The organism is Allosphingosinicella deserti, from assembly GCF_003012735.1.
Classification (GTDB): domain Bacteria; phylum Pseudomonadota; class Alphaproteobacteria; order Sphingomonadales; family Sphingomonadaceae; genus Allosphingosinicella; species Allosphingosinicella deserti.
In genome coordinates this window covers 56,219-238,512 of sequence record NZ_PXYI01000009.1, presented here as the reverse complement: position 1 = coordinate 238,512, position 182,294 = coordinate 56,219, and the positions used below count along the sequence as shown (strand labels likewise).

Here is a 182,294-nt window from a genome sequence, read left to right as displayed (position 1 = left end):
TCGCGAAGATCATTTGAATAAGGCCGCGTCATCCATGCTGGCCTCCTTCCAGCCAGCACCTTGAATCACGATCCAGGCCCTTTGGGAATCCCCTGCCAGATTCACAGAAAAATGATCATGCTCTAGCAAAGATCCAGGAGAGAAAGAGTGCGTAAGGCGTCCGTCGTTTTTGCCGCCGGTTTGGCGTCGCTTACCGGTATTCCAAGCGCCGCCGACGCGGCTGCACCGATCCAGGCCGCAGGCGTGTGGCGCAACCCCAAGAACACGGTGCACGTTCGCATGCAGCCCTGCGGCACGACGGTTTGCGGTACCGTGGTATGGGCAGCGCCCAAGGCGGAGGCGAAGGCCCGCAAGGCGGGAACCCCGAAGCTTGTCGGCACGCAATTGTTCCGCGAGTTCAAGCAGGTTCGTCCGGGTGTGTGGAACGGCCGCGTCTTCGTCCCGGATATGGGCCGCACCTTTTCGGGCAGCATCGTCGCGAACAGCGCGACGTCGATGACCGGCAAGGGCTGCCTGATCGGCAACCTTCTTTGCAAGACTCAGACCTGGACCCGGATCGGTTGACATGAGGAGGCGGGTGGGCCTGCCGCTGGTTGGCGCGCCCCGCGGCCCCGCGACCCCGCGACCCCGCGGCCCCGCGGCCCCGCGGCCCCGCGGCCCCGCAGCCCCGCAGCCCGCAGTCCCGCAGCGAGGTCGATACGAGCGTGCCGCGGCAGTGCGAAAGGTAGCTGCCGACCCGATACCGCTTCGGCGAAGGATCAGCCGATCGCTTTGCGTGAAGCGTTCAGAAAGGGACTTTGATGCCGACCATGATCCGTTTGCTGATCTGACCGTCCGGCATTCCCACCTGATCGACAAAGGCGCGCGCCTTCGCACCGCCGCCGATGCCGATCTCTGCGGCCAACGGCTGCTGCTCCGCGAATTCCGGCCGATACTTCACTCCGGCGTCTTCATCCTGCCGCCGTCCGCAGACGACGATCTCGCCCGACGGCTGTGATCCGCACCGGCCGGTGATCGAAGGGGTGAGGTCGATCGCGCGCAGTTTCGCCAGATCGAAGTCCGAGGGCGGAAGGGAGGGCGCGCTTGCCGAGGCTTGGAAGATCAACAACCACACCATGTCCATTGCCTGCCTCAGTCGTCCACCGGCAGCTTCGCAACAGACTGCGGCATCAAGAAGGCAGGCGAGAGCGCCTATGTCTGGAGCGAGTTGGCGGGCAATCCGGTGCGCTGTCAGTAAGTCGGGCAGTTGTACGACGTCGTCCCGCTTTGAATACCCAATTCGGCGCGGTCGCGAACGATGAACGCGCTTTCATATTGGATACGCGTCGATTTCACCAACGCGCTGCTGACAATCGGCTGATAGTCGTACGAAACTTCGACGAACATGACCGCGGTGTGCGGGAGAGCCGATATCGTCCTTCCGGTCTTTCCCATCGACTGAAGGGCGGCGCTCGACTCTCCGGTCCCTTCCACGCCGTAAGCGGGATTGACCTTCAGCGCGCCGAGACAACGCTGCCAGCGTATCCACTGACCCCTGTTGTCGGTTTCCCCGGTCTTGGGTGCAGGCTGTCCGTTTTGCTGCAAGGACGAAAGCACGACCTTGCCGTTCGCTTCGAAGTCGAGCGATCCGCCGGTTTCACGTGCTCCCGCGAAGATTTCGTCGATATCGGTTTCCGTGACAAGATCGGGGACCCTCCCCGCATTGTCGGCAACCGTGTCGGCAATCTGGCTGATGCGGACGTGCGCCATCGCCAGGTTCGCATATTCGATTCCGGTCATTGCGATCGCTGCCAGGAGCGGAAGAACGAGTGCGAACTCGACCATCGAAACACCCGACGCGTCAGCGTACAATGCTTTCGTCGCGCGGGAAGCTGGGAGGTGTACGCGCATCATGTGCAAACCTGCTTGGGAGCAGCCCGATCTGAATATGGCTGATTTCGAACGGCAGTCTGGACGGTAAGATCGTAATTTCCGGATGCGCCAAAGAGCTTTGCCACTGGAAGCACACGAGCTGTCTTCATGTTGACTTCATAAAAGACGACGTCGTCCGCGCCGCCGCGGGTGGCGGAGGAAGTGTCCGTATCGTAAACGTTGTTTACCTTCGAGTCCGTGAAGCACTCGCCCTTGTCGTATTTGCCGTTCTTGTTCGTGTCGACGTATCGTTCCGGCTTTTTGGCACCCGTGAAATCATAGTAGCTGGTGAGTTTGATGTCCCAAGTCGGGTTCGGGACCAGGGTGCCGACGCGCTCCTTGATGGCCGCCTTGATCTTGTCCTCCAGCTGCATCGATGCGTCGCCGGTGAAGTTGGGCGACTCCACGATCGCCGACCGGGCGATATCGTTGACGGCGCCCTGCAGCACCGATTTGTAGTAGATTTCCATCCCCATGTCGAGACTGCCGACCAGAAACAGACACATCGGCAGCAGCAAGAGGCCGAATTCGGACATTGCCGCTCCGCGCGCGTCGGCTGCGAGCCTTGGCTTCGCTGCGCTCTTTATCGGCCGTCCGGAGATCACGAGACCACCCTGAGTTTGCCGATCCCCTTGCCGATGGCGCGGAAGACGGCCTCGAGATCGGTGCCCGTGCTCTGGAAGAAATGGTCATCTCCGGAAGCGCAGTTCTTGATCTGGTCGGCACCGGAGCCGACATCGAGGGCAATCACCCAGATGGTCGCTTTGGCTTTCGCCTGGTTGCAGGCGTTTAGGAAACGCTCTTTGTGCTTCGCCAGCGTGTCTCCGCTGGCAGCGCTCAGCCGGTCTCTGGCTTTCGGAATGCCGAAGGAGCTGTACGCATTGGCATCAACCGTCATAACGCCATCTGTGAGGAACACGATGTGACGCTCGACGCGGATCTGCCGCCCCGACTGGTCGAGCAGGAAATCCGGGTTGTCTGCCTTGAACATTCCGGACCCGGAGAGGAACCGCATGCCCCAGACGATGCCGAGGTCGTGATGGGTATAGCCGCCCACCTTCGCCAGGCTGGCGGTCACCTGGTTCTGGAACGCTGTTTCGGTATTATAAACTGCTAGCCTCGCCGCCGGCGCAGGGCAGAAGGAGCTTAGCAGTGCAACACCGGAATAACCATTTGTCGTTGATGGATCATACGGCTGCCACTTGAGCGTCGCAGTCGTTCCGGTCTTGTCGATATCGTCATCGGTGACTGCAGTCTTGATCGTGATGGGCCATCCACTGGTCTGATCAGAACTTGGCCTCTCCTCGACACAATCCCAGCTGCTGTGGGTCTTGCTTACGTCTGTCCACGTGTAGGTCTTGCAGGTTGTGTTCTTTCCATTGGCGTCCTTGTTCCAGACGGTGCACGGATAGGTGTGATACTTGCCCGGGTCTTGCATCATAGTGGTGGGGATGCTGCCGCCCACATTGACAGTCATCGAATATGGCATGAAGCCGTACCGCGTACGTACGCCCTTGGCGCCCTCGAGTGCCTTGTATAGGGCCTTTGCGGCTGCATCGAGTGCAGCAAGGCGTGAATCCGGCTGCTTGGTATCTTTGTACGCGCAGGAGTCGCCCGTTTTGATGGCGCAGTTCATCGACGCGGTGACATCGAGAACCAGCATGATGTCGTTATTGACATAATCCTGATCGGCGCTGCAGCTAGCCTTCACCTCCATTTCGGTTTTTCCGAAAACGCGCATCAGGGTGGTCGGCACCTGGGCCGTCGCCGTCACCTCGACGATCGTCGGGTCCGTTCCGTTCTGGGCGAAAACCGGTGTGACCTTGGGGGTGTTCAGCAGGCCGACCGGAAAGTTGAAATCGAAAAACTTCAATCCCTCTGCCTTGGCAGCATCATCGAGCTCGGTCGCTTTCGCCATCGCGCGCCGCGCGCCGAGCGCTGCGGCGTCACAGGCAGTCTGAAGGCGGGCCTTGGCGAGATAGGCGCGGCTCATGTCGAGGCCCGAGCCGATGATACCGATCAGCGGGATCATCGCGGCGGCCATCATCGGCAGCACGGACGCCTTCTTGTTGTTGAGCAGCCTGGTCAGAAAGCCTTGCACGTCCGCATCCTTGCCTGAAAGGCGGCCGGTTCGATGGACCGGCCGCTCCAAGTCGCATCCTCTCGCGAGCCGAGCGAAAACATCGGTCAGCCCTACATGGGAATCGTTGCCGCTTTTCCTCCAGAAGGGGCTAACGGAGCGTTAAGGACCGGGTGAGGGGAAAGGCCTTGTTCTCAGATCCCTGGGCATGGCCGCACGGAGGTGGCAGTCAGGTCGAATGTGGGGATGAGAGGGGTGAAGCTGCCGCGTTCCGAGTGCCAAGGTTTCCGGTAAGCCGCCAGACGCTGCGCCGTTGGGCCGGGTTCGCTGAGCGCCGTCCCCTCAGCCTGGAGATGAAGGCTCGTCGTTCCGGCGACTCCTTCTCCAGAACAGGTTCGGGATTCGTGTGCCTGGGGCGGTCATCTCCATCGTGATGGTCATCCATACCGATCTTTCGAGTGTCGGGCTGCTCGTAAAGCCAAGTCGGCGACAAGGTTCAGAGTAGCTCGCCCGCTTTTGCGCTTTGCGGGCCCGAAGAACACGCTAACATCGTTCATGGCGGGGGGGCGCAGTTCGGGTGATCAAGAGGTTCGCAATATTCCGCTGGATCCGGAATCGTCCGATCTGGTCCGCGCTGATCATCCTGGTCGCGGCGCTGATCCTCTACAAGGTGCTGGCGCCGAGCGAACCGACTTACGAATATGTGGCAATGCCGGTGGACCGTGGCGCGGTCACGAGGATCGTGTCAGCCAGCGGCAAGATCCGCGCGTTGAACACGATCAAGGTTGGATCCGAGATATCGGGCCAAGTCTCCCGAGTTTTCGTGGATTACAATTCCCAGGTGCTCGCGGGGCAACCGCTCGCCGAGATCGATCCGACCCGCGTTGCCGCACGGGTGACCCAGGCGGAGGCGCAGGTGGATCTCGCCCGTGCCGCGCTCGCCCAGGCGGAGGCCGGGCTGGCCCGCGCCCGCACCGACATCGAAATCCAGAACCGTGATTACCACCGCCGCAAGGAATTGGCGGCGCGCGGCTTCACCTCCAAGACAGGGCTCGATCAGGCGGCGAACACGGTTGCGGCGGCGCAGAGCGGGCTCAAGACCGCGCAGGCCGGCGTGATCTCCGCGCGGGCGCAGATCCGCCAGCGCGAAGCCGAGCTGCAGTCGGCGAAGCTCGATCTGACGCGCACGCGCATCATCGCGCCGGCAAGCGGAACCGTCATCAACAAGTTGGTTGAACCGGGCGCCACCGTCGCCGCCAGCTTCCAGACGCCGAACCTGTTCGAGATCGCTTCCGACATGCGGGTGATGCAGGTCGAAGCCTCCGTCGACGAAGCCGATATCGGGGAGGTTCGCGTCGGCCAGCCGGTGCGGTTCACCGTCGATGCCTATCCCGACCAGCCGTTCGCGGCGACTGTCCGCCAGATCCGGACCTCGGCCAGCGAAGCGCAGAACGTGGTCAGCTATTTCGTGATCCTACAGGTGCAGAATCCCGAAGGCAAATTGCTGCCCGGCATGACCGCCAATGTCGAGATCGTGACCGGTGCCCGTGCCGGTGTGCTCCGCGTTCCCTCCGCCGCCTTGCGCTTCCGGCCACGTCCCGGCGATCGGCCCAACGACGAGACCACGCCGGCTGCCGGCGCGAGCCGCTCGACCACCGTCTGGCTCGCCTCCGCCGATCCCTACAAGCCGGAGCGTCGGACGGTGCGGGTCGGTATGAGGAGCGAGGAATTCGTCGAAATCGTCGGCGGCGTGAAGCCGGGAGAACGTGTCCTGCTTCGCTCCCGCTCGCTCGAGAAAAAGGCGGAAGAGGAGCCCGACGACGAGGAAGCGCAGGAGGAGGGGCGGTGATACGGCCCTTGGTCGAGGCACGCGATCTCGCCAAATCCTATCGGGTTGGAGAAGAGACGGTTCACGCTCTGCGCGGCGTCAGCGTCACCCTAGAAACCGGTGAGTTCGTCGCGATCATGGGCGCGAGCGGATCGGGCAAATCCACCTTCATGAACATGGTCGGCTGCCTCGACGTGCCGAGCGCCGGCGCGCTCCTGGTCGACGGCGTCGAGACTGGCGCCATGAGCAGCGATTCGCTTGCCGAGCTCCGCAACCGCACCATCGGCTTCGTCTTTCAGCAATTCAATCTGCTCGCCCGGACCAGCGCGCTCGACAATGTCGCAGTCCCGCTCATCTACGCCGGGGTCGCCCCGGCCGAGCGGCGGGAACGGGCACGGGCCAAGCTCGAGGCGATGGGCCTGGGAGACCGGCTCGACCATTCGCCGGCGAAGCTGTCGGGAGGACAGCAACAGCGGGTCGCGATCGCGCGGGCGCTGGTTACCGAGCCCAAGATCCTGCTCGCCGACGAGCCCACCGGGGCGCTCGATTCTGCAACCTCCGACGAGATCATGCGCATCTTCCAGCAGCGCAACGACGAGGGCATCACCATTGTGCTGGTCACGCACGAGGCCGACATCGCGCGCTACGCCCGCCGTCGCATCCTGTTCCGGGATGGCCGGATCATCACCGACGAGCCGGTTACCGATCGCATGGTGGCGGCATGAAGCGCACCTTGCTCGGGCGGCTGGACGCCTGGGCGATCAACGTCGGCATCGCCCTGACGGCGCTCCGTACCAATTTGATGCGCTCGATTCTCACCACATTGGGCGTCATGATCGGCGTGTTCGCGGTGACGCTTGCGGTAGCGGTGGGCTCCGGAGCAAAGGTTTCGGTCATGGAATCGATCGATGCCCTCGGGTCCAACATGGCAATCGTGTTTCCGCAGCCGGACGGTGAGGGTGGTCGATCCTCGTTCGACCGCGGGCGGCTGACATTGCGTGACGCACGCGCGATCGAACGCTCGATCGCCGGCGTGAGCGCGACCGGCCCTCAGCTCAGGTCGAGCGTCCAGCTCGTCGCGGCGAGCAGGCGGGCCTCGACGACCGCGATCGGCGCGACGTCGGGCTATGCCTCGGTCGCCGGGATCGGCGCGGAGGTCGGCCGGTTCATCGGCGAGGCCGACGTCCGATCGGGCGCCCGGGTGGCGGTGCTCGGGCCGACCGTGGCACGCAAATTGTTCGGCTCCTTCGATCCGGTCGGCGAGGCATTCCGGATCGATCGGGTTCCATTCACCGTCGTCGGCGTTCTCGAGCCGAAGGGCTCCAGTTTCGGTAACGACAACGACAACGTCATCATCGTACCGATCACCACCGCACGCGCGCGGTTCTCGAACGCCTTGCCAGGCCCGGATGACCTTCATCTTCTGTATGTCGGCTTCGAGGACGGTACCGACCTCGAGCGCGCCAAGCGCGAGATGACCCGCCTCCTGCGGAGCCGCTACAGCGTCGCCCCGCGCGAGGTGCAGCCCTTCACCATCCGTACCACCGCCGAGTTCATCGAGGAATCGAGCCAGGTCACCGCCATCTTTCAGAGCGTACTGGTTGCGATCGCGTCCATTTCGCTGCTGGTCGGCGGCATAGGCATCATGAACATCATGCTGGTGTCGGTTACCGAGCGCACCCGAGAGATCGGCCTCCGTATGGCGCTCGGCGCCAAGCGCCGCGACATCCGCAACCAGTTCCTCGTCGAAGCCGCCATCCTGTGCGTGATCGGCGGGGCGATCGGGCTGCTCCTCGCGATCGCCGCCGCCACCGCGTTCTCGGTCTATGCCGATTTTCCGGCCGAGGTCGGCGCTGGAGTCGGCGCTGGTGCGATCCTCTTCTCCGCGGTCACCGGCATCCTGTTCGGCGGCTATCCCGCGCTCCGTGCATCTCGGCTGTCGCCAATTGACGCGCTTCGCAGCGAGTAGCCAGATGAGGGCTGGCGACAGGGCACAATAGGGTTTGCCGCTGATGCAGACCAGCCTACCTCAGGGCAATATAGAGGGTTCTTCACCGTCAGATCCGACTTGGCAGCTGACGTCTGGGAGAGGCCGTCTTGTGCTCCGCCCGCGTTCAAAGTGCGCCTTCATGCCCTGTCGGCTGTATCGTGCCGTCGAGCATGCCCGCTTCTCCCACTGCGAGGGACGCTATATTGCCGACGACAGCGCGGCGATGGCGGGTGGGCAGGCGCTCCGGGGCGAGTATGTCGCCGAATTCGTTCATGCTGATCGCGGACGTGCAGACTGGTCAATAAAGTCCCGACCGGCCTACGGCGCGAGGACAGGCTTCACCGCATCATGATGAATGTTGCCGCCTTCATCGACGTAACGGCCGACCAGCCGCAACCCGGACGCCGCGAGGATCCTTCCATATTCCTGAGCGCCGAGAGACACGGACATGCGGCCGGTCAACACGTCGCGCCATGCGCAGGCCTCGCGCGGCGCGGTGTACAGAAAGCGGCCGTTTGGCCTGAGTGCATCCGCCACGCGTGGAATGAGCCGTCGCTGATCGTCCGCGCAGAGCAGGAACAGCAATCCAATTGCCACCGCAGCATCGAAGGTCCGGTGGAAGAAAGGGCTGTCCTGTGCGGCCTCACAGGCGCTCTCAGAGGCAGGGAGGTGGCGCCGAAAGGCATCGATCATCCGGGGCGAAGCGTCGACTCCGAAGACGGTGAAGCCGTTCTCCACCAGCGCGCGCGCCACCGGCAGGCCGGAGCCGCAGCCGATGTCCAACACGGCGGCATTAGTCGGTAGTCGATCACGCGCCCACGATCGGATGATGGTAACGCCAACCTCAGACCGCGCGGTCATGAAGTGCTCGGCAATGCCGTCCCAACCTTCGGAGCAATCGCTGTCCATAAGGCACGCTTCCATGTTGCGCACCGTCGATCAAGCGCTCCCTGGCCGATACTCTCGACAGGTCGATGTCGCATCGGCCGAGACGACCTTCGCTTCGCGCGAGGGACGCTCATGCAAAGGATCTCGATTGAGCCCCAATCCGGGCGATACGAGAGGAGGCGACAAGCCTCGGCCTGGCGCCAATGCGGCTCGATCATCGCATCGAGGAAGAGAGTGGTGGTGGACGCACTAGGGCTCGAACCTAGGACCCGCTGATTAAGAGTCAGCTGCTCTACCAACTGAGCTATGCGTCCGGTACCTGCCGGCTCCGAGGCCTGGCCTCTTCGCCTCGTCGCAAGTCTGCGAAGAAGGTGGTGGACGCACTAGGGCTCGAACCTAGGACCCGCTGATTAAGAGTCAGCTGCTCTACCAACTGAGCTATGCGTCCAGTGCCTTGCGGCTGGACGGGCCTCTACGGTCGCACCGGCGCGATTGCAACCACGCAAATGCCCTTATCCACAATTTCGGCTGGGAACAGCCACTGGCCGAAGCTTTGCACCGCATGTGGTGCTGCCGAAACGCGCTGAGCGGCTGGTCACCACTCGGGGAGCCGCCGGCGCAGCCTAGTTGCGGCGGTCCTTCTTGTTGCCGCGGTCGATCGCCATCAGCATGCCGAGGCAGATCATCACCGTCAGCATTGCCGAACCACCATAAGAAACCAGAGGCAGCGGAATGCCGACGACGGGGGCGAGGCCCATCACCATCATCAGGTTGATCGCGAGATAGAAGAAGATGGTGAGGGTCAGGCCGGCAGCGGTGAGGCGCTCGAAGCGGCCTTTGGATTCGATTGCGACGTTCATGCCCCAGCGCACCAGCAGAAAGAACAGGGCGATCAGAACGCAGCCGCCGACCAAACCCCATTCTTCCGCGATCGCCGAGAAAATGAAATCGGTATGTTGCTCCGGGAGATATTCGAGATGGCTCTGGGTGCCGTTGAGAAAGCCCTTGCCGAACAGCCCGCCCGAACCGATCGCGATCTTCGACTGGGTGAGGTGGTAGCCGGCGCCGAGCGGATCGGCTTCGGGATCGAGGAAGATCAGCACGCGCTTCTGCTGGTGGGGCAGGAGCAGGAAGGAATAAACGAGGGGCAAGGCGGCACCGACGATAATGCCGCTGCCGATGAACAGGCGGAGCGGCAGGCCGGCAAGAAACATCAGGGCGATCGTGTTGAGCACGATCAGCATGGTCGTGCCGAGATCCGGCTGCAGCAGGATGAGCAGGATCGGCGGACCGAGGAACACCCCGACAGGCCAGATTGCCGCCCAGCGCCGTATCTCTTTCGGCGGCATGCGCGCATAGAAGCGGGCGATCACCAGCACGATGATCGGCTTCATCAGCTCCGAGGGTTGCAGGCGGACAAAGCCGAGTTCCAACCAGCTGCGCGCGCCGCCGCCGATCACCCCGAGCATGAGCGTGAGGATCAACAGGCAAATTCCGCCCGCATAGGCAACGAAGGTGAGATCGTGGAACGTCTCCGTCCTGAACCGCGAGATAACCAGCGCCATGCAGAAGAAGGCCGTGAACCGAACGGCGTGGAACGCGGCCCAGGGTGAGAAGGAGCCCCCGGCTGCCGAGTAAAGCGCGAGCACCCCGGCCGCACCGAGCGCGAGTACGATCCACAACATGCCCCACGGCAGGGTTGCGACGGGTGCCGGGACGAAGGATGCCCCTCTCATCGCGTCGCGCCTCCACCGCCATTCTGAAGCGCAGCCTTCTCGGCCGCCTTTTCAGCGAGCCAGCGCTGGGCCCGCACCTCCATGCGCTGAGCCATCGTCCCGCCCCATTGCTCTTCGAACTTGATCAGCGAGGCCATCGCCTTTTCCTTGTCGAACAAATAGGTCAGCACATCTTTGGCGACCGGTGCGGCGGCGCGCGCGCCGCCCATGCCGTGCTCGATCACGACGGAAGCCGCGTAGCGCGGCGACGCTGTCGGCGCGAAACAGACGAACAGGCCGTGGTCGCGATATTTCCACTCGCCGCTCTGGCCGCGCTGGGAGCCCACGATGCGGCGCACCTGGGCAGTACCAGTCTTGCCGCCCATCTCCACGCCGGGGATTTCCAGCCGGCTCCGGCCGGCGGTCCCGGCACCGTTGACGACTTCCCACATTCCGGACCGCACCGTTTCGAAATGCTCCTTGGCAAAGGGCAGCGGCTGCGGGGCAGGGCGGTTGGCCCGGATCAGATGCGGCTGCAGATCGAGGCCGGACGCGATGCGCGACGACATGACGGCAAGCTGCAGCGGATTGACGATCACATAGCCCTGCCCGATCGAGGTGTTGAGCGTGTCGGACTGCGACCAATCGTCCTTGTATTTGCGCTCCTTCCACTCGGCGCTCGGCATCGTGCCGTAATTTTGGGAAACCACCGGCAGATCGAATTTCTGGCCGAAGCCCAGCCGCCGGCCCATTGCCGAGATGACGTCGATCCCGGCGCGGCGCCCCATCGCATAAAAATAGGTGTTGCAGCTCCGCGCCAGCGCGGTGTGCATGGTCATCGGTCCGTGCCGACCAAGGCATCGGAAGAAACGGCTGCCGAGCTGGAAGCCGCCGGGACAATTGACCCGCGCGGTCGGATCGATGCCGGCCTGGAGCAGGGCCATCGCCACCATAGGCTTGAAGGTCGATCCCGGTGGGTAGAGGCCGTTCAGCGCCTTGTTGATCAGCGGATGGCGCTCGTCTTCGGCGAGCATCTTCCACTCATTCTGGCTGATGCCGTCGGTGAAGCTGTTGGGATCGTAGGCCGGCATCGAGGCAAGGCAGAGGATGTCGCCGGTGAGGCAATCGATGACCACCACCGAACCGGATTCCTCGCCAAGCCGACGGGCGGCGAAGGTCTGCAGGCCGCCGTCGATGGTGAGCGGCAGCGGCTGCCCCGAAACATCCGACAGGGTCGACAGTTCGCGCACCAGCTGGCCGCGGGCAGTGACCTCGATCCGCTGCGCGCCGGGCTTCCCGCGCAGGCGCTGCTCCATCGTCTTCTCGAGCCCTTCCTTGCCGATCTTGAAACCGGGCGTGATCAGCAGCGGGATCTTGTTCTCGGCCTCGTATTCCTTGCGGTTGGGCGTGCCCACATACCCAACGAGATGGGCGACCGCGGCGGCGTCGGGATAGAAGCGGGAAAAGGAGCGCAAGGGTGCCACGCCGGGAAGCTCGGGCAGGCGCACGGTTACTGCGGCATATTTCTCGAACGGCACGTTTTCGGCGACCGGAACCGGCTGATAACCGGCCGCATGCTTGAGCTCGGCACGGATGCGCTCGATCTCGTCGGCCGGCAGCTCGAGCAAACGGGCCAGCTCAGCGAGGATCCGATCGGGATCATGCAGCCGGTCGGGGATGAGGTCGACGCGGAAGTCGGACCGATTGATGGCGATCGGCTGGCCGTGACGATCGACGATCCAGCCGCGCCGCGGCGGCATCAGCCGCATCTGAATGCGGTTCTCGTCCGAAGCCAGATTGTAGCGCTCGTTCTCCGCAATGGAGATGTAGGCCATCCGCCCGGCCAGGGCGGCGGCCAGCAGTCCCTGGCCGGCGCCGAGCACCAGCGCCCGCCGGGTGAAGGTGTAGACTTGGCTGTTTTCGGTGATGATCGGGGCGTTGCGCCGCCTCATCGTGCCAGCCGCCAGCGGTCGAGGCCGAGCACGATGCGCGCGACCAGGGGGAAGGAGAAGAGCGACAGGACGAGCTGGGGCATCAGGATCATGAAGTCGGTCCGGCTGCCCCCGATCCAGCCGATATACCAGGCAGCGGCGCTGTGGAAGGCGATGGCGAGCGAGGCGAACAGCCAGTCGGTCCAATAATCGCGCCAGCCGACCCGCAAATCGATCAGGTCGAAAGCCAGGAAGGTGATCGTCCAGATCGCCATAGACTGGCCGAGCGGGTGGCCCGCGACGAGATCGGCGAAGAAGCCGAGCGGAAGGGCAGCATAGGCCTGCCAGAGCTCGGGTCGAAGCAGGCGCCACGCAATCAGCACCAGGAAGGCGAAATCGGGGACGAGCGGCGTTTGGGTGACGATCGGCAGGGAATCGAGCAGAGCGGCGGCGAGGGTGGTCAGCACCGGCACCAGCTGCCGCCGGGCACTCCACCAGGCGACATCCCGCTCGGAGCCGGCGATCCGGCTCATTGCGCCGCCCCCTGAAGCGCTTCGCTGGTCGCTTGCGACAATGGCTGGTCGGCGACCGGCTGGAACGGGCGAAGCACCATCGCGAAATCGACCGTGGCAGGATCGGCGAGCGGGCGTGCGGTCGTGCGCTCGCGCTCGACGCGGACGACGACCGCGACCGGCACGTTCGGCGGATAGACGCCGCCGACGCCCGACGTGACGAGGATGTCGCCGCGCCGGAACGGGTTCTTGCCGACTTCCAGCGTCTTCAAGTCGATGCTGCCATCGCCGAGGCCCTGCGCGATCGCAGGGGTGCCGTCGCGCACCAGGCGCACCGGAACGCTGCTCGCGCCGTCGCTGACCAGCAGCACCCGCGACGCCCAGCGGCCGGTCTCGATGACCCGGCCGATCAGGCCCTCGGGCGAGCGGACCGGCTGCCCCGGTGCGACCCCTGCGCCCGAGCCCACCGAGAGCGTCGCGAGCCGGCGGCTCGAATCGAAAGAGGAGCCGACCACCCTGGTGACCGTCACCTCATCGCCGACCGTCTCGCTCAGCTTCAGCATCGCCTTAAGCCGCTGATTCTCTAGCTCGGTGGCACGCGCCTCGACGATCTTGCGGCGGGTGGCCGCGAGCTGGCGCTTGAGATCGTCGTTCTGAGCGCCGGCGTTGAAGTAATTCCCAACCGTGCTGCCGATGCCGCCGAAAAAATTTACGATCCCGCGGCCTGCCGACGACACCGGGCTGGTGGCATCAAGCGCAGCACCCTTCAAGGCCCCGAACCCCCGCGGATCGATGACGGACAGGGTCAGCAGCATCAGCGCGAACAGCACGCCGGCAACCGCCACGACATAGCCGAGGAAAAGTCCGTATTGCGCCCTGCGGGAAAATCCGGGGCGCCGTGTCGATGGCGGCGCCATGCTCCGATCGATCAGGCGGTCTGGAGGACGCCGCGGAAGATCTCTTCCTCGAGCGCGCGCCCGGTGCCGATCGCGACGCAGGTGAGCGGATCCTCCGCGACGGTGACGGGCAGACCGGTCTCGTCGCGCAGCACCTCGTCGAGCCCCTGAAGCAGCGCGCCGCCGCCGGTGAGCACGATGCCCTGGTCGACGATGTCGGCAGCAAGCTCTGGCGCCGTGTTCTCGAGCGCGATCCGGACGCCCTCGACGATCGTCCCGACCGGCTCCGACAGAGCTTCGGCGATCTGGCGCTGGTTGATCGTGATTTCCTTGGGCACGCCGTTGACGAGATCGCGACCCTTGATGTGAACCGTGAGGCCGTCGCCGTCGACCGGCGGCTTGGCGATGCCGACCTGCTTCTTGATCCGCTCGGCCGTTGCCTCTCCGATCAGAAGGTTGTGGTTGCGACGGACATAGGAGGAAATCGCCTCGTCCATCTTGTCGCCGCCGACCCGTACCGAGGTGGTGTAGGCGAGCCCGCGCAGCGAAAGCACCGCGACCTCGGTGGTGCCGCCGCCGATGTCGACGACCATGGATCCGATCGGTTCGGTGACCGGCATGTCAGCGCCGATCGCGGCGGCCATCGGCTCTTCAATCAGCCACACCTGGCTTGCACCGGCATTAGAGGCGGCGTCCCTGATCGCGCGCCGCTCGACCGAGGTCGAGCCCGACGGGACGCAGATCACGATCTCCGGCCAGCGCGGGAAGCGCCGGCGGCCATGCACCTTCTGAATGAAATGCTTGATCATCTGCTCGGCGACGTCAATGTCGGCGATCACGCCGTCGCGCAACGGACGAATAGCCTCGATCTGATCCGGCGTCTTGCCCATCATCATCTTCGCGTCATCGCCCACCGCCTTGACGCGCTTGACGCCGTTCAGCGTCTCGATCGCCACGACGGACGGCTCGTTGAGCACGACCCCGCGGCCGCGGACGTAGACCACCGTGTTGGCGGTGCCGAGATCGATCGCCATGTCATGCGAAGGGAATTTGAAAGGCTTGAGAAAACGCGGGAGGGGCATGGTGGCTGATCTCGCTTCCTGACGACACGGGCCCGAAAAACTGCGGGTCCCGCGTGAATATTGCCTCTATAGGGTGCGCCCGCCGCTTGCGCCACAGGATCGTTAACGCTCGCGGGAAGCTGCCGCTTGGGCTAGAGAAGAAACCATGTCAATACGCAGACTTCCTGAGCATCTGGTCAATCGCATCGCCGCCGGTGAAGTGGTGGAAAGGCCGGCCAGCGCGCTGAAGGAACTGGTCGAGAATGCCATCGACGCCGGGGCAAGCCGAATAGTCGTGTCCCTGGGGCAAGGCGGCATCGGCCGGATCGAAGTGATCGACGATGGCTGCGGCATGGATCCGGACGAGATGGCGCTGGCGCTGGAGCGCCACGCCACCTCCAAACTGCCTGACGACGAGATCGATGCGGTGACCACGTTGGGCTTCCGCGGCGAGGCCCTGCCCTCGATCGCAAGCGTCGCCCGCCTGTCGATCGAAAGCCGCGTGCGGGGTGCCGACGGTTGGTCGCGCACGATCGACAATGGCCGGGTGGTGGCGGAAGGGCCGGCTGCGCTGCCCCCGGGCACCCGCATCCTCGTCGAGGATCTATTTGCTCGGGTGCCGGCGCGCCGTAAGTTCCTGCGGTCCGATCGCTCCGAATATGCCGCCTGCGTGGACGTGGTGAAACGGTTGGCGATGGCGCGCCCCGATGTCGGCTTCACCCTCGACCATGACGGCCGGCGCAACTTCTCCGTGCCTCCGGGTGAGGATCGGCCGTCACGGGTCGCGGCGTTGACCGACCGTGCGCTTGCGGAGAACAGCGTCGGCATCGATTACGAGCGCGGCCGCGCCCGCCTTGGCGGTGTCGCCGGCCTGCCGACCTTCAATCGCGGCATCGCCGACCACCAATATCTGTTCGTCAACGGGCGTCCGGTGAAGGACCGCCTGCTCATCGGCGCCCTGCGCGGGGCCTATCAGGACATGCTCGCGCGCGATCGCCATCCGGTTGTCGCCTTGTTCGTCGAACTTCCCGGCGAGGAGGTGGATGTCAACGTCCACCCCGCCAAAACCGAGGTGCGGTTCCGGGACCCGTCGCTAATCCGCGGCTTGATCATCGGCGGCCTCCGCCACGCGCTCGACGAAGCCGGGCATCGCAGCGTCCAGCGACCGCAGGATGTCGCCTGGCAGCAGGAGCCGATGACCCCGCCGGCACCGTCGATGCCGCTTTGGGATCAATTTCGGCCCGATGCGGCTTCGGCAGCATCGTGGAACAATGGCTCCGGCGCGCAGACGCTGACCAGGCCGGCGTTTCAGTCCCAAGGCCAGGCGATGTGGGAGGCGCGTGGATCCTATGCGCCTGCACCGATGGCGCGAGCCGAAACTGCCACCGCGCAGCCGCCCGAGGCTGTCCGCTTTCCGCTTGGCGTCGCCCGCGGCCAGGTGGCGGCGACCTATATCGTCGCGGAGGCGGAAGACGGTCTGGTGCTCGTGGATCAGCATGCGGCGCATGAGCGACTGGTGCTCGAACGGATGCGACGCGCGGTCGCCGACGGCGGCGTCGCCCGCCAGGCCCTGTTGCTGCCCGAAGTCGTGGAACTGGACGAAAATGGCTGCGACCGGCTGGAAGCCCGGATCGGCGAGCTTGCCGAAATGGGGCTCGAACTCGAGCGTTTCGGACCGCGGGCGATGCTGGTGCGCGCGACTCCGGCGATGCTGGGCAACGGCGACGTCGTCGGCCTGGTCACCGACCTCGCCGACGAGCTCGCCGCCTTCGACGAGGCCTTGTCGCTCAAGGAGCGAATCGACCATGTCGCTGCGACCATGGCCTGCCACGGCTCGGTCCGCGCCGGCCGCGTTCTTTCGGTTGCAGAAATGAACGCACTTCTTCGCGAAATGGAAGTCACGCCGCATTCCGGCCAGTGCAATCATGGCCGCCCGACATGGGTGAAGCTCGCCCATGGTGACATCGAGAAATTGTTCGGGCGAAAATGAAGGCTGTGGGCAAGCGACGGAGATATACGTGATGGCGGATCGCGCGACACCCAATCTTCCGGCGCGTGATTTCAATGCAACGGAGGCTTTCTACGCGAGGCTCGGCTTTGAACGGACGTGGCGCGATGCCGCCTGGATGATTCTGACTCGCGGCGACCTCGCGCTCGAATTCTTCCCCTATCCCGATCTCGATCCAGCTTCGAGTTCGTTCGGCGCCTGTCTGCGGGTCGATGATCTCGAGGCGCTGGTCGCGGCGGTGCGGGACGCGGGAATTCCCGAGGCGCAGACCGGCTGGCCGCGTTTCCATCCGCCGCGGCGGGAGGCCTGGGGCGGGCTGGTCGGTGCGGTGATCGATCCGGATGGGTCGCTGCTCCGCCTGATTCAGAATTAGAGCCCGTGCGAGCGCCGGAGCCTGCGAAGCAGCATGAACGCCCAGATCGTGAGGGCTACGGCGACAAATGTGGTGCCGACGAAGATCGGATCACCCAGAAGGGAGATGCCTCGGCGAACATACGCGCGGCGTGAGCTGCGATGACCAGCGCAAAGAGTGATCCGGAAATGCGCGCATGGCCGGTCTCCTTTGATGTTGCAGCGTCGCACATCGGCCGAGCTCTGGCGAGCTATCCGTTGTAGCGGCGCCCTGCGAGTGCGTGACGAGGCAAGTTCGGCCTTCTCCGTCGAAAGCCGCTTCTCCCCCGCCGCCGCCATGCTATCGACGGGACGGGGTGTTGGGGGCACTTGCACATGGCGATCGGACTTCTGGCCAAATTGCCCGAGCGAATTCCGGATTTCACCCGTAGAGCCTTGTGGGTCTTTCGCCCGATCTGGTTCGCGGCCTTGTTCCTGGCGATCGTCGGTCCGGTGGGCGGCGTCTGGCTGCGGCTGAGCGATCCGCCTCCGAACAGCAGCCTGGTGCCGGGAAGCCGGGCGGGCCTGGCGCTCGATCCCGCTGATCTGACCCGGATACGGTTCCCCGTCGGCGACGCGGCCGCAGCGGCCGGCGTGCGCGCGGAGGACGATATCCTCGCCGTCGACACCATCGCTCTGTCGGCACGCATTCCGGAGCGGCCCGGCGATCGTCTGCGCTGCCGCGCCCCGGACACCGAGGCACCTTTGCCGGCCGGTACGACGATGCTCGACTACGGGCTGCTCGGTCCCTTGCTCTGCGCCGATGAGGACAGGCCCGTGTTGTTGACCGTCAAGGGTGCGGACGGGCGCCAGCGGGACATCGAATTGCTGACCGGTGAGACCCACATCGAGGGTGCGGCGGCGGCAAGCGGAGTGCCGGGGTGGATCCTTGACGTCACCGATCTCGTCCATCTGCCCATCTATCCGTTCCTCCTCGCCTGCGCCTGGTTCCTCTGCCGGCGACGTGAGGCGGACGTGGTGAGTTCGATCGTCAGCCTCGCCATTCTGCTGACCATGGCCGCGGAACAGCCGTCCGCGAATTTCCTCGCGCAGAGCATGGCCTGGGCGACGGCGCAGCCCGGCCTCGGTTTTCTGGCGGCGCTCGGCCCGCCGGAATGGGCGCCGAAGACCTTGCTCGATCTCGCCAATGTCTCGCTGCTGGCTGGCATCCTGCTGTTCCCGTTCGGCCGACTTCGGCCGCGCTGGATGATTGGCGCGATCGCGCTGCTGCCCGTCTTGTTCTTCGTTGGCGGCAATCTTTACCGGGTGCTGTTCATCGCCTTGATGGCGCTGGCGGTGGACACACTGTTCCGCCGGTTGCGCAAGACGCCGCCAAGCGACGAGCGACAGCAGCTGCAATGGGCTTTGTTCGGCTTTGCAGGCTACGCCGTCCTGCTCTGCCTCTCTCTGACGCTGGACATGTTCAAGCACGATGCTGGTCGGCTGGGAACGCAACTCGCACTCGAGATGGGCGCTGGGTTCGCCTTCGGTTTCGCTTTCCTGATCCTGCAGCTCGGCCTGCTCGTGGCCCTGATGAAGTATCGGCTTTACGACGCCGAGGCGGTGATCAGCCGGTCGATCTCGGTGGCGCTGATCACGGTGATCTTGGGCGCAGCCTTCGCCGGGGTGATGGAAGGGGTCAAGGAGATCATCCTGCGCGCTTTCGGCCAGAATGCCGGATCGATCGCGCCGATCGTCGGCACAGCCGTTTCGACCATCCTGGTGGTGCCGGTCTACGAGCGGGTGCAGCGCTGGACGGAAGGGCGGTTCCACCGCAAGCTGGTCGATCTTCGCCAGGGCCTGCCCCAATCCCTTCGCGACCTCCGTCATTTCGCGCCGCTGAAGGACGTCACCGGCGAGATACTCGACCGCATCGAAGGCGGAGTTCGCCCGCGCCGGCTCGCCTTCGTGGTCGACGGCGAGGTCGCCGATGCGCGCGGGATTCCGGATTCGGACGTCGCCGACTGGCTCGCCGCGGAACCGTCCCCGGGCGATTTCACGTTGCAGTTCGAGGCAACCGATCGGATCTTTTCAATCCGCATGCCGCTGCGGGCGGAGGAGGGGCCTCTGCTCGGCTGGATCCTGGTCGGTGCGCGTCCCGACCGGTCCTGCCTCAGCACCGCCGAGCGCGATGCGCTGATCGAGATCATGGATCCGGTGGCCCGCGCTGTCCGGCTGGTGCTCAAGCGTGAGGAGCGCGAGCGCGGCCTCGACACGATGTTGCACAGCCTGCAAGACCAGATTGACAGGTTGCAGGAACGGCTTCGCATTGACCCTGCCGGCACGACGGCGTAGGTTGTGAGATGAGAGGGTTCGTGGGGGAACTCTGAATGTTACGCGCACTGATTGTTGCGTATGTTCTGCTTGCGCCATTGCCGGGGCCGGCCCCGGTCGCATGGGCGGCCGATTATCAGGCAGCCGAAAAGCAAAGATGCGAGGGCGGCACCAAGAAGAAGAACGGTCTCGCCGGCTTCATGGGCAACATTGCCGCCGGTGTGCTCGGCCGCGGCGCTGCGGGAACCGTGGGCAGCTTTCTTCCCGCCCGCGAGCTGCTTTCGGAAGCGCTGGTCGCGATCCTCGACTGCAAGGAGCAACAGCAGGCGGCGCAAGCCACCAACCAAGCGGTTCGCGGCGGCGTCGGCACCACCGCGAGCTGGACGTCGGAATCTCGCGCCAACGTCTCCGGTTCGTCGAGTGTCACGGGCGCCGAGCAACTCGCCGACGGCAGCCACTGCATGACAGTCAACGATGTCGTGATCGTCGACGGTGAGGAAACGAAGGCACCCAAGCGCCTGTGCCGGAGACCCGGTACGAGCAGATATGTGAGGGTCTGATGATCCGCCGGTTCTTCCTGGCCGTGCTGGCCCTTGCATCAGCGGAAAGCGCCGGTGCCCAACAGGCGATGGACCCCGTCAACCCCACCTGCCCCAAGAGCCTCAACTGGTCCAATTATCGACAGATGCGTTTCTCGACCGAGCAGGTGAACGGACGCAACATCCTGCGCGCCGAAGGGCTGATCGACGATGGCGTCGTTGAGCGGCTGCAGGCGGCGCTGGCCGCCGCCGAGGGCGGCGTTATCGACGAGATCTGGATCCGCTCGCCGGGCGGCAATGCGCGTGTCGGCAACGCGGCCGGTCGGGTGATACGAGAATCGGGGATTCCAACCAGGATTCCAAAGGGATGGTCCTGCTTCTCCGCGTGCAATTTCATGTTCATGGGCGGACTTGCCCGGTTCGTGGATGCGGATGGCCACTTCATCGTGCACATGTTCACCCATATTGCGGACCGGCAGTCGATCCGCAGTGAACTCGCCACCGGAGGGGACAAGACGATTGGTCTGATTGCGTCGGTGGAGCAGGATTCGGCGATCCTCGCCAGCGAGGACAACGACTTTCTGATCCGGATGGGCGTGTCGCGCAAGTTGCTGACGGAGGTCATGTACCGTCAGAAGGCGGTCGAAGAGCAGGGCGCCGACCGATCGACCCGTCGCTGCCTAACCGCCGACGAAACGCTTCGTTACAACGTCGCCAACATGCGCTGACGTGCGTCATTCGAACGAGATAGTCACAGGAGTGACAAGGTCATGAGAAGCCGGAACATAGCATTCTCCATTACGATCGCCGCCGCTCTGGCAGCGACTTCAGCAGCCGAAGCGGGGCTGGTCGTGCGTTCGGCGGGCCCATCCTCCTCCGCCTATCCGCCGGGCCGTTCGGTTGGCGATGCGGCGCCGATTGCGCTGAAGCCGGGCGACGTCATCACCGTTCTTGTGTCGAACGCAACCCGCGTGCTGCGCGGCCCCGGTACCTTCACCCTCGGCGGAGGCACGCGCACCGCCGCGGCCGCGTTCAACGCGCGCGGGCGTTTCGGTGCAATGCGCGCCGGCGCAGTCCCGTCGAGCCCGAGCCTGTGGCATGTCGATATTTCTCAAAGCGGAACGATCTGCATCGGACCGGATACGATCGTGAAGCTGTGGCGCCCCGAAAACGATCTGGATGTCACCTTGGCCATAGCCGGGCAGGGCGGCGCCACTCAGAAGGTCGAATGGGCAAGTGGCAAGGACGAACTCGCCTGGCCGACAGCGCTGCCGCTCAGTGACGGCGGCGAGTATCAACTGACCTGGACCGGCAACGACGATCCGACACGATTGAAGATTGCGCGTCTGACGAGCGTTCCCATCGACCCGAACGGCCTTGCCAAAGCATTCATCGACAAGGGTTGTCAGTCCCAACTGGATCTGTTCATCGACAACACGCCCCCGGCCGCCTGAGCATCGCGGTCAGGGGCGGGCGGTGAGCCTGCGCAGCCGCTGCCCGACCGCTTCTATCGGATGCGCGGCTGCCTCGCCTCGGCTCGCCTTGAGGCGAGGATAGCCGGTACCTGCATCGGCGATCAGCTTCTCGACAAATGCGCCGCTGCGAACCTCGGCGAGAATCTTGCGCATCTCGGCCCGGGTTTCGGGCGTGACGATGCGGGTGCCGCCCTCGACCGCCCCGAACTCGGCGGTGCTGGAGATCGCCTCCCGCATCCCGGCAATGCCGCGTGCGTAGATGAGATCAGCTATCAGCTTAACCTCAGTAAGGCACTCGAAATAAGCGATTTCCGGTGAGAACCCTGCCTCCACCAACGTCTCGAAGCCGGCGTGGATCAGCTCCGGGATCGCACCCCATAAAACCGCCTGCTCGTTGAACAGATCGGCCTCGCTCTCCTCGGCGAAGGTGGTCGGCAGGATCCCGACCCGGCCGCTGCCGAGCGCCGCGGCATAGGAGAGTGCGAGATCGCGGGCATTGCCGCTGGCGTCCTGCGCAACTGCGAACAAGGCGACGAGGCCGGAGCCTGCTTCATATTCGGATCGAAGCGCGGTGCCGGGACCTTTCGGCGCAACCAGGAGGATGTCGAGATCCGGTCGTGGCCGGATCAGATCGAAGCGGACAGATAGGCCGTGCGCAAAAACTATTGCGCTGCCGTTGCAGAGCCTTGACTCGATTTCTTCCGAATAGATCCGAGCATGATCTTCGTCGGCCGCGAGCAGCACCAGCAGGTCTGCCCGCTGTGCCGCCTCCGCGGTCGTGGCTGTGGCGAAACCGTCGTTGCCGGCTTGACCACGTCGGGCGGACGTCTCGGGAAGCGCAACGATCACATCGACGCCGCTGTCGCGAAGATTGAGCGCCTGGGCGCGACCTTGATTGCCATAGCCGATCACAGCGACGCGCCGGCGGCGCACAAGATCGAGATCAGCATCCTTGTCGAATAAGATGTCCATGCCTCGCGCTAGGCCTTCCGCCTCAAGCCCGCAACGCCGGTGCGCCGCCTTCGGGGAGCCCAAGCAGCGCTAGTGCCGTGTCAGCGTTGGCATTGGTGAGGGGTTCGGTCCAACGCGGCCAGTCGATCGGGCTCTGGTGCGCGAACCAAGTATACTGGCGCTTGGCATAGTGGCGGGTCGCACGCCGGCCGGCCTCCAGCGCCTGATCTCGCGTCATGTCACCGCGCAGATAGGCCGCGATCTCGCGTACGCCGATTGCACGCATAACCGGCAGCATCGGATCGAAATCTCGAGCGAGAAGTAAGGAAATCTCGTTAAGCCCTTCGTTCGACATCATGTTCTCGAACCGCTGATCACATCGTTCGTAAAGCCAAGCGCGTGGTGGAAGCAGGATCAGCGGGCGCAGCGCCACGGCTGCGGCGATACCGCCCGCGCGCGCTTGCTGCCATTCGCCAAGCGGCTTGCCCGTTGAACGCACCACTTCGAGGGCCCGGGCGACCCGGGTCGTGTCGCTTGGTCCGAGGCGTGCGGCTGCTTCGAAGTCTTCGCTCACCAGCGCCTGGTATGCCGATTCGACCGGGAGCGCCCGCACCGCCTCACGTATCGCCGGGTCAATCGGCGGGATCGGGGCGATGCCTTCGAGGAGGGTGCGAACGTAGAAACCTGTGCCGCCGACCAGCACAGGAATACGAGCCTGCGCGTGCACAGCTTCGATCTCGCGCTTCGCGTCCTCTGCCCAATCGGCCGCGGAGCATGCAATCGCGCCGTCGCGCGTGCCGTAGAGACGATGCGGTGCCAGTGCCTCCTCCTCCGGCAACGGGCGTGCGCTGACGATCCGGAGATCGCGATAGACCTGGGCGCTGTCCGCGTTGACGATCGTGCCCGCCACCCGGTTCGCAAAGCGCAGCGCCAATGCCGACTTGCCGCTGGCGGTCGGCCCCGCAATAAGCGCCACCCTTGGCAGAGCCGAACTGGGCAGAGAGAGAGAAGAGATGTTCATCGCGACGCTGATAGCAGCAGACCGGCTTTCGGGCGGCGATATTTCGAAGAGCGAGGACATGCTGCGCGCAATCGGCGTCGAGCCGATGGGGCGTAGCTGGATCGAACGCGACAAGGCCTGCGACCTCCTCTTCTCCGCCGATCTTCTCCCGGTGCGAAGCGCGCTTGAGGCACATTTTCCCGGTGTCGACATCGTCGTCCAGGGCGAGGCCGGACGACGTAAGAAATTGCTGATCGCCGACATGGATTCCACGATGATCACGGTCGAGTGCATCGACGAACTCGCCGATTATGCGGGCTTAAAGGCCGAAGTTGCGGAGATCACAGAGCGCGCGATGCGCGGCGAGCTCGCCTTCGAGGGCGCGCTCCGTGCCCGCGTCGCGTTGCTGAAGGGCCTCGATACGGCAATGATCGAGCGCTGTCGCAGGGAGCGCGTGCGGCTGACGCCCGGCGCTCGAGCGCTGGTGCGAACGATGCGCCGCGATGGAGCACTTACCATCCTGGTTTCCGGAGGCTTCACGGCCTTCGCCGAACCGGTGGGTGAGGAGATCGGCTTCGAACGGGTCATCGCCAACCGCCTGCTCGGCAGCGACGGACGTCTGGATGGTACGGTCGGAGAGCCGATCGTCGGTGCCGACACGAAGCGCGCCACCTTGCTTGGAGCGTTGGCGGAGCACGGTCTCGACGCTGCCGACGCGCTGGCGGTCGGCGACGGCGCCAACGATATCCCGATGATCGAGGCGGCGGGCCTGGGTGTCGCCTTCCGCGCCAAGCCGGCGGCTGCAGCGGCCGCCGACGCCCGGATCGACCATGGCGATCTCACCGCCTTGCTCTACGCGCAAGGCTATGGCCGTGCCGAATGGGCGGAGTGACGCTGCCACGCCGGCCGTCGATCAAAGCGCGAAGCGAGTTTTAGCCCGCGCCGGCCTTGCCGAGGTAGAAGGACAGCCGGTTGCCGCTCCCGCTGCCGGTGCGCTGGGCACGTATGGCGTCATAGACGACTGCATTTTCGAGCACCCGCTGCACGTAATTGCGCGTCTCCGAATAGGGAATGTCCTCGATCCACCGGACGATGTCGGCACCGGCGCGCGGATCGCCGTTCTGACGGACCCATTTTGCGACGTTACCCGCTCCGGCATTGTAGCTTGCGACCGCCATCGGAACGTTGCCGCCCCATTGGTTGAGCAGGCGCTGAAAATAGCTGGTGCCGAGCATGACATTGTACGCGGGGTCGCTGGTCAGGCGCCCTAGGTCATAGGGCAGGCCGACCTTGCCGGCCTGTTCGCGGGCGGTGCCCGGCATCAATTGCATCATCCCGCGGGCCCCAACATGGCTCATCGCCGCGCGATCGAATGAGCTTTCCTGGCGGGTGATGCCGTGGGCGAGGCTCCACTGGTGTGAATATGCGGCGGGCAGGGTGACTTCCGGGAACGCCGTTGGTGCATAGAAATTGGCGCCGCTGTTGCGCGCCTGGCGCGCGACCCAAACCCCGAGATCGAGGCGGCCGATGGAGCGGCCGAACTCGCCGGCGAGCAAACGATCCTGATCGCTCTCGAGGCTGTCGGCGAGGGCGCGCACGAACAGGGACTGGTCGTTCCAGCGGCCGAGATCGCCAAGCGCCTTGGTCGCCTGGACAAGCGGGCGCGACGCGAATGCGGAGCGATCGGCCGGGGTCGGAAAAATCGTCGGGGCAGCCGGAGGATTTACCCGCCGTCCGAGACGTTCGAGCGCAAGCTGGCCGTAATATTGATCGGGGCTCGCGGCCGCCTGCTGCAGAAGCGAATCGGAGAGTGCCTGCTGCCCGGCGGCGAACGCAGCGCGCGCTCCCCAGTAGAAGCCTTTGGACCGGGTCTGCGGAGACTTGGCCGCCCGCGCATAGAGACCAAATAGTCGCGCCGCATCCGCCGGTCGCGCGAGTTTGTTCAGCGCTGCATTGCCGCCAAGCCAGGCCAGGCTCGTATAGGCGTCGCGTTCGCCATAAGGCCGTGAGCTGACGTCGGTGCCGGAGGGATAGGTGTCGTCGATTCGCGCGGCGATATCGTAGGCCGTCGACCACTGACCGTCGTTGGACGCGGCTTTGGCATTGGTCAGCAACGTCTCGAGCCAGGTCTCTGGGTTTGCCGGGCGGGTGGTGATCCGCGCCGTCGCGAGAAGCTGGCGTGCGGCAACGCTCTGGCCGCTGCTGCGCAGATAATTGGCGCGATCCTGGATCAGGCCGGCATGGCCTTCGTAGCCGCTGAGCATCGACACCCGGCTGAACGCGTCGGGCGCGCGGCTTTGCAGCGCGAGCCGCGCTTCGAACATTGGCCGCTGCATCGCAGAGGCATAGCCAAGTGCGCGGCGCGCGCTCTGGAGCGAGCCGTCCGCGAGCAGTCGATCGACCCGAGCATCATGGTCCTGCGGGGTCAGCGCCGCTCCGAACAGGCTGAGAATGCGGAATTCGTCGGCGTCGGAGAGCGCACCGCCGGTCCAGGCCGTCCGTGCCGCCTGGCGCGCCGCGTCGGGCTGCCCCGAGTTGAGCAGGCCGAAGGCAAGCTTGGCCTGGCCGGTATTGCTGACAGGCGGCAGCAGACGGAAATAATTCAGCACCTCGCTCGCCGGCGTGGCGTCGGTGATCGCCTTCTCGGCCGAACGGCGCATCGCCGCTTCGCCCGGCCATCCGCGATAGGAAGCAAGGAAGGACGCGTAGGAGGAGAAAGGAAGATTGTCGCTCTGGCGCAGGGCGTTCCAGCGCGAAAGCCCGCTGTCGATCCCGGCCGGCACATAGGGTCGCGGCGGCGAGGCCGGCGGCAGGGCAGGCTGCATCGCCGGTGGAGTCGAAACCGTCTGAAGCGAGACGGGCAGGACCCGCATCGGCTTCATCTGCGGAACGCCGGTCGCGACCGCTGCGATCGAGGCTGCGGAAACCCCAAGAAGACCGCTCAACACCAACTTTTTCTGCATGCTGGACAGAATGCCACCCCGCTCCTTATCAGGCCCTGAACGGCCACCCGCATTTCTCATCCTATACGCAACGCCGTCTCGTTGAAGGAGACTTTCCATGTTTCGCGGGTCGATCCCGGCTCTGGTGACGCCTTTCCGCGACGAAGCGTTTGCCGAAGATTGCTATCGCGACTTCGTCGAGTGGCAAATTGCCGAAGGGAGTCATGGGCTTGTGCCCGTCGGCACCACCGGCGAATCGGCCACCCTGATTGCCGAAGATCATTATCGCGTGATCGAGGTCTGCGTCGATCAGGTAAAAGGCCGAGTTCCGGTGATCGCCGGGTGCGGATCGAACAGCACGCAAAGCGCGATCCAGAACATGCAGGCGGCGCAAGAGCGCGGCGCAGACGCCGCCTTGATCGTGCTGCCTTATTATAACCGCCCGAACCAGGACGGCCTGATCCGCCACTTCGAGATGCTGGTCGAGGCCTGCGATCTGCCGATCGTCGTCTATAACGTGCCGGGCCGGACGGTGACCGACATCAATGTCGAGACGCTTGCGCGGATCGCGCGGCTGCCGAACGTCGTCGGCATCAAGGATGCGAGTGGGCAGCTCGCCCGGGTTTCGGCGCAGCGGCTTGCCTGCGGCGTGGATTTCGTCCAGCTTTCCGGCAATGACGACATGACGCTGGGCTTCATGGCAATGGGCGGCGTCGGCTCGATTTCGGTGACCGCCAACGTCGCGCCGCGGCTTTGTGCGGACTTTCACGAAGCATGCCTGAACGGCGACTGGGACGGAGCACTCAGGCTTCAGGATCGGCTTTATCCGTTGCATGCCGCCCTGTTTTCCGACGCATCGCCTGGACCTGCCAAATATGCGTTGTCGCGGGTTTTCCCCGATTTCCCACTCGATGTCCGCCTGCCGATGACGCCGCCATCCGACGCGAGCCGCCGTGCGGTCGACGCCGCGCTCGATCATGCGGGCATCGCCGTTGCGGGGAACCGGGCATGATCTTCGATGCTTGCCGCTTGGGCGCGCCCACTTTCGATCCTATCTGGTAGCCATGGTCCGTCCCCGTCCCGCAACGTTCGACAAGAAGAAGGTCGTCGCCGAGAATCGGCGCGCACGCTTCGATTATGCCATCGACACCACCTATGAAGCCGGCATCGCGCTCACCGGCACAGAAGTGAAATCGCTGCGGTTCGGCGAAGGATCGATCGCGGAGAGCTATGCAGAGGTGAAGGACGGCCAGGTCTGGCTGGTCAACGCCAACGTGCCCGAGTTCAGCCACGGCAACCGTTTCAACCACGAGCCCAAACGGCCTCGGAAACTTCTGCTGCACGAGCGCGAAATCTCGAAGCTTCACGGTGCGGTCGCGCGCGACGGCATGACGCTGGTGCCGTTGTCGATCTACTTCAACAGCCGCGGGCGCGCGAAGGTAGAACTTGCGCTGGCCAAGGGGCGCAAGGCGCCGGACAAACGCGAATATCAGAAGGAGAAGGACTGGAAGCGGGAGCAGGGGAGGCTGATGCGACAGCATGGCTGAGCCGTCGCGCTTCGCCCGCTGGGTCTCGGAGAACATGCCACGGCGCGAGGATCTCGCCGAGAGCCGCTGGATCAAGCCGTTTGGGCAGCGAGTGCTGCACAGCGAATTCTGGCGCTTCACCCGGCGCTCGGTCCCGCGTGGTGTCGCGGTCGGTCTGCTCGTTGGCATCTTCCTCATGATTCCCGGTCTGCAGATCGTCGGCGCCGCCCTGATGTGCGTGCCGGTGCGCGGAAATATCCCGCTCGCGGCGCTGATGACCTTCTTGTCCAACCCGTTGACGACTCCTTTTTTCCTGATCGCGGCGATCTTCGTCGGCAACGCGCTCGGCTTCCATGCCGACACCGGCACCTTCTGGGCCTTGTACGAGAGCCGTGCCGGCGTCGGCGCCTGGGTGCGCTGGCTACTTTCCGACGCGGCGCCGTCGTTGATCACCGGCCTGTTCATCATCGCGACGGCGAGCGCTCTGATCGGCTACCTTCTTTCGATCGGCATCTGGCGCTGGTGGCAGGTGCGCAAATGGCAGCGCCGCGCCCGCCGCTTCATGCCGGAGATTTGATCGCAGCCTCGCCGCTGCTATCCCGACATCATGGCTTCATCCCGTCCAGCCCGCTCCGGCGCCCTTCTTTCGACGCTCCTGATCCTGCTTGGCGCAGCCGCGTCCGCCGCCGTTCTGCTATGGGCGATCGGCGATCCGGTGTTCGCCGCGATCTTCTTTGCCGGTGTGCTCGCGCTCGCCGCGCCGTTGTTGCTGCTTGGCGGTGGCCGCCGCCGAAATGCGTCGGCGGCGAGCGATGTCGCGCCGACCACTGATCTATCGTTGCTGCGCGCCGCCCTTGATTGTTCGGAAGCCGCCGCGGCCGTTACCGATGCCCATGGGCAGATCCTTGCAGCCAATGAGGTCTGGCAGGAATGGTTCGGAGCGCGGGGCCCGCTCGATCTGCCGCTCGGCACCGACATGGGCGCCCTTCTGGTCGCCGCACGCCGAGATGGCCGCGCCGGCGAGACTGGCCTGCAGGCCGGCGAGATCCAGCTGTCGGCGTCGCTTCGGGTTGCCGGTCTCGACGACGGACATGTCGTGTGGACGCTCGACCGGCCGGTGGCGAACGACCTCGCGGCCGAGGCGGAAAGGCTCGTCAGTGGCGAGACGGGCGACCGGCTCGGCCTCGCCGGCGTGATGAGCCTGGTCGCCGATCCGGACGGTAATCTGCTCGCTGCGAGCCGTGCATTCCTGCTGCGCGCCACGGCCGACGGTCATGCCGGGCTCGGCACCCCGCTTGTCGATCTGCTCACCGTCAGTCCCGAAGGCGCGTTGCTGTTCGCTCGCGACGGCAAGAACGGCACGCCGCTGCGCATCGTCCAGGTGCCCCTGACCGATTCCGCCGAGACGGGCCCCAGCCTTTTCCTGCTGCTCGAAGACGCCGGCGAGTTCGGCCGCGAGGGCGGCGCCAACATCAATGCCTTGCTCGAGATCCTGCCGCTCGGCCTTGCGCTTGCCGATCGCGACGGCCGCTTCATCTATCTGAACTCCGCCTTTCGGCGCGGCGCAGGGCTCGACCGCGACGTCGAGCCGACCTGGCCTGGCGACCTCGTCGTCGACGAGGACAAGGCCGCAGTGTCGGACTCGGTGCGGCGTTTCGCGCGCGGACCTTCGATGTCGGGCGACATTGCGGTGCGGCTGCGCTCGAAGCCCGAAGAGCCGGTGGCGATGACGGTTGCAGGCGCGCGCGGCCTCGGCGACGCCGCCGTTCTGCTGTCGCTCAAGGACAATACCGAGGAAGACCGGCTGAAGCGCCAGGTTGCGCAGGCTACCAAGATGCAGGCGGTGGGCCAGCTCGCAGGCGGAGTCGCGCACGACTTCAACAACATTCTGACCGCGATCATCGGGCATTGCGACCTGATGCTGATGCGCCACACACCGGGCGACAGCGATTATGACGACATCCAGCAGATCCGATCCAATTCCAACCGCGCGGCCGGCCTGACCCGGCAACTGCTCGCATTCTCGCGCCAGCAGACGCTCCGGCCGCAGGTGCTGCAGCTTCCCGATGTCATCGCCGAGGTGTCGAACCTGCTGAAGCGGCTGCTCGGCGAGAAGGTGAGCCTGCAGGTCAAGCACGGCCGTGCGCTGGGCGCGGTTCGCGCTGATCCCGGCCAACTTGAACAGGTGATCGTCAATCTTGCGGTCAACGCCCGCGATGCCATGCCGGAGGGCGGCGCGCTCACCATCCAGACCTATTCGGTTTCCGCCGACGACGTCCGACGGATGGGCAGCGAGATTTTGCCGATCGCCGAATATACCGCCTTGCGGGTCACCGATACCGGCAGCGGTATTCCGGCGAACGTGCTGCCCAAGATATTCGAGCCATTCTTCACCACCAAGGAAGTCGGCAAGGGCACGGGTCTCGGTCTCTCCACCGTCTACGGCATCGTCAAGCAATCCGGCGGCTTCATCTTCGCCGAGTCGCAGCCGGGGCAGGGCACCAGCTTCGTCATCTACCTGCCGGTCAATCGCAGCGAAACGCCGGCCTCGACGCGCAAGGTCAAGGAGACGACCGGCGAATTGTGGGGCAGCGGCACCATTCTGCTGGTCGAGGACGAGGCGACCGTCCGTGCCGTCGCTGAGCGCGCGCTGACCCGCCACGGCTACACCGTCCTGCTGGCCGAGAACGGCGAGGCTGCGATCGAGATTCTGGAACGCGAGCCGAAGATCGATCTGATGATTTCCGACGTCGTCATGCCGACCATGGACGGTCCGACCACCGCCCGGATCGCGCGACAGATGAATCCGGATCTCCCGATCCTGTTCATCTCCGGTTACGCGGAGGAGCAACTGCGCCAGTCGATCGACCTCGAGCGGGTCTCGTTCCTCGCCAAGCCCTTTTCGGTGCAGAAGCTCGCCGAGTCCGCGCGCGATGCGCTTGCCGCGAAATAATTGTTTCGCAACGGTTCCGGAGCCTTTAAGCGAGCTTCCGTGACTATCGCCCGTTCCGTACTCATCGTCGAAGATGAATCGCTTATCGCCATGATGCTCGAGGATTTCCTCGATTCCATGGGCCACCAGATCGCCGGCACCTGCGAAAGCGTGCCGGAGGCCATGGCCCGCGTGGGAGAAGGCGGCTTCGATGTCGCCATTCTCGACGTGAACCTGAAGGGCGAGCGCATCTGGCCGGTTGCCGACCGACTGCGCGAGATGGGCATTCCCTACATCCTCGCGACCGGCGGCCATATCGAGCCGCCCCCGGCTGCCCATGCGCAGGCACCGGTATTGTCGAAGCCGTTTACGATCGACGCGATCGAGCCCGCCCTCGACGAGGCGTTCGCGGGGTGACCCGCCACTCCCTGCGAGTGTAGGGGAGATCTTCAGAGCAGGGGACGCGCGCGTTGATGTGGAAACTGCTCCTCATCCCTGTCTTCTTATACGCCATCATCCTCGCTTTTCTTTTTGCCTTTCAGGATCGCCTGCTGTTTCCGACGAAGATGATCGGCGCCGCCACGGCGCCGACGGGCGCCGCCGCGCTATCGCTGCAGACGCCGGGCGGCGAGACTCTGCACGGCTACCATATCCCGCCCACGGGCGGATCGGTCGCGCCGGACGCGCCGGTGCTGATCGGCTTCGGAGGCAATGGCTGGAACGCCGCAACGGCGGCGGAGTATCTCCACGATCTTTACCCGGATCACCACGTGGTCGTCTTTCACTATCGCGGCTACGCCCCGAGCACCGGCCGCGCGGGGGCGGCCGCGCTCACCGAAGATTCGTTGCTCGTTCATGATTCCGTCGCGCGGCGTTTCCCGGGCCGCCGGATCGTCGCAGTCGGTTTCAGCATCGGCACCGGAGTCGCGGCCTATCTTGGCAGCCGACGCGAGCTTGCCGGGCTGATCCTGGTGACACCGTTCGACTCGCTGGAGGCGGTGGCTGCGGGTCACTATCCGTGGGTCCCTGTCCGCCTGCTGTTCCGCCATCCGACGCCCTCGGCCCAATGGCTGCGCGGGCGGGGCTTGCCGGTGGCGATCCTTGCCGGCGAGGACGACACGCTCGTGCGGCGGGAGCGCACCGATGTTCTGCGCACGGCGGTGCCCAACCTCGTTTTCGACCGGACGATCGCCGGGGCGGGACATAACGACATCTATCACCGCTCCGACTTCCAGGCTGCGATGGCTGCAGCACTGACGGCGCTCGAAAGAGGATAGAGCGTTCCCCTCTTGTTCCTGTGGAACATCGATGGTACAGAGCACTCACGCGTTGAATGGGCGGCGCGGCTCGCATAGGAGTGGTCGGGCCATGGTGGCATCTCTCAAGGTCGTTGGAACATCTGACAATATGGACAAGCAAAAAGCCCTCGACGCCGCCCTGGCGCAGATCGACCGCGCCTTCGGCAAGGGCAGCGCGATGCGGCTCGGCTCGCGCGAGGCGATTGCGATCGAGGCGATCTCGACCGGGTCGCTCGGCCTCGACATTGCGTTAGGCATTGGCGGTCTGCCGCGCGGCCGCGTCATCGAGGTTTATGGGCCGGAAAGCTCGGGCAAGACCACGCTTGCTCTCCACGTCATCGCCGAGGCGCAGCGCAACGGCGGCACCGCCGCCTTCGTCGACGCCGAGCATGCGCTCGATCCCGTCTATGCCAAGAAACTGGGCGTGGACGTCGACAATCTGATCGTCTCGCAGCCGGATACGGGCGAACAGGCGCTCGAGATCACCGACACTCTGGTTCGCTCCAATGCGATCGATGTGCTGGTGGTCGACTCGGTCGCCGCTCTGGTGCCGCGTGCCGAAATTGAAGGCGAGATGGGCGACAGCCACGTCGGCCTTCAGGCGCGTCTGATGAGTCAGTCGCTCCGCAAGCTCACCGGCTCGATCTCCAAGTCGAAGTGCATCGTCATCTTCATCAACCAGCTGCGCATGAAGATCGGCGTGATGTACGGCAATCCGGAGACGACGACAGGCGGCAACGCGCTCAAATTCTATGCGTCCGTCCGCCTCGACATCCGTCGCACGGGCCAGATCAAGGATCGCGACGACATCGTCGGCAACACCACCCGCGTGAAGGTCGTCAAGAACAAGGTCGCGCCGCCGTTCAAGCAGGTCGAATTCGACATCATGTACGGCGAGGGCATCTCAAAGATCGGCGAAATTCTCGATCTCGGGGTCAAGGCCGGCATCGTCGAGAAATCCGGCGCCTGGTTCAGCTACGACTCGGTCCGCATCGGCCAGGGCCGCGAGAACGCCAAGAATTATCTTCGTGAAAATCCGGAGATGGCCGAGCGCCTCGAGCGCGCGATCCGCGGCAAGACCGAGGAAGTCGCCGATGCGCTGATGGTGGGACCAAGCGAAGAGGATGACGTCTGATCCGCGATCTGCTGGGACAGTGTCATTCTGACGCCTTGTCTCGGTCGACGCGTTTATCGGAGCGTCTCTAGCGTGCTGGAGACGAAGAGGGCGGCAGGGCGGATGCCTTGCCGCCCTTCTTCACGTCTGCGCTTCTGGCGATCGAGGGGGGAGGGACGGCGGCTTCTCTCCTCGAAACGGAAATGTCTCAGATCACAATCAGGAAAATGGCTCCTGTGATCACAAGCAGAACGAGCATGCATCCGGCGCCGACGCCCTTTGCGATGCGATGGTCGACAGGAGAGTAAAAGTCGGTCCAGTCAATCAAAACTACACTGCCTCAACACATTGCCCTCCACTCTGCAAGGTGCGTCTAAGCCGCAGAGGGGAACGTCGTGGCTACAGACGATAATGGTTGTTGGCACAAGCGGGTCGCCTGAGCGCGGGCGGGCTGTGCCATATTCGAACGGTGTCGCGGCGCGAGCCCCATGGCGTGAGCAATGTCGGGAGTCGACGGGCCGCTACCGAGGCGGTGGAATGGGCAGCTCCGACGGAAGCTCGGCGCCGCTTCGTCGCTATGATTATTACGGAAGCCGTCTGCAATCCCCCGTTAACCAACTGCGCGCACTATTGCCTCTCGAGAGCCGGAGCGCCGTTGCCGAGGCTGATGCGGAGTGAAGACATGGCCGTCGATCCGACCGGACGATTTCGCCTGACCGTCGTGGCGATCATGGGTCTCGGCTGCACGATCAGCCTGTTGAGCGGCAGCTTCCTGGCATTCGGTGGCTGATCCAAGCCCTGGGCGGCACGGCTTCGGCAACGTTGCAAACAAGGCGCCCGCGTCCTCGACCGACATCTGCCGCCCGCGGGTGATAGGTTCCTCGCGATCCTCGGGCGGGGAGCCGCACGTGCGTTGCCGTCAGCGCCTACTTGAAGTCGCGGCCGCATCCGGGGATTAGCCGGGTACGAATCGGCCAGCCCGGCCGCTCGGCACAGGATGATTCGTTCATGCCCTCCGGTCTGGTCGCGTTGCTTGACGACGTCGCAGGAATCACCAAGCTTGCCGCGGCTTCGCTCGACGATGTCGGTGCGGCCGCCGGAAAGGCGGGCAGCAAGGCGATCGGCGTGGTCGTCGATGATACCGCGGTAACGCCGCGCTACGTCGTTGGGCTGTCGCCCGATCGCGAGCTGCCGATCATCGCGAAGATCGCATTCGGCTCGCTCCGCAACAAGTTGCTGATCCTACTGCCGGCCGCACTTCTGCTCAGCGCCTTCGCGCCATGGGCGATCACGCCGCTGCTGATGCTTGGCGGCGCCTATCTCTGCTTCGAAGGTGCGGAGAAGGTAATCGAGGTTTTCAGTGGTGCGGCGCATGACGAGGTGAAAGAGGCGCCGACAGATGCCGCCGCGCTCGAACAGGAGAAGGTCGGCGGCGCGATCCGGACCGACCTCATTCTCTCCGCCGAGATCATGGCGATCGCATTGGCCGACGTCTCCGCGTCACCGATCGTCAATCAGGCAATCGTGCTGGCGGTCGTCGGAATCGGCATCACCATCGGCGTTTATGGAGTCGTCGGTCTCATCGTGAAGATGGACGATATCGGGCTTCATCTCGCCGAGCGTCGCGCGGCGTCCGTGCGAGCGATCGGCCGCGGGCTTGTCAAAGGCATGCCGGTGCTGATGCAGGCGCTTTCGGTGATCGGCACCGCAGCGATGATTTGGGTCGGCGGCGGTATCCTGATCCATGGCCTGGAGGTGCTTGGCCTGCATGCGCCGGCCGAGATTGTCCACCATGCCGCCGAAGCGGTCCAGCATGCCACCGGCGGGCTCGGCCCGATTGCAGGGTGGCTGGTCACCGCCGCCGCCTCCGGCCTGTTCGGCCTGGTGCTCGGCGCCCTGATTGCCTGGGTCGTCCACAAGATCCGGCATTGACCGGCACCCGGGCGGCAGCGACCGCTCTCGTTCATCCTCTGTGCAGTGCATGCTAGGCAGATTTGTCCGATCGCGCCGGTGGCGCGCGCGCACATCCGACGCGGACTAGGGAAGGGTGCCGATTGCTGATCCCTGGCTGACGCAATAGGCGTGACCTGAATGCCTTACGCGTCCCTCGATCCCAGTGCCCATCGCAGGCGAGCGGCATCCATGCTGCTGGTCGTCATCCTGCACGTTCTGCTTTTGCTGCTGCTATGGAAGCTGGCGCCGTCGCCGATGCGGATCCTGGACCCAAAGCGCGGCGCGATCGAAGTGCGGCTGCTGCCCAACGAACCGACTCCGTCCCCCAATCCTCAGCCACGGGAAAAGCCCACACCGGAACCTGCGGCCGGAGCGCAGCAGCCGCCCGCGCCGGTGCCGCCGCGAGCGCCGGCACCCGCACCGTCCAGCCCGCCGCCGGTGCCCAAGGGCTATTCGTTCAAGCTGATGGAGGGAATGGAGAAGTTCGATCTTTCCCAGCTTCCGCGTGGAACACCCTCGGCGGGCACCGACCTTGCCGCCGGAGCGAGCGGCGCGCCGTCCGAGCTGGAAGGCGGCAAGATACCCGGGCGCGAGCGGCTGTTTCCGGCCCAGTGGCAGAGGAAGCCCACCCGTGCGGAGCTTTCTGCCTACCTTCCCAGGGGGCTGCGGGCGGCGACGGGCTGGGGGATGATCGCTTGCCGCACGATCGAGAATTACCGTGTGGACGATTGCGAGGAGCTCGAACAATCGCCCGCCGGATCTGGCCTGGCCGGTGCCGTCCGTCAGGCGGCGTGGCAGTTTCGCGTGATGCCGCCCCGCGTCGGCGGCCGACCGCTGGTTGGTGCTTGGGTTCGAATCCGCATCGATTACACGCAAGGCGTCCCCGAATGATGGCCACGTGCTCGGCGTTGGGCCTGACGATCGCCGCCGCGGCGCTCAGGGCGCCGGAGGGGCGGGCAGCCCGGTCACCTGGATGTGGACAGCCTGCCAGCGGCCCCTGATCCTCTTGAACGTGTCGGCAAAGCGGAAACGGCTCGTGAAGCGGACTCCGTCGGAGATGCCGCCGAGCGTGGTCTCGGCGGTGACGATCCCCGAATCCGCACCGAGCGGCACGACGATCCTGTCGATGAGAACGACCGGATCATAATGGACGCGCGGCCGCGTCCAGCCCTCAATGAAAGCCTCCTTGCCGCTCCGCGCGCCGCTGCGATCGATGAAGATCAGATCGTCGGCGATCATGTCTTCCAAGGCGGCGCGGTCCTTGGCAAGTTGTGCGCGGTCGAAGCGATCAGCAAAAGCGACGAGGTCGGCGCGCCATTTTGCCGCATCATCTTGTGCCGGGGCGGATGTGGCAGGACCCGGAATGGAGCTCCAGATTGCCACGATGATCGCGATGCCGGCCAGGCCTTTCATCCGCGTTTCCTTCCGCCAAAAGTAGAATGCAGCTTACGCAGCAGGAGCGTTCTGGCGACCGCCCGACACAGGACTTCCCCTTAGGAGCATTGCGTTTTCAACGCTGTTTGCCTACATAGGCGGTGCTAACGTCGCCTGCGACGGAATTTGTCGGCTCGAGTGAGGAGCCCCGCTTTCCTTTCACGCTTCTGGCTCCGCTGCGCGGATGGCGCGCGGACATTCTCTGCGAAAAGGGGACGGATATGGCCATCGGCACCGTCAAATTCTTCAATTACGATCGTGGCTTCGGCTTCATTTCCAATGATGCCGGCGGACCCGATGCATTCGTTCACGTCAAAGCCGTGGAAGCCGCAGGGCTGCCCGGCCTGAACAAGAGTCAGCGAATCAGTTACGCTCTGGACGCCGATGCGCGCGGTCGAACGATCGCGACCGGCCTCCAGCACGTCTGATCCCGCGGTGGATGACCACCGCCATGCGATCGTGATGGTGATCGACGTTGGCAAATCCTGAACCCTGAAACGGGCGATCGGATCGCCCAAGGACTTTATGACTAATCTCTCCAATCGGCCGGAACGGCCAAAGCTCGGCCTGCTATTCGGCGGAGCGGCAGCACGTACCACGGAACGGCGTTCGCCTGTTCTGTCGAGCGACGAACTGCGCCGGATCATCTCCGAGACCATCGGTTAATCACGAGGGCGGCCTTTGCGGGCCGCCCTTTTCAATAAGGAGCCACCATGTCGAGAACGCCACTCCGCCCCTTCTGCATCGCCAAAGACGAGAGCGGCGACTACCGCCTGACGGTGCGCGAGACACGTTACAATTCGCAGAATTATCCGCTCGTCACCGCGACGCTTCAGGACGAGCGCTTCAAGAGCGCTGCCGCAGCGCGTGCCCATGCAAAGGCTCATTTCGGCGCAGAACCGGGGCAGTTCGCGACCAGCTGAACGGGGGGCGGCCTTCCAGGAGGGGCGCCGCCATTCTCTGGCGAGACCATCGATGATGGTCTTCAGCCTGTATATCAAGGACGATGCCTTGGTGCTCGCCTGCAGGCAGGATGGCCTCGTCCGAGCAGCCGACCGCCGCTCCCCGCTTACGAATTTCCAGCGAGCTCTTGCTGATGGCGTGCTCACCACGCTCCTAGGCGCCCAGGATGATCGTCATCGCCGCTTCGTGGTTTCGCGCTGAGCATTCGTACCGTCGTTCACGTTGCCGCCGAGACTTTCGAGGCCTGCGGCTCGTCTGCCTTGGCATAAGCACACGCTTATATAAGCGTAAGCTAATGTCTTTGCTCTTCGCTCCCGACAAGCTCGACTCCGTATTTGCGGCGCTCGCCGATCCGACGCGACGCGCAATCCTGGCTCGCCTCGCGCGCGGAGAGGCCACGATCACGGAACTGGCCAAGCCGCTGCGGGTGTCGCAGCCTGCTGTTTCCCAGCACATCAAATTGCTCGTCGGGGCCGGCATGGTGCGCCAGCGGGTCGACGGCGTGCGTCGGCCGTGCCGTCTTTCAAGCGAAGGGTTGGGCGCCGCAGACCAGTGGCTTGCGATGCTGCGTAAGGGCCTTGAGGCCAATTACGAGCGGCTCGATGCGCTTCTCTCCGCGATGGATGCAACCGAGGAAGGAACGAGGTGATGCACAGGCTCGAACTCAAGACCGAAGGTGACCGCACGGTGATCGTGACCCGGCGGTTTGCCGCTCCTCCCGAGCGCGTCTACCGCGCCCATGTCGAACCCGATCTGGTAGCAAGGTGGATGACCGGCCCAGATGGTTGGACGATGGCTAGCTGTCTCAGCGATCCCGTCGCTGGCGGGGCGATCCGCTACGAGTGGGTCAATGACGAAGGCGCCGGCTTTTTTCTCACCGGCGAATATGTCGAGCTCCAGCCGTTTCACCGCATCGTCCATATCGAGCGCATGCATCTCCCGGACCCCACGCCCGACAACCATGTCGAGACGACCTTCACGCCGGACGGATCGGGAACGCTGATGGTCGTGCGGATGACCTTACCGGACGCAGAGGTCCGCGCGGCGATGCTTGGGACCGGCATGGCAGACGGCATGGAAGCGAGCTACGCCAGGCTGGAAAGTCATATCGCAAGGGCGGCAACCGAACCCGAGGGCATTTGAGGATCGCGGCGGCGGCCAAGCCCGGCGTGCGTCGTCCGCCTTTGCCTGCTATCTTCGACGCCTGTGGCCTGGCGAGCGGTGCTTGTATGACGTGGCAAACCACGCTGCAGGTAAGGCACCTCCGCCGTTTGCCGAAGGAGCATCACCATGGCCGACGACCCTCTCGTCCCTGCAGCTGAACTCGCAGCGCAGCGTCGCCCGCCATTTCCAGGGGAGAGCGAGGCCTATCGAGATGCGCGGCAGGCCTTGCTCGAGGCGGAGATCGAATTCCGCAGAAGCCTGACCCGGCTCACCGACCAGAGGCGGGCGCTTCCGCCGGGGCCAATGATCGCGAAGAGCTACCGGTTCAAGGACGAGAATGGCTTCGAAGTCGGTCTCTCGGACTTGTTCGGCAGCAAGGATACGCTCGTCACCTATTTCTGGATGTTCGGGCCGGAGCGGGCGCGGCCATGCCCCATGTGCACCAACTGGCTGGGTGCGGTGAACGGCAACGCCGCCGACATCAAGCAGCGTGTGGCCCTCAAGATCCTCGGCCGAAGTCCAGTCGAGCGGCAGTTCCTGTTCGCGCAGGAGCGTGGCTGGCGCGACCTCGACTTCATCCAGACGGTCGGCGACGAGTACGCCCGGGATCTTGGTCTGCTCAACCCCGACGGAAGCGAGAACCCTGCACTGGTCGTGTTCCAGCGCGCGGGCTCGGAGGTCCGCCTGTTCTGGTCTAGCGGAATGACCGGCGACATGGCCGATCCCGGCCAGGACCCGCGCGACGCGCCCGACGTCGCCTCCCTGTGGTCGGTGCTCGATTTGACTCCGGAGGGCCGCGGCGGCGACTGGTATCCGAAGCTGCGTTATTAAGGCCGCGCAAGCGCCGACAAGGCGGCTGCGAGCGGAAGCACCTGGTCACGGGTTAAGGGCGCGAGCACAAGTCTTGCTGCCGTGTTCAGATCGAACCAGCCGGCTTCGGCAATTTCGCCGCCTGCGGCTGGGATCCCGGATGTCCGGATGTGGAAGAGCTCCGCCGTCACGGTCCATCCTGGTTCGTTGGCGGCGGGCGCCGAAAAACAGCCGAGATGCCGTGCTTGCCCAGTGCCGAGCGTCAGCCCGATCTCCTCGCGCAGCTCTCGGGCAAGGGCCCGCAGAGGCTTCTCGCCGGGCTCGATCTTGCCGCCTGGCTGCATGAAGCTTGCCGTTCCCGTCTTTCTGACCAGAAGCAGCCGTCCGCGGTGATCGTCGATCAGTGCCGCGGCGATCCGGATCGTCGCAGCGGGTTCACGCATCTTCGGGCGCCGTATCGACGACGCGCCTCACGCCCTCGCGTGCAGTCTCGTTGACGGTGAGGTGGAAGATGTCCGGCCGGGAATAATGTCCGACTACGTCCAGGTCGTAGCGCGCCTTGACGATGTCGCTGGGGTCAATCTCGGCGGTGATGAGGACAGGGCCGCCCTCCGCCGGGCCGGCGAGGACGTCGCCGAGCGGGCCGACGATCATGCTGCCGCCGGCAATGAGCGGCCGGTCCGGATCCCAACCCGGGATTTCGCGGCCCAGCGCGCGGGGCGATGGCTGCAACTGGCAGGCGCTGACGACGAAGCAGCGACCCTCATGGGCGATGTGGCGCATCGTCGCCCGCCAGACATCGCGCTCGTCGACTGTCGGAGCGCACCAGATGTCGACGCCTTTCGCATACATTGCGGTGCGAAACAGCGGCATGTGGTTTTCCCAGCAGATTGCCGCACCCAGCCTTCCGGCAGAGCTTGCGACCACCGGCATGGTGGATCCGTCGCCTTGCGACCAGATCAGTCGCTCGGTGCCCGTCGGCATCAACTTGCGGTGCTTAGCGACGAGCCCGCCTTCGGGATCGATGAACAAAGCGGTGCAGAACAGCGACGCGCCGGCGCGTTCGATCACGCCGACGACGATCGAGGCTGCCGTCCTGGCGCTCAGCGCTGCCAGCGCGGTCACCTCCGGCCCGTCGAGATCGATCGCATTGGCGTGGTAGCGCGCGTACGCCTCGCGACCCTCGGGCAACCGATAGCCGAGCCTCGTTCCGAAGATCTCGCCTTTGGGATAGCCGCCGAGCAGCGCCTCCGGCATCACCACGAGCGACGCACCGGAGTTCCGGATCTCGGATTCGAAGCCGAGCACGTTGGCGAGCGTCGCGACTTTTCCGGAAGGGTCGGAGCCGATCTGAAGGGCGGAAATTGGCGTCATGATCGAGAGCTGCCCGAGTTTCGGCGAGGCCGCAACGCCGGTACCAGGATCAGGGGTTCGAGCAGCGAACAGGATTGCAGCGCTTCAGCGCCGACGGCTGGCTCCCGCATGCTCAGGCTGATGGCAGCCGTGGCGAACTGCTGCGCGATCTCCGTCTCGTGGCTGACGACATCGTTTGAAGCGCTGGGCTATCACAACAACTAGCGGTGCTCGTGCGTTGTCGGTGGGCAACCAGGAGATGAGAATGACCGACGAACGCAGTTCAGCCGAGATTGAAGACAAGGTCACCGACGAGATCGGCGGGGTTCAGGGGACCGACGAGACGGAGGAGCAGGGGGCGCAGCCGGCGCAGTCCGCACGGGTTGGAAGCGTGCCTGATGAACCCGCGCCTGACGGCGCCGAGATCGAATGGGCCGGTGGCGTAGTCAAGAAGCCGCCCACGCCGAACGCCTGAACGGAAACGGGGCGGAAGTGCCGCTGGCGCTTCCACCCCGCCAGGGATCATCGCGACGATAGCGTCAGAGCTTTCTACGACCGGAAATCAGGTTGATGATGAACACAATGACCGCGATCACCAGCAACGCGTGGATCAGGCTACCGCCGATCTGGAGAGCGAAGCCGAGGATCCACAGCAGGAACAAAATGCCGATCACAGTCCAGATCATGTCAGCGCCTTTCGTGGGGGTCTAAGCCGTTCGGCTTGGATGCTCAGAGAACCGAAAGAGAAGCCTTTCGTTCCGGCGGATCAACGAACCTGTTATCAGCCGCCCGTTCCGGCTGACCGGACTCATGCTTCCAGTCACGCCTCGTCGGCACGCAGGCGGCTTGAGCGCGAACTCACTGGATCCGCGCCGTTCACCGCTTGCCAAGCTTTGCGCGCGCCATATTGCACCGCCCAACCCAGAGCATAGGTTGCGGCGACCGGTACCAGAATGCGAATGGCGCTCTCGGCGACGGTCCCGACGATGGCGCCCTTGATACCGCTATCGCCGTCCTGGCGGTCGATCGCGGCGCCGATCAAGGCGCCCAGTAGATTGGCCATGTCATTCTCCTTCGACAGTCTGAACAGCAGCCCAGCGCCGCAGTTCCAGAGCCCGGATTTCGTTAATCTCCTTCTCTTATACTGACCGAAACAAAGGGCTTTGGAGAGGGCCTGTACATGATCGAGAGGATGATGGCGGACCACGCCAAGCTGCGTACGTGCGCGGACCGGCTCGAAGCTTTGCTTGCGTCGGGGACCATGCCGGATCCCGACGCTCTCGCGGATGCGCGCTGGACGCTTGGCAGCACGATGATGCAACACCTCGCTTTCGAGGAACGCCATCTCTACGCTGTTCTGCGTGAGGACCCGCGTGGCCATGTCCGCGTGGTCGCGGCGGAATTCCACGACCAGCTCGCCTCCAGCTTCGGCCCCTATGCGGACCATGCGAAGCAGTGGACCCCGGAGCGGGTGGCGGAGAGCTGGGACATCTATCGGGAGCAGACGCGAACGCTCATCGAGACGATGCGCCTCCGCATGGCACGGGAGGAGAAGGAGCTGTATCCGCTGGTGCAGCAGAACGGCATCGACACAAGGCAGAGCGGTGTTCCGAGCCGCAACTGGGCTCGCGAGGCGTTCGCGATAAAGGAGCGGATCGGCCGACGCTAGGTACGCGAGTGAACGGGAGCATGGATTTGCGCCCACGCTCCCGCACATGCAGGCTGATCAATCAGGCGGCGCGGCGCCATTGGGGCGCTTCAGCCGCACGCTTGTGATCCGCGGCACCCGCTCCGACGTTGAATTGCGCCGTCCGGGACGACAAAGCGGAAACTTCACCGGCAAGGTTGCGCGCCGCCGCCGATGTCTCCTCGACCATGGCCGCGTTCTGCTGCGTCACGCGATCCATCTCCGTGATCGCCGTGTTGACCTGCCCCAAGGCTGAGCTCTGCTGGTCGGCCGCCATCGCGATCTGGCCGACAAGGCCGGAGACTTCGTCCACTGAACCGATGATCCGCGCGAGGGCCTTGCCGGCCTCGCCCACCAGGGTGACACCGCCTTCGACCTGGCGTGAGCTGTTGGAGATCAAGGTGCCGATCTCCTGCGCGGCGTCGGCGGAGCGCTGGGCGAGTGCCCGGACTTCGTTGGCGACCACCGCGAAGGCGCGTCCGGCTTCCCCGGCATGCGCCGCCTCGACGCTAGCATTGAGCGCGAGCAGGTTGGTCTGGAAGGCGATCTTGTCGATCACCGCGATGATCTTGGTGATCTCCTGCGAGCTCTTCTCGATCTCCGCCATCGCGGCAACGGCATCGGCGACGACCTTGCTGCTCTCCTGTGCGTCGGCCTGGGTCGCGCGGACGAGCTTGTCGGCTTCCTTGGCGCCAGCGGTGCTGTTGTGCACCGTGGCGGTAATCTCAGTCATTGCAGCCGCGGTCTCCTCGAGCGACGCGGCCTGCTGCTCGGTCCGGCGCGACAGATCCTCGGATGCGTTGGCGATTTCATCCGAACCGGCGTTGATCGTCGCTGCGCTTTCCCGAACCGCACCGACGAGTTCGCTCAACGCGCCCACTGCCTGATTGTAGCTGGCCTTGAGAGCGGCAAAGGTCGACGGGAATTCTTCGGTGATCTCGCGGCTGAGATCACCCTCCGCCAGCGTCTTGAGATAGTTGCTCAGGGTCTCGACCAGGTGCGCCTGCTCGGCCGCGGAGCGTTGCTGGGCAAGCGCCGTCTCCTGGAAGGTGAACATCGCCTTGGTCATTCGGCCGACGCAATCCTTGTAGTGGGTGAATTCGATCGGTGACGTCAGATCGCCGGCAGCGAGGCCCTCCATGCGGACCACGGTCGCAACATAGGGATCGCAGATCGCCGACCGGAAGCGCGCGGCGAACGCGGCTGCGACGATCACGCCGATCAGGGTCACCGTTAATCCGATCAGAGGACCGGCCAAGGCCGCCGTGACGCCGACCAGCGCGGTGATCGCCGTCAGCGCCCCGAAGGCGACCAACGTCTTCTTGCGTATCGGAGCCTCTACCTGAAACCATTCCATCTGCGTATCTCCTGTGCATCTTCGCCGCGTTCGGATCGGTGTCCGCGTCATGGGTCCGGCGTTTACTGACTCCTTTGTAAACGAATTCCAAAAATCCAGGACACGGGGCTCATCAAAAAACCGATCAGTGTGATCGTTTAAGCGCCTCCTTTCCATAATTCGCCTCGCATCTAGGTACAAAGACCAGGTTGCAGGAAGGTCTATACTACTCGGTGCGATTGCGCGTTTGGTCTACGGATTTGCAGTTGATGCGATTGTCTCTTCATTCACATGCATTTTCTGTTGGTCACTGCAATATCGTGGTCCGACCCTATTGCAATGCGTGGGGCTATGGGCGGTCCATGAGGGCTGGTGGGGTGCGCATGCACACCTTCTGCATGGAAACTCCATTTGGCATCTCAACCAGCAGAGTAGACAATGAATGGCACTCCACTTGAAGGATGCCGTAATGCCGAACGCCCAAGCCGTCCGTCGCCTCAGGCTGGTCCCGCTCATCGCTCTTCCGTTGTTGCTCGTTGCCTGTGGCTCCAGTGAGACCGGGCTCTCGGAGGATGCCATGGCCGAGGAGGCGGCCTCGGCTAGTGCGGAGCTTGACCTCGCCGACGAGGGTCGAACGGTGCATCGAAAAAGTGAATGGAGCGTCGGCGGGATCGTTCGCGGCAAGACCGAGACATCGACCGTCGAGCCTGACGCGCCGCCTCCGCCCAAGCGGCAGCCAGCTGCCCAGGCGGGTCTGCTCACGGCCGGCGATCATGACGATCTTCTCAACCCCGAGCTCTACGCCGAGTATGCCGGCCGTTTTCTCCAGAGATCCGGCCGCGACCTGCCGTTCGTCGATACGCGTACGCGTGTGGCCATCAAGGTCGTCGGTGCCGACGGCCGCGCAGTCCCCTTTGCCCGGGTGGAGGTGAAGCGCAGCGGCGCGCCGCTGCGCTTGGTTGCGAGCGCCGACGGGGTTGCGTCCTTCTATCCGCGCTTTGATCGGGTGCCGTCGAAGACCGTGGTCGCGGTGAGTTCGAAAGCGGGCGTGGCCAGCCGGGCCGTCGATCTCGGCGGTCGAGGATTCCGGCGCATCGCCATCGATCTGCCCGGCACCACGGGTGCTGTCACTGCAATGGATCTCGCCCTCGTCGTCGACACCACGGGGAGCATGGGCGACGAAATGGCCTATCTGCAGGCCGAACTCGATACCATCGTGGCGCGTCTGAAGCGTGAGGCGGGCAATCTCGATCTGCGCATCGGACTGATCGTGTACCGGGACGAGGGCGATGACTATGTCGTCCGCTCTGCCCCGCTCACCGACGATATAAAGGCGGTCCGGGCAAATCTTGCTCAGCAGGAAGTCGGCGGCGGCGGCGATACGCCGGAAGCCGTGGATCGTGCCATCGCCGCTGCGGCACGCTTCCAATGGCGCCCTGATGCCGCCAAGGCCATGCTTCTGGTGGCCGATGCACCTCCGCATGAGGAAGCCCTGGCGCAAACCCTCGCGGCAACGCAGGGCCTGCGAAGCCGCGGCGTCCAGATTGTCCCGGTCGCCGCCAGTGGAGTCGAAGACAGCGCCCAATATATGATGCGGACGATGGCTGCGCTCACGCAGGGGCGATACATCTTCCTCACCGACGACAGCGGCCTCGGCGACTCTCATGCCGAGCCGGATCTCGCCTGCTACGTCGTGTCGCGGCTCGATCAGGTCATCGCCCGCGTGCTCGCCGGCATCGTCGAGGGACGCCGGATCGAGCCCGGCCGCGAAGAGATCATCCGCACGGTCGGCACTTACGACCGTGGGCGGTGCCAGGGCGCGGGTGTGACAGCTCGGCAGAGTTGACGCTGGCGCAGCATCCGACGCGGCCTTTCGAGACGCGCCGGATGCTCCGGTCAGCGGAAGCGTGCGCCGAGCGAGAGGCCGATCACCCGCGGCTCGTTGAAGACGGCTGCCATGTAATTCTCGATCACGCCCTTAAGGTTGCGCTCGTTGGTGATGTTGCGGGCAAACAGCGCGACGTCGTAGCCGCGGTCGCTTTCGTAGCCGATCCGCAGCCCCCCTTCGAAATTGCCCTTCGAAGTGAATTCCTTCGTTCGATACAGCACCATGTTGGTGTAACCCTGAACGTTCCAGTCGGTGGCGACATAGGCTTTGCCGCCGGAGACGGGCAGATCGTAGCGTGCGGTGAAATCCAGATTGTATTTGGGCGCTTGTGGTAACGGATTGCCGTCGATCTGGGCGAAATAGGTGGCGCCGGTGCCGCTGCCACGGGTGAAGAAGGGATCGAGGATCGTGCAGACCTGAACGCCGTTCAGCCCGCAGGTCTGAGCAAACACCCGCTCGTCCTTGATCTCGGTGTGCAGCAGCGAAAGCCCGGCGGTGACGCGGAAATTTGGGACCGGCCGCCAGTCCGCGTCGAACTCGGCGCCGTATCCAATCGCCTTGTCGGCGTTGAACAGCACGCCATTGCCGTTCGAATCGTTGCCGTTCAGCTGGATGTCCTTGACGGTGTAATAGAAAGCCGATCCGTTCAGCCGCAGCTTGTTGTCGAACAGTGCTGATTTGAAGCCGGCCTCCCACGACAGATTGGTCTCGGATGAGGCTGTCGTGAAATCCGCGTTGAACACCGCCGATCGGCCCTGGATGGTGGGCCCGCGGAAACCGCGCGCGACACGGGCGTAGAGATTGAGATCGTCGGTCACCCGGTAAAGCGCGCTCACGTCGAAGCTCGGTTCGGTGTCCGTCAACCGGACGAAGCGCCGGCCGGCATAGGTGTCGGCGCCGCTTGCCGTCAGTGATGCCCTGAGCAGGCTGGTCTTCTTGGTGTCGCCGCTCAGACGACCGCCGGCGGTTAGCGTAAGGGCAGGCGTGATGTCGTAACTCACCTGGCCGAAAGCGCCCCAGGAGGTGTTCACGTTGCGAAGCCGGACGAAATTGTTGGGATTGGTGCCGGTGAAGACACCGCGCTGGTAGAATTCGGTGAGATCGCGGCTGTCGAAATAGATGCCGCCGACCTGCCACTTGAATGCACCGCTGTCCTTGGCGAGCCGCACTTCCTGCGACCATTGGTCGAGGTCGCGCAAATTGCCCTGGCTCTGGCCAAAGCCGTTGGGCGCGCCGTTGAAACGAAAATCGGTCGCGGCGCCGCCGTCCGTGTCGCCTCGGCTGTAGCCGGACGCATTCTCGAACGCCGTGATCGAGGTGAGGCTTATGTCGCCGCCGAAATCATAGTTGGCCCTCAGCGAGGCGCCCCAGGTGTCGTAAGCCTGCGGGTTGTTGTCCGCCTCGTCGAAGGCGACCTCGTCGCGCTTCGCACTGGGGATGATCTCGTTCGAGCCCTTCACCAGAGCGCCACGCCGGAAGAGGGTCGAGGTGCCATGATAGGCACGGACGTGGCCAGAGGCGAGGAGGCTCAGCCGTTCGGTGGGCGTGAACAGCAATTGCAGACGTGCGTCGCGCTCGTCGAACCCGCCCATCGCATTCTTGCGCGGGCTGACGGTGCCGTCCGCGCTCGGGCCGGAATAACTGTTGTCGACCCAGTCGTCGCGGTGCTGGTAGAGGCCGGAGATGCGCACCGCGAGCTTGTCGCCGATGAGCGGGCCGCCTGCGCCGCCATCATAGGTGATCGTATTGTAGCTGCCGTAGCTTGCCGAGAAGCGGCCCTCCCATTCCCGGCCGGGCTTCACCGTGTCGAACTTGATGATGCCCGCCGTGGTGTTGCGGCCGAACAGCGATCCCTGCGGACCACGCAGCACTTCCACCTGGGCGACATCGAACGCCGGGTTCGATTTAAGGACGACGTGCTCCATCACGACGTCGTCCTGGATGATCGAGACGGGCTGGGACGCGCCGAGATAGAAATCGATGTTGCCGAGCCCGCGAATGTAGAAGCGCGGGAAAATGCGGCCGGTGGTCGTCTCGGCATAGAGGCCCGGGACGCGTCCGGAGAGCGCAAGAATGTCGTCCCCGCCGCTCTGGAAGCCGCGCAGCGCGTCGCCCTGCAGAACGGAGACGGAGATCGGAACCTCCTGCACATTTTCCGTGCGGCGCTGTGCGGTGACGACGATCTCGCCGATGCCCTCTTCGGCGGACATTGCCTCGGCGGCGGCGATGTTCTGGGCGAGAGCGGGAGATCCGGTGATCGCCAGCAGCCCGGCACCCGCCAGCGAAAGCACCGGCACGAAGTTCATCTGCGACACACGAGACTCCCTGATTATCCTGCAGGCGCGCGCCGGAAACGCCGGTCCGCAAAGCGGAGCCGAACATCTATGCCTACGCTGGAGGAGCGCCCGCTGTTGCCCTTGCGACCGGCTAGCCACACACCGTTGCAGGATTGTGACGGCGCGCGCGCGCGGTCAGGCCGGCCGGTTTTCGACTTCCTGGATGTCGATCTCTGCCTCGTCCTGCGTGTCGCCCGACGGCGGGTGATTGGCCCAGAGTGCGACCAGGAGGGAGGCGAAGCCGCAGCCGGTGAAGCCGATCAGGAAGGGCAGGGTGGTGCCGTCGAAATGCTGGCCGATAAAGAAGCCGATCAGCGCGCCGCCGACGGTGGTGATTACCCCCTGCACCGACGAGGCGGTGCCGGCGATGTGGCCGAGCGGCTCCATCGCCAGCGCTCCGGCATTGGCGCCGATCAGACCGAAAAAGATCATGGTTCCGGCCTGAAGCGCAACGAACAGCCACAGGCTTTCGCCGAACAGGGCGACGATGCCGAGGTGGGCCGCGGCGACGCCGGTGAAGAAGGTCAGCGCAATGAGCAGGATCAGTCGCGATCCGAGCCGCATCACCAGCCGCGAATTGGCGTAGGCGCTGATCGCCATCGGCCCCGCGATGATCGCGAATACCAGCGCCATGATGTCGCCGGCCCCGAACACGTCGAAGACGATCTGCTGGACCGAGTTGATGAACGAGAACAGTGCGCCGAGCACAAGCGTTTGCGCGATCGTGTTGCCGATCGACTGGCGGTTGCGCAGCACCGTCCAGGTCGCCTGGCCGATAAGCGCCCAGGAAAGCGGGCGGCGCTGATCGGCGGTCAAAGTCTCGGGAAGCCGAATGGCGCTCCACACGGCGAGGATCGCGCCATAGACGCCGAGGCCGATGAAGATGTGGCGCCAGGTGCCAAAGGCCAGCACGGTCTGGCCGAAGGTCGGCGCCAGCACCGGGACGATCATGAACACGATCATCGACAGCGACATCACCCGGGCCATCGCCGGGCCGTGATAGCGGTCGCGCACGATTGCGACCACCAGAACCCGGCTCGCGGCGGCGGCCATCCCCTGGAGCACGCGCGCGGCGAGCAGCAGGGGAAAACTCGAGGCGACGCCCGCGACGAAGCCAAGCAGGCAGTAGAGAATGAGCCCGCCGACGAGCAAGTGCTTGCGGCCATAGCGATCGGCAAGCGGCCCCCAGAAGAGCTGGGCGACTCCGAAACCGAGGATGAAGGCCGTGATGACCAGCTGGCGCTGGTTGGGCTCGGCGACGTTCAGCGTGTCCCCGATCGCCGGCAAGGCGGGCAGCATCGCGTCGATGGCGAGCGCATTCGACGCCATCAGCGCGGCCATCAGCGCGATGAACTCGCGCATGCCAGGTCCGCTGCCAGCGTCGCTGGCGCTCTGCGGCGTCGACGGACTCATCACGAAAACACTTCTCCCTTCGGGCGGCCCCTGCGGGACGCGGGCCGCGGAGGCAAGTTCCGTGCGAGACGGAATGCCCGGATGGAAAAATGCGATGCGGAACGCTATCCGTGCCCGCGGGCAAAGGGAGACGCGGGAACATGCGAGAGGTCGGTGTCTATCAGGGTGCTTGCCATTGCGGGGCAGTACGGTTCGAGATCGAGACGGACTTTCCCGAGCTCACCACCTGCGATTGCTCGATCTGCCTGCGCAAGAACGCCTTGATGGTGAAAGTTCACGAGGACCAGTTTCGCCTGCTCGCGGGCGAAGAGAGCCTCACCGAATATCGCTTCCACACGATGACCGCGCGGCACTTCTTCTGCAAGACGTGCGGCATCTATCCCTTTCACCGCAAGCGGGTGACTCCCGATTTCGTCGGCGTGAACGTCTTCTGCCTCGAAGGCTTCGATCCCGCCGGTATCCCGGTGCGCGCCACGATCGGCAAGGGCATGGCCTGAGCCTGCCCGATCAGGCGACGCGCATCCGCGGCGGCTGCTCCGAGACGAGACATTCCAAGCCGGCGACGTCGCGAACGTCGTTGCCCTGGGCATTGACTGCGCGGGAAATGACGCCCTGCCGCAGCATGGAATGGGCGACGATGGTTTCGACGAGCTCGCGGTGCGAGACCCCGAGCGCGCGGGCAGCGCGGGAGATCGTCTTGCGGGACCAGAGGTTGCAGGAAAGATTGACCTCCATGAAGCGGATTGCGCCGGTCGCGGGATCGTAGCGATACTCGAACCGGCCATAGTCGAACGGCCAGAGCTCGCTCATCAACGCGATGCTGTGACGTTCCAGCTGTTCGACGAGCCGCCGGTCGCCAATCTGTTCGAGCGGATCCTCGTCCTCGGCAGCCACAAGGCCGCGTTTCTCCTCGTAGGAGCGAAGCTTTGCCGGATCGTTCGGGAAATAACCGGTGGCAGGAAGCAGCCAGGGCTCCGAACCGCCGACGACGGGGACGGCAATGTCGATCAGCGGTGCATAAGGCTCGAAAATGACGTCATGACCCTGCGCGACGAGCGCTTCGGCGTGCGATTTCGCATCGGCCCACTGGTCGAAGATGCCGACGCCCCACGATGCGGAACTCGCATTGGGCTTGACCACCAGCCTGTCCCAGGCGAAATCGGGTTCGGAGACGTGCGGACGGCGCCCGCGCACCGTCTGCCAGGGTGTGACGGGAACGCCGAGCCGGCTCGCAACGACCTTCATCAAATGCTTGTCGTCAGACAAGCCGCGCAGGATCGGCGCAGCCCCGAGAAACGGAACATCGTGCCGGGTGAGCAGCAAAGGTGCGAGCATCTCGCTGTTTTGAAAGCCGCCGCGGTTGAGCAGCGGGATGGCGAAATCTTGGTTTGGCCGCTCGTGCAGCGCTTCGAAGCACGTCGCCGGGACGACGTCGAGCCCGATCGCCCGCAAGGTTTCCAGCATCTCGTGATGATAGAGCGCATGCGTGCCGTCCTGGGTATCGGCGCGACCGCCGGACAGTGCGTGCTTGGCAAGGAACAGGATGCGGAGCCTGATCTTGTCCTCGTCGGCGATGCGAAGCAGCGGGAGGCGCGTCATGCCTCATACCCATGGCAGCGGCTCGTGATCGGGTGGCGCAACGGCAATTGGCGAAGGTTCATGCTGCCCTCCTTCAGGCAGGTCGCCTTTTCGCCGATCGGGGTGACATGCGTGTGTCGATATGCGGTCATTCCCATGACGTGCCCAGTTCGTCCGTCCTAAAGGCATGGCGCTGGGAAGTGTTGACGCGCTTGAACTCCGCGGCCGCTCACGCGTAGTCGTTCCATGCCGACAACGGATGGCCTCTTCCCGACCTTCTTCCTCTCGGGCTTCGAATGCTCCACGTTCGACTGGAAGGATGTCGGGCGCCGTGATCTCACCGCCGAGATCCAGCATAATGGTCACGCCGACGAGGACTACGCGTTCCTCAGGTCGCTCGGTATTGCCGTGGCGCGGGAAGGCATTCCGTGGCCCCTGATCGATCGCGGCGGCGGCGACTATGATTTCTCGTGCATCGACACCTTTCTGGCGGCGCAGCGGCGACATGCGATCCTGCCGATCTGGGATTTGTGCCATTACGGCTATCCGGCCGGGCTCGACCCCCTGAGCGATGCCTTCGTCGAGCGGTTCGCCGCCTTCGCAAGGGCTGCAGCACGCTATGTTGCCGAGCGGGCGCATCACGGCCCGTTATTTTTCACGCCGATGAACGAGCCGACCTTCTGGGGCTATATGGGCGGGGAGTGGGCTTGGTCGGCGCCGTTCGGCACCAGCGCCGACTATCGCCGTCGGTTCACCACGGCGCTGGCGCGGGCCGACATTGCTGCGGTGAAGACGATCCGCGCCGACTTTCCGGACGCCCGCATGGTCCATATCGATCCGCTGATCTGGGTGGTGCCGCCGCGCAATCGCCCCGACCTCGCCGAGGCGGCGCACCGGGAAAGCTATGACGATGCCTATCTCGCCTGGGATGTGATCTCCGGCCTCAGATGTCCTGAACTCGGCGGATCGCCCGAGATCCTCGATATCATCGGGCTTAATAATTACAGCTTCGGCCAAATGGAATATCGTGAGCAGGGGCCGCATGCGGCGCTCGAGCCCGGCGACGACCGCATCCGTCCCCTGTGCGATTTGATTGAGGAGGCGTGGCGCAAATATCGGCGGCCCTGCATCGTTGCCGAGACCTCCGGCCTCAAAGGCGGCCGGCCCGACTGGCTGAACGATATCGTCGTCGAAGGTCTGGCAGCCATTCGCCGCGGTGTCGATCTCCATGGACTTTGCCTGTTCCCGGCGATCGACATGCCGGACTGGCATAATGGCCAGTGGCTCAACAACGGCATTGCCGATGTCCGGCCCTTGCCTGACGGAACGTTGATGCGCGTGCCCTACCTTCCTTATGTCGAATGCCTGCACCGCTGGCAGCGCAAGCTCAACCGTGTGACGAGCCTGGACAACGATCCGTTCGATGCTGCCGTCGATCTCGCCGACATCCGCCGCGCCGCCGACGAGATGAATCCGAGTCCGGACGCCGACTGGCATTAGCATGCGGGGCTTAATGGTTTCGAAGGTCGGCAAGCGGTCCGACATCGTTTTTCGGGAGAGAAGATGAAGTCGCTTTCCGATCCCGCACGTGCCTTGGCGAACGGCCTTGCGGCGATCCGGCGCGAATTCCAGGTTCCCGCCAGCTTTCCGCCGGAGGTTCTTAACGCGGCCGAGCGTGCGGCCACGAAACCGCTTACCGAACATGTCGATCGTACGGATCGGCCGTTCGTGACGCTCGATCCGGCCTCCTCCACCGATCTCGATCAGGCCTTCGCCATCGATCGCAGCGGTGCCGACCTCCTGCTTCACTACGCAATCGCCGATGTCGCCTGGTTCGTCGACGATGGCGGACCGATCGACGCCGAAGCCTGGCGGCGGGGCGAAACTTTGTATCTGCCCGACGGAAAGGCGGGACTATACCCGCCGATTCTGAGCGAGAATGTCGCCAGCCTGCTCCCCGCCGGACCGCGCCCCGCCGTCATTTTCACCGTGCGGGTCGATCCTGACGGAGATGTGCGACTTGACGGCGCGGAACGGGCGATCATCCGCAGCCGCGCCAAGCTCGCTTACGACAATGTCAGAAACGAGGACCTGCCGCACGGCTTCGTCGAGCTCGCGGCACGGATCGCGATCGCCGAGCAGAAGCGTGGTGCCTCCCGCATCGATCCGCCGGAACAGGAAGTCGCCCGCCGCGGTGACGGTTTCGCTCTCGTTTTCAGGCCGCGGCTCGACTCGGAGATCCGCAACGCCGCTTTGTCGCTGGCCGCGAACCTCGCCGTCGCCGATACCCTGTTCGCTCACCAGACCGGGCTTTATCGGGTCATGCCGGAACCCGACGAGCGGGCCGTCCGGCGACTGCGCTTCACCGCGAGGGCCTTCGCGGTGGTCTGGCCGGAGACCATGCCGCTCGACATCTTCGAGCAGGGGCTCAATTCCGCCGATCCGAAACACGCCGCACTGATGCTGGCGATCCGCCGCGCCGGCGGCGGCGCCGCTTATGCTCCGTTGACGCCGGGGATTGTCCCATGGCATTCGGCCATGGCGGCCCGGTACGCCCATGCAACCGCGCCGCTGCGACGGCTTGCCGACCGCTATGTGGTCCGCGCCACCCTTGCCGTCGCCAACGGCCGGCCAGTGGCCGACGCCGACACCGCTGCGTTCGAGACCCTGCCGCCGGTCATGGCGCGCGCGGATGCGCTCGCGGCACAGATCGACCGCGCAGTGATCGACCTTGCCGAAGCGGTGATGCTGGACGGCAAGGCGGGCCGGAGTTTTTCAGCCGTCGTCACGGATGCCGACGAACGCGGCGCGCGGATCCAGCTGTGCGACTTTCCGGTGGTCGCGCGGATCGCCGGCGACGACTTGGCGCCCGGAGACACGCTCGACGTCACCTTGACGGAGGCGGATCCTGAACGTCGCACGATCCGCTTCGATCGCAACGGCTGACACGCAGAGGATCAGGGGCGCCGACGCGAGGTCGGTCGGGCGCCCAGCGCATCCAGGGCATCCTCGTTGTCGCGGCCCCACGCATAAAGCAGTTCGACCGGCTCGACGAATCGTCGGCCGAGCGGCGTCAGCCTATACTCGACCGCAGGCGGGACGCTTCCCTGGACGTGCCGGGTGAGCAGCCCGCTTCCTTCCATCACACGCAAGGTCTGGGTCAGCATCTTCTTGGAAATGCCCGGCAGGCTGCGTTGAAGCACGCCGGTGCGGGCGATGCCATCGTGACGCGCATGGAGGGTGTGGAGGACCATGCTCGTCCATTTGGTCGCGAACAGATCGAGCACGCGTCGTGGTGCGCAATCTTCCCGCCATTCGTCGTCGCTGCCGGCCTGCAAGACTGGTTACCCCTTGGTGCCTATGTCTCCAAAGGGTGCCGTCTAGAAGACCGTGCACCGGCTGCCTAGCTGGTGCGTGACACCGAAAACAAAGGATTTCGATCATGGCTGGAACGGCATTGGTGGTGGGCGCGAGCGGGATCGTCGGCAGCGCGACGGCGGAGCTTCTGGTGAAGGAGGGCTGGACCGTCCATGGCCTTGCGCGCCGCGCCGTCGCCCAGCCGGGCGTGCGTCCGGTCGCCGCCGATCTGCAGGACGCCGCCGCTACCGAGGCGGCCCTCCGCGGTATCACGCCGGAGGCGGTGTTCATCACCACCTGGCTGCGCCAGGACAGCGAGGCGGAAAATATCCGGGTCAATTCGGCCATGGTCCGCAATCTGCTGGACGGGCTGCGCCCGGGCGGCGGCACGAGGCACGTCGCTCTGGTGACCGGGCTCAAACATTATCTCGGGCCGTTCGAAGCCTATGGCAAAGGCGCGCTCCCGCAGACGCCTTTCCGGGAAGAGCAGGGGCGGCTCGAGATCGAGAATTTCTATTACGCCCAGGAAGACGAGGTCTTCGCCGCCGCCGAGCGCGATGGTTTTTCGTGGAGCGTCCACCGCCCGCATACCGTGATCGGAAAGGCGGTCGGCAACGCGATGAATATGGGCACCACCGTGGCCGTCTACGCCACGATCTGCCGCGAAGCCGGGCGTCCGTTCCGCTTCCCGGGCTCCCAGGCGCAATGGGAGGGCCTGACCGACATGACCGACGCGGGGCAGCTCGCAGAGCATCTGCTCTGGGCGGCAACGACGCCGGCCGCGCGCAACGAGGCGTTCAATGTCGTCAACGGTGACGTCTTCCGGTGGAGCTGGATGTGGAGCCGCATCGCGGACTGGTTCGGTGTCGAACCCGCTTCGTTCGACGGGACCGTCGTTCCGCTCGAGCAGCAGATGGCCGACGACGCGCCGATCTGGCGGCGCATCGCCGAGCGGGAGGGCCTGGTAGAGCCGGATCTTGGTCGCCTTGTCTCGGCGTGGCACACCGATGCGGATCTCGGCCGCCCGATCGAGGTGGTGACCGATATGTCGAAGAGCCGCCGGCTTGGCTTCACCGGATACCGGGCGACGGATGATGCCTTCTACGATCTCTTCGCGCGGCTTAGAGCCGATCGCCTGATCCCCTGAGCAGACGAGGTCCCTTGCCCAGTCCCTATGTGCTGGCGCCGCCGAGCGATCATTTCGACGGCGAGCGTTTCTTCAATCCTGGTGAGCCGGCGACCGACCGGACCTTGCGGGACGGCTGGCGGTGGAAGACGGCCGGCGAGACCAGCCGCTGGCCGAGCCATGTTCCGATCGAGCAGGCGGTTCCCGCGCAGCGGGTCGGCGGGTTGCGCGTGACGATGGTCGGCCACGCGACCTTGCTGATCCAGACGGCGGGGCTCAACATCCTCACCGACCCCGTCTGGTCGGAGCGCGTCAGCCCGGTGAGCTTTGCCGGGCCGAAACGTGTCACCGCGCCCGGCATCCGGTTCGACGATCTGCCGCAGATCGACGTGATCCTGCTGTCGCACAACCATTATGATCATCTCGACGTCGCAACCTTGAAGCGGCTGCAGCGGCGCGACGCCCCTCTGATCGTGACTCCGCTCGGCAATGACACGATCATCAGGCGTCACATCCCGGCGGCCTGGATCCAGGCCGGCGATTGGGGCGACCGCTTCGCGTTGCGGGACGGGATCGAAGCGACCATCGTCCGTGCAAACCACTGGTCGTCACGCGGCATTCGCGATCGAAGAATGGCGTTGTGGGGCGGCTTCATGCTCCGCACCCCGGAGAAGCTCGTCTACTTCGCCGGGGATACCGGCTACGGGACTGGACGAATCTTCCACGAGATGCGCGCCCGGCATGGCGCCCCCGATCTCGCGCTGATTCCGATCGGCGCTTATGCGCCGCGCTGGTTCATGGCCGCCCAGCATTGCGATCCGGAGGAAGCGGTTCGGATCCTGCTCGATCTCGAGGCCAAGCGCGCGATCGGCATCCACTGGGGCACGTTCCAGCTTACCGACGAGCCGCGCGAAGAGCCGGCGGAGGGCCTTGCCGCGGCACTTGCCGGGCAGGGTGTCGACCCCGCCCGGTTTGTTGCCGGCCGTCCGGGGGAGGCCTGGGACGCGTGAGCGCTCCCGGGCCCTACGCATCAGGCGAGTTCGCCGAGGCTCACCGGATCGAAATTCCTGAAGCCTGCCTGATCACCGGCGCGCACCTTTGCGGCCCAGTTCGGATCGGTGATCAGCGCGCGGCCGACCGCGATTAGGTCGAACTCCTCGTTCTCCATGCGGTGGACGAGGTGATCCAGGTTCACCGGGCTCGAGCTTTCGCCGCCGAATGCCGCCATGAAGTCGCCCGACAGCCCGACCGAGCCGACGCTGATCGTCGCCGCGCCGGTCAGCTTCTTGGCCCAGCCGGCGAAGTTGAGACCGGTCTGGCCGTCGATCTCGGGGAATTCCGGCTCCCAGAAACGGCGCTGCGAGCAGTGGAGGATATCGACTCCGGCTTCGACGAGCGGCCCAAGCCAGTCGGTCATGGCATCGGGCGTTTCGCCGAGCCTCACCGTATAATCCTGCTGCTTCCACTGACTGACGCGCAGAATGATCGGGAAGTCGGGGCCGACCGCGGCACGGATCGCGGTGACGATCTCGCCGGCGAGGCGCGAACGCTCCTTGATCGTCGCGCCGCCATAGCGGTCTTGCCGTTCGTTGGTGCCAGACCAGAAGAACTGATCGATCAGGTAGCCGTGGGCGCCGTGTATCTCTACCGTGTCAAAGCCGAGGCGCTTGGCATCCGCCGCGGCCTTCGCAAAGGCGGCGACGGTGTCGGCGATGGCTTCCTCGCTCATCGCCTCACCCCGCGGTGTTCCGGGCGCGACCAGACCGGACGGGCTCTCGAGCGGTGCTTCGGGTGCCCAATCGGTTTGGAAGCTCTTGACCGCACCGGTGTGCCAGATTTGCGGACCCATGCGGCCGCCGGCGTCGTGCACTGCGTCGATCACCTGTTTCCAACCCTGGAGCGCAGCGTCGCCATGGAAGAAGGGGATTCCGGGGTCGTTGCGCGACGCAGGACGATCGATCACCGTGCCTTCGGAGAGGATCAGGCCGACACCGCCAGCGGCACGGCGGCGATAATATTCGGCCTGGATCGCGCCCGGTATGCCCTCGGCCGCGAACGAGCGGGTCATCGGCGCCATGACGATGCGGTTGTCGAGAGCAAGCGACTTGAGGCGGAAGGGGCGGAAGAGAATATCGTTAGCGGCGAGCGCCATGGACTGGCTCCTTGTTGTCGGAGGGTTTCAAGTATAAACTATATACCAGGCGTCAATGAGGCACCTTGTGCCCACCAGGTATATTCGAGGATACCGAATGATCGGATGTGAAGAGCAGCGTTTTGCGGCGAGTTGCCCGAGCCGGATCCTGTTCGATCAGATTGCCGACAAATGGTCGATGATGGTGCTGACGGTGCTCGACGGGGGGCCGCAGCGTTTCAACGCGATCAAGCGGCAGCTCGAAGGGGTGACCCAGAAGGCACTCACTCAATGCCTTCGACGCCTGGAGCGGAACGGCTTGGTCGAACGCAGGGTGATCCCGCTGTCGCCGGTGGCGGTTGAATATTCGATCACGCCGCTCGGCCGCACCCTGCAACCGCCGTTCCGAGCAATGTATGCCTGGACGATCGCATCGTTGCCGGAGGTCGAGGAGGCGCGGCGCGCATTCGATGCACGGAGTTCGATTGCGGCCTGAGCTTGCTTTCCGCGCCCGACCCGGTAGCGCGATGCCGATCCACTGGTGCCTGGAGAGTCGTTTGAGGATCCTGCTGTTCGGAAGTCTCGGCGAGCAGATCGGCCGTGAAATCGATGCCGACCTTCCTGCGGAGGGGTGCTCGGTCGCATCGCTCCGCATGTTGCTCGCAGAGCGCGATCCCGCCTTCGCGCCGCTGGCCCGAGCCTCCGCACGGGCTTGCGTCGACCAGGCGATCGTGCGTGAGGACTATGTCATTCGTCCCGGGCAGGAGGTGGCGTTCGTGCCGCCGCTCTCGGGTGGCTGAAGTTCGGCTCGAACCCGGGCCGCTGGAGCCGGACCGCGCGCTTCGCGAGTTCCTCGACGGTGCGAATGGGGAAGGGGCTGTGGTCAGTTTCGTCGGCATCGCGCGCCCGGCAAGCCGTGATGGTGTGGCGGTTACCGGCCTTTACCTCGATCATTATCCTGGCATGACCGAAGCCTCGTTGGCGACCATTGCAGCCGACTCGGAAGCGCGGTTCGGCGGCACGCGCGCGATGGTCGTGCATCGCTATGGGCAGGTGAATGCCGGCGAGGCGATCGTCTTCGTTGCCGCCGCCTCGAAACACCGGCGGAGCGCGTTCGAAGCCGCCGACTACATGATGGATCGCCTCAAGACCGAGGCCGCTTTCTGGAAGCGCGAGCACCGCATCGACGGCGCCGCCTGGATCGAACCGACGGAGCAGGACCGCGCCGACACCCAACGCTGGAGCGAAGCATGCCCGGAATAGACGAGACCCTGGATTTCCATCCGCTGCGCATCGCGGTGCTGACCGTATCGGACACGCGGAATGAGGAAACCGACACGTCGGGGCGGCTGCTCGCCGATCGGCTCACCGCGGCCGGTCACACGCTCGCTGCGAAGCGCATCACCAAGGACGATGTCGAGGCGATCCGCGCCTGCGTGCGCGAATGGGTGGCGGACGATGCTGTCGACATCATCCTCAGCACCGGCGGCACCGGCTTCATGCCCCGCGACGTCACGCCCGAGGCCGTGCGGCCACTGCTCAAACGGGAGATGGACGGTTTCTCGATCGTCTTTCATCAGGCGAGCCTCGGGACGGTTGGCGTATCAACCCTGCAATCGCGTGCCTTTGCCGGGCAGATCGAGGACACGTTCATCTTCTGCCTGCCCGGATCCACGGGCGCGTGCCGCGACGGCTGGGACCTCGTTCTCTCGCTGGAGCTCGATAGCCGCTATCGGCCCTGCTCGATCGCAGGGCTGATCCCGCGCCTGCGGGACGTTTGCCCATGAGCGATCTTACCCATCTCGGCGCCGACGGCCGGGCGCGGATGGTGGACGTCTCAGACAAGCCGGACACCGTCCGCACCGCGCGCGCCTCCGGTGTCCTGCGCTGCGCCCCCGAAACGCTCGAGCGGGTACGTTCGAACACCGCGCCCAAGGGCGCCGTGGTGTCGACCGCCGAACTGGCCGGCATCATGGCGGCGAAGCGAACCGCCGATCTGATCCCGCTCTGTCATCCGCTTGCGCTGACCAAGGCTGCCGTCGTCATCACCGACGACGGAGCGCTGCCGGGTTTTCGCGTGGAAGCCGAAGTGCGGACCACCGGGCCGACGGGCGTGGAGATGGAGGCGCTGACCGCAGTGTCGGTGGCCTGCCTCACCCTGTTCGACATGCTGAAGGCGATCGACAAGGGCATGGAGATCGGCGCGATCAAGGTGACGGCAAAGAGCGGCGGCCGTTCCGGCGACTGGTCGAGCGCGGCATGATCTCGTTCGACGAAGCGGTTGCCATCGTCGCGGGCGCTGCACGCCCGCTCGGCCGCGAGCGGATCGCGCTGGACGATGCGGCAGGACGGGTGCTGGCTGCGCCTGTCGTCGCGCGGATCGACGGCCCGCGTTTCGACGTGTCGACAATGGACGGCTATGCCGTGCGCGATGGAGAACTCGGCCAATTGCCCCGTTGCCTGCGGGTCATCGGCGAGGCGTTTCCGGGTGCGCCGTTCGGAAGCCCGCTGGAGCCCGGAACATGCGTCCGCATCTTCACCGGCGCTGCACTTCCGGCCGGTGCCGATCGGGTCGTCATGCAGGAGATCGTCGAGCGGGACGGAGACGAGGCGCTTTTCGCGACTCCGCCAGGCTCGCTGTTCGTGCGGCGCAGGGCGTCGGACTTCGCCATAGACGATGTCCTCGTCGGTGCCGGCCGGAGGCTCGATGCGCGGAGCCTAATCGCGGCCGCGGCGGCCGATGTAGATGGGGTGGAGGTCTTCCGGCGTCCGCGCCTGCTGATCGTCGGAACCGGCGACGAGCTGGTCGCCCCGGGACAGGCTGCGGAGACTGCCGCAGCGATCCCCGAAAGCATCTCCGTCGGGCTCGCCGCGATGGCGGTCGAGGCGGGGGCCGATGTAATCGGTCGGCAGATGCTCGCCGACGATCTGCCGGCGATGCAGGCTGCGATGGCCGAATGGAGCCCGCGGGTGGACGTGATCGTCGTCACCGGCGGCGCTTCGGTGGGCGCGCGCGATTTCGCCAAGCAGATGTTCGGGGAGATCGAGCTTCTCTTTTCCAAGGTGGCGATCAAGCCGGGCAAGCCGGTCTGGCTCGGACGAGTTGGGGAGCGTCTGATCGTCGGCCTTCCGGGCAACCCCACCTCGGCGCTGGTGACCGCGCGCCTGCTGCTGCGCCCCTTGCTCGATGGCCTTGGCGGCAGGGATTCGCTGGCGAGCCTCGCCTGGCGGCGCGCGATTCTCGGCACACCGATGGAGCAGGGCGGCGACCGCGAGACCTTCTGGCGCGCGCGGCACGTCGACGGGACGGTGATGCTGGAGGCGAACCAGGATTCGGGCGCGCAGAAGACGCTGGCGGAGGCCGATCTGCTGGTCCGTCAGCGCGTCGGGCAGGCGGCGCTGGAGCCCGGCAGCGAAGTGGACGTCCTCGACTTCTGACACTCGCAACCAAACCCGTTCGGGCTGAGCCTGTCGAAGCCCTCTATCTCACTTGTCTCCGCCCAGAAGGGAAGGGCTTCGACAAGCTCAGACCGACCGGCAAAGGGACGATGTCAACGAGAGCCCCTCAGGTCAGCAGTAGCTTCCCGCCGGCGATCACGAGCACGAAGCCGAGGCATTGCAGCAGGCGCGCGCGCGGGAGGCGGTCGACGCCGAGCCACGTCCCAAGCAGCGCGCCGACCGCAACCGCGGCGACGAACCAGGGCAGGGCCGAAGGCAGGCTGCGGACCGAGGCGAGATTGCCGGCGAGCCCCGCAATCGAGTTGATCAGGATGAACGTCGCCGCCACGCCGGACGTCTTGCGCGGTTCTTCCCAGCCAAACAGGATGATCAGCGGGCTGAGAAAGATGCCGCCGCCGGTTCCGGTCAGCCCCGCAAGGAGCCCGAGCCCGGCACCGGCCGGCGCGGCGATCAGCAGCGGCGGCGGCTTCACCGCCCGCTCGGCGAGCGCCCGGGGCTGCCAGAACAGACGGATTGCCGCCAGGCACAGGAAGATACCGACGAGCGGACGATAATATTCGGGAGGGATCGTGATCATTCCCCCTACGAAGGCGGCAGGCGCCGCCGTCACCGCGAACAGGGCCGCAAGCCGGACATTGATCTGCCGGGCGATCGCGAAGCGAAGCACCGCAAAGCCGGCGACCACAAGGTTCAAGGCCAGAGCGGTCGGCCGCATCACCGTGGGCTCGATGGCGAACAACGCCATGATCGCGAGATAGGCCGAAGCACCGCCATGGCCGACCGTAGAATAGAGCGCGGCTGCGATCGCCATCAGCGAGGCGACCCAGAATATGGTGGCGGGCTCCATCAGCCGCCGGTGACGCTCATGTGCCTGGCGACCGCAGGATCAGCCCTGCCGATCTTGAAATCATGGCCGAGGGGCTTGCCGGCGATCAGTTCGTCCAGCAGCGCGTCGAGCGCCATGCGCCCGCCGCTGCGCAGGGCGTCGCGCAGCTCGACCTTCTGCTCGCGGCCGAGGCAGCCGTACACCGTTCCTGTCGCCGTCACCCGGATGCGGTTGCAGCCGGCGCAGAAATTGCCGGTCAGAGGCGTGATCAGGCCGAGCCGGGTCCGGGTGCCCTCGACCTGATAATAACGCGCCGGGCCGCCGGTGCGGTGGGTGGAGGGAAGCAAGGTCCAGCACTCTTCAAGGCGCCGCTTGACGGCATCGAGCGGAAGATAGCGGTCGGTCCGGTCTTCCTCGATCGCGCCGAGCGGCATCGTCTCGATCAGTGAAAGATCGAACCCCTCGTCGCTACACCAGCGCAACATGGCGCCGATTTCGTCCTCGTTGAGGCCGGCGAGCGCAACCATGTTGATCTTGATCGCCATTCCCGCCGCTTTCGCGGCCGCGATCCCGGCGAGCACCCGAGAAAGATCGCCGCGGCGGGTAATGAAGCGGAAACGCTCGGGATCGAGGCTGTCGAGGCTGACATTGATCCGCCGAATGCCGGCCTCGAACAAGGCCGGGGCGAGCTGCGGCAACTGGGTGCCGTTGGTGGTCATGGTCAGCTCTTCAAGCCCACTGCCGATCCGCGCACCGAGAGTTCGGACCAGATCGATGATCCCGCGCCGCACCAGTGGTTCGCCGCCGGTCAGCCGGATCCGGCGCACGCCGCGATCGATCAGGGCATCGGCAAGCTGCTCGATCTCGGCGAAGGTCATCAGCGCGTTCGATGGCAGGAACTGCATCTGTTCCGACATGCAATAACGGCAGCGAAGATCGCACCGATCGGTGACCGACAGCCGGACATATTCGATTCTGCGGCCAAAGCTGTCGATCAGAGGGCGCGTCATGGGCGTGGGCAAGGTCCGTGATCCAAAAGGCCAGTTGATCGGTCCGCTGTATTCCGCTGTATACAACGCATAGGGTTCCACGTGGGGGCCCGTCAACCGCATGGGAAATCTTCATGGCCAACCCTGCACGGCAACCATCGATCGATCCGGGCGCCACGCTCTGGTTCCGGATCCTGATCGGCGAGGGTGCGCTCGGTCCGGGGAAGGTGGATTTGATGCGCCGCATCGCCGAGACGGGTTCCGTCTCCGCCGCCGCGAGGAGCATGGGGATGTCGCACGCGCGGAGCGTCAAGCTGGTCGCCGAACTGAATGAGCTCAGCGCCGGGCCGCTGATCGAAACCCGCAGTGGCGGCGACAGTGGCGGCGGAGCGCGGCTGACCGGGCGCGGGAAGACGCTCCTTGCGCGGTACGAGGCGCTCGAAGCCGAGATCGACGCGTTCGCGGCCCCGCACCTCGCCGCGCTCACCGAGGCGCTTCACCATGGCTGAATGGCCGACGACCGGTCTCGAAGACGACATGCGGCCACGCATGTTCGCGGCCGCCGAAGCCGGGCAGGCGTTCGCGCTGGCGACGATCGTCGAAGCGGACGGCGGGCCGCGGCCAGTCGGATCGCAGATGGTCATCACCCGCGATCAGGAGTGGGGGTTTCTGTCCGGCGGGTGCATCGAGGCGGATGTCGCGCTGCACGGCCGCGAGGTGCTTGCCGACGGCATTCCGCAGCGCCTTGTCTATGGGCGCGGCAGCCCATTCATCGATATGCGCCTGCCCTGCGGTGGACGGCTGGAGCTATTGATCGAGCGGATCGCTCCCGACGATCCCGCTATTCGCCGGCTGCGGGCGCTGACCGAGACACGGACGTCCGCACGCTGGCAGAGCGACGGTACGACACGGCGCTGCGACGGCGAGCCGGGTGCCGCATTCGTAACGCTACCTGTCACTCGTATTTATGTTCCATATCAGCGGCTTGCTGTCATCGGTTCTGATCCGTTCGCGCTCGCGATCGCCGATCTTGGCGGGCAGATTCGGTGGGAGAGCCTGCTGTTGACGCCGTTCGGCCCGGCCGCGGTACCGCCGGTGGCCGCGCGCTGCGACCGGCGGCCACTGGCTGAAGCGCTCGGCGCGCTAGAGCCGGATCCGTGGACGGCGATTGCCGTCGCTACCCATGATCTCGAATTGGACGAAGAAGCGCTGATCCTGGCGCTCCGGTCGGCCGCCGGTTACGTTGGGGTTCTCGGCTCTCGCCGGCGCCTGCCGGAGCGTTGCGCCCGGTTGCGGGACGCGGGCTTGACCGAGGCCGAGATCGCACGGCTGAGGGCGCCGATCGGACTGCCGATCCGCGCGCGTTCGCCCCGGGAGGTTGCGCTTTCGGTGACGGCCGAAATCGTCGCGAGCGCAAATGCCGGGCAGACCTCGGCCGGGAAGATTCCGGACCGTGCTGCAGCCCACGCTTGATCCGGGAACCTACGCCGTCGTTCTCGCCGCAGGGGCAGCGAGGCGGTTCGGTGGCGGCAAGCTTACCGCCATGCTGAACGGGCGGCCGCTCGTCTCTTGGTCCGTCGAAAAGGCATTGCAGACGCGCGTGGAGCTCGTGACAGTGGTGCTCGGCGCGGATGCGGAGGCGGTCGCAGGCGCGCTTCCGAGTGACGTGCGCCTGCGCGTCATCGTGTGTCCGGATTGGGAGGAGGGGCTGTCGCGGTCGCTTCGGTGCGGTGTGCAGACGCTGCCGGATCACGCGCGTGCACTGCTGCTGTTCCTCGGCGACATGCCGGATGTATCCAGTGCCCTGGCCGATCGCATGCTGCGCCTGGTCCTCGATGGCGCGCCCGCAGCGATGCCCGTCTGCGACGGCCAGCCCGCCCATCCCGTTGCGATTTCGGCCAAGCTCTTCCCCGCGCTTCGAAGTCTTCGCGGCGATCAGGGTGCTCGAAACGTGCTGCGGGCCGCATCCGGAGCCGTCGAGATCGCCACGGACGAGCGCGGAAGCATCACCGATGTCGATACGGAAGCCGACCTTAGATCCCTGGCATAGGCTAGGCACTGATGAGCTGAAATCATCGTTGCATGGTATTTGGAACATCTATTCGGCAACCGATCAATCGGCTAATTCTGTGCAGGATCCGGCGACTGCGCGGATCGTTCGAGTGATGTTCAGAAAATCTTGTCGTCCCGCTGAGCGGAGCTGCGGCAAGCCCCCAATTCGGAGTGAGACGCGATGGAGCCTCCCAGCGAACTTGAACTGTCGCGGCGCGCGGTGCTGGTGGGCGGCGCCGCGTCGGTTGCCGTCACCGCGGTCCCCGCGGCGCATGCACAGGTCACTCCGCGGGTTGCCCAGCCGGCAGTGGCGAAAGTTTCGTTCGAGGTGAACGGTGCAACCCGGAGCCTCGAGCTCGATACCCGCACCACCTTGCTCGACGCCTTGCGCGAACATCTCAAGCTCAATGGCACCAAGAAGGGGTGTGATCAGGGGCAATGCGGCGCCTGCACGGTGATCGTCGACGGCCGTCGCATCAATTCCTGCCTGAGCTTGGCCGTGATGCACGAAGGCGACAAGATCACCACGGTCGAAGGGCTCGGCACGCCCGACAAGCTCCACCCGATGCAGGCCGCCTTCATCAAGCATGATGGCTATCAATGCGGCTATTGCACGCCGGGTCAGATCTGCTCGGCCGTTGCCGTGCTCGATGAGATCAAGGCAGGCATACCGAGCCACGTCGCCGACGACATCACGGCCAGGCCGCGCGTGACCGACATGGAGGTCCGCGAACGGATGAGCGGGAATCTCTGCCGCTGCGGCGCTTATTCCAACATCGCCGAGGCGATCAGCGAAGTCGCGGGGAGCAAGGCATGAGACCCTTTACCTATCAGCGTGTCTCCTCGCCGGCCGAAGCCGCCGCCGCGGCGGCTCAGATGCCCGGCGCGAAGTTCATTGCCGGCGGTACCAATCTGCTCGATTTGATGAAGCTGCAGATCGAGGCTCCGGCGCACCTGATCGACGTCAATGCGATCGGCCTCGATCGGATCGAGAAGACCGACGAGGGCGGCCTGCGCATCGGTGCGCTGGTCCGCAACACCGATCTTGCCGCCCACAAGAAGGTGCGGGAGGATTACGCGATGCTCTCGCGGGCTCTGCTCGCCGGTGCTTCGGGTCAGCTCCGCAACAAGGCGACGACCGCCGGCAATTTGCTTCAGCGCACCCGCTGTCCTTATTTCTACGACACCAACCAGCCCTGCAACAAACGCCAGCCGGGATCCGGTTGCGCGGCGATCGGCGGTTATACCCGCCAGCTCGCGGTGGTGGGGGTCAGCGATGCCTGCATCGCCACTCATCCGAGCGATATGGCGGTGGCGATGCGTGCCCTGGACGCCACGGTCGAGACGGTGAAGCCGAACGGCAGCAGTCGCCGCATCCCGATCGCCGACTTTCACCGCCTGCCCGGGAACACGCCGCATATCGACACCAACCTACAAGCTGGCGAACTGATCACCGCCGTGACCTTGCCCAAGCCGATCGGCGGCAAGCAATATTACCGGAAGGTTCGCGACCGCGCCTCTTATGCCTTCGCCCTGGTGTCGATCGCGGCGGTCATCCAGCGCGACGGCAGCGGCCGGGTGGCGGTCGGCGGCATTGCCCACAAGCCGTGGCGGGTGGAAACCGCCGAGGCCGAGCTGCCGCGCGGCGCCAAGGCGGTGGCGGCGCGGCTGCTCGCCGGAGCCCGGCCGACCGAAGACAATGGATTCAAGATCCCGCTGGTCGAGCGCACGCTCGGCGCAGTGCTCAGCGAAGCGAGGGCGTGAGCCATGAAGTTCGACACGCCAGCCGGGGCCAACCCGATCGACCGGATGAAGGTGGTCGGCAAGCCGACCGACCGCATCGACGGCAAGCTCAAGACGACCGGCACCGCCCCATACGCCTATGAGCGGCACGACGTCGTGCCGAACCAGGCTTATGGCTATGTGCTCGGCTCCGCGATCGCCAAGGGCCGGATCAATCGCTTCGACCTGGCGGAGGCCAAGGCGGCGCCGGGCGTGCTCGCCATCGTCACCACGCTCGACATGCCGCGGCTGAAGCGCGGTCAGCAGAACATCGCCTATCTTTTCGGCGGAGCGGCCATCCAGCATTATCACCAGGCGATCGCGATCGTCGTCGCCGAGACTTTCGAGCAGGCGCGGGCGGCGACTGCCCTGATCCGGGTCGATTATGCCCGTGAACGCGGCCGCTTCGACCTTGCGACCGAAGCGAAGACGGCGCCTCTTTTCGGCGGCAGCAGCGGCGAGGGCAGCAGCGCCCCGCCGATCGAGCGCGTCGGTAATTTCGAGGGCGCCTTCGAGGCTGCGCCGGTGAAGGTCGATTCGGTCTATACCACGCCGGACGAGACCCATGCGATGATGGAGCCACATGCGACCATCGCGGCGTGGGAGGGCGAAAAGCTCACCTTGTGGACGTCCAACCAGATGATTGCGTGGAGCAAGGGCGACGTTGCGATCAATCTCGGCATCTCTCCGAAGAATGTGAGGCTGGATTCCCCCTTCATCGGCGGGGGCTTCGGCGGAAAACTGTTCGTTCGCTCCGATGCCGTACTGGCGGCGATCGGTGCCAAGGCGGCCAAGCGCCCGGTGAAACTGGCGCTCAGCCGGCCGATCATTGCCAACAACACCACGCATCGCCCGGCGACGATCCAGCGCATCCGGATCGGTGCGAACCGCGACGGCAAGATCACCGCAATCGCCCACGAAAGCACGTCCGGCAATCTTCCGGACGGCAAGCCGGAGACTGCGGTCTCGCAGACCAAATTGCTCTATGCCGGCGAGAACCGGCTGATTGCGATGCGGTTGGCGGAGATGGACCTGCCCGAGGGCAATGCGATGCGGGCGCCGGGCGAGGCGCCCGGCATGATGGCACTCGAAGTGGCGATGGACGAGGCGGCCGAGCAACTCGGCATCGATCCCGTCGAATTCCGTATCCGGAACGACACGCAGTTTGACCCCGAGGATCCGAAGCGCCGCTTTTCCCAGCGTCAGTTGGTCGAATGCCTGCGCCAGGGAGCGACGCGCTTCGGTTGGAGCCGGCGCAATCCCAAGCCCGCGCAGATCCGAGACGGGCGCTGGCTGGTCGGCATGGGAGTCGCCGCAGGCTTCCGCAACAATCTGTTGATGAAATCCGCGGCCCGGGTGCGGCTCGACGGCCGCGGCATCGTGACCGTCGAGACCGACATGACCGATATCGGCACCGGCACCTACACCATCCTTGCCCAAACCGCGGCCGAGATGATGGGGCTCCCGATCGAGCGCGTGGTCGTCAAACTCGGCGACTCCGATTTCCCGGTCTCAGCAGGCTCGGGCGGCCAGTGGGGCGCGAACAACTCGACGGCGGGCGTTTACGCGGCCTGCGTCAAGCTCCGCGAGCAGGTGGCGCAGCGTCTCGGCCTCACCGGCGATGTCGATTTCACCGACGGCCAGGTACGCGCCGGCGGCCGTAGCGTTGCGCTGGCCGATGCGGCACGCGGTGGTGAACTCGTCGCCGAGGACACGATCGAATATGGCGATCTCGACAAGACCCAACAGCAGTCCACCTTCGCCGCCCATTTCGTCGAAGCCGCGGTGGATGCGTTTACCGGAGAAATCCGGGTCCGGCGCATGCTTGCGGTCTGTGCAGCGGGCCGAATCCTCAACCCCAAGGCTGCACGCAGCCAGGTTATCGGGGCGATGACGATGGGAGTAGGCGCGGCCCTGATGGAGGAACTCGCGGTCGACAAGCGGTTCGGCTTCTTCGTCAATCACGATCTCGCTACTTATGAAGTGCCGGTCCACGCCGACATTCCGTACCAGGAGGTGATCTTCCTGGACGAGGTCGATCCGATGTCGTCTCCGATGAAGGCCAAGGGCGTGGGCGAGCTCGGCCTTTGCGGCGTCGGCGGCGCGATCGCGAACGCCGTCCACAATGCCACCGGCATAAGAGTGCGCAACTATCCGATCACGCTCGACAAGCTGCTCGATCGTCTGCCGGAGATCGCCTGATCTCGCTCGGAACCTGATCGAGCAGCGTTCGAATCGACGAGGATGGTGACGGAGATGGCATGGCCAATCCGGGCCGCTCACTGGCGAGGGCGTGAATGACCGCCCGGCACGAATGCGCCCTTGCCACGGGTCGGCACTCGTGTCCGTTTCGGTGCCGTAAGATCGTCAGCGGCAAGGCGACCGGTACAACATGACCCCACGTCGCGCGCTCGGGGCTTTTCGGTAGCCTCGCGCGCATCACCTCGATCGCCGTTCGAAGGCCCAGTCGAATCCCTGTCCGAAGTCAACTGCATCAGCGCGAACGGCGCTCCAGATACAGGTAGCTGGGGCTGAATTCTGCGATACGCTGCAGCCCCTCCCAATTTCGAATGTCGACATGCCCACTTGCGAACTCGACGAGCCCCTGTTCACGCAACTCCTTCAGCATCCGATTGACGTGGACCGGTGTCAGGCCGAGGCATTCGGCCAGGTCGGTCTGGGTAAGCGGGAGATCGTAACCCTTATTGGTCGCGAGGCCGACCAGGCCCAAGCGGACGAAAAGTTCGCATAACAGGTGGGCGATGCGCGCGGCGGCCGTTCGCCGCCCGAGCGATAGCTCCCACTCGCGGTGGATCGCAGCATCCAGATTGGTGCCGAACCAGTAGACGCGTGCGAGGTGCGGAAATCGCTCAGTGAGCTCGAGGATACGCTCATGCGGCACGATGGCCACGACACAGGGGGTCAGCGCCATGATGTCATGGTCCAGCCGCTTCAGCGTGAAGCTGTGCAAGTCGACGAAATCTCCGGCGACGTGAAGTTCGGTGATCTGCCGTTCCCCGTTACGGAGATCCTTGTAGCGGCACATGATGCCATCGAGCAGCAACGTGCAGGTGTCCAGCAGGACGTCGTGGCGGATGTAGACCTTGTCGGCGGGAACCTCTTCAGCTCGCGCCACGACTGCCCGGATCGCACGCTCCTCCTCGTCGCTGATCTCATCGCGCGCCCGAAGTTTCAGCAGGTGGCGTTCGATCAAGAGGTGCGGCTCCCGGGCAACCGCAGCTGGAATGCCTCATCGAACCGGAGAGTCTCGATGACCTCATCCTGAGCATCGGCGATGTCGAGTTCACCGGTCAGATCGAGAAGCCCTCCGGAGGCTTCGCTGCTGATGATCGAGCGGATGCCTTTCAGCGCCTCGTCGCGTGCGACAGCTTCGTCTGGCAACTCGCGCCCTTCCTCGTCACGGATGAAGCCGCTGCCGTTGCGTATGTGAAAATAGTAACGTGGCACGTGCGCGCAACGCCGCCGCTTTCAACTTGATCCGTACGAACGGCGTTTTCTCCCCCCTGTTGCCATCCTCTATGCAGCTCGATCGCCAGCCGGCAACGGGAAAAGCCGTGGCCGATAACCCAGGTCAATGCGGCGGCGGCTCCATCGGCACTATTCTCTGCGTAAAGGAGAGAGAGAAGATGCTGCAGGAACATGATCGCTACTACCACATGCAGCGCGCCTGCTCGGAACTGGATCGCGCCGAACAGGCCCATCACCAGCAGGTCGCCCAGGCCCACCGCCGACTTGCCGCGCTGCACATGGACGAATTGCGCAGGCTCGACGAAAGCTGCGGAGGCTCCGCCCCGATCGGCCGCGGCCACTGAACGGAGCGGCCGTCCTTCACACGAACTACAATCGGCCGTGATTATCCGCGCTTGGGTCCGGAAGAGCAGAGAGCATCAGGGAAAGGTGTAATCCGTGGCGCGCGCGGGGCGACAGGCAATGCCCCGGTCGTGCGTCGCTAGTCCTTGCGATAGACCCGCACCCAATCAACTTCCATGGCAATGTCGTCTGCCTTGATCCTGTCCACCGTTTCGGCGGGCAGACCCTCATAGGGCGCCTTGATCCCGTTGGTCTTGAATGGATAGGCGCCGCCCAATGCGAAGTTGAGGATCAGATATTTTGGATTGTCGAAAGCCCATGCGCCATAATGCTCCACCATCGGCCGCGTGACCCTATAGACAAGTCGATCATCGACCTTGAACAGGATCTCCCGATCCGACCAATCGACGGAATAGACGTGCCATGTGGTGACGTCGACACCGGGGTCGAAGACATATTTGTTCACCAGCAGGGTCTCGCCGGAATAGCCGGGACCGTGCAGCGCGACACCGATCCAATCCTTTTCGCCGACATATTCCATGATGTCGATTTCGCCCGTATCCGGCCATTTGCCGTTGCCGAGCAGCCAGAATGCCGGCCACACGCCCGCCGCGTCGGGCATCCGGATACGTGCAGCGGCACGGCCATGGGCGAACTCGAACTTACCACGGGTGTCGATGCGCCCGGACACGAAATCGGCACTGCGCTTTGCCGAAGCTTTGAAGCCGACGCGGAAGCGCGGCTGCAACACCAGCACGCCGTCCTCCGCGCCGGGCACCGCACCTGCAGGGAGGAAGCGGATCGTGTCCGGGGAATCGACGTACGCCTGCTGTTCGTTGTTCACCCAGAATGCGGGGCCCTCGACGTTCCACTTGCTTCGATCGAGCGCGCCCGCGTTGAATTCGTCTGCGAAGACCAGGGTGCCCGCCGCTGCGGGGGGCGCCCGATCTCGAGCGGAGACCTGTGCAGCCGCCCCGCTGCTCGCGAATAGAGCCAGTACGGCAGCGCCGATCCTCCAGTTCATCCTCATCGCATCCTCTTGTTGGGAACGTTCACAAGCACTGCTCTCGCACGTCCTGCCAGTGCCGTGCAAGCTTCGAGGATCGGCCTTTGTCAGCCGTGCCGCTAATTGCGTCCGAGGATCGACTTCAACGTATGCGTGGCGTCCTGGAGCAGGCGATGATGCGTGGCAGGGACGAGGTCGCCCGCACGATCCGACACGCCCGGGTCGCGTCGCTCGGTCCGGGTGAGATGGAGATAGCGTGCCTCATATTGCCCGGCGGCCTTGAGCCTGTGCGTATCGAGCACCGTCACGACCCTGTTCTTGAGGACGATCAGGCCCTCTGCCCGGAGTTGCTGCAGCACACGGTTGACATGGACCGATGTGAGGCCGGTCGCCTGGACGAGCTCTTTCTGGGTAAGCGGGAAGGGGAAAGAGGCGTCGCTGGTGACGCCGACAATCCGGTAGCGGATCAGCAGCTCGCACAGAATGTGCGCGATCCGCTCGCGCGCGTTGCGGCTTCCATGATCGATGATCCGCTCGCGCAGAACGGCGGAGTCCGTCATCGTGCTCCACCACAGCGCCTTGGTGAGCTTCGAGCTCTCAGTCAGCATATCCTCGATCATCGCGGCGGGAATGAGGGCGCAGGTCGTGTCGGCAATTGCGACGATATCGTGGTCCATTGCCTCCAGCACGAACACTTCGACATCGCACAGGTCGCCGGGAACAAGGAACGCCATGATCTGCCGGCCGCCATCGGGCAGCGTCTTCGCGCGGGCGGCGAGGCCTTCGAGAACGAGGTGGATGCTGGCGACCTTCTCACCCTCTGCGATGATCGTCGCGCCACGCGCGTAAGTCTTGCTCGGCTGCGCTGCCAGGAAATCGAGCCGCGCCCGCTCGGCACCGTCGAACCGCGTGAACTGCTCGAGCTTCAGGGCGAGCGGATTGGTCATCATGGCCTCCATCCTGCAAGCTTACACCATTTGAGGCCTGAAGATGAGGAGAATTGATCCAGATCAAGGTGACGGCGCAAAGCGCCGGGTCCTCCTCCTGATCGCAAGTGGCGATGATGCTCCGGATCGAGATCGTGGATGTGCGCCGCTTAGCCGGTGCCGCTTTCGACGCTTTGGTCGTCGTCGGCGATCGCCTGCAGTTCCTCGACGCTGAGGCCCGCCGGAATCGATCCGGTCAAGGTCCCGTCTCCTGCTTCGAGATGCGCCTTGTCGGTCGGCGCGCCGCTTTCGGTGTGGGTCTCCGTCGAGGCGAGTGGCCCGCCGCGGGCGCTCTCGCTGCCGGCCTCGTCGATCTTGCTGTCGTCCATGATTGCTCCTGCCTGCCTGATGATTGGACCCGGTTCTTCCCAAACGAACCGGCCGCGCGCGAAGTTCATCGAACACCGTCTTGGCGCTCTTCGTGAAGCTCTTACTCGCGCCCCGGAGCAAACAATGAGGGCTCCGGAATGCAACTGCCGAGCCGCAGTCGACATGGATTCTCATTGACCCAGATTAGCCCAGCACGTCTTCCCGCAACCGCCTCTGCGCCGACGTGTTTCGCTGTCCATCGAAGGCTTTGGGGAAGCGCCACGTGGACGTACAGCATCGCCGCTCGCTTATGGTCGCTACTGCCGTGATCGGAGTGGGGCTCGGCGGCTTTTTCGACGGCATTCTGCTGCACCAGGTGCTGCAATGGCATCATCTGCTCAGTCTGGTGCCGGGAGAGGCGTTTCGCGATCTCGGCACGCAGATCCTCGCCGACGGCCTGTTCCACGTGCTGATGTATATCGTCACCGCCGTGGGGTTGTGGATGCTGTGGCGTCGGCGGCATGCCTTCGCGAGCGCCGTCGACTGGCGGCTGGTGGCGGGCGGCGGCCTTCTCGGGTTCGGGATCTGGAACCTCGTCGATGTCGGCTTCTTCCACTGGATCCTCGGTATCCACCGTATTCGCGTCGATGTGCCCGATCCGATGCTTTACGACGTCGGCTGGCTGGCAGCGTTCGGATTGGTCCCGCTCGTGGTGGCGTGGCTGTTGCGTCGCAGGGCCGAGCCAGACGGCGGGAATGGCCGCGGGACTGGCGGGGCAGGGGCGGCGGCAACGCTCGCGCTCCTGGCTATCGTCGCCGCACCGATCGCCGCGCTGCCGCAGCCCAACTCCAAAAGCGCCCTGGTGCTGTTCGCGCCCGGCACCACAGCCGCCACGGCCCTAAATGCCGCCCAGCAGTCCGGTACGCGAATATTGTGGGCCCAGCCGGACGGCCGCATGATGGCGGTCGCGGTGGAAAGACCTGGCGTAGAGGCCCGGCTATACCGTGCCGGTGCATTGTTCGTGACCCGCTCGCCTGCGCTTGCCGGGTGCGCAGCATCGCTCACCAGCTGACGCCGACGGAACTGTTCGCGCCAGTCACTGTTGCCACTGCTCCAACGAACGGCGGAGCATCCCGAACATGGAAGACATAGCCGGCTGGGCCGCGCCGATCGCGACGATGCTCGCGGCCTGCGTCACCGCGGCCAATCTCGGCGCCCGGGTGACCGGTTGGGGATTCGTCATCTTCACCGTCGGCTCGGTGTGTTGGACCGCTTATGCGATGGCCACCAACCAGCCCAATCTCCTCTGGCAGAACGTGTTCCTCACCGTGGTCAACCTGGTCGGCGTGTGGCGCTGGCTCGGCCGCCGCGCCCGCTTCGACGACGGCGCGCAGGCGGCGGCAGAGAAGAGCGAGCGGCGCGACGGTCCGACCTTGTTCCCGATCTCGATGTTGACCGCAGCATCCGTGTCGGGCGCCTCCGGAGAGACGATCGGCACCAGCGTCGATGCGATGGCAAGCTGCGAGGACGGGCGGATAAGCTATCTGGTCGTCAGCAGCGGGGGCGTGGGAGGAGTGGGAGAGAGTCTCCGCGCCGTTCCCTGGACGAAGGTCTCCGCAAGGCCGTCCGGCATCAGTGCGGATCTGAGCCAGGCCGATCTGCAGAATCTGGATCCGATTCAACCAACCGACTGGCCGGCACGACCGCCCGTCGCCACATTGTCCTGAGCCGGTCACCGCATCGAACTGACTACCTCCTGCAGCGGCGCCTCCAGCACCTGGATCTTCCCCGTGCTCGGCTGATCGAGGTCGACAATCAGGGCGAGGTCCATGCTTGAGCCGGGAACGGACCTGAAATGCCGAACTGTCCGGAACCCTCCACGTCCAGTTACGCTGTGCCATGATGCCACGGCAAAAGGAGACATGAAATGGCCGAAGAACAAAACGCGACGCTCTACCGGATGGTGCTTCCGGACCATACGTGCCCGTTCGGTGTCCGCGCCAAGCAGATGCTCGAGCAGAACGGCTTCGAGGTGGATGATCGCGTGCTGAGCTCGCGCGACGAGGTCGACGCCTTCAAGGAGGAGCAGGGCGTTGCGACCACGCCGGTGGTGTTCATCGGCGGCGAACGCGTCGGCGGCGCCGACGATCTGGAAGCCTATCTGGCCGATCGCTGAGATGGAACCTCGAAAGTACGGCGGCGGAGCTTTCGCCGCCGCACGCGCATAGGGGTGGCTTCTGGTGTGCTCGAGCCACTTGACCCTGCCGAGATCCTGCCGGATCGGGTATCGACTTCTTCGGCGCGGCGTCGGTCGACGGTCTTGAAGCTGTGGATGTCACCGAGATCTGATCGCCGGTCAGTTCAAACTAGCGGCTGGCAGGGCCCCGAGGCACGTTAGAAGCGGACACTCCCCGACAGGCCCCACTCGCGCGGCCTGCCGTAACTTACCTCGGCAAGGCCGAAGCCATTGCTGAAATTGCCGGACTGGATGAACAGGGCGTCGGTGAGGTTGGTGGCGAACAGGGCAACGGAATATCTGTCGCCGGCGTCAGCCCAGGTCAGACGCAGATTGACCAGGGTGTAGCCGTTCTCCGTGAGATAGGGATGGTTGCTGAGGTCGTTGTAGATCCGACTATAATCGGTGACGTCGCCGCGCAGCCGGAGACTGCCGCTGCGGCCGAGGGGAACGCTGATCTGCGCCCCGGCCGCGAGCGTCCAGCGTGGCGCCTTGACGAATGAGTCGTCGAGCGTGAGCGGGAGTGCCTGATTGGGCGCGCGCGGATTGCTGATCTCCGTATAATGTGAGTCGACATGTCCGACGGACGCGTTGAGATCGAGCCAGGACGTGGGCCGCGCGACGGCTTCGAGCTCAAACCCCCAGAGTTTCCCGGTCGCGTTGGCGACGAAGTTGAGCGGTGTCTGGTTCACCGACAGCTGGATGTCCTTGTAGCGGCTCTTCCAGAGCGCTGCGTTGAGGGTCAGCCGGCGATCCAGCCAGCGCGTCTTGGCGCCCAATTCCCAGGTCGTGAGCGTCTCCGGATCGTAGGCGCTGACCTCCTCCGGGCCGGTGAGCGGACGCAGGTTGAAGCCGCCGGATTTGAACCCGCGGGAATAGGAGGCGTAGACGTTGATGTCGTCGGTAACGTCCGCTTTGACGATGACGCGGGGCGTGAAGCTGCTCCAGCTCTCGCTGTCAGGAATATCCTGGGCGTCTGAATCGATGAAGCGGACCAGGCCGGGCGTGTTGAGCGGTGCGAGCAGGTCGCCGCCGATCAGGCTGATCGCGTCGCGCTGCCGGACGTTGACGATGCGGATCTTCTTGCTGTCGTGATTGTAGCGGCCGCCAAGGGTCAGTGTCAGCCGACGCGCGAGATCGATGTCGATTTCGCCATAGGCGGCATAGCTCTCATTATCGATCCAGTTGTAGAGAAACACGGCAGGAGACAGGGGCGGCGTGACGGCGAGAGGCGGCCATATCCCGAGGGCAAGATCGGCACGGCCGAAATCCCTGCCTTTCTCCTTCAGATAGTAAAGGCCGGTGACGAAGCGCAGGCCTGCACCGATGTTGCCGTTGGCCTGCAGTTCCTGGCTGAATTGCCACACCTTGTCGTCGTTGAACGTCTCGCGAAACGTATAGGGCGTGTTGTCGCCGTCGCGCGCGAAGGTCGCGTGCATGTCGCGATAGGCGGTGATGCTCTTGAGCTGCAGCTGCTTGGCTGCATCGTACGCGACCGTCGCCTGCACACCCCACAGATCGAGATCGTTGACGTTGGGACCGCCGGCGAAGGTTTCGTACGGATCGGCAGTGATCCAGGAGCCGTCGAGTGCCTTGCGACCCGCCGGATTGACGATCGGCAGGGTCGGCGCGACCAGTTGGTTGAACCGCGCCAGCCACGGCGCGCCGGCCAGATTGTAGCGCGCGGGAAGATCGGGCTGCAGGCCAATGGCGACGATATCGTTGGGCGCCGAATGTTCGCGCGATCGCGTATAGTCGCCGGCAAGATCGATCGTCAGGGTCGCTACCGGCTGCCAGCGAAGCTGCGCACGCACCATGTCGCTGTTGCGGTTGCCCATGTCCTCGCCGTCGGACAATCTCTTCACATAACCTTCGCGGTTGAGCGTCGCGGCCGTGAGGCGAAGCGCGAGCCGGTCCTGGATCAAAGGCAGGTTGATAGCGCCGCGCAGATCGATCCGATCGTAGCTGCCGGTGATCGCCTCGATCTTGCCGGAGATCGAATCGAGCAGGGGCTTGGCGGTCTCGATGATCACGGCGCCGCCGATCGTGTTTCGGCCGAACAGGGTGCCCTGGGGGCCGCGCAGAACCTGGACGCTCTCCAGGTCGACGGCATCCGTCACGGCGCCGATCGAGCGAGCGTAATAGACTCCGTCGATGTAGAAGCCGACGCCGGGATCCGTGAAGATCGCGAAGTCGTTCGATCCGACGCCGCGGATGAACACTGTTGGATTGAAGCTCGCTCCCGACAATTGCGCTGCGGTGTCGAAGCGGATGTTGGGGGTGAAGCGGGCGATCTGATCGATCGAATCCACGTTGCGCTCGGTCAGGGCTTCGCCGCTGAAGGCGGTTACCGAAATGGGGACGTCCTGAAGATTCTCGGCCCGTCGGCGGGCGGTGACGATGATCTCGGAATCATCGCCGACCGGGGTAGCAACGGTCTGCGTTGCAGCGTCTGCAGGCGGACCTGCCGGTGCCTCCTGTGCCCACGCTCCGGCCGGGCAGGCGATCGACGCCAGCAGCGCAAGCTTCAAGCTCCCCTTCATGCTATTCTCCCTGGATGGGCCGTCCTTGGCGGACGTGCCGGATGCGCCGACGCCGGGTCGACACGAGTCAGTGGGTAATCTTCGGCATCTTTGGAGCGGGGCGAAGCGTGATGCTCGGTAAGAGGTCTGTCGCGAGCGTACGGCCGGATGGACGCCGCCGGTCGAACGGCGGCGGAGTTCACGCGGGGCCTGTCGGTATCCGACCGCATCGCCACTCCCTGGAAGTCGCGATCGGCGTCGCGACATTGTTATGTCATAAGACACTACATTGCCGCAGCGAGGTCGGCAATGGCTGCCGACAGGCGTGATTCGGTCAAAGAACGGGTTCGGGGTGTCAGGCCGCGTGAGGGGGTGGGGCAATCTCCGGCCGCTCGCCTATCGGGACTTCGGCAAGCGCATCCAACGCTCGCGCGGAATAGAGCAAGGCAAGTTCGTAATGCGCTGGGGCGGCCGGGCTCTGGTCGGTGCGGATGGCGAGGATCGCTTCCTCCTCGGCCCGCCTCAGCAGGAAGGCGGTGTCGGGTTCAGGGCTCGTCACCTGATCGTCCTTTCGTCACATGCGCGACCCCTCACGCGGAGCGGCCGTTCTTCACCGGATGTGGTGGCGCGCGGCGGAACGACGAGGATCGATGCGACGAGATGTGCGTTAGCCTCGCCATTCGGCGGGGCTGGGCATCGTCGCCGGATCCTCTATCCTCCACGCGGCAGGAGGATGAGAAGACGGAATGAACGACCCAGTAACCTTGCGCCTGATCGGCGCCCCGACCGATCGACACTCTTCCTTCCTGCGCGGGCCGGCGGAAGGTCCCCCGACGATCAGAACCGCTTTGGCGTCCGATCATGCCAACCAGGCCGCGGAGGACGGCACCGAGATCGGCCTCGATGTGCTGCTGGAGGATGCGGGTGACCTGCCGCTGCGGGAGGCCGATGGCGATCACGACATGATCCGGGACGCGGTTGCCCTGGCAGTTCGCGAAGGGCGTGTGCCGATCGTTCTGGGCGGAGATCATTCGGTGAGCTTCCCCGCCGTCGAAGGAATCGCATCGGAGAAGGGGGCTATCGACATCCTTCATTTCGATGCTCATCCCGATCTCTACGACGATTTCGCCGGTAATCCGTTCTCGCACGCATCACCCTTCGCCCGGATCATGGAGCGAGGCTTCGCAAGGCAGCTGGTGCAGGTCGGAATCCGGACCCTTAATCGCCATTGCCGGGACCAAGCCGCGCGCTTCGGCGTCGAGGTCGTGGAGATGCGGCACTTCCATGCGGCGACGGTGCCGATCCCCGCCGGCCCGCTCTGGATCAGCATCGATCTGGACGGCTTCGATCCCGCCTTCGCGCCCGGAGTGTCCCATCACGAACCCGGCGGTCTCAGCGTTCGTGACGTCTTGTCGGTTCTGAACCGGGTCGATCGGCCGATCGCCGGGGCCGACATCGTCGAGCTCAATCCGCGACGAGACGTGAACGGCGTCACCGCTACGCTCGCAGCGAAGCTCGTCAAGGAGCTTGCTGCGCTTGCCAGACGAAGCCCCATGCCGCTTGCGGGCGGGGATTGGAGGCCCTAGCGCCACCGAATTGGAGGGCCGCCGATGATCACAGTGCACCATCTTCAGAACTCGCGTTCGCAGCGCATCCTGTGGCTGATCGAGGAACTCGGGCTGGATTATCGGGTGCGCCGCTACGAGCGCGATCCGAAGACGATGCTCGCCCCGGCCGAGCTCAAGGATGTTCACCCGCTCGGCAAGGCTCCGGTGATCGATGACGATGGATTGGTGGTGGCGGAAACCGGCGCCATCGTCGAATATCTGGTCCAGAAGGCAGGCGGACGGCTCGGGCCGCCGACGCGTCGAGAGGACGTGCTGCGCTATCGGCACTTTCTGCATTATGCCGAAGGTTCGATGATGCCGCCGTTATTTGCGATGCTGGTGGTGAACAGGCTGGGTCTTCTCGGCCGGCCGGCGCGACCCTTCATCCAGAAACTTCTCCAGGGCCATCTCGATTGGCTGGAGGCCGAGCTGTCGAAACGTGATTGGTTCGCCGGCGAGCGATTTACCGCCGCCGATGTGATGATGAGCTTCCCGCTCGAGGCCGCGCGAACGCGTGCCGGGCTCAACAGCAGCCGACCCAATCTGATCGACTGGCTGGAGCGCATCCATGCCCGCCCGGCCTACGGCGCTGCGCTCAACAAGGGTGGTCCTTATGCATATGCCTGATGTCAGCCGCCGCGCCTTTGCCGGGTCTGCGCTAGCTGCGGCCGGGCTCGCAGCGCTTCCGGTGCGCGCTGCTCCCAGCGGCGCACCGCTTGCGAAGATGACCGGTGACGCGGTTCCAATCACGTCCGCCGAGCGCCTGCAGCGGGTTGCGAAAGCGCAGGCCCTTATGCGCGAGCGCGGGCTCGGTGCAATCCTGATCGAGCCGGGCGCATCGCTCGACTATTTCACAGGCGTCCAATGGCGTCGCAGCGAGCGGCTGACCGCTGCGCTTCTTCCTGCCTCCGGCGAGCCGGTGATCGTCACCCCCTATTTCGAGGAACCGTCGGTCCGCGAGAGCCTGTCGATTCCCGCCGAAGTTCGGACCTGGAACGAGCATGATAATCCGTTCGAGGTCGTCGCCGGTGCGCTGCGCGACCGCAAGGTCGCCGACCGCGCCGTCGGGGTCGAGGAGACGGTGCGCTATTTCGCCGTCGACGGGCTCGGCAAGGCACTCGGCGGAGTTCGGATCGAGAATGCCGCGCCGGTCGTACGCGCCTGCCGGATGGTGAAATCCGCTGCCGAGATCGCGCTGATGCAGAAAGCGTCGGACGTGACGCTTGCCGCCTACCGCCACACCTGGCCGGGGATCGAAAAGGGGATGACCCCTGCCGACATCTCAAAGATGATGAACGCAGCGACTGTTCAGCTCGGCGGCAGTCCCGAATTCGCGCTGGTGCTGCTCGGCGAGGCGAGTGCCTACCCGCACGGCAGCGGCAAGCCGCAGCAGGTCCGCGAGGGCGAAGTGGTGCTGATGGACTGCGGCTGCACCGTTCACGGTTACCAATCCGACATTTCGCGGACCTTCGTCTTCGGCACCCCGTCCGACGAGCAGCGGAAGATGTGGACGCAGGTGCGCCAGGGCCAGGAGATCGCCTTCCGCGCCGCCCGGATCGGTGCGGCTGCGGGGAGCGTGGATGATGCGGTGCGCGCGCAATATCAGAGCTGGGGCTACGGCCCGGGTTACCGGCTCCCGGGCCTGTCTCATCGCACCGGTCACGGCATCGGCCTTGAAGGTCACGAGCCGGTCAATTTCGTCCATGGCGAGACGACGGCGTTGAAGCCCGGCATGTGCTTTTCGAACGAGCCCGGCCTGTATGCGCCCGGCAAGTTCGGAATTCGTCTCGAAGACTGCATCTACATGACGACCGAGGGGCCGCGCTGGTTCAGCACGCCGCCACCATCAATCGACCGCCCGCTCGGCTGAGCCCGGCCTGCTTTGCCCGTCTGCGTGGCAGGAGAAGCGGTTCAACGGATCTTGCGCGATTTCGCCTCAGGCCAAGGGCTTGGACCCGGGTCATCGGGAAAGGCCTTGCTTGACCGGCCATTTGGGTTGACCCTCAGTCTTTCCCGGCGGTGGAGAGTTCGTCATGCGCGTCAATCCTACGCTTCTCCTCATTGGTACTGTCTCCGGACTGGCAAGTGCCACTTCGATTGCGGAGCCGGGGCAGCCTGCGGCTAAGGCGAAGAAGGACATGAACGAGGTGGTCTGCGAGAAACAGGAAGTGCTCGGCAGCCGCCTGGCGGTACGCCGGGTCTGCCAGACCCGAGCCCAATGGGCCGAGCAGCGGCGGACCGAGCGCGATCTCGTCCAGGCTTCGCAGTTGAATGGCCGGCAGAAACAATGCAGCGTCAAGGGATGCTAGAGGGAAGGGGCGTAAGATGGCAATGAGAACTGGGTTGCAACTGGTGCTTGTCGCGGGATTCACGGTTCACGCAGCCATGCCCGCCTTTGCCGAGTCCGGGTCGGTCAAGCCGACCAAGGATCCCAATCAGGTCGTCTGCGAAAAGCAGGAAGTGCTGGGAAGCAGACTTGCCGTGCGCCGGGTCTGCATGACTCGCGCGCAATGGGCGGAGCAGCGGCGTGCCGAGCGCGATCTGGTGCAGAATTCGCAGTTGAACGCGCGGCAGAAAAACCCGTGCAACAGAACCGGGTGTTGATGCCGAGAAGAGGCTAGCCTGGAGGCTGAGATTTCGGCCCCGGCGCGTCTCAGGTCACGACAGCAGCCAGTCGCCGAGCAAGCGACTCGGCATGAAGGTGAAGAAGCCTGCGATCAGCAAAGCGCCGATGACGACCAGCAAGATGCCGCGGCGGTGCGCCGCAACGTCGTGCCGCCGGGCGGCGAGCACGATGCGGGGTACCTGGATGATCGTGAAGGCCGAGAGGACGTGGATCGGGCCGAGGTGACCCGGATTGCTCATTCGAATCCAGAAGGTAGCGATTGCGGTGGTCACCAGTGCGATCACCCACACATAGCCCAGCCGCCGGTGCCAGCGATCGCCACGGCGGCGCAGCAAGACCACGGGAGTCAGTCCAAGCGCAAGCAGCATCGTGCCGATGTGAAACCACACGATCCCGGGTAGCGTCTGCCACTCGCCGGATCCACGCACGAGCGCAACCGTCACGGTCAGAAGCATCACGATCGCCAGAGCAGCGAGGACGCGTTCCAAACTGGTCGGCGCTAGGCTTGCTGGCCGCGGTCTCCCATCGACCGCCTGGACAATAGTACCCAATTCAACCCCCAATCATTGCGCCGCCCCGCGCTCGTCGTGGCGTGCCACAAGCCTCGACCTATCCGCAATCCCGCCGCGTCAGCGGCGGGTCGCGAGCGCAAGCTGTATGGCGAGCCCGCCGAGCATCGTCGCCGCGGCCCATCGGGCAATACGCGTCAGCAGCGGAACCGTCTTGAGGCGCATCGCCGCCCGGGCCGCAGCGACGGCGACGACAATGTTCACCAGCGTCCCGACAAGATCGAACCAAAGCCCCAGGAACAGGATCTGAAGCGCCGGTGAGGTGGCCTCGGGCGATACGAATTGCGGCAGGAAGGCGAGGAAGAAGAGCGCAACCTTGGGGTTGAGCACGTTGACCAGCGCGGCCGAGCGGAACAGCAGCCAGCCGCGCGTTGCAGGCGCCGCTCGTCCGGCCTCGGTGCGGGGCGCCCGCAACAAATCGATTGCGATATAGAGGAGATAGGCGGCGCCGACCCATTTGAGCAGGGTGAAGATGGTCTCCGAAGAGGCGAGAATTGCCGACAAGCCGATGACGGCAGCGAGGATGTGGACGAACGTTCCCGCACCAATGCCGAGTGCAGCGATCGTCCCTTGACGTGCGCCGCCGTGCGCCGCCGCTGTGGCGACGAAGGTCATGTCAGCGCCCGGGATGATGTTGAGGGCGAGCCCTGCCATCGCGAACGACAGGAAAACCGGCCAGGCCGGCAACAGGGTGACGCCTCCGATTTCCAGCATCAAAAGGGCTCTTCACCGACCGCCGGAGTCGGGCGGTGCGACGGCGCGTGCGGCGGCTCGATGTCGACAGGCTCGGGTGGATCGAGTTGACCTTCCCAGCGCGCCACCACCGTGCTCGCCACGGCATTGCCGACCACGTTGGTCGCCGAGCGACCCATGTCGAGGAAGTGATCGATGGCGATGATCAGCAGCAGCCCTGCTTCCGGGATGTTGAACTGGGACAGCGTGGCGGTGATCACCACCAGGCTGGCCCGGGGCACGCCCGCGACGCCCTTGGACGTGATCATCAGGGTGAGGAGCATCAATATCTCCTGACCCAAGGTCAGATCGATATTGTAGGCCTGCGCGATGAAGATCGTCGCGAAGGTCATGTACATCATCGAGCCGTCGAGATTGAACGAGTAACCGAGCGGCAGCACGAAGCTGGCGATGCGCGGTGGAACGCCGAACCGATCGAGCGCTTCCAGCGTGCGCGGGAAGGCCGCCTCGGACGATGCGGTGGAGAAAGCGAGCACGATCGGATCGCGGATGTAGCGGACGAGCAGGCGGGTGCGGCTGCCGACGATCAGGAAGCAGATGCCGATCAGCAGCGCCCACAGGATCATGAGGCCGAGGTAGAAGGTGCTCATGAAATAGCCGTAGGTACCGAGAATCGCCGGCCCCCGCTGTGCGATCGTCGCAGTCACCGCGGCGAACACCGCGACCGGGGCGAAACGCATCACATAGTCGGTAACCTGGAGCATCACCTTGACCAGTGCCTCGACGCCGCGGACCAGCGGCCGCGCCGGTTCGCCAACGGCGGTAATCGCCACACCGACGAACAAGGAGAAGACGACGATCTGCAGGATGTCGTTACTGGCCATCGCCCCGATCATCGATTCCGGAAAGATGTGGGCGACGAACTTCGCGAAATCGAAGGCGGAGCGATCGATGCCGGCGGACGCATCGGCGGGCGGCAGCGGCAGGCTGAGCCCGGTGCCGGGCTCGAAGAATGTGACCAGCAGCAGGCCGAGGGTCAGCGAGACGAGGCTGGCGCAGAGGAACCAGGCGATTGCCTTTGCGCCGACCCGCCCAAGCGCGGCCGTGTCGCCCATGTGCGCAATGCCGACGACGAGGGTCGAGAAGACCAGCGGCGCGATGATCATCTTGATGAGGTGGAGAAAGATTGTCGTCGGAATTGAGATATAGCCGGCCAGCATCTTGAGCTGTGCGTCGCCCTCTGCAGTGCCGCCGCCGAGCCCCGCATTGAGCGACCAGCCGACGACGATGCCGAGCACCAGGCCGGCGAGGATGAAATAGGTAAGGCGTTTCGCCACGCGCGGCTCCCCCGGCAAGATTATCTGGCCCGGCAATCGTGCACCGGGGCTCTTCGACCGATCCGTAGAGCATCGGAACGGGCGCGGGCAACTTGGTTCGTCGTGCGATGTGTCAGGTACCGGGCGGGGCTACGACGCACCGAAACGCGTCCGCCCCCCGCCCGGTACCAATTCACGCTGGGACGAGCACGTGCTGCACCACGTCGTCGGCAAGCTTGCCGTTCAGGTCCGCAAGATGATCGAACTCCGCCTCGTAGGTCGCAAGGCCCTGGCTCAGCGACCTGAGCTCGGCGTCGAGGCCCTGCAATTCGGCCTCAGGGAGCAGCGCTTCGACCTTGTCCCAATGCGCCCAGCCCTCGCGCGTCGACATCCCCAGCATCTGGCCGCGGCGGCTCGCAATCGCGGAGGTGATCCGCGAGGTAGAGTGGGACGGGGAGAGGACGGTCACGCGGTGGACAGGTTCGAGCAGGTGTGGTGCCGCCGCGGCGAGCGCCTCCGCCATTGCGATCCTTCCGGCAGTGCGGAAGGCGATCTCGGAGCTGTCGACACTGTGATAGGATCCCTCCACCAGAGTGACAGCGACATCGACAACCGGGAATCCAAGCGGCCCCTTCATCATGGCGTCGCGCACGCCCTGTTCGATAGCCGGGAAATATTGCCGGGGAACGACACCGCCGCTGATCCGCTCAGAGAATTCGAACCCCGCTCCGCGCGCAAGAGGGCGAAGTTCGATGACGACGTCGCCGAACTGGCCGTGGCCGCCCGATTGCTTCTTGTGGCGTCCCCGCTGCGTGACTTCGCTGCGGATCGATTCCTTGTAGCCGACCCTGGGCGACCGCGAATCGACGGCTACGCCATATCGGCGCTTCAATCGTGCGAGAGTGACCTTCAGATGCTCGTCACTGACGCCGCGCAGCCGAGTCTCGTGCAGCATCTCGTCCTGCTCCCATGCGAGCGAGCAATCCTCTTCGCAGAGCCTGTGCAGAGCGGTCGACAGACGCACGTCATCCTTGCGGTCGGTTGTGGTAATGGCGAGCGCATAGTTGGATCTTGGTCTGTCCGCCTTCGGGCGCGCTCCGCCACTCCCGAGCCACTCGCCGGCATGCACCGTTTCCGCCTTGGCGATGGCGACCACATCTCCCGGTGCGGCCCTCGCCACCTTGACCGTCTTGTCTCCCTGCACCGAGAACAACGTGCCGACCCGGATCGGCTCGCCGTTGGGATCCTTTAGCTCGGCGCCTTCGGCCAAGCTGCCGCCGAACAGGCGGGCGAAGGCGAGCCGGCCCATCGAGCCGCCGTGCGAGATTTTGAACACGAACGCACTCGTGCCGGTCGCACAGAGCCGCTCCGCCGCCGCGTCGGGCGCAGGCGCGTCGTGGCGAAGCGCTTTCAGCAGCCGGCGAACGCCGAAGCCGTTGATCGCCGAACCGAAAAGGACCGGCACCACCAGATTCTCGCGCGTTTCACGGGTAAGATCCGCAAAGATCGTCTCCCGGTCAGGCATTTCGTCCATCAGCAATTGCTCGAGCAGCAAATCGTCATGGTCCGCCAGCTGCTCGAGAAGATGGTAGCGCTCCTGCGCTTCGCGGTCGGCAAGTTCGGCCGGAATCTCGATTGGCTCGGAGGCCTTGCCGAGTCGATAATGAAAGGCGCGCTCGAGCGCGAGATCGACGAAGCCGGTGATCTTCTCGTCTTCACGAATCGGGATCTGGCGGGCAACCAGCGCCGAACTGCTCATCGGCTGCAGCGCCTCGAGCAGATCACGGATCTGACCACGCGCCTGATCGATCTTGTTGACGAACACGATGTGCGGCACGCTGAGGCTCTCGAGCCGGCGGAGCATAGGCTCGGCGAGATGCGCGCGTGCTGCATCGGCATCGATGACCACGACCGCCAGATCGGCGCCGGCAATGGCGAGGCTGCCGTCGGCCGCGAAGCCGACCGATCCCGGCGTGTCGACGATCGCGAAACGATCGCCGAGAAAATCGAAGCTCATCAGGTTCAGTTCGGTGGAGGCACCCCGGGCGCGGGCTTCGGGGCTGGAATCGCCGACGCTGGTCTTCGCGTCGACGGATCCTTGCCGATCGATCGCGCCGCCTGCGAACAGGAGGGCTTCGGCAAGGCTGGTCTTTCCCGCGCCGCCGGGTCCAACCAGCGCGATCATCCTGGTTCCAAAGGATCTTTCGGGCATGAGTTTCTCCTCCGTTCGCTGTGCGCGATCCGCGAGGAAGCGCGTTCGCGCCTGGGGCGGAGAGACTCCTCCTATTCGCAGGTCAGCGCAAGGGCAGCGCGATCCCTCTGGATCGCATCGGCTCGGAACGAGGCCGCCCTGTCGCGGGTTGTGCGCGTGAGACTGTCATCCAGGTTCTTGTGTTGCCGCGTTGGAGGTTTGTGATGCCCGCAAAGACGGTTCTGCCGATGATCGTCGCCCTGTCCGCGATCGGTGCCGGGGCCGGCATCTGGCTCGGGCACGCCGCCGTCGGCGACATCGATCCGGTCTTCTTCAGTGACGCGCCGGCGAGTTTCGTCGCCGATCGGGTTGCCTTTCGCCCTCCGGACTGGGCCGGCGTGCAGATCGGCGAGTATCAGCAGCAGGGGCTGCTCGACGGTATCAGCGCGGCGCCGGCACCCAGTGCCGTCTATGCGGCGCCGGCAGTCGCGACCTACGGCGACAGCTGGGCCGCCGACACGACGCAGCAGGCGGAGCCGGTGCGGGCAATCGCTTATCCTTCGGCCGTCGAGCCGGAGAGAGAGGAAGTTCAAGAGGCACCGGTCGATCCCGACATCGTGCGAGTTCACCGCTACGCGAGCTATCCCGTATCGCGTGAGGAGGTGGACGCCGCCGAAGCCGCCGATGACGAACAGACGGGGCCGCACGTCTATACCGCGGGTTACGAGGCGGCTGCCGAATAACGACCTGCAGGGGCAGGCACGCAAGCGGCGCTTGCCCGCATGGCGAGCCTCCCTTACATCGCCGCCATGACCTCGACGAACGACATCCGCCGCTCCTTCCTCGATTATTTCGGACGCGAGGGGCACCAGATCGTGCCTTCGGCGCCTCTGGTGCCGCAGAACGATCCCACGCTCATGTTCGTCAATGCGGGCATGGTGCCGTTCAAGAACGTGTTCACCGGCCTGGAGAAGCGGCCTTATTCGACCGCGACCTCATCTCAGAAGTGCGTCCGCGCCGGCGGCAAGCACAACGATCTCGACAATGTCGGCTACACCGCCCGGCACCACACCTTCTTCGAAATGCTCGGCAATTTTTCGTTCGGTGATTATTTCAAGGAGCAGGCGATCAGCCACGCCTGGACCTTGATCACCAAGGAATGGGGCCTGCCTGCCGATCGTCTCACTGCCACCGTCTACCATACGGACGACGAGGCGTTCGACCTGTGGCGCAAGATCGCCGGCCTGCCCGAGAGCCGCATCATCCGCATCGCGACCAAGGACAATTTCTGGGCAATGGGCGATAGCGGCCCGTGCGGGCCCTGCTCAGAAATCTTTTTCGATCATGGCGATCACATTCCCGGCGGCCCTCCCGGCAGCCCCGACGAGGATGGCGACCGCTTCGTCGAGATCTGGAACCTCGTCTTCATGCAATATGAGCAGGAAGACAATCAGATCGTCCGCGATCTCCCGCGTCCGTCGATCGACACGGGCATGGGCCTCGAGCGTGTCGCCGCCGTGTTGCAGGGCGTCCACGACAATTATGACACCGACACGTTCAAGGCTCTGATCGCAGCGTCGAGCGAACTGACCAAGACGGAGGCAGTTGGCGAGCGCCAGGCGAGCCACCGCGTGATTGCCGACCATTTGCGGGCATCCGGATTCCTCATTGCCGACGGCGTGCTGCCCGCGAACGAGGGCAGGGGCTATGTGCTCCGCCGGATCATGCGCCGTGCGATGCGCCACGCCCATCTGCTCGGTGCCGCCGAGCCGCTGATGTGGCGCCTCGTGCCGTCGCTCACCGCCGAAATGGGCGCTGCCTATCCCGATCTGATCCGTGCCCAGCCCCTGATCGAGGAGACGCTGAAGCTGGAGGAAACGCGCTTTCGTCAGACTCTCGACAAGGGCCTGCGGCTGCTCGACGAAGCCACCGCGGGCATGAACGAGGGCGATACCCTTGCGGGAGACGTCGCGTTCAAGCTCTACGACACGTTCGGCTTCCCGTACGATCTCACCGAGGACGCGCTGCGGGCGCAGGGCCTCGGCGTTGATCGCGGCGGCTTCGACAGCGCGATGGCCGAGCAGAAGGCCGCTGCCCGTGCCGCCTGGAAGGGATCGGGCGACAAGGCCTCGGACGACATCTGGTTCGACATCGCCGAGGAACACGGCGCGACCGATTTCACCGGCTATGCCGGGCATGAGGGCGAAGGCCAGGTGATCGCGATCGTCAGGGAAGGCGTGCGCGTCGACAGCGCCGACGCGGGAGATTCGGTGACGATCCTTACCAATCAGACACCATTCTATGGCGAGAGCGGCGGCCAGATGGGCGATGCCGGGACGATCAGCGGCGACAACGGTCTGGAAGCCGAGGTTACCGACACGGCGAAGCCGCTTGGCCGCCTGCACGCGCACCACGCCAAGATCCGCAGCGGGAACGTCAAGGTGGGCGATGCCGTGAAGCTGCAGGTCGATGCCGAGCGCCGTGCGCGGGTCCGCGCCAATCATAGCGCCACCCACTTGCTGCATGCCGCCTTGCGTCACCGCCTCGGCACCCATGTGACTCAGAAGGGATCGCTGGTTGCCCCCGATCGCCTGCGCTTCGATTTTTCGCACCCGAAGGCGCTGACGGCCGAGGACATCTCGGTGATCGAGGCCGAGGTGAACGCGCATATTCGCGACAATGAGAGCGTCACCACCCGTCTGATGAGCCCCGACGAGGCGATTTCCGCCGGCGCGATGGCGTTGTTCGGCGAGAAATATGGCGACGAGGTCCGCGTTCTGTCGATGGGCCGGGCGGACGAGAACAGCTACTCGGTCGAATTGTGCGGGGGCACCCATGTCGACGCCCTCGGTGACATCGCCTTGTTCAAGATCATCGGCGAAAGCGCCGTCGCCTCCGGCGTGCGTCGGATCGAGGCACTGACCGGCGAAGCTGCGCGCCAGTGGCTGACGGACCGCGAGAACCGGCTCAAGGAAACAGCAGCCGCGCTCAAGGCCTCGCCGGAGGAAGTTCCGGCACGCGTGGTGAGCCTGATCGAGGACCGTCGCAGGCTTGAGCGAGAGCTTGCAGAGGCCAAGAAGGCGCTGGCGCTTGGCGGCGGCGGCGGCAAGGCAGAAGCGCAGGGCCCCGAGCAGATCGGCGGACACGGCTTCATCGGCCAGGTCATCGAAGGCATGGACCCTAAGGCGCTCCGCGGGCTGGTCGATGATGCCAAGAAGCGGGTGGGCTCGGGCGTTGTCGCTCTGGTCACCGTCAACGAAGGCCGTGCCAGCGTCGCCGTCGGAGTGACCGAGGATCTCGTCGGTCGGCGCAACGCCGTCGACCTCGTTCGCTTGGCGGTCTCGGCTCTAGGCGGACAGGGCGGCGGTGGCAGGCCGGACATGGCCCAGGGCGGCGGTCCCGACGGCGCCAAGGCCGGCGAAGCCGTTGCCGCTGTCCGCGAAGCGCTGAATGAAGAGGCGGTCGCGGCGTAAGAGCAGGAGTCCCTCAGATAGCAGAAGCATACGCGCGGCTGCATAAGTCCGCGCGTCAGATGCGCATTGCTCAAGCGGACAGAGGCGTCGCGGCCATGGCCCGTGCGACCGAGACGAATTCGTCCACCGACAGCGTTTCCGCACGTCGGGCTGGATCGATGCCGACACTTCCGAGCGCCTCAAGTGCGCCGGGGAGGCTCTTAAGGCTTTGGCGCAGCATCTTGCGGCGCTGCCCGAACGCTGCCCCGGTGAGCGCTTCGAGAGTAGCTGCGCGGACGCCGTCCGGCGCCGGCTTCGGCACGATGTGGACGACGGCGGACATCACCTTGGGTGGGGGCACGAAGGCGGAGCGGTGGACCTTCATCGCGACCCTGGCGTCGCTGCGCCATTGTGCGAGCACGGCAAGCCGTCCGTAAGCCGAAGAACCGGGTTTCGCGGCGATCCGCTCGGCGACCTCGAGCTGGAACATGAGGGTGAGCGACGCCCAGAACGGCGGCCAGCCCTCGCCCCCAAGCCATCGGACGAGCAGCGCAGTGCCGACATTGTAGGGCAGGTTGGCGACGATGTGCGCGCCGATGCCGGCTTCCGCAGCTTCGCCGACTGCGAGTGCATCGCCTTCGATCACGCGCAGGCGCCCGCCCGACGCCAGATTCACCTCTTCCAATGCCGGCAGGCAGCGGCGATCACGTTCCACCGCGACCACTTCGGCTCCGGCGCGGAGCAGGGCGCGGGTAAGGCCACCGGGGCCGGGCCCGACCTCGTAAGTCCGCTTGCCGGCGAGATCCCCGGGGATTCTGGCGATGCGATCGAGTAATTGCTCGTCGAGCAGAAAGTTCTGGCCGAGAGCCTTGGAGGCGCTGAGGCCGTGCCGCGCGATGACCTCGCGCAGCGGCGGAAGCGTCTCCATCGCCATTTCAGGCTTGGCCGAGGCGTCGGGCGCAGCTCGCCGCCATCGCCAGCGCGGCGATCATCGCGCCGGGCTCTGCCTTGTTCTGTCCGGCGATCGCGAAAGCGGTCCCGTGATCGGGCGAGGTCCTCACGATCGGAAGGCCGAGCGTGATGTTGACGCCTTCATCGAAATGCAGGGTCTTGAGAGGCACCAGAGCCTGATCGTGGTACAGGCACAAGGCGGCGTCGTAGGTCGCCCGCATGCGCGGGTGGAACATCGTGTCCGCAGCGAGCGGCCCGATGATGTCCGCATCTTCTTCGCGCAACCGTTCGATCGCGGGAATGACGGTGTCGATCTCCTCACGCCCAAGCGCACCGCTCTCGCCCGCATGGGGGTTGAGCCCGGCGACGGCGATGCGCGGACGGGCGATCCCGAACTGGCGGCGGAGCCCACGAATGGTCGTCCGACCGCGAGCGACGATCAAATCGGTGGTGACCAGATCGGGCACGTCGCGCAGCGGCACGTGGGTGGTGACCGGCACGGTTCGCAGAGTGGGGCCGGCGAGCATCATCGCCACCATTCCGCTCGAAATTCCGCACCGCTCGGCAACGAATTCGGTCTGCCCGGGGTGGACGAAACCGATCGCGTAAAGCTGTGCCTTGGACACAGGACCGGTCACGATCGCTGACGCTGCGCCGGAGCGGGTCAGCCCGACTGCAATTTCCAGCGCGTCCAGCGAGTTGCGCGCGCCTTCCAGGGTCGGCTTGCCCGGCGCGCTGTCGGCGCCGCCGTCAACGCGGATCACCGGAAGGGCATGCTGGAAACAGGCGGCCGCCTCATCCGGGCCGGCGACCACTTCCACGGGGCCGTTCCAAACCGTTGCGACGGCTTCGGGAGAGCCGACGCCGAAAAAAGGCTCCAGCCCTTCTGCCTGTCGCCGCTCCCAGGCTTTCGCCGTGATCTCGGGCCCGATGCCGGCCGGATCTCCGAGCGCAACGGCAAGCGGAGTGGTCAAAGCGCCCGCCGGCTCAGCGATAATCGACCACGGCATCCCGGCGAAGATCGCGCAGGTACCGCATGGCACGCATGTTGACGCGCTGCTCGGTCAGCTGTCCATAGACCTGATCGAACGAGACTTCGCGCGCTTGGGCGGGATCGTCGCGGCCGCACATGACGAGGACGCTGATCCGATCGTCGACCGCGCCGAAGGGCGGCGTCGCCTGGCCGATAGACAGGCCTAGCAGGCTCTGCTGCATTTGAGCTGGAAGGGTGCGCACGGGTACCTGATCGTTGGTGACGATCTCGGCACCGATCGACTGAGCTGCCGCTTCGGCTCCGCCGCAGCCGCCCATCGACTGGGTCGTGCTGACCAGCTGCTGCACCTTCGCTTCCACCTGGGGGCGCGGCGTGTTCGCCGCAAAACGGACCGTCATCTGCTTGAGGCTGAGGACGGCGTCACGCGGATCGGCGGTGAGGAACTGGCGCGTATCCTCGACGGCGATGATCGAGAAGCCGCCCGGGATCGCAATTGGATCGCTGACCGTTCCGACCGGGATCTGCTTCACGGCGGCAGCAAGCGCTTCCGGCAACTGCTCGGCCCGAACCCAGTCAAGATCGCCGCCGACGGCTGCGGTAGAAGCCTCGGAGAATTGCCGTGCATAGGCGCGGAACGAGGCGCCCTTGCGCAGCTGCTCGACGATCCGCTGCGCGTTGGCGCGTGCCTCTGCGGCGGTCTCGGGCGTCGCCGACAGGAAGATCTCGGAGACCTTGAATTCCTGCGTGCCGCGGGCGGCGTTGAGGCGTTCAATCAGCGCCTGCACCTCTTCCTGCGACACGTTGACGAACGGCTCGATCTGACGCGCTTGCAGCCGGCTCCAGGCGAGCTCGCCGTGGATCTGCCGCTTGATCGAGGTCTCCGAAGAGCCGTTCTGCCGCAGATAGGCGGAGAATTGCTGGGGCGTCTGTTTGAACTGCTGCGCGTAACGCGAGAAATAGGAGTCGACGTCCTTTTGCTCGACCTTCATGTCCTGGGCCTCGGCCGCCTGGATCTGTAGGGTCTCGTCGATCAGATTGCGCAGCACCTGGGCGCGCAGCCGCTGCTCTTCCTCGGCCGGAATGTTGCCGCCGTTGGCGATGCGGATCAGCGCCATACGGTGATCGATGTCGGTGCCGGTGATCACCGTGCCGTTTACGATCGCCGTCGCCTTGCGGATTGAAGGATCCTCCTTGGCGAGAAAGCGCGCATCCTGAGGGATGTCGAGGCCGGTCTGGGCGCCGCCGGGCTGAGCCGCCCCGGCCTGACCGGCGCCTGCCTGAGGCGCCTGGTTGGCAGCGCTCTGGGCAAGGGCGGTGGCCGCCGCCATCGTGCCGGCCAGCATCAGTGCCGCCCTCCGAAAAGTCCCGAGCTTCATCAATCCTCCAATAAAAGCAGGCGCTGTAAATGCCTTAGCCATGCTGAACCCGAGCTTAGCGGCCGAGGTTCTTCAGCGCCACCCGGAACAGAAAGGTGTTCCCGCGCCGGAAGTCTCCGGTGGTGTCATAATCGCGTCGCCACGTCACGCCAATTTCGATGCAATCGTCGTCGTAGCTGAGGCCGATGCGGTGCCGGACCGGCTCGTAGCCGTCGGCCCCGGAGGTCGGATCCTCGCGCGCGTCGGTCAGGTCGATCACGGTCGAGCCGAACAGAGACCAGTAGCGTGCGAACCGGATACGCCCGCCCAGTCGGATCTCCTCGCGGTCGCGCAGATCTTCGATGCCAGGATCGATGTCCCGATTCAGCCGCAGATAGCCGATCGTGGCATAGGTCTGATGTCCGCCGACGACGGCGTCGATTTCGTTGCGGCGAAGCTCAAAACTGTCCTTGTCGAGCCGGAACCGGTGCACGAAGCTCACCTTGTGCCCGACCTTTACCGTCGTACGCCCGACGAAATCAGAGAAACGATCGGAGAGTCCGGTGCCCGGAGGCAAGATGCTCTCCATCTCGCTAAGCCGATAGCTCTGGCCGATCGTCGTTCGCGTGCTGACGCCGGGAAGGTCGAAACCCCAGTCGACCCCATAGGTGACACGGGCGCCATCTTCCCAGCGATCGTAGCCTGGGAAGCGATTGAGCGCGAACAGGTTGGAATCTTCGAGATCAACCGCCCGTGCATCCTCGTTCGGAATGTCGAGGTTTTCAGTCGGAGGCGACGCCACGATCTGGAGTCGTGGTGTAAGCCGCTGCGTGCCCCCCATGAACGATCCGACGAGCGGCCAGCGGATTTCGGCGGCAACCGCGCCGATACCGCGCGCATGCCATCCGCGCTCGCCGCGATACAGGGCGGTGCCGGTCAGATCGACGTCGCCGGTATGGTAGATGTCGCCGCGCGCGTAGCCGGTCAGGATCAGCTCCTGGCCGCCGGCGACGATCCTGCGCCGCTCCCACTTCGCCGCAGCGAAGGCGCGCTGCGTATCCTGACCATCGGTGCGCAGAATGGCGAGGCTGTTCGCCTGGAGTTCGATCTTGCCGCCCCAAATCGGATCGGCGAGCCGGAAACGTGCGTCTATCGCGGGAAGGGCGATCGGTTGCTGTCCGGCATTGTCGATGGTCCGAATGCCCTGGAAGGCCCAGCCGGCAATCGAGATGTAACTGTCGTCGCGGATCCGCTCGACCTCCACGACGGAGCGCAGCCGGGTGTCGCGCGAAATGTCGTAGCGGCGCAGGAAGGTTCGGTCGGTGACGTAGCGCCCTGACGCGGTTACGCTCCAGTCGCGGTCCAGCTGGAAACGGCCATTGCCTTCGAGATAGGCCCGGATGCCCTTGTCCTTGTCGATCGCAAGGCCGGAATCGTCGATCGGGATCCGCGATCCGTAGGTCAGGTAGCCGCCGAGCTGAAAGGCGCCGAGGCTGGTAAGCTGTCGATAATGGCCTTCGATCATCGGCAGCACATCGGTGTAGACGTGTGGTGCGATGGTCGCATCCTTGTCAGGGGCGATCTTGAGATAATAAGGCGTCGAAACCTCGAGACCGTTCGATTGACTAAAGCGCACGTCCGGGACCAGCAGCCCGCTGCCGCCACCTCCGCTCCCGTCGGGATGGGAGAGGCCCGGAAGCGCGATGATGCGGGTGCCGAACAGGCTAAGGCCCGCACCTTCGTAGCGGATACGCTTCTTGAACGGGTCGTGGACGACCCGGACTGCCGTGATCTGCCAGGTCGGATCCTTCGGGCAACCGTCGGGATGTGTCACCGCGCAAGGCGTGTAGGCCGCACGATAGAGCGACGTATAGCCGTCCTTGCGTTCCCCGCGATCCGCGGCGAGGCGGCCACCGCCCTCCAGCACCACCAGGAGATTGTCGGCCACCGCATCACGCATGGCATTGTTGAGGATCACGCTGTCGCCATAGGCGACATCGCCCTCCGGAGTAACCAGGCGGACATTGCCTTCGGCGCGGACTTCGTCGCTGCTGCGTGTCCACACGACTTTGTCGGCGCGAAGCCTGTTACCCTGGCTGTTCATGCGAACGTCGCCGGTGACGGTCACCACATCGCTATTCTCGTCATAAGCGAGCACGTCGGCAGTAAACGCAACCTCTTGCGTATCGTCTCCCAGTGCCGCCGGTGCCGGCGGCCCGGCAATCTCCTCATTTTGCGCAAACGCGGCCGCGGGCGCGCACAGCAAAAGGGGCAGGGCCGTCAGGCAGATAAGGTTCGGTCTTTTCACATTCCCCGCCGCATCTGTCAGGCGACAAAGCCGAGCCTATTGCATCGGAATGCCCGCGCCGCAATGGCGCTTGGTCCATCGGGGCGCGGCAAAGATCGGGGCGGACCTTGGCAAGGGGCACGGCGTTTGCCTACAGGAGCATCAACCTTACGCATCCTGTCACAGGAGTGACCCCCTTGAAGATCAGCTTCACCGCCCAGCGCCCGACCGGTTCCTATGTCCTCGCCATTCCGGTGTGGAGCGACGATTTGCTGACCGAACGCCTCTCGGGCCTCAACGAAGGCGCTCGCAATCTCGCGGCGCGGGCCGCGGAAGCGCAGCGTTTCGAGCGGGAGGCCGCCGCCGTGGCCGAGATCTTCGTCGAGGACAATGCAAACGCCCGCCGCCTGCTGCTAGTCGGCCTCGGCGCGAACCGCAGCGATCAGGCCGTGTTCGAGCGGGTCGGCGGCGGGCTGACCGCGCGCGTGCTGACGTCCGGCGAGACCCGCCTGGTGGTCGACGTGACCGGGCTCGGTCTCGATGCCGATGCGGCGGTCCGCATCGCCTTCGGCGCGGCCGCTCGCGCTTGGCGCCATGACGTCTACCGGACCAAGCTTTCGCGCAAGCAGAAGCCGACCCTCGATGAGGTCGTGATCGTCGGCGCAGCCGAAGGCGCGGAGCACGCCTGGGAAAGCAAATCGGCTTTGCTCGAGGGGATTTCCTTCACCCGCGAGCTCGTCACCGAGCCCGCGAACATCATCTTTCCGGTGAGTTTCGTCGAGCGCTGCCGCAAGCGCATGGAGCCGCTCGGCATCGAGATCGAGGTGCTCGACGAAGATCGCATGCGCGAACTCGGCATGCTTGCGCTGCTCGGCGTCGGCCTCGGTTCCGAGCAGCCGTCTCGCCTGCTGGTCATGCGTTGGAACGGCGCCGGAAATTCCGCGTCCAAACCTGTGGTTTTCGTAGGCAAGGGCATCACCTTCGACACCGGCGGCATCTCGATCAAACCGGCGGCGGGCATGGAGGCGATGAAATGGGACATGGGCGGCGCCGGTGCGGTCGCGGGTGCGATGCTGGCGATTGCCGGACGCAAGGCGAAGGCGAACGTCGTCGGCGTCTGCGCGCTGGCCGAGAACATGCCCGACGGCAAGGCGCAGCGTCCGGGCGACGTAGTCACGTCGATGTCGGGGCAGACGATCGAGGTTATCAACACCGATGCCGAAGGCCGCCTCGTCCTTTGCGATGCGATCACTTGGGCGCAGCGTGAATTCCGTCCCGAAGTGCTGGTCGATCTCGCCACGCTGACCGGGGCGATGATCATCTCGCTCGGCCACGAATATGCCGGCGTCTTCTCGAACGACGACGACCTCGCCGCGCAGCTCCAGTCGGCGGGGCAGGCTACCGGCGACCGGCTGTGGCGCATGCCAGTTGGCGAGAATTACGACAAGCTGATCGACTCCCCGATCGCCGACATGAAGAATGTCGGGCCGCGGGAGGGCGGATCGATCACCGCGGCGACCTTCATCCAGCGCTTCGTCGAACCGGGCGTGAAATGGGCTCATCTCGACGTCGCCGGGACCGTCTGGGCCGACAAGCCGGGGCACCTCTACGACAAGGGTGCGACCGGTTACGGAGTTGCCCTGCTCGACCGGCTGATCGCGGACAATTACGAACGCTGAGGCAAATGGTCGTCAACTTCTACCACCTGACCCAGGCGCCGCTGGAGCGGATCCTGCCGTCGATCTGCGAGCGGCTGCTCGCCGACGGCGCGCGGATCTTGGTGGTGGCGGAGGAGGAGCACCTCGCCCGTATCGACGAGCAGCTGTGGACCTATTCCAAGGACAGTTTCCTGCCGCATGGCCGCACCCGCCCCGAGAGCCAGCCCATCCTGCTCTCGACGGAGCCCACTGCCGCCAACGGCGCGACAGCGGTCGCGCTGGCGGACGGGCTTTGGCGGGAGGAGGCTCTGGACTTCGAACGCGCTTACTACTTCTTCGACAGCGACGGCCTGGATGGTGCGCGGGTCGCCTGGCGTGGTCTGCGCGGCCGCGAGGGCGTGGAGCCGCGTTATTGGAAGCAGGATGAGAACGGAAAGTGGGTGCAAGGTCCCTAGAGCATGGATGATCGGCTCAAGACCAGGTTCGCCAGAACAGTCGTGGGGAATCGCAACGCATGGCAGTGGACACGGACAAGATCGATGAAGCCGTGCTCGCACTGCTGCTGCCGGGACTGCACGGCCCGGGACGCGCCTGAAAAGGTTTCAACTGGGACGCGCTCGACCGGCTTCACGAGCGGGACCTGATCCATGATCCCAGGGGCAAGCAGAAGTCTGTCCTGTTCACCGAGGAGGGGCTGGACGCCACATAGGCTGCATTCGACCGTCTGTTCGGCGCGCCCGGCCCCTGATCAGCGCGCACCCAAACGTATCAGGACAGCGCGCGGGATCGCATATTGCTCGATGACGGGGGCGTGGTTGCGGAGGCCACAAAGTTCTCGCTGAATGAAGTAGGCTTGCACCGCCTCTGCCGCCGCGCGGAGGGCCTCGGGCCTCTCACCCTCCGAGGCCTCGCGGAGTGCGACCAGGTGATGTTCAACACGCTGCCCAGACTGGCCGAGGACATCCGCTTTCTCGCCCAGGATCTCGCGTTCCAACCCGGCGAGACCGGCTTCGGGCCGAAAGGAGAGGCTGCGAGGCGGACGAAAGGACAAATCTGATCTCCGGCGAAAACAACTCCGGAGATGAGGATCCGGAGCCCCGCTCGCAATCCCGCGCGTTCAGTCGAACAACGCCGGCAGCTCACGCTGCACCTCGTGCCAGAATCCCGCCTTGCGGCCGTGCATCGTGCGGAGGATGCCGACATATTCCTCGTGAGGGGCAAGATCGCCGAAGCTCTCGATCCGCTGCGCGGCGCGTCCGCATTCGGCAAGATGGCGCGCGGCATGGCGATAGCGTTTCGACCGGGCGGTCCGAAGCGCGAAGTCGATCATAGCCCGCCTGAGGATCGTGGCGGCAAGCGGGTAGTTCGCGTCCAGCGCGTCGGCCGCAGGGGTCAGATGCTCGTAGGAGTCGCCGTTCCAGGTGCCGGCGCGCCCGCGGACGAGCCGGTCGGCCTTGTCCAGGGCAGGCCAGGCAATCAGGAAATCAAGGGCTCTGCCAGGATCGGCATGCTGCAAGGCGAGTGTGAGAGCCCGTTGCTCCGCGTCGAAGTCCTCGAAATCGGGTAATTTCGCAAGGTAGGCACGCAGCTCCGCAGGAGCGAGCGTCGTCTCGAAACGTTCCCAGCGCAACGCCAATGCTTCCTCCCCACGGCCAAGTGCCTCGAGCGTGGCGATCCGCACTTCGTGCCAGCCGTGAGAGGCGTGGGCCGCGCGCCCGAGCGGCGGTGCCCTGTCCAGCGTCGCGAGCGCATCCTCCGCTTTGCCCGATTCGAGCTGTCGCAGCGCAATTTCCGCAGCGATGGCGGGAACCGTTCGTGTCTCCTCGTCGAATTGCGCCGCATAGGCATCCACGTCCCCGAGCGCGTCGGCAATCTGCTGGAGCAGAAAGCGGGCGTCGCGCTCGCGGCGACGCCTTTCTGCGGCCTCGGGCGTGAATCGCGCGTGAGCGCTGTCCCGTACGACACCGTTGCCGGGGATGGACTCCGTGCGCCATGCAGCGACAAGGCTGCGCAGAAATTCGAGGCCTTCCGGTCCGAGCGCCGGCGAAAGGTTGGGGATCATCTCGCGAAGGACTTCGTAGCGATCCTGAGTTGCGGCCTCAAAGGCGCGCTCGGCCAGGTCGGCCGGCTTTGCGTTTGCGTCTTTGGCGAGGCGTCCAAGGTCGCCGGCCGCAGTTTTGAACGTACGAAGCAGCCTGCCGTTGAAGTCTTCGCTGCGCGGCAGCACCGCATTGCCGCAATCGATCAGGCGCCAGAGCAATGCCAGTGCCTCTGCTGGATCGGCAGGCGCTACTTGCTCGATGATCGCCCTGTGTTGCGCCTCGACGTCGGCGGCGACCGTCTTGACCCTGCCCCAGGTGACGATGCTGCGCGCTGTGGCGATTGTCGTCAGGCGTTTGGCGATCGCGCCACGCACCGCCTCCACTCCAGCCTCGCCGGCAAGTTCGAGACGCAGCCGCCGCTTGGCCGCAGCACTGCCCGTGGTGACCTCGATCAGCAAGGCGGCGAGCCGGGCGGCACCCAGTGCTTCGAGATTCTTGGCGTTCAGGGTCTTCGGAGATGCCACGACTGCCCTATTGTCCTGTTGCGGCCACCGATCAAGATCGGGGCAAAGGGCCGGGTCTCTCGGAGAGGCAACAAACAGGGACTCCGACCCTTCGGAGCCCTTCTCGATCACTTCTCGGGACGACCGTCGACGCTCGTTCATATCCCCTGGAACAGCCGTTTCAAACGGGGACAAACTCAAGGCCTGGGCAAATAACTGTTAGGGAATAACCGCTTGCGACCCCAAGATTCTGGTCGGTCGTCAAATTTGGGGGTGCAACCCCGGCTGCAAAGATATTAAACAAAGATTAACAAGAGAGACGCCGAGTCGCGTTGATCCAATCGAGGGGGTTGGGGGTACATGGGGTTTGTAAGCCGCGTCGGCGGTCGTTTGTTCCTTGTGTCTGCATGTGTGGTCACATTCGCGGGCAGCGCGGCCGCACAGGATCTGAGTTACGAGCCGGTAAGCCCGACTTTCGGTGGAAATCCTTTCAATTCCGCGCACTTGCTTGGCGTTGCCAACGCACAGAATGATTACAAGGACCCGTCGGCGGCGAGCTCGAACTCGCAGGCGGACGTGTTTGCCCGGCAGTTGCAGTCCCGTCTGCTCTCGGCTCTGTCTTCGCAGATCACTGAGGCGATCTTCGGTGAGAACCCGCAGCAGAGCGGGACGATCAGCTTCGGCGGACAGACGATCCGCTTCGATCGTGGGCTAGAGAACGTAACTCTGACCATCACCAACGACGAAACCGGTGAAGTCTCGACGATCATCGTTCCTACCTTCGTCGAGGTGAATTGAGCGATGCGCTTGTTGGGCTTGCTTGCCGGTTGCGCAGCACTTGGCGGCTGCATGAGCCTAGGGGAGGTAGGTCGCTCCGATATCCCGGAGATGTCGCGATTGCCTGTCATCCCGGCGAAGACGCCTAGCCAGAACATGCTTGCGGCGCTGCCGCCGCCGGCGCGCCCGGTTGCCGTCGCGGTCTATTCGTTCACCGATCAGACCGGCCAGTTCAAACCTTCCGATGTCGGCCAGACGCTGTCCCGTGCCGTGACCCAAGGCGGCGGATCGATCCTGGTGAAGGCGCTGCAGGATGCGGGCAAGCGTCAGTGGTTCACGATCGTCGAACGCGAATCGCTCAAGAACCTGCTCAACGAGCGCAATATCATTCGCGAGATGCGTGAACGCTACCTCGGGGAGCAAACGGTCAACCCGCAGGCCCTGCCGGCGATGCTCTTCGCCGGCGTGCTGATCGAAGGCGGCGTGATCGGCTACGATACCAATACCGTGACGGGCGGCGCCGGCGCCGGGTTCCTCGGCATCGGCGCGAGCACGAAGTACCGCCAGGATACGGTGACCGTTTATCTGAGAGCGGTTTCGGTCCGGACGGGCGAGGTTCTCACCACCGTCACGGCGTCGAAGACGATCGCCTCGCATCAGATTGGCGCCAACGCTTTCCGTTTCGTCGCCTTCAAGGAATTGCTTGAGGCGGATGCCGGCTTCACCACCAACGAGCCCGATCATCTCGCCCTTCAGCAGGCGATCGAAAAAGCAGTCTACGGCCTAGTGATGGAAGGTGTCGAACTCAAGCTGTGGGACTTCGCCGATCGCGAGGCCGGATGGCCTTTTCTCTGGCGTTACACCCAGGAGCGCGACGGCGTTTTCTCCGCCGAGCAGGTTCAGGCTGCAATGGCGCATTCGCGTCGGGCTCCGCCGATGAAGATCAAACCACGTGATGTTCCGCCGCTGAAGGAGGAGGCAATCAAAGGCAGCCGCTAGCGGCTGCCTTGTGATGGATTGATCCAGCCACGCAAGAATGGCGAGGGATCGAAAGGAGAGGTCGACGAGCCGCCTGGGGCTCCCCGATCGAGATCGTCCAGGTGGCCGGATCGGAGTTGCAGCTCCTGACGGCCGAAAGATCATGCGGGCACCGGGGTTGCAGCTCCGATGCCCGCGACAAGTAGGCGTCTGAACCTGACCATGTCACCCGAGTCCGGGTGGCATGGCTATCATCTCATGCTCAAGGAATCGCAACCATGAAGCTTTCCATTCTCTCGTCGGTGTCGATCGCCGCGCTGCTCATCGCTGCGCCGGCTGTCGCCCAGAATAACAGCTCGACGGTCGGCCAGAACGGCAAGTACCAAACGGCGGAAGTCAACCAGTCCGGCTCGGACGGCACGTCTCTCATCGACCAGGAGGGCGAGTATCAGATCGCCCGCGTCGCTCAGGACGGCGACAGCGCGAATTCGACGGTTGACCAGCTCGGCAACAGCAACCGCGCGATCGTCGATCAGGACGGCGACAGCGACTCGACGATCACCCAGAATGGCTGGAACAACGGCGCAAGCGTTCAGCAGGACGGCGACCAGAACGTGTCCACCGTCAATCAGCAGGGCAGCTCGAACGAAGTGAGCACCGCGGCCTCGCCGCATGTCGGTCTCGTCCAGGACGGCACCGGCAACAGTTCGTCGGTTGACCAGCTTTTCTCCGACGCCGAAGCCAATGTCTTCCAGACCGGTAATGCCAACACGTCCACCCTGCTCCAGCAGGACGATGCCGGCAGCGCCGCCTTCGTCACCCAGAATGGCGATGACAACGGCTCCACGGTGACCCAGAACAGCGCCGGCGCGATCGCGAACGTTATCCAGGAAAACAGCGGCAATGTTTCCGAGCTCACCCAGGGGCGTTCCGCGGGCAATGCCTTCCAGACCAATGGTCAGCAGGCCCTGATCAGCCAGACCGGCTCGGACAACTCGTCCGTTGCGACGCAGAGCGGCTCGTCCGGCGACCTCAACGTCTCGCAGGCGGGCAACAACAATCTGTCGAACGTCCTGCAGTCCGGCTTTGACAACGCCGCTGGCGACGATTTCGGCGCAGTGGGCGTGAATCAGGACGGCAACGACAACGCGGCGCAGGTCGTCCAGTCGGGTCAGCTGTCGGACGCTTTCATCGATCAAGTGGGCGATTCGAACTACGCGGAGGTCAACCAAGGCGTGAACAATGCGCCCAATCCGGCCGGCGGCAACGATCCCCGCGTGGCTTCGGCATCGATCCTTCAGGCCGGCAGCAGCAATACCAGCGAGATCAACCAATATGGTGGATCCGCCACCGTAAGTGCACGCTTGATGTCTGCCTCGACCGATCAGTCCGGCGACGGCAATACCAGCCTGATCAACCAGACCAACACTCTCATCACTGCTGCGGCTTCGTCGAACGACGCTGATGTCGATCAGTCCGGTGATGAGAACGCTTCCGACATCTTCCAGAACGGGGCAGGCAATGACGCGCTCGTCCAGCAGCTTGGAAATGACAACAACTCCGTTCTCTCGCAGATCGGCACGGGGAACAGCGCCACGGTCAGCCAGTATTCGGACGGCAACAGCTCGACCCTTACGCAGAACGGAACCAACAACTCGGCGATCGTCTCGCAGGGATCGCCGAACAATTAAGTCAGGGGAGGGCGGTCGGCTCAGATGGACCGGCCGTCCTGAATATCGTCACTCAGCCGGCATGGGGTCGGCAGTGGCCATAATGATAATGGGGAGTAAATCATGAAGAAGATTCTTTTCGCTAGCGTCTCGACGCTCGCCTTTCTCGCCTGCACGCCCGCCGTCGCACAGAACAACACCTCGACGGTCGGCCAGACCGGAAGCGATGGCCAGGTCAGCGTTGCGCAGACGGGCAGCGGCGCGCTGTCGACGGTCAATCAAGGCGGTGACGACAACGTCGTCGAAGTGAGCCAGAGCGGCGTCGGCGCGGAATCCGTCGTCACACAGGACGACGCCACCGGCAGCGACGACGACAATGAGGCGTTCGTCAGCCAGGATGGGGACAGCTATTCGAGCGTGCGCCAGACCGCCGATCGGGCGCTTGCCGACGTTGCGCAGGAGGGCGATGCCCATCGCTCGATCGTGGAGCAGAGCGGCAGCGACGACACCGCCTACGTGAGCCAGAGCGGCACCAACAACGATTCGACGGTGCTGCAGAGCGGCAGCAGCAATGCCGCCGATGTCGCGCAGAGCAACTCCGGCAACACGTCCAGCGTTTTTCAGACGAGCGGCCTCAATGATGCAATCGTCGAGCAGACCGGTGCCGACAATCAGTCGACCGTCACCCAGCAGGGCGGATTGTTCGGCGCAGCTGCAAACAGCGCCAACGTGCTGCAGTCGGGCGACTCGAACAGCTCGACCGTTACCCAGGGGGGCGTGCTCAACTCGGCCGGAGATGGCGATGACGCCACGGTCCGCGGCGTGGTCCAGAGCGGCGACAACAATATGTCAAACGTCGTTCAGAACGGTGGTTTGCAGGACGCCTATGTCGAGCAATCCGGCTCCGGAAACAGCTCCGACGTGAACCAGGGCGGTTCGCTTGGCGCGGCGCACAGCGCCGAAGTGGACCAGGGCGGCGACGGCAACGTCTCCACGATCCTGCAGCGCGGGGCTTTGTCCGACGCGTTCGTCGATCAGGGTGGCAACGGCAACAGCTCGGATATCGACCAGGGCGGCACCGCTGGCACCTCCCACTCGACCGACGTGGCCCAGAGCGGCAACAGCAACAGCTCCAGCGTTCTGCAGCGTGGGACCTCGTCCGAGGCCCTTGTGGATCAGAGCGGCGACAACAACAGCTCCGACGTCAACCAGGGCTTGCTCGGTTCGCATTACGCCGATGTTTCGCAGAGTGGTGACGACAACAGCGCCACGATCGATCAGCTGGGCTGGAACCAGGAAGCCTATGTCGAGCAGATCGGCGGCAGCAACACCGGGACGATCTCGCAGGGCACCGTCAACGGTTCCGGTCAGTATGCCAGCATCATCCAGGGCGGCGAAGGCAACAGCTCCGACATCGTCCAGGATGGCGCCGGCCACACCGGTGAGACCGACCAGGCAGGCGATGCAAACAGCTCGACCCTGACCCAGAACGGCAGCAACCAGTTTGCAGCGCTCACCCAGGACGGCAGTGACAACCTGTCGGACATCGATCAGTCCGGCAGCGACAACAGCGCAGTCGTGGATCAGTTTGGTGATCTGAACGAATCCAACGTGTTCCAGAACGGCGCGGACAACAGCGCTACCGTCGCGCAGTACAGCAATGGGAACGCTTCGACGATCAACCAGAATGGCACCGGCAACTCCGCCGTGGTCACGCAGGGTGGACCTTCGAGCAACTAACCAAGTACCAACTGGCCGGCGTCCCTCTGGGTGCCGGCCAGCACCTTTTTCCTGTAGGAGCGGACCATGAAGCGCGAAACGCTGTTCGGCCTGGGGCTTGCCCTTCTGGCGTTTGCGACGCCGTCGTCGGCGCAAAGCGGGAGCATGGCGGACCGCTCCGTCTACATCGAGCAGATCGGCGACTCCAACGAAGCACGCGTCGGACAGGCAGGGGTCGCGGCACGTACGGAGCTTCATCAGTCGGGAAGTCGGAACAGGATCGTCATCGCTCAGGAGGGCGCGGCCACGGTCAGGTCCCGCCAGAGCGGCGATTCCAACCTCGCGATCCTGGCGCAGGCCGGTTCGGGGCAGAATGCCATCACCCTTTCCCAAGATGGCGGCTTCAACGTTGCCATGGTGCGGCAGGATAATGAGGCCGTCGCCGCCAACGCCGCTCAACTGTTGCAGGACGGACAGCGCAATCGGCTGGATCTTACGCAAACCGGTGGCGGAAATGTCGCCAACCTTGCGCAGCAGGGGGATCAGAACCAGCTCACCGCAGTTCAATCGGGTGGGCAGCAGCTCACAGTTCTCCAGCAGGGCAACGGCCTCAGTTTCCAACTTGATCAGGGCCACCCTTCGCTCTCGATCACGCAGGTGAATTGAATTTCGATCGCTGTCGGTTCACGATGGTCCGATTGCGCACCTTCTGCACGGCGAGACCACCTTCTTCGGGGCACATCGATCGGACACATGGGCTGATGATCAAAGTTTATGGTCTCTGTGGGGTGATCGCGGCAGCAACGCTGGCGACGCCTGCTCTCGGGCAGGACGAAAAAGGGTCGATCGAGCAGATCGGCACCAGCAGCGCCGCCCCGGTCGAACAGATCTCGACCAGCGTGCGACAGGCCGGCGGCGCCAAGCCCGGCGCAGCGGCAGCGCAGAACCAACTCAGCTCCAGCGCCGAAGCGCGGTCGACGCCAGCCCAGGTTACCGCCGAGCGCGGGAATCCGCGCGGTTCCGGCCAGCTATATCACGGGGGGAGAACCGCCGAACCTGCTGATCCTCTTTCGAGGCCGAGCGAGGGGCGGACAGGGGCCGTCGCCGCAGTCGGCGGCGAAGACCGCTGCGATCCGGCGCGGCGCAATGGCCAAGCCGACGAAAAGGCCTGCGCGACCATCATCGAACGGCGGGCCGGGGAGTTCGTGCGTCGAAACAACGAGGAACTCACGCTGGAGCAGAAGCTGCTCGTGGAGCAGCGCACCAATCAGCCGCCCACCACACGTGAGGCCGCGCGGCAGCTCGGGGAAAACGGCGCCGACACCGGTACGCTGGAGTCGCAAGGCATCGCGGCCGTTGTGCTGCGAGGCGGAAACACGCCTCCCGAGACGGGCGACCCGTCCGAAAGCGCAGATCCGGGCGTCAACGCCGCGGCCCTGAATGCAATCGTCAGTGCGATTGCGGCCGGGGCGAACGGAGGGGCGCCGCGATGAGGGGACGAGTGCCGCGTGGCATTACCGGCGCGGCTCTCCTTTCGGCCATCGTCGCGGCCCAGGCGTCACACGCCGCTGGATCACCTGATGTCCGCCCGATCATTCTCGTTGAGCAACAGACGGACAACGGCCTCGAGTTGAAGGTCGTCGGAGTCTCGGAGGCGTTTTTCGCCGGCAGCTATCGTCTTGAGGTGACGAGCGGCGCCGGCGGCAATCGGTCGGTTCAGTCGGGCCGAGCGCGGCTCCAACCCCGTGTGCCGGTCACGCTCGTGCGGCTGAAGGTCGGCAACGCTCCACCGAAAGGCTGGTCCGCAGTGCTCAAGGTCATACCCGAGCAGGGCGCCGGCTATGAGATCGCACTCGGCGCCCAACGGCCCTGAAGCGCAGGCGAGGCAATCCATCAGTCGACTTTCGAGTAAGCTTTTTGGGGGCGAGAGAGCGGCGACACACCATGATCGGAACGGCAAGGCCGAGTGCCATCTGCCTGCAACGGGCCCCGGCTTCGCGCAATCAGGTTTGTGAAAGGGCGCTCGCGATCATCCATGATAGTGCCATCGCGGAGCACCGGAGAATGGCGCTCCGTCTCGATTAGAACGAGCAATACTCGTGTCTAGGAAGCAGCACGATCGTTGCCGAACTTGCCATCTGGACGAAGAACGATCGGCCGACGGAGCCGATCGATCCTCGTTTAGAGGCCGAACTCACCACGCGATAATGCGTGTCGCAACCTCAGCCCGCTGCCGCGGGCCTTCGCGGCGACAGGCGCTAAAGATCGAGGGCGTGACTCCGGAGCTATGAGGACCAAGCTCCGCAGAGCTGCCCTGATCCGAAACGAAGTGGCGCCCCGGCGTAAGCCGGAGCGCCATTCCTGACATTGATCTGAAGTCGATCGAACGGTTCAGGCCGTGAACAGAATGTCCGCCATCGTGACGTTCGCACCCTGGACGAAGATCGTCAGATCGTTTGCGCCAAGTTCGACGAAGATCTTGCCGGCGGTGATCGTGACAGCGGAGCTGTCGATCCCGAAGGCGCTGAGATCGATCGTCTCATTCGCTTGGTAGCCGGTGATCGTGTCGGTGCCGGCGTCCGCAAACACGAAGTCGTCGTCGCCATTGCCGCCCTTCAGCGTGTCGTCTCCGGCGCCTCCGTTCACCACGTCGTTGCCGTTGCCGCCGTCGACCGTGTCGTTGCCGGCGCCACCCCTCAGCGAATCGTTGTCGTTGCCGCCCGAAAGCGTGTCGGCACCGTCGCCACCATCCAGCGTATCATTGCCGTTTCCGCCGGTGAGGCTGTCGTTGCCGATCCCACCGAGGAGGACGTCGAGGCCGTTGCCGCCAGCCAGAGTGTCGTCGCCACCCAGGCCACTGAGCGTATCGTTATTGCTGCCGCCGGTCAGCGTGTCGCCGAAGTCGCTTCCGGAGAGCGCTTCGACGCTGCTGAAGCGATCACCTGCTGCGTCGCCGCCGAAGCCGTTGAGACCGGCCAGGGAGGCGGTCACAGCAGCCGCCGACCCGGCGAAGCTGACCGTGTCGAATCCGGCGCCGCCGTTCAGCGTGTCGGCGCCGGCACGGCCGACGAGGATGTCGTCGCCGCCATTGCCGTTCAGGACGTTGTTGGCGCTGTTGCCGAGCAGCTGATCGTTGCCGCCGCCGGCCGAGGCATTCTCGATCACCACGCCGTTGGCGATCGTGTAGCCGCCCCAGATGTCGTCGACGAACGAGACGACGCCGCCACCGGTCGGGGAATAATCAAGCGTCGCCGCGAGCAGATCGATCCGGGCGTTGCGGTTGCCCGAATACTGAATGCTGTCCGTGCCGGCCGTATCCCAGATCGTCTGGTAGAAGGTGCCGGTCGCATTGGCATCCTGCAATTGGTAGACATCGTTGCCGGTGTTGTTGGCATGAACGCCGTAGCGCTCCTGCAGCTTGGCGATGTCGAAGGCGCTTAGCGAGCCCGACCAGCCGCGGCCGATCCCGGCCAAAGTGAACGGCGACGGTCCGTCCGGATGCTTGTCCCAAGCATCGTTGTACGACATCACCGTGTAAACACCCTGATTGAGGTCAAACAGGCCGTAGGAACCGGTGGATGCGGTTACGCCGAGCATCACATCCGAGCCGCCACCATTATCATGGGGGTGGGCAAGACCGTGCGCGTGGCCGAACTCGTGCAGGATGACGGCAAAGGCATAGCCGCCGCGCTGCAGGCTCGCTTGGCCGGGGAGGCTCCACCCGCCGCTGTCCACATTGAACACGCCGATGCCCTGCTGGGTGCCATAGGCGGGATCCTGCGGGTAGAAATAGGCGCCATATTGGTCCGAGGACGTCGTCATCAGGCGGAAGGTCGCCTGGTTGACGTCGGTGGTGATCTCGTAATTGACGCCGAGGATCTTCTCATATTCCTCCAGCGCCTGCATCACTTGCTGCTTTTCGTAGTCGTTCCAGCCGAATGTCACCATCGGCGACACGCCGTCATCCGCCGTCTCGCCGAAATTCTGGCCGGCAGGCGCGAAGTAGACGTAGGCGGTCGGCGTGCCGTTGACGTTGGTGAACGGAACATTGTTCGCACTCACCCAATCGATCGAGTCGAGCGGATCATAGGAGCTGAGATCGACTTCGTTGGTCTCGAGGACGTAGCCGCCGGTCTGACCGGAATAAGCGGTGACATCGAGGTAGAAGGTCCCGCTCGACGTTGCCAGGAAGCTGAACCCGGAGCTGATATCGTTCGGGAAGTCGATGTCGTCGTTCGTGCCTATCAGCGTTCCGGCGGCATTGCGCAGACGCAGGATCGTGTCGAGCTCACCCGTCGGAACCGAAAGGAAATCGGTTTCGTAATCGGCGCCGCCCGCGACCTCGAACGTGTAGAGCTTGCCGGCCTCGAGCGTTACGGCATAGCGATCCACGTCCGTCCCGGTTTCGCGGAAGCCGAAGACGGTGCCGAGCCCAATTGCCACCGAGGTCGCATTGGTGGCGCCCACCGAGTCGACACCCTGCTGGCGAACATCGACAGTATAGCTGCCGGTACCAGGATCACCTGCATTTGCGAACGACTCCGCGAAGATGGAATAGGTGCCGGAAGTCGCCGCGGTGAAGGTGATGATAGAATAAAGGCCGTTGCCGCCGTCGTCGTCATAGTTGACGAGCGCATTCGAGGGACCGAAAATCGAGAGCAGGCTGTCGTTCAGGGCGTTGACGCCGGTTCCACGGAGGGAGACGCTGTATGTCTGACCGGCAACCAGGTTGACGGTGTAACGATCGGCGTCACCTGTGGAGTCGATGACCCCGCTGACAGAGCCACCGACGGTGATCACCGATCCGTCCGGCTCGTCGGCGATGGTCGACGGGATCGCGAGATTGAAGGCGTCCGCATAGCTGTGCGGAGTATAAATCTGCTGACCGGACTTCTCGATCAAGGAATTGCTGAGAAAGCGACCTTGTGCGTCGAAACGAATTATCGGTGATGCCATGTGGCTGAGCCCCCATGTGAAGTTCGCCGGGAATCGAGCGAATGCGGGGAGAAGATCATAATTGGTTAACCTTTTCAATAGACTCGACTCGTCCGTTTTGGCACGATTGACAAATGCTCCTGCATGCTCTCCTCTTCGCGTCGATGGTTGCCGACAGTCCTTTTCGCCCTCTGCCCGAACAGCAGTCCGGGAAAGAGTCTGGCTCCGCGCCGACGGGGGGTGCCACAGGCACCGAAGAGGGTGTCGCCAGCTTGCCGTTCGCGCAGGGGCGCAGGTTCGCCACGTTGGACTCGTATCTCGCCCACCTGAAGACGCAGAGCGCTATCGACCTGCCTTGGTGGCGGGAGATCAGTCCCGGCGTCTACGAACATGTCCGCCACATGCCTGGTGCACCCCGAGAGACCGCAACCCGGGAAGAGCTGATGAAGCGCTTCGGGTTCGCCAGATAAGACCCGCATCGTCCGAGCTGCTGGAAGCCTTGTTGCCCGCGTGCAACGCCCGGTGGAGCACGTGCTGCGCAAGGCTGAGGGAGGCGTGACAATGCGCCAGATATCGATACGTTGCGGTCGATGACGTCGCCAAGGCCCTTCAAGGTTCAACCGATCGACTGCAGCATCGCGGCGGCGCTGGACGTTGTTGGCGAGCGCTGGTCGCTGCTGATCGTTCGCGCAGCCTTCAACAAGCTTCGTCATTTCGAGGAGTTCCAGGCGGCGCTTGGGATCGCCCGCAACATCCTCGCGGATCGGCTCAGCCGGCTCGTCGATCATGGTATTCTCGAGCGGGTTCCCGATCCTGTGGATCGCAGGCGGGTTGTCTATACGCTCACTGACAAGGGCAAAGGCTTGTCGCCGCTGATCATCACACTGATGCAGTGGGGCGATCGCTGGGGCGCCGCGACCGGTGGCAGCAAAGTGCTGGTGGACAAGCGAAGCCGTTTGCCGATGGCGCCGATGACCGTACGCGGCGATGACGGGAGGGAACTCGCGCTCGAGGACCTAGAATGGGTCGAACGTGATAACCTCGAGACGGATCAGACCGAGAAACGCGCCCAGGTCGGGAGTTGATCAACGGTGTCGGGCCGATTTGCGCGCCACACCGATCCGATGATCAGGCAGGCCCGCGGTTGTCGCGGTTAAACACAGCCAAGTGGACGATTCGGTGCAGGCAGAAACGATTCATCCGGACCCGATGCAATTGGGCGCAAAGCCGCGGCACCTGATACGGGGCGCGGCGTTCAGCGGCATGAACCGAAAGCTGCTGGCGACGAGGAGATAGATTGATGTTCATCCGCAAACGGAAGCTCGAAGGGAGCAACGTTTTTGCCCACCCGACGCGGCTTCGTGGAGGCGGACCGGACGCCAATCCCGTTCAGATCGATTATTATGTCGCCGGCCTTCCCCGCATCAGCGGGCCGGGTGGCGACGGCTTCACCGCCGTTCCGGACGAGTCCTGGAAAGCGATTGCCTCGCTTGCGCTGTTCGTGGCGGCCGTGGCGCTGATGGTCGCGATCGTCGCCGTGATCGTTGCCGTCCGCGGCTGATCCTTCACTTCCGCAATATCAGTTCCGTCAGGAAGACCGCTGCCGCAATGGCGGATGCGGCGGTACGAACATGGTTCCAGCGGGTCCACCGTGCCATGTAGACGTTCCAGGCCGAGTTCGTGGAGTCGCCTTGATCCCTGGACCGGGCCAGCGCCTCGTTCAGCGGTACGTTGCAGATCAGGGTGACGACGAACATTCCGCCGAAGTAGATCGTTGCGCCCAACAGGGCGTTCGCCCGTCCAGATTCCGGCCAGGCGATCAATGAAGCTGCGCCGACGGCCAGGCTGACGAGCGTAGTCCCGACGAACAGCGGCATGAACGCCGAGCGCACGATCCCGATGTTGATCGCGTTCATCGCTGCTATGGCTTCCGACTTTCCGACCCTGTCCAAGGCCGCCATGATAAAGGCTGAAAAGGCGAAATAGACGCCCGCCATCAAGCCGCATCCGAGGGCGCCGGCCGCGAGTAGGATTTCGAATACGCTCATCGTGAAAGCGTCCGCAGCCGAAACCTGATCCGATAGAGGTCCATGGCTCCGTCCCTGCGTCGCGATCCCGAGAAGCTTATTCGATCCGGAGAAGACCAGTCGAGCATCGCACCGTAGCTGTTGCGATCGTTGTTGACGTTCGAGCCGAGTGGCTCACCGGCGTCGTAGACTCCGTGGATCGAACTTGCCTGAAACAGATGGACCGGATCGGTCGCGAAATCCATCGTGCGGGCGAAGATGATCGTGTGGTTGTCGGACAGGAACGTCGCATCGAATTCGTGCGCCAAGCCATTGATCTTTCCGGCAAGGCGTTCAGGACGCGCGTAGCCTCCGCCTTCGAGAGCAGCGGTGAACAGATCGTGGCCGCCCGAGCCGCCCGGACGATCGCTCGAGAACAGCAATTTCCTGCCGTTGGGCGAAAGCATCGGCGCAAACTCGTCCGCCGGGCTGTTGACCTTGGGACCGAGATTGATGGGCGCCCCGAAGCCTTCCCGAGTGACCGCGACCCGATAGAGATCGTCGCCGCCAGAACCGCCTTGCCGGTCCGAGCAGAAGAAGAGGGTGCGCCCGTCTGCCGAGAAAGCAGGATCGAAGTCGCGACCGGCGCTGTTGAACGAAGCCGGCCGCGCCGGGCTCCAGCCGGCTGCCGATCGACGGGAAACCCAGATGTCGTAGCCTCCGGGCCCGCCAGGGCGGTCGCGGCTGAACCACATGGCCGTACGTCCATCCGGGCTGACGGTGAGTCGCACCTCTGAGTGGTTCGTCGATGCGACGCCCGGAGCGAACAGTTCAGCGACGCCGAGCAACTCGACATTCTCTGACGGAGCCCCTCGGGACGCGCCGATCATCAGGGTACAGGCAAGGCAGCGGCCGAACCACGACAATCGCGCCCGTCTGGTCATGCGCGCCGCTCGAAGTCGCTGATCCAGTTCGTCTCCCAGGTCTCGCCGCCGTCCGCCGACATCGCCTGTTCCCAGCGCGCCGATAACGAGGTGATCCGTGACCAGCGCACCCGTGTGCGGACCGGTCTGCCATCCTGGACATCGTCGCCTTCGAATGTCGCCACTCCATCGGCGAACCGGCCGTGCAGGGGAGGCCCGATTACCGAGGGGTTGTGACCGTCTATCCACCAGCTCGACCATGATTGAGCCTTGGGATCAAACGCACGCAGTCCGATGCTGCGGGTGGGGCCGTTCGCTCGCGCCATCACATTGTCACCGATGTTGGCCCAGCCGCCCAGAACCGGCAGATTGTCGAGCGTGCCGGTGAAGGTCTCCCATGCTTCACTTCCCGAAAGCCGCTGTTTCAGGCGCCGGTGCCGAACCGCCCACCGACCCACCAGGAAGTCGAAATCACGGTTCCGATCGGAGAAGCGATCGAGCGGCGTGGCAATGGCCGATGTTCGCGTGAAGAAATTCTCCCAATTGACCTCCCAGCTCTTGCCCGCGTCGGCGGACATTGCCTGCTCCCAATGGGGGCGCGTGGAATGGACGTCGAGCCAGCGAAACCGCACGGTTACGGGCCGGCCCTTGAACGTGTCCGGTCCGACGAAGGCTGCGTTGTCGCCGTCGAAACGGCCCCGCACCGGCGGATCGATGACCGTCGGATTGCGCCCGTCCAGCCACCAGATCGACCACAGGCCGCTGGCGGGATCGAAGGTGCGTACCGTCAGCCCGCGATAGCTCCCACTCGGGATGTCGACGATATTGTCGTCGATCGTGGCAAGCCCGGCGAGACCCAACCAGAGGGCGCTCTTGCCTCCGAACTCCTGCCACTCGGTGCTGCCCACGAGGCGATCCTTGAGCCGTCGGTGCCACACGTTCCAATTGCCCTTCAGCCAATCCCAGTCGTGGGCATGCGCAGCGAGATCGTTCGCCGCCGCTTGCCCGGCGAAGGCCGCTCTCCCGAATGGAAAGGCGAGGGCAGCAGCCGAGGCACAGGTGATCAGCGCCCGGCGCGGAAGCAGGAGAACCGACCGCATGTTCTTGTCGTCGTGCATTCTCATCCTCCCTGCCATCTGTGGGGGAAGATTGGCATCGCTCGGGTGCGACGGGCTATGCGAAGAGTGATGAGTGAGGCTAAACCAGACTTATGCTCGGCAGCCGCTTTCCTTCGTTGGCCTCGATACGCGCCTTCGAGGCGGCGGCACGGCTCGGCAGCTTCACCAAGGCGGGGCAGGAATTGGGCACCTCGTCAGCGTCGGTCAGCTACCATGTTCGTCAGCTGGAGATGCAGATTGGCGTGAGCCTGTTCCGCCGCCTCGCGCATCGCGTCGAGTTGACCGAGCCCGGCGCGATCGTCGCGGAAGAGGCGAGCAGGGCCTTTGCTGCGCTTCGTGCGAGTTTCGCGCGCGCCGCCGAGACGGAGGAGGGACGGCTCTGCCTCACGACATTGCCGACGATCGGCACGAGCTGGCTGACCCCGCGGCTGGGGCTGTTTCGGGCGCGCCAGCCCGATATCCGGCTCGAGCTCGATCTGTCCGACACGGCGGAAGATCTTTCCGGCGGCCGCTTCGACGCGGCGATCCGTAACGGGGACGGGAAATGGCCAGGCCTGCGCGCGACCGCGCTGTTCCCCAGCATCTTCATGCCGCTGTGCACACCGCCGCTGCGCGACGCCGCCTGCGACATTGGCAATCCCTCTGCGCCCTTGCCTGTCCCGCGCCTGGGCCGGGCGGATTGGTGGCAGCTCTGGTATCGTTGCCAGGGATTCGATGCCGGACCGCCCGAATCCTCCTATGGCACCACGCTTGCTACGGAATATCTGGACGTGGCCGCCGCCTTGGCCGGACATGGGATCGTCATCGCCTCGCCGATCCTATTCCGCAGCGAGATCGAGGCCGGCAGGCTTGTGCCGGCCCATGCGTTCGTCGCTCCATCCGGTCGCGCCTTCTGGTTCGTTTATCCGGTCGCGCGCCAACGAAGCCGCAAGATTTGCCTGTTCCGCGACTGGGTTTGCGAGCAGGCCGCAGCGGCGCGGCACGAAGCCGCGGAGCAGATAGCGCGCGCCGAGGCGGTTGCCCGAGCCATGATGGCGCTTCCCTAAATCGCCGCGCAGAGCGGTGGTTACGGTCCACGCCCTCGTCCACCGGCACCGGGATCTCCAAGGCGCAACGGCAACTCGGGACTTCGGATTGCGGGGAAACGGCAGCAGCACCCCTTATCCTCGATCGCGAAAGGACGTTCGCGATGAAGCTTCTCTACCAAACCCACTCGCCGTTCGCGCGTAAGGTGCTGGTCTTCGCCCATGAGGCGGGGCTCTCCGGGACGCTCGAGGTCGTGCATCATGAGACCAGCCCGACCCAGCGAAACGCAGAAGTGTTCGCGTTCAACCCGCTTGGCAAGGTCCCGGTGCTGTTGCGGCCCGACGCGACGGCGTTGTTCGATTCCGACGTGATCTGCCAATATCTCGACGGTCTGGCGGCCTGCAGCCTGTACCCAGCCGATCCCGAAGAGCGGTTTGCGGCCTTGCGCCGTCAGGCGCTGGCGCAGGGGCTTGCCGAAACCGGGATCGCCTACCGATGGGAGACAGTGCGGCGACCGGAGGAGCTCCGCTACGCGCCGCTCGCCGTCGGACATGCTGCGAAACTGTCCGCCGCCTACGATTGGCTCGAAACGAACGGTGAATTCGACCGGCCGCTGGATATCGGCCACATCGCGCTTGCCACCACGCTCGACTGGCTTTGTTTTCGCGCGCTGCCGGATTTCCGGCCGGGACGGCGGAAACTCGCTTCGTGGTTCGCTTCGTTCCTGACCCGCCCATCGATGCTAGCAGCGCCGTTGGCCGGCGAGACCCAGGACTGATGAGGTCACGAACCCGGCACCGGGATCGCCATCCCACGCTTCACATGGCCGAGCATGACGTTGGTGTGGTAGCGTCTCACGTTCGAATTTTCAGCGAGCATGCGGGACATCAGCGCCTCGTAGCTCTCCATATCCGTGGCGGTGACGATCAACACGAAATCGGCGTTGCCGGTGACGTAATAAGCCTGCTGGATCTGGTCTTCGGCCGCCAGCCACCGGCGAAAATGAGCCATCAACTCGGGCCGCTCGCGCTCCACCTCGAGAGAGACCACCAGGAAGGTCGGTGATCCCAGAGCGCGTGGGCTTGCAATCGCCACCGTTCGCTCGATCGCGCCAGTCTCCTTCAAGCGCCGAATGCGGCGCTGGATTGCCGAAGGCGAGGCCGCCACCCGTGCGGTCAGCTGTTCCGCGGTCTGATCTGCATCCGCCTGCAACGCCGCGAGAAGTTGTCTGTCGTAACCATCCATTACCCTGCTCCTTTGTGGACAGTCTAAAGGAAAATACGGCTGATTGACGCCGAACAAGTGCAGTCACGTGCAGAATAACGGCGCGGCAGAACGGCTCGGGCAGTGCCTTCGTCGCTTGCAAAGCGTGCCGTGTCGCCAGGCTTTGCACGTGCGCGGCAGTCGCTTGCGTTAAGATGCGGCCATGGAATTCAGATCCCGCATCATCGAGGCGTTCCGGACGCCTGTCGTCACACCCTTGGTACCCGCACCGTCGCTCGCCCGCCGGTGCGGCATTGCTGCCGTTCACATCAAGGACGAGAGCAAGCGCCCCTTCGGCAATTTCAAGATGCTCGGCGGCTTGGGTGCCGGCCTGAAGGCGCTCGCGCGCCATGCCGGGCTGTCGGTCGACGAACTGCTCGCGCCCCACCATGTCGGGCTGCCGCCCCTCCTGTGCGCAAGCGACGGTAATCATGGCCTCGCCGTGGCTGCCGCCGCGCACGCCGCCGGTGGCAAGGCCCTGATCTTTCTGCCGGCGCAGGTAGACGAGGCGCGGGCCGGTCGTATCGCCGCAATGGGGGGAGACATCAGGAGGGTGGCGGGAACTTATGACGATGCCGTCGACGAGGCGCGTATGCTCGCCGGGACAGGCGGTGGCCTTCTGGTTGCCGACACGTCCGATCAGCTGAAGGATCCGGTCGTGGGCGACGTCATGGCGGGCTACGGGCGCGTGGCGGAGGAAATCCTAAACCAGAATGCCGGGCATCCTCGATTCACCCATGCGTTCATCCAGGCTGGCGTCGGCGGCCTCGCCGCAGCGATGGCGCAAGGCCTGGCGCCGATGATTGGGGAGGCGCCACAGATGATCGTGGTCGAACCGGAGCGCGCCGCCTGCGTCGCGCACGCGCTCCGGACCGGCTTCGCCGAGCGCATTGCCGGCACATTGGACACGAAAGCGGAAATGCTCTCGTGCGGCATCGCCTCGGCGTCGGCGGTGGAAATCCTGCGCCGCCATCGCGCGACTGCCGTGACTGTATCGGAAGCCGGACTTGCCGCCGCGGTGTCGATCCTTGTTTCGGAAGCGGCGCTCCCCACGACACCCTCCGGCGCTGCGGGGCTGACGGGATTGCTGCGGGTCGCGGGGACGCCTTGGCTCCGGACGGCCATTCGCCTTGGCCCGGGGTCGCGCGTATTGCTCGTCGTTACTGAGGGAGCGGTGCGATTCGAGGGCGTTGACTCTGATTAGGTATTGCGTCGACGAGCAGGTGGGGCTCGTCCCCGCGGCTTAGTAGACGGCATCGCGCAGGCGCTTGGCCAACAGGCCAGTCGCGGCTTCAGGGTCGATGTCGACGACAAGCAGCCCGGCCTGGCCCCGGGGCCGCTGCGCCACCAATCGCCCGTTCGGGTCGATCACGGCCGTGCCCGCGGTGCAGTTCGGGATCGCGAAGTTCACCGTCGCGAAAAAGATGTGGTTCTCGGCCGCCCGGCAGATCGCCGCTTTCTCATGCATCGTGCCGTCCGCAAACGCCCAGGTTTCGGGCAGGATGTCGTCCGCTGCGGGGGAATATTGGAGATGGAAGACGATGCTTGCGCCGCGGCGAGCGCCCCAGCGCACCGTTTCGGGATAGCGCCAGCCCTCGTGGCAAATGGTCACCGCGAAGGTCACGCCGTCGATCTCGAACAGACGTCGCGCGGTGCCGGGCACGAAGAGATCGTCTTCGGCGGGGTCCACCTGCACCTTGTCCTGGAAGCCGAGCACCGCCCCCTCCGGCGAAATCACCAGCGCGGAGGCATGGCAGCCCTCGCGCAGGGGGCGCTCGATGCCGACGATCGCCCCGACGCCTGTATCCCGAGCCATGTGGGACAGGGCAGCTTTCGCCCGTCCAAGGTCCGCCGCGCTCCAGTTTGCGACATCGAGGCCGACTCCGCGCATTCCTGGCAGGAAATTCTCAGGGGTGCACATCAGCCGGACCTGGTGCTCCGCCGCTGTCTCAAACATCTGGGCGAGAGCGGCAAGACCGTCATTCGGGTTTGGGAAGTGGGGCAGGGAAGCGAGGCCGATGCGCATGGCTCGTCGCTACAGGAAGGGCGGGCCAGACCGCAACGGAACCGTCGTTCGATCGCTCAATAATAATCCGCGAGGACCATCGTCCGGGCTGGCTTGTCGCGGACAGCGAGACGGTAGGGAATGCCGGCGGGACGCCGTCCCAGATTGCGATTCTCCGCAAGGAAGCGCGGCGTGACCGCGTCGCCGTTCACCGCGACGATCTCATCCCCCGCCTCCAATTTCGCCAAAGCCGCCGGGCTGCCTGGCGAGACGTGGATCACTAGCAGGCAATTGTCTCCTCCGATGACGTGCAGACCGGAGCGATCCGCAATCAGTGGTTCTTCGTAGTTCGTTCCCGGCGTCAGGAGGATCCTCCGGCGCCCGAGATCGAAGATCGTCCGGAACTTCCAGAGCAAAGGGGCGCCGATCACGATTGGCGCATCAAGGTTCCACGTGTCCGGAATGTTGAGCGGCACGCCGCGAAGCCGGTGGTCGCCGATCTGCAGGCAATCAAGCCGGGTGACGGTGCTGAGCGAAATGCCCTCGACGCCTACGCTGGCCGACGTCGATGTCGGTCTCCCTTCCAGGAGCCTGCCGGCCTCCGCGAGGTCGCGCTTGACATAAAGCGGGATGCTGCTGCCGAGATCGAGAATTGCACGCGCTCGCAGCCCCCGGTCGAGCCGCACGTCGACGCAAAAGAGCTTGTCCGGGGTGCGATGCAGGGAGAGCCACGCTTCATCTGTCCCAACCGCGCGGCGCGGCCCGAGCCGCACCCTCGCCATATCCGGATCGATCTCGACCTCGTTCTGCAGGAAACATTCCTGCCCAAGGACGAGGTCGATCCGCCGTCTTGCCGCCGCTGAGATCGAGGCGAGATCGAGTACGGCGGGTACGATCGGCGGGAGCACTACCGTGCCGGCGGTTACGGGCAGAGGACGGGAGATCTGCGCCGTCACGCTGGCGGTGAGACCGGCAAGCTCGTGTCGGCTCGACAGCGTGATGCCCGCTCCCGACGCCCAGTCCCGATCCAGCACCGAGCGGCTTGCGCCGCTGTCCAGCAATGCGGTGGCCGGACGTCCGGCGACCATCACCGACAGGCAGAGCAACTGGTCGCCCCCGCCGGTGATCGGCAGCCATGGCACGGCGGGAAAGGAGCTTGCCGGCGCCGGGGCGGAAGTGGCGCCTGCCAAGGCCGGCCGACGCCACGTGTTCGTGTTCATCCGGCGTGGACGAGCTGAGCGACCCGGCCGCGGGCACCGGTCACCTCGACCGCATGTCCGGCACGCTTTCGGCGACCGAGCCACTCCCTCAGCATCTCAGCGAAGGTGTGATCGACATGGTCGACGCGCGACAGGTCGATCTTGACCTTCTGGTCACTGGGAACGGTGTCGAGCATTGCCGAGACCTTCGGCAAGGCAACGAATGTCGCGGCACCGTCGAGCGCGATCTCGCGCGATGCACTCTCCTTGCGGTCCTCGACCTTGAGGCGGATCCGCTTCAGGTGCGGAACCAATTCAAGCATCGACAAAGCCAGACCGGTGAGCACGCCGGTCAGCAGATCCGCCGCCACGACCATGACGAAGGTCCCGGCCCAGATCAGTGCGGGGAAGCGGCCGTACTGTTGGAGCAAATGCTTCACATGCTGAAGGCTCACGAGGCGCCATCCGGTGACCACCAGGATACCGGCCAGCGCTGCCATCGGAATCTCGCGCAGCAGCCAGGGAAGCAACGCGACGAAGCCCAAAATCCAGATGCCGTGCAGCACCGCCGACATGCGGGTCATCGCGCCGGCCTGAACGTTGGCCGAGCTGCGGACGATAACGCCGGTCATCGGAATGGAGCCGACCGCACCGCAAAGGAGATTGCCGACGCCTTGGGCGCGCAGTTCCTTGTTGTAGTCCGTGCGCACGCCATCGTGCATGCGGTCGACCGCGGCGGCAGACAGCAGGGTTTCGGCACTGGCAATGAACGCGATCGCGATCGCGGTCGCGATGATCACCGGATTGGCGAAGCTGGCGAGTGTGTCCGCGCCTGGCAGGTCGATCGCGCTCGCAAGCGAATCGGGAACGTTGACCCGAACGACATCGAGGCCGAACAGCAACGCGGCAAAGGTGGCTGCGAGGATCCCGACCAGCGCTCCGGGCACAAGCTTCAGGGCTGCGGGACGAAACCGCTCCCAACCCAGCATGCAGGCGATGGTCAGCGTGCCGATCACGAACGCCGACAAGGCGCTTCCAGGCTCGCCGGGCGCGAGGCCGAGCAGGCGGGCGGGCATTGCGGCGAGGTTATCGAGGCCGCTCGGCAGCGGCTTAGCGTCGAACAGCACGTGATATTGGCCGGCCACGATCAGCAAGCCGATTCCGGCAAGCATGCCATGGACGACCGCGGGCGAGATCGCCCGGAACCAGCCGCCAAGGCGGAAGATCCCGGCTGCGATTTGGATAAGCCCGGCGAGCAACAGGATCGGGCCAAGCGCGCTCAGACCCTGATCGCGGACGATTTCGAAGACGATCACCGCAAGTCCGGCTGCCGGGCCGCTGACCTGCAGCGGCGATCCGGCGAGCAGGCCGACGACGATTCCGCCGATGATCCCGGTGATCAGCCCCTTCTCGGGCGGCACGCCCGAGGCGACTGCGATCCCCATGCACAGGGGCATGGCGACCAGAAAAACGACGATGGAGGCGGTGAAATCGCGCAATGCGAACGATGGCATGAGATCCTCCGGCCTTATTCGGCGGCTTCGGCGAATTCCGGAGTCGCGGCGAGCCGCTCCCGATGCGCCAAAGCGACCGGCAGCGGCCTGTCTTCGCGGAGGGTGACGAAGCGGTTGGTCTCGCCATCCAGCGCGAGGACCGTGCCGGCATGGATATCGACATACCAGCCGTGCAGCGCGATCTCGCCGCGCGCGATGCCCGCTGCGACGGAGGGGTGGGTACGAAGATGGGCAATCTGGGCGACGATGTTCTCGAGCGTTACCGCGCGGACCCGATCGTTGCCTTCCAGCTCGGGATAGCAATCGGAGACGACCTTGGCCGCGGCGTTGGAGTGACGCAGCCACGCTGCGACATTGGGCATCGAGGCGAGGACGTCGTCCTTGCCGATGGCCTTCATCGCGCCGCAGTCCGAATGGCCGCAGACGATGATGTCGCGGACGTTGAGAACCATGACGGCATATTCAACGGTAGAGGAGACTCCGCCGTTCATCTGTCCGAACGGAGGGACGATGTTGCCGGCGTTGCGGCACACGAATAGATCGCCCGGCTGGGCCTGCATGATGTGCTCGGGAACGACGCGCGAATCGGCGCAGGAGATCATCAGCGCCTTGGGGCTCTGCCCATCGCTGGCAAGGCGGGAGTAGAGCGCGCTCTGATCCGCATAGACCTGCTTTTCGAAGCTGAAGACACGTCCAATCAGCTCGTTCATATGATTAACTCCTACAGTGGGGATCCAGGCCCTCAGCTAAGGAGCGAGTTTTGCTGCGGCGCAGCGGGTCTGTAAGAAAGTGTTTCTGAGCCGGGCGACGTGGCGCTGCGCGGCTCAGCCGAGCGCAGGACCGCTTACGGGGAGGCGAATCTCGGCGCGGAGACCGCGGACCTTGCGGTTGGAAAGGCGGAAATGGCCGCCCTCGTTGCGAACGATACGGTCGACGATGCTCAGCCCGAGCCCAAGGCCCGAAGTGTTGCGCGCGCGCGCGCCATCAAGCCGCGAAAAGGGGCGCAGGACCTCTTCCATGCGGTCTTCGGGAATGCCCGGGCCGTCGTCCTCCACCGCAACAACGGCTTCGTCTCCGGCAATGCGAAGGGAGACCGCAGCGTTGCCGCCGTAGTGGAGAGCATTGTCGATGAGGTTGCGAAGCGCGCGCTTGAATTGGGGAGGACGGAGGCGAAGCTCGACGTGACGCGGCCCGGCATAGGTGATCGGACCGCCGAGATCGCGAACCTCGTCCACCAGGGTTCCGATCAGCACCGCCAGATCGGCCCGCACCGCCGGCTGCGGATCGCTTTCGCCCCCGAAATAGGCCAGCAAGGATCCGATCATCTCCTCCATCTCGCGGAGATCCGCAGTGATGGCGCCGCGAAGTTCGACATCGGCAACCGCTTCACTGCGCAGCCGCAAGCGCGCCAGCGGCGTCCGAAGATCGTGTCCCGCCGCCGCGAGGGCCTGGGTCCGGTCGGCGATCAGGCGGTGGATCCGCTTCTGCATCGCGTTGAAGGCGCGGATCACCCGGCGGACTTCGCCCGGCCCGCGTTCCTCGACCAAGCATTCGCGGCCCTGGCCAACGGCTTCGGCGGCGCGGGCAAGCTCGCCCATCGGCCGCAAAGTCCGCCGGATCATCAACCCTGCGATCACAATCAGTGCGATGGCCGGGATGATCGCGAGCAGGAAGCGATTCGCCGCGATGCTTGCCGTCTCGACGACGTGCGCAGCCTCGAAGCGTACAGCACTGCCGTCAGGCAGTCGCACGAGCCCGGCGACGACATGGCTCTTGTCGCCCGACAGAAACAGCCTGAGGTCGGACCGAACGAGCGAGGGTTCCCATTGGACGATCTGATCGCGCATCGTCCGGAGTTCGGGCGCGATGGCCGGAGGCGGCGGTGGTATTGCCCGCCACTCGAACCGAAACTTGTCGCTGGATATCCGTTCGGCCAGCGATGTCCGCTCGGCAGCGGGGCGGCTGCCGAGGAGCCGGTAGCCGATCGCGAGATGCTCGGCGAGCCGATGCGCCTCTTCTTCTCGGACCTGAAGGCGAGCAACTCGCTCGTAGAAGAGGGTGCTGGCGGCAAACTCGAAGATGACCGCAAGCAGAAGGATCCCGAAGATGCGGGTCAGCAGCGCAGACGGTCGCCGCAGCATCAAGGCCGCTCGACGGCGGCGTTGAACATGTAGCCGACGCCGCGCACGGTGACGAAGGGCGCGCCGCCCTTATCGGTCGAAAGCTTGCGACGGAGACGGCTTACCAGCACGTCGATGCTCCGGTCCGACGAATCCCCGAGCCGGTTCCGTGACAATTCGATCAGCCGCTCCCGCGAGATCACGCGTTGCGGCTGATCGAGAAAGACGGTCAGCAGATCGAATTCCGCTCCGGTGAGTTCAACCACCCCCCCGGTTGGTGAGACCACCTCGCGGCGCGTGAAGTCAGCGGTCCACCCGTCGAACAACGCCTTGCTTGCGCGTTCAGCCCCGTGCCGCCCATCGAGGCGGCCGCGGCGCAGAACGGCACGAATGCGAGCGACCAATTCTCGGGTGCTGAACGGCTTCGCCAGATAGTCGTCCGCACCGAGTTCCAGTCCGACGACGCGGTCGGTTTCCTCGCCGCGTGCGCTGACGAAGATAATCGGCACGTCGCTGCGCTGGCGGATCATGCGGCACAGGTCGATGCCGCTCGTGCCGGGCAGCATGATATCGAGAAGGATCAAGTCGACCGGCTCCGCCTCGAATGCCGTCCACATCTCGGCACCGGACACCGCAGTGCGCACGCGATAGCCATTTTGCTGGAGCGCACGCGCCGTCAGCGTCCGCAGCGCAGGGTCGTCCTCGACGAGCAGAACGACCTGTGCGCTCACGCCGTCGGAACCTTGGCACTGGAAAGCATGGCCGGCCATCTAGGTTTCGTCGCCGCGCCGCGCAACCGCTGCCGGACCCTGCCGGTGTTTCAGCAACACTTTGTTACGTTTCCGGACGTGCAATCCTGTAAAGTCCTGCACGACAAGGACTTAGGTGAAATTTGCCCATTGGCGGAAGCTTCGGCTTCCACCGGCTGAGGCGGAGACCTATTCGTGCCTTGCGAGGAGAGGGACGCTGGCCGGGATGGGAGAGAACAGGCTTATGCCGCCGCGCCTGTTTGGGCGCGTTGCGCTCGTCATCCTCGTGCTGGCATTGCTGCAGGTCTCTGCGAGCCTGCTTTTTTACCGCCTGATCGATCGTCACACGGCGCGCGCCGATCATGCCCGCCGTGCTGCCGAATTGCTCGTCGTCAGCCATCGCCTCGATCTCGCCGGTCGGGAGCACGTATCGCAGTTGATGACCACTCGGCATCTCACCGTCTCCGTCAATTCCGAGCCGCTCGTCCCGCACGGCGTTGCCGGAGTCGAGGAGATCCGGGAGGAGATCCTGTCCTGGGAGCCGGAACTCGGCCGCCGCGCGCTGAACCTCGATACGCAGCGTTCCGGCGGTCGTGAGCACCTCGTCGGATCGATGCAGCTTTCCGAGCGCAAATGGCTGAACTTTCGCTCCGCCAACCTCTCCGCGCGCTGGCCGATCGCGGCGAAGGCAGCGACGATTACCTTGCTATTGACCCTGGTTTGCCTGGTGGCCGTCCTCTATACCCTGCGGCTGATGGGTGCGCCGCTTCGTCGCCTTGCGGAGGCGACCGAGCGGATCGGAGAGGGCGCCCGGGTCTCCTTCGCCGAGCATGGTCCGCGCGACGTACGCAATCTCAGCCGCGCCTTCAACCAGATGCAGGAACGGCTGGCGCGCCTCGTCTCCGATCAGGCGAGCGCGTTCGAAGCGATCAGCCACGATCTTCGCACGCCGCTCAGCCGGATCAAGATCGCCGCCGATTTCATCGAGCCCGAAGACATTCGGGATCTTGTCGCCGACAGCAGCGACGAGATGGAGTCGATGCTGTCCTCGCTCCAGCGCTTCCTCAGGGCGCAGCAGGTCACCGCCGAGCCGGGACCGATCGCGCTGGGAGAGCTGGCCGAGGCGCTCCGCCAGCGATGGGGCGACGCACTCGAGGTCGACGCACCGCGGGCTACGATCATGAGCTATAGCGAGCCGCTGACCATGGCGCTCGATTCGCTGATCGAGAATGCGCTTCAATATGGTGGCCGGGCGACATTGTCCTTCCGTCACGATGCCGATGGCTGGATGGCGGAGTTGCGTGACTTCGGTCCTGGTATTCCGGCCTCTCACCTCGTCGACGTGCTGACGCCCTTCTTTCGCCTCGATGCCGCACGGGCACGCAACACTGGGGGGTTCGGGCTCGGCATCCCGACCGCACACCGGTTGTTGCTCCGCTTCGGTGGGAGCCTCGACTTCGACAATCATGGTGATGGCGGTCTGGTCGCCCGGGTCAGGCTTCCGATTACCCGCGGTTCGGCCAGTCTTCTCTAACCATGTATGAAGTTCTGGGGCAGGCCATTGTTCTCACCCGCAGAAGCCTGCATCATCGTTTCACGGCAGAACCCGTGAAGAAGCGAAGGACGGGGCCCGAACCCCTTGTCCGTGGACGGCTTCCGGTGCAGCCTGCCGTCATGCTGCCACTCGTTGCTTTCCTTGCATCGCTCTCGGCCCAGGCCGGATCCGCTCCACCCGTCGGGGCCCAGACTCCTCCGATCGCAAGCGCGACTTCGCCTGCTTTGCCGGAGAAGGCCTGGCCGACGGAGGAGGGCGACTATGTGATCCGCGACTTCCGCTTTCAGTCGGGGCAGACGCTGCGGTCCCTGCGCATCCACTACACGACGCTTGGAAAGCCGCATCGCAATGCCAAAGGCAAGATCGACAATGCCGTGATGGTGCTGCACGGTACCGGCGGCACGGGGAAGCAGTTCCTGTCGCCGCAATTTGCCGACCAGCTTTATGGACCGGGCCAGCCGCTCGACATCACCCGCTACTGGATCATCCTTCCCGACAATATCGGCCACGGCAAATCTTCCAAGCCATCCGACGGTCTGCGGATGCGTTTCCCCGATTACGATTACGACGACATGGTCGATGCGCAGCATCGCCTGCTGACCCAGCATCTCGGCATTAAGCGAATGCGGCTGATCATGGGGACGTCGATGGGCTGCATGCACAGCTTCGTCTGGGGCGAGACCCATCCGGATTACAGCCGGGCGCTGATGCCGCTCGCCTGCGAGCCGGTTCAGATTGCCGGGCTCAACCGGATGTGGCGGCAATTGCTGATCGACGGGATCAAGGCCGATCCGGCCTGGGCCGGGGGCAATTACCAGGCACAGCCGGTTCAGGGCCTCCGCACCGCGGCGACCCTGCTGTTCACTGCCGGCGCGGCCCCGCTCCAGCTTCAGAAAGCCTACCCGAGGCGCGACGCTGCCGCGGCCTATGCGCGCGGGAGGATCGAAGCTTCGATGGCCAGCATCGATGCCAACGATTTGCTCTACCAGGTGGAATCGTCTCGAAATTACGATCCCTGGCCAAAGCTGGAGGCGATTACCGCGCCGACGACCTGGATCAACTCGGCCGACGACTTCATCAATCCGCGCAACTTCGATTTCCCACAGCAGGCGGTGGCGCGGATGAAGGACACGCGTTTCCGGCTGATCGAAGAGAGTGACGAGACGCGCGGCCACGGCACCCACACCTGGGCGCGCTTCTGGAAAGACGATCTCGTCGCGCTTCTGGCACGGACGGAGACGCCGCCGGCGCACTGAGCCAAGGGGATGTCATGAGCACGCGCGCACCCACCCGTTATTGCGATCTGGTGATGAAGGGAGGGATCACCAGCGGCATCGTCTATCCCAATGCGGTGCTGGCCCTCAGTCGCGATTTCCGGTTCAAGAATATCGGCGGAACCTCGGCCGGCGCGATCGCTGCTGCCGCCTCAGCCGCAGCAGCGGTCGGTGACCGCAAGAAGGTGGCAGGGCAGGCGGTCGCCGACGAAGCCCGGGCCGGCTTCGAGGGGCTAGAGGGAGTTTCCCGGACGCTCGCCACGCAGGGCTTCATCGCATCCTTGTTCCAGCCCGCCTCGGGACTTCGCAATGCCTATCGCGCGCTTGTAACGATTACCGGCAACGGCGGCATCGTGAGAAAGGCGACGGCGTTCCTGTTCGCGATCTTCGCCACGGCACCGCTGGAAACCTTGCTGATGCTCGGCCTGTTCCTCGGTGTCGGCTACGCGATCGGGCAGGCAGACGGAGTCACGGCGGCTTTGCTGCCGGCTTTGCTCTGCGCCTATCTTGGCGGCGCGATCTTCGCCCTTCTGAGGCTCGCGCGGGTCGCGCGGCGCAATCTGCTGGGGCTGTGTTCTGGCCTTGGACCCGCGAACGCGTCGCGCCCGGCCCTCACTGTTTGGCTTCACACGGTGCTGCAGGAGCTTTCCGGCAAGCCGACCGACGATCCGCTGACCTTCGGCGATCTCTGGAATGCCCCGCGCTATCCGGATGAGCCGGTCACCGAGCGGGCGATCACCTTGCAGATGATCACCACGGGTGTTTCACACCACGAGCCGCGGACTTTGCCGTTCGAGAACGGCGGTTTCTGGTTCCGGCGCGACCAGTTCGATTTGCTCTTTCCGTCGGAAGTGGTCGCGTGGATGGTCGACAAGGCGGGGCCGCCGGACCGGATCGGCGGGATCGACTATCACCGGTTGCCGATCCGTGCCGATATGCCCGTGCTCGTCGCAATGCGGATGAGCCTCAGCTTCCCGCTGCTGCTGAGTGCGGTGCCGCTGCACGAGCCGGCTGCGCGCGAACGGTCACGCACCGCCGGAGCCGGGTCGGCGGGTACGCAGGCTGGAGGTGACGAGAAGAGCCTGCTCGCGAGCACCGATGGGCTCACCACCAGCGGCGGGGCGGCGGGGACACGCATCACGGCGATGCGGATCTGCTGGTTTTCGGATGGCGGCATTACTAGCAACTTCCCGATCCACCTTTTCGATGCGCCACTGCCTCTATGGCCGACCTTCGCCATCAACCTCGTCTATCCCGGGTCGGACGCCTCGGCAGGCGCCGGGCTGGGCGGGCAGCAATCAATCGAAGAGTCCGTGTTTCTCCCTTCGGAGAACAATCAGGGTTGGCAGCGCACTTATCACGCTGTCGGCCGAACGCTTGCCGCGGCCGAGATTTCGCGCTTTCTGTTCGGTATTGTCGCCACCATGCAGAATTGGCGGGATCTGCTGCAGTCACGTGCGCCGGGCCAGCGTGATCGCATCGTCCACATAGAGCTCGATCGCAGCGAGGGCGGAATGAACCTCGATATGCCGCAAGCGGTGCTGACTCGCATCTCCGAGAAGGGTACCGCAGCCGGAGAGCGGCTCTACGATTTCAGCTTCGACAACCATCATTGGATACGCTGGCGCAATCTCGCCTCCGCGCTGCAGCGCTACACGATCAAGATCGCCGAGAGCGATGCCAACGGGCCAAAGGTCCCCGCCTATCGACGCGCTTTCGACACTGCGCGCACCGGAGTTCCGGAGGCGCCCTCCTACAGATTCCGGACGCAGGATCGGCGCGCGGCGGCGGAAGCCTTGATGGAGGAACTGGTCTCGCGCGGCGAGGCGTGGAAGGATCTCGGACCCGATCTCAGCGTCGACGCGCCGCGACCGCTGCCGCAGATGCAGATCGCACCGACCTATTGAGCGCCCCGGTAGGCCGGTGATCGACAAGCCCGCTGCCGTGGTGCATCCGGCTACACGCGGCATGCCCGCAACCGAGGGGAGAGATGATGTTCAGCCATGTTATGGTCGGGTCCAACGACATCGAGCAGTCGAAGACATTCTACGATGCGTTGCTGGGCACGCTCGGCGCGCCGCCGGGTTTCGTCGATGACAAGGGCCGTGTCTTCTACCGCACGAAGACGGGTACGTTCGCCATCGGCAAGCCGATCGACGGCGATCCGGCGTGCCACGCAAACGGCGGGACGATCGGATTTGCGGCCTCCAGCTCGGAGGCCGTCGACGCATGGCATGCAGCGGGTGTCGCGCATGGCGGCACGCCGTGCGAAGATCCTCCAGGAGTTCGCGAGAGCGGCTTCGGCAACCTCTATCTTGCCTATCTGCGCGATCCCGCCGGCAACAAATTGTGCGCCCTGTACCGGCTTCCGCGCGAGCAGTAAGACCGAGGGGCGGCCCTAGCCGCCCGATCTGGCTTCAGCGCATCATGTCAGTGGCAGCGAAATGCCGCTCGGGCTTGCCAGCACGACCTCAGGGGTGCGCTTTGGCCCAGTCCAGCGCCTCCTGTAGGGTCGTCACCCAGATATCCTTACGGTTGGCGGCAAGCCAGGCGACCAGCTCTCGGTGTGCGGTGTCCGACACCTGGAGATAGTCTCCGGCCACGCCGTGGAAGAGGAATACGGCCAGTCCGCCGCCGTCGCGGCCCTGCTCGGCGAATGCGATCAGGTCTCGTCCGGTCGCACTTTCGGGAAAGCCGCGCGCGGGAACATGCATGGGATCGATCCTGGACGCATCCCGGCGCAGATCCTCAGGCGTGACGTTGACGCCGCGGACGTAGGTGACGAATCCGGCCGCCCGCAGTGCCTCGAGATAGTCGGCGCCGCCGGCCACGCTTTGCCCGCAGGGGGTCGCCATACCGTGGCGCGGCTTACCGTCGATCGCGGTCAGCAGCACATTCTGCTGCTCGATTTCCTTGAGCATGGACGGCACGGTATAGGCTTCAGATGTGTAGCGCGGGTCGGCGGGGAAACTCGCCGCCGAGCAGGGATGGAAGATGGTGTGGTTGCCGAGCTCGTGGCCCTCGGCTGCGGCGGCGCGCCAGCGCGGCAGATCCGCCTGCTTGACGTTTGCGAGGAAGAAGGTGGCTTTGAGGCCCGCCTGGTTGAGCAGCGGTACGGCGTGATCGAGCTGTGAGGTCAGCGCATCGTCATAGGTGAGCACGACTGCGGTCTTGGCGCCGTTCGGCCACTCCGTCGCCGAAGCTGCGGACGCCGCAACGGATCCGGCAACGAAAGCCGCAATTGCCGCGAAAAACCTGCTCTTCATAGTCTTTCCTCCCAATTGCGGCGAAGGGTAGGGCAGGTGCCCGTGCCGCACAATCATGCGAGGCACCGAAGGAGGGCCTGCATCCTGATCGGCTTCGGAACGTTCCTACCTTTTGCAGCGGCGCACCGGGGAACGACATGACATGGGCTGGTTCGGCTTCGATTCAGGTAGAGAAAGGCAGAGGCGCAGGATGAGATTCGTTCGTATCCCGTTGCTTCTCCTTGCGCTTGGCGCAAGCACCTCCTCCGTGGCGGCCCCTTCGCCAATCGGGCGCGACAGCCGTCCGATCGAGCCGGTCGAGATCCCGCCCAGCGTCCAGCAGGGCGTGGACATGATCTTCGTCGATCCCGAAATGGCGCCGGCGGTGCACAAACGTGAGGGTCTGCTCCACGAGATCGGGCTCAAGGACGAAGCAGGATCGGCGACCGATCTCTTCCTCCCGGTCAACCCGGTCTACACGCAGCTCCGCAGGGGACTGGTCCGATATCGCACCACTTGGGGCGCGCTTCCGCAGACACCGATCCCGGCAGGCCCGGTGCTGAAGCCCGGGGCGACGGGCGAGCGGGTGTCGCTTCTGCGCGAACGCCTGGGTCTCGGTACTGCCGGCGGATATGACAATGCGCTCGCCGCGGCGGTGAAGCGCTATCAGCAGGTGCATGCGATCAAGGCGGACGGCATCGCCGGCGAGGGGACGATCGCCTCATTGAACCGTGGCGCGGCGTATTACGAGCGGGTCCTGATGTTGAATCTCGATCGGGCCAAGGCGCTCCCGGGCACGGACGAGAAGGGCCGCTACGTGCTTGTCGACGTCGGCGCAGCCCGCTTGTTCATGATCGAGGGCAGCGACGTGCGTGACAGCATGAAGGTGATCGTCGGCAAGGCCGCCTCTGCGACGCCCATGATGGCAGCGCAGATTCGCTATGCCAGCGTCAATCCTTACTGGAACGTGCCGGCCGACCTCGCCCAGACCTTGGTCGCGCCTAAGGTGCTGAGCGAAGGTCTCGGCCATATTGCGGCCGAACGCTACGAGATCCTCTCCGATTGGACCGACGATGCCCGTCAAGTCGATCCGGCGAGCGTCGACTGGCAGGCGGTTGCCGAGCGCAAGACGGAGCTGCGCATTCGTCAGCTCCCCGGCCGAGGCAATTCGATGGGCATGATCAAGTTCATGCTGCCCAACGATTTCGGCATCTACCTTCACGACACCAACGACAAGTCGCTGTTCCAGCAGCAGGATCGCTGGCTCAGCAACGGCTGCGTGCGCGTCGAGGATGCCAAGCGGCTCGCGAATTGGCTGTTCGGCGCGATGCCCACGGGCAAGGATCCGGCCGTCGAGGAGGATGTCCCGCTTGAGCGGCCGGTGCCGGTCTACATCACCTATCTGACCGCGGAAGGCGGTCCCGACGGCGTCCAGTTCCGGGCCGACCCCTATGCGCGCGACGCGGCCTTGCTGAACCGCTACGCGGTCGCGGACGAAAGCACCCCTCGGTCGGGGGGCTGATCGAGATTGCCGAAGCGGGGGCGGACGTGACCAGATATCGACTGTATGGCAGTCTCCAGTCGGGCCATTCCTACAAGGTTCGGCTGGCTCTTCTCCTGCTCGGCATCGAGCATGAATATCGTTCGATCGACATTCGGCCGTCACGGGAGCAACGCGATCCCGAATGGCAGCGCGCGAGCCGGTTCGGCGAGGTGCCGGTGCTGATGGTCGACGATCGACCGATCGTGCAGTCCAATGCCATCCTCCTGCACCTCGCTCGCGAGCATCGGGGGCTTGGCTGGGATGTCGATACGGATCGTCTCACGGAATGGCTGTTCTGGGAGGCCAACCGGATCGGCCTCGCGCTGCCCATTTACCGCTTCCATTCTCTCTTGGCGGCACCGCTCACGCCGGACGCGATGGCGTGGCTCAAAGCCCGGATGATGGCCGATCTCGCCGTGCTGGAGGAGGCAGTCACCGTGAGGCCGTTCCTGATGGGCGAGAAGGTCTCGGCGGCGGATCTGGCCTGCTCCGCCTACCTCCTTTACGAAGATGTGGCGGAGTTGGACCTCGCCGCCTTTCCGAAGCTGCACGCCTGGCTCGCCCGGATCCGGCATCTGCCGGGATGGCTGCCGCCGCTGGAGGTGATGGGTTAAGCGTCGACAAGTGCGTTGCTGCGTTCTACGATCGCAGAGTCGAAAAGGACCTGCGCCGGCATAGGTAAGCCCGGCGCCTCCCGCGCTGCGGGAGCTCCGCGCTCTGCCAAGCAGAAGCCCCCGGCGAGCCCTGGCGGGCAAGCGTCGCACGGCTCGGCGGGATCTGTCGTTGCACCTGATGCAGCCGCGCTCCACCGAGCCTCTGGATGGAGCCACATATGCCGATCATCGCACCGAACACCGGAATCGTTACTCAGATCAACGTCTTCACCGTGCCGCAGGGAAGTCAGCTGCCGCTGATCGAATTGCTCGACGAGGCCGCCCGCGCGTGTCGCGAAGTCCCCGGCTGGATCTCGGCAAGCCTGCACCGGAGCCTCGATGGGACACGCGTGGTGAACTACGCCCAGGCCCGCGACGCGCCGGCGATGACGCGGGTCTTCGAGCGTTTGCAGGCGGGAGGTTTCATCGAGCGCAACCAGGCCCTCGGCCGTGCCGCGCCGGGCCTTTATGAAGTGGTGAGGACTCTCGAGCGCTGAAAGCGGCAGGCCGCCGGGCGCAAGGTCACGGCGGCGGCATCGAGCTGGCCGGTCTCTGAAGGCAGCGTTGTGCCTTCAGGACCGCCCACCGAGGGTAGCATCGCTTCTTTGAATAGGCTGCTGGCGGATTGGAAACGCGTCGATCACGATGACCATCGGCAGTCGAGAGCTTGACGTGCGCTCGTGCTCCGCTTTTCATGGCGCCACAGAGAAGAGCGGGGTGTGTATGGACAGGAACGACTTCGGCACGAGCCGTCGTGCACTTCTCCAGGCTGCGGCCGCCGGTGCTGCGGCCATGATGCCTGGTGTCGCGTTTGCGGCGCGAGCTGGCGATTTGGCGGCGATCCGCCGTGCCGCCGAGCAGGGTCGCGACGCCGCGATCGCGCGGATTCAGGCCTGGATCCGCAATCCCACGATCGCAGCCGAGAAATCCAGGATCGACGAAGGCGTGGCCGCTATGTCGGCGCTGGCGCGCGAGGCCGGTTTCCAAACCGTGCGAACGGTGCCGACCGGCGGCGTTCCGGCGGTGTTCGCGACGCTGGATGTCGGCGCCCCGAAGTGGATGGGCATCTACTTCATGTACGACGTGAAGCAGTTCGATCCCGCAGAATGGTCGGTGCCGCCGCTCGAAGCGCGGATTGTCGACCGGCCCGGTGTCGGTAAGGTGATCATGGGCCGCGGTGCCGTCAACCAGAAGGGGCCGCAGGGCGCCTTCCTGGCGGCCTTGCACGCGTTCAAAACATCCGGTCGCACGCCTCCGGTCAACATCGCACTCATCGCGGAAGGGGAGGAGGAGATTGCCTCGCCCAATTTCCTCAACGCCATCCGCGATCCCCAAGTCACGGCGACGATGAAGAAGTGCGTCGGGGTGATCATCCCCACCGCAGGCCAGTCAGCGAATGGCAATGCCACGATCAGCCTCGGTGCCAAGGGAGCGGTCGAGATGGAGATCGTGTCGAGCAGCAAAAGCTGGGGCAGGGGCCCTGCCCATGACATTCACTCGAGTCAGTTCGCCCGGGTCGACAGCCCGGCCTGGCGGCTGGTGCAGGCGCTGAATACGTTGATCGGCCCGGACGGGCACACGCCGGCAGTGGAAGGCTTCTTCGATCGGGTGACGCCGCTCACTGCACGTCAGAAGGCGCTGATCGCCGAGGCAGCCCGCAAGAGCAATGAGGCCGATGCCAAGAAGGCGCTGGGCGTTCAGCGCTGGATCAACGACGAAAGCTGGGAGCAGTCTCTGATCCGACTGGCGGAGCAACCGACGATCAACATCCAGGGGCTGGTCGGCGGCTATACGGGCCCAGGTGGCAAGACGATCCTGCCGCATCGGGCGACCGCGAAGGTCGAAATGCGGCTTGTACCCGACATGACCAAGGACGACAGCGTCGCCAAGCTCAAGGCGCACCTGGCCAAGCACGGATTTCCGGACGTCGAGGTCAACGTCACCGGCGGATATGGTCCCAACCAGACACCCGAAGACGCAGCTTTGACGAAAGCCCAGCAGGCGGTGCTCACGCGCGCGGGGATCACCTGGGCGCTCAACGTGCGCAATGCCGGTTCATGGCCGGGGGTCGTCTTCACCGGCGATCCGCTGCGCCTCCCCGCCGGTCAGTTCGGGCTTGGAACCGGTGCCGGCGCCCATGCTCCGGACGAATATTTCGTGATCGAGAGCATCAATCCGAAGATTGCCGGGCTTACCGAACAGACGATGGCTTATGCGGACCTGCTCTACGAAGTTGCGGCGCAAGGCTGAGCGCTAGCCAGTGATCGGTCGATTGGCAAAGGTCGAAGGCACGCGCGGGGGCGTGTCTCATTTTACAGCGTCGGTGCGCCGGTGATGTCGAGCTGGAGACGACCCGAAACGGCGCGATAAGCGAGAACAACGAGGCTGAACATTTTCGAAATCCCTGATTTGATTGCAAAGTCGCGGCGCCTCTGCCTTGGGCGCCGCAGCCGTGCAAATGCAATGATCCGGGCCGCGATTGCGTTTGTTGCACTGCAGCAAATGTACGTATGTTAGATCCCAACGAGGGATCCACGCGTAGAAGCGCCCCCGCCGGGACGCATCGCAAGGGCCCCTCTTTCCCCGGACGCAATCTCCCTCTAAAGCGCCGGCCAATCCTTCACCCAATCAATGGAGCTTCACGGCATGGCGACCGAACGCACTTTCTCGATCATCAAACCCGATGCGACCCGTCGCAATCTTACCGGCGCGATCACCGCCAAGCTTGAGGAAGCGGGTCTGCGCGTCGTCGCATCGAAGCGGATTCAGATGAGCCGCGAACAGGCGGAAGGCTTTTACGGCGTTCACCGCGAGCGTCCGTTCTTCAACGATCTCGTCACCTTCATGATCTCGGGCCCGGTGGTCGTTCAAGTGCTCGAGGGCGAGAATGCCGTTCTCCGCAACCGCGAAGTGATGGGCGCGACCAATCCGGCCAATGCCGACGCTGGCACGATCCGCAAGGACTTCGCGGAGTCGATCGAAGCCAATTCGGTGCATGGCTCGGACAGCCTCGAAAACGCGAAGATCGAGATCGACTTCTTCTTCAAGCCCGAAGAAATCGTCGGATAAGAAGCGTCACTGCGCAGGTTCAACCGGACCTTGCGAGGTTATCAGGGCTGGCCGCGGCGGGTGCCGCGGTCGGCCCTTTCTTTGTCCGATTCGGCGCCTCGCAAGAATATCTGCTCCTCAGAGCAGATACTCTTCCTTGTATGGCGCATAGAGGGGCTCCCTGCGAAGTGCCTCTGCTTTCCCACGGAATCGCTCCAGTACCTCGGCGCTCACCAGCGCTTCGGTGACGGGCTCCGCCGGGCTCAAGCGCTGGAGCAGCCGGATGAGGTGCCGAAGGCGATTGTCGGTTGCTGCCCGCGAATAATGTACGAAGATGCGCTGCTGGAGACGGGCACCAACCGGCAGCCTGCGCAGCAAGCGCGAAAGCCGCGGGTACCAGCGTATCTCCACGCCGGAGAGACCTTCGTTCACCCGCTGTGACGGCGGCGGGAAATGATCGAGCCCGAGTTCGGCTTCGAGGATGCGGATGAACCTTTCGGAATCGTCGCGCAGCAACTCGTAGGGCAGGACGATCAGGCGCTCCCCGAACGCCTTCCGGTACAGGCGGATCAACCCGTCATAATCCCAGGCATGGCGGCTCGGGTGGGTTTCGGACCCGAAGCCTTCACGGAGCGCGAAGAACTCGTCCGGACCCCCAGTTCTCACGTATTGCGAGTAACTGGACAGCATCATCGAGCGGAATCCGCGGGTGACGAGCAGCACCGATGCCTCGGGAAACAGCCGTGCGAGCCCGTGACAGACCGCGGCCTGGGCATCCGGCAATTGCAGGCCGTGCATCCGCCGATAGTCGATATCCCTCAGCCCGACGAAGGGGTGCGGTGTCGCCAGCCCCTCCGAGCTCGAGACTCGGCAACGAATGGCCGGATCAGGATCGGCGCTCTGCCGTGCGACGTCGTAGATATCGCGATACCCCGCAATTCCGCCCTCGGCATACTGGATCTGGGGGTTGGCCGCGAACCAGCGCTGCAGGTAGGTTGATCCCGCTTTCGCATAGCCGATGTGGATGAGGTGGCCGCTCACCCGCTGTCGCCCGTCATGATCCCCGTTCCCCCCGCTCATGTGCCGGCAAGGCTAAGCGAGGTCGCCCCCCGGCGCCAGCCCGGAGCGGAACCGGGCGGCGAAGGCGTCGAGTGCTTCCGGATAGAGCCTGTGCTCCTCATCCAGGACGCGGGCGGCCAGCGTCTCCGGCGTGTCTCGCTCCCGTATCTTGACCTTGGCCTGGGCGAGAACCGGCCCGTCGTCCAGCGCCTCGGTGACGAGATGAACCGAGCAGCCGGCCCACATGTCCCCGGCGGCGAGCGCACGGGCGTGAGTGTCGAGCCCCTTGTACAGCGGAAGCAGCGACGGGTGGATGTTGAGGATCCGTCCTGCCCATGCCCGGATGAAATCGGGGGACAGCAGGCGCATGTAGCCCGCGAGTGCGATCAGCTCGACGTCATGGTGCCGGAGCTCGGCATCGAGCAGCGCATCGAATTCTTCGCGCGCCATGCCCTTGTGGCTCTTGGCCCAGGTCTTGATGCCGAGCGTGCGCGCCACGACGAGGCCCCTGGCCTCGGGCACGTTCGACCCGGCGAACACGAGATCGTAGGATCGCTCCTGCCTGCGGCGGTATTCGGAAAGCGCGGCCATGTTGGTACCGCGCCCGGACAGCAGGACTCCGATCCGGACGCGGCCCGTTCTCGCCGCCCCGCTGTCGTTAGCCATTGTGGGTGGCGGTCCAGTCCCCCCGCGCCGACCAGGTGCCGCCCGATCCGGAGACGGTGCAGCCTTTCGGGCCGGCCTGGATGCGACCAACTCGGAACACGGTTTCGCCGGCCGCCTCGAGGGCTGCAGCGACGGGATCGGCGTCGTCGGGGCGGACGATGACGGCCATTCCGATGCCGCAGTTGAAGGTGCGGGCCATTTCCTCCGGCTCTATATTGCCTTGCGCCTGGAGGAACGCCATCAGCCTGGGCTGGGGCCAGGCATCGGCGTCGACATACGCATGAAGATGGTCAGGCAGCACGCGGGGGATATTCTCGAGCAGGCCGCCGCCGGTGATGTGCGCCATCGCCGCGACTTGGCCGGCCCTCACCAGCGGGAGAAGCGATTTCACATAGATGCGGGTCGGCGCGAGCAGGGCCTTGATCAGCAGCACGTCCTGATCGAACAGCGCCGGGCGATCGAGCTTCCACGCCTTGTCGGCCGCGAGCCTGCGCACCAGCGAGAAGCCGTTGGAATGGACGCCCGACGAGGCGAGGCCGAGGATCACGTCGCCGTCCTGGACGCGGTGGCCGGTCAGCGCGTCCTCGCGCTCGACGGCACCGACGCAAAAGCCGGCGAGATCGTAATCACCCTGCGCGTACATGCCCGGCATCTCGGCGGTTTCGCCGCCGATCAGCGCGCATCCGGCCTGGCGGCAACCTTCGGCGATCGAGGCGATCACGCGCTCGGCGACTCCGCTCTCCAGCTTGCCGGTCGCGAAATAATCGAGGAAGAACAGCGGTTCGGCGCCCTGCACGATCAGATCGTTGACGCACATCGCGACGAGATCGATACCGACCCCTTCGTGCCGATCGAAATCGATGGCGAGCTTCAGCTTGGTACCGACGCCGTCGTTCGCCGCGACCAGCAAGGGGTCACGATAGCCGGCGGCCTTCAGATCGAAAAATCCGCCGAAGCCGCCTAGCGAAGCGTCGGCCCCCGGCCGCGCAGTGCTTTTCGCGAGCGGCGCGATGGCCTTCACCAGGGCATTGCCCGCCGCGATCGAAACGCCAGCCTTGGCGTATGTGTAGCTTTCACCCTCGCTCATCGGCGCCGCTTAGACTCTGAACGGGGGAAGGGGAAGGGTGCGCCGCGAGCCGAAACCAACGCACCTCGCCACATCGCGCTTGGATTTCGGCGCCCGAGCGGCCAAAAGGCGGGCGTGAAGCGTCTCCCCAGTCTGCCCCTGATCCTTGGTCTCACCGCGGCCCTCCTCGCCGGAGGGGCCGTTTACGCTCAGCTCGAAGGTGCCGACCGAGGTGTCCCGCCGATCGACAGCGCCTCCACCTTCGAAGTGACCGGGGTCGAAGTCGACACCTCGGCCCCCAGCGCCGAGAAAGCGCGCCAGGAAGGCTGGCGCCAGGCCCAATTAAAGGCGTGGCGCGCTCTTTGGGCAAAGACCAATGGACGGCCGATCTCAGAAGCGCCGAACCTTCCCGATTCGACCTTGAACGGGATGGTCTCCGGGATCGTGGTCGAGAACGAACAGATCGGGCCGAAACGCTACATTGCGACCTTGGGCGTGTTGTTCGATCGGGCGCGCACCGGCCAGTTGCTCGGCGTCAGCGGTCCGGTTCAGCGCTCGGCGCCGATGCTGGTGATCCCGGTGATGCTGACCGGATCCGCCTATCAGACATTCGAATCGCGCAACGAATGGCAAAAAGCCTGGGCGCGATTCCGCACCGTTAACAGCCCCGTGGACTATGTCCGCCCGACCGGCTCCGGGATCGATCCGTTGCTGCTCAATGTCTCGCAGACACGGCGGCCTGGACGCGGCTGGTGGCGGATGCTGCTCGATCAATATGGCGCGGCTGATGTCATCGTGCCGGAAGTCCATCTCCACCGACTCTATCCCGGTGGGCCCGCGACGGCGCTGTTCGTGGCGCGCGCCGGGCCGGACAATCGTATTCTCGGGCGGGTGCTGCTCAAGGCCGAAAACGGCGCCTCGATCGGACGCTTGTTCGACGAGGGCGTGCGGCGACTGGACCAGATCTACAGCCAGGCGCTTACCGTCGGCCAGCTCGCCCCCGATCCCTCCCTGGTCGTTCCCGAGCCGCCGCCTGTGGAAGAGTTCGAACCCGAGGCGCCGGTCGCCAGCGTGGTGCCGTCGCTGCCTTCGACGCCCGGCGAGCCGACGACCCCGACGGCCGTGGTCACGACCTTCAGTCTGCAGGTCGACACGCCGAGCGCCGCAGCGGTCAATCGCGCCGAGCTGTCGGTGAGCCGCATCGGCGGTGTGACGTCGGCGCTGACCACGAGCCTCGCCTTGGGCGGAACCTCGGTGATGCGTGTCACCTACATGGGCGATGCCGCGGCATTCCAGCGGGCGCTCGAGGCGCAGGGCTGGCGCGTGTCCGGCTCGGGGGCCAGTCTGCGCATCAGCCGCGGCGGAGACGAGTGACGTGGCGCAGATCGCGCTGCCGCTCGACTGGCCGGTGGCGGACCGCGACGAGGATTTCCTGCTGTCGGACGCGAATCGGCTTGCCTTCGACCATCTGAAGCGCTGGACCTTGTGGCCGGTGATGGCGACCCTGCTCACCGGACCCCGCAAATCGGGCCGGAGCCTGCTCGCCCGCATCTTTGTCCGCAAGACCGGCGGCAGATTGTTCGACAACGCCGAACGGCATGAGGAGGAAGCGATCTTTCACGCCTGGAACCACGCGCAGGAGACAAGACGTCCGCTGCTGATCGTAGCCGACGCGGCGCCGCCGGGATGGACGGTCGCGTTGCCGGACCTTCGATCGCGACTGGCGGCCACGCCACAGATCGAGATCGGCGCGCCGGACGATTGCCTTATCGCAGGCCTGATCGTGAAGCTGCTCGGAGACCGCGGGATCGCCGTGCCGCCCGATGTTGCCGAGTATATCGTGCCGCGGATCGAACGATCTTACGTAGCCGTCCAACAGGTCGTGGATGCGCTCGATCGTGCTCTTCTCTCCCGCGGCGGTCGGATCACCGTTCCGACCGTGAAACGCGCGCTCTCGGAAGCCGGGCTGATTCGGCGGGCTAAGGCGGCATGATCGACGGCCCCATCTCCGCCGACGGCGACCGGATCGAGCGCAACGAGCCCGCGCTTGGGCCGGACCAGCCCTATTTCAACCGTGAACTGAGCTGGCTGGCCTTCAACCGCCGGGTGCTGGAGGAAGCGAGCAATTCGGCGCATCCTCTGCTGGAGCGCGTGCGATTCCTCTCCATCTCCGGCAACAATCTCGACGAGTTCTTCATGGTCAGGGTAGCCGGCCTGAAGGGGCAGCAGATCCTCGGCATCGAGGAGGCCTCGGCCGACGGGATGACCCCGTCCCAGCAATTGCTGGCGATCGCGGCCCATGCGGATCGCCTGACCCGGGCGCAGCAGCAGGTCTGGCGAGAATTGCGCCACGAACTCGCCGAAGCCGGGATCCACGTTCTCCGCGGCGCCGACATCCCCGCCGAGGACGGCGAGTGGCTGGATCGCCATTTCCGCGAGCAGATCTTTCCGATCCTGACGCCGCAGGCGATCGATCCGGCGCATCCCTTTCCGTTCATACCGAATGCCGGTTTCTCGCTGATCTTCGATCTCAAGCGCCTGTCGGATGGTCAGCCGATCCGCGAATTGCTGATGGTGCCGGCAACTCTGCCGCGGTTCATCCGCCTGCCGGGGAAGGCATCCCACTACGTCGCGGTCGAGACGCTGATCCGCCGGCACATCGGCACCATCTTTCCAGGCTATGAATTGCTCGGCGGCGGCGCGTTCCGGATCATTCGCGACAGCGATATCGAGGTCGAGGAGGAAGCAGAGGATCTCGTCCGGTACTTCCGTAGTGCCATCAAGCGCCGCCGCCGCGGCCGCGTGATCCGCCTGGCGTTCGAAGCGGACATGCCCGACGACCTGAAGGCGATGGTCAGCGAGGGTCTCAACGCCAAGCATGCGCTGGTCTCCTCCTCGACCGGCTTTCTCGGCATCACCGATCTTCAGGCCCTTGTGGACGAGGATCGCCCGGATCTGAAATTCACTCCCTTTGACCCACGGTTTCCGGAGCGCATTCGCGAGCATGGCGGCGATTGCTTCGCCGCGATCCGCGACAAGGACATCGTCATCCATCACCCTTACGAAACCTTCGAGGCGGTGGTCGAATTTCTAAAGCAAGCGGCGGCGGATCCGGACGTCGTAGCGATCAAGCAGACCCTCTACCGCGCCGGCAAGCAATCGGCGGTAATTCGCGCCCTGATCGATGCCGCGGAGGCGGGCAAATCCGTTACCGCCGTGGTCGAATTGAAGGCCCGGTTCGACGAGGAACAGAATCTGCTCTGGGCGACCGCGCTTGAGCGGGCCGGAGTCCAGGTCGTCTACGGGTTCATCGACTGGAAGACTCACGCCAAGGTGTCGATGGTCGTCCGCCGCGAGGAGAAGGGTTACCGCACCTACTGCCATTTCGGCACCGGGAACTACCATCCGGTGACGGCCCGGGTTTATACCGACTTGAGCTTCTTCACTGCCGATCCCCGCGCGGGCCGCGATGTCGGGCAGCTGTTCAACTACATCACCGGCTATGTCGAGCCGCAGGGCCAGGAACTGATCACCATGTCGCCGCATGGCCTCCGCGACGAGCTCACCCGTTTGATCGAGGCCGAGATCGCGCATGTCCGGGAAGGAAGGCCCGGCATGATCTGGGCGAAGATGAACTCGCTCGTCGATCCGGCGGTGATCGATAGCCTCTATGCCGCGAGCCAAGCCGGCGTCGCGGTGGAGCTGATCATCCGGGGTATTTGCTGCCTTCGTCCGGGGGTGCCGGGCCTTTCCGATCACATCCGTGTCAAATCGATCGTCGGCCGCTTCCTCGAGCACAGCCGGATCTGGTGCTTCGGCAACGGCGATGACCTCCCCAACCGCAAGGCCCTGGTCTACATCAGCTCCGCCGACTGGATGCCGCGCAACTTCGATCGCCGCGTCGAGTATATGCTGCGGATCGAGAACCCGACGGTCCATGCGCAGGTGCTGGACCAGGTGATGGTGGCCAATCTGATCGACAATGAACAGAGCTGGCGGTTGAACCCGGACGGTACGTACGAGCGGCTGCACCCCGGCGCGGAGCCGCCGTTCAACCTCCATCGCTACTTCATGACCAATCCGTCTCTGTCCGGACGTGGTGCGGCGCTCCGCAGCGGCGCCGTGCCGAAATTGCGCATCCATCGCGGACAGTGAGGATCCGTAAGACCGTGCCACACCGCGAGCCGATCGCGATCATCGACATCGGGTCCAACTCGGTGCGTCTCGTCGTCTATGCTGGCGCGCCGCGGACGCCCACGATCATCTTCAACGAGAAGATCCTGGCGGGCCTTGGTGCCAGCCTCGCCGAGACGGGGCGCCTGGCGCCCGATGCCCAGGAGCGCGCGCTCGCGGCGATGCGCCGGTTCAAGCTGCTGATCGGCCAGATGAAGGTGCGGCGTACCTGGGTCGTCGCAACCGCAGCGGCTCGCGACGCCAAGAATGGCGAAGCCTTCCTCGATCGCATCCGTGCTCTCGGCTTCGAACCCGAAGTGATAAGCGGCGAGATGGAGGGTGTTCTCGCCGGCGAGGGCGTTCTTTCCGGTATTCCGGAGGCCGAGGGGATCATCGGTGATCTTGGCGGCGGCAGCCTCGAGCTTGCCGAGGTCGGGGGAGGGAAGGTCAGGCGAAGCGTATCGCTTCCGCTGGGTGTGCTGCGCATCGGCGAGCCGGACAAGAAAGCCGAAACCAGAGTTGCAGCGACGTTGCGCAAGGCGCTCGACGAAACCGGGCTCGGCAGCCGCGGCAGGGGGCGCCCCTTCTACATGGTCGGCGGATCCTGGCGCGCGCTCGCTCGCCTCGATCTCATCGCGACCGATTATCCACTGCCGATCACCCACCAATATGCGATGGCGCCGTCGCGGCCCGAAGAGCTGCGCAAGACCATCCGTCTGCTCGACAAAGCGGATCCCAAGTCGATCCCCACGCTGACGGCATCGCGCATACCGACCTTGCCGGCGGCGAAGCTTGTGCTTTCGGCCATCGCGGACGAGCTCCAGCCAAGCGAACTGATCGTGTCGAGCTTCGGCATTCGCGAAGGCCTTCTCTACCATCGCCTCTCTGGCAAGGAGCGCTTGCTCGATCCTTTGCTCGAGGCGGCGCGCGAGGCGGGCAGGGGGCTTAGCCGCTTTGGGGAACATGGCGATCTGCTCGACGCCTGGATCGCGCCGATCTTCGACGATCCGCCGCATCACGCACGCCTTCGACTCGCCGCCTGCCTGCTCGCCGATGTCGCCTGGCAGGCGCACCCCGATTTCCGGGCGGAGCGCGGGCTCGAGATGGCGCTCCACGGCAATTGGGTTGGTGTCGACGCGCCAGGGCGGGTAATGATCGCGCAGGCGCTCTGGGCCAACTTCGGCGGCGGCCGAAGTCTCCCCGACAAGAGGGTCGCGGCCCTGTGCAGCGAAGCGGAGCTCGAGCGTGCCGCTTTGTGGGGGCTTGCCATGCGCCTCGGCCAGCGGCTCAGCGGCGGCCTTGCCGCCAGCCTTGCTCGCAGCCGGCTGAGCTGTGGCAAGGGCATTCTGCGCCTATGCCTGCCCAAGGGTGAGGAAGCGCTCTACGGAGAGACTGTCGATCGGCGCTTTCGCCGTCTCGCCGCCGCCCTCGGCAACAAGACCGAGGTCACGACCTTCTAAGTCTACGCCCAGATCCGATGGATTATGCGCTGAGGTCGGGACGCACCAGCCCGTTTCCGCCGATCGGAACCGTTTCGGCGATCGCCGTCATGCCGGCGATCAATGGTCGCGCCTTCGCAATCGCTGCGCGCACCGACGGCAGCGACAAGGAGGCGGTATGGGCATCCTTGCTGATCCATGCCTCGGTGATCCACAATATGTCCTGATCCGACGAATCCTCGGCGACGACGTAGCTGAGGCAGCCCGGCATCCCCGATACGCCGTCCAGAAGGATACGTGTGAGGTCCGCTCGCCGGCCCGCCTTTGCCGCCATCTTGCCGATCAATCCGTATCGAACGACAGGAGCGACGTCGGTGCTGGCAGTCGCCCCTGGCGCAATGGCCGCGGATAAGGCTGCCCCAGCCAGAAATGTGCGTCGATCGGTGCTCATCGGGTGAGTCTAACGCCGCTCGGGCGCCGCGCAATCGCTTGCTTGGGTCAGCCGCAGCGTATGCCAGTGACCTTGTTCGCCGGATCGAGCTCGATGTTGAGGCGATCCTCGCGAAGATCCATGGTGACGACGCCATCATGGGGGATCCAGCGCAAAGTTCCGGCACCAGTGAGACGCATGGCCTCTGCCGCCAGAGCTTCGCTTGCAACCCGTCCAACGAGCGTCTGTGCCGCTTCCGCCTTGCACGTGGGGGCGGTCTCGCCACCCACGGGCATCGAATCGCTGTCACCAGATGCGACGGTTGAGCAGCCGCCTGCAACCATCATCGCGAGGAGGCCCACGGTCTTGATCACGCGCGTCGTCATTGGGAATGCTCCGTACGGGTCATCATCAGCTTGCCGCCCTTGACCGCGAAAGCGAGGCGCCCCTCCACCAGATCGAGGGCATCGCGGCCGAATTCGTCGAAGCGCCAGCCCGTAAGAATCGAAAGGCCCTCGCGTCGACCGGCGGCGAGCATTTCCAATTCCTCAGATTTTGCAATCAGGCGGGCGGCGACATTGCCTTCGCGAGCGCGGATCTTGAGCAGAAGCTTCAGCAGGTCGGCGACCAATGCACCTTCTTTGCCAAGCCCAGGTCCGCGCTCCTCGCGTCCGGGCATCTCGTCGGCGGGCAGCGGCTTTGCCGCCGCGAGCGCCGCCATCAGCCGGCCACCGATGTCGTTCCCGCCCCAGGCAGGAGACAATCCGCGAACCCGCGCGAGCCCTTCCTGACCGGCAGGCGGATGCGAGGCGACATCGGCGAGGGTCTCATCCTTCATGATCCGGCCGCGGGGGAGGTTCTTCGCCTTCGCCTCGTTCTCGCGCCAGGCGGCGAGCGCCTTCAGCCGACCGAGCACGTCGGCCTTGCGGCTCGAGATGCGGACCCGCTTCCAGGCGAGATCGGCCTCATTCTCGTAATTGGACGGATCTGCAAGCCGCTCCATCTCTTCGTCCAGCCAGTCGCCGCGACCGGTGCGCCGCAGCCGCTCGAGCATCTTGGGAAACAGTGTGGCGAGATGGGTGACGTCGCCAATCGCGTAATCGATCTGGCGCTTGTCCAATGGCCGCCGCGCCCAATCGGTGAAGCGCGCGCCCTTGTCGAGCGTCTTGCCCACCAGGCTCTCGACCAGGTTGGAATAGCCGACCTGCTCGCCAAGCCCGAGTGCCATTGCCGCGATCTGGGTGTCGAACAAGGGATGAGGCGTCTTACCGGTAAGATTGTAGACGATCTCTATGTCCTGGCCGCCGGCATGGAAGACCTTCAGCACGTCCTCATTGTCGACCATCAGATCGAGAAGGGGCGTCAGATCGATCCCATCGGCCTTGGGATCGACCGCAGCCGCCTCTTCGCGGTTGCCGATCTGGATCAGGCATAGCTCGGGCCAATAGCTGTTCTCGCGCATGAACTCGGTGTCCACGGCGACGAAATCGGACTGCGCAAGGCGGTCGCACAGGCTCTTCAGCGACTCGCTGTCGGTAATCAACGGATGAATATGCATTGCGGCCCTCATAGCGAGCGCCTTTGCGGATGACAAAGTGGCTTGTATGACGAACCCGCAAATGTCTCTTAGCGCCGCCGGCTTGACAAAAGCGCCCCTGGCCGCGAACGCCGCTGCCGAAAACATCACTTAGCCTTGGATACGGAAAGCGGCCAACATGCACGCCTATCGCACTCATAATTGCGGCGAACTTCGCGCCTCCCATGTCGGGGAGACGGTCAGGCTCTCGGGCTGGATCCACCGCAAGCGCGACCATGGCGGCGTGCTCTTCGTTGATCTTCGCGATCACTATGGCATTACCCAGATCGTCGCCAAGGCGAACAGCGAGCCGCTCAAGATCCTCGACGGGCTGCGCGTGGAATCGGTGGTCACCATCACCGGCGTCGTCGTCGGCCGCGGCTCCGAAGCCGCCAACCCGAACCTCGCCACGGGGGAAATCGAGCTGTCGGCCGACGTGGTCGTCGTCCAGTCGTCCGCCGAGGAATTGCCCCTGCCGGTCGCGGGCGAGGCCGAATATCCCGAGGACACGCGCCTCCGCTATCGCTTCCTCGATCTCCGCCGCGAGCGTATCCACGCCAACATCGTGCTTCGTTCGCAGGTTATCAGCTCCATCCGCCGGCGTATGACGGATCAAGGCTTCACGGAATTCCAGACGCCGATCCTGACGGCATCGAGCCCCGAGGGCGCGCGCGACTACCTGGTGCCGAGCCGCGTCCATCCCGGCAAATTCTATGCGCTCCCGCAGGCGCCGCAGATGTTCAAGCAGTTGCTCATGGTTGCCGGCTTCGATCGCTACTTTCAGATCGCGCCCTGCTTCCGCGACGAGGATGCCCGTGCCGACCGATCCCCGGGCGAATTCTACCAGCTCGATTTCGAGATGAGCTATGTCACGCAGGAGGACGTGTTCCAGGCGATCGAGCCGGTGCTCGCCGGCGTGTTCGAGGAATTCGCCAGCGGCCGCTCGGTGACGCCGGCCGGCAGCTTCCCGCGCATTCCATACCGGGAATCGATGCTGAAATACGGCAATGACAAGCCGGACCTCCGCAATCCGATCCTGATCTCCGACGTGTCCAAGCATTTCGAAGGCTCGGGCTTCGGCTTGTTCGCCAACATCGTCGCCGGCGGGGGCGTGGTTCGTGCAATCCCGGCGCCCAACACGGCCGACAAGAGCCGCCGGTTTTTCGACGAGATGAACGAATGGGCACGCTCCGAAGGTCATGCGGGTCTCGGCTACATCACGCAGAAGGGCGGCGAACTCGGCGGCCCGATCGCCAAGAATCACGGCGAGGAGGCCACTCGCAAGCTGATCGCGGAACTCGGGCTCGGGCCGGATGACGGCATCTTCTTCGCCGCCGGCAAGGAACTGCAGGCGGCGAAGCTTGCCGGGTTCGCACGCACCCGCACGGCCGAACTGCTCGATCTGATCGACAAGGACCGCTTCGAATTCTGCTGGATCGTCGACTTCCCGATGTTCGAGTATGATGAAGACGCGAAGAAGGTCGATTTCTCACACAATCCGTTCTCGATGCCGCAGGGCGAGCTCGGGGCGCTCGAGACCAAAGATCCGCTCGATATCCTCGCCTATCAGTATGACATCGTCTGCAACGGCGTGGAGCTCTCGTCGGGTGCGATCCGGAACCACCGGCCCGACATCATGTACAAGGCCTTCGAGATTGCCGGCTATTCGAAGGAAGACGTCGACAAGAATTTCTCCGGCATGATCAACGCGTTCAAGTTCGGCGCGCCGCCTCACGGCGGCTCTGCTCCCGGTATAGACCGCATTGTCATGCTGCTGGCGGGCGAGCCGAACATCCGCGAGGTCGTGCTGTTTCCGATGAATCAGCGGGCCGAGGATCTGATGATGGGCGCCCCGTCCGAAGTAAGTGCCAAGCAGCTGCGGGAACTGCACATCCGGCTCGTCGAGCCGGCCGGCGCAGCGAAGAAGGATCCCGCAAAGGTCGTCGCGCCGGGATAAGGAACAGGCGGTCAACAAGAGTTGTTCGGACAGCTTCCCCCGCGATTCTTGCGCGGGGGAAGTGAATGAGGAGGCGTCGTGGCGATCGATCTGTCCGACTACGAAAAAGGCGCCAAATATGACGGCGACTATGATGCCGACCTCGCGGCGCTGCAGGAGCGACTGTCGCGGGTGCTGGTCAGCCACATCGTCTATAAGAAGAGCAGTATCATCGTCTGCGAGGGCTGGGATGCGGCCGGCAAAGGCGGGGCGATCCAGCGGATCACCACCGGCTGGGATCCGCGGGCTTTCAAGGTCTGGCCAATCTCGGCGCCGAATGCGGAGGAGCGCGCCCGCCACTTTCTCTGGCGGTTCTGGAACCGGCTCCCCGGAAAGGGCGACATCGGCATCTTTGACCGCAGCTGGTACGGCCGCGTGCTCGTCGAGCGGGTCGAGGAACTGACGCCCGGCCCCGAATGGCGGCGCGGCTATGACGAGATCAACGAGTTCGAGGCGCAGCAGCATTTCAACGGCGCGGCGATCGTGAAGCTGTTCTTCCACGTGACGCAGGAAACCCAGGACAAGCGGCTCGAGGCGCGGCTCGACCATCCCTGGAAACGCTGGAAGGTGACCGCGGAAGATTTCCGCAACCGCAGCCGGCGGGAAGCCTATCTCGATGCCTATCATGACATGTTCGCACGCACCGACACACGGTGGGCGCCGTGGACCGTGATCGACGGCAACAACAAGAAGGCGGCAAGGATCGTCGCACTCACCGCTGTCGCCGAGGCGCTCGAAGCGGCCGTCCCAATGAAGGCTCCGAGAGCAGATCCCGAGGTGGAGCAGATCGCGGCGGTCGTTTTCGGGAAAGATGGTTAACGCCGCGAAACAATGAACCAAATTGTCCGGATCATGTTAGGCTGCACGGATCCACTGGCGGGAGATCGGCAATGCGCTTCGCTGGCATAACGAGTCTGTTCGCGGCTGCTGTCGCTGGTGCAGCCTGCACCACCTATGACGATTACGGGAGCCGACCCGTCGGCTATGGCGACTATGCTTATGTTGGTCGCGACTATCAACGGCTCGGCAACGATTGCGGCTTCTTCGAAGGCGAGGGGGGATCCGCGCTCGATCCCTGGCTCGCTTGCACGGAGGAGGGCCGGCGGCTCGTCCGCGATCGCTATGACGACGATCAGGATCGTCGGGTCACGCTCGCCACGGCCGACGAAGCCAATATCTGGTTCCGCCGCCATGCGGACACGGATCGTGACATGCAGCTCACCGACGGTGAGGTCAAAGCAGCGCTGGTCAACCACGTGCGGTTCGCCGAGGGGTCCGGGAACTGAGGTAAGTCAACGTCCGGTTCGGCCCCCAAGAGATCAGCCTCAGCCTGGATACTCGATCTTCACGATCTCCAATTCGCGTTCTCCGGCGGGCAGGGTGACGCGTCGAACGTCTCCGATGGCGGCACCGCGGATGGCACGGGCGATCGGCGAGGTCCAAGCGATGCGACCAGCGGAGGGATCGGTCTCGTCCTCCCCGACCAAGGTGACAACGCGCTCTCGATCATCCTCGTCGACCAAGGTCACGATCGCTCCGAAGAACACCTTGCTGCGGTCGGGCTGCTTGGCCGGATCGACGACGCTCGCATTCTTCATGCGCTTCGAAAGCCAGCCGATCCGCCGGTCGATCTCACGCAACTTCTTGCGGCCGTAGATGTAGTCGCCATTCTCGGAGCGGTCACCATTGCCGGCTGCCCAGCTGATCGTTTCCACCAGCTGCGGGCGTTCAGTGCCGAACAGCGCCTCATATTCCTCGCGGAGCCGCCGGTACCCGTCCGGCGTGATGTAATTGGGTTTGTCAGCCATTCCGCCTCCGTCCTCCGGTTCATCGCGGAAGTCCAGCGTTCGAGTCCGGTCGGGGCGGCAAGCGACGCTCCCCCCGAAGGCCGATCCGCTACAGCGGGCGGCTCATGTCCGCAGCGATCGCCGCCAGCGCAAATCCGACCGAATGTTCGCCGCAGGCGAAATCGAGCCGGACGCCATCATGGGCGAGCGCCTGGACGATCCCCCGAATGGTACCCGCTTCCGGGTGGCGCAGTTCCACGGACGCCCCGAGTGGCGGCCTGGCGTTGGTTTCGAGAAAGGCACCGCGCGCGCTGACTTCCCGCAGCGCCGCAGGAGAGGGCGATTCGGCGACGAGAATGCACATCCGCCGGCGCCGCCAGCGCGTCGCCATAGTCTCGTCCTTACCGATTCGCGCTCTTGCACCCATGTGCCTTTTCCCCGGCTGCCCAGCGTTTCCTACGATAGATCGGGGCGCCGAAAAAAGGGTTAATAGCGCCGCCGACATGCAAGCCGGATTACCAACGAACGCTCCTTGCGGCCGGTCTCAGCATATTGTCAGGGCGCGACGGGGAAGCAGGCCGACCCGGCCGCCTTCGCGGCACCGCAGACCCGGTCTGCGGCCGCGCGGTTCGGGAGGCCTCCCGCCTGGAGCCGCGTCACCGGGCCGGCCGCGACATAGAAAGGCCGCAGGCTCGCGAGCGCTCCGACCCTGCCCCGCAGGCCAGCCCATTGACGCTGTGCATTTGCAGAGGTGCTGAACGCGCCAAGCTGCACACGCCATCCGGCAGCGCTGGTGGCGATGGGAGCACGGACGGCGGCGGGCGCCGACGGGCGCGCAGTCTCAGCCGTGCGAACCGGCGCCGGTTTGGGCACGGGCGCTGCCTTGGGAACGGGCGCAGCGAGGGTCGACTGAATCGCGGAATTGGACGGCGGCACATTGGCCTTGCCGATCGATCCTGGAGCCTGTTGCAGACGCGGCGGCGCCTGTTGCTCCATCTGGCGGGCGAGGGCGAGGCCCTGCTGGCGCTGAGCAAGCGGGATGATCTTGTCCATCTGCTCGAGGTTCGACGCTGCGTTCGGCATGCCCTGGCCGGCGGCCCGCTGCATCAGCGCATAAGCCCGCGGCCAATCCTTCGGCACCAGATCGCCGTTGAACATGGCCGTGCCAAGCACGTACTGGGCACGAGGATCACCGGCGTCGGCGGCCTTGCGGATCCAGGGCAGAGCTCGCTCGCGCTCGCCATTCTGGAAGAGCGCGAGGCCGAGATTGGCCTGCGCCTGCTCATGGCCCTGCTGTGCCGCTTTCTCGAACCAGCTTTGCGCCGTGCGCAGATCGGTCGGAACTCCCCGGCCGAGGCGATAGGCTTGGCCGAGGTTGAACTGGGCGTCGGCGTTGCCAGCGTCTGCAACCGGACGCCACATCCGCACCGCACCGGCGTGATCGCCTCTCTGCCATGCATCGATGCCCTGCTTGACCTCGATCTTGGCAGCCTCGGCATAGGCATCGCCCCCAGGAGCGAAGGCAAGCGTGCCGCCGGCACCGAGAAGGAGGGCGACCGCCGCACCTGCGGCGAGAAGCTTGCGGCCCTTGGTCTGCATCGATGAACTCCGTCGTATCTGCCGGGGTCGGTACCCCAAGTTTGTTAATTCGCTCTTAGCACTACGCGGACAGACAACCGATCGTCCTGACGCGTGACGTCATGACGCGGCGAATCGAGGCCATTGTGGCGGCAAGTCGTTGCCGCGTTAACCGAAATTTAGCCGAGCCGGGCGCAAGAGGCAGTCCACGAACCCGCGAGGTGAGGGGAAAACATGCGCGTATTGGCATTGTCGTCGCAAAAAGGTGGATCGGGGAAGACGACCCTGTCTGGCCACCTAGCCGTGCAGGCCGAACGCAGCGGGGCTGGTCCCGTCTGCCTGATCGACATCGACCCCCAGGGCTCGCTGGCCGATTGGTGGAACGAGCGCGAGGCCGAAATGCCGGCATTCGCGCAGACGACCGTCGCCCGCCTATCCGCCGATCTCGAGGTCCTTAGGAGCCAGGGCTTCAAGCTCGCGGTAATCGATACGCCGCCGGCGATCACCATGGCAATCCAGAGCGTCATCCAGGTGGCCGAGTTGATCGTCATTCCGACCCGCCCGTCGCCGCACGATCTGCGCGCCGTCGGCGCCACCGTCGATCTGTGCGAACGTGCCGGCAAGCCGCTCATCTTCGTCGTCAACGCCGCAACACCCAAGGCGCGAATCACCTACGAAGCGGCAGTCGCGCTGTCGCAGCACGGCACGGTTGCCCCGGTGACGCTGCATCATCGCACCGATTTCGCCGCGTCAATGATCGACGGCCGCACTGTGATGGAGGTCGACCCCAAGGGGAAATCTGCCCGCGAAGTCGAGGGATTGTGGGAGTATATCTCCGACCGGCTCGAGAAGAATTTCCGACGCACCGTGTTCACCGCTCCGGGCAGCTTCGTTCCCGGCGCGCCGCATGCGTCGGCGGTGCGTCCGGCCGGCGGCTTCGGCCGCCGCGTCGTGGGCCAGTGACGGAGGGCCGGACGATGCGCGACACCAAGCCATTCGCTTCGCTTTCCTCGGGCCTGCTTGCCCGCAAAGGTGCAGCCAAGCCGGCCATGCGACCCCAAGGTTTCGGCAGCTTCGGCGGTAGCCTCGAGGACCTTGGCTGGAACGATATGGGCCAGCAGGAAGCTGCGACGCCCGCGACAGAGCCTCTTGCAGGGAATGCCGGGTTGACCCCTTCGACGGTACGGAATGCGCCGGAGCCGGCCGTGATCGTCCATCAGCGCGCGCTGGAGCAAACATTTGCGCAGGAAGCGCCAGTCGAGGAGGTGCAGATCCCTCCGAAGGCCTCAGTCGCCAAAGCAGAGGTCGTGAATCTTCCGCAGCGCCCACGCGCGACGCGCAAATTGTCGCCGTCCCGTCCGACGAAAACCACCCTACCGGCAAAAGCCAAGGCTGCATTCACGCTCCGTCTCGATCCGGAACGCCATCTGCGCCTCCGCCTCGCTTGCGCGGTCTCGCATCGCTCCGCGCAGCAACTGGTGACGGGCGCACTCGATGAATTCCTGAAATCTCTTCCCGAAATCGAAGCGTTGGCCGAGCGGCTGCCGATCGAAGCTTCGGGCCGCTGAGCGGAGTGGTATGATGAACAACAACAAGGTGCTCAAGTTCGGCTTCGCCGGTCTTGCATTGGCCGGCACGATGGTCGCCTGCAATCCGGGCACGCAAGCCTTCCGGCCGAACAGCGTGTCCACGCAGGCGTCGAAGGCCGATCAGCAGGCGATGACCTTCTATGCCAAGGCGAACGCGGCCAGCCAGCAGTCGGATTTCGCGGGTGCACTCGGCCACGCAGAGCGCGCCGTCGAGCTTTCGCCACAGGATGTCGGCTTCCGCATGCTGCTCGGCGATCTGTACATCAAGAACGGCCGCTTCCGTTCGGCCGAGACCACGTTCGAGGACGTGCTGGCGCTCGATCCGGGCAACGTTCGCGCCGGTCTGTGGGTCGCGCTGACCCGCATTGCGCTCGACGAACGCGGCGGCGCAATCGCCCAGCTCGAGGACATGAAGACCGCACCGGCCGCCGACCTCGGCCTGGCTTATGCGCTGGCCGGTGAGACCAGCCGGGCCATTCAGTTGCTCGAACCCGCGGCGCGTGAAGCCGGTGCCGCGGCGCGAGTCCGTCAGAATCTGGCGCTCGCTTACGCGCTTTCCGGGGACTGGGAGAAGGCGCGGATCACAGCGGCTCAGGATATCTCGCCCGATCAGCTGAGCGGCCGTCTGCAACAATGGGCGGCGCTTGCGAAGCCCAATGCTCCTGCAGCTCAGGTTGCAGCGTTCGTCGGCGCTACGCCGTCGGCAGACGATGCCGGTCAGCCGGCCCACCTGGCCCTTGCCCCGGCCGTGAATGAGGGTGTTGCGCTGGCCGCTGCCGAGCAACCGGCCGCTGTCGCCACGCCCGCGATCTTCGAACCGCTGGCTGCCCCGTCGCCCCAGGATGCCCCGGTCCAGAATGCCGACATGTCCGATTGGGTCTCGGCCCGAGATCAGCAGGACGGCGAGGCGGCGGTCGAAACCAAGCCCGTTTACGCATCCGCAGTCGAGACCCTGGTCTCCGCCCAGCCGGAAGCGATCCGAGCAGTGGCGCCTGCCAAGCAGGCCGCCCGCAGCTTCCGTGCCGCCCCCGCGGTCTTGAACAGCGGCACCGTCACGCGCGGCCACGGCGGCTTCGCCGTGCAGCTCGGGGCGTTCAGCAGCCCGGCGGCCGTCGAGCGTGCCTGGGCTTCGGCCTACAAGCGTTACGGCTTCTCCAGCCAGACGCCGCTGTCGACCACGGTGAAGCTGCCCAAGGGCGTGTTCCATCGCCTGTCGGTTGCCGGCTTCGACAGCCGCAACGACGCAGCCCGCGTTTGCCAGGTGGTCAAGGCGAAGGGCGGCGTCTGCTTCGTCCGCGCCGTCGCCGGCGACGCTCCGGTGCAATGGGCGAGCCGCTACACCGGGGTTCGCCGCGGCTGATACGAGCCGGAACGAACAGGAACGGAGGGGTCAGCCCCTCCGTTCGCGTGTCAGTACGTCGAGCACCGCCATCCGCACCGCGACGCCCATCTCGACCTGCTCGAGAATGGCGGAGCGATCGGGATCGTCGGCGACGTCGCTGGCGATCTCGACGCCACGGTTCATCGGCCCCGGGTGCATCACCACGGCATCCGGTGCCGCGCGCTTCAGCCGCTCGCGAGTGAGACCGTAGCGAGCGTGGAAATCCTCGAGCGAGCCCGAGACGCTCGCTTCCATTCGCTCGCGCTGGATACGCAACATCATCACGATGTCGGCACCCTCGATGCCTTCTTCGAGGCTGGTGAAGGCCGCCAGTCCGCGCGTGTCGTCGGGCAGGAGGTTGGGCGGGCCGACCACCCGCAGCTGCGCACCGAGCTTCGGCAGCAGGCGCATGTTCGAGCCGGCGACCCGGCTATGCTTGATGTCCCCGCAGATCGCGATCTTGAGGCCCTCGATCCGGCCCTTGCGTCGCCGCATCGTCAGCGCATCGAGCAGCGCCTGGGTCGGGTGTTCGCCGGTGCCGTCGCCGGCGTTGATCACCGCGCACCCGACGACGTCGGCGACATCGCCCGGCGCACCGGTTTCCGAATGACGAATCACCATCACGTCCGGCTGCATCGCATCGAGCGTAAGCGCCGTGTCGATCAGGCTCTCACCTTTCTGCACCGACGATCCGATCGCATGGAAGTTTGCAACCGTCGCGCCCAGCCTCTTCCCGGCGACCTCGAACGAAAACAACGTCCTGGTAGAATTCTCGAAAAAGACGTTGAACTGGGTCAGCCCAGCAAGCCGATCGTCCTGCTTGCGCCTCTGCCGATTGAACGAAACCCAATGCTCGGCTTCATCAAGAAGAAGGAGGATGTCGTCGGCGGAGAGCTGCTCGATCCCGAGCAGGTGGCGGTGCGCGAAGCTGGACATGAGCGAGCCCGATAGGCTGGGGAGTGTGAGGGAGCAAGCACCCCGCGCGCCCCGGAGCCGATCACCCCATCATCAGCCCGTCGATTGCGCCCTGGAGGATGTAGGCGGCAGCCATCTTGTCGACGAGCTCGGCCCGGCGGGCTCGGCTGGTGTCGGCGTCGAGCAGGGCGCGCGTGACCGCCTGGGTCGACCAGCGCTCGTCCCACAGCAGGATCGGGAGCCCCAGCGGCTGCGTGTTGCGGGCAAAGGCGCGGGTCGATTGGGTACGCGGACTGTCTGTGCCATCGAGATTGAGCGGCAGCCCGATAACGAGGCCTCGAACGCTCTGTCGGACGGCGAACTGACGGAGCTTTTCAAGATCGACCTGGAATTTCGTCCGCCGGATCAATTCGGCCGCTGTCGCGATCGACCAACCGGCGTCGCACAGCGCAACTCCGATCGTCTTGGTGCCGACGTCGAGGCCCATCAGCCGGCCGCCCTCGGGCAGTTGGTCGCGGAACTCGGCGATCTTGCTGGTGATCATCGGCGCTTATACGCTGCAAGGCGGGCGGCAGCGTCGGCGCGGATGTTCATCCAGAACAGGGCGTAATCATAAACATGATAATTGTTGCCCGGGAGGACATAGGGGCCGAGATCCGGTGCGTCCTCGCCGATCAGCAGGAAGCCCCGCACGTCGCACCGCGCCGCAACCGCGGGTTTGGTGAGCTTGCCTTCGGTCAGTTCCTTGTTGGGCACGAGCATGCCGGAATTGGTCTCGGCCGCCGCTTCGCCGCTCCTCATTCCGGTAAGCGGGTTGACGCACAGCATCGGCGAGCCGGCGCGGGGGATACCACTTGGTCCTGCCGACGCATCGTAGACGTCCGTGACCAGCTTGGGATCGGCGGGTTCGGCGAAGCTCTGCCAGCTGAGGATGCAGCGCGCCTGTTCCCGGGTTTCGCAGGCGGGCAGGCCGAGCGCGGGGAGATCCGCGGTGGCCGAAATCGGCCAGCCGACTACATAGGCCGCGACGATCCGCCTGGCGAGCGGAGTCCCGGCAACCCGTTCACGCAGGAGCCGGGTGAGGTGGAGGCTGCCCTGGCTGTGGCCGGCAAGGATGATCGGCCGATTCTTGGGCGCTTTGTCGAGGAAGGTATCGAACGCCGCGAGAACGTCGCGGTAGGCGAAGTCGAGGGCCTTCTGCGCTTCGGCCTGAGTGGTGAGGAACGCGCCGAACGTCGCCTGGCGGTATTTGGGCGCCCAGATCGCGGCGATGTCGTTGAACGCGCTGGCCTGGCTGCGCACGAAGAGGTTCGCCCGCCATTGCGAGTCCGCATGGTCGAGCGGCGCGTTCCACGCGGATTTCTCCAGATACGAGGTCGGATGAATGAAGAAGACCAGCGCATCGGTCTTGGCGCTGTGGCCGACGCCCGGGGGCGTCCATAGTGATGGATTGTCCTTGAGATCGGGGCGCGCCAGCCACATTTCGGGCTTTTCGTAGGTGCTGGTCGCAGGCGGAGGGCCGCCTTCGAACGCGGCGTTCGGCACCAGCGTCATGCGCAGGAATTCGTTGCCGTAGAGCCGGAACGCGATCGCTCCGATCAGAACCAGCACGACAAGACCCGCAACCACCCACAGGAAACGCCGCGCCAGCATCAATTCCTCCGAAACTGCATCAAGGCTGCACAAGCGGATGGCAGGGATGGATGCAAGGAATAAGACAGGCCGGCAGGGACGGCCGCCACCGGGGTGGGCCCGGCGGTGGGCAGCAACCGAGGAGAGTGGAGTTGGGCGAGGAAGCCGGCATCGATCACGGACCATGGCCGGCGCGCGCAGCAGTGCTGGCAGTGCTCGGAGCGGCGACGGGGATACTCATCCACCAGCTTACCGAGGGCGGCGCGTTCGAAAGTGAAGGCAGGTTGGATGTGTCGGTCGCCGCGTTTCTCGGCGTGTCCGGCATCCTGCTGTCGCTCGGTCTCGAGCGCCTTCGCTGGCGGTGGGCGGCGATGTTCGCGATCGCCGGAGGCCTCGCCGCTGGATTCGTAACTTGGGCGAATGGCGCGCCGGGCGAATGGACCGCCGGCGAGGGCTGGCGCTTCGTTTCGTCGATCGCTGCCGTCGTCCTCGCCTTGCCGCTGTTCCAGGCTGCGCGCGATCGTGCGCGGCTCGATTTCTCCCCGTCCGGAATCCTCGCCCATATCTGGACCGATCTGATCCTCGGGGTGGCCGCTTGCGCGTTCGTGCTGGTCGCAATCCTGCTGACGGTCTTGCTCGCTGCCCTGTTTGCGCTGATCGGGCTCGATGCCCTGCAAACGCTGATCGAGAAAGGCTGGCTCCTAGCCGCGATCGCATGCGCTGCCTTCGGCGGAGCGATCGGACTGCTCCGGGATCGGGAGGGCGTCGTCGAGACGCTGCAGCGCGTAATACGGGCAATCCTGTCGGTGCTCGCACCGGTTCTTGCGGCCGGACTCGTTCTCTTCGTAATGTCCCTGCCGTTCACAGGCCTCGAACCACTTTGGGAGAGTACCAAGGCGACGACACCGATCCTGCTCGTCTCGATCCTCGGGGCAATCGTCCTGGTCAACGCGGTGGTGGGAAACAATAGAGAGGAAGTGTCGCACCAGCGTGCCGTCCGCGCTTCGGCGATCGCACTTGCTCTCGTCGGGGTGCCTCTCGGCGGCGTTGCCGCAGTGTCGACGGCGAAGCGGATCGGCCAATATGGGCTTACGCCGGATCGTCTCTGGGCGGCCGTCTTCGTCGGTGCCGTGCTTGCATTCGCAATCGGCTACCTCGTGGCGATCGCGTGGGGACGACGATCCTGGCCCGAGGCGCTGCGGCGAATCAACGTCCTGATCGCTGCGGGTCTATCGGTCACCACGCTCTTCCTCGCGCTGCCGATCGTGAGCTTCGGCGCCATCTCCGCCCGCGATCAGGTGGCGCGGCTGGAGCAGGGCCGTATTGCTCCGGAGAAATTCGATTGGGCAGCCTTGCGGTTCGATTTCGGCCCTGCCGGACGGCAGGCGCTGCAGACCCTCTCCCGAAGTCCCTCGGCGATCATCCGAAGTCGTGCTGCCGAGGCGCTCGCCGCGCAAAATAGATGGGCCTTGCTCCCCAACGTCGCCGAGGCGTCGATACCCGCACCACGCCCGATGGTGGTGACGCCCGCGGGCGCGAACGTGCCGCCCGCGCTTTCGGCGACGATCAACAAGGAGGGTTTATGCGCCGCGCGATCATGCCGGCTTCTTATCGACTCGCCTTCCCAGGCGGTGCTCCTCAGCGTGGCATGCCGGGAATGCGCGCCCGATGTGGCCCTGTTCGACCGCGGATCCGATGGTTCGTGGAGGCTCGTCTCCGCCGGCGCAGGCCCGGCTCAGCCCGCGGTTGTCGGTTTGCCGACGGGCAAGATCGAGGTGCGGACGGTCACCGCCCGCAGGATCTATGTCGACGGGAAGCCGATCGGGCACGCGATCGAGTGAATGGCGGCCGGGCCGGGTGCGCGCCGTCCTTGATGCACCGCAACGTGGATGCTAGCGCGCCTTCATGTCCGTCGATACCGCAACCGTCCGCCATATCGCGCGTCTTGCCCGCATTGCCGTCAGCGATGCCGAGGTCGAGGCGCTCGCGCCCGAACTGAACAATATTCTCGGCTGGGTCGAGCAATTGCAGGAGGTCGACGTTTCCGGCGTCGAGCCGATGACCGCGGTCATCCCCAACCACCTGCGGCTCCGCGAAGACCAGGTGACCGATGGCGGCATCCGCGATGCCGTCCTCGCCAACGCGCCGGTGGCCGAACACGGCTTCTTCGCCGTCCCCAAGGTGATCGAATAATGACCGACCTCACTCAGCTCGGCGTCGCCCAGATTCGCGACGGCGTCCGCGACGGCGACTTCAAAGCGCGCGACGTCGCCGAAGCCTTTATCGCCCAGGTCGAGAAGGGGCGGGCGCTCAACGCCTTCGTCATCGAGACCCCCGAGCATGCCCTCGCCGCAGCCGATGCCGCCGATGCCGCGCGTGCGTCCGGCGACCTCAAGCCGCTTTCGGGCGTTCCGCTCGGCATCAAGGATCTGTTCGCCACCAAGGGCTATCAGACGACGGCCGGCAGCAACATGCTCAAGGGCTTCGAGCCGGTCTACGAATCGACGGTCAGCGGCAATCTGTTCGCCGCCGGGGCGGGGATGCTCGGCAAGCTCAACATGGACGAGTTTGCGATGGGGTCGTCCAACGAGACCAGCGTCTTCGGCAACGTCCTGTCGCCCTGGCGCCGCAACGATGGCGGCAATGCCGGAATCACTCCAGGGGGTTCTTCGGGCGGCTCCGCTTCGGCGGTCGCGGCGCGGCTCGCCCCTGGCGTAACCGGCACCGACACCGGCGGCTCGATCCGACAGCCGGCCGCGTTCACGGGCATTTCCGGTATTAAGCCGACCTACGGCCGCTGTTCGCGCTTCGGCATGGTCGCCTTCGCCTCCAGCCTCGATCAGGCGGGCCCCATGGCCCACGACGTTCGCGATTGCGCGGTCATGCTCGAAGCGATGGCCGGCTTCGACCGCAAGGATTCGACCTCCCTCGATCTGCCGGTGCCGAACTGGGAAGCGAACCTTTCGAGCGACATCCGCGGCAAGAGGATCGGCATCCCCAAGGAATATCGCATCGACGGCGTGCCCGCGGAGATCGACGCAGTCTGGGAGCAGGGCATCGCCTGGCTGCGCGATGCCGGCGCCGAGATCGTGGACGTCTCGCTGCCGCACACCAGATACGCGCTTCCGACCTATTACATCATCGCGCCGGCCGAGGCCTCGTCGAATCTCGCCCGTTATGACGGCGTCCGCTACGGCCAGCGGGTTGCGCCCGAGAACGGCAATCTCACGGAAATGTACGAGGCGACCCGCGCGGCCGGCTTCGGGGCCGAGGTCAAGCGGCGGATCATGATCGGCACCTACGTGCTCTCTGCAGGCTTCTACGACGCCTATTTCAATCAGGCGCAGAAGGTGCGGGCACTGATCGCACGCGATTTCCACCAGGCGTTCGAGAGCGTCGACCTGCTGCTGACGCCGACTGCCCCGTCCGCAGCCTTCGGGCTCGGCGAGAAGACGGCCGATCCGATCGCCATGTATCTGAACGACGTCTTTGCCGTGCCCGCCAGCCTCGCCGGCTTGCCAGCGATGGCAGTGCCCGCGGGGCTCGACGGCCAGGGCCTTCCGCTCGGGCTGCAGCTGATCGGCCGTCCGCTCGATGAACAGGGCGTTCTCAACGCGGCGCTCGCCTTCGAGGAGCGCGCCGGGTTCAAAGCGCGTCCGGAGGCATGGTGGTGAGCATTCCTTCGCCCGAAGCAGAGTCCATTTGCGCTGAGCCGGTCGAAGCGCTTTTCTTCCTTGCAGCCGAAGGGAACGGAAGGGCTTCGACAAGCTCGGCCCCAACGGCTCACGTTCTTGGAACGCACGCATGAGCACCTATCGCATCCACGGCGCCACGGGTGAGTGGGAGGTCGTGATTGGCCTCGAGGTCCACGCCCAGATTACCTCCAGCGCCAAGCTCTTCTCCGGTGCGGCGACCGAGTTCGGCGCCGAGCCCAACAGCCAGGTCAGCCTGGTCGATGCGGCGATGCCGGGGATGCTGCCGGTGCCCAATCAGGAATGTATCCGCCAGGCGGTACGCACCGGAATGGCACTGGAAGCCAAGATCAACCCGTGGTCTCGCTTCGACCGCAAGAACTATTTCTACGCCGATCTGCCGCAGGGCTACCAGATCAGCCAGCTCTACCATCCGATCGTCGGCGAAGGCGAGATCGAGATCCTCCTCGATGAGAAGGATGAGGGCTCGGCCAAGACCGTCGGCATCGAGCGCATCCATATCGAGCAGGATGCCGGCAAGCTGATGCACGATCAGCATCCGAGCTTCTCCTATGTCGATCTCAATCGCTCCGGCGTGGCGCTGATGGAGATCGTCTCCAAGCCCGACATGCGCAGCCCCGAGGAAGCGGGTGCCTATGTCCGCAAGCTGCGGTCGATCCTGCGCTATGTTGGCAGCTGCGACGGCAATATGGAACAGGGCAGCATGCGCGCCGACGTCAATGTCAGCGTTCGCAAGCCCGGCGCGCCGTTCGGCACCCGCACCGAGACCAAGAACGTCAACTCGGTCCGCTTCATCATGGCGGCGATCGAATATGAGGCGAACCGCCAGGTCGACGTGCTGGAGAGCGGCGGAACGATCGTCCAGGAAACGCGCCTGTTCGATCCGGACAAGGTCGAGACCCGCAGCCTGCGCTCCAAGGAAGAAGCGCATGACTATCGCTACTTCCCCGATCCTGATCTGCTCCCGGTCGAGCTCACCGACGATTTTCTGGCAGAGTGCCGCGAATCGTTGCCCGAACTACCGGACGCCAAGCGCCGCCGCTACGAGGCGGTGCTCGGCCTGACGCCGTACAATGCCGCCGTACTTACGGCCGAGGTCGACACCGCCCGCTGGTTCGAGGACCTGCTGGCGCAGCTTGGCGAGGAACATGCCGTACGCGCGGCCAATTGGCTGATGTCCGATCTGTTCGGCGCGCTCAACCGGCTTGGGCGCAGCCTTGTCGACAGCCCGGTGACGCCGAAGCAGGCCGCCGAGTTGCTGGCGCTTGTCGCCGACGGCACCCTGTCCGGAACGCTGTCGAAGCAGGTGTTCGAAATCATGCTCGAAACCGGCCAGGATCCCGGGGCGATCGTCGAAGAGCGGGGCCTCAAGCAGACCTCGGACACCGGTGCGATCGAGAAGGTCATCGCCGAGGTGATGGCTGCCAATGCCGACAAGGTAGCCGAGTATCGCGGCGGCAAGGACAAGCTGTTCGGCTTCTTCGTCGGCCAGACGATGAAGGCGATGGCGGGCAAGGGCAATCCGACCGTGGTCAACGAGTTGCTCAAGAAGGCCCTCGGCTAAACCTGCATGGCGCGGCTTCATCGCCGCGCCATGCACGCGGGGCTGAACCCGGAAGTGTGTCCGTACGGACACAATCGACACACTATCGCGCCATCTGCGCAATCGCTTTGCAACAGCCGACATTCATTGGTCGTTCAACTCGTCGATGAGATAGAACGTTTCATCGCAGCTGTAACGAGTAACGCTGCCAAGGAGCCAAGTGATGTTGAGAGCCATTTCAGGTACGAGAGCCTTCCCGCACGATCCTTCGGCGCGTGGCTATCAGCTTGTCTATCGGCCCGGCGAAGCCAATCAGTGCCCCGGATGTGGCAGGAGCCATTGGCTGGTCGGACGGATCTCGGCCGAGTGTGGCTTCTGCGCGACGGCGCTCGCGCTTGCGGATACCGGAATGACGGGCGTCGGTGTGCTCTACCGCCCCCCTGCCAAGCCGCAGCGTCATTCCGACGCAGAGTTCGACGTTGCGGCCTAAGATGACGTTCCTGGCTGTGGCTGTGCCGCAACGCGGCTAAGCTATTGAAAATTTCACGGTAACCAGTCTCCACGATGACCGATTTCCTCGCTACGAAGGAAGAGCGGGTAGGGAGTTGGTGCGTGCATTTCAGTGATCAGGGTTCCAGGATCGTGCAGGACGGTGGCGATGCCGCGAACGACGATCATCAGGGCGGCACGCGTGCCGTCTATCGTCCCGGTGACGTCAGAAGCTGCCCGGAATGCGGCGGAGCCCACTGGCTGGTCGGGCGACTGCTTGCCGAGTGCAACGATTGCGGCACTGCCGTACCGCTCGGCGAGGTGAAGCTGCACGGCGCCGGCGCCGACCGCGGCCGTCGCGGATGGAAGCATGGCCGCGCCGCCTGAGGCGCGCTTCGAAACCTTGCATCCTTGCTGACTTCCCGCTGTTAGCGGTGAAACACCGGTAACGAGGAGCCGTGATGGATTTCGCCCGCCGCGCTTGGGATCACAGCTTTCCGATGGATCCGATCGTCCGGACCCTGCTGGACACGGACTTTTACAAGTTCCTGATGGGCCAGATGATCTGGGAGAAGCATTTCAACGACGAAGCCACCTTTGCGCTGGCGAATCGCACGAAATCGGTGCGCCTCGGCGACATGATCGATCTCGACGAGCTGCGGGAGCAACTTGATCACGTTCGTTCGCTCCGCTTCCTGGCCAACGAGCTGATCTGGCTGCGCGGACAGACTTTCTACGGGCAGGAAGGCATGTTCAGCCCGTCCTACATCGATTTTCTCCGGCGGCTGCGCCTTCCGGATTACGAGCTCCGCGTGGACGCGGAGAGCGGGCAGATCGTCTTCGAAACGCACGGCCGCTGGGCCGAGGTCACCTTCTGGGAGATCTACGTGCTCTCCGTGGTCAACGAGTTGCGCAACCGCGCTGTGATGAAGACGATGGGGCGCAGCCAGCTCGACATCCTCTACGCGCGCGCCAAGGTAAAGCTTTACGCCAAGCTTGAAAGGCTGGCGAAGGTCGAAGATCTCAACTTGACCGACTTCGGGACCCGCCGCCGCCACGGCTTCCTGTGGCAGGAGCATTGCATCCTCACGGCGCGGGAGGTGCTCGGCGAGGCGTTCACCGGCACGTCCAACGCCTTCCTGGCGCTGAAACATGGCCTCGAGGCGCGCGGCACCAACGCCCACGAACTGCCGATGGCGCTTGCCGCCTTGTGTCCGCCGCAGGATGACGAATGCCTCGCCAATGCACAGTACAAGGTGCTGCAGCAATGGCAGAACAGTTATCGCGGCGGGCTCCTGGTCTTTCTCCCGGACACGTTCGGGACGACGCAGTTTCTCGCCAACGCCCCGCAATGGGTATCGAACTGGACCGGCGCCCGGCCGGATTCGAAGCTACCGGTCGATGCGGGCGAGGAATTGATCGCCTTCTGGGAGCGGATGGCAGTCGATCCCAGGGAGAAATTGATCATCTTCTCGGACGGCATGGACGTCGAGATTCCCGGCTTCGCGCCGAACGGCAGCGACATCATCGCGGTGCACGAGCATTTCAAAGGACGGGTGCGGCTCGGCTTCGGTTGGGGGACGATGCTGACCAACGATTTCCTCGGCTGCCACCCGGCCGATCCGGACGCGCTGAAGCCGATCTCGCTCGTCTGCAAGTTGAAGGCGGCGAATGGTCACCCGGCGGTGAAGCTCAGCGACAATTACAGCAAGGCAACGGGTCCCGCCGAAGAGGTGGAGCGCTATCGCCGGGTTTTCGGGGTCCATGGAGCGTCCGAAGTCCCGACGCTCGTTTGATCCTCTTCCCTGAAGGGGAGAATGGGCGAACCTCCGATCTCTCCAATTCCCCGACAACTCTGCCCGTCTCCCGGCCTCTCCCCTGAAGGGGAGGGGAGCGATTGCGACACGTTGCGACACTTTTCCGGATTCTTCGACAAAGCTCCGCGACGCGCGAGGCCCAAATGTCTCTCAACGCCGGATGACGGCGCACCAAGGAGACAGAGCATGAAGACCGTCAAGAAGATCATCCTCGCCGGCGTCGCCGCTTCCGTCGTCGCCGTTCCCGTCGCCGCCGAAGCCGCACCGGGTGGCCGCTACGACAATGATCGCGGCCGGGTCGAGCGGGTCGAGACCACCCGCGTCGTTCAGCGCAACAACGGCCGCCAGGTGGTCAATGTGAAGCAGGTGCGCCGCGACGACCGCGCCAGCTATCGCAGCTTCCGCCGCGGCGAGCGGTTCGACAGCCGCTATGCCCGCAACTACCGGGTGATCAACAATCCCCGCGCCTACCGCCTCTCCGACGCCCCGCGCGGCTATCGCTGGGTCCAGTCGGGCAATGATGCGGTGCTTGTTGCGATCACCAGCGGGATCATCGGCACGGTGCTCGGCAGCCGCTTCTAAGCCGGCGCCGAAGGCCCCGGGGCGGGAACGTCCCGGGGCCTTCGCCTTTTCGGCAGGACCACCTTAAGGGGAAACCATGGCAAACGAGCCCCACATCCTGCTCGTCGACGACGAGCGCGACATCCGCGATCCCCTAGCGGCCTATCTCGGCCTCAACGGCTACCGTGTCACCAAGGCGGAAAACGCGCCCGCCGCCCGCCAGGTGCTGGCGGCACACGCAATCGACCTCATCCTGCTCGACGTCATGATGCCCGGCGAGGACGGCCTATCGCTGACCGGCTTCGTACGCGCGACGATCGGTACGCCGGTGATCCTGCTCACCGCCAAGGCGGAGGAGACCGACCGGATCGTTGGGCTGGAGCTCGGTGCCGACGACTATGTCACCAAACCGTTCAGCCCGCGCGAACTCGCTGCGCGCATCAAGGCCGTGCTTCGTCGCGCGGAGGGGAGGGGCAAGGCGGTTCACGCGCCGGATGCGACCGGCTACGGCTTCGGACCGTGGATTCTCAAGACTGGAGAGCGCGAGCTCGTCGATCAGGACAATGTCGCGGTGCCGCTGTCCACCGGCGAGTTTAACCTGCTTCTCGCGTTCGTGACCCACCCCAAGCGCGTGCTCACCCGGGATCAGTTGCTGGATCTCAGCCAAGGCCGCGAACTCGCCGCATTCGAGCGCAGCATCGATAATCATATCAGTCGTTTACGCCGCAAAGTTGAGGTTGACCCTTCCGATCCGAAGCTGATCAAGACGGTCTGGGGCGGTGGCTATACGCTGGCCGCCGACGTGCGCCGGCTATGAGACGCTTCTTTCCCAGGAGCCTGCTCGGGCAGATGGCTTTGCTGATCGGTGCCGCTTTGCTCGTCGCGCAGTTGGTCAACTTCGCACTCATTCTAAACGAGCGTCAGAAGTTGAGTCTTGCGCAAAATCAGGGACCTGCGATCACACGTTACGCTGCAGTAGCAAGTGATTTGCGGCAGGCTCCGGCCGACTTCCGCTTTGCAGTGCTGGAGGATTCATCCCGTCGAGGAGCCCGGTTTGCGATCGGCGCCGAAAGTGCCGTCACCTCGCCGGCCGACCGGGATGCAGCGATCGAGAGACGCCTCGCGCAGACGCTGGCTGAAAACGGAGTGCCCGCTGCCGAAGTACGGGCCCAGATCCGCAGCCGCAATCGCGGGGAGGATCGCGCGCGGCAGGCGCAAGGCGGGCAGGCTGCGCCGGTGCTGCTTCTGTCAGCGCGCTATGGCGATCAGTGGCTGAACGGCCGACTGTTGACGCCTCGGCCGGATCCCTGGCTTACCCATCGCCTCGGCGCAGCGACGCTCGCGCTTTACCTCATCGTGCTGGGGGCGACCCTTTTCGTCGCGATGCGGCTCGCGCGTCCCTTGCGCGACCTTGCCCGTGCGGCCGAAGGATTTGCCGGTCGCGGCTCGCCCGAGGCGGTGGAGTCGCGCGGCCCGGCCGACCTGCGCCGCGCGATCGAAGCGTTCAATGCCATGAACCAGCGAGTCGTTGCCCTGCTCGACGAAAAGGATCGGATGCTCGGCGCGATCGGGCATGATCTGCGCACGCCGCTCGCGTCGTTGCGCATCCGCGCCGAGGGCATGGAGCCGGAAGCGGACCGCGCCCGTATGGCGGCCACGATCCAGGAGATGAACTCGACCCTCGAGGACATCCTGGTGCTCGCACGGTCGGGCCGTGATCGCGAAGCCCCCCGTGCGATGGACGTCGCCGCACTCGCCGACGCCCTCGTCGAAGAATTCCGCGAACTCGGCAAGGACGTGGAGATGGAGGAGGGGGCGCGTCAGGTGCTCACCATCCGACCAAACCTTCTTCGCCGGGCGGTTCGCAACCTGATCGACAATGCCGTCAAATATGGTGGCGCGGCGCGGGTTTCGGTGGGACCGGCGGGGAACAGGATACGGATCGAGGTTCGAGATTCCGGGCCCGGCATCCCGGAGGAGCAACTGGCTGGAGTGATCGAGCCGTTCGCGCGGATGGAGCAATCGCGCAGTCGCGACACCGGCGGCAGCGGTCTCGGCCTTGCCATCGCCAAAGCGGCCGCGGAAACCCATGGCGGGACGTTGATCCTGCGCAACGCACCCGAGGGTGGGCTCATCGCCTGTCTCGAGTTCCCCTCCTAAGCGAGGATCGCTTCGGCTTTCGCGAACAGCGCAGGATCGACCTTGGCACCCGACGCTGCGGCATTCTCGGCAAGCTGGTCCGGGCGCGACGCGCCGACGATCGCGGAGGCGACGTTCGGCTCGCGCAGCACCCAGGCGAGGGCGAACTGGGCGAGGCTCAGCCCCGCCTCCGCGGCGATCGGCCTCAGCCTCTGCACGCGGTCCAGCACGGCGTGGGTGAGGAAGCGATCGATCCAGCCGCCCATCTCCTCGCTGGTCGCGCGGCTTCCCGGCGGCGGCGGCGCGCCAGGCGCATATTTGCCGGTGAGCACGCCCTGGGCGAGCGGCGACCACACGATCTGCGAGATGCCGTTCGCACGGGAAAGGGGAATGACCGCCTCCTCCGGTGCTCGCCACAGCATCGAATATTGCGGCTGGCTGGAGACGAACTTCTCGACGTCCGCCATCTGGGTCGCAGCTTCGATCTTGTCGGCCGGCCATTCAGAGAAGCCGAGATATCGAACCTTGCCAGAACGGACGGCGCGGGTCAGTGCCTTCATCGTCTCTTCGAGCGGTGTCTCGTCGTCGTAGCGATGGCATTGATAGAGATCGACCACGTCGACGCGAAGCCGACGCAAGGAGGCGTCGAGCTGTTTCTCCACCTGTTCAGCGGAAAGGCCGCGGTCACGGTCGCTCATCGGGAAATAGAGTTTGGTGGCGAGCACATAGCTGTCGCGGGCGCGGCCGCTCAAGGCCTCTCCCAGGAACTCCTCGGCGGCGCCGCGTCCATAGACGTTCGCCGTGTCGATGAAGTTGATTCCGAGATCGAAGGCGGCATCCACTACGGCCCGGGCCTTGTCTGCCTCGACGCCCACGCCGAAGGTTAGCCACGATCCGAGCGAGATTTCCGAGACTTTGAGATCGCTGGATCCAAGCTGCCGATATTGCATGATCTTCCTCCGCTGCGCTGCAAAAGCGCCATCATCGGCTTCGTTCCCGTCAAGCCATTGCGCTTGCCCCTATTGCCCGGCCTGTTATAGAGCCCCGCGACCGGCGGCCTCAGCGGGCGTGGCGGAACTGGTAGACGCGCTGGATTTAGGTTCCAGTATCGCAAGATGTGGGGGTTCGAGTCCCTTCGCCCGCACCAGCCGCCGTGGCCCGCTCTTGGCGTGGCCGCCTTATCCCGAGACGAGAAGAAGAGCGGAAATGCAGACTGTCGAGACGTTGAACGAGGGCCTGAAGCGCGCCTACCGGATCACCATTCCGAGCTCCGAGATCGACGCCCGCGTCGACGGCGAGCTGAAGAAGGTCGCGCCCCAGATTCGCATGCCTGGTTTCCGTCCCGGCAAGGTTCCCGCCAACCTCGTCCGCAAGATGCACGGCCCGGCGCTCCAGCAGGAAGCGCTGAACACCGCGGTGCAGGAAGGCGTCCAGCAGCTGCTCACCGAGCAGAAGCTGCGTCCGGCGATGCAGCCGGCGGTCGAACTCGAAGAAGGCGGCCCGGGGCAGGACGCGGTCATTCGCGTCGAGCTCGAGACGCTGCCGGATGTTCCGGAGCCGCAGATCGAGGGCCTCACGCTCGAGCGTCTCACCGTCGAGCCGACCGAAGCCGAAGTGGACGAGGCGGTCGAGCGCATGGCGCAGGGCCAGAAGAGCTACGATCCCGCGCCGGAAGGCCATGAAGCGGCGATCGGCGACCTCGTCGTCATCGATTATGTCGGCAAGGTCGCCGGCAAGGCGTTCGAGGGCGGCACGGGCGACGCTATGCGGGTCGAGCTCGGCTCGGGTCGCCTGATCCCGGGCTTCGAGGACCAGCTGATCGGCGTCAAGGCCGGCGACGAGCGCACGCTCAACGTCACGTTCCCGGATGATTATCCGGCCGAGAACCTGAAGGGCAAGGACGCGACCTTCGACGTCAAGGTCACCGAGGTCCAGCAGCCGCGCGAGGGCGGCGTCGACGACGAATTCGCCAAGTCGATGGGTCTTGAGAGCCTCGAGCAGCTTCGTGGTCTGCTCAAGGGGCAGATCGAGCAGGAGCTGAACGGCCTCACCCGCACTCACATGAAGCGCAAGCTGCTCGACCGCCTCGCGGAAGCGCACAGCTTCGAGGTGCCGCCGTCGATGGTCGAGGCCGAGTTCAACCAGATCTGGCAGCAGCTGGAGCACGAGGCGAGCCACGAGGCCGATCCCGAAGCCGCGATGGCTGAGATCGAAGCCGAGCGTGAGGATTATCGCGCAATTGCGGAGCGCCGCGTGCGCCTCGGCCTGCTGCTCTCCGAGATCGGGACGCGCAACAATGTCCAGGTCAATCAGAACGAGATGAACCAGCTGATCATGCAGGCGGCGCAGCAATATCGCCCCGATGATCGCCAGCGTTTCGTCGAATATGTCCGAAATGAGCCGATGGCCGCCGCTCAGCTGCGCGCCCCGCTGTTCGAGGACAAGGTCGTCGACTTCCTGTTCTCCAAGGCGGAAGTGACCGATCGCGCCGTCACCCGCGAGGAGCTGCAGGCCGAGATCGAGTCGACCGAGACCGGCACCGGCGGACACGTTCACGGGCCCGACTGCAACCATGATCACGATCATGATCATGCGCACGCCCATGGCGACGAGAAGCCGAAGAAGAAGAAGGCTGCCAAGAAGGCGAAGGCCGCCGACGCGGCGCCAGTGGAGGACGCTCCGGTTGCCGAGGCGGCCCCGGAGACCCCGGCAGCAGACGAGAAGCCGGCCAAGAAGCCGCGCGCGAAGAAAGCCGCTGCTGGCGAGGACGCTGCTCCGGCCGCGGATGCGGCTCCTTCCGATGACGCTGCTCCCGCCGAGGGCGAGGCGAAGCCCGCCAAGAAGGCCCGCGCCAAGAAGGCGTAAGCTGGAGACTCTCCTCCGCTGCGGCGGAGGAGGGCGTCCCGTCGGTCGCGCCCGGCCGACAGGCGCCTAGGCGTTAAGCGAAAATCAGGCGCGTCCGTGCTTTATTCCGTGCCGTCTCATGAAAGGCGTCGCGCATGTTGGTTGTCGACCCAAGTCCGTCTGGCCTAAGCAGAGTCGAGGCTGGCGACGATACTGGCCGCGCGGGGATGCTCTTGCCTGTTTCGACGTTGCGCATCGCGGTGCTGCTTCCCTGCTACAATGAGGAAGCGGCAATCGCTCAGACGGTCGCCGGCTTTCGCCTCGCGCTGCCGGATGCCGCAATCTACGTGTACGACAATAACAGCCAGGATCGGACCTGCGAGGTCGCGAGAGCGGCGGGTGCAATTGTCCGCACCGAGCGCATGCAGGGCAAGGGTCATGTGGTCCGCCGCATGTTCGCCGACATCGAAGCCGATATTTATGTGATGGCGGATGGCGATGCGACCTATGATGCTTCGGCAGCGCCAGAACTGGTCCGCCGCCTCCTCGACGAGCAACTCGACATGGTCGTCGGCGCGCGCCGTTCGGCCATCGAGGAAGCCTATCGGCGCGGCCACCGGCTCGGCAATCGGCTGTTCACCGGGCTTCTCGCCAGCCTGTTCGGCCGAACCTTCACCGACATCTTCTCCGGCTACCGAGTCTTCTCTCGCCGTTTCGTCAAGTCCTTCCCCGCGCTGTCTCGCGGCTTCGAGACGGAGACGGAAATCAGCGTCCACGCGCTCGAGCTTGCCATGCCGGTCGGCGAGATCGTCACCGATTACGGCGCCCGCCCGGAAGGCTCCCAGTCCAAGCTCTCCACCTATCGTGACGGTTGGCGGATCATGAAGACGATCCTCCATCTGTTCCGGATCGAGCGGCCGGTGCTGTTCTATGGCGGATTCGGCCTGTTCCTCGCCCTCGTCGGCCTCGTCCTCGGCCTTCCGCTGGCGATCACCTACGCTCAGACGGGGCTGGTGCCGCGGTTCCCGACGGCGATCCTGATCACCGGCTTGATGATCGTCGCGGCGCTGAGCTTCGCCGTCGGCCTGATCCTCGACACCGTAGTCCGCGGACGGCGCGAGAACCGGCGCCTCTTCTACCTGAGCTTCCCGGCGCCCGGCGCCGAGCGCTGAGCTGCGGAGCGGAACTCCGGATCGCCTCCGATCCGGAGCGGCCTCCTTTTGCGCTCTCCGACGGGCTGCGCTACGCCTAGGGGTTGAACAGGCCGGACTTTGCTCCGATGTTGGCCGCATCCAATCAAAGCAGGATTCCCGACACCCATGGATCACCCAGACATCGTCAACGCCCTCGTGCCTATCGTCATCGAGCAATCGAATCGGGGCGAGCGCAGCTTCGACATCTATTCGCGTCTGTTGCGCGAGCGGATCGTCTTCGTGACGGGCCAGGTAGAGGATCACATGGCAACGCTGATCACGGCGCAGCTGCTCTACCTCGAATCGGAGAATCCGAAGAAGGATATCTTCATGTACATCAACTCGCCGGGCGGCGTCGTAACGGCGGGGATGGCGATCCATGACACCATGCAATATATTCGGCCGCGCGTCGGCACGGTGTGCATGGGCCAGGCTGCCTCGATGGGCGCGTTCCTCCTCGCGGCCGGCGAGCCGGGCATGCGCGTTGCGCTGACCAATGCCCGAATCATGGTTCACCAGCCGTCTGGCGGTGCTCAGGGGCAGGCTACCGACATCGAAATCCAGGCGAAAGAAATCCTGCGTATTCGGCATCGCATGAACGAGCTGATGGCCAAATTCACCGGTCAGACGCTCGAGGCCATCGAAAGCGCAGTGGAGCGTGACAAGTTCTTCAGCGCTGCCGAGGCGAAGGATTTCGGCTTGGTTGACGAAGTGTTCGAAAAGCGTCCGGCACCGGGTGAAGGCGACACCACCCATCAGGCGGAGGCCGCTTGATCTTGCTCCCTCCTCCGGCGTGCCGGGGGAGGGCCCTTCTGCCGGGACGGGGAGTTCCCGGACACTCGCTTCGGCCGGAACAAAAGACCGGTTGGCGCACTCCCCAGAGTTCCTCCCGCGCCGCGGGCGCGGCACGGGTGGGACGTTAATCTATAGGCCATTGTGACTGTGGCATAATACAGTCTACTGTGGCCCCGTGGCAGAGGGCGCATCGGCGCCTGATAGGAAGACTATGACGAAGCTTAGCGGCAGCGACTCCAAGAGCACTCTCTACTGCTCCTTCTGCGGCAAATCGCAGCATGAGGTGAGGAAGCTCATCGCTGGCCCCACCGTGTTCATCTGCGACGAGTGCGTCGAGCTGTGCAACGACATCATCCGGGAGGAGACCAAGTCCTCGCTGGTGAAGACCCGCGACGGGGTTCCGACGCCGCTCGAGATCTGCAAGCATCTCGACGACTACGTGATCGGCCAGAGCCACGCCAAGCGCGTCCTGTCGGTCGCGGTCCACAACCATTACAAGCGCCTTGCCCACGGCTCCAAGAACGGTGAGGTCGAGCTCAGCAAGTCAAACATCCTGCTGGTCGGCCCGACGGGCTGCGGCAAGACGTTGCTCGCGCAGACGCTCGCCCGCTTGCTCGACGTGCCGTTCACGATGGCAGACGCGACGACGCTGACCGAGGCCGGGTATGTCGGCGAGGATGTCGAGAACATCATCCTCAAGCTGCTCCAGGCCTCCGACTACAATGTCGAACGGGCGCAACGCGGCATCGTCTACATCGACGAGATCGACAAGATCAGCCGCAAGTCTGACAATCCGTCGATCACCCGCGACGTCTCGGGCGAAGGCGTGCAGCAGGCTCTGCTCAAGCTGATGGAGGGCACCACGGCCTCCGTGCCGCCGCAGGGCGGACGCAAGCATCCGCAGCAGGAGTTCCTGCAGGTCGACACGACGAACATCCTGTTCATCTGCGGCGGCGCCTTTGCGGGGCTGGAAAAGATCATTGCCGACCGCCTGCAGGGCAAGTCGATCGGCTTCGGCGCCTATGTCGCCGCGCCGGAGGAACGCCGCACCGGCGAGATTCTGCGCCAGGGCGAACCGGACGATCTCCTGAAATTTGGCCTGATTCCTGAATTTGTCGGCCGTTTGCCAGTGATCGCGACCCTGGAGGATCTCGACGAGGTCGCCCTGGTCAAGATTCTCAAGGAGCCGAAGAACGCGCTGGTGAAGCAGTACGCCAAGCTGTTCGACATGGAGGACGTCAAATTGTCCTTCACCGACGAGGCGCTGATCGCCGTTGCCAAGAAGGCGATCGAACGCAAGACCGGCGCCCGCGGCCTTCGCTCGATCTTGGAGAACATCCTGCTCGACACGATGTTCGACCTGCCGTCGATGGACGGTGTCGACGAGGTGATGATCGACAAGGACGTCGTCGACGGCCGCAAGGAGCCGGTGCGGATCTACGCCAAGAAGGCTGAAGACGCGGCCTGAATGGGCCTCGGACAGTGACAATGGGAAGGCGCGCGCCGAAAGGTGCGCGCCTTTCTCCGTCTCGGTTAAGCCGCTTTGCCGTCCCGCTTTGGGGCCGTCAGAGGGCCCCGACAGAGTGGCTGCTTCCGCCCGCTGCTGCTTGCCGCTAGACAGACGGCGTGGTGACGCTTTCTACTCCGGCCGCAGTGCTGCTGGCGCTCTTTTGCGGCGCCTGGCTGACGCTCGCGGTCTGGTTTTCGCTGCGCGCTGCCCGGCGCACCAATTTCGCCGCCGGACTGACAGTCCAGGCGGATCGGGCCAGCGCGCTGCTCGCGGCATCACCGGCAATGCCGCTGATTGCCGACGCGAGCGGCCGGGCAGAGGCGTCGTCCCGCCTCGCCCATGCTTTAGGGCTCGATGTCTCGCCAGCCAGGCTCACCGATCTTTCGAGGGATGGCGCCGGACTTGAGCCGGAGGCTGCCGAGCTCCTCGCGGAGCGGGTGCGCGATGCGGCGCTTACCGGGGCCACCTTCTCGCTGCCGGTGCGCGCCCACGGCTCCGCGCGCGTGTTTCAGGTGCGTGGCGGTCCAGCCCCGCCGCCTGCGCCCGTCGGCTCGGTGCTTCTCTGGTTCACCGATGCGACAGAGGCTGAGGAGCAGATCGGCGCCCTCCGCGAGCGCGCCGATCGACTCGCCGCCGCGCTCGACGCACTGACCGGCCTTATCGAAGCAGCGCCGTTTCCGATGTGGCATCGCGGACCCGATCTGCGGCTGACGATGGTCAATGGTGCCTACGTGCGCGCGGTCGAGGCCGACAACGCGGCGAGCGTCACTGCCGGTGGCATCGAGCTGATCGACGAGAGCGAGGGCAGTGCGGCGCGCCAGGCGCACATGGTGCGCGAGAGCGGAATCCCGTCCGCGCGCACCGTTCCGGCCACCATCGCCGGAGAGCGGCGGACAATGCGCGTGGTGGAAGTCCCGCTTGGGCAGACAGGAGTCGCCGGCTATGCGATCGACGTCGAGGATCGGGAGCAGGCGCGTGCCGACCTCACTCGCTTTGTCAGTGCCCAGCGCGACATGCTCGATCGACTGTCCGCCGGTGTCGCCCAGTTCGGGCGCGACCGCAGCCTGATCTTCTTCAACCAGCCGTTTGCGCGGCTCTTCTCGTTGCGCGCGGAGACGCTCGCCGACGGCCCCGAGTTCAACCGGCTGCTCGACGGCATGCGGGAGGCCGGAAACCTACCCGAGGTGCGCGATTATCCGGAGTGGAAGCGTGATCGCGGCCGCTGGTTCACCGAGACGCTGAGCGCCGAGGAAGAGGACTGGCTGCTCCCCGGCGGCCGACACCTGCGGGTCGTTGCGCAGCCTCTGCCGGATGGCGGTCTGCTTCTGATATTCGAGGATCGCACCGAGCAGCTCCAGCTCGCCTCCGCCCGCGATACCCTTTTGAGGGTACGTACGGCCACGTTCGACAATCTGTTCGAGGCGGTCGGCGTCTTCGCATCGGACGGGCGGCTCCACCTTTGGAACAATCGCTTCCGTGAGCTCTGGCAGTTCGAGGAAGAGCAGCTCGCCGCGCATCCGCGCATCGATGCACTGACCACCCATATCGGGCGCAAGCTCAAGAATGCCGCGCATGCCAGCCTGGTGCGCGAGCTGGTCCGCAGCGCGACGGTGGAGCGCAAGCAGAGGGGTGGACGCGTTTCCTTCCTCGATGGACGCGAGTTCGAGTTCGCCGCGGTACCGCTTCCGGACGGTAATGCACTCTTCACAATGCTCGACGTCACCGCGAGCCGCACCGTCGAAGCGGCACTTCGCGAGCGCACGTCTGCACTGGAAGAGGCCGATCGTCTGAAAACCGCCTTCGTGTCGAACATGAGCTACGAGCTGCGCACGCCGCTGACGTCGATCGGGGGCTTCGCCGAGATGCTCGCGGGCGGCTATGCTGGCGAGCTTCCGCTCACCGCGATGGAATATGTCGGGGCCATTCTCGAGTCGGTGGCGAGGCTGGGAGCCTTGATCGACGACGTGCTCGATCTCACCCAGAGCGACAGCGGCAGCCTCCTGCTTGCCGAGGACGATGTCGACATCGCCGCAATGTGCAAGGAATCGGCGGAGATGTTCCGTGATGCGGTCGAGCGCAAAGGCATAGAATTCGCAGTCCGGATCGAAGGCCATGCCGGACGGGTCACCGGCGATCGCCGCCGCCTGCGTCAGGCGCTAGACAACGTGCTCAAGAATGCGTTCGCCTATACGGGGGAGGGTGGGCGTATCCTTCTGCACGCCGGCGGCACGCGCGCGGTCGCCGAGATTACCGTTTCCGACAATGGCCGCGGGATTCCCGCTGCCGATCAGACGCGTGTCTTCGATCGGTTCAATCGCGCCACCGGCCCCGCGTCCGGCGAGGAATCTGCACTCGGCCTTGGTCTTCCGCTCGCCAAGCAATTTGTCGAGGCGCATGGCGGCCGGATCGATCTCGTCTCCGAGCCGGGATCGGGCACCACCGTCACCTTCAGGCTGCCGCGGAAGCCCTTGTGATCCGGCTCGAAGGGCCCGAGGCAACCGAGCGGATGGGAGCGCGCCTCGCCGCGAGCCTGCGCCCCGGCGACGTGGTTGCGCTCTACGGCGATCTGGGTGCGGGCAAGACCACATTCGCGCGCGGCGTGCTGCGCGGGCTCGGCTTCTCGGGTGATGTCGGAAGCCCGACCTTTCCGATCGTGCTGCCGTACGAAGAACTCGCTCTGCCGATCTGGCACGTCGACCTCTACCGGATCGAGGATCCGGAGGAGCTAGGGGAACTCGCGCTCGACGAGGCGCTCGACGGCGGTGCCCTGCTCATCGAATGGCCCGAGCGGATGGGCACCGCTTTGTGGCCACATGCGCTCAAGCTGACCCTGGCGCGGGACGGAGAGGGCGCTCGCGCCTTGACAGCCGAACTGCCCCCGGCTTGGGGAGCACGATGGCCTCCCCGATGATTCCACCGGCGTCCGCGCCCGACTTCCTCGCGAAACATGGTTGGGGCGGGGCCGAGATCCGACCGCTCGCCGGCGATGCCAGCTTTCGGCGCTATTTCCGAGTCTACAAGGGCGGCGCGACGGCGGTACTGATGGATGCGCCGCCCGAACATGAGGATATCGGGCCTTTCCTGCGGGTCGCCGGCCATCTGATCGACCGTGGCTTCGCGCCGCCGAAGCCGCTCGGCATCGACCGCGAACAAGGATTGCTCCTGCTCGAGGATTTCGGCGACGCCCGTGTCGGTCCGTATCTCAGGGATGTGCCGGCCCGCGAGACGGACATTTACGATTCCGCGGTCTCGATACTCGCCCGCCTGAGTGAGGAGCCTGCCCCGGCCGATATTCCACCGTATGACGATGCGGCGATGGCACGCGAGGTGTCGCTGTTCACCGAATGGTACGCGCCCGCTTTGGAGATCGAGGCCGATCAGGACGCCTATCTGCCGGCATGGCGGCAAGCCTGGGCGGACGTGCTGCGCGTTGCCACCGAGGCACCGGTGATGGTGCTTCGGGATTTTCATGCCGATAATCTGATGGTGCTCCCGGGGCGCACCGATCTTGGGCTACTCGATTTCCAGGACGCACTCGCCGGCCACCCGGCCTATGATCTCGTCTCCCTCCTGCAGGACGCGCGGCGTGACGTGCCGCAAGCGTTGGAAGAAGCAATGCTGGAGCGCTATTGCGCGCTCGCGAGGGTGTCCGATCCGGCGCTGTTCCGCGCCCATTATGAAGTGCTCGGTGCACAGCGGAACACCAAGATCCTCGGCATCTTCACACGATTGTGGAAGCGGGACGGTAAGCCGCTCTATCTCTCCCTGCAGCCCCGCGTATGGGGCTATCTCGAACGCAATCTGGCCCATCCCGCCCTTGCCCCGGTGCGAGCCTGGTTCGATGCCAATGTGCCTATCGGTCGGCGCGCCGCCGCCTGGAGCGATTACGCGTGAGCTTTACCCGCAAGACGCTTGCGATCCGTCCGGATCCCGCAGCGCACGTGCCCGAGACAGCGATGGTGATGGCCGCTGGCCTCGGCAAGCGCATGCGCCCGCTCACCGCGACCCGGCCCAAGCCGCTGATCGAGGTCGCGGGCAAGCCGCTGATCGATCATTGCATGGACAAATTGCGAGCCGCGGGCGTCCGCAAGGCCGTGGTCAACGTCCATTATCTCGCCGACTCGCTCGAAGCCCATCTCGTCCACCGCGTCGCCGACATCGAGATCGTGATCTCCGACGAGCGCGCCCAACTGCTGGAGACCGGCGGCGGACTGATCAGGGCGCTTCCGCTTATCGATGCCGATCCGTTCTTGGTGATCAATTCCGACAATCTGTGGGTCGATGGCCCCGTCGATTCGCTACGCCTGCTCGCCGCCGGCTGGGACGATCAACGCATGGACGCCCTGTTGCTGCTGGTGCCGCTCGCACGAGCGCACTGCCATCGTGGCCAGGGCGATTTCCACATGGCGGCCGATGGCGCGCTCCGCCGCCGCAAGCCGGGCACCGTTGCGCCTTTCGTGTATACCGGCGTTCAGATCGTGGCGAAGCGCCTGCTCGACGCAGAGCATCCGGAAGGCCCGTTCTCGACCAACATCTTCTGGAACAAGGCGATGGAAGCGGGCCGGTTGTTCGGCATGGCCCATGAAGGGCTCTGGTTCGACGTCGGTGCGCCCGAGAACATCCGAAAGACCGAGGACATTCTCCAGGGTGGCTGAGTCTTTCCAAGCGGCCGCGCCTGCCGCTACGATCGCCAGGTGAGCTCTCCGACACAGCCTTCCGTCTTCAGCATTCCGCCGCACCGCGCCTTTGCCGATGCGCTCGCGGCGGGGTTGATCGCGCAGTATGGCGGTGGCGAGCTCGGGCTGGCCCAAGGCATGGTGCTGGTGCCCAACAATCGTGCGGGGCGAGCGATTTCCGAGGCTTTCGTCCGGCGCTCGGACCCTGGCGGACTGTTGCTGCCGAGGCTGATCCCGGTCGGCGATCCGGAACTGGACGAGCGAGTGGGCGGTGCGCTCGATCCGGTCGATGGGGGAGATCCGGTTCCGCCGGCTATCGACCCGGTCGAGCGGTTGTTCCTCCTGGCGCGCCTTGTCGAGCGACAGATGGACGGCATTGATGCGGCGGAGGCGCTGCGCCTCGCCGAAGATCTTGCCAGGACGCTCGATCAATTGCTGGTCGAGGAGGTCGACCCCGCGCGGCTTCGCGATTTCGCCGCCGATGTGCCGGATCTCTCGATCCACTGGCAGGCCTCGCTTGCGCGGCTGACGGTGATCCTCGATCAATGGCCGCGAGAGCTCGCCGCCCGCGGTCGGATCGATCTTGCCGATCGCCGTAACCGGCTGCTCCATGCCGTCGCGCGGCGGTGGCGCGCCGAGCCGCCACGCGGCTTCGTCTGCGCTGCCGGCATCACCAGCGCCGCGCCGGCTATTGCCGCCCTGCTTCGCACCGTGGCGCGCCTGCCTGCCGGCAGCGTGGTACTTCCCGGGCTGGATCTCGACATGCCCGAGGAGGAGTGGCAGGCGTTGGGGCCGCACGTTCCCGACCCTGTGACCGGACGGCGGCGGGCGTCGATCGAGACGCACCCGCAATTCCACATGAAGCTGCTGCTCGACCGCATGGCTGTGGGCCGCGGCGAATTGCAGCGCTGGCGCTGGGGCGGCGGACGTGATGCGCCCGCAGTGCGAAGCCGCGCGATCACCAACGCGATGGCGCCCGCGACGTTCACCTCGAAATGGCAGACGCTGCCGCCGGTCGAGCGTCGGCTGTCCGGGGTACGAGCGCTCGAACTGGCGGACCCCGCCGAGGAAGCGCAGGCGATCGCCGTGGCCCTTCGCGAATCGCTTGAGGAGCCCGGCAGGACGGCTGCCCTGGTCACGCCGGATCGGGTGCTCGCGCGACGTGTCGCTGCCCATTTGAATCGGTGGGAGATCGAGGCCGACGACAGCGCAGGACGGGCGCTTCCCCAAACGCCACCGGGAACACTGCTGATCGCGCTCGCCGATGCCGCCGCCGAGCAATTCGCCCCGGTGCCGCTGCTTGCGCTTCTCAAGCATCCCTTGATACGTCAGGGCGAGGAGCGCCTTGCCTGGCTGGACGGTGCACGGCTGCTCGATCTCGCCTTGCGCGGACCGCGCCCACCGGCGGGTCTTGCCGGCATCTTCGAATATCTGTCGGACTGGTCGGGCCGGGACCGGGACCTTCGCAAGGCGGCGCTCGCCTGGTGGAAGGATGTGGCGCCGCTCCTGCAGCCGCTCGAAATCGCCTTTCGCGCTGTGCGTACGAGCGTGCCGACATTGCTCGCGACGTTGCGTGAAGCGGCGTCGACACTGACCGGAGAAGCAGCCTGGGCCGGGCCTGCGGGGCGAGCGGCGGCCGAACTGCTGACCGCCGTGGAGCCCGCTTCCGCTCATGGTCCCTCGCATGCCGCGCCCTCGACCCTGCCGGCCATCATCGAACAATTGATGTCGGGCGTTGCCGTACGCCCGCCTTACGGACAGCATCCGCGCATCTTCATCTGGGGTTTGCTCGAAGCGCGTCTTCAACAGGCCGATCTGATGATCCTCGCTGGCCTGAACGAAGGCAATTGGCCTCAGCTTCCCACGCCCGACCCGTGGCTTGCGCCGCGGCTTCGCTACGAGCTCGGCCTTCCCGGGCTCGAGCGGCGGATCGGGCTTTCGGCCCACGATTTCGCCTCGGCGCTTGGGGGGCGCCAGGTTCTGGTCACGCGCGCCCGGCGCGACAGCCGCGCTCCGGCCGTCGCCTCGCGTTTCTGGCTTCGACTGGAAGCGATGACCGGCGGGCTCACCCGCTCGCCCCTCCACAAGAGATGGGCGCAGGCGCTCGACCGCCCGAGCATCTATTCACCCGCTGCGCGGCCGGCACCTGCACCGGATCCAGGCGTGCGTCCACGCACGATCTCTGTGACCGAAGTCGATCGCCTGAAGGCCGATCCCTTTGCTTTTTATGCCCGGCGAATGCTGCGACTCGCAACGCTCGACTTGCCCGACGCCGATCCCGGCGCGGCGTGGCGCGGCACTGCGGTTCACGCCGTACTCGAAAGATGGATGAAGGAGGATGGGTGCGATCCGGCCAAGCTGCGCCCCCGGGCGGAGCAGCTTCTCGCGGAGAGCAACGCCCATCCGCTGATGCGCGCCTTGTGGCAGCCGCGACTCCTCGAAGCGATCGACTGGATTGCCGCGCAAGTCGCTGAAAACGTAGCGAACGGACGACTGCCGGTTCGCGCTGAAGCCTGGGGAGAGGCTGATATCGCCGGCATCCGGCTGCACGGCATAGCGGACAGAATTGATCGTCTCGTGGACGGCAGTCTGGCCATCGTCGACTACAAGACCGGCACTCCGCCGGGGCCGAAGGCGGTGGGTGAGGGCTATTCGATGCAGCTCGGCCTCCTCGGCCTGATCGCCGAGCACGGCGGTTTCGCCGACATCGAAGGTGTGCCCGCATGCTTCGAATATTGGTCGTTGGCCAAAAAGGCAGGCAAGCTCGGCTACGTCGCCAGCCCCGTCGCTGGCCGCAACGGCATAGATCCCGCGGAGTTCACGACGTTGGCCGCGCGCAACTTCATCTCAGCGGCGGAGGCATGGCTGACCGGGGACACGCCGTTCACCGCCAAGCTCCACCCGGAATACGCACCCTATGGCGATTACGATCAGCTGATGCGTCTGGACGAATGGTATGGGCGAGAAGGATAGGTTCTTCTTACCCCCCACACTCGAAGAGCCTGAGATCAGCGCTTTGACGGAACTTCGAACAGTCTCTTCAGGAAGACAGTCTCAACTTCACGCCGCAAGTCATTGTTCGGCTTCTTCAAAAATCCATGCCCTTCGTCTGCGAACAGGACGTACCAGGTTTCGACGCCCCTGCTCCGGAGCTGCTCCACGATCTGCTCCGATTCCGACTGCGGTACACGGGGATCGTTGGCGCCCTGCATGACCAGCATCGGCTTCTTGATCGCCGAGACGTTGGCGAGCGGGGAGATCCGCTCCAGCACCGCGCGCATCGCGGGGTCACGCTCGTCGCCATATTCGGCCCGGCGATTGTCACGGCGGTACGCCTCGGTGTTCTGGAGGAACGAAATCCAATTGCTGATGCCGTAGCGCTCGATGCTACCAACGACGCGATCGGCATAATGGGTGGAGACAGCGAGCGACATGTAGCCGCCATAGGATTGGCCATAGACAGCGATCCTGGCGGAATCGAGATCCGGCTGCCGTCCGATCCAATCGAGCAGCGCGCCGATATCCTTGACGCTGTCCTCCCGCTTCGCGCCATTGTCGAGGTTGAGGTACGCCTTGCCATAGCCTTCGCTGCCGCGAACATTGGGCAGTATCACCGTCGCGCCGAGCTGATCGGCAAAATATTGCGCGCCGGGATTCCAGCCGGGCCGGGTTTGCGACTCGGGACCGCCATGAATGTCGACGATCACCGGCGTGCGCGCGCCGGCTTCAGCGTTGCGCGGGCGATAGACAAACGCCGGGACGGAGAGCCCGTCGAACGATTGGAAGCGGATCAGCCGAGGCTCCGCAAGCGTCGCCGGCTCGAGGCCGCCAAGCTCCGAATGGGTCCAGCGCGTCAACCGCGCCGCGGTGACGTCCCAGGCCCAGGCATCGCCCGCCGACGTCGCATTGGTCATGCTGATCCCGAGCGTCTTTCCGCCGGGTGAGAATTTGAGACCCGTCAGCACCCCCCTGGGCAATTGCGGCTGGGGCAGGGCACGCCGGGTGCGAAAATCCTGCACCGCGAGACGAGAAAAGCCGTCTTCATTCGTCGCATATGCCAGGACCCGACCATCGTTGCTGAGGTCATAGCGTTCGACCTCCCATCTGGATTCACCGGAAACCGGCACGCTCTTGCCCGTCTGCAGGTCGATCTCGACCAGGCGAAGGACATCGCTGCCCTGATCGGTGATCACCAGGATCGCTGCGCCTCCGCGCACGAAGCGCGGATCGATGTATCGTGCGGGGGTGCTTGTGAACGGAAGCTCGGCGGCTTGGCCGGTCGCGACGTCGAGCATCGATAGGCGCATCTCTCGGTTGGAGATTCCACGCGTCAGCAAGATGCGCGTGCCGTCGGGTGATATGTCTGCCGGCGCGA

Annotated in this window: 179 protein-coding genes, 3 tRNA genes and 1 pseudogene (1 of these 183 cut by a window edge); 111 read left to right on the top strand and 72 right to left on the bottom strand. The window is 64.9% G+C overall.

Going from position 1 to position 182,294, the window contains the following annotated elements; genetic code table 11:
- The first annotated feature begins 147 nt into the window (after positions 1-147).
- Positions 148-564: a DUF2147 domain-containing protein gene (locus tag C7I55_RS23220; RefSeq protein WP_106515411.1), complete on the top strand. Its 417-nt coding sequence runs from the start codon at positions 148-150 to the stop codon at positions 562-564.
- Positions 565-784: 220 nt separating this feature from the next.
- Here C7I55_RS23220 and C7I55_RS23210 read toward each other — a convergent pair whose 3' ends face one another.
- From C7I55_RS23210 to C7I55_RS23195, 4 genes are all read right to left on the bottom strand, one after another.
- Positions 785-1,117 (bottom strand): hypothetical protein, encoded by a 333-nt coding sequence (locus C7I55_RS23210; protein ID WP_158266553.1) that lies wholly within the window; start codon positions 1,115-1,117, stop codon positions 785-787.
- Between the two features lie 113 nt (positions 1,118-1,230).
- Positions 1,231-1,824 (bottom strand): TadE/TadG family type IV pilus assembly protein, encoded by a 594-nt coding sequence (locus tag C7I55_RS23205; protein ID WP_233222371.1) that lies wholly within the window; start codon positions 1,822-1,824, stop codon positions 1,231-1,233.
- A 65-nt stretch (positions 1,825-1,889) separates the two neighbouring features.
- A complete protein-coding gene (locus C7I55_RS23200) occupies positions 1,890-2,447 on the bottom strand; it encodes a TadE/TadG family type IV pilus assembly protein (RefSeq protein WP_106515408.1) in 558 nt (185 codons plus the stop codon).
- Between the two features lie 65 nt (positions 2,448-2,512).
- Complete coding sequence (locus C7I55_RS23195; protein ID WP_106515407.1) at positions 2,513-4,063, bottom strand: TadE/TadG family type IV pilus assembly protein; 1,551 nt, start codon at positions 4,061-4,063, stop codon at positions 2,513-2,515.
- Positions 4,064-4,568: 505 nt separating this feature from the next.
- Between C7I55_RS23195 and C7I55_RS23190 the strand changes: the two genes are divergently transcribed.
- The 3 genes from C7I55_RS23190 to C7I55_RS23180 are packed head-to-tail and all read left to right on the top strand — an operon-like array spanning position 4,569 to position 7,788.
- Positions 4,569-5,840: an efflux RND transporter periplasmic adaptor subunit gene (locus C7I55_RS23190; RefSeq protein ID WP_106515406.1), complete on the top strand. Its 1,272-nt coding sequence runs from the start codon at positions 4,569-4,571 to the stop codon at positions 5,838-5,840.
- On the top strand, positions 5,837-6,544 hold the full coding sequence (locus tag C7I55_RS23185; RefSeq protein ID WP_233222370.1) for an ABC transporter ATP-binding protein: 708 nt from the start codon (positions 5,837-5,839) through the stop codon (positions 6,542-6,544). Before C7I55_RS23190 ends, C7I55_RS23185 begins: the two co-directional genes overlap by 4 nt.
- A complete protein-coding gene (locus tag C7I55_RS23180; RefSeq protein WP_106515405.1) occupies positions 6,541-7,788 on the top strand; it encodes an ABC transporter permease in 1,248 nt (415 codons plus the stop codon). Before C7I55_RS23185 ends, C7I55_RS23180 begins: the two co-directional genes overlap by 4 nt.
- Before the next feature lie 145 nt (positions 7,789-7,933).
- On the opposite strand, the gene C7I55_RS28315 is transcribed toward C7I55_RS23180, so the two are convergent.
- From C7I55_RS28315 to C7I55_RS23140, 9 genes are all read right to left on the bottom strand, one after another.
- The gene (locus C7I55_RS28315) at positions 7,934-8,083 is read right to left on the bottom strand and encodes a hypothetical protein (RefSeq protein WP_158266552.1); all 150 of its coding nucleotides are present in this window, start codon (positions 8,081-8,083) and stop codon (positions 7,934-7,936) included.
- A 44-nt stretch (positions 8,084-8,127) separates the two neighbouring features.
- The gene (locus C7I55_RS23175; RefSeq protein ID WP_106515404.1) at positions 8,128-8,718 is read right to left on the bottom strand and encodes a class I SAM-dependent methyltransferase; all 591 of its coding nucleotides are present in this window, start codon (positions 8,716-8,718) and stop codon (positions 8,128-8,130) included.
- A 217-nt stretch (positions 8,719-8,935) separates the two neighbouring features.
- A tRNA-Lys gene (locus tag C7I55_RS23170) sits at positions 8,936-9,011 on the bottom strand.
- A gap of 58 nt (positions 9,012-9,069) precedes the next feature.
- Positions 9,070-9,145, bottom strand: a tRNA-Lys gene (locus C7I55_RS23165).
- A 175-nt stretch (positions 9,146-9,320) separates the two neighbouring features.
- Positions 9,321-10,433, bottom strand: a complete 1,113-nt coding sequence (rodA, locus tag C7I55_RS23160) for a rod shape-determining protein RodA (RefSeq protein WP_106515403.1) — start codon at positions 10,431-10,433, stop codon at positions 9,321-9,323.
- The gene (gene mrdA / locus C7I55_RS23155) at positions 10,430-12,364 is read right to left on the bottom strand and encodes a penicillin-binding protein 2 (RefSeq protein WP_106515402.1); all 1,935 of its coding nucleotides are present in this window, start codon (positions 12,362-12,364) and stop codon (positions 10,430-10,432) included. Before mrdA ends, rodA begins: the two co-directional genes overlap by 4 nt.
- Positions 12,361-12,876, bottom strand: coding sequence for a rod shape-determining protein MreD (gene mreD, locus C7I55_RS23150; protein WP_106515401.1), 516 nt, complete (start codon positions 12,874-12,876; stop codon positions 12,361-12,363). Before mreD ends, mrdA begins: the two co-directional genes overlap by 4 nt.
- On the bottom strand, positions 12,873-13,772 hold the full coding sequence (mreC, locus tag C7I55_RS23145; protein ID WP_106515400.1) for a rod shape-determining protein MreC: 900 nt from the start codon (positions 13,770-13,772) through the stop codon (positions 12,873-12,875). The genes mreD and mreC overlap by 4 nt, the downstream gene beginning before the upstream one ends.
- 11 nt (positions 13,773-13,783) lie before the next feature.
- The gene (locus C7I55_RS23140; RefSeq protein ID WP_106515399.1) at positions 13,784-14,833 is read right to left on the bottom strand and encodes a rod shape-determining protein; all 1,050 of its coding nucleotides are present in this window, start codon (positions 14,831-14,833) and stop codon (positions 13,784-13,786) included.
- A gap of 145 nt (positions 14,834-14,978) precedes the next feature.
- On the opposite strand from C7I55_RS23140, the gene mutL reads away from it, so the two are divergent.
- The 6 genes from mutL to C7I55_RS23110 all read left to right on the top strand — a co-directional run bounded on the left by mutL (position 14,979) and on the right by C7I55_RS23110 (position 21,477).
- On the top strand, positions 14,979-16,802 hold the full coding sequence (mutL, locus tag C7I55_RS23135; RefSeq protein ID WP_106515398.1) for a DNA mismatch repair endonuclease MutL: 1,824 nt from the start codon (positions 14,979-14,981) through the stop codon (positions 16,800-16,802).
- Positions 16,803-16,833: 31 nt separating this feature from the next.
- A complete protein-coding gene (locus tag C7I55_RS23130; RefSeq protein WP_106515397.1) occupies positions 16,834-17,193 on the top strand; it encodes a bleomycin resistance protein in 360 nt (119 codons plus the stop codon).
- A 353-nt stretch (positions 17,194-17,546) separates the two neighbouring features.
- Positions 17,547-19,505, top strand: coding sequence for a hypothetical protein (locus tag C7I55_RS23125; RefSeq protein WP_106515396.1), 1,959 nt, complete (start codon positions 17,547-17,549; stop codon positions 19,503-19,505).
- Between the two features lie 35 nt (positions 19,506-19,540).
- Positions 19,541-20,044, top strand: a complete 504-nt coding sequence (locus tag C7I55_RS23120) for a hypothetical protein (RefSeq protein WP_106515395.1) — start codon at positions 19,541-19,543, stop codon at positions 20,042-20,044.
- Complete coding sequence (locus C7I55_RS23115; RefSeq protein ID WP_233222369.1) at positions 20,044-20,751, top strand: COG3904 family protein; 708 nt, start codon at positions 20,044-20,046, stop codon at positions 20,749-20,751. Before C7I55_RS23120 ends, C7I55_RS23115 begins: the two co-directional genes overlap by 1 nt.
- Before the next feature lie 42 nt (positions 20,752-20,793).
- The gene (locus C7I55_RS23110) at positions 20,794-21,477 is read left to right on the top strand and encodes a hypothetical protein (protein WP_106515394.1); all 684 of its coding nucleotides are present in this window, start codon (positions 20,794-20,796) and stop codon (positions 21,475-21,477) included.
- 9 nt (positions 21,478-21,486) lie between these two features.
- Here the strand turns inward: C7I55_RS23110 and ilvC are convergent, their stop codons facing one another.
- Positions 21,487-22,470 (bottom strand): ketol-acid reductoisomerase, encoded by a 984-nt coding sequence (ilvC, locus tag C7I55_RS23105; RefSeq protein ID WP_106515393.1) that lies wholly within the window; start codon positions 22,468-22,470, stop codon positions 21,487-21,489.
- Between the two features lie 22 nt (positions 22,471-22,492).
- A complete protein-coding gene (gene miaA, locus C7I55_RS23100; protein WP_106515392.1) occupies positions 22,493-23,470 on the bottom strand; it encodes a tRNA (adenosine(37)-N6)-dimethylallyltransferase MiaA in 978 nt (325 codons plus the stop codon).
- On the opposite strand from miaA, the gene serB reads away from it, so the two are divergent.
- The gene (gene serB, locus C7I55_RS23095) at positions 23,463-24,341 is read left to right on the top strand and encodes a phosphoserine phosphatase SerB (RefSeq protein ID WP_106515391.1); all 879 of its coding nucleotides are present in this window, start codon (positions 23,463-23,465) and stop codon (positions 24,339-24,341) included. The genes miaA and serB overlap by 8 nt on opposite strands.
- Positions 24,342-24,381: 40 nt before the next feature.
- Here the strand turns inward: serB and C7I55_RS23090 are convergent, their stop codons facing one another.
- A complete protein-coding gene (locus tag C7I55_RS23090) occupies positions 24,382-26,397 on the bottom strand; it encodes a lytic transglycosylase domain-containing protein (RefSeq protein ID WP_233222368.1) in 2,016 nt (671 codons plus the stop codon).
- A 112-nt stretch (positions 26,398-26,509) separates the two neighbouring features.
- Here C7I55_RS23090 and dapA point away from each other — a divergent pair, with 112 nt between their 5' ends.
- From dapA to C7I55_RS23045, 9 genes are all read left to right on the top strand, one after another.
- Positions 26,510-27,403 carry a 4-hydroxy-tetrahydrodipicolinate synthase gene (gene dapA, locus C7I55_RS23085; protein WP_106515390.1) on the top strand — a complete coding sequence of 298 codons (894 nt, stop codon included), beginning with the start codon at positions 26,510-26,512 and terminating at the stop codon, positions 27,401-27,403.
- Positions 27,404-27,455: 52 nt separating this feature from the next.
- Positions 27,456-27,938 (top strand): SsrA-binding protein SmpB, encoded by a 483-nt coding sequence (smpB, locus tag C7I55_RS23080; protein ID WP_106515389.1) that lies wholly within the window; start codon positions 27,456-27,458, stop codon positions 27,936-27,938.
- The gene (locus C7I55_RS23075) at positions 27,931-28,494 is read left to right on the top strand and encodes a DUF2062 domain-containing protein (protein ID WP_199193026.1); all 564 of its coding nucleotides are present in this window, start codon (positions 27,931-27,933) and stop codon (positions 28,492-28,494) included. Before smpB ends, C7I55_RS23075 begins: the two co-directional genes overlap by 8 nt.
- Positions 28,495-28,524: 30 nt before the next feature.
- Positions 28,525-30,870 (top strand): hybrid sensor histidine kinase/response regulator, encoded by a 2,346-nt coding sequence (locus C7I55_RS23070; RefSeq protein ID WP_106515388.1) that lies wholly within the window; start codon positions 28,525-28,527, stop codon positions 30,868-30,870.
- 39 nt (positions 30,871-30,909) lie between these two features.
- Positions 30,910-31,266: a response regulator gene (locus tag C7I55_RS23065; protein WP_106515387.1), complete on the top strand. Its 357-nt coding sequence runs from the start codon at positions 30,910-30,912 to the stop codon at positions 31,264-31,266.
- Between the two features lie 53 nt (positions 31,267-31,319).
- Positions 31,320-32,126, top strand: coding sequence for an alpha/beta hydrolase (locus tag C7I55_RS23060; protein ID WP_233222367.1), 807 nt, complete (start codon positions 31,320-31,322; stop codon positions 32,124-32,126).
- Between the two features lie 91 nt (positions 32,127-32,217).
- Positions 32,218-33,282: a recombinase RecA gene (gene recA, locus C7I55_RS23055; protein ID WP_106515385.1), complete on the top strand. Its 1,065-nt coding sequence runs from the start codon at positions 32,218-32,220 to the stop codon at positions 33,280-33,282.
- A gap of 987 nt (positions 33,283-34,269) precedes the next feature.
- Complete coding sequence (locus C7I55_RS23050; RefSeq protein ID WP_106515384.1) at positions 34,270-35,193, top strand: DUF808 domain-containing protein; 924 nt, start codon at positions 34,270-34,272, stop codon at positions 35,191-35,193.
- 159 nt (positions 35,194-35,352) lie between these two features.
- The gene (locus tag C7I55_RS23045) at positions 35,353-36,105 is read left to right on the top strand and encodes a hypothetical protein (RefSeq protein WP_158266551.1); all 753 of its coding nucleotides are present in this window, start codon (positions 35,353-35,355) and stop codon (positions 36,103-36,105) included.
- 45 nt (positions 36,106-36,150) lie between these two features.
- Here C7I55_RS23045 and C7I55_RS23040 read toward each other — a convergent pair whose 3' ends face one another.
- On the bottom strand, positions 36,151-36,627 hold the full coding sequence (locus C7I55_RS23040) for a nuclear transport factor 2 family protein (protein ID WP_106515382.1): 477 nt from the start codon (positions 36,625-36,627) through the stop codon (positions 36,151-36,153).
- 242 nt (positions 36,628-36,869) lie between these two features.
- On the opposite strand from C7I55_RS23040, the gene C7I55_RS23035 reads away from it, so the two are divergent.
- From C7I55_RS23035 to C7I55_RS23010, 6 genes are all read left to right on the top strand, one after another.
- A complete protein-coding gene (locus C7I55_RS23035) occupies positions 36,870-37,076 on the top strand; it encodes a cold-shock protein (RefSeq protein WP_106515381.1) in 207 nt (68 codons plus the stop codon).
- 285 nt (positions 37,077-37,361) lie between these two features.
- Positions 37,362-37,571: a hypothetical protein gene (locus tag C7I55_RS23030; protein WP_106515380.1), complete on the top strand. Its 210-nt coding sequence runs from the start codon at positions 37,362-37,364 to the stop codon at positions 37,569-37,571.
- A 52-nt stretch (positions 37,572-37,623) separates the two neighbouring features.
- Positions 37,624-37,812: a hypothetical protein gene (locus C7I55_RS23025; protein ID WP_106515379.1), complete on the top strand. Its 189-nt coding sequence runs from the start codon at positions 37,624-37,626 to the stop codon at positions 37,810-37,812.
- Positions 37,778-38,260: an ArsR/SmtB family transcription factor gene (locus C7I55_RS23020; RefSeq protein WP_233222365.1), complete on the top strand. Its 483-nt coding sequence runs from the start codon at positions 37,778-37,780 to the stop codon at positions 38,258-38,260. Before C7I55_RS23025 ends, C7I55_RS23020 begins: the two co-directional genes overlap by 35 nt.
- Positions 38,260-38,754 carry an SRPBCC domain-containing protein gene (locus C7I55_RS23015; RefSeq protein WP_106515377.1) on the top strand — a complete coding sequence of 165 codons (495 nt, stop codon included), beginning with the start codon at positions 38,260-38,262 and terminating at the stop codon, positions 38,752-38,754. The genes C7I55_RS23020 and C7I55_RS23015 overlap by 1 nt, the downstream gene beginning before the upstream one ends.
- A gap of 147 nt (positions 38,755-38,901) precedes the next feature.
- Positions 38,902-39,606 (top strand): DUF899 family protein, encoded by a 705-nt coding sequence (locus C7I55_RS23010; protein WP_106515376.1) that lies wholly within the window; start codon positions 38,902-38,904, stop codon positions 39,604-39,606.
- Here the strand turns inward: C7I55_RS23010 and C7I55_RS23005 are convergent.
- Positions 39,603-40,028, bottom strand: a complete 426-nt coding sequence (locus tag C7I55_RS23005) for an NUDIX hydrolase (RefSeq protein WP_106515375.1) — start codon at positions 40,026-40,028, stop codon at positions 39,603-39,605. The genes C7I55_RS23010 and C7I55_RS23005 overlap by 4 nt on opposite strands.
- On the bottom strand, positions 40,021-40,959 hold the full coding sequence (locus tag C7I55_RS23000; RefSeq protein ID WP_106515374.1) for a carbon-nitrogen hydrolase family protein: 939 nt from the start codon (positions 40,957-40,959) through the stop codon (positions 40,021-40,023). Before C7I55_RS23000 ends, C7I55_RS23005 begins: the two co-directional genes overlap by 8 nt.
- Positions 40,960-41,203: 244 nt before the next feature.
- Between C7I55_RS23000 and C7I55_RS22995 the strand changes: the two genes are divergently transcribed.
- A complete protein-coding gene (locus C7I55_RS22995; RefSeq protein ID WP_106515373.1) occupies positions 41,204-41,413 on the top strand; it encodes a hypothetical protein in 210 nt (69 codons plus the stop codon).
- A gap of 64 nt (positions 41,414-41,477) precedes the next feature.
- On the opposite strand, the gene C7I55_RS22990 is transcribed toward C7I55_RS22995, so the two are convergent.
- A complete protein-coding gene (locus C7I55_RS22990; protein WP_106515372.1) occupies positions 41,478-41,624 on the bottom strand; it encodes a lmo0937 family membrane protein in 147 nt (48 codons plus the stop codon).
- 134 nt (positions 41,625-41,758) lie between these two features.
- Complete coding sequence (locus C7I55_RS22985) at positions 41,759-42,001, bottom strand: hypothetical protein (protein ID WP_106515371.1); 243 nt, start codon at positions 41,999-42,001, stop codon at positions 41,759-41,761.
- Between the two features lie 117 nt (positions 42,002-42,118).
- Between C7I55_RS22985 and C7I55_RS22980 the strand changes: the two genes are divergently transcribed.
- Positions 42,119-42,607 (top strand): hemerythrin domain-containing protein, encoded by a 489-nt coding sequence (locus tag C7I55_RS22980; protein ID WP_106515370.1) that lies wholly within the window; start codon positions 42,119-42,121, stop codon positions 42,605-42,607.
- A gap of 61 nt (positions 42,608-42,668) precedes the next feature.
- Here the strand turns inward: C7I55_RS22980 and C7I55_RS22975 are convergent, their stop codons facing one another.
- Positions 42,669-43,982 carry a methyl-accepting chemotaxis protein gene (locus C7I55_RS22975; RefSeq protein ID WP_158266550.1) on the bottom strand — a complete coding sequence of 438 codons (1,314 nt, stop codon included), beginning with the start codon at positions 43,980-43,982 and terminating at the stop codon, positions 42,669-42,671.
- A 448-nt stretch (positions 43,983-44,430) separates the two neighbouring features.
- On the opposite strand from C7I55_RS22975, the gene C7I55_RS27860 reads away from it, so the two are divergent.
- Positions 44,431-45,807, top strand: coding sequence for a vWA domain-containing protein (locus C7I55_RS27860; protein ID WP_158266549.1), 1,377 nt, complete (start codon positions 44,431-44,433; stop codon positions 45,805-45,807).
- Positions 45,808-45,857: 50 nt separating this feature from the next.
- On the opposite strand, the gene C7I55_RS22965 is transcribed toward C7I55_RS27860, so the two are convergent.
- Positions 45,858-48,155 (bottom strand): TonB-dependent receptor, encoded by a 2,298-nt coding sequence (locus tag C7I55_RS22965; RefSeq protein ID WP_106515430.1) that lies wholly within the window; start codon positions 48,153-48,155, stop codon positions 45,858-45,860.
- Between the two features lie 165 nt (positions 48,156-48,320).
- Positions 48,321-49,598, bottom strand: a complete 1,278-nt coding sequence (locus C7I55_RS22960; RefSeq protein ID WP_106515368.1) for a multidrug effflux MFS transporter — start codon at positions 49,596-49,598, stop codon at positions 48,321-48,323.
- Between the two features lie 140 nt (positions 49,599-49,738).
- Between C7I55_RS22960 and C7I55_RS22955 the strand changes: the two genes are divergently transcribed.
- Positions 49,739-50,095: a GFA family protein gene (locus C7I55_RS22955; protein WP_106515367.1), complete on the top strand. Its 357-nt coding sequence runs from the start codon at positions 49,739-49,741 to the stop codon at positions 50,093-50,095.
- Between the two features lie 10 nt (positions 50,096-50,105).
- Here the strand turns inward: C7I55_RS22955 and C7I55_RS22950 are convergent, their stop codons facing one another.
- Positions 50,106-51,197 carry a D-alanine--D-alanine ligase family protein gene (locus tag C7I55_RS22950; RefSeq protein ID WP_233222364.1) on the bottom strand — a complete coding sequence of 364 codons (1,092 nt, stop codon included), beginning with the start codon at positions 51,195-51,197 and terminating at the stop codon, positions 50,106-50,108.
- A 225-nt stretch (positions 51,198-51,422) separates the two neighbouring features.
- On the opposite strand from C7I55_RS22950, the gene C7I55_RS22945 reads away from it, so the two are divergent.
- Both C7I55_RS22945 and C7I55_RS22940 read left to right on the top strand, forming a co-directional pair.
- Complete coding sequence (locus C7I55_RS22945) at positions 51,423-52,676, top strand: glycoside hydrolase family 1 protein (protein ID WP_106515366.1); 1,254 nt, start codon at positions 51,423-51,425, stop codon at positions 52,674-52,676.
- 63 nt (positions 52,677-52,739) lie between these two features.
- The gene (locus tag C7I55_RS22940) at positions 52,740-54,122 is read left to right on the top strand and encodes an RNB domain-containing ribonuclease (protein ID WP_106515365.1); all 1,383 of its coding nucleotides are present in this window, start codon (positions 52,740-52,742) and stop codon (positions 54,120-54,122) included.
- An 11-nt stretch (positions 54,123-54,133) separates the two neighbouring features.
- Here C7I55_RS22940 and C7I55_RS22935 read toward each other — a convergent pair whose 3' ends face one another.
- Complete coding sequence (locus tag C7I55_RS22935; protein WP_106515364.1) at positions 54,134-54,514, bottom strand: winged helix-turn-helix transcriptional regulator; 381 nt, start codon at positions 54,512-54,514, stop codon at positions 54,134-54,136.
- A 104-nt stretch (positions 54,515-54,618) separates the two neighbouring features.
- Here C7I55_RS22935 and C7I55_RS22930 point away from each other — a divergent pair, with 104 nt between their 5' ends.
- Positions 54,619-55,680: an SDR family oxidoreductase gene (locus C7I55_RS22930; protein ID WP_106515363.1), complete on the top strand. Its 1,062-nt coding sequence runs from the start codon at positions 54,619-54,621 to the stop codon at positions 55,678-55,680.
- 14 nt (positions 55,681-55,694) lie between these two features.
- Complete coding sequence (locus C7I55_RS22925) at positions 55,695-56,669, top strand: MBL fold metallo-hydrolase (RefSeq protein ID WP_106515362.1); 975 nt, start codon at positions 55,695-55,697, stop codon at positions 56,667-56,669.
- A 20-nt stretch (positions 56,670-56,689) separates the two neighbouring features.
- Here C7I55_RS22925 and C7I55_RS22920 read toward each other — a convergent pair whose 3' ends face one another.
- Positions 56,690-57,811, bottom strand: coding sequence for an NADH:flavin oxidoreductase (locus C7I55_RS22920; protein WP_106515361.1), 1,122 nt, complete (start codon positions 57,809-57,811; stop codon positions 56,690-56,692).
- 97 nt (positions 57,812-57,908) lie between these two features.
- Between C7I55_RS22920 and C7I55_RS22915 the strand changes: the two genes are divergently transcribed.
- From C7I55_RS22915 to C7I55_RS22890, 6 genes are all read left to right on the top strand, one after another.
- Positions 57,909-58,286: a winged helix-turn-helix transcriptional regulator gene (locus C7I55_RS22915; protein WP_106515360.1), complete on the top strand. Its 378-nt coding sequence runs from the start codon at positions 57,909-57,911 to the stop codon at positions 58,284-58,286.
- Positions 58,287-58,347: 61 nt separating this feature from the next.
- Positions 58,348-58,590, top strand: coding sequence for a MoaD/ThiS family protein (locus C7I55_RS28310; protein WP_158266548.1), 243 nt, complete (start codon positions 58,348-58,350; stop codon positions 58,588-58,590).
- Positions 58,583-59,053, top strand: a complete 471-nt coding sequence (locus tag C7I55_RS22905; RefSeq protein ID WP_233222363.1) for a molybdenum cofactor biosynthesis protein MoaE — start codon at positions 58,583-58,585, stop codon at positions 59,051-59,053. Before C7I55_RS28310 ends, C7I55_RS22905 begins: the two co-directional genes overlap by 8 nt.
- A complete protein-coding gene (gene moaB, locus C7I55_RS22900) occupies positions 59,041-59,577 on the top strand; it encodes a molybdenum cofactor biosynthesis protein B (RefSeq protein ID WP_106515357.1) in 537 nt (178 codons plus the stop codon). The genes C7I55_RS22905 and moaB overlap by 13 nt, the downstream gene beginning before the upstream one ends.
- Positions 59,574-60,053 (top strand): cyclic pyranopterin monophosphate synthase MoaC, encoded by a 480-nt coding sequence (moaC, locus tag C7I55_RS22895; RefSeq protein ID WP_106515356.1) that lies wholly within the window; start codon positions 59,574-59,576, stop codon positions 60,051-60,053. The genes moaB and moaC overlap by 4 nt, the downstream gene beginning before the upstream one ends.
- A complete protein-coding gene (locus tag C7I55_RS22890; protein WP_106515355.1) occupies positions 60,050-61,228 on the top strand; it encodes a molybdopterin molybdotransferase MoeA in 1,179 nt (392 codons plus the stop codon). The genes moaC and C7I55_RS22890 overlap by 4 nt, the downstream gene beginning before the upstream one ends.
- A 127-nt stretch (positions 61,229-61,355) precedes the next feature.
- Here C7I55_RS22890 and C7I55_RS22885 read toward each other — a convergent pair whose 3' ends face one another.
- Together C7I55_RS22885 and moaA are read right to left on the bottom strand one after the other, a co-directional pair.
- On the bottom strand, positions 61,356-62,096 hold the full coding sequence (locus C7I55_RS22885; RefSeq protein WP_106515354.1) for a sulfite exporter TauE/SafE family protein: 741 nt from the start codon (positions 62,094-62,096) through the stop codon (positions 61,356-61,358).
- Positions 62,096-63,085, bottom strand: a complete 990-nt coding sequence (moaA, locus tag C7I55_RS22880) for a GTP 3',8-cyclase MoaA (RefSeq protein WP_106515353.1) — start codon at positions 63,083-63,085, stop codon at positions 62,096-62,098. Before moaA ends, C7I55_RS22885 begins: the two co-directional genes overlap by 1 nt.
- A gap of 113 nt (positions 63,086-63,198) precedes the next feature.
- Between moaA and C7I55_RS22875 the strand changes: the two genes are divergently transcribed.
- From C7I55_RS22875 to paoC, 6 genes are all read left to right on the top strand, one after another.
- Complete coding sequence (locus tag C7I55_RS22875) at positions 63,199-63,573, top strand: winged helix-turn-helix domain-containing protein (RefSeq protein WP_106515352.1); 375 nt, start codon at positions 63,199-63,201, stop codon at positions 63,571-63,573.
- On the top strand, positions 63,566-64,537 hold the full coding sequence (locus C7I55_RS22870; protein ID WP_106515351.1) for an XdhC family protein: 972 nt from the start codon (positions 63,566-63,568) through the stop codon (positions 64,535-64,537). Before C7I55_RS22875 ends, C7I55_RS22870 begins: the two co-directional genes overlap by 8 nt.
- A complete protein-coding gene (locus tag C7I55_RS22865; RefSeq protein WP_158266547.1) occupies positions 64,518-65,114 on the top strand; it encodes a nucleotidyltransferase family protein in 597 nt (198 codons plus the stop codon). Before C7I55_RS22870 ends, C7I55_RS22865 begins: the two co-directional genes overlap by 20 nt.
- 183 nt (positions 65,115-65,297) lie before the next feature.
- A complete protein-coding gene (paoA, locus tag C7I55_RS22860; RefSeq protein WP_106515349.1) occupies positions 65,298-65,933 on the top strand; it encodes an aldehyde dehydrogenase iron-sulfur subunit PaoA in 636 nt (211 codons plus the stop codon).
- On the top strand, positions 65,930-66,880 hold the full coding sequence (locus C7I55_RS22855; protein WP_106515348.1) for an FAD binding domain-containing protein: 951 nt from the start codon (positions 65,930-65,932) through the stop codon (positions 66,878-66,880). Before paoA ends, C7I55_RS22855 begins: the two co-directional genes overlap by 4 nt.
- A 3-nt stretch (positions 66,881-66,883) precedes the next feature.
- Positions 66,884-69,100, top strand: coding sequence for an aldehyde oxidoreductase molybdenum-binding subunit PaoC (paoC, locus tag C7I55_RS22850; protein ID WP_106515347.1), 2,217 nt, complete (start codon positions 66,884-66,886; stop codon positions 69,098-69,100).
- 292 nt (positions 69,101-69,392) lie between these two features.
- On the opposite strand, the gene C7I55_RS22845 is transcribed toward paoC, so the two are convergent.
- Positions 69,393-70,112 carry a Crp/Fnr family transcriptional regulator gene (locus tag C7I55_RS22845; RefSeq protein ID WP_106515346.1) on the bottom strand — a complete coding sequence of 240 codons (720 nt, stop codon included), beginning with the start codon at positions 70,110-70,112 and terminating at the stop codon, positions 69,393-69,395.
- Complete coding sequence (locus tag C7I55_RS22840; RefSeq protein WP_106515345.1) at positions 70,109-70,366, bottom strand: DUF6894 family protein; 258 nt, start codon at positions 70,364-70,366, stop codon at positions 70,109-70,111. Before C7I55_RS22840 ends, C7I55_RS22845 begins: the two co-directional genes overlap by 4 nt.
- A gap of 179 nt (positions 70,367-70,545) precedes the next feature.
- Here C7I55_RS22840 and C7I55_RS28305 point away from each other — a divergent pair, with 179 nt between their 5' ends.
- Complete coding sequence (locus C7I55_RS28305; protein WP_106515344.1) at positions 70,546-70,731, top strand: hypothetical protein; 186 nt, start codon at positions 70,546-70,548, stop codon at positions 70,729-70,731.
- 137 nt (positions 70,732-70,868) lie between these two features.
- Here the strand turns inward: C7I55_RS28305 and C7I55_RS22830 are convergent, their stop codons facing one another.
- The 3 genes from C7I55_RS22830 to C7I55_RS22820 all read right to left on the bottom strand — a co-directional run bounded on the left by C7I55_RS22830 (position 70,869) and on the right by C7I55_RS22820 (position 73,050).
- Positions 70,869-71,753, bottom strand: a complete 885-nt coding sequence (locus C7I55_RS22830) for a glycoside hydrolase family 16 protein (protein WP_106515343.1) — start codon at positions 71,751-71,753, stop codon at positions 70,869-70,871.
- Between the two features lie 101 nt (positions 71,754-71,854).
- Complete coding sequence (locus C7I55_RS22825; protein ID WP_158266546.1) at positions 71,855-72,685, bottom strand: Crp/Fnr family transcriptional regulator; 831 nt, start codon at positions 72,683-72,685, stop codon at positions 71,855-71,857.
- Between the two features lie 146 nt (positions 72,686-72,831).
- The gene (locus tag C7I55_RS22820) at positions 72,832-73,050 is read right to left on the bottom strand and encodes a hypothetical protein (RefSeq protein ID WP_106515341.1); all 219 of its coding nucleotides are present in this window, start codon (positions 73,048-73,050) and stop codon (positions 72,832-72,834) included.
- A gap of 263 nt (positions 73,051-73,313) precedes the next feature.
- Between C7I55_RS22820 and C7I55_RS22815 the strand changes: the two genes are divergently transcribed.
- From C7I55_RS22815 to C7I55_RS22805, 3 genes are all read left to right on the top strand, one after another.
- On the top strand, positions 73,314-74,102 hold the full coding sequence (locus C7I55_RS22815) for a DUF2243 domain-containing protein (RefSeq protein ID WP_199193024.1): 789 nt from the start codon (positions 73,314-73,316) through the stop codon (positions 74,100-74,102).
- 67 nt (positions 74,103-74,169) lie between these two features.
- Entirely contained in the window at positions 74,170-74,757 is a 588-nt protein-coding gene (locus C7I55_RS22810) for a PRC-barrel domain-containing protein (protein ID WP_106515339.1), read from the top strand.
- 200 nt (positions 74,758-74,957) lie between these two features.
- Positions 74,958-75,206 (top strand): glutaredoxin domain-containing protein, encoded by a 249-nt coding sequence (locus tag C7I55_RS22805; protein WP_106515338.1) that lies wholly within the window; start codon positions 74,958-74,960, stop codon positions 75,204-75,206.
- Positions 75,207-75,424: 218 nt separating this feature from the next.
- Here C7I55_RS22805 and C7I55_RS22800 read toward each other — a convergent pair whose 3' ends face one another.
- Together C7I55_RS22800 and C7I55_RS22795 are read right to left on the bottom strand one after the other, a co-directional pair.
- The gene (locus C7I55_RS22800) at positions 75,425-77,809 is read right to left on the bottom strand and encodes a TonB-dependent receptor (protein ID WP_158266545.1); all 2,385 of its coding nucleotides are present in this window, start codon (positions 77,807-77,809) and stop codon (positions 75,425-75,427) included.
- Between the two features lie 334 nt (positions 77,810-78,143).
- A complete protein-coding gene (locus tag C7I55_RS22795; protein WP_106515336.1) occupies positions 78,144-78,347 on the bottom strand; it encodes a hypothetical protein in 204 nt (67 codons plus the stop codon).
- A gap of 187 nt (positions 78,348-78,534) precedes the next feature.
- On the opposite strand from C7I55_RS22795, the gene C7I55_RS22790 reads away from it, so the two are divergent.
- The 5 genes from C7I55_RS22790 to C7I55_RS22770 all read left to right on the top strand — a co-directional run bounded on the left by C7I55_RS22790 (position 78,535) and on the right by C7I55_RS22770 (position 81,999).
- The gene (locus tag C7I55_RS22790; protein WP_106515335.1) at positions 78,535-79,374 is read left to right on the top strand and encodes an agmatinase family protein; all 840 of its coding nucleotides are present in this window, start codon (positions 78,535-78,537) and stop codon (positions 79,372-79,374) included.
- 24 nt (positions 79,375-79,398) lie between these two features.
- Positions 79,399-80,022: a glutathione S-transferase family protein gene (locus C7I55_RS22785; protein ID WP_106515334.1), complete on the top strand. Its 624-nt coding sequence runs from the start codon at positions 79,399-79,401 to the stop codon at positions 80,020-80,022.
- Positions 80,015-81,265, top strand: a complete 1,251-nt coding sequence (locus C7I55_RS22780) for a M24 family metallopeptidase (protein WP_199193027.1) — start codon at positions 80,015-80,017, stop codon at positions 81,263-81,265. The genes C7I55_RS22785 and C7I55_RS22780 overlap by 8 nt, the downstream gene beginning before the upstream one ends.
- A 163-nt stretch (positions 81,266-81,428) precedes the next feature.
- Entirely contained in the window at positions 81,429-81,704 is a 276-nt protein-coding gene (locus C7I55_RS22775; protein ID WP_106515332.1) for a hypothetical protein, read from the top strand.
- 16 nt (positions 81,705-81,720) lie between these two features.
- Positions 81,721-81,999: a hypothetical protein gene (locus tag C7I55_RS22770; protein WP_146151118.1), complete on the top strand. Its 279-nt coding sequence runs from the start codon at positions 81,721-81,723 to the stop codon at positions 81,997-81,999.
- Positions 82,000-82,053: 54 nt separating this feature from the next.
- Here the strand turns inward: C7I55_RS22770 and C7I55_RS22765 are convergent, their stop codons facing one another.
- The 4 genes from C7I55_RS22765 to C7I55_RS22750 all read right to left on the bottom strand — a co-directional run bounded on the left by C7I55_RS22765 (position 82,054) and on the right by C7I55_RS22750 (position 86,811).
- Positions 82,054-82,476: a DUF2306 domain-containing protein gene (locus C7I55_RS22765; RefSeq protein WP_106515429.1), complete on the bottom strand. Its 423-nt coding sequence runs from the start codon at positions 82,474-82,476 to the stop codon at positions 82,054-82,056.
- A gap of 174 nt (positions 82,477-82,650) precedes the next feature.
- A complete protein-coding gene (locus C7I55_RS22760) occupies positions 82,651-83,304 on the bottom strand; it encodes a LysE family translocator (RefSeq protein ID WP_106515330.1) in 654 nt (217 codons plus the stop codon).
- Positions 83,304-84,620 carry a dicarboxylate/amino acid:cation symporter gene (locus C7I55_RS22755; RefSeq protein ID WP_106515329.1) on the bottom strand — a complete coding sequence of 439 codons (1,317 nt, stop codon included), beginning with the start codon at positions 84,618-84,620 and terminating at the stop codon, positions 83,304-83,306. Before C7I55_RS22755 ends, C7I55_RS22760 begins: the two co-directional genes overlap by 1 nt.
- Before the next feature lie 172 nt (positions 84,621-84,792).
- Positions 84,793-86,811 (bottom strand): elongation factor G, encoded by a 2,019-nt coding sequence (locus C7I55_RS22750; RefSeq protein WP_106515328.1) that lies wholly within the window; start codon positions 86,809-86,811, stop codon positions 84,793-84,795.
- 203 nt (positions 86,812-87,014) lie between these two features.
- Here C7I55_RS22750 and C7I55_RS22745 point away from each other — a divergent pair, with 203 nt between their 5' ends.
- Positions 87,015-87,533 (top strand): hypothetical protein, encoded by a 519-nt coding sequence (locus C7I55_RS22745; RefSeq protein WP_106515327.1) that lies wholly within the window; start codon positions 87,015-87,017, stop codon positions 87,531-87,533.
- A gap of 66 nt (positions 87,534-87,599) precedes the next feature.
- Complete coding sequence (alaS, locus tag C7I55_RS22740) at positions 87,600-90,263, top strand: alanine--tRNA ligase (protein WP_106515428.1); 2,664 nt, start codon at positions 87,600-87,602, stop codon at positions 90,261-90,263.
- Between the two features lie 70 nt (positions 90,264-90,333).
- Here alaS and rsmA read toward each other — a convergent pair whose 3' ends face one another.
- Genes rsmA through C7I55_RS22720 form a run of 4 tightly spaced genes read right to left on the bottom strand, consistent with a single transcriptional unit; the run spans position 90,334 to position 95,850 of the window.
- The gene (rsmA, locus tag C7I55_RS22735) at positions 90,334-91,176 is read right to left on the bottom strand and encodes a 16S rRNA (adenine(1518)-N(6)/adenine(1519)-N(6))-dimethyltransferase RsmA (RefSeq protein WP_106515326.1); all 843 of its coding nucleotides are present in this window, start codon (positions 91,174-91,176) and stop codon (positions 90,334-90,336) included.
- Between the two features lies 1 nt (position 91,177).
- The gene (gene pdxA, locus C7I55_RS22730) at positions 91,178-92,203 is read right to left on the bottom strand and encodes a 4-hydroxythreonine-4-phosphate dehydrogenase PdxA (protein ID WP_106515325.1); all 1,026 of its coding nucleotides are present in this window, start codon (positions 92,201-92,203) and stop codon (positions 91,178-91,180) included.
- Entirely contained in the window at positions 92,181-93,563 is a 1,383-nt protein-coding gene (locus tag C7I55_RS22725; RefSeq protein WP_106515324.1) for a peptidylprolyl isomerase, read from the bottom strand. Before C7I55_RS22725 ends, pdxA begins: the two co-directional genes overlap by 23 nt.
- Before the next feature lie 55 nt (positions 93,564-93,618).
- The gene (locus C7I55_RS22720) at positions 93,619-95,850 is read right to left on the bottom strand and encodes an LPS-assembly protein LptD (RefSeq protein WP_106515323.1); all 2,232 of its coding nucleotides are present in this window, start codon (positions 95,848-95,850) and stop codon (positions 93,619-93,621) included.
- 176 nt (positions 95,851-96,026) lie between these two features.
- Here C7I55_RS22720 and C7I55_RS22715 point away from each other — a divergent pair, with 176 nt between their 5' ends.
- The 3 genes and pseudogenes from C7I55_RS22715 to C7I55_RS29305 all read left to right on the top strand — a co-directional run.
- Positions 96,027-97,508 carry a leucyl aminopeptidase gene (locus tag C7I55_RS22715; RefSeq protein WP_106515322.1) on the top strand — a complete coding sequence of 494 codons (1,482 nt, stop codon included), beginning with the start codon at positions 96,027-96,029 and terminating at the stop codon, positions 97,506-97,508.
- Positions 97,509-97,513: 5 nt separating this feature from the next.
- A complete protein-coding gene (locus tag C7I55_RS22710) occupies positions 97,514-97,942 on the top strand; it encodes a DNA polymerase III subunit chi (protein ID WP_106515321.1) in 429 nt (142 codons plus the stop codon).
- Positions 97,943-98,094: 152 nt separating this feature from the next.
- Positions 98,095-98,196: pseudogene (locus C7I55_RS29305) on the top strand (DUF6429 family protein); the annotation flags it as partial.
- A 39-nt stretch (positions 98,197-98,235) separates the two neighbouring features.
- On the opposite strand, the gene C7I55_RS29510 reads toward C7I55_RS29305, so the two are convergent.
- Positions 98,236-98,481 (bottom strand): DUF6665 family protein, encoded by a 246-nt coding sequence (locus C7I55_RS29510; RefSeq protein ID WP_408640627.1) that lies wholly within the window; start codon positions 98,479-98,481, stop codon positions 98,236-98,238.
- A 123-nt stretch (positions 98,482-98,604) separates the two neighbouring features.
- Positions 98,605-100,053 carry a DUF6880 family protein gene (locus tag C7I55_RS22695; protein ID WP_106515319.1) on the bottom strand — a complete coding sequence of 483 codons (1,449 nt, stop codon included), beginning with the start codon at positions 100,051-100,053 and terminating at the stop codon, positions 98,605-98,607.
- 339 nt (positions 100,054-100,392) lie between these two features.
- Here C7I55_RS22695 and C7I55_RS22690 point away from each other — a divergent pair, with 339 nt between their 5' ends.
- From C7I55_RS22690 to csgH, 7 genes are all read left to right on the top strand, one after another.
- Positions 100,393-100,830, top strand: a complete 438-nt coding sequence (locus tag C7I55_RS22690; RefSeq protein WP_106515318.1) for a curli assembly protein CsgF — start codon at positions 100,393-100,395, stop codon at positions 100,828-100,830.
- A gap of 12 nt (positions 100,831-100,842) precedes the next feature.
- Complete coding sequence (locus tag C7I55_RS22685; RefSeq protein ID WP_408640626.1) at positions 100,843-101,808, top strand: CsgG/HfaB family protein; 966 nt, start codon at positions 100,843-100,845, stop codon at positions 101,806-101,808.
- Positions 101,809-102,065: 257 nt separating this feature from the next.
- Positions 102,066-103,478: a beta strand repeat-containing protein gene (locus C7I55_RS22680; RefSeq protein ID WP_106515316.1), complete on the top strand. Its 1,413-nt coding sequence runs from the start codon at positions 102,066-102,068 to the stop codon at positions 103,476-103,478.
- A gap of 102 nt (positions 103,479-103,580) precedes the next feature.
- Positions 103,581-105,197, top strand: a complete 1,617-nt coding sequence (locus tag C7I55_RS22675; protein WP_106515315.1) for a hypothetical protein — start codon at positions 103,581-103,583, stop codon at positions 105,195-105,197.
- Positions 105,198-105,263: 66 nt separating this feature from the next.
- Positions 105,264-105,842 (top strand): hypothetical protein, encoded by a 579-nt coding sequence (locus C7I55_RS22670; protein ID WP_106515314.1) that lies wholly within the window; start codon positions 105,264-105,266, stop codon positions 105,840-105,842.
- Positions 105,839-106,669 (top strand): hypothetical protein, encoded by an 831-nt coding sequence (locus C7I55_RS22665; protein ID WP_146151117.1) that lies wholly within the window; start codon positions 105,839-105,841, stop codon positions 106,667-106,669. The genes C7I55_RS22670 and C7I55_RS22665 overlap by 4 nt, the downstream gene beginning before the upstream one ends.
- Positions 106,666-107,049 (top strand): curli-like amyloid fiber formation chaperone CsgH, encoded by a 384-nt coding sequence (gene csgH / locus C7I55_RS22660; protein WP_146151116.1) that lies wholly within the window; start codon positions 106,666-106,668, stop codon positions 107,047-107,049. The genes C7I55_RS22665 and csgH overlap by 4 nt, the downstream gene beginning before the upstream one ends.
- Positions 107,050-107,567: 518 nt before the next feature.
- Here the strand turns inward: csgH and C7I55_RS22655 are convergent.
- A complete protein-coding gene (locus tag C7I55_RS22655) occupies positions 107,568-110,132 on the bottom strand; it encodes a pre-peptidase C-terminal domain-containing protein (protein ID WP_106515311.1) in 2,565 nt (854 codons plus the stop codon).
- A gap of 569 nt (positions 110,133-110,701) precedes the next feature.
- On the opposite strand from C7I55_RS22655, the gene C7I55_RS22645 reads away from it, so the two are divergent.
- On the top strand, positions 110,702-111,196 hold the full coding sequence (locus C7I55_RS22645; RefSeq protein ID WP_106515309.1) for a winged helix-turn-helix transcriptional regulator: 495 nt from the start codon (positions 110,702-110,704) through the stop codon (positions 111,194-111,196).
- Between the two features lie 215 nt (positions 111,197-111,411).
- Positions 111,412-111,672, top strand: coding sequence for a hypothetical protein (locus C7I55_RS22640; RefSeq protein WP_106515308.1), 261 nt, complete (start codon positions 111,412-111,414; stop codon positions 111,670-111,672).
- Between the two features lie 4 nt (positions 111,673-111,676).
- On the opposite strand, the gene C7I55_RS22635 is transcribed toward C7I55_RS22640, so the two are convergent.
- Genes C7I55_RS22635 through C7I55_RS28585 form a run of 3 tightly spaced genes read right to left on the bottom strand, consistent with a single transcriptional unit; the run spans position 111,677 to position 114,158 of the window.
- Positions 111,677-112,159, bottom strand: coding sequence for an anthrone oxygenase family protein (locus C7I55_RS22635; RefSeq protein ID WP_106515307.1), 483 nt, complete (start codon positions 112,157-112,159; stop codon positions 111,677-111,679).
- Positions 112,156-113,061, bottom strand: coding sequence for a TolB family protein (locus C7I55_RS22630; RefSeq protein ID WP_106515306.1), 906 nt, complete (start codon positions 113,059-113,061; stop codon positions 112,156-112,158). The genes C7I55_RS22635 and C7I55_RS22630 overlap by 4 nt, the downstream gene beginning before the upstream one ends.
- Entirely contained in the window at positions 113,058-114,158 is a 1,101-nt protein-coding gene (locus C7I55_RS28585) for a hypothetical protein (RefSeq protein ID WP_199193023.1), read from the bottom strand. Before C7I55_RS28585 ends, C7I55_RS22630 begins: the two co-directional genes overlap by 4 nt.
- 116 nt (positions 114,159-114,274) lie before the next feature.
- Here C7I55_RS28585 and C7I55_RS22620 point away from each other — a divergent pair, with 116 nt between their 5' ends.
- Positions 114,275-115,204: a LysR substrate-binding domain-containing protein gene (locus C7I55_RS22620; RefSeq protein WP_199193022.1), complete on the top strand. Its 930-nt coding sequence runs from the start codon at positions 114,275-114,277 to the stop codon at positions 115,202-115,204.
- A 143-nt stretch (positions 115,205-115,347) separates the two neighbouring features.
- Positions 115,348-115,962: a glutathione S-transferase gene (locus tag C7I55_RS22615; RefSeq protein WP_106515304.1), complete on the top strand. Its 615-nt coding sequence runs from the start codon at positions 115,348-115,350 to the stop codon at positions 115,960-115,962.
- A 5-nt stretch (positions 115,963-115,967) separates the two neighbouring features.
- On the opposite strand, the gene C7I55_RS22610 is transcribed toward C7I55_RS22615, so the two are convergent.
- Positions 115,968-116,429, bottom strand: coding sequence for an Lrp/AsnC family transcriptional regulator (locus C7I55_RS22610; RefSeq protein WP_106515303.1), 462 nt, complete (start codon positions 116,427-116,429; stop codon positions 115,968-115,970).
- A gap of 181 nt (positions 116,430-116,610) precedes the next feature.
- Between C7I55_RS22610 and C7I55_RS22605 the strand changes: the two genes are divergently transcribed.
- Complete coding sequence (locus C7I55_RS22605; protein ID WP_106515302.1) at positions 116,611-117,651, top strand: pyridoxal-phosphate dependent enzyme; 1,041 nt, start codon at positions 116,611-116,613, stop codon at positions 117,649-117,651.
- A gap of 39 nt (positions 117,652-117,690) precedes the next feature.
- Here C7I55_RS22605 and C7I55_RS22600 read toward each other — a convergent pair whose 3' ends face one another.
- From C7I55_RS22600 to C7I55_RS22575, 6 genes are all read right to left on the bottom strand, one after another.
- A complete protein-coding gene (locus tag C7I55_RS22600) occupies positions 117,691-118,473 on the bottom strand; it encodes a carbon-nitrogen hydrolase family protein (RefSeq protein ID WP_106515301.1) in 783 nt (260 codons plus the stop codon).
- Between the two features lie 56 nt (positions 118,474-118,529).
- The gene (locus C7I55_RS22595; RefSeq protein WP_158266543.1) at positions 118,530-119,642 is read right to left on the bottom strand and encodes a retropepsin-like aspartic protease; all 1,113 of its coding nucleotides are present in this window, start codon (positions 119,640-119,642) and stop codon (positions 118,530-118,532) included.
- Positions 119,643-119,668: 26 nt separating this feature from the next.
- A complete protein-coding gene (locus C7I55_RS22590; RefSeq protein WP_106515299.1) occupies positions 119,669-121,165 on the bottom strand; it encodes a SulP family inorganic anion transporter in 1,497 nt (498 codons plus the stop codon).
- Between the two features lie 14 nt (positions 121,166-121,179).
- Positions 121,180-121,875: a carbonic anhydrase gene (locus C7I55_RS22585; RefSeq protein WP_106515298.1), complete on the bottom strand. Its 696-nt coding sequence runs from the start codon at positions 121,873-121,875 to the stop codon at positions 121,180-121,182.
- A gap of 114 nt (positions 121,876-121,989) precedes the next feature.
- On the bottom strand, positions 121,990-123,306 hold the full coding sequence (locus C7I55_RS22580; protein WP_106515297.1) for an ATP-binding protein: 1,317 nt from the start codon (positions 123,304-123,306) through the stop codon (positions 121,990-121,992).
- Positions 123,306-124,055 (bottom strand): response regulator transcription factor, encoded by a 750-nt coding sequence (locus C7I55_RS22575; RefSeq protein ID WP_408640625.1) that lies wholly within the window; start codon positions 124,053-124,055, stop codon positions 123,306-123,308. Before C7I55_RS22575 ends, C7I55_RS22580 begins: the two co-directional genes overlap by 1 nt.
- Positions 124,056-124,278: 223 nt before the next feature.
- On the opposite strand from C7I55_RS22575, the gene C7I55_RS22570 reads away from it, so the two are divergent.
- The 4 genes from C7I55_RS22570 (at position 124,279) to C7I55_RS22555 (ending at position 129,246) form a co-directional block, all read left to right on the top strand.
- Positions 124,279-125,568 carry an ATP-binding protein gene (locus tag C7I55_RS22570; RefSeq protein ID WP_106515296.1) on the top strand — a complete coding sequence of 430 codons (1,290 nt, stop codon included), beginning with the start codon at positions 124,279-124,281 and terminating at the stop codon, positions 125,566-125,568.
- Positions 125,569-125,708: 140 nt separating this feature from the next.
- Complete coding sequence (locus C7I55_RS22565) at positions 125,709-126,845, top strand: alpha/beta fold hydrolase (RefSeq protein ID WP_106515425.1); 1,137 nt, start codon at positions 125,709-125,711, stop codon at positions 126,843-126,845.
- 14 nt (positions 126,846-126,859) lie between these two features.
- Entirely contained in the window at positions 126,860-128,770 is a 1,911-nt protein-coding gene (locus C7I55_RS22560; RefSeq protein WP_106515295.1) for a patatin-like phospholipase family protein, read from the top strand.
- Between the two features lie 86 nt (positions 128,771-128,856).
- Positions 128,857-129,246, top strand: a complete 390-nt coding sequence (locus C7I55_RS22555; protein ID WP_106515424.1) for a VOC family protein — start codon at positions 128,857-128,859, stop codon at positions 129,244-129,246.
- Positions 129,247-129,334: 88 nt separating this feature from the next.
- Here C7I55_RS22555 and C7I55_RS22550 read toward each other — a convergent pair whose 3' ends face one another.
- Entirely contained in the window at positions 129,335-130,129 is a 795-nt protein-coding gene (locus C7I55_RS22550) for a polysaccharide deacetylase family protein (protein ID WP_106515294.1), read from the bottom strand.
- A 190-nt stretch (positions 130,130-130,319) separates the two neighbouring features.
- Here C7I55_RS22550 and C7I55_RS22545 point away from each other — a divergent pair, with 190 nt between their 5' ends.
- The 5 genes from C7I55_RS22545 (at position 130,320) to ndk (ending at position 135,373) form a co-directional block, all read left to right on the top strand.
- On the top strand, positions 130,320-131,630 hold the full coding sequence (locus C7I55_RS22545; protein ID WP_158266542.1) for a L,D-transpeptidase family protein: 1,311 nt from the start codon (positions 130,320-130,322) through the stop codon (positions 131,628-131,630).
- 26 nt (positions 131,631-131,656) lie between these two features.
- The gene (locus C7I55_RS22540) at positions 131,657-132,265 is read left to right on the top strand and encodes a glutathione S-transferase family protein (protein WP_106515292.1); all 609 of its coding nucleotides are present in this window, start codon (positions 131,657-131,659) and stop codon (positions 132,263-132,265) included.
- A 218-nt stretch (positions 132,266-132,483) separates the two neighbouring features.
- Positions 132,484-132,801 carry an antibiotic biosynthesis monooxygenase family protein gene (locus C7I55_RS22535; RefSeq protein ID WP_106515291.1) on the top strand — a complete coding sequence of 106 codons (318 nt, stop codon included), beginning with the start codon at positions 132,484-132,486 and terminating at the stop codon, positions 132,799-132,801.
- 226 nt (positions 132,802-133,027) lie between these two features.
- A complete protein-coding gene (locus C7I55_RS22530) occupies positions 133,028-134,554 on the top strand; it encodes a M20/M25/M40 family metallo-hydrolase (protein ID WP_106515290.1) in 1,527 nt (508 codons plus the stop codon).
- Between the two features lie 396 nt (positions 134,555-134,950).
- Positions 134,951-135,373, top strand: a complete 423-nt coding sequence (gene ndk, locus C7I55_RS22525) for a nucleoside-diphosphate kinase (RefSeq protein ID WP_106515289.1) — start codon at positions 134,951-134,953, stop codon at positions 135,371-135,373.
- A 117-nt stretch (positions 135,374-135,490) separates the two neighbouring features.
- Here the strand turns inward: ndk and C7I55_RS22520 are convergent, their stop codons facing one another.
- From C7I55_RS22520 to purM, 3 genes are read right to left on the bottom strand one after another with little or no spacing between them, the layout of a single operon-like run.
- On the bottom strand, positions 135,491-136,393 hold the full coding sequence (locus C7I55_RS22520) for a sulfotransferase family protein (protein WP_106515288.1): 903 nt from the start codon (positions 136,391-136,393) through the stop codon (positions 135,491-135,493).
- A 51-nt stretch (positions 136,394-136,444) separates the two neighbouring features.
- Positions 136,445-137,077 (bottom strand): phosphoribosylglycinamide formyltransferase, encoded by a 633-nt coding sequence (purN, locus tag C7I55_RS22515; RefSeq protein WP_106515287.1) that lies wholly within the window; start codon positions 137,075-137,077, stop codon positions 136,445-136,447.
- Positions 137,070-138,164: a phosphoribosylformylglycinamidine cyclo-ligase gene (purM, locus tag C7I55_RS22510; protein ID WP_106515286.1), complete on the bottom strand. Its 1,095-nt coding sequence runs from the start codon at positions 138,162-138,164 to the stop codon at positions 137,070-137,072. Before purM ends, purN begins: the two co-directional genes overlap by 8 nt.
- 114 nt (positions 138,165-138,278) lie before the next feature.
- Between purM and C7I55_RS22505 the strand changes: the two genes are divergently transcribed.
- Genes C7I55_RS22505 through C7I55_RS22490 form a run of 4 tightly spaced genes read left to right on the top strand, consistent with a single transcriptional unit; the run spans position 138,279 to position 143,776 of the window.
- Positions 138,279-139,517, top strand: coding sequence for a heavy-metal-associated domain-containing protein (locus C7I55_RS22505; protein ID WP_233222362.1), 1,239 nt, complete (start codon positions 138,279-138,281; stop codon positions 139,515-139,517).
- 1 nt (position 139,518) lies between these two features.
- Positions 139,519-140,136 (top strand): HdaA/DnaA family protein, encoded by a 618-nt coding sequence (locus tag C7I55_RS22500; protein ID WP_106515284.1) that lies wholly within the window; start codon positions 139,519-139,521, stop codon positions 140,134-140,136.
- Entirely contained in the window at positions 140,133-142,298 is a 2,166-nt protein-coding gene (locus C7I55_RS22495) for an RNA degradosome polyphosphate kinase (protein WP_106515283.1), read from the top strand. Before C7I55_RS22500 ends, C7I55_RS22495 begins: the two co-directional genes overlap by 4 nt.
- 14 nt (positions 142,299-142,312) lie before the next feature.
- A complete protein-coding gene (locus C7I55_RS22490; protein ID WP_233222361.1) occupies positions 142,313-143,776 on the top strand; it encodes a Ppx/GppA family phosphatase in 1,464 nt (487 codons plus the stop codon).
- 22 nt (positions 143,777-143,798) lie between these two features.
- On the opposite strand, the gene C7I55_RS22485 is transcribed toward C7I55_RS22490, so the two are convergent.
- Genes C7I55_RS22485 through rnd form a run of 3 tightly spaced genes read right to left on the bottom strand, consistent with a single transcriptional unit; the run spans position 143,799 to position 145,743 of the window.
- On the bottom strand, positions 143,799-144,206 hold the full coding sequence (locus tag C7I55_RS22485) for a putative quinol monooxygenase (protein ID WP_106515281.1): 408 nt from the start codon (positions 144,204-144,206) through the stop codon (positions 143,799-143,801).
- Between the two features lie 47 nt (positions 144,207-144,253).
- Positions 144,254-144,571 carry an I78 family peptidase inhibitor gene (locus tag C7I55_RS22480; RefSeq protein ID WP_106515280.1) on the bottom strand — a complete coding sequence of 106 codons (318 nt, stop codon included), beginning with the start codon at positions 144,569-144,571 and terminating at the stop codon, positions 144,254-144,256.
- Complete coding sequence (rnd, locus tag C7I55_RS22475; protein ID WP_106515279.1) at positions 144,568-145,743, bottom strand: ribonuclease D; 1,176 nt, start codon at positions 145,741-145,743, stop codon at positions 144,568-144,570. Before rnd ends, C7I55_RS22480 begins: the two co-directional genes overlap by 4 nt.
- A 157-nt stretch (positions 145,744-145,900) precedes the next feature.
- Between rnd and aspS the strand changes: the two genes are divergently transcribed.
- From aspS to C7I55_RS22460, 3 genes are all read left to right on the top strand, one after another.
- The gene (gene aspS / locus C7I55_RS22470; protein ID WP_106515278.1) at positions 145,901-147,718 is read left to right on the top strand and encodes an aspartate--tRNA ligase; all 1,818 of its coding nucleotides are present in this window, start codon (positions 145,901-145,903) and stop codon (positions 147,716-147,718) included.
- Between the two features lie 78 nt (positions 147,719-147,796).
- Entirely contained in the window at positions 147,797-148,576 is a 780-nt protein-coding gene (locus C7I55_RS22465; RefSeq protein WP_106515277.1) for a polyphosphate kinase 2 family protein, read from the top strand.
- A gap of 71 nt (positions 148,577-148,647) precedes the next feature.
- Positions 148,648-149,043, top strand: a complete 396-nt coding sequence (locus tag C7I55_RS22460) for a hypothetical protein (RefSeq protein WP_106515276.1) — start codon at positions 148,648-148,650, stop codon at positions 149,041-149,043.
- Between the two features lie 39 nt (positions 149,044-149,082).
- Here the strand turns inward: C7I55_RS22460 and greB are convergent, their stop codons facing one another.
- From greB to C7I55_RS22445, 3 genes are all read right to left on the bottom strand, one after another.
- The gene (gene greB, locus C7I55_RS22455; RefSeq protein WP_106515275.1) at positions 149,083-149,565 is read right to left on the bottom strand and encodes a transcription elongation factor GreB; all 483 of its coding nucleotides are present in this window, start codon (positions 149,563-149,565) and stop codon (positions 149,083-149,085) included.
- A gap of 88 nt (positions 149,566-149,653) precedes the next feature.
- Complete coding sequence (locus tag C7I55_RS22450) at positions 149,654-149,935, bottom strand: hypothetical protein (protein WP_233222359.1); 282 nt, start codon at positions 149,933-149,935, stop codon at positions 149,654-149,656.
- 164 nt (positions 149,936-150,099) lie between these two features.
- Positions 150,100-151,143 (bottom strand): SPOR domain-containing protein, encoded by a 1,044-nt coding sequence (locus C7I55_RS22445; protein WP_106515273.1) that lies wholly within the window; start codon positions 151,141-151,143, stop codon positions 150,100-150,102.
- A gap of 213 nt (positions 151,144-151,356) precedes the next feature.
- Here C7I55_RS22445 and C7I55_RS22440 point away from each other — a divergent pair, with 213 nt between their 5' ends.
- From C7I55_RS22440 to C7I55_RS22430, 3 genes are read left to right on the top strand one after another with little or no spacing between them, the layout of a single operon-like run.
- Positions 151,357-152,085, top strand: a complete 729-nt coding sequence (locus tag C7I55_RS22440) for a ParA family protein (RefSeq protein ID WP_106515272.1) — start codon at positions 151,357-151,359, stop codon at positions 152,083-152,085.
- Between the two features lie 14 nt (positions 152,086-152,099).
- Positions 152,100-152,690 (top strand): hypothetical protein, encoded by a 591-nt coding sequence (locus C7I55_RS22435; protein WP_106515271.1) that lies wholly within the window; start codon positions 152,100-152,102, stop codon positions 152,688-152,690.
- Between the two features lie 13 nt (positions 152,691-152,703).
- Positions 152,704-154,071 carry an SPOR domain-containing protein gene (locus C7I55_RS22430; RefSeq protein WP_158266541.1) on the top strand — a complete coding sequence of 456 codons (1,368 nt, stop codon included), beginning with the start codon at positions 152,704-152,706 and terminating at the stop codon, positions 154,069-154,071.
- Between the two features lie 30 nt (positions 154,072-154,101).
- Here C7I55_RS22430 and C7I55_RS22425 read toward each other — a convergent pair whose 3' ends face one another.
- The 3 genes from C7I55_RS22425 to C7I55_RS22415 all read right to left on the bottom strand — a co-directional run bounded on the left by C7I55_RS22425 (position 154,102) and on the right by C7I55_RS22415 (position 156,657).
- Positions 154,102-155,028: an aspartate carbamoyltransferase catalytic subunit gene (locus tag C7I55_RS22425; RefSeq protein WP_106515269.1), complete on the bottom strand. Its 927-nt coding sequence runs from the start codon at positions 155,026-155,028 to the stop codon at positions 154,102-154,104.
- A 61-nt stretch (positions 155,029-155,089) separates the two neighbouring features.
- Positions 155,090-155,551 carry a Holliday junction resolvase RuvX gene (gene ruvX / locus C7I55_RS22420; protein ID WP_106515268.1) on the bottom strand — a complete coding sequence of 154 codons (462 nt, stop codon included), beginning with the start codon at positions 155,549-155,551 and terminating at the stop codon, positions 155,090-155,092.
- Positions 155,548-156,657, bottom strand: coding sequence for a DUF3089 domain-containing protein (locus C7I55_RS22415; protein WP_106515423.1), 1,110 nt, complete (start codon positions 156,655-156,657; stop codon positions 155,548-155,550). The genes ruvX and C7I55_RS22415 overlap by 4 nt, the downstream gene beginning before the upstream one ends.
- Positions 156,658-156,791: 134 nt before the next feature.
- On the opposite strand from C7I55_RS22415, the gene C7I55_RS22410 reads away from it, so the two are divergent.
- The 10 genes from C7I55_RS22410 to C7I55_RS22365 all read left to right on the top strand — a co-directional run bounded on the left by C7I55_RS22410 (position 156,792) and on the right by C7I55_RS22365 (position 166,922).
- Positions 156,792-158,480, top strand: coding sequence for a DUF4153 domain-containing protein (locus C7I55_RS22410; RefSeq protein WP_158266540.1), 1,689 nt, complete (start codon positions 156,792-156,794; stop codon positions 158,478-158,480).
- Positions 158,481-158,544: 64 nt separating this feature from the next.
- Positions 158,545-158,832: an Asp-tRNA(Asn)/Glu-tRNA(Gln) amidotransferase subunit GatC gene (gatC, locus tag C7I55_RS22405; RefSeq protein WP_106515266.1), complete on the top strand. Its 288-nt coding sequence runs from the start codon at positions 158,545-158,547 to the stop codon at positions 158,830-158,832.
- Positions 158,832-160,313: an Asp-tRNA(Asn)/Glu-tRNA(Gln) amidotransferase subunit GatA gene (gatA, locus tag C7I55_RS22400; RefSeq protein WP_106515265.1), complete on the top strand. Its 1,482-nt coding sequence runs from the start codon at positions 158,832-158,834 to the stop codon at positions 160,311-160,313. The genes gatC and gatA overlap by 1 nt, the downstream gene beginning before the upstream one ends.
- A 130-nt stretch (positions 160,314-160,443) precedes the next feature.
- Positions 160,444-161,916, top strand: a complete 1,473-nt coding sequence (gatB, locus tag C7I55_RS22395) for an Asp-tRNA(Asn)/Glu-tRNA(Gln) amidotransferase subunit GatB (protein ID WP_106515264.1) — start codon at positions 160,444-160,446, stop codon at positions 161,914-161,916.
- Between the two features lie 202 nt (positions 161,917-162,118).
- The gene (locus C7I55_RS22390) at positions 162,119-162,385 is read left to right on the top strand and encodes a hypothetical protein (protein WP_106515263.1); all 267 of its coding nucleotides are present in this window, start codon (positions 162,119-162,121) and stop codon (positions 162,383-162,385) included.
- A gap of 122 nt (positions 162,386-162,507) precedes the next feature.
- Positions 162,508-162,771 carry a hypothetical protein gene (locus C7I55_RS22385; protein WP_106515262.1) on the top strand — a complete coding sequence of 88 codons (264 nt, stop codon included), beginning with the start codon at positions 162,508-162,510 and terminating at the stop codon, positions 162,769-162,771.
- 74 nt (positions 162,772-162,845) lie between these two features.
- Complete coding sequence (locus tag C7I55_RS22380) at positions 162,846-164,180, top strand: nicotinate phosphoribosyltransferase (protein WP_106515261.1); 1,335 nt, start codon at positions 162,846-162,848, stop codon at positions 164,178-164,180.
- 207 nt (positions 164,181-164,387) lie between these two features.
- A complete protein-coding gene (locus C7I55_RS22375) occupies positions 164,388-164,783 on the top strand; it encodes an RcnB family protein (RefSeq protein WP_106515260.1) in 396 nt (131 codons plus the stop codon).
- Between the two features lie 76 nt (positions 164,784-164,859).
- Entirely contained in the window at positions 164,860-165,579 is a 720-nt protein-coding gene (locus C7I55_RS22370; protein WP_106515259.1) for a response regulator, read from the top strand.
- Positions 165,576-166,922 (top strand): ATP-binding protein, encoded by a 1,347-nt coding sequence (locus C7I55_RS22365; protein ID WP_106515258.1) that lies wholly within the window; start codon positions 165,576-165,578, stop codon positions 166,920-166,922. The genes C7I55_RS22370 and C7I55_RS22365 overlap by 4 nt, the downstream gene beginning before the upstream one ends.
- On the opposite strand, the gene C7I55_RS22360 is transcribed toward C7I55_RS22365, so the two are convergent.
- Positions 166,919-167,851, bottom strand: a complete 933-nt coding sequence (locus C7I55_RS22360; protein WP_106515257.1) for an aldo/keto reductase family protein — start codon at positions 167,849-167,851, stop codon at positions 166,919-166,921. The two genes, C7I55_RS22365 and C7I55_RS22360, sit on opposite strands and share 4 nt — an antisense overlap.
- Before the next feature lie 112 nt (positions 167,852-167,963).
- On the opposite strand from C7I55_RS22360, the gene C7I55_RS22355 reads away from it, so the two are divergent.
- The 10 genes from C7I55_RS22355 (at position 167,964) to addB (ending at position 180,892) form a co-directional block, all read left to right on the top strand.
- A tRNA-Leu gene (locus C7I55_RS22355) sits at positions 167,964-168,048 on the top strand.
- 59 nt (positions 168,049-168,107) lie between these two features.
- Positions 168,108-169,766 carry a trigger factor gene (gene tig, locus C7I55_RS22350; RefSeq protein ID WP_106515256.1) on the top strand — a complete coding sequence of 553 codons (1,659 nt, stop codon included), beginning with the start codon at positions 168,108-168,110 and terminating at the stop codon, positions 169,764-169,766.
- Positions 169,767-169,972: 206 nt separating this feature from the next.
- A complete protein-coding gene (locus C7I55_RS22345; protein WP_106515255.1) occupies positions 169,973-170,917 on the top strand; it encodes a glycosyltransferase family 2 protein in 945 nt (314 codons plus the stop codon).
- A 147-nt stretch (positions 170,918-171,064) separates the two neighbouring features.
- Positions 171,065-171,712 (top strand): ATP-dependent Clp endopeptidase proteolytic subunit ClpP, encoded by a 648-nt coding sequence (gene clpP, locus C7I55_RS22340; RefSeq protein ID WP_106515254.1) that lies wholly within the window; start codon positions 171,065-171,067, stop codon positions 171,710-171,712.
- 232 nt (positions 171,713-171,944) lie between these two features.
- Positions 171,945-173,201 carry an ATP-dependent Clp protease ATP-binding subunit ClpX gene (gene clpX, locus C7I55_RS22335; protein ID WP_106515253.1) on the top strand — a complete coding sequence of 419 codons (1,257 nt, stop codon included), beginning with the start codon at positions 171,945-171,947 and terminating at the stop codon, positions 173,199-173,201.
- 161 nt (positions 173,202-173,362) lie between these two features.
- A complete protein-coding gene (locus C7I55_RS22330; RefSeq protein ID WP_106515252.1) occupies positions 173,363-175,717 on the top strand; it encodes a sensor histidine kinase in 2,355 nt (784 codons plus the stop codon).
- Complete coding sequence (gene tsaE, locus C7I55_RS22325) at positions 175,714-176,154, top strand: tRNA (adenosine(37)-N6)-threonylcarbamoyltransferase complex ATPase subunit type 1 TsaE (protein ID WP_269845233.1); 441 nt, start codon at positions 175,714-175,716, stop codon at positions 176,152-176,154. Before C7I55_RS22330 ends, tsaE begins: the two co-directional genes overlap by 4 nt.
- A complete protein-coding gene (locus C7I55_RS22320) occupies positions 176,139-177,137 on the top strand; it encodes an aminoglycoside phosphotransferase family protein (protein ID WP_233222357.1) in 999 nt (332 codons plus the stop codon). Before tsaE ends, C7I55_RS22320 begins: the two co-directional genes overlap by 16 nt.
- Positions 177,134-177,898 carry a nucleotidyltransferase family protein gene (locus C7I55_RS22315; RefSeq protein WP_106515251.1) on the top strand — a complete coding sequence of 255 codons (765 nt, stop codon included), beginning with the start codon at positions 177,134-177,136 and terminating at the stop codon, positions 177,896-177,898. The genes C7I55_RS22320 and C7I55_RS22315 overlap by 4 nt, the downstream gene beginning before the upstream one ends.
- Before the next feature lie 39 nt (positions 177,899-177,937).
- Positions 177,938-180,892, top strand: a complete 2,955-nt coding sequence (addB, locus tag C7I55_RS22310; RefSeq protein WP_106515250.1) for a double-strand break repair protein AddB — start codon at positions 177,938-177,940, stop codon at positions 180,890-180,892.
- Between the two features lie 35 nt (positions 180,893-180,927).
- Here the strand turns inward: addB and C7I55_RS22305 are convergent, their stop codons facing one another.
- Positions 180,928-182,294 carry the 3' portion of a S9 family peptidase gene (locus tag C7I55_RS22305; RefSeq protein ID WP_106515249.1) on the bottom strand. It continues 574 nt past the right edge of the window, so only the last 1,367 of its 1,941 coding nucleotides appear in the window; its start codon lies off the right edge, out of view; the stop codon is at positions 180,928-180,930.

What these genes read in the sequence shown, in the direction of transcription:
- C7I55_RS22605 (WP_106515302.1), top strand. Translation starts at nt 116,611, where the DNA reads ATGGAATTCAGATCCCGCATCATCGAGGCGTTCCGGACGCCTGTCGTC.
- C7I55_RS23075 (WP_199193026.1), top strand. Translation starts at nt 27,931, where the DNA reads ATGGCTGAGCCGTCGCGCTTCGCCCGCTGGGTCTCGGAGAACATGCCA.
- C7I55_RS22675 (WP_106515315.1), top strand. Translation starts at nt 103,581, where the DNA reads ATGAAGAAGATTCTTTTCGCTAGCGTCTCGACGCTCGCCTTTCTCGCC.
- C7I55_RS22460 (WP_106515276.1), top strand. Translation starts at nt 148,648, where the DNA reads ATGCGCTTCGCTGGCATAACGAGTCTGTTCGCGGCTGCTGTCGCTGGT.
- C7I55_RS22975 (WP_158266550.1), bottom strand. Translation starts at nt 43,982, where the DNA reads ATGGAATGGTTTCAGGTAGAGGCTCCGATACGCAAGAAGACGTTGGTC.
- C7I55_RS23050 (WP_106515384.1), top strand. Translation starts at nt 34,270, where the DNA reads ATGCCCTCCGGTCTGGTCGCGTTGCTTGACGACGTCGCAGGAATCACC.
- C7I55_RS22890 (WP_106515355.1), top strand. Translation starts at nt 60,050, where the DNA reads ATGATCTCGTTCGACGAAGCGGTTGCCATCGTCGCGGGCGCTGCACGC.
- C7I55_RS22390 (WP_106515263.1), top strand. Translation starts at nt 162,119, where the DNA reads ATGTTGAGAGCCATTTCAGGTACGAGAGCCTTCCCGCACGATCCTTCG.
- alaS (WP_106515428.1), top strand. Translation starts at nt 87,600, where the DNA reads ATGACCTCGACGAACGACATCCGCCGCTCCTTCCTCGATTATTTCGGA.
- C7I55_RS22940 (WP_106515365.1), top strand. Translation starts at nt 52,740, where the DNA reads ATGAAGTCGCTTTCCGATCCCGCACGTGCCTTGGCGAACGGCCTTGCG.
- C7I55_RS27860 (WP_158266549.1), top strand. Translation starts at nt 44,431, where the DNA reads ATGCCGAACGCCCAAGCCGTCCGTCGCCTCAGGCTGGTCCCGCTCATC.
- clpX (WP_106515253.1), top strand. Translation starts at nt 171,945, where the DNA reads ATGACGAAGCTTAGCGGCAGCGACTCCAAGAGCACTCTCTACTGCTCC.
- C7I55_RS22430 (WP_158266541.1), top strand. Translation starts at nt 152,704, where the DNA reads ATGAACAACAACAAGGTGCTCAAGTTCGGCTTCGCCGGTCTTGCATTG.
- C7I55_RS22930 (WP_106515363.1), top strand. Translation starts at nt 54,619, where the DNA reads ATGGCTGGAACGGCATTGGTGGTGGGCGCGAGCGGGATCGTCGGCAGC.
- tig (WP_106515256.1), top strand. Translation starts at nt 168,108, where the DNA reads ATGCAGACTGTCGAGACGTTGAACGAGGGCCTGAAGCGCGCCTACCGG.
- C7I55_RS22770 (WP_146151118.1), top strand. Translation starts at nt 81,721, where the DNA reads ATGGCAATGAGAACTGGGTTGCAACTGGTGCTTGTCGCGGGATTCACG.
- paoC (WP_106515347.1), top strand. Translation starts at nt 66,884, where the DNA reads ATGAAGTTCGACACGCCAGCCGGGGCCAACCCGATCGACCGGATGAAG.
- C7I55_RS22920 (WP_106515361.1), bottom strand. Translation starts at nt 57,811, where the DNA reads ATGGCGCTCGCCGCTAACGATATTCTCTTCCGCCCCTTCCGCCTCAAG.
- C7I55_RS22950 (WP_233222364.1), bottom strand. Translation starts at nt 51,197, where the DNA reads ATGACGCGCCTCCCGCTGCTTCGCATCGCCGACGAGGACAAGATCAGG.
- C7I55_RS22960 (WP_106515368.1), bottom strand. Translation starts at nt 49,598, where the DNA reads ATGAGTCCGTCGACGCCGCAGAGCGCCAGCGACGCTGGCAGCGGACCT.
- C7I55_RS23205 (WP_233222371.1), bottom strand. Translation starts at nt 1,824, where the DNA reads ATGGTCGAGTTCGCACTCGTTCTTCCGCTCCTGGCAGCGATCGCAATG.
- C7I55_RS22790 (WP_106515335.1), top strand. Translation starts at nt 78,535, where the DNA reads ATGAACGACCCAGTAACCTTGCGCCTGATCGGCGCCCCGACCGATCGA.
- C7I55_RS22610 (WP_106515303.1), bottom strand. Translation starts at nt 116,429, where the DNA reads ATGGATGGTTACGACAGACAACTTCTCGCGGCGTTGCAGGCGGATGCA.
- C7I55_RS22535 (WP_106515291.1), top strand. Translation starts at nt 132,484, where the DNA reads ATGCCGATCATCGCACCGAACACCGGAATCGTTACTCAGATCAACGTC.
- paoA (WP_106515349.1), top strand. Translation starts at nt 65,298, where the DNA reads ATGGAGCCTCCCAGCGAACTTGAACTGTCGCGGCGCGCGGTGCTGGTG.
- clpP (WP_106515254.1), top strand. Translation starts at nt 171,065, where the DNA reads ATGGATCACCCAGACATCGTCAACGCCCTCGTGCCTATCGTCATCGAG.
- C7I55_RS22320 (WP_233222357.1), top strand. Translation starts at nt 176,139, where the DNA reads ATGGCCTCCCCGATGATTCCACCGGCGTCCGCGCCCGACTTCCTCGCG.
- C7I55_RS22750 (WP_106515328.1), bottom strand. Translation starts at nt 86,811, where the DNA reads ATGCCCGAAAGATCCTTTGGAACCAGGATGATCGCGCTGGTTGGACCC.
- ilvC (WP_106515393.1), bottom strand. Translation starts at nt 22,470, where the DNA reads ATGGACATCTTATTCGACAAGGATGCTGATCTCGATCTTGTGCGCCGC.
- C7I55_RS22830 (WP_106515343.1), bottom strand. Translation starts at nt 71,753, where the DNA reads ATGAACTGGAGGATCGGCGCTGCCGTACTGGCTCTATTCGCGAGCAGC.
- C7I55_RS22690 (WP_106515318.1), top strand. Translation starts at nt 100,393, where the DNA reads ATGGGGTTTGTAAGCCGCGTCGGCGGTCGTTTGTTCCTTGTGTCTGCA.
- C7I55_RS23025 (WP_106515379.1), top strand. Translation starts at nt 37,624, where the DNA reads ATGATGGTCTTCAGCCTGTATATCAAGGACGATGCCTTGGTGCTCGCC.
- C7I55_RS23000 (WP_106515374.1), bottom strand. Translation starts at nt 40,959, where the DNA reads ATGACGCCAATTTCCGCCCTTCAGATCGGCTCCGACCCTTCCGGAAAA.
- mutL (WP_106515398.1), top strand. Translation starts at nt 14,979, where the DNA reads ATGTCAATACGCAGACTTCCTGAGCATCTGGTCAATCGCATCGCCGCC.
- C7I55_RS22655 (WP_106515311.1), bottom strand. Translation starts at nt 110,132, where the DNA reads ATGGCATCACCGATAATTCGTTTCGACGCACAAGGTCGCTTTCTCAGC.
- C7I55_RS22485 (WP_106515281.1), bottom strand. Translation starts at nt 144,206, where the DNA reads ATGAGCACCGATCGACGCACATTTCTGGCTGGGGCAGCCTTATCCGCG.
- C7I55_RS23125 (WP_106515396.1), top strand. Translation starts at nt 17,547, where the DNA reads ATGGCGATCGGACTTCTGGCCAAATTGCCCGAGCGAATTCCGGATTTC.
- C7I55_RS22645 (WP_106515309.1), top strand. Translation starts at nt 110,702, where the DNA reads ATGACGTCGCCAAGGCCCTTCAAGGTTCAACCGATCGACTGCAGCATC.
- C7I55_RS22955 (WP_106515367.1), top strand. Translation starts at nt 49,739, where the DNA reads ATGCGAGAGGTCGGTGTCTATCAGGGTGCTTGCCATTGCGGGGCAGTA.
- rnd (WP_106515279.1), bottom strand. Translation starts at nt 145,743, where the DNA reads ATGCATATTCATCCGTTGATTACCGACAGCGAGTCGCTGAAGAGCCTG.
- C7I55_RS23010 (WP_106515376.1), top strand. Translation starts at nt 38,902, where the DNA reads ATGGCCGACGACCCTCTCGTCCCTGCAGCTGAACTCGCAGCGCAGCGT.
- C7I55_RS22545 (WP_158266542.1), top strand. Translation starts at nt 130,320, where the DNA reads ATGAGATTCGTTCGTATCCCGTTGCTTCTCCTTGCGCTTGGCGCAAGC.
- C7I55_RS22440 (WP_106515272.1), top strand. Translation starts at nt 151,357, where the DNA reads ATGCGCGTATTGGCATTGTCGTCGCAAAAAGGTGGATCGGGGAAGACG.
- gatB (WP_106515264.1), top strand. Translation starts at nt 160,444, where the DNA reads ATGAGCACCTATCGCATCCACGGCGCCACGGGTGAGTGGGAGGTCGTG.
- C7I55_RS23005 (WP_106515375.1), bottom strand. Translation starts at nt 40,028, where the DNA reads ATGCGTGAACCCGCTGCGACGATCCGGATCGCCGCGGCACTGATCGAC.
- C7I55_RS22445 (WP_106515273.1), bottom strand. Translation starts at nt 151,143, where the DNA reads ATGCAGACCAAGGGCCGCAAGCTTCTCGCCGCAGGTGCGGCGGTCGCC.
- C7I55_RS23115 (WP_233222369.1), top strand. Translation starts at nt 20,044, where the DNA reads ATGATCCGCCGGTTCTTCCTGGCCGTGCTGGCCCTTGCATCAGCGGAA.
- C7I55_RS22530 (WP_106515290.1), top strand. Translation starts at nt 133,028, where the DNA reads ATGGACAGGAACGACTTCGGCACGAGCCGTCGTGCACTTCTCCAGGCT.
- C7I55_RS23140 (WP_106515399.1), bottom strand. Translation starts at nt 14,833, where the DNA reads ATGCCCCTCCCGCGTTTTCTCAAGCCTTTCAAATTCCCTTCGCATGAC.
- ruvX (WP_106515268.1), bottom strand. Translation starts at nt 155,551, where the DNA reads ATGATCACCAGCAAGATCGCCGAGTTCCGCGACCAACTGCCCGAGGGC.
- mreC (WP_106515400.1), bottom strand. Translation starts at nt 13,772, where the DNA reads ATGGCGCCGCCATCGACACGGCGCCCCGGATTTTCCCGCAGGGCGCAA.
- C7I55_RS22760 (WP_106515330.1), bottom strand. Translation starts at nt 83,304, where the DNA reads ATGCTGGAAATCGGAGGCGTCACCCTGTTGCCGGCCTGGCCGGTTTTC.
- C7I55_RS22980 (WP_106515370.1), top strand. Translation starts at nt 42,119, where the DNA reads ATGATCGAGAGGATGATGGCGGACCACGCCAAGCTGCGTACGTGCGCG.
- aspS (WP_106515278.1), top strand. Translation starts at nt 145,901, where the DNA reads ATGCACGCCTATCGCACTCATAATTGCGGCGAACTTCGCGCCTCCCAT.
- C7I55_RS22590 (WP_106515299.1), bottom strand. Translation starts at nt 121,165, where the DNA reads ATGCCATCGTTCGCATTGCGCGATTTCACCGCCTCCATCGTCGTTTTT.
- C7I55_RS22565 (WP_106515425.1), top strand. Translation starts at nt 125,709, where the DNA reads ATGCTGCCACTCGTTGCTTTCCTTGCATCGCTCTCGGCCCAGGCCGGA.
- C7I55_RS22600 (WP_106515301.1), bottom strand. Translation starts at nt 118,473, where the DNA reads ATGCGCATCGGCCTCGCTTCCCTGCCCCACTTCCCAAACCCGAATGAC.
- C7I55_RS22995 (WP_106515373.1), top strand. Translation starts at nt 41,204, where the DNA reads ATGACCGACGAACGCAGTTCAGCCGAGATTGAAGACAAGGTCACCGAC.
- C7I55_RS23015 (WP_106515377.1), top strand. Translation starts at nt 38,260, where the DNA reads ATGCACAGGCTCGAACTCAAGACCGAAGGTGACCGCACGGTGATCGTG.
- moaC (WP_106515356.1), top strand. Translation starts at nt 59,574, where the DNA reads ATGAGCGATCTTACCCATCTCGGCGCCGACGGCCGGGCGCGGATGGTG.
- C7I55_RS22480 (WP_106515280.1), bottom strand. Translation starts at nt 144,571, where the DNA reads ATGACGACGCGCGTGATCAAGACCGTGGGCCTCCTCGCGATGATGGTT.
- C7I55_RS23035 (WP_106515381.1), top strand. Translation starts at nt 36,870, where the DNA reads ATGGCCATCGGCACCGTCAAATTCTTCAATTACGATCGTGGCTTCGGC.
- C7I55_RS22550 (WP_106515294.1), bottom strand. Translation starts at nt 130,129, where the DNA reads ATGAAGAGCAGGTTTTTCGCGGCAATTGCGGCTTTCGTTGCCGGATCC.
- C7I55_RS22820 (WP_106515341.1), bottom strand. Translation starts at nt 73,050, where the DNA reads ATGGACGACAGCAAGATCGACGAGGCCGGCAGCGAGAGCGCCCGCGGC.
- C7I55_RS23200 (WP_106515408.1), bottom strand. Translation starts at nt 2,447, where the DNA reads ATGTCCGAATTCGGCCTCTTGCTGCTGCCGATGTGTCTGTTTCTGGTC.
- C7I55_RS22875 (WP_106515352.1), top strand. Translation starts at nt 63,199, where the DNA reads ATGGCCAACCCTGCACGGCAACCATCGATCGATCCGGGCGCCACGCTC.
- smpB (WP_106515389.1), top strand. Translation starts at nt 27,456, where the DNA reads ATGGTCCGTCCCCGTCCCGCAACGTTCGACAAGAAGAAGGTCGTCGCC.
- C7I55_RS22380 (WP_106515261.1), top strand. Translation starts at nt 162,846, where the DNA reads ATGGATTTCGCCCGCCGCGCTTGGGATCACAGCTTTCCGATGGATCCG.
- C7I55_RS22450 (WP_233222359.1), bottom strand. Translation starts at nt 149,935, where the DNA reads ATGGCGACGCGCTGGCGGCGCCGGCGGATGTGCATTCTCGTCGCCGAA.
- C7I55_RS22810 (WP_106515339.1), top strand. Translation starts at nt 74,170, where the DNA reads ATGGAAGACATAGCCGGCTGGGCCGCGCCGATCGCGACGATGCTCGCG.
- C7I55_RS22560 (WP_106515295.1), top strand. Translation starts at nt 126,860, where the DNA reads ATGAGCACGCGCGCACCCACCCGTTATTGCGATCTGGTGATGAAGGGA.
- C7I55_RS22825 (WP_158266546.1), bottom strand. Translation starts at nt 72,685, where the DNA reads ATGATGACCAATCCGCTCGCCCTGAAGCTCGAGCAGTTCACGCGGTTC.
- C7I55_RS22630 (WP_106515306.1), bottom strand. Translation starts at nt 113,061, where the DNA reads ATGACCAGACGGGCGCGATTGTCGTGGTTCGGCCGCTGCCTTGCCTGT.
- C7I55_RS22555 (WP_106515424.1), top strand. Translation starts at nt 128,857, where the DNA reads ATGTTCAGCCATGTTATGGTCGGGTCCAACGACATCGAGCAGTCGAAG.
- purM (WP_106515286.1), bottom strand. Translation starts at nt 138,164, where the DNA reads ATGAGCGAGGGTGAAAGCTACACATACGCCAAGGCTGGCGTTTCGATC.
- miaA (WP_106515392.1), bottom strand. Translation starts at nt 23,470, where the DNA reads ATGAACATCTCTTCTCTCTCTCTGCCCAGTTCGGCTCTGCCAAGGGTG.
- C7I55_RS23180 (WP_106515405.1), top strand. Translation starts at nt 6,541, where the DNA reads ATGAAGCGCACCTTGCTCGGGCGGCTGGACGCCTGGGCGATCAACGTC.
- csgH (WP_146151116.1), top strand. Translation starts at nt 106,666, where the DNA reads ATGAGGGGACGAGTGCCGCGTGGCATTACCGGCGCGGCTCTCCTTTCG.
- serB (WP_106515391.1), top strand. Translation starts at nt 23,463, where the DNA reads ATGTTCATCGCGACGCTGATAGCAGCAGACCGGCTTTCGGGCGGCGAT.
- C7I55_RS22805 (WP_106515338.1), top strand. Translation starts at nt 74,958, where the DNA reads ATGGCCGAAGAACAAAACGCGACGCTCTACCGGATGGTGCTTCCGGAC.
- rsmA (WP_106515326.1), bottom strand. Translation starts at nt 91,176, where the DNA reads ATGGCGATGGAGACGCTTCCGCCGCTGCGCGAGGTCATCGCGCGGCAC.
- C7I55_RS22885 (WP_106515354.1), bottom strand. Translation starts at nt 62,096, where the DNA reads ATGGAGCCCGCCACCATATTCTGGGTCGCCTCGCTGATGGCGATCGCA.
- C7I55_RS22945 (WP_106515366.1), top strand. Translation starts at nt 51,423, where the DNA reads ATGCCGACAACGGATGGCCTCTTCCCGACCTTCTTCCTCTCGGGCTTC.
- C7I55_RS22780 (WP_199193027.1), top strand. Translation starts at nt 80,015, where the DNA reads ATGCCTGATGTCAGCCGCCGCGCCTTTGCCGGGTCTGCGCTAGCTGCG.
- moaB (WP_106515357.1), top strand. Translation starts at nt 59,041, where the DNA reads ATGCCCGGAATAGACGAGACCCTGGATTTCCATCCGCTGCGCATCGCG.
- C7I55_RS22495 (WP_106515283.1), top strand. Translation starts at nt 140,133, where the DNA reads ATGATCGACGGCCCCATCTCCGCCGACGGCGACCGGATCGAGCGCAAC.
- C7I55_RS23110 (WP_106515394.1), top strand. Translation starts at nt 20,794, where the DNA reads ATGAGAAGCCGGAACATAGCATTCTCCATTACGATCGCCGCCGCTCTG.
- C7I55_RS22710 (WP_106515321.1), top strand. Translation starts at nt 97,514, where the DNA reads ATGGTCGTCAACTTCTACCACCTGACCCAGGCGCCGCTGGAGCGGATC.
- C7I55_RS23120 (WP_106515395.1), top strand. Translation starts at nt 19,541, where the DNA reads ATGTTACGCGCACTGATTGTTGCGTATGTTCTGCTTGCGCCATTGCCG.
- C7I55_RS22965 (WP_106515430.1), bottom strand. Translation starts at nt 48,155, where the DNA reads ATGAACTTCGTGCCGGTGCTTTCGCTGGCGGGTGCCGGGCTGCTGGCG.
- gatA (WP_106515265.1), top strand. Translation starts at nt 158,832, where the DNA reads ATGACCGACCTCACTCAGCTCGGCGTCGCCCAGATTCGCGACGGCGTC.
- gatC (WP_106515266.1), top strand. Translation starts at nt 158,545, where the DNA reads ATGTCCGTCGATACCGCAACCGTCCGCCATATCGCGCGTCTTGCCCGC.
- C7I55_RS22990 (WP_106515372.1), bottom strand. Translation starts at nt 41,624, where the DNA reads ATGATCTGGACTGTGATCGGCATTTTGTTCCTGCTGTGGATCCTCGGC.
- purN (WP_106515287.1), bottom strand. Translation starts at nt 137,077, where the DNA reads ATGGCTAACGACAGCGGGGCGGCGAGAACGGGCCGCGTCCGGATCGGA.
- C7I55_RS23070 (WP_106515388.1), top strand. Translation starts at nt 28,525, where the DNA reads ATGGCTTCATCCCGTCCAGCCCGCTCCGGCGCCCTTCTTTCGACGCTC.
- C7I55_RS23040 (WP_106515382.1), bottom strand. Translation starts at nt 36,627, where the DNA reads ATGAAAGGCCTGGCCGGCATCGCGATCATCGTGGCAATCTGGAGCTCC.
- C7I55_RS22745 (WP_106515327.1), top strand. Translation starts at nt 87,015, where the DNA reads ATGCCCGCAAAGACGGTTCTGCCGATGATCGTCGCCCTGTCCGCGATC.
- C7I55_RS22435 (WP_106515271.1), top strand. Translation starts at nt 152,100, where the DNA reads ATGCGCGACACCAAGCCATTCGCTTCGCTTTCCTCGGGCCTGCTTGCC.
- rodA (WP_106515403.1), bottom strand. Translation starts at nt 10,433, where the DNA reads ATGAGAGGGGCATCCTTCGTCCCGGCACCCGTCGCAACCCTGCCGTGG.
- C7I55_RS22765 (WP_106515429.1), bottom strand. Translation starts at nt 82,476, where the DNA reads ATGCTTCTGACCGTGACGGTTGCGCTCGTGCGTGGATCCGGCGAGTGG.
- C7I55_RS22915 (WP_106515360.1), top strand. Translation starts at nt 57,909, where the DNA reads ATGATCGGATGTGAAGAGCAGCGTTTTGCGGCGAGTTGCCCGAGCCGG.
- C7I55_RS23030 (WP_106515380.1), top strand. Translation starts at nt 37,362, where the DNA reads ATGTCGAGAACGCCACTCCGCCCCTTCTGCATCGCCAAAGACGAGAGC.
- C7I55_RS22615 (WP_106515304.1), top strand. Translation starts at nt 115,348, where the DNA reads ATGAAGCTTCTCTACCAAACCCACTCGCCGTTCGCGCGTAAGGTGCTG.
- ndk (WP_106515289.1), top strand. Translation starts at nt 134,951, where the DNA reads ATGGCGACCGAACGCACTTTCTCGATCATCAAACCCGATGCGACCCGT.
- C7I55_RS28305 (WP_106515344.1), top strand. Translation starts at nt 70,546, where the DNA reads ATGCTGCAGGAACATGATCGCTACTACCACATGCAGCGCGCCTGCTCG.
- C7I55_RS22345 (WP_106515255.1), top strand. Translation starts at nt 169,973, where the DNA reads ATGCTCTTGCCTGTTTCGACGTTGCGCATCGCGGTGCTGCTTCCCTGC.
- C7I55_RS28315 (WP_158266552.1), bottom strand. Translation starts at nt 8,083, where the DNA reads ATGAACGAATTCGGCGACATACTCGCCCCGGAGCGCCTGCCCACCCGC.
- C7I55_RS22570 (WP_106515296.1), top strand. Translation starts at nt 124,279, where the DNA reads ATGCCGCCGCGCCTGTTTGGGCGCGTTGCGCTCGTCATCCTCGTGCTG.
- C7I55_RS22370 (WP_106515259.1), top strand. Translation starts at nt 164,860, where the DNA reads ATGGCAAACGAGCCCCACATCCTGCTCGTCGACGACGAGCGCGACATC.
- recA (WP_106515385.1), top strand. Translation starts at nt 32,218, where the DNA reads ATGGTGGCATCTCTCAAGGTCGTTGGAACATCTGACAATATGGACAAG.
- C7I55_RS22635 (WP_106515307.1), bottom strand. Translation starts at nt 112,159, where the DNA reads ATGAGCGTATTCGAAATCCTACTCGCGGCCGGCGCCCTCGGATGCGGC.
- mrdA (WP_106515402.1), bottom strand. Translation starts at nt 12,364, where the DNA reads ATGAGGCGGCGCAACGCCCCGATCATCACCGAAAACAGCCAAGTCTAC.
- mreD (WP_106515401.1), bottom strand. Translation starts at nt 12,876, where the DNA reads ATGAGCCGGATCGCCGGCTCCGAGCGGGATGTCGCCTGGTGGAGTGCC.
- C7I55_RS22725 (WP_106515324.1), bottom strand. Translation starts at nt 93,563, where the DNA reads ATGAAGCTCGGGACTTTTCGGAGGGCGGCACTGATGCTGGCCGGCACG.
- C7I55_RS23210 (WP_158266553.1), bottom strand. Translation starts at nt 1,117, where the DNA reads ATGGTGTGGTTGTTGATCTTCCAAGCCTCGGCAAGCGCGCCCTCCCTT.
- C7I55_RS22575 (WP_408640625.1), bottom strand. Translation starts at nt 124,055, where the DNA reads ATGGCCGGCCATGCTTTCCAGTGCCAAGGTTCCGACGGCGTGAGCGCA.
- C7I55_RS22640 (WP_106515308.1), top strand. Translation starts at nt 111,412, where the DNA reads ATGTTCATCCGCAAACGGAAGCTCGAAGGGAGCAACGTTTTTGCCCAC.
- C7I55_RS22775 (WP_106515332.1), top strand. Translation starts at nt 81,429, where the DNA reads ATGCGCGTCAATCCTACGCTTCTCCTCATTGGTACTGTCTCCGGACTG.
- moaA (WP_106515353.1), bottom strand. Translation starts at nt 63,085, where the DNA reads ATGACGCGCCCTCTGATCGACAGCTTTGGCCGCAGAATCGAATATGTC.
- dapA (WP_106515390.1), top strand. Translation starts at nt 26,510, where the DNA reads ATGTTTCGCGGGTCGATCCCGGCTCTGGTGACGCCTTTCCGCGACGAA.
- C7I55_RS22360 (WP_106515257.1), bottom strand. Translation starts at nt 167,851, where the DNA reads ATGCAATATCGGCAGCTTGGATCCAGCGATCTCAAAGTCTCGGAAATC.
- C7I55_RS22585 (WP_106515298.1), bottom strand. Translation starts at nt 121,875, where the DNA reads ATGAACGAGCTGATTGGACGTGTCTTCAGCTTCGAAAAGCAGGTCTAT.
- C7I55_RS22365 (WP_106515258.1), top strand. Translation starts at nt 165,576, where the DNA reads ATGAGACGCTTCTTTCCCAGGAGCCTGCTCGGGCAGATGGCTTTGCTG.
- C7I55_RS22870 (WP_106515351.1), top strand. Translation starts at nt 63,566, where the DNA reads ATGGCTGAATGGCCGACGACCGGTCTCGAAGACGACATGCGGCCACGC.
- C7I55_RS22425 (WP_106515269.1), bottom strand. Translation starts at nt 155,028, where the DNA reads ATGTCCAGCTTCGCGCACCGCCACCTGCTCGGGATCGAGCAGCTCTCC.
- C7I55_RS22375 (WP_106515260.1), top strand. Translation starts at nt 164,388, where the DNA reads ATGAAGACCGTCAAGAAGATCATCCTCGCCGGCGTCGCCGCTTCCGTC.
- C7I55_RS22800 (WP_158266545.1), bottom strand. Translation starts at nt 77,809, where the DNA reads ATGAAGGGGAGCTTGAAGCTTGCGCTGCTGGCGTCGATCGCCTGCCCG.
- C7I55_RS23130 (WP_106515397.1), top strand. Translation starts at nt 16,834, where the DNA reads ATGGCGGATCGCGCGACACCCAATCTTCCGGCGCGTGATTTCAATGCA.
- C7I55_RS23020 (WP_233222365.1), top strand. Translation starts at nt 37,778, where the DNA reads ATGATCGTCATCGCCGCTTCGTGGTTTCGCGCTGAGCATTCGTACCGT.
- greB (WP_106515275.1), bottom strand. Translation starts at nt 149,565, where the DNA reads ATGGCTGACAAACCCAATTACATCACGCCGGACGGGTACCGGCGGCTC.
- C7I55_RS22855 (WP_106515348.1), top strand. Translation starts at nt 65,930, where the DNA reads ATGAGACCCTTTACCTATCAGCGTGTCTCCTCGCCGGCCGAAGCCGCC.
- C7I55_RS23175 (WP_106515404.1), bottom strand. Translation starts at nt 8,718, where the DNA reads ATGGACAGCGATTGCTCCGAAGGTTGGGACGGCATTGCCGAGCACTTC.
- C7I55_RS28585 (WP_199193023.1), bottom strand. Translation starts at nt 114,158, where the DNA reads ATGCACGACGACAAGAACATGCGGTCGGTTCTCCTGCTTCCGCGCCGG.
- C7I55_RS22985 (WP_106515371.1), bottom strand. Translation starts at nt 42,001, where the DNA reads ATGGCCAATCTACTGGGCGCCTTGATCGGCGCCGCGATCGACCGCCAG.
- pdxA (WP_106515325.1), bottom strand. Translation starts at nt 92,203, where the DNA reads ATGCCGTGGTCGATTATCGCTGAGCCGGCGGGCGCTTTGACCACTCCG.
- C7I55_RS23045 (WP_158266551.1), top strand. Translation starts at nt 35,353, where the DNA reads ATGCCTTACGCGTCCCTCGATCCCAGTGCCCATCGCAGGCGAGCGGCA.
- C7I55_RS22670 (WP_106515314.1), top strand. Translation starts at nt 105,264, where the DNA reads ATGAAGCGCGAAACGCTGTTCGGCCTGGGGCTTGCCCTTCTGGCGTTT.
- C7I55_RS22680 (WP_106515316.1), top strand. Translation starts at nt 102,066, where the DNA reads ATGAAGCTTTCCATTCTCTCGTCGGTGTCGATCGCCGCGCTGCTCATC.
- C7I55_RS22785 (WP_106515334.1), top strand. Translation starts at nt 79,399, where the DNA reads ATGATCACAGTGCACCATCTTCAGAACTCGCGTTCGCAGCGCATCCTG.
- C7I55_RS22580 (WP_106515297.1), bottom strand. Translation starts at nt 123,306, where the DNA reads ATGCTGCGGCGACCGTCTGCGCTGCTGACCCGCATCTTCGGGATCCTT.